Source organism: Paenibacillus sp. FSL R5-0470, assembly GCF_037975205.1.
GTDB lineage: Bacteria > Bacillota > Bacilli > Paenibacillales > Paenibacillaceae > Paenibacillus_AQ.
The window spans coordinates 5,535,894-5,766,579 of sequence record NZ_CP150238.1 but is presented as its reverse complement, the minus strand read 5'-3'; the positions used below and the strand labels follow the sequence as shown (position 1 = coordinate 5,766,579).

At 45.2% G+C, this 230,686-nt stretch carries 192 protein-coding genes, 1 tRNA gene, 1 pseudogene, 3 riboswitches and 1 other annotated feature (2 of these 198 only partly in view); of the genes and pseudogenes, 145 read left to right on the top strand and 49 right to left on the bottom strand.

Annotated features, from left to right (window positions below; translation table 11 throughout):
• The 4 genes from MKY99_RS25480 to MKY99_RS25465 form a co-directional block, all read left to right on the top strand.
• Positions 1 to 607, top strand: the 3' portion of a protein-coding gene (locus tag MKY99_RS25480; RefSeq protein WP_042191592.1) for a Cthe_2314 family HEPN domain-containing protein. The gene continues 128 nt to the left of window position 1, outside the view; the window shows 607 of its 735 coding nt (coding positions 129–735); its start codon lies off the left edge, out of view; it ends in the stop codon at positions 605 to 607.
• A gap of 100 nt (positions 608 to 707) precedes the next feature.
• Positions 708 to 847, top strand: a riboswitch (SAM riboswitch).
• A 100-nt stretch (positions 848 to 947) separates the two neighbouring features.
• Positions 948 to 1,964, top strand: a complete 1,017-nt coding sequence (locus MKY99_RS25475; protein ID WP_339267032.1) for a methionine ABC transporter ATP-binding protein — start codon at positions 948 to 950, stop codon at positions 1,962 to 1,964.
• Complete coding sequence (locus tag MKY99_RS25470) at positions 1,964 to 2,623, top strand: methionine ABC transporter permease (protein WP_042191587.1); 660 nt, start codon at positions 1,964 to 1,966, stop codon at positions 2,621 to 2,623. Before MKY99_RS25475 ends, MKY99_RS25470 begins: the two co-directional genes overlap by 1 nt.
• 58 nt (positions 2,624 to 2,681) lie before the next feature.
• Positions 2,682 to 3,539, top strand: a complete 858-nt coding sequence (locus tag MKY99_RS25465) for a MetQ/NlpA family ABC transporter substrate-binding protein (protein ID WP_042191585.1) — start codon at positions 2,682 to 2,684, stop codon at positions 3,537 to 3,539.
• Positions 3,540 to 3,694: 155 nt separating this feature from the next.
• Here MKY99_RS25465 and MKY99_RS25460 read toward each other — a convergent pair whose 3' ends face one another.
• A complete protein-coding gene (locus MKY99_RS25460) occupies positions 3,695 to 3,943 on the bottom strand; it encodes a NifU family protein (RefSeq protein WP_042130899.1) in 249 nt (82 codons plus the stop codon).
• Positions 3,944 to 4,024: 81 nt separating this feature from the next.
• Here MKY99_RS25460 and MKY99_RS25455 point away from each other — a divergent pair, with 81 nt between their 5' ends.
• The gene (locus MKY99_RS25455; protein WP_339267028.1) at positions 4,025 to 4,279 is read left to right on the top strand and encodes a YuzB family protein; all 255 of its coding nucleotides are present in this window, start codon (positions 4,025 to 4,027) and stop codon (positions 4,277 to 4,279) included.
• A gap of 68 nt (positions 4,280 to 4,347) precedes the next feature.
• Here MKY99_RS25455 and MKY99_RS25450 read toward each other — a convergent pair whose 3' ends face one another.
• Positions 4,348 to 5,409 carry an FAD-dependent oxidoreductase gene (locus tag MKY99_RS25450; protein WP_339267026.1) on the bottom strand — a complete coding sequence of 354 codons (1,062 nt, stop codon included), beginning with the start codon at positions 5,407 to 5,409 and terminating at the stop codon, positions 4,348 to 4,350.
• A 49-nt stretch (positions 5,410 to 5,458) separates the two neighbouring features.
• On the bottom strand, positions 5,459 to 6,565 hold the full coding sequence (gene mqnE, locus MKY99_RS25445) for an aminofutalosine synthase MqnE (RefSeq protein ID WP_076285245.1): 1,107 nt from the start codon (positions 6,563 to 6,565) through the stop codon (positions 5,459 to 5,461).
• A gap of 372 nt (positions 6,566 to 6,937) precedes the next feature.
• Between mqnE and MKY99_RS25440 the strand changes: the two genes are divergently transcribed.
• Both MKY99_RS25440 and MKY99_RS25435 read left to right on the top strand, forming a co-directional pair.
• The gene (locus tag MKY99_RS25440; protein ID WP_339267024.1) at positions 6,938 to 7,297 is read left to right on the top strand and encodes an iron-sulfur cluster assembly accessory protein; all 360 of its coding nucleotides are present in this window, start codon (positions 6,938 to 6,940) and stop codon (positions 7,295 to 7,297) included.
• Positions 7,298 to 7,398: 101 nt separating this feature from the next.
• Positions 7,399 to 7,851, top strand: coding sequence for a GNAT family N-acetyltransferase (locus tag MKY99_RS25435; protein WP_076285244.1), 453 nt, complete (start codon positions 7,399 to 7,401; stop codon positions 7,849 to 7,851).
• A gap of 66 nt (positions 7,852 to 7,917) precedes the next feature.
• Here MKY99_RS25435 and MKY99_RS25430 read toward each other — a convergent pair whose 3' ends face one another.
• Positions 7,918 to 8,127, bottom strand: coding sequence for a hypothetical protein (locus tag MKY99_RS25430; protein ID WP_042191571.1), 210 nt, complete (start codon positions 8,125 to 8,127; stop codon positions 7,918 to 7,920).
• A gap of 331 nt (positions 8,128 to 8,458) precedes the next feature.
• Here MKY99_RS25430 and MKY99_RS25425 point away from each other — a divergent pair, with 331 nt between their 5' ends.
• Both MKY99_RS25425 and sda read left to right on the top strand, forming a co-directional pair.
• On the top strand, positions 8,459 to 9,121 hold the full coding sequence (locus MKY99_RS25425) for a YheC/YheD family protein (RefSeq protein WP_042191569.1): 663 nt from the start codon (positions 8,459 to 8,461) through the stop codon (positions 9,119 to 9,121).
• A 314-nt stretch (positions 9,122 to 9,435) separates the two neighbouring features.
• A complete protein-coding gene (gene sda / locus MKY99_RS25420) occupies positions 9,436 to 9,579 on the top strand; it encodes a sporulation histidine kinase inhibitor Sda (RefSeq protein ID WP_036685584.1) in 144 nt (47 codons plus the stop codon).
• A 131-nt stretch (positions 9,580 to 9,710) separates the two neighbouring features.
• Here sda and MKY99_RS25415 read toward each other — a convergent pair whose 3' ends face one another.
• Positions 9,711 to 10,712, bottom strand: coding sequence for an NAD(P)/FAD-dependent oxidoreductase (locus MKY99_RS25415; RefSeq protein WP_042130891.1), 1,002 nt, complete (start codon positions 10,710 to 10,712; stop codon positions 9,711 to 9,713).
• Positions 10,713 to 11,016: 304 nt separating this feature from the next.
• Between MKY99_RS25415 and MKY99_RS25410 the strand changes: the two genes are divergently transcribed.
• Both MKY99_RS25410 and MKY99_RS25405 read left to right on the top strand, forming a co-directional pair.
• Positions 11,017 to 12,210 (top strand): NAD(P)/FAD-dependent oxidoreductase, encoded by a 1,194-nt coding sequence (locus MKY99_RS25410; protein WP_042130890.1) that lies wholly within the window; start codon positions 11,017 to 11,019, stop codon positions 12,208 to 12,210.
• A 1-nt stretch (position 12,211) separates the two neighbouring features.
• A complete protein-coding gene (locus tag MKY99_RS25405; RefSeq protein WP_339267022.1) occupies positions 12,212 to 12,490 on the top strand; it encodes a hypothetical protein in 279 nt (92 codons plus the stop codon).
• Positions 12,491 to 12,543: 53 nt separating this feature from the next.
• Here the strand turns inward: MKY99_RS25405 and hemQ are convergent, their stop codons facing one another.
• Positions 12,544 to 13,296, bottom strand: coding sequence for a hydrogen peroxide-dependent heme synthase (gene hemQ / locus MKY99_RS25400; RefSeq protein ID WP_042191564.1), 753 nt, complete (start codon positions 13,294 to 13,296; stop codon positions 12,544 to 12,546).
• A gap of 415 nt (positions 13,297 to 13,711) precedes the next feature.
• Here hemQ and MKY99_RS25395 point away from each other — a divergent pair, with 415 nt between their 5' ends.
• From MKY99_RS25395 to dnaI, 3 genes are all read left to right on the top strand, one after another.
• Positions 13,712 to 14,008, top strand: a complete 297-nt coding sequence (locus tag MKY99_RS25395; protein WP_042130887.1) for a YuiB family protein — start codon at positions 13,712 to 13,714, stop codon at positions 14,006 to 14,008.
• A 292-nt stretch (positions 14,009 to 14,300) separates the two neighbouring features.
• A complete protein-coding gene (locus MKY99_RS25390) occupies positions 14,301 to 15,839 on the top strand; it encodes a DnaD domain protein (RefSeq protein ID WP_042191562.1) in 1,539 nt (512 codons plus the stop codon).
• 18 nt (positions 15,840 to 15,857) lie between these two features.
• A complete protein-coding gene (dnaI, locus tag MKY99_RS25385; RefSeq protein WP_339267019.1) occupies positions 15,858 to 16,814 on the top strand; it encodes a primosomal protein DnaI in 957 nt (318 codons plus the stop codon).
• Between the two features lie 165 nt (positions 16,815 to 16,979).
• Here the strand turns inward: dnaI and MKY99_RS25380 are convergent, their stop codons facing one another.
• A complete protein-coding gene (locus MKY99_RS25380) occupies positions 16,980 to 17,135 on the bottom strand; it encodes a YqzM family protein (protein ID WP_143759540.1) in 156 nt (51 codons plus the stop codon).
• A 358-nt stretch (positions 17,136 to 17,493) separates the two neighbouring features.
• Here MKY99_RS25380 and trxA point away from each other — a divergent pair, with 358 nt between their 5' ends.
• A complete protein-coding gene (gene trxA, locus MKY99_RS25375; protein ID WP_042130884.1) occupies positions 17,494 to 17,811 on the top strand; it encodes a thioredoxin in 318 nt (105 codons plus the stop codon).
• 121 nt (positions 17,812 to 17,932) lie between these two features.
• Positions 17,933 to 19,885 (top strand): excinuclease ABC subunit UvrC, encoded by a 1,953-nt coding sequence (gene uvrC / locus MKY99_RS25370; protein ID WP_339267016.1) that lies wholly within the window; start codon positions 17,933 to 17,935, stop codon positions 19,883 to 19,885.
• Between the two features lie 106 nt (positions 19,886 to 19,991).
• Here the strand turns inward: uvrC and MKY99_RS25365 are convergent, their stop codons facing one another.
• A complete protein-coding gene (locus MKY99_RS25365; RefSeq protein ID WP_339267014.1) occupies positions 19,992 to 21,677 on the bottom strand; it encodes a CPBP family intramembrane glutamic endopeptidase in 1,686 nt (561 codons plus the stop codon).
• A 314-nt stretch (positions 21,678 to 21,991) separates the two neighbouring features.
• A riboswitch (cyclic di-AMP (ydaO/yuaA leader) is annotated at positions 21,992 to 22,171 on the top strand.
• Between the two features lie 136 nt (positions 22,172 to 22,307).
• Between MKY99_RS25365 and MKY99_RS25360 the strand changes: the two genes are divergently transcribed.
• Both MKY99_RS25360 and MKY99_RS25355 read left to right on the top strand, forming a co-directional pair.
• Positions 22,308 to 23,603 (top strand): TrkH family potassium uptake protein, encoded by a 1,296-nt coding sequence (locus tag MKY99_RS25360; protein ID WP_339271789.1) that lies wholly within the window; start codon positions 22,308 to 22,310, stop codon positions 23,601 to 23,603.
• A 13-nt stretch (positions 23,604 to 23,616) separates the two neighbouring features.
• Positions 23,617 to 24,285: a TrkA family potassium uptake protein gene (locus MKY99_RS25355; RefSeq protein WP_042191554.1), complete on the top strand. Its 669-nt coding sequence runs from the start codon at positions 23,617 to 23,619 to the stop codon at positions 24,283 to 24,285.
• A gap of 71 nt (positions 24,286 to 24,356) precedes the next feature.
• Here the strand turns inward: MKY99_RS25355 and MKY99_RS25350 are convergent, their stop codons facing one another.
• Positions 24,357 to 25,259, bottom strand: a complete 903-nt coding sequence (locus MKY99_RS25350; protein ID WP_042191552.1) for a LysR family transcriptional regulator — start codon at positions 25,257 to 25,259, stop codon at positions 24,357 to 24,359.
• 401 nt (positions 25,260 to 25,660) lie between these two features.
• Here MKY99_RS25350 and MKY99_RS25345 point away from each other — a divergent pair, with 401 nt between their 5' ends.
• The 7 genes from MKY99_RS25345 (at position 25,661) to MKY99_RS25315 (ending at position 32,406) form a co-directional block, all read left to right on the top strand.
• Complete coding sequence (locus MKY99_RS25345; protein WP_042130879.1) at positions 25,661 to 26,326, top strand: succinate dehydrogenase cytochrome b558 subunit; 666 nt, start codon at positions 25,661 to 25,663, stop codon at positions 26,324 to 26,326.
• A 68-nt stretch (positions 26,327 to 26,394) separates the two neighbouring features.
• Positions 26,395 to 28,137: a succinate dehydrogenase flavoprotein subunit gene (gene sdhA, locus MKY99_RS25340; protein ID WP_042191550.1), complete on the top strand. Its 1,743-nt coding sequence runs from the start codon at positions 26,395 to 26,397 to the stop codon at positions 28,135 to 28,137.
• Positions 28,138 to 28,211: 74 nt separating this feature from the next.
• Complete coding sequence (gene sdhB, locus MKY99_RS25335; protein ID WP_042130877.1) at positions 28,212 to 28,976, top strand: succinate dehydrogenase iron-sulfur subunit; 765 nt, start codon at positions 28,212 to 28,214, stop codon at positions 28,974 to 28,976.
• Positions 28,977 to 29,164: 188 nt separating this feature from the next.
• The gene (locus MKY99_RS25330) at positions 29,165 to 29,956 is read left to right on the top strand and encodes a DUF3891 family protein (RefSeq protein ID WP_339267012.1); all 792 of its coding nucleotides are present in this window, start codon (positions 29,165 to 29,167) and stop codon (positions 29,954 to 29,956) included.
• Between the two features lie 19 nt (positions 29,957 to 29,975).
• Positions 29,976 to 30,917 (top strand): metallophosphoesterase, encoded by a 942-nt coding sequence (locus MKY99_RS25325; RefSeq protein WP_339267010.1) that lies wholly within the window; start codon positions 29,976 to 29,978, stop codon positions 30,915 to 30,917.
• Between the two features lie 31 nt (positions 30,918 to 30,948).
• Positions 30,949 to 31,491, top strand: coding sequence for a GNAT family N-acetyltransferase (locus MKY99_RS25320; protein WP_339267008.1), 543 nt, complete (start codon positions 30,949 to 30,951; stop codon positions 31,489 to 31,491).
• 174 nt (positions 31,492 to 31,665) lie between these two features.
• Positions 31,666 to 32,406: an NADPH-dependent oxidoreductase gene (locus MKY99_RS25315; RefSeq protein WP_339267006.1), complete on the top strand. Its 741-nt coding sequence runs from the start codon at positions 31,666 to 31,668 to the stop codon at positions 32,404 to 32,406.
• A 99-nt stretch (positions 32,407 to 32,505) separates the two neighbouring features.
• On the opposite strand, the gene MKY99_RS25310 is transcribed toward MKY99_RS25315, so the two are convergent.
• The gene (locus MKY99_RS25310) at positions 32,506 to 33,315 is read right to left on the bottom strand and encodes a histidinol-phosphatase (RefSeq protein ID WP_339267005.1); all 810 of its coding nucleotides are present in this window, start codon (positions 33,313 to 33,315) and stop codon (positions 32,506 to 32,508) included.
• Between the two features lie 69 nt (positions 33,316 to 33,384).
• Positions 33,385 to 34,287: a LysR family transcriptional regulator gene (locus MKY99_RS25305; RefSeq protein ID WP_042191539.1), complete on the bottom strand. Its 903-nt coding sequence runs from the start codon at positions 34,285 to 34,287 to the stop codon at positions 33,385 to 33,387.
• Positions 34,288 to 34,540: 253 nt separating this feature from the next.
• On the opposite strand from MKY99_RS25305, the gene MKY99_RS25300 reads away from it, so the two are divergent.
• The 5 genes from MKY99_RS25300 (at position 34,541) to MKY99_RS25280 (ending at position 39,366) form a co-directional block, all read left to right on the top strand.
• A complete protein-coding gene (locus MKY99_RS25300; RefSeq protein ID WP_042130872.1) occupies positions 34,541 to 34,996 on the top strand; it encodes a chemotaxis protein CheX in 456 nt (151 codons plus the stop codon).
• A gap of 28 nt (positions 34,997 to 35,024) precedes the next feature.
• Positions 35,025 to 35,801, top strand: a complete 777-nt coding sequence (locus MKY99_RS25295; RefSeq protein ID WP_076300333.1) for an SDR family oxidoreductase — start codon at positions 35,025 to 35,027, stop codon at positions 35,799 to 35,801.
• A 97-nt stretch (positions 35,802 to 35,898) separates the two neighbouring features.
• Positions 35,899 to 37,401 (top strand): DEAD/DEAH box helicase, encoded by a 1,503-nt coding sequence (locus tag MKY99_RS25290; protein ID WP_339267003.1) that lies wholly within the window; start codon positions 35,899 to 35,901, stop codon positions 37,399 to 37,401.
• Positions 37,398 to 38,144 (top strand): ABC transporter ATP-binding protein, encoded by a 747-nt coding sequence (locus MKY99_RS25285; RefSeq protein ID WP_076285232.1) that lies wholly within the window; start codon positions 37,398 to 37,400, stop codon positions 38,142 to 38,144. The genes MKY99_RS25290 and MKY99_RS25285 overlap by 4 nt, the downstream gene beginning before the upstream one ends.
• A 1-nt stretch (position 38,145) precedes the next feature.
• Positions 38,146 to 39,366 (top strand): ABC transporter permease, encoded by a 1,221-nt coding sequence (locus MKY99_RS25280; protein WP_339267001.1) that lies wholly within the window; start codon positions 38,146 to 38,148, stop codon positions 39,364 to 39,366.
• Between the two features lie 142 nt (positions 39,367 to 39,508).
• Here MKY99_RS25280 and MKY99_RS25275 read toward each other — a convergent pair whose 3' ends face one another.
• The 3 genes from MKY99_RS25275 to MKY99_RS25265 all read right to left on the bottom strand — a co-directional run bounded on the left by MKY99_RS25275 (position 39,509) and on the right by MKY99_RS25265 (position 41,874).
• The gene (locus tag MKY99_RS25275; protein WP_212567871.1) at positions 39,509 to 39,628 is read right to left on the bottom strand and encodes a YjcZ family sporulation protein; all 120 of its coding nucleotides are present in this window, start codon (positions 39,626 to 39,628) and stop codon (positions 39,509 to 39,511) included.
• 148 nt (positions 39,629 to 39,776) lie between these two features.
• Complete coding sequence (locus MKY99_RS25270; RefSeq protein ID WP_339266999.1) at positions 39,777 to 41,078, bottom strand: aminotransferase class I/II-fold pyridoxal phosphate-dependent enzyme; 1,302 nt, start codon at positions 41,076 to 41,078, stop codon at positions 39,777 to 39,779.
• A gap of 178 nt (positions 41,079 to 41,256) precedes the next feature.
• Complete coding sequence (locus MKY99_RS25265; RefSeq protein ID WP_339271787.1) at positions 41,257 to 41,874, bottom strand: pyridoxamine 5'-phosphate oxidase family protein; 618 nt, start codon at positions 41,872 to 41,874, stop codon at positions 41,257 to 41,259.
• Positions 41,875 to 42,017: 143 nt separating this feature from the next.
• Between MKY99_RS25265 and MKY99_RS25260 the strand changes: the two genes are divergently transcribed.
• From MKY99_RS25260 to MKY99_RS25240, 5 genes are all read left to right on the top strand, one after another.
• Positions 42,018 to 43,523, top strand: coding sequence for a PLP-dependent aminotransferase family protein (locus tag MKY99_RS25260; RefSeq protein ID WP_339266997.1), 1,506 nt, complete (start codon positions 42,018 to 42,020; stop codon positions 43,521 to 43,523).
• A 232-nt stretch (positions 43,524 to 43,755) separates the two neighbouring features.
• Complete coding sequence (locus tag MKY99_RS25255; RefSeq protein ID WP_042191520.1) at positions 43,756 to 44,541, top strand: AraC family transcriptional regulator; 786 nt, start codon at positions 43,756 to 43,758, stop codon at positions 44,539 to 44,541.
• A gap of 471 nt (positions 44,542 to 45,012) precedes the next feature.
• Positions 45,013 to 45,756, top strand: a complete 744-nt coding sequence (gene gpmA, locus MKY99_RS25250) for a 2,3-diphosphoglycerate-dependent phosphoglycerate mutase (protein ID WP_042191518.1) — start codon at positions 45,013 to 45,015, stop codon at positions 45,754 to 45,756.
• A 218-nt stretch (positions 45,757 to 45,974) separates the two neighbouring features.
• Positions 45,975 to 46,970: an ABC transporter substrate-binding protein gene (locus MKY99_RS25245; protein ID WP_339266994.1), complete on the top strand. Its 996-nt coding sequence runs from the start codon at positions 45,975 to 45,977 to the stop codon at positions 46,968 to 46,970.
• Between the two features lie 654 nt (positions 46,971 to 47,624).
• Positions 47,625 to 54,491: a glycoside hydrolase family 3 N-terminal domain-containing protein gene (locus MKY99_RS25240; protein ID WP_339266992.1), complete on the top strand. Its 6,867-nt coding sequence runs from the start codon at positions 47,625 to 47,627 to the stop codon at positions 54,489 to 54,491.
• Positions 54,492 to 54,564: 73 nt separating this feature from the next.
• Here MKY99_RS25240 and asd read toward each other — a convergent pair whose 3' ends face one another.
• Complete coding sequence (gene asd / locus MKY99_RS25235) at positions 54,565 to 55,356, bottom strand: archaetidylserine decarboxylase (protein WP_042191516.1); 792 nt, start codon at positions 55,354 to 55,356, stop codon at positions 54,565 to 54,567.
• 86 nt (positions 55,357 to 55,442) lie between these two features.
• Positions 55,443 to 56,537 carry a YheC/YheD family protein gene (locus MKY99_RS25230; RefSeq protein ID WP_339266990.1) on the bottom strand — a complete coding sequence of 365 codons (1,095 nt, stop codon included), beginning with the start codon at positions 56,535 to 56,537 and terminating at the stop codon, positions 55,443 to 55,445.
• Between the two features lie 239 nt (positions 56,538 to 56,776).
• Here MKY99_RS25230 and MKY99_RS25225 point away from each other — a divergent pair, with 239 nt between their 5' ends.
• From MKY99_RS25225 to MKY99_RS25205, 5 genes are all read left to right on the top strand, one after another.
• Positions 56,777 to 62,188 carry a WIAG-tail domain gene (locus MKY99_RS25225; RefSeq protein ID WP_339266988.1) on the top strand — a complete coding sequence of 1,804 codons (5,412 nt, stop codon included), beginning with the start codon at positions 56,777 to 56,779 and terminating at the stop codon, positions 62,186 to 62,188.
• Between the two features lie 207 nt (positions 62,189 to 62,395).
• Positions 62,396 to 63,238 carry a glycosyltransferase gene (locus MKY99_RS25220; protein WP_339266986.1) on the top strand — a complete coding sequence of 281 codons (843 nt, stop codon included), beginning with the start codon at positions 62,396 to 62,398 and terminating at the stop codon, positions 63,236 to 63,238.
• Positions 63,235 to 64,218, top strand: a complete 984-nt coding sequence (locus tag MKY99_RS25215; protein ID WP_143764120.1) for a glycosyltransferase — start codon at positions 63,235 to 63,237, stop codon at positions 64,216 to 64,218. The genes MKY99_RS25220 and MKY99_RS25215 overlap by 4 nt, the downstream gene beginning before the upstream one ends.
• Positions 64,215 to 64,952: a glycosyltransferase family 2 protein gene (locus tag MKY99_RS25210; protein WP_339266983.1), complete on the top strand. Its 738-nt coding sequence runs from the start codon at positions 64,215 to 64,217 to the stop codon at positions 64,950 to 64,952. Before MKY99_RS25215 ends, MKY99_RS25210 begins: the two co-directional genes overlap by 4 nt.
• A 47-nt stretch (positions 64,953 to 64,999) precedes the next feature.
• Positions 65,000 to 65,731 (top strand): sugar phosphate nucleotidyltransferase, encoded by a 732-nt coding sequence (locus tag MKY99_RS25205; protein WP_042191506.1) that lies wholly within the window; start codon positions 65,000 to 65,002, stop codon positions 65,729 to 65,731.
• Between the two features lie 178 nt (positions 65,732 to 65,909).
• Here the strand turns inward: MKY99_RS25205 and MKY99_RS25200 are convergent, their stop codons facing one another.
• On the bottom strand, positions 65,910 to 66,788 hold the full coding sequence (locus MKY99_RS25200) for an AraC family transcriptional regulator (protein WP_042194468.1): 879 nt from the start codon (positions 66,786 to 66,788) through the stop codon (positions 65,910 to 65,912).
• 270 nt (positions 66,789 to 67,058) lie between these two features.
• Between MKY99_RS25200 and MKY99_RS25195 the strand changes: the two genes are divergently transcribed.
• The 6 genes from MKY99_RS25195 to MKY99_RS25170 all read left to right on the top strand — a co-directional run bounded on the left by MKY99_RS25195 (position 67,059) and on the right by MKY99_RS25170 (position 74,532).
• On the top strand, positions 67,059 to 72,218 hold the full coding sequence (locus MKY99_RS25195; RefSeq protein ID WP_339266981.1) for a glycosyl hydrolase family 8: 5,160 nt from the start codon (positions 67,059 to 67,061) through the stop codon (positions 72,216 to 72,218).
• Between the two features lie 203 nt (positions 72,219 to 72,421).
• Positions 72,422 to 72,709, top strand: coding sequence for a hypothetical protein (locus MKY99_RS25190; RefSeq protein WP_042191504.1), 288 nt, complete (start codon positions 72,422 to 72,424; stop codon positions 72,707 to 72,709).
• A gap of 21 nt (positions 72,710 to 72,730) precedes the next feature.
• Positions 72,731 to 73,078: a restriction endonuclease subunit S gene (locus MKY99_RS25185; RefSeq protein WP_305953492.1), complete on the top strand. Its 348-nt coding sequence runs from the start codon at positions 72,731 to 72,733 to the stop codon at positions 73,076 to 73,078.
• Positions 73,075 to 73,377: a hypothetical protein gene (locus tag MKY99_RS25180; RefSeq protein ID WP_042130853.1), complete on the top strand. Its 303-nt coding sequence runs from the start codon at positions 73,075 to 73,077 to the stop codon at positions 73,375 to 73,377. Before MKY99_RS25185 ends, MKY99_RS25180 begins: the two co-directional genes overlap by 4 nt.
• 4 nt (positions 73,378 to 73,381) lie before the next feature.
• The gene (locus MKY99_RS25175; protein ID WP_076285968.1) at positions 73,382 to 73,798 is read left to right on the top strand and encodes a hypothetical protein; all 417 of its coding nucleotides are present in this window, start codon (positions 73,382 to 73,384) and stop codon (positions 73,796 to 73,798) included.
• A 206-nt stretch (positions 73,799 to 74,004) separates the two neighbouring features.
• Complete coding sequence (locus tag MKY99_RS25170; RefSeq protein WP_339266977.1) at positions 74,005 to 74,532, top strand: GNAT family N-acetyltransferase; 528 nt, start codon at positions 74,005 to 74,007, stop codon at positions 74,530 to 74,532.
• Between the two features lie 61 nt (positions 74,533 to 74,593).
• Here the strand turns inward: MKY99_RS25170 and MKY99_RS25165 are convergent, their stop codons facing one another.
• A complete protein-coding gene (locus MKY99_RS25165; protein ID WP_339266975.1) occupies positions 74,594 to 75,073 on the bottom strand; it encodes a DL-endopeptidase inhibitor IseA family protein in 480 nt (159 codons plus the stop codon).
• Between the two features lie 259 nt (positions 75,074 to 75,332).
• Positions 75,333 to 75,431, top strand: a riboswitch (purine riboswitch).
• A gap of 67 nt (positions 75,432 to 75,498) precedes the next feature.
• Between MKY99_RS25165 and MKY99_RS25160 the strand changes: the two genes are divergently transcribed.
• The 3 genes from MKY99_RS25160 to MKY99_RS25150 all read left to right on the top strand — a co-directional run bounded on the left by MKY99_RS25160 (position 75,499) and on the right by MKY99_RS25150 (position 80,349).
• Positions 75,499 to 76,836, top strand: a complete 1,338-nt coding sequence (locus MKY99_RS25160) for a 5'-deoxyadenosine deaminase (RefSeq protein WP_339266973.1) — start codon at positions 75,499 to 75,501, stop codon at positions 76,834 to 76,836.
• A gap of 196 nt (positions 76,837 to 77,032) precedes the next feature.
• Complete coding sequence (locus MKY99_RS25155) at positions 77,033 to 78,925, top strand: LTA synthase family protein (RefSeq protein WP_339266971.1); 1,893 nt, start codon at positions 77,033 to 77,035, stop codon at positions 78,923 to 78,925.
• 8 nt (positions 78,926 to 78,933) lie between these two features.
• Positions 78,934 to 80,349, top strand: a complete 1,416-nt coding sequence (locus MKY99_RS25150; RefSeq protein WP_339266969.1) for a hypothetical protein — start codon at positions 78,934 to 78,936, stop codon at positions 80,347 to 80,349.
• A gap of 147 nt (positions 80,350 to 80,496) precedes the next feature.
• Here the strand turns inward: MKY99_RS25150 and MKY99_RS25145 are convergent, their stop codons facing one another.
• Positions 80,497 to 81,258, bottom strand: coding sequence for an AAA family ATPase (locus tag MKY99_RS25145; RefSeq protein ID WP_076285973.1), 762 nt, complete (start codon positions 81,256 to 81,258; stop codon positions 80,497 to 80,499).
• 436 nt (positions 81,259 to 81,694) lie between these two features.
• Between MKY99_RS25145 and MKY99_RS25140 the strand changes: the two genes are divergently transcribed.
• The 11 genes from MKY99_RS25140 (at position 81,695) to MKY99_RS25090 (ending at position 93,376) form a co-directional block, all read left to right on the top strand.
• Complete coding sequence (locus tag MKY99_RS25140) at positions 81,695 to 82,789, top strand: DUF3880 domain-containing protein (protein WP_339266967.1); 1,095 nt, start codon at positions 81,695 to 81,697, stop codon at positions 82,787 to 82,789.
• Positions 82,790 to 82,840: 51 nt separating this feature from the next.
• Positions 82,841 to 83,956: a glycosyltransferase gene (locus tag MKY99_RS25135; RefSeq protein WP_042194464.1), complete on the top strand. Its 1,116-nt coding sequence runs from the start codon at positions 82,841 to 82,843 to the stop codon at positions 83,954 to 83,956.
• A 446-nt stretch (positions 83,957 to 84,402) separates the two neighbouring features.
• Positions 84,403 to 85,866 carry a glycosyltransferase family 4 protein gene (locus tag MKY99_RS25130; RefSeq protein ID WP_339266965.1) on the top strand — a complete coding sequence of 488 codons (1,464 nt, stop codon included), beginning with the start codon at positions 84,403 to 84,405 and terminating at the stop codon, positions 85,864 to 85,866.
• Between the two features lie 536 nt (positions 85,867 to 86,402).
• Positions 86,403 to 87,497, top strand: coding sequence for a UDP-N-acetylglucosamine 2-epimerase (non-hydrolyzing) (gene wecB / locus MKY99_RS25125; protein ID WP_339266963.1), 1,095 nt, complete (start codon positions 86,403 to 86,405; stop codon positions 87,495 to 87,497).
• Entirely contained in the window at positions 87,487 to 88,473 is a 987-nt protein-coding gene (locus MKY99_RS25120) for a polysaccharide biosynthesis protein (protein WP_076285977.1), read from the top strand. The genes wecB and MKY99_RS25120 overlap by 11 nt, the downstream gene beginning before the upstream one ends.
• Positions 88,470 to 89,309 (top strand): SDR family oxidoreductase, encoded by an 840-nt coding sequence (locus MKY99_RS25115; protein ID WP_339266961.1) that lies wholly within the window; start codon positions 88,470 to 88,472, stop codon positions 89,307 to 89,309. The genes MKY99_RS25120 and MKY99_RS25115 overlap by 4 nt, the downstream gene beginning before the upstream one ends.
• The gene (locus MKY99_RS25110; protein WP_339266959.1) at positions 89,306 to 90,289 is read left to right on the top strand and encodes an NAD-dependent epimerase/dehydratase family protein; all 984 of its coding nucleotides are present in this window, start codon (positions 89,306 to 89,308) and stop codon (positions 90,287 to 90,289) included. Before MKY99_RS25115 ends, MKY99_RS25110 begins: the two co-directional genes overlap by 4 nt.
• Positions 90,286 to 91,002: a glycosyltransferase gene (locus MKY99_RS25105; protein WP_076285979.1), complete on the top strand. Its 717-nt coding sequence runs from the start codon at positions 90,286 to 90,288 to the stop codon at positions 91,000 to 91,002. Before MKY99_RS25110 ends, MKY99_RS25105 begins: the two co-directional genes overlap by 4 nt.
• Before the next feature lie 7 nt (positions 91,003 to 91,009).
• Positions 91,010 to 91,585 carry a class I SAM-dependent methyltransferase gene (locus tag MKY99_RS25100; protein ID WP_339266956.1) on the top strand — a complete coding sequence of 192 codons (576 nt, stop codon included), beginning with the start codon at positions 91,010 to 91,012 and terminating at the stop codon, positions 91,583 to 91,585.
• A 31-nt stretch (positions 91,586 to 91,616) separates the two neighbouring features.
• Entirely contained in the window at positions 91,617 to 92,339 is a 723-nt protein-coding gene (locus MKY99_RS25095; RefSeq protein WP_339266954.1) for a glycosyltransferase, read from the top strand.
• Positions 92,336 to 93,376: a glycosyltransferase family 4 protein gene (locus tag MKY99_RS25090; protein ID WP_339266952.1), complete on the top strand. Its 1,041-nt coding sequence runs from the start codon at positions 92,336 to 92,338 to the stop codon at positions 93,374 to 93,376. Before MKY99_RS25095 ends, MKY99_RS25090 begins: the two co-directional genes overlap by 4 nt.
• Positions 93,377 to 93,442: 66 nt before the next feature.
• Here MKY99_RS25090 and MKY99_RS25085 read toward each other — a convergent pair whose 3' ends face one another.
• Positions 93,443 to 94,513: a glycosyltransferase gene (locus MKY99_RS25085; protein WP_339266950.1), complete on the bottom strand. Its 1,071-nt coding sequence runs from the start codon at positions 94,511 to 94,513 to the stop codon at positions 93,443 to 93,445.
• Between the two features lie 201 nt (positions 94,514 to 94,714).
• Between MKY99_RS25085 and MKY99_RS25080 the strand changes: the two genes are divergently transcribed.
• Positions 94,715 to 95,818: a YhcN/YlaJ family sporulation lipoprotein gene (locus tag MKY99_RS25080; RefSeq protein ID WP_339266948.1), complete on the top strand. Its 1,104-nt coding sequence runs from the start codon at positions 94,715 to 94,717 to the stop codon at positions 95,816 to 95,818.
• A gap of 88 nt (positions 95,819 to 95,906) precedes the next feature.
• Here MKY99_RS25080 and nagA read toward each other — a convergent pair whose 3' ends face one another.
• From nagA to MKY99_RS25040, 8 genes are all read right to left on the bottom strand, one after another.
• A complete protein-coding gene (nagA, locus tag MKY99_RS25075) occupies positions 95,907 to 97,094 on the bottom strand; it encodes an N-acetylglucosamine-6-phosphate deacetylase (RefSeq protein WP_339266946.1) in 1,188 nt (395 codons plus the stop codon).
• Positions 97,082 to 97,810, bottom strand: coding sequence for a glucosamine-6-phosphate deaminase (nagB, locus tag MKY99_RS25070; protein ID WP_076119467.1), 729 nt, complete (start codon positions 97,808 to 97,810; stop codon positions 97,082 to 97,084). Before nagB ends, nagA begins: the two co-directional genes overlap by 13 nt.
• The gene (locus MKY99_RS25065) at positions 97,810 to 98,688 is read right to left on the bottom strand and encodes a MurR/RpiR family transcriptional regulator (RefSeq protein ID WP_042191459.1); all 879 of its coding nucleotides are present in this window, start codon (positions 98,686 to 98,688) and stop codon (positions 97,810 to 97,812) included. Before MKY99_RS25065 ends, nagB begins: the two co-directional genes overlap by 1 nt.
• A gap of 236 nt (positions 98,689 to 98,924) precedes the next feature.
• Positions 98,925 to 99,902 (bottom strand): LacI family DNA-binding transcriptional regulator, encoded by a 978-nt coding sequence (locus MKY99_RS25060; RefSeq protein ID WP_042191457.1) that lies wholly within the window; start codon positions 99,900 to 99,902, stop codon positions 98,925 to 98,927.
• 288 nt (positions 99,903 to 100,190) lie between these two features.
• Positions 100,191 to 101,990 (bottom strand): FTR1 family protein, encoded by a 1,800-nt coding sequence (locus MKY99_RS25055; RefSeq protein WP_339266943.1) that lies wholly within the window; start codon positions 101,988 to 101,990, stop codon positions 100,191 to 100,193.
• A gap of 58 nt (positions 101,991 to 102,048) precedes the next feature.
• The gene (efeB, locus tag MKY99_RS25050) at positions 102,049 to 103,380 is read right to left on the bottom strand and encodes an iron uptake transporter deferrochelatase/peroxidase subunit (RefSeq protein WP_339266941.1); all 1,332 of its coding nucleotides are present in this window, start codon (positions 103,378 to 103,380) and stop codon (positions 102,049 to 102,051) included.
• Positions 103,381 to 103,385: 5 nt separating this feature from the next.
• Positions 103,386 to 104,285: an iron uptake system protein EfeO gene (gene efeO, locus MKY99_RS25045; protein WP_339266939.1), complete on the bottom strand. Its 900-nt coding sequence runs from the start codon at positions 104,283 to 104,285 to the stop codon at positions 103,386 to 103,388.
• Between the two features lie 429 nt (positions 104,286 to 104,714).
• A complete protein-coding gene (locus tag MKY99_RS25040) occupies positions 104,715 to 104,882 on the bottom strand; it encodes a hypothetical protein (protein ID WP_179085837.1) in 168 nt (55 codons plus the stop codon).
• Positions 104,883 to 105,129: 247 nt separating this feature from the next.
• Between MKY99_RS25040 and MKY99_RS25035 the strand changes: the two genes are divergently transcribed.
• The 8 genes from MKY99_RS25035 (at position 105,130) to MKY99_RS25000 (ending at position 114,344) form a co-directional block, all read left to right on the top strand.
• Positions 105,130 to 105,354 carry a LuxR C-terminal-related transcriptional regulator gene (locus MKY99_RS25035; RefSeq protein ID WP_019908812.1) on the top strand — a complete coding sequence of 75 codons (225 nt, stop codon included), beginning with the start codon at positions 105,130 to 105,132 and terminating at the stop codon, positions 105,352 to 105,354.
• A gap of 317 nt (positions 105,355 to 105,671) precedes the next feature.
• Positions 105,672 to 106,661, top strand: a complete 990-nt coding sequence (locus MKY99_RS25030; RefSeq protein ID WP_149644961.1) for a LacI family DNA-binding transcriptional regulator — start codon at positions 105,672 to 105,674, stop codon at positions 106,659 to 106,661.
• A 21-nt stretch (positions 106,662 to 106,682) separates the two neighbouring features.
• Entirely contained in the window at positions 106,683 to 107,660 is a 978-nt protein-coding gene (locus tag MKY99_RS25025; RefSeq protein WP_339266936.1) for a BadF/BadG/BcrA/BcrD ATPase family protein, read from the top strand.
• Positions 107,657 to 108,955 (top strand): 6-phospho-beta-glucosidase, encoded by a 1,299-nt coding sequence (locus MKY99_RS25020; RefSeq protein WP_339266934.1) that lies wholly within the window; start codon positions 107,657 to 107,659, stop codon positions 108,953 to 108,955. The genes MKY99_RS25025 and MKY99_RS25020 overlap by 4 nt, the downstream gene beginning before the upstream one ends.
• A gap of 24 nt (positions 108,956 to 108,979) precedes the next feature.
• The gene (locus tag MKY99_RS25015) at positions 108,980 to 109,906 is read left to right on the top strand and encodes an ABC transporter permease subunit (RefSeq protein WP_042191444.1); all 927 of its coding nucleotides are present in this window, start codon (positions 108,980 to 108,982) and stop codon (positions 109,904 to 109,906) included.
• A gap of 95 nt (positions 109,907 to 110,001) precedes the next feature.
• Positions 110,002 to 110,892, top strand: a complete 891-nt coding sequence (locus MKY99_RS25010; protein ID WP_042191442.1) for a carbohydrate ABC transporter permease — start codon at positions 110,002 to 110,004, stop codon at positions 110,890 to 110,892.
• Between the two features lie 34 nt (positions 110,893 to 110,926).
• On the top strand, positions 110,927 to 112,573 hold the full coding sequence (locus tag MKY99_RS25005; protein ID WP_339266933.1) for an extracellular solute-binding protein: 1,647 nt from the start codon (positions 110,927 to 110,929) through the stop codon (positions 112,571 to 112,573).
• Positions 112,574 to 112,610: 37 nt separating this feature from the next.
• A complete protein-coding gene (locus tag MKY99_RS25000) occupies positions 112,611 to 114,344 on the top strand; it encodes a family 10 glycosylhydrolase (protein WP_339266930.1) in 1,734 nt (577 codons plus the stop codon).
• A 258-nt stretch (positions 114,345 to 114,602) separates the two neighbouring features.
• Here the strand turns inward: MKY99_RS25000 and MKY99_RS24995 are convergent, their stop codons facing one another.
• Positions 114,603 to 114,923 carry a hypothetical protein gene (locus MKY99_RS24995; protein ID WP_339266928.1) on the bottom strand — a complete coding sequence of 107 codons (321 nt, stop codon included), beginning with the start codon at positions 114,921 to 114,923 and terminating at the stop codon, positions 114,603 to 114,605.
• A 170-nt stretch (positions 114,924 to 115,093) separates the two neighbouring features.
• Between MKY99_RS24995 and MKY99_RS24990 the strand changes: the two genes are divergently transcribed.
• The 4 genes from MKY99_RS24990 to MKY99_RS24975 all read left to right on the top strand — a co-directional run bounded on the left by MKY99_RS24990 (position 115,094) and on the right by MKY99_RS24975 (position 120,383).
• Positions 115,094 to 115,408 (top strand): hypothetical protein, encoded by a 315-nt coding sequence (locus MKY99_RS24990; RefSeq protein WP_339266927.1) that lies wholly within the window; start codon positions 115,094 to 115,096, stop codon positions 115,406 to 115,408.
• A gap of 260 nt (positions 115,409 to 115,668) precedes the next feature.
• On the top strand, positions 115,669 to 116,694 hold the full coding sequence (locus tag MKY99_RS24985) for an AraC family transcriptional regulator (RefSeq protein WP_339266925.1): 1,026 nt from the start codon (positions 115,669 to 115,671) through the stop codon (positions 116,692 to 116,694).
• Between the two features lie 171 nt (positions 116,695 to 116,865).
• A complete protein-coding gene (locus MKY99_RS24980) occupies positions 116,866 to 118,647 on the top strand; it encodes an ABC transporter ATP-binding protein (protein WP_339271784.1) in 1,782 nt (593 codons plus the stop codon).
• Positions 118,644 to 120,383, top strand: coding sequence for an ABC transporter ATP-binding protein (locus MKY99_RS24975; RefSeq protein WP_339266923.1), 1,740 nt, complete (start codon positions 118,644 to 118,646; stop codon positions 120,381 to 120,383). Before MKY99_RS24980 ends, MKY99_RS24975 begins: the two co-directional genes overlap by 4 nt.
• A gap of 163 nt (positions 120,384 to 120,546) precedes the next feature.
• Here the strand turns inward: MKY99_RS24975 and MKY99_RS24970 are convergent, their stop codons facing one another.
• The 3 genes from MKY99_RS24970 to MKY99_RS24960 all read right to left on the bottom strand — a co-directional run bounded on the left by MKY99_RS24970 (position 120,547) and on the right by MKY99_RS24960 (position 123,562).
• Positions 120,547 to 121,716 carry a DUF4179 domain-containing protein gene (locus tag MKY99_RS24970; RefSeq protein WP_339266922.1) on the bottom strand — a complete coding sequence of 390 codons (1,170 nt, stop codon included), beginning with the start codon at positions 121,714 to 121,716 and terminating at the stop codon, positions 120,547 to 120,549.
• Positions 121,703 to 122,236 (bottom strand): sigma-70 family RNA polymerase sigma factor, encoded by a 534-nt coding sequence (locus MKY99_RS24965; protein ID WP_339266920.1) that lies wholly within the window; start codon positions 122,234 to 122,236, stop codon positions 121,703 to 121,705. Before MKY99_RS24965 ends, MKY99_RS24970 begins: the two co-directional genes overlap by 14 nt.
• 288 nt (positions 122,237 to 122,524) lie before the next feature.
• Positions 122,525 to 123,562, bottom strand: coding sequence for a helix-turn-helix domain-containing protein (locus MKY99_RS24960; protein WP_339266918.1), 1,038 nt, complete (start codon positions 123,560 to 123,562; stop codon positions 122,525 to 122,527).
• 310 nt (positions 123,563 to 123,872) lie between these two features.
• On the opposite strand from MKY99_RS24960, the gene MKY99_RS24955 reads away from it, so the two are divergent.
• The 6 genes from MKY99_RS24955 to MKY99_RS24930 all read left to right on the top strand — a co-directional run bounded on the left by MKY99_RS24955 (position 123,873) and on the right by MKY99_RS24930 (position 128,110).
• Entirely contained in the window at positions 123,873 to 124,217 is a 345-nt protein-coding gene (locus tag MKY99_RS24955) for a metalloregulator ArsR/SmtB family transcription factor (RefSeq protein WP_149644780.1), read from the top strand.
• Between the two features lie 16 nt (positions 124,218 to 124,233).
• Complete coding sequence (locus tag MKY99_RS24950) at positions 124,234 to 125,232, top strand: NADP-dependent oxidoreductase (RefSeq protein WP_339266916.1); 999 nt, start codon at positions 124,234 to 124,236, stop codon at positions 125,230 to 125,232.
• Between the two features lie 156 nt (positions 125,233 to 125,388).
• Positions 125,389 to 126,033, top strand: a complete 645-nt coding sequence (locus MKY99_RS24945; protein ID WP_339266914.1) for a hypothetical protein — start codon at positions 125,389 to 125,391, stop codon at positions 126,031 to 126,033.
• A gap of 148 nt (positions 126,034 to 126,181) precedes the next feature.
• The gene (locus MKY99_RS24940) at positions 126,182 to 126,739 is read left to right on the top strand and encodes a sigma-70 family RNA polymerase sigma factor (RefSeq protein WP_076300428.1); all 558 of its coding nucleotides are present in this window, start codon (positions 126,182 to 126,184) and stop codon (positions 126,737 to 126,739) included.
• Positions 126,736 to 127,683: a hypothetical protein gene (locus MKY99_RS24935; protein ID WP_339266913.1), complete on the top strand. Its 948-nt coding sequence runs from the start codon at positions 126,736 to 126,738 to the stop codon at positions 127,681 to 127,683. The genes MKY99_RS24940 and MKY99_RS24935 overlap by 4 nt, the downstream gene beginning before the upstream one ends.
• Positions 127,684 to 127,786: 103 nt before the next feature.
• A complete protein-coding gene (locus MKY99_RS24930; protein WP_076300430.1) occupies positions 127,787 to 128,110 on the top strand; it encodes a hypothetical protein in 324 nt (107 codons plus the stop codon).
• Between the two features lie 88 nt (positions 128,111 to 128,198).
• Here MKY99_RS24930 and MKY99_RS24925 read toward each other — a convergent pair whose 3' ends face one another.
• On the bottom strand, positions 128,199 to 128,921 hold the full coding sequence (locus MKY99_RS24925; RefSeq protein WP_339266911.1) for a YheC/YheD family protein: 723 nt from the start codon (positions 128,919 to 128,921) through the stop codon (positions 128,199 to 128,201).
• Positions 128,922 to 129,158: 237 nt separating this feature from the next.
• On the opposite strand from MKY99_RS24925, the gene MKY99_RS24920 reads away from it, so the two are divergent.
• A complete protein-coding gene (locus MKY99_RS24920; protein ID WP_339266909.1) occupies positions 129,159 to 129,542 on the top strand; it encodes a collagen-like protein in 384 nt (127 codons plus the stop codon).
• A gap of 50 nt (positions 129,543 to 129,592) precedes the next feature.
• Here the strand turns inward: MKY99_RS24920 and MKY99_RS24915 are convergent, their stop codons facing one another.
• Positions 129,593 to 130,285, bottom strand: a complete 693-nt coding sequence (locus MKY99_RS24915) for a DUF421 domain-containing protein (protein WP_339266907.1) — start codon at positions 130,283 to 130,285, stop codon at positions 129,593 to 129,595.
• A gap of 217 nt (positions 130,286 to 130,502) precedes the next feature.
• Between MKY99_RS24915 and MKY99_RS24910 the strand changes: the two genes are divergently transcribed.
• The 7 genes from MKY99_RS24910 (at position 130,503) to MKY99_RS24880 (ending at position 137,670) form a co-directional block, all read left to right on the top strand.
• Entirely contained in the window at positions 130,503 to 131,210 is a 708-nt protein-coding gene (locus MKY99_RS24910; protein WP_339266905.1) for an ABC transporter ATP-binding protein, read from the top strand.
• Positions 131,211 to 131,345: 135 nt separating this feature from the next.
• Positions 131,346 to 131,537: a hypothetical protein gene (locus MKY99_RS24905; RefSeq protein WP_339266903.1), complete on the top strand. Its 192-nt coding sequence runs from the start codon at positions 131,346 to 131,348 to the stop codon at positions 131,535 to 131,537.
• A 203-nt stretch (positions 131,538 to 131,740) separates the two neighbouring features.
• Positions 131,741 to 132,121: a FlxA-like family protein gene (locus MKY99_RS24900; protein ID WP_076286012.1), complete on the top strand. Its 381-nt coding sequence runs from the start codon at positions 131,741 to 131,743 to the stop codon at positions 132,119 to 132,121.
• A 188-nt stretch (positions 132,122 to 132,309) separates the two neighbouring features.
• A complete protein-coding gene (locus MKY99_RS24895) occupies positions 132,310 to 133,182 on the top strand; it encodes an AraC family transcriptional regulator (protein ID WP_339266901.1) in 873 nt (290 codons plus the stop codon).
• A gap of 156 nt (positions 133,183 to 133,338) precedes the next feature.
• Positions 133,339 to 134,733, top strand: coding sequence for a hypothetical protein (locus MKY99_RS24890; RefSeq protein WP_339266900.1), 1,395 nt, complete (start codon positions 133,339 to 133,341; stop codon positions 134,731 to 134,733).
• Between the two features lie 455 nt (positions 134,734 to 135,188).
• Positions 135,189 to 136,901 carry an Imm51 family immunity protein gene (locus MKY99_RS24885; RefSeq protein WP_339266898.1) on the top strand — a complete coding sequence of 571 codons (1,713 nt, stop codon included), beginning with the start codon at positions 135,189 to 135,191 and terminating at the stop codon, positions 136,899 to 136,901.
• A gap of 304 nt (positions 136,902 to 137,205) precedes the next feature.
• On the top strand, positions 137,206 to 137,670 hold the full coding sequence (locus MKY99_RS24880; RefSeq protein ID WP_339266897.1) for a phage tail protein: 465 nt from the start codon (positions 137,206 to 137,208) through the stop codon (positions 137,668 to 137,670).
• 188 nt (positions 137,671 to 137,858) lie between these two features.
• Here MKY99_RS24880 and MKY99_RS24875 read toward each other — a convergent pair whose 3' ends face one another.
• A complete protein-coding gene (locus MKY99_RS24875) occupies positions 137,859 to 139,289 on the bottom strand; it encodes a PLP-dependent aminotransferase family protein (RefSeq protein ID WP_339266895.1) in 1,431 nt (476 codons plus the stop codon).
• A gap of 172 nt (positions 139,290 to 139,461) precedes the next feature.
• Here MKY99_RS24875 and MKY99_RS24870 point away from each other — a divergent pair, with 172 nt between their 5' ends.
• The 8 genes from MKY99_RS24870 to MKY99_RS24835 all read left to right on the top strand — a co-directional run bounded on the left by MKY99_RS24870 (position 139,462) and on the right by MKY99_RS24835 (position 149,901).
• Positions 139,462 to 140,010, top strand: coding sequence for a pyridoxamine 5'-phosphate oxidase family protein (locus MKY99_RS24870; RefSeq protein WP_042191395.1), 549 nt, complete (start codon positions 139,462 to 139,464; stop codon positions 140,008 to 140,010).
• A 245-nt stretch (positions 140,011 to 140,255) separates the two neighbouring features.
• Entirely contained in the window at positions 140,256 to 141,185 is a 930-nt protein-coding gene (locus MKY99_RS24865; RefSeq protein WP_339271783.1) for a phosphotransferase, read from the top strand.
• A gap of 294 nt (positions 141,186 to 141,479) precedes the next feature.
• A complete protein-coding gene (locus tag MKY99_RS24860) occupies positions 141,480 to 143,144 on the top strand; it encodes an extracellular solute-binding protein (RefSeq protein WP_042191393.1) in 1,665 nt (554 codons plus the stop codon).
• An 89-nt stretch (positions 143,145 to 143,233) separates the two neighbouring features.
• Positions 143,234 to 144,139: an ABC transporter permease subunit gene (locus tag MKY99_RS24855; RefSeq protein WP_042191391.1), complete on the top strand. Its 906-nt coding sequence runs from the start codon at positions 143,234 to 143,236 to the stop codon at positions 144,137 to 144,139.
• A gap of 34 nt (positions 144,140 to 144,173) precedes the next feature.
• Positions 144,174 to 145,058, top strand: a complete 885-nt coding sequence (locus tag MKY99_RS24850) for a carbohydrate ABC transporter permease (RefSeq protein WP_042191389.1) — start codon at positions 144,174 to 144,176, stop codon at positions 145,056 to 145,058.
• A gap of 46 nt (positions 145,059 to 145,104) precedes the next feature.
• Positions 145,105 to 146,838, top strand: a complete 1,734-nt coding sequence (locus tag MKY99_RS24845; RefSeq protein ID WP_339266893.1) for a histidine kinase — start codon at positions 145,105 to 145,107, stop codon at positions 146,836 to 146,838.
• 13 nt (positions 146,839 to 146,851) lie between these two features.
• Positions 146,852 to 148,534: a response regulator gene (locus tag MKY99_RS24840; protein WP_339266891.1), complete on the top strand. Its 1,683-nt coding sequence runs from the start codon at positions 146,852 to 146,854 to the stop codon at positions 148,532 to 148,534.
• Positions 148,535 to 148,626: 92 nt separating this feature from the next.
• On the top strand, positions 148,627 to 149,901 hold the full coding sequence (locus MKY99_RS24835) for a Gfo/Idh/MocA family oxidoreductase (RefSeq protein ID WP_076286026.1): 1,275 nt from the start codon (positions 148,627 to 148,629) through the stop codon (positions 149,899 to 149,901).
• Between the two features lie 227 nt (positions 149,902 to 150,128).
• On the opposite strand, the gene MKY99_RS24830 is transcribed toward MKY99_RS24835, so the two are convergent.
• A complete protein-coding gene (locus tag MKY99_RS24830) occupies positions 150,129 to 150,314 on the bottom strand; it encodes a hypothetical protein (RefSeq protein ID WP_042130754.1) in 186 nt (61 codons plus the stop codon).
• Between the two features lie 523 nt (positions 150,315 to 150,837).
• Here MKY99_RS24830 and MKY99_RS24825 point away from each other — a divergent pair.
• The 16 genes and pseudogenes from MKY99_RS24825 to MKY99_RS24750 form a co-directional block, all read left to right on the top strand.
• Positions 150,838 to 151,749 (top strand): dihydrodipicolinate synthase family protein, encoded by a 912-nt coding sequence (locus tag MKY99_RS24825; protein ID WP_339266888.1) that lies wholly within the window; start codon positions 150,838 to 150,840, stop codon positions 151,747 to 151,749.
• A 4-nt stretch (positions 151,750 to 151,753) separates the two neighbouring features.
• Positions 151,754 to 152,395, top strand: a complete 642-nt coding sequence (locus tag MKY99_RS24820) for an SGNH/GDSL hydrolase family protein (protein ID WP_339266887.1) — start codon at positions 151,754 to 151,756, stop codon at positions 152,393 to 152,395.
• A 13-nt stretch (positions 152,396 to 152,408) separates the two neighbouring features.
• Positions 152,409 to 153,815 carry a sugar ABC transporter substrate-binding protein gene (locus MKY99_RS24815; protein WP_339266886.1) on the top strand — a complete coding sequence of 469 codons (1,407 nt, stop codon included), beginning with the start codon at positions 152,409 to 152,411 and terminating at the stop codon, positions 153,813 to 153,815.
• A gap of 85 nt (positions 153,816 to 153,900) precedes the next feature.
• Positions 153,901 to 154,776, top strand: a complete 876-nt coding sequence (locus tag MKY99_RS24810; RefSeq protein ID WP_042191374.1) for a sugar ABC transporter permease — start codon at positions 153,901 to 153,903, stop codon at positions 154,774 to 154,776.
• 13 nt (positions 154,777 to 154,789) lie between these two features.
• Positions 154,790 to 155,632 carry a carbohydrate ABC transporter permease gene (locus tag MKY99_RS24805; RefSeq protein ID WP_339266885.1) on the top strand — a complete coding sequence of 281 codons (843 nt, stop codon included), beginning with the start codon at positions 154,790 to 154,792 and terminating at the stop codon, positions 155,630 to 155,632.
• A gap of 24 nt (positions 155,633 to 155,656) precedes the next feature.
• Positions 155,657 to 156,346 (top strand): N-acetylmannosamine-6-phosphate 2-epimerase, encoded by a 690-nt coding sequence (locus tag MKY99_RS24800; RefSeq protein ID WP_042191372.1) that lies wholly within the window; start codon positions 155,657 to 155,659, stop codon positions 156,344 to 156,346.
• 23 nt (positions 156,347 to 156,369) lie between these two features.
• Positions 156,370 to 157,242, top strand: a complete 873-nt coding sequence (locus MKY99_RS24795) for an ROK family protein (protein ID WP_339266883.1) — start codon at positions 156,370 to 156,372, stop codon at positions 157,240 to 157,242.
• Positions 157,243 to 157,265: 23 nt separating this feature from the next.
• Positions 157,266 to 158,120 carry a MurR/RpiR family transcriptional regulator gene (locus MKY99_RS24790; protein ID WP_076300453.1) on the top strand — a complete coding sequence of 285 codons (855 nt, stop codon included), beginning with the start codon at positions 157,266 to 157,268 and terminating at the stop codon, positions 158,118 to 158,120.
• Between the two features lie 215 nt (positions 158,121 to 158,335).
• The gene (locus MKY99_RS24785; protein ID WP_339266880.1) at positions 158,336 to 158,809 is read left to right on the top strand and encodes a YhcH/YjgK/YiaL family protein; all 474 of its coding nucleotides are present in this window, start codon (positions 158,336 to 158,338) and stop codon (positions 158,807 to 158,809) included.
• 13 nt (positions 158,810 to 158,822) lie between these two features.
• The gene (locus tag MKY99_RS24780; protein WP_179086734.1) at positions 158,823 to 158,999 is read left to right on the top strand and encodes a hypothetical protein; all 177 of its coding nucleotides are present in this window, start codon (positions 158,823 to 158,825) and stop codon (positions 158,997 to 158,999) included.
• A gap of 347 nt (positions 159,000 to 159,346) precedes the next feature.
• Positions 159,347 to 160,459 carry an amidohydrolase/deacetylase family metallohydrolase gene (locus tag MKY99_RS24775; protein WP_339266878.1) on the top strand — a complete coding sequence of 371 codons (1,113 nt, stop codon included), beginning with the start codon at positions 159,347 to 159,349 and terminating at the stop codon, positions 160,457 to 160,459.
• Entirely contained in the window at positions 160,425 to 161,528 is a 1,104-nt protein-coding gene (locus tag MKY99_RS24770) for a DgaE family pyridoxal phosphate-dependent ammonia lyase (protein WP_339266876.1), read from the top strand. The genes MKY99_RS24775 and MKY99_RS24770 overlap by 35 nt, the downstream gene beginning before the upstream one ends.
• Position 161,529: 1 nt before the next feature.
• Positions 161,530 to 162,282 (top strand): KDGP aldolase family protein, encoded by a 753-nt coding sequence (locus tag MKY99_RS24765; RefSeq protein WP_339266874.1) that lies wholly within the window; start codon positions 161,530 to 161,532, stop codon positions 162,280 to 162,282.
• Positions 162,275 to 163,291, top strand: coding sequence for a sugar kinase (locus MKY99_RS24760; protein WP_339266872.1), 1,017 nt, complete (start codon positions 162,275 to 162,277; stop codon positions 163,289 to 163,291). The genes MKY99_RS24765 and MKY99_RS24760 overlap by 8 nt, the downstream gene beginning before the upstream one ends.
• Before the next feature lie 8 nt (positions 163,292 to 163,299).
• Entirely contained in the window at positions 163,300 to 164,013 is a 714-nt protein-coding gene (locus tag MKY99_RS24755) for a GntR family transcriptional regulator (protein WP_076286037.1), read from the top strand.
• A gap of 27 nt (positions 164,014 to 164,040) precedes the next feature.
• Positions 164,041 to 164,160: pseudogene (locus MKY99_RS24750) on the top strand (LuxR C-terminal-related transcriptional regulator); the annotation flags it as partial.
• A 240-nt stretch (positions 164,161 to 164,400) separates the two neighbouring features.
• Here MKY99_RS24750 and MKY99_RS24745 read toward each other — a convergent pair.
• On the bottom strand, positions 164,401 to 164,727 hold the full coding sequence (locus MKY99_RS24745) for a branched-chain amino acid transporter permease (protein ID WP_042191355.1): 327 nt from the start codon (positions 164,725 to 164,727) through the stop codon (positions 164,401 to 164,403).
• Entirely contained in the window at positions 164,724 to 165,434 is a 711-nt protein-coding gene (locus tag MKY99_RS24740; RefSeq protein WP_042191353.1) for an AzlC family ABC transporter permease, read from the bottom strand. The genes MKY99_RS24745 and MKY99_RS24740 overlap by 4 nt, the downstream gene beginning before the upstream one ends.
• 102 nt (positions 165,435 to 165,536) lie before the next feature.
• Here MKY99_RS24740 and MKY99_RS24735 point away from each other — a divergent pair, with 102 nt between their 5' ends.
• The 5 genes from MKY99_RS24735 (at position 165,537) to MKY99_RS24715 (ending at position 170,974) form a co-directional block, all read left to right on the top strand.
• Entirely contained in the window at positions 165,537 to 166,934 is a 1,398-nt protein-coding gene (locus MKY99_RS24735; RefSeq protein ID WP_339266870.1) for a PLP-dependent aminotransferase family protein, read from the top strand.
• A gap of 244 nt (positions 166,935 to 167,178) precedes the next feature.
• A complete protein-coding gene (locus MKY99_RS24730) occupies positions 167,179 to 168,168 on the top strand; it encodes an ABC transporter substrate-binding protein (protein ID WP_339266868.1) in 990 nt (329 codons plus the stop codon).
• Positions 168,149 to 168,925 carry an ABC transporter ATP-binding protein gene (locus tag MKY99_RS24725; protein WP_076300457.1) on the top strand — a complete coding sequence of 259 codons (777 nt, stop codon included), beginning with the start codon at positions 168,149 to 168,151 and terminating at the stop codon, positions 168,923 to 168,925. Before MKY99_RS24730 ends, MKY99_RS24725 begins: the two co-directional genes overlap by 20 nt.
• Positions 168,926 to 168,975: 50 nt before the next feature.
• Positions 168,976 to 169,671 carry an ABC transporter permease gene (locus MKY99_RS24720; protein WP_231573342.1) on the top strand — a complete coding sequence of 232 codons (696 nt, stop codon included), beginning with the start codon at positions 168,976 to 168,978 and terminating at the stop codon, positions 169,669 to 169,671.
• 172 nt (positions 169,672 to 169,843) lie between these two features.
• Positions 169,844 to 170,974 (top strand): low temperature requirement protein A, encoded by a 1,131-nt coding sequence (locus tag MKY99_RS24715; RefSeq protein WP_339266866.1) that lies wholly within the window; start codon positions 169,844 to 169,846, stop codon positions 170,972 to 170,974.
• 100 nt (positions 170,975 to 171,074) lie between these two features.
• Here the strand turns inward: MKY99_RS24715 and MKY99_RS24710 are convergent, their stop codons facing one another.
• A complete protein-coding gene (locus MKY99_RS24710; RefSeq protein WP_339271782.1) occupies positions 171,075 to 171,953 on the bottom strand; it encodes a serine hydrolase in 879 nt (292 codons plus the stop codon).
• A gap of 240 nt (positions 171,954 to 172,193) precedes the next feature.
• On the opposite strand from MKY99_RS24710, the gene MKY99_RS24705 reads away from it, so the two are divergent.
• Positions 172,194 to 174,563 (top strand): YcdB/YcdC domain-containing protein, encoded by a 2,370-nt coding sequence (locus MKY99_RS24705; protein WP_339266865.1) that lies wholly within the window; start codon positions 172,194 to 172,196, stop codon positions 174,561 to 174,563.
• A 160-nt stretch (positions 174,564 to 174,723) separates the two neighbouring features.
• On the opposite strand, the gene MKY99_RS24700 is transcribed toward MKY99_RS24705, so the two are convergent.
• The 4 genes from MKY99_RS24700 to MKY99_RS24685 form a co-directional block, all read right to left on the bottom strand.
• On the bottom strand, positions 174,724 to 175,545 hold the full coding sequence (locus tag MKY99_RS24700) for a TerC family protein (RefSeq protein ID WP_042191342.1): 822 nt from the start codon (positions 175,543 to 175,545) through the stop codon (positions 174,724 to 174,726).
• 351 nt (positions 175,546 to 175,896) lie between these two features.
• Positions 175,897 to 176,787 carry a carbohydrate ABC transporter permease gene (locus tag MKY99_RS24695; protein WP_081393202.1) on the bottom strand — a complete coding sequence of 297 codons (891 nt, stop codon included), beginning with the start codon at positions 176,785 to 176,787 and terminating at the stop codon, positions 175,897 to 175,899.
• 25 nt (positions 176,788 to 176,812) lie between these two features.
• Positions 176,813 to 177,697, bottom strand: coding sequence for a sugar ABC transporter permease (locus MKY99_RS24690; protein WP_042130723.1), 885 nt, complete (start codon positions 177,695 to 177,697; stop codon positions 176,813 to 176,815).
• A gap of 254 nt (positions 177,698 to 177,951) precedes the next feature.
• Positions 177,952 to 179,316, bottom strand: coding sequence for an extracellular solute-binding protein (locus tag MKY99_RS24685; protein WP_076286045.1), 1,365 nt, complete (start codon positions 179,314 to 179,316; stop codon positions 177,952 to 177,954).
• A 338-nt stretch (positions 179,317 to 179,654) separates the two neighbouring features.
• Between MKY99_RS24685 and MKY99_RS24680 the strand changes: the two genes are divergently transcribed.
• The 5 genes from MKY99_RS24680 (at position 179,655) to MKY99_RS24660 (ending at position 186,881) form a co-directional block, all read left to right on the top strand.
• Positions 179,655 to 181,469 carry a sensor histidine kinase gene (locus MKY99_RS24680; RefSeq protein ID WP_339266862.1) on the top strand — a complete coding sequence of 605 codons (1,815 nt, stop codon included), beginning with the start codon at positions 179,655 to 179,657 and terminating at the stop codon, positions 181,467 to 181,469.
• Positions 181,470 to 183,119, top strand: a complete 1,650-nt coding sequence (locus MKY99_RS24675; protein WP_339266860.1) for a response regulator — start codon at positions 181,470 to 181,472, stop codon at positions 183,117 to 183,119.
• 71 nt (positions 183,120 to 183,190) lie between these two features.
• Complete coding sequence (locus MKY99_RS24670) at positions 183,191 to 184,882, top strand: alpha-glucosidase (protein ID WP_339266859.1); 1,692 nt, start codon at positions 183,191 to 183,193, stop codon at positions 184,880 to 184,882.
• 154 nt (positions 184,883 to 185,036) lie between these two features.
• Positions 185,037 to 185,771 (top strand): class I SAM-dependent methyltransferase, encoded by a 735-nt coding sequence (locus MKY99_RS24665; protein WP_076286049.1) that lies wholly within the window; start codon positions 185,037 to 185,039, stop codon positions 185,769 to 185,771.
• A gap of 39 nt (positions 185,772 to 185,810) precedes the next feature.
• Complete coding sequence (locus tag MKY99_RS24660) at positions 185,811 to 186,881, top strand: MBL fold metallo-hydrolase (RefSeq protein ID WP_339266857.1); 1,071 nt, start codon at positions 185,811 to 185,813, stop codon at positions 186,879 to 186,881.
• A 646-nt stretch (positions 186,882 to 187,527) separates the two neighbouring features.
• Here MKY99_RS24660 and MKY99_RS24655 read toward each other — a convergent pair.
• The gene (locus MKY99_RS24655; protein ID WP_076286050.1) at positions 187,528 to 188,136 is read right to left on the bottom strand and encodes a phosphatidylglycerophosphatase A; all 609 of its coding nucleotides are present in this window, start codon (positions 188,134 to 188,136) and stop codon (positions 187,528 to 187,530) included.
• A gap of 272 nt (positions 188,137 to 188,408) precedes the next feature.
• On the opposite strand from MKY99_RS24655, the gene MKY99_RS24650 reads away from it, so the two are divergent.
• The 3 genes from MKY99_RS24650 to MKY99_RS24640 all read left to right on the top strand — a co-directional run bounded on the left by MKY99_RS24650 (position 188,409) and on the right by MKY99_RS24640 (position 191,099).
• Positions 188,409 to 189,533, top strand: a complete 1,125-nt coding sequence (locus MKY99_RS24650) for a GerMN domain-containing protein (protein ID WP_339248666.1) — start codon at positions 188,409 to 188,411, stop codon at positions 189,531 to 189,533.
• Between the two features lie 164 nt (positions 189,534 to 189,697).
• Positions 189,698 to 190,456, top strand: a complete 759-nt coding sequence (gene rph / locus MKY99_RS24645) for a ribonuclease PH (protein WP_076286052.1) — start codon at positions 189,698 to 189,700, stop codon at positions 190,454 to 190,456.
• Position 190,457: 1 nt separating this feature from the next.
• Positions 190,458 to 191,099: an XTP/dITP diphosphatase gene (locus tag MKY99_RS24640; protein ID WP_339243345.1), complete on the top strand. Its 642-nt coding sequence runs from the start codon at positions 190,458 to 190,460 to the stop codon at positions 191,097 to 191,099.
• Between the two features lie 119 nt (positions 191,100 to 191,218).
• On the opposite strand, the gene MKY99_RS24635 is transcribed toward MKY99_RS24640, so the two are convergent.
• On the bottom strand, positions 191,219 to 193,393 hold the full coding sequence (locus MKY99_RS24635) for a glycosyl hydrolase family 18 protein (protein ID WP_339266854.1): 2,175 nt from the start codon (positions 193,391 to 193,393) through the stop codon (positions 191,219 to 191,221).
• A 78-nt stretch (positions 193,394 to 193,471) separates the two neighbouring features.
• Positions 193,472 to 195,406, bottom strand: coding sequence for a glycosyl hydrolase family 18 protein (locus MKY99_RS24630; protein ID WP_339266852.1), 1,935 nt, complete (start codon positions 195,404 to 195,406; stop codon positions 193,472 to 193,474).
• A gap of 599 nt (positions 195,407 to 196,005) precedes the next feature.
• On the opposite strand from MKY99_RS24630, the gene MKY99_RS24625 reads away from it, so the two are divergent.
• From MKY99_RS24625 to MKY99_RS24570, 12 genes are all read left to right on the top strand, one after another.
• Positions 196,006 to 196,434 (top strand): NfeD family protein, encoded by a 429-nt coding sequence (locus MKY99_RS24625; RefSeq protein WP_076300470.1) that lies wholly within the window; start codon positions 196,006 to 196,008, stop codon positions 196,432 to 196,434.
• Entirely contained in the window at positions 196,434 to 197,369 is a 936-nt protein-coding gene (locus tag MKY99_RS24620) for an SPFH domain-containing protein (protein WP_060621782.1), read from the top strand. Before MKY99_RS24625 ends, MKY99_RS24620 begins: the two co-directional genes overlap by 1 nt.
• Before the next feature lie 102 nt (positions 197,370 to 197,471).
• Entirely contained in the window at positions 197,472 to 197,927 is a 456-nt protein-coding gene (locus MKY99_RS24615; protein WP_076286056.1) for a cupin domain-containing protein, read from the top strand.
• A gap of 233 nt (positions 197,928 to 198,160) precedes the next feature.
• A complete protein-coding gene (locus MKY99_RS24610) occupies positions 198,161 to 199,111 on the top strand; it encodes a sugar ABC transporter permease (RefSeq protein ID WP_052414714.1) in 951 nt (316 codons plus the stop codon).
• The gene (locus tag MKY99_RS24605) at positions 199,112 to 199,927 is read left to right on the top strand and encodes a carbohydrate ABC transporter permease (protein WP_339266848.1); all 816 of its coding nucleotides are present in this window, start codon (positions 199,112 to 199,114) and stop codon (positions 199,925 to 199,927) included.
• A 31-nt stretch (positions 199,928 to 199,958) separates the two neighbouring features.
• Entirely contained in the window at positions 199,959 to 202,310 is a 2,352-nt protein-coding gene (locus tag MKY99_RS24600) for a glycosyl hydrolase family 65 protein (protein ID WP_339266846.1), read from the top strand.
• A 1-nt stretch (position 202,311) separates the two neighbouring features.
• On the top strand, positions 202,312 to 202,995 hold the full coding sequence (pgmB, locus tag MKY99_RS24595) for a beta-phosphoglucomutase (protein ID WP_339266845.1): 684 nt from the start codon (positions 202,312 to 202,314) through the stop codon (positions 202,993 to 202,995).
• Positions 202,996 to 203,147: 152 nt separating this feature from the next.
• Entirely contained in the window at positions 203,148 to 204,944 is a 1,797-nt protein-coding gene (locus tag MKY99_RS24590) for a sensor histidine kinase (protein ID WP_339266843.1), read from the top strand.
• Positions 204,941 to 206,545: a response regulator gene (locus MKY99_RS24585; protein WP_339266841.1), complete on the top strand. Its 1,605-nt coding sequence runs from the start codon at positions 204,941 to 204,943 to the stop codon at positions 206,543 to 206,545. Before MKY99_RS24590 ends, MKY99_RS24585 begins: the two co-directional genes overlap by 4 nt.
• A gap of 111 nt (positions 206,546 to 206,656) precedes the next feature.
• Positions 206,657 to 207,931, top strand: coding sequence for an extracellular solute-binding protein (locus MKY99_RS24580; protein ID WP_339266839.1), 1,275 nt, complete (start codon positions 206,657 to 206,659; stop codon positions 207,929 to 207,931).
• 78 nt (positions 207,932 to 208,009) lie between these two features.
• Complete coding sequence (locus MKY99_RS24575) at positions 208,010 to 212,863, top strand: S-layer homology domain-containing protein (RefSeq protein WP_339266837.1); 4,854 nt, start codon at positions 208,010 to 208,012, stop codon at positions 212,861 to 212,863.
• Between the two features lie 207 nt (positions 212,864 to 213,070).
• The gene (locus MKY99_RS24570) at positions 213,071 to 213,907 is read left to right on the top strand and encodes an aldo/keto reductase (protein WP_339266836.1); all 837 of its coding nucleotides are present in this window, start codon (positions 213,071 to 213,073) and stop codon (positions 213,905 to 213,907) included.
• A gap of 63 nt (positions 213,908 to 213,970) precedes the next feature.
• Here MKY99_RS24570 and asnB read toward each other — a convergent pair whose 3' ends face one another.
• Entirely contained in the window at positions 213,971 to 215,815 is a 1,845-nt protein-coding gene (asnB, locus tag MKY99_RS24565; protein ID WP_339266835.1) for an asparagine synthase (glutamine-hydrolyzing), read from the bottom strand.
• Between the two features lie 145 nt (positions 215,816 to 215,960).
• Here asnB and MKY99_RS24560 point away from each other — a divergent pair, with 145 nt between their 5' ends.
• Both MKY99_RS24560 and MKY99_RS24555 read left to right on the top strand, forming a co-directional pair.
• Entirely contained in the window at positions 215,961 to 216,317 is a 357-nt protein-coding gene (locus MKY99_RS24560; protein WP_339266834.1) for a hypothetical protein, read from the top strand.
• Between the two features lie 171 nt (positions 216,318 to 216,488).
• A tRNA-Arg gene (locus MKY99_RS24555) sits at positions 216,489 to 216,562 on the top strand.
• 363 nt (positions 216,563 to 216,925) lie between these two features.
• Here MKY99_RS24555 and MKY99_RS24550 read toward each other — a convergent pair.
• Positions 216,926 to 217,834: a serine hydrolase gene (locus MKY99_RS24550; RefSeq protein WP_339266833.1), complete on the bottom strand. Its 909-nt coding sequence runs from the start codon at positions 217,832 to 217,834 to the stop codon at positions 216,926 to 216,928.
• A 403-nt stretch (positions 217,835 to 218,237) separates the two neighbouring features.
• Between MKY99_RS24550 and MKY99_RS24545 the strand changes: the two genes are divergently transcribed.
• The 4 genes from MKY99_RS24545 to MKY99_RS24530 are packed head-to-tail and all read left to right on the top strand — an operon-like array spanning position 218,238 to position 225,668.
• Entirely contained in the window at positions 218,238 to 219,257 is a 1,020-nt protein-coding gene (locus tag MKY99_RS24545) for a LacI family DNA-binding transcriptional regulator (RefSeq protein ID WP_042191311.1), read from the top strand.
• 56 nt (positions 219,258 to 219,313) lie between these two features.
• Positions 219,314 to 220,063, top strand: a complete 750-nt coding sequence (locus MKY99_RS24540) for an alpha/beta hydrolase family protein (protein ID WP_042191309.1) — start codon at positions 219,314 to 219,316, stop codon at positions 220,061 to 220,063.
• Positions 220,064 to 220,107: 44 nt separating this feature from the next.
• Positions 220,108 to 222,276, top strand: coding sequence for a beta-glucosidase BglX (bglX, locus tag MKY99_RS24535; protein ID WP_339266830.1), 2,169 nt, complete (start codon positions 220,108 to 220,110; stop codon positions 222,274 to 222,276).
• A 47-nt stretch (positions 222,277 to 222,323) separates the two neighbouring features.
• Positions 222,324 to 225,668 carry a cellobiose phosphorylase gene (locus MKY99_RS24530; protein WP_339266828.1) on the top strand — a complete coding sequence of 1,115 codons (3,345 nt, stop codon included), beginning with the start codon at positions 222,324 to 222,326 and terminating at the stop codon, positions 225,666 to 225,668.
• Between the two features lie 54 nt (positions 225,669 to 225,722).
• On the opposite strand, the gene argS is transcribed toward MKY99_RS24530, so the two are convergent.
• The gene (gene argS / locus MKY99_RS24525) at positions 225,723 to 227,588 is read right to left on the bottom strand and encodes an arginine--tRNA ligase (protein ID WP_339266827.1); all 1,866 of its coding nucleotides are present in this window, start codon (positions 227,586 to 227,588) and stop codon (positions 225,723 to 225,725) included.
• A gap of 40 nt (positions 227,589 to 227,628) precedes the next feature.
• Positions 227,629 to 227,845, bottom strand: a binding site (T-box leader).
• Between the two features lie 279 nt (positions 227,846 to 228,124).
• Here argS and MKY99_RS24520 point away from each other — a divergent pair.
• Together MKY99_RS24520 and MKY99_RS24515 are read left to right on the top strand one after the other, a co-directional pair.
• A complete protein-coding gene (locus tag MKY99_RS24520; RefSeq protein ID WP_339266825.1) occupies positions 228,125 to 228,484 on the top strand; it encodes a hypothetical protein in 360 nt (119 codons plus the stop codon).
• Positions 228,485 to 228,498: 14 nt separating this feature from the next.
• Positions 228,499 to 230,686, top strand: the 5' portion of a protein-coding gene (locus MKY99_RS24515) for a collagen-like protein (protein ID WP_339266823.1). It continues 143 nt past the right edge of the window; the window shows 2,188 of its 2,331 coding nt (coding positions 1–2,188); it begins with the start codon at positions 228,499 to 228,501; the stop codon falls past the right edge of the window.

Sequence of the window (230,686 nt, the reverse complement as noted above, 5' to 3'; positions counted from 1 at the left end):
TGAATACCGCAAGCTGGAGATTTGGACACGTGGACTGATCTCCTCATTGGATGAATTGGAGCAAAGCTGGTTCGCAGCTGCTTTTTACCGGAAATCGGTAATCGCTGGTTATATGGACGATATGTCACCAGTGGAACAAGGCGATTATGCGCGGTATGTTTATTTTTATAAAGATGGATTTATTCGTGTGTTCTCTCTTCTGGACAAGCTTGGAACGGTACTGAATCATTTTTATGACCTCAAAACCTCCAAATTAAAAACGCACTTTTCTTATTTTACAGTACTGCGTCAACTTCAGTTATTGAATGTGCATCCTGCGCTAGCAGATCAATTGGAACAGATCAAGAACTCTTATCGTGATCCACTGGAGAATCTACGCAAGCGCAGAAATGCTGAAATTCATTATATGAATTCCGAAATGCAGGATGATTTATGGCAGCGACATCAAGGCTTGCATGACAAAATTCAGCTTGAGGATTTAGATAGCCATCTTGAGGATTTAAAGCAGTCCCTTGAAATGAACTGTAAAACATTAATCGCGGCATTCAGCTACAGCAATGAACAGCTGCGTAAGGAAATCAGCAAGGCAAAGCGTGTACAATCCTAAGCGTTCAAGATATTTCCTTTTGACAAAAAACAAGAAACTTACTATACTTATGCTTGCATTAAAGTCTGTACGAATTCAAACATAAAATTTCATACTCTATATCTTATCGAGAGTGGCGGAGGGATAGGCCCGATGAAGCCCGGCAACCGATTTGTATACAGCGCGATTAGCGTTTTGTACAAATGTCATGGTGCTAATTCCTACAATGACGCAAGGTTTGTGGTCGTTGGCAGATGAGAAGGCATTGTCTAAATAAACACACAGAGCCTCTTGCGATCTGCATCGATCGTCGGAGGTTTTTTTGTATGGAATAAGTGAATTATAAAGGGGGCGACGAGCGTTGATTAATCTAAAAGGAATAACAAAGGTATATGGAAAAGGCAGCCATGCGGCTACAGCACTTTCCGGATTGAATTTGTCTATCGAAAAAGGTGAAATATTCGGAGTTATTGGCCATTCTGGAGCGGGGAAAAGTACATTGATCCGTTGCATTAATCTGTTGGAGCGTCCGACAGAAGGGGAAGTATGGGTAGATGGCATTGAACTAACCAAGCTTACTCAAGGTCAGCTGCAGGAACAGCGGCGCAAGATAGGAATGATTTTTCAACATTTCAATCTGCTATCTTCTGCGACTGTATATGATAATATTGCTTTTCCTCTACGACTCACAGGTACCTCGAGAGCAGATATTGATGCAAAAGTGAAAGAACTGCTTGCTCTAGTTGGGCTTGAAGAACACCAGGATAAGTATCCGTCTCAATTATCAGGAGGACAAAAGCAACGAGTCGGCATCGCTCGGGCACTTGCCAGCGACCCTGATGTGCTGCTGTGTGACGAGGCAACCTCTGCGCTTGATCCACAAACGACAGACTCTATTCTTAAGCTATTGCTCGATATTAATAAACGGTTCCATCTGACTATTGTGCTGATCACTCACGAAATGCACGTGATTCAGAGCATTTGCGACCGTGTTGCGGTCATTCATGGTGGTGGTATCGTTGAGCAAGGTAAAGTCACGGAGGTATTCCTGAAGCCGCAGCATGAGGTCACTCGCGATTTCATTCGCAGTGAATCACAGAATGAGGGACCCCTTCGTACGGCGCTTGACGCTGCTGCTGGGGACAACTCTCAGGCCGTCAAAATTACTTTTTTCGGAGAGAAGACCTACGGCTCTGCACTTTCCAATGTAGTACGTGAGACAGGTGTTAGCTTCGCCATTCTGCATGGTACCATCTCAACGATAAAAGACGTACCTTATGGACAAATGATTGTTCGGTTCGAAGGTCCAGCTGAAGCGATCGCTGTGACGATAGCCGAACTAACCGCTCAAGGCCTTGAAGTGGAGGTGATTTCGTAATGAATTTCGCAGACTTAAACTGGCAAGAAATGATGGATGCTACAGTTGCTACCTTGCAAATGTTAATATTCTCTGGATTGTTCACAATTATTCTTGGTTTACCACTCGGAATTCTATTGTATTTATGGGGAAGATCGAATAGTATAGTAATCAGAGTAATTTACTCGGTCTTATCATTCTTTGTAAACATCTTGCGTTCCGTACCGTTTATCATTTTGATGGTGGCTTTAATTCCTTTTAGCAAAACCATCGTTGGAACCTCCATTGGAGTACTTGGTACGATTCCACCGCTCGTGATTGGTGCAGCTCCATTCTTTGCTCGCTTGGTGGAAACGGCATTAAGAGAAGTGGATCGTGGAGTAATCGAAGCGGCGCAAGGGATGGGAGCATCCACGAATCAGATCGTTATGCGTGTTCTTTTGCCAGAGGCTCGTCCAGGTCTGCTCGCTGGGGTTACGATCACACTGGTTACACTGGTCTCCTATACGGCAATGTCCGGGATGGTAGGCGGCGGCGGGCTAGGGGATCTAGCGATTCGTTACGGATATTACCGATATGAGAAGGAAGTTATGATTATCTCTGTAGTCTTAATGGTCATACTGGTGCAACTGCTACAAATGGCCGGTGATCGACTAGTACGACATTTCACACGGAAATAAGGTACGTCCATATATAGCCTTATTCATACAAATACCAAGGATAAGAGGGGGATTTAAAATGAAAAAATTACTACTTACTTTTTTTAGTCTGACACTGGTTGTGGTGCTGGCTGCTTGCGGCAATAACAATAATGCTTCTAACTCGGCTGCTACTAATGCACCAAAAGATGGTGCTGCAACTGAGTCATCTGCAGAACCTGTAAAATTGGTGGTTGGTGCTTCACCTGTTCCACACGCTGAGATCCTAAAAGCTATTGCTCCATTGCTTGAAGCGCAAGGAATTAAATTAGAAATCAAAGAATTCACTGACTATGTTCAACCAAACGTTCAGCTTTCAGAGAAGAATCTGGATGCTAACTTCTTCCAACATCAACCTTACCTGGATGACCAGAATCAAAAGAACGGTTCGGATCTAGTTTCTGTTACAGCCGTTCACGTTGAACCTTTTGGTGCTTATTCCAAAAAAATCAAATCCATCGACGAGCTGGCTGATGGTGCGAAAGTTGCCATCCCGAATGATGCTACAAACGGTGGTCGTGCACTGATCCTGCTTGCCAAAAATGGACTGATTTCTTTGAAAGATGATACCAACATCACATCTACCCAAGCAGATATCACTGAAAATAAGAAAAACCTTAAAATCATCGAGCTAGATGCAGCAATGTTAGGTCGTCAATTGGATGAAGTAGATCTTGCCTTGATTAACACTAACTATGCTTTGGAAGCTAACCTAGTTCCTACTAAAGATGCTTTGTTCATTGAGGGTACGGATTCCCCTTACGCTAACATCCTGGTAGCTCGTCCTGACAATAAAGATTCTGATGCAATCAAAAAGCTTGCCGCTGCACTGAATTCTCCAGAAGCTAAAGCTTTTATTGAAGAGCAGTACAAAGGCTCGATCATTCCAGCATTTTAAGACAGAAAGCTAACTTAATCTCTAATACAGCATAAAACCCGCTGCCTAACGGCAAGCGGGTTTTATGCTGTATGTTGTAGGGGAAGTGTAAATCCTCTATAATAAGAAAATCCCGATCTCCTGAAGAGGAGGATCGGGAATGATATTGAATGGGATTAGAATACTTGCATAACTTCTTGTACGCCTTCTACTTCTTCAAGAAGGGCGCGTTCAATCCCGGCTTTCAAGGTGATCGTGGAGCTTGGGCAGCTGCCGCAGGCACCCATAAGTTTCAACTTAACGATGCCGTCTTCTACATCGACCAGTTCAACGTCGCCGCCATCGCGTTGCAGGAACGGACGAAGCTTATCCAGCACTTCCAATACTTCATCATACATTTCGGTGCTTTGTGCATTCTCACTCATTTCTCAATCACTCCTTTCATAAGTTCATTATAGTACAAAAAGTTAAAAAATAAAATGGTTAGGCGGAATAGGGAGATCATCATGAGACCAATTATTGAATTTTGTGCCAGTAACATGGGTCACGGAACAGACAAGCTAATGCATAAGCTGGAGGAAAATCCAGATTACGATGTGATCGAATACGGATGCCTGAACAATTGTGGGGAATGTTATTTAACTCCCTTTGCCATGGTTGAAGGTGACATCGTTGCTGCAGATACGGTTGTCGAGCTAGAAGAGAAAATTGATGCTAAAATCAAAGAGCTAGAGGCTTGGTTCAACATGGACCTTGACTAAATGCTTTTTGTGGAAAATAAAGGGCTGCTCTTTTCCGTTATAAATACGGAAAAGAGCAGCCCTTGGGTTTATCCTAAAGTGCGTTTTGACATCCAGAGCACCCCGCTCTTAAGGATACGGGGAACCCGTCCTTTGACGGAGCGTTGGCCCATCAGACCAAATCCAGCTTTCTTGCCTAGTGAGCCTAAGGTACCCTTTAGACGAATAGGATGAAGCTTAGGGGTCTCGCCGCGCCACATGGCTTGAATAACCTGAGCAACCTGCTCACCCTGCGCTCCTGCGGCTTGTGCGCTTGGAGCGAATGGCAGGCTGGCACAGTCGCCAATTACATACACTTCTGGATAATCAGGTACACGATAATATTCATCCAGAATGATTCGTCCTCCGCGATCCTTCGGGACTGTTAATTCCTGAACAACCTTCACCGGTTGGATCCCCGCGGTCCATACCGTAACATCTGAAAGAATTTCCTCTGTACCGTTAAAAAGCGCATCTTTCTCTACATGGGATACGGAGACACGTCCAAGTGTCTGGACTTGATGGTGGTGAAACCATTCCTCCACGTACTGTGACAGCTTCGCAGGGAAGGCAGATAAGACACGTTCACCGCGATCCAGAATAGCAATATTAAGATCTGGTCGGCTCTCCCGAAGCTCTGCCGCCAATTCCACTCCACTTAGTCCTCCGCCTACAATGTTTATAGTTCCATAAGGCTTCACATCGTTTAAACGTTGGTAAGTTTCGCGTGTCCCTGCAAAGGTCTGGATACTGCAAGTATATTGATCAGCTCCAGGGATGTTATGGTAATTGTCGGTACAACCTAGTGCAATGGCAAGTATGTCATAAGACACAGTCTCGTCAGGCTCCATTGTAACGATTCTACTCTCCAAATCAATGGAACTCACCTCACCGTAACGGATAGTGAGACGGGGATGAACCGGAAACTGGATCCGCAAGTGATAGTCAGTTACTGTACCTGCGGCAAGCGCATAATATTCCGTTTTGATTCCTTGATAAGGCATTCGGTCAATTAAGATAATTTCAATATCCTGTGGAAGGTGATTATTGAGCAATTCTTGAATTAGGGCCAAGCCGCCATAGCCGCCGCCCAGAACGAGTAGTTTTCTCATGCTGACCGAACTTCCTTTCCAATATAGGATAACGGATCTAGGTAGTCGTTTATTCGTATACCTTTATCGCATTGTAGAACGTGTCGCGTTCTACTGGAATTCGTCCAGCACCTTTTACTAACCAGATCAATTCATCGCGAGTGAGGCCTTCAGGTGTTAAGGCACCAGCCGCATGGCTAATGCGTTCTTTAAGAATAGTACCATGGACGTCAGAAGCACCGAAGTTCAGTGCAACTTGAGTAAGCTGAGGACCGATATTAATAAAGTACGCTTTGATGTGATCGAAATTATCCAGCATCAATCTGCTGATCGCAATCGTCTTCAGATCCTCATAAGCGGAGTTGCGGCGCATAATCCCTGCATTCTTGTTCTTAGGCTGCATAGATAATGGAATGAATACCATAAAGCCATTGGTTTCATCCTGTAGATCGCGGATCTGCATCATGTGCCGGATACGATCTTCATGAGATTCAATCGAACCGTAAAGCATAGTTGTATGTGTCTTCATGCCAAGCTGATGTGCTGTTCGGTGAACTTCCAGATATTCTTCCACATTAGCCTTATCTACACGCATTTTTTTACGGTATTGATCGGATAATATTTCTGCGCCGCCACCAGTAAGTGTCTTAAGTCCTGCAGCACGCAGCTGCTCGAGTACCTCACGAATACTCAATCCGCTAATTCGGGTGAAAAAATCGATTTCGGCTGCAGTGTATGCTTTTAAGGTTACCTCAGGGAAACGTTCATTCAAGGCTTTTAAAGAATCCACGTAATACTGGAAAGGAACCTTGTCATTATGACCGCCTACGATATGGAATTCGCGCACACCTGGATGAATATGCTGTTCGACATATTGCACCATTTCCTGACCGGAAAGGGTATAAGCACCCTCTTCTCCATCATCTTTGCGGAAATTGCAGAATGCACAGTGAGATTCGCAAACATTGGTGAAATATAGACTCATGTTTTCGATAAAATATACCCTGTTGTTGTTCTTTGCAAGATTGACTTCATTTGCTAATTGGCCAATCGTAAGTAGGTCGTTACTCTGATATAAATAAACGCCATCTTCTAAATTCAATCTTTCGCCGCCGCGAACTTTTTCAATAATGTTCATCATTCGGGCGTCTGTTTGGGGGGTGAAAAGAGTAGACATATTATGAATTCCTCCTGAAAGTTTTACGGGGTCCATTGCCCGCAGATAATTCCCAGACTTACCCAGATGGTAGCTGTTCATTCATGAAAATAAACCGGAGGTTTAGCCTCCGTGACAAATTTCCGAATTTTTACTTATGTTTGCCTTCCTTATTATAAACCTCTCTTATAAGGGGATCAACAGCTGGATATGGATGGTTTATTTTGGTGTGATAGGTCAAGCATAAGGCAGTTGTGACTTGAGGGTAATGGAATAGTGGGTTATACTGAATTTATTAAGTATATATTTTTAAAAAAGTAACTTTTGGCCGGAAGGTCTCTTAAACATAAGTTTTTCTTATGAAGTGAATCTAATTTATAGGAGGATATGATCATGATTAATATTAGCGAAAAGGCAGCAGAACAACTGAAGGCGATGCTTGCTGAACAAGAAGTGCCGAACATGTTCCTCCGTATTGGAGTAACGCCCGGCGGTTGCAGTGGATTCTCATACGCTATGGGCTTTGATGATAATGAAAGCGATGAGGATGTATATATGGACATCCAAGAAATGAAGGTTGTCGTGGAGAAAGAGAATCTTCGTTACCTTGATGGTCTCGAAATTGATTTTGAAGAATCCGGCATGACAGGTGGCTTCACCATTAATAACCCGAACGCTACTGCAACCTGTGGCTGTGGCTCAAGCTTCCGTACAGCTACGGATGCGGGAAAACCGAACGAAGAGCCTTGCTAATCGCGACGTTACGCCTTCAAGCCCCATGTTGAGTTCTACAACACGGGCTTGGAGGCTTTTTTTATTCTCAATGACAAAAGTCATCACAAGGAGCTCTAAGCATGCTAATTAGGAAATTAAACGCAGAAGAACAACCACCCTTACATTTGTTGTTATTAGCCGATCCTTCCCTAAGTCTTGTTGAAGCGTATTTAAAAAGAGGGCAATGTTTTGTAGCTGAAGTGGAGAATTGCATTATAGGTGTCTATGTTTTGCTACAAACGAGACCTGAGACAGTGGAGCTAGTAAATATAGCCGTTGATGAGAATCAGCAAAGTAAAGGGATAGGAAAGCAGTTGGTCTATCATGCGATTCAGAATGCGAGATTACTTGGTGCGAAGACGATTGAAGTGGGTACGGGGAATTCTAGTGTAGGACAACTGGCTCTTTATCAGAAATGTGGATTTAGAATTACCGGAATCGATAGAGATTTTTTTATCAGACATTATAGTGAAGAGATTGTTGAAAATGGGATCAAGGTAGTGGATATGATCCGTCTTACGCTAGATATATGAGTGACATACAAACAAAAGCCCTCCGATGGATTCCTCGAGAGGGCTTTTGTTTGTTCCTGCGTACAATTAGGCTGGAATAATAAACTTGTAATTAATCATAAACACGATGAGCCCTGCGGCTCCAAGGGAAAAGGCAATACAACCAGCACCCAGTGCTCTGCGTCTGTCTTTAATGAATTTAAAGCCAATAGCGCAGATCAGTATAGTCGTTCCAGCCAATACGATGGACATCCCAAGCATGGCCACCCAATATAATACCTCGAAAAACTGAGCCATTCCGAGCCCTCCCCGCGCTGTTTTTTAGCGAGCCTCTAGTTCATTATTTATATAGTAGGAATTGAAAATGTAACCGCTATTAATAATACAACGATTTTGAAGATTATTCTAGTTATAGTGAACTCATCCATTGCGATTTAGATGTCGAATGTTCAGAAATGAGGTTCTACAAAATCTGCAATCTAACCTGCGAGGTTGAGAATGTTGTCGATACAAGCTCTAAGCCCTTTTTGCTAAGAGCTTCCTCCTACACGGACAATCATACAAGAGGGTGGGGCCTTTTCTGAGTAATGTATAGGGTAGGCTGGAATGTGAAAGGAGGGAAAGGACGATGTCGGGAAGACAATTGGCTAGCAAATGGTTGAAGACAGAAGCATTGCTCAGTGACGCGAGGGTTTCTCATTATATACCAATGACGAGGGTGTATTCGGCTGACTCACTGTTAGCCATGCTCCGGAGATACGGAAATGTTGTTATTAAACCAATAGTTGGCGGTGGAGGCTACGGTGTAATTAAAGTGTTTCGGGATAGTCGAGGTTATGGATTTACTTATATGGACAGAACTCGAATTTACAAGGACTTTAGATCCATGAGACGAGCGCTTCATTTCGTCAAGGTTAGACGTAAATATTTGATTCAACAGGGGATTTCCCTCGCCAGAATTGGTGGGCGTCCTATTGATTATCGGGTCAAAGTAGTGAGAAATGGCGGTGTTTGGGAGTTTCGCTCTATGGTGGGAAGATTGGCCCGGCCTGGCCTGTTCGTAACTAATTTATGTAAAGGAGGCACGATGCTTTCTTGTCGAGAAGGACTTCGCAGATCCTTGCCTCGAATTAAAGCCTCAGCGAAGAAAGCAGAAATGCGCAGGCTAACGCTCGTATGTATCGAACTGATGGAGCGGCATTTCCCTGGAATAGGCGAACTGGGTTTTGATTACGCCGTGGATTATTCAGGCAAAATATGGATTCTGGAGGTTAATACAAGACCTCAGTAAATTAACAAAAATTTTAGAATTGACGATAATAGAGTAGTAAGATAAAATTGCGTTTAGTTGCGTTCTTTTGGGGTAAATTATATTGTAATTTATTTACAATAAAAATATATTTTTAGCTGTATACAAGTGGTTCAGTCCTGTGTATAACTATTATCCCCATATTCCACTGTGCAGTTATCACCTTTGTAACGCTTACGCACATATTATACACAGGATTTCCACATGTACTTGTGGATAACACGAACGCTTGTTCGAAAAATGATAGTTTGATATGATAGATTCAGATCCAAATACAGGAAAGGTAGATGAACGTTATGGTTGAATTGTCCGATGAGATGCTTCTAGACTCTTACCATAGAGCGATAGAACTGCAACTAGAGCATGATTTCATCGCTCTTCTACTCGTTGAGATTCGCAAACGAAACTTACACTCTCCAGTTCATGCGGTTCTTCATTAAAAGAGCGCAAAGTATACCTTTGTAGCTGGCTACATATAAATAAACCGCGAGTCACAAACATAAAAGGGTATCCTGATAGGCTAGTATTGATAGGCCTGTCAGAATACCCTTTTTTATTGTGGTAGATAGAATTAGAGTTTCATATTACTACTGTGTCCTGGTGAAAGCTTGGCTTCCGGATCGATGTAGACTTTTGCATTATTCACAGCCGTTGGGGCTTCGCCGAATCCTACAGCAATTAGCTTCAGCTTACCTGGATATGTGGTTATATCGCCGGCTGCAAAGATTCCCGGAATACTCGTTTCCATACGTGAGTCAACGACAATGGAGTTCCCTTCAATATCGATACCCCACTCTGCAATGGGTCCCAGAGAGGAAACAAATCCGAAATTGACGATTACACTGTCGACTTCGATTTCTTGTGTTTCCTTGGTCTTGATATGAGATAAGGTAACCTTAGTAATAAACTCGTCACCATGCAGTTCTGTAATTTCAGTAGGTGTAATTACGTTAACTTTGGAAGCCATCAGATTCTCTACGCTGTGCTCATGCGCACGGAATTTATCCCGGCGGTGAATCAGGGTTACTTGCTCCGCGATCGGTTCCAGCATTAGTGCCCAGTCTACTGCGGAATCTCCACCACCGCTAATCAGAACTTTTTTATCTTTAAAGGCATTTAAATCATTTACAAAATAATGAAGGTTGGCTTTTTCAAACCGTCCTGCGTCTGGCAGTTCTAAACGACGAGGTTCAAAAGCGCCTACGCCAGCTGTAATGATAATAGCTTTACTGTGATATTCTGCTACATCAGTTGTAACTACAAAATGGCGTTCGTCCCGTTTCTGAACAGAAATTACTTTCTCCTCCAGCCGGATATTCGATTGGAACATATCCATTTGCCGTGTCAGGTTGTCAACCAATTCTTGTGCAGTTACTTTTGGAAAACCTGCTACATCATAAATGTATTTTTCAGGATAAAGTGCAGCAAGTTGTCCTCCCAATTGGGGCATACTTTCAATAAGTGTTACGGATGCCTGACGCATCCCACCGTAAAATGCGGCAAACATGCCAGCTGGACCGCCACCTATGATTAAAAGGTCGCTCATAGGAACGCCGGATTGCTCTTGTGTCACGGGATATTACACCTCCGAGTTGATATATTCATTTTGCCATACTTGTATTCTTTCTTATTATAAACATTGTGACACATACCTGCAAAGAAAGACTTTAGAACACAATAAGAATGTGACGTTTTTTAGTATTTTAATGTTTGATTAATAGTACACTAAGGTTTACAATGGATATGGTCAATTTAGAAATCCTTTAAGTTTGATTGGAATTTCTTCTAAATATAAGTGTATAAATTCACAAAAAGGACCGTACATTGTTTCAATAAAAAATACAAAGACAGATTTACCTCTTGGAAGGAGCCGGAACATGAGTAGTATTCCCAAAATCGTAATCTTAGGCGCGGGCTATGGGGGTATTTTGACCGCACAGCGCTTACAGAAGGCTTTGAACTATAATGAAGCGGATGTCACGCTCGTAAACCGTCACGAGTACCACTATTTTACTACCCATCTACATATGCCTGCCGCGGGTACAGATAGTATTGAACACACTCGGGTGTCTATTTCTAAACTAATCGATGAATTTAAGATCGATCTCGTTAAGTCATCTGTTCAGGAAATTCGTACCCAGCAGAAAAAGATTATTTTGGAGGATGGTACTCTTTCGTATGACTATCTCGTCATTGCTTTGGGCGGAGAGCCTGAAACATTCGGTATTCCAGGACTTGATAAATACGCACTGACGATCCGGAGCATCAACTCCGTTCGTTTGATTCGTGAACATATTGAGTATCAATTTGCCAAATATAAGAACGAGAACAATGCTCAGGAGCATATTAATTTCGTAGTCGGTGGTGCCGGCTTTAGTGGAATTGAATTTGTGGCCGAATTAGCTGACCGCATCCCTGGGTTGTGCAAAGAATTTGACGTTGATCCAAGCATGGTAAATATATATAACATAGAAGCTGCTCCAACAGCTCTGCCTGGATTTGCTCCTGAACTTGTTGAGTATGCGATGAACTTGCTCACTAAGAAGGGTGTTACATTCAAGATGGGCGTTGCGATCAAGGAATGTCTACCAAACGGTGTAATTCTGGCATCAGGCGAAGAGATTAAGGCTTCTACAATTGTCTGGACAGGCGGAATTCGAGGAAACCGTCTGATTGAAGCTGCAGGATTTGAAGCTATGCGTGGACGTGTGAAAGTAGATGAATATTTACGTGCACCAGGCCAAGACAATATCTTCATTATTGGAGACGGCTCCTTGATGATTAACCCAGAAGGGCGTCCTTATCCGCCAACGGCACAAATTGCTATGCAACAGGGAGAGTGCTGTGCACATAATTTGGTGGCTGCGATCCGTAATCAACAACCCAAGAAATTCGCATTCAGCAATAAAGGAACAGTAGCTTCTCTAGGTAAGGGTCAAGGGATTGCTGTAGTTGGCAGCAAAACTTACAAGGGTTGGACTGCAGCTCAATTGAAAAAAGTTGTGGATATGCGCTATTTGTTCATTATCGGTGGGATTCCGCTGGTTCTGAAAAAAGGAAGATTCTTATAAGATGCGTCACTGCAGCGTGCAGGTGCGTGGATTGCTGACCCGAGAAGAATTGGACCGATATAACGGACTGATTGAGGTTGGATCTTATCTGGAGGATCAGAATCAGTACGATCTAGCGTATGTTGTTCAAAAGGAAATTGATCTGCTCATTCTCCCTGGCATTGAACGCTTAAAGGAAAAAGGGCGAGCACGTGACAGGGCTACGGCTGAATATTTGGAAAGTCTGCGTGATGATGAAGATGACAGCGAAGAGGATGAGGAAGTAGGAACTTCGTTATAGCATTTAAAAAGGGTGAGTCTCCATAAAGATCTGGAGACTCACCCTTTTTATTATTACAATTTAAGCATTTCTTCAAAAGAATCCTCAGTCAGCAGGTTGCCGACATAGAAAGGTCCGAATTCGCCGTAGCGAGCACTGACTTCGTCAAAGCGCATTTCGTAAACCAGCTTCTTGAATTGCAGCGGATCTTCAGCGAACAGGGTTACGCCCCATTCCCAATCATCAAAACCTACGGAGCCGGTGATAATTTGTTTCACCTTACCCGCATAACCACGTCCGATTAATCCGTGAGAAGCCATCAGCTCCCGACGTTTATCCATATCAAGCATATACCAGTTATCGGCGAGCTCGCGTTTCTTGTTCATTGGATAGAAGCAAATATGCTTCGCTTGCGGCAAAACAGGTTTTAGACGTGCGATAACATGCGGATTCTGCATAGGATCACTACCATCGCTGCCCCCCGCAAGGTAATTGCTTAATTCAACAATACTTACGTAGGAATAGGCTTTAGTTGTATATTGAGCGAAAGCGATTTTGTTAAAGGCCGTCTCAAGCTGGTTCAAATCTTCCAAGCTTTCGCGCAAGAACATCATTACGAAATCGGCCTTCTGGCCAACGATGGAATATACCGCGGAGCTGCCTTGTTTGGCTTCTTCGACAGGACTCCATTCTTGCATAAAAGCATGTAGTTCTTCCAGAGCAACGGCACGTTCTTCATCATCTGCTGCCGTCCATGCGGTCCAGTTCAGTGAGCGGAAGTCATGCAATGCATACCAGCCTTCCAGTGTCATAGCGGCTTCGTTCATGATCTCACTCCTTAAAAGTTTTACGAAGCATAGGCTCCGCTTGAATAACGTCGCGTAAAACTTGCATCGGAAGCATACGCTTTGTTTTACGAAGCATAGGCTCCGCTTGAAATAACATCGCGTAAAACTAACATCGGAAGCATACGCTTAGTTTTACGAAGCATAGGCTCCGCTTGAAATAACATCGCGTAAAACTAGCTACGAAGCTCCTGCATCATAGACTATGTATGATTTATTAATCTATATGCATTGTATCGCAATCAAGTTGCTTAGAGCAAATGATGACATTCCGTTGTAAGAGTATTAGACCTAATTTTGAATAAAGTTCATTGCTTCGTGACATTTTTTCTAGTAAACTTACTACTAGCTCGTATAAGATGTGCGCTTCTTTATAGAAAGGGGTAGTGACGGTAAGATGGGGTTTATTCCAGTGTTTATCCTAACCGTTTTATTCTTTGTGATGATGTTTGGTATTGGATTTATTCTTAACATGTTAATGAAGACAACCTGGTTTCCCGCTTATCTATTCGTACTTATTATTCTACCCGTCGTAGTCTATTCCATTTGGGATAGAAGCGCGATGTCGCTCTGGGAGCATCTCTCCAGTTTCCACTTTGTTGATTACTTAACTGGTGTCGCTGGTCTTGCAGGTGCTATATTGAGTGGATGGACCATTCAAAAACTGCGCTTTGGCGGTTACAAGATGTTTTAAAGATTTAATCGGAAGACCTGCGGCTCTGATGTGAGAGTCGTTTTTTTGAACATATAAGCTTTTAGTTCTACGCTAAGAATCAATTTTGAAATTCAGCGAGAAACGGAACCTTCCTCTTCCAGAGGACAGTGAAGCCGTTTCTTCTTGTTTAATAGAGGTAGATAATCGTATGAAAAAGCTGATTATATAGCGAAAAGAGTCGGAATTGGTAGTTTATTTACATTTCCGGCAACGTTTTTTATGATAGAATAGAATCCTGTATGAATTCGTGAAAACAAGGGGGTATCCGTAGATGCGCATGAGTAACTTACATCATTTCACCGAACATCATCGGTACTGCGTTTCCCGCGAATTTGGTCTTAGTGTTATAGATGGACGTATGCTTAGCTCTGTGTATCAGCCTATGGTAGGAGCTTTTGCAATCAGTTTCTATCGCTTGCTGGTTGAACATGTACCAGCAGATAGCATTGGCTATTCTGGAGTGGAGCAACAGCGCAGATTATTTATGACGCTAGGCGTTGAACCAAATGAGAAAGGCCGCAAATATTTAATAGATCAGGCTTCCCGTTTAGAAGCGGTAGGTCTGCTACAGACCTGTCGAATCTATGTGCCGGAAACCGATGATTACTTATATGAATATGAGCTTATGCCGCCGCTATCGCCAGCTGACTTTTTTGCCACTCAGCATTTGACGTTGCTGTTACGCGATAAAATCGGCAAATTTGCTGTGCTGTCCTTACGGGAACAATTCTGGAATCGAGAGCCAGAAGAATGGAGTCGCAGATCCATAGGCAAAGAGAATATCTCCGTGCCTTTTTATGATATTTTTCAACTTAATACACATGTCATTGATTATGAGCTGGAGCAGGCACTTGCAGAAGTAGCCACTGTGCGTCAGCCTGGTATGCGTGAATCTGGAGAACAAGCGATTGGATATAGTGATATTATTTTGCGTTTTCCAAGGGAATCCGTGAACCGGGCTCATGTAGAAAAACTGCGTTTTGACCATACTCAAATGGGTGTTATTAACTATGTAGCTCATAAGTACGAACTCAGTCCGCAGGATTTATGTCGTCTGCTGGATGAAGATGGCGTGTTCTCACCGGATGGCGAGGTTATTCTGGATGCACTGCAATATAAAGCGAGCCAGCATTTCAGGCAGGATATGAAACGACAAGAAAAGCGTGAAGTTGCTGCTGCTAAGGTTGTTTCCATCCGTTCCAGTGCCTCTGAAGAGAATGATGATTCTATAGCACCACCGGAGCAATCTGTAGAGATGGAGTATTATGTAGAAGTACCACCACAATTTTTGTCCAAATGTGACATCCACCAATATAATATGATGCTGCGGAACGAACCTTATACGCGGCTGCTTCAAACTTTTTTCCCAGGTGCAGTACCCAGTCATTTGATGGATATGTTCGAGAAAATAGATTTGAACTATAAGCTAAGCGGTGAAGTAATCAATGTACTTATTCATTATTTAATGACTATGGTAGCCTCAGGTGGAGAACAGCGAATGAACCGCAATTTTGTGGAGGCTATCGCTTCCAATATGCTGGTTAAACAGGTGAACACCTACGAAAAGGCTGTAAAATATATCAGGGATCAGTCCAAAGTGAAAGGCAAGGGAGCTACAACTAACACGGCGGCAGGATCTCGATCACGTTCATATGCTAAAAATACAGGTCGATCCGCTAAACCGGAAATTCCGATTGTGCTGGACGATGGAAGTGCCGGAACGGTATCGGAAGAGGAATTCGCGGCGATGATGAAGAAAGCTGCAGAAATTAAAGCCAACAAGAAAAAAGGCGTTTCCCAAGCGCCGTAATGAAAGAGAGGTGGAACTATGGAGTCTATGGGCGATGTGCTTCGTTCGATTAACAATCCAACTCTACGGCAGCGTCAACGCGATCTTGAACAGGAGTTATTCAATCATCCGCTTGTGAAGGCATTACAGTCTGAACATCCTGAGTTAGATGATTCGCGACTGCGGCTTCATATGAGCCGCCTGTATCAATATCTAGAGGAAAGCCGCCACTGTGCGAACTGTCCGGGTCTAGAGAAATGTCCGAATGATTTCCCTGGTCACTTTAGCAAACTTACGGTCGAGAGCGTGAATGGTTCGGCGGACTTATATGAGCGCAAGACGGCATGCCGGCTTAAAGTGGCACAGGATAATCAGGATAGCATCCGCAAACGTATCCGTAGCTTTTATGTGGACGAGCGTGTGCTCAATGGCGGTTATGATGAAATAGATATTATGGGCAAGGATCCACGCCGGGTCTCTGCTGTTAATAAAATATTTGATTATATCACGAGCGTTAAAGAAGAGAGTCTGACCTCGCGCGGAATTTATCTACATGGGACTTTCGGAACAGGCAAAACATTTCTGATGTGTTACTTGCTTCATGAGCTTGCTGTTGCCGGCTATACTGGAGTTATCGTATATATGCCAGATTTTATCGAGGATTTGAAGTCGATCATGATGGACGGCCAGAAGATGAAGGAAACCGTAGATACGTTGAAAAACTGCGATTTACTTATTTTTGATGATATTGGTGCGGAGAACTTGAATCCATGGGCGCGTGATCATGTGCTTGGTGCGATTCTGAATTATCGGATGAACCGTAAGCCAACCTTCTATACCTCAAATTATCCGCTCGATGGTTTGGAGAAACATCTTAGCTTTACGAGCAAGGATGGCGAGGAGATTTATAAAGGTCAACGTTTGATGGATCGTATTGCTCCTTTTGTGGATGTTATTCCACTGCATGGGGAGAATCAACGGGGGACGATTAGATAAACTCGAAATATTCATAACCGTAACATTCAAAAGAGCAGCGATTCTCCTTTTATTAGAGGATCGTTGCTCTCTGTTTTTTCTTATTTACTCTCAAAAAAAGAAGCCGCCCCCTAAGTAGCATTCACTACTTTTGAGACGGCCTCTGTTTATATTGCGATGATTCCCTTACTCCGAAATGAACTTAATGATAACCATGCCGAAAAAGACAACGGTCATAAATGCAGTCATTCCGAAAAATCCATTCATTAAATCGCCTAGATCATTGCGGGGTTCTTCGTTGATATGTTCTCGTGGGTCCCGTGCTTGCGCGTTGACATCCATAGCTTCTGCCTCCTTACAGGGACAATGCCTGTATTGTTAAGATGCAAATTGAGTTGACCATTATGAAATAAGTCATTGACATTTAATGCGCTTTCTTAGAGTATACCGAAAGGCTGGGGAGATTGTAAAGAAAAGAGTAACATAAATAAAATTAGTTTGAGAGCAATATAATTGTATGTGATATATAACATATCCCTTAAAGATATGTTATACTGGAATTGTGTCGGTAAGTGGTAATTTGGTTATCATATTACATGAAACAATTTATTAACTTATATTTTCGGAGCAGCTTCCATAAACTAAGCTTTGGTTTAGAGTGGAGTAATGTTTCGTAAAACTTTAGAGGAGGAACAATATCATGGCTATCGTGAACGTGTCTGACCAAACCTTCAGTAACGAAGTGGAAGGTCAAGGTACTGTAGTAGTAGACTTCTGGGCTCCTTGGTGTGGTCCTTGTAAGATGATTGCTCCAATCTTGGACGAATTGTCCGCAGAACTGGGAGACAGCGTGAAGATTGCAAAATTGAATGTGGATGAGAATCCGGAAACGGCTTCCCGTTTTGGCGTGATGAGTATCCCAACCCTGATCTTCTTCAAAGACGGTCAACCGGTAGATAAAGTTGTGGGATTGAACTCCAAAGAATCCCTGAAAAATATCGTAGCTAAACATCAATAATTGTTAAATGCTACTGTTCGGGCCTCGGCCCTGCCGCTCAGCGCCTTCGGTTCATTCCGGAGGCGTTTTGTGTGCTGAATGCCAATTAATTATGGGTCCAATTTAGCTGGAGGGGATCATTTTGGACAATATCCGCAACAAACTGGCTCTATTACCCGACCTGCCTGGGTGCTATCTGATGAAGAATGAAGAAGGCACCATTATTTATGTGGGTAAGGCGAAGGTGCTTAAGAACCGGGTTCGCTCTTATTTTACAGGCAGTCATAATGGTAAAACTCAGCGTCTTGTCGCTAATATTGCAGATTTCGAATATATTGTTACGTCCAGTAACATGGAAGCGCTCATTCTCGAGTGCAATCTGATTAAGAAGCATATGCCGCGTTATAACGTACTTCTGAAGGACGATAAGACATTTCCTTATATCAAAATAACGAATGAAACTCACCCTCGGCTTGAAGTCACACGCCGGGTGATTAAAGATAAAGCAAAATATTTCGGCCCTTATCCTAATGGTTATGCTGCACAGCAAACGAAAAAGCTCCTCGATCGTATGTATCCGCTCCGTAAATGTGGCGTAATGCCAAAGGAAGTCTGTCTTTACTATCACATGGGCCAATGCTTGGCACCGTGTGAGAAGGAAGTGCAGAAGTCCGAGTATGAGCAGATTACGCAAGATATCGCTGCTTTTCTGAGCGGAGGTCATGATGCGGTTAAGAAGGATCTACAGCAGAAGATGCAGGAAGCTGCTGAGGAATTATATTTTGAACGGGCGAAGGAACTGCGGGATCAGATTATCCATATTGATGCATTGATGGAGAAACAAAAGATTAACACCACAGATACTAAGGATCGTGATGTATTTGGTTATGCGGTAGACAAGGGATGGATGTGTGTACAGATTCTGTACATGAGACAAGGGAAGATGATTCAGCGCCACTCCTCTGTCTTTCCGTTCTATGGGGAAGCCTACAGTGACTTTATGTCTTATGTGACGCAGTATTACAGTGATAATCCTGCTCTGCCGCAGGAGATTCTTCTGCCGGATGTGCTTGACGAGGAAGCAGTGGTTGATAAAGAAGCTAAACCGGCGATTGTCATTGCTGCTCCAGCCGAAGAAGATCTACAAAAGGGGGAAGATACCCCCGAATCGCCTGAAGAAGTTGAGGCCCGTGAAATGGCCGCTGCGGAAGCATCAGCAGCAGGTGTCGTTGATGCTGCAGGTGGCGCCTCTATTCTACAGGAGTGGCTCGGCACCAAAGTGCTAGTGCCACAGCGTGGCCTCAAGAAGCAGATGGTCGGTATGGCCTGCCAAAATGCTACAGTCGCAATCGACGAGAAGTTCCGGCTTATTGAACGAGATGAAGTACGTACCTCTGGTGCTGCAATGAGCTTAGGCGAGAGCTTGGGGCTCGAACGCTTAAGCCGGATCGAGGCGTTCGATAACTCGAATATTCAAGGGACTAATCCGGTTTCTGCAATGGTTGTCTTCATTGATGGCAAGCCCGCACGAAAAGAGTATCGTAAATATAAGGTTCGTACGGTGGTGGGTGCGGATGATTATGGAACGATGCGCGAGGTCATCCGGCGACGGTATGAACGGGTGCTGAAAGAGAACCTGCCGATACCAGATCTTATCGTAGTCGATGGTGGTAAAGGGCAGATATCCTCAGCTATTGATATTCTGGAGAACGAGCTGGGGTTATTCATTCCGGTCTGTGGTCTCGTCAAGGATGATAAGCATAAGACGGCTCAGCTTTTGGTTGGAGATCCGCCAGAACCTGTCGCTTTGGCTCGGGATAGTCAGGAATTTTATCTGTTGCAACGGATTCAGGATGAGGTGCATAGATTCGCCATCACCTTCCACCGTGAACAACGTGGGAAGTCCATGGTTACTTCTAAACTGGACTCCATACCAGGTATAGGCGAGAAGCGGCGCAAGGCGCTGCTTAAGCATTTCGGATCACTAAAGAAAATTAAAGAAGCCTCCATAGAGGATTTTAAATCACTTTCTATTGGCGAAAAGCTGGCTAGTCAAATTCTTGAGGCGCTCAAGGATGAAGAGCCAGCGACATAGGCATTCGAAATACTGGAATGCTGTATACGTTAATATAAAAAAGGTGTCACAGCAGTTTTCTGCTGTGACACCTTTTTTTATTATAGGTTATCCACCCGTTACTTCTTTAAATTACAGATGTAGGTTCAACCGGCTTAGGTTCTGATTTCTGCGGTGGATTAAACCGATAGACGATGTAAGCGACTATGGACGGCATTATAATCGCGAAGATACCAGCCCCTACATTCACGCTTTCCTTCATAAAGATCAGCGTAGCGCCCATCAGAATGCTGTCAAACACGACGTGACTGAACATGACGGCAATAAATCCGTAACGAAGGAAAATATAGCTAAAGAGCAAACCAATCACGGTCAGCTCAATAGGACGGGAACTGATGGGGTAGATCGGATACAGCGTATGGCCAAACGCCCAAACCAGCGTGGTGATCAGGCAAGCAATGAACGTGCTTCGGAATACTTTTTTCAACATAGGAATTCCGAAAAAACGATAAATGGCTTCCTCGGATAAACCAGCGAGCCATGCAACGATGGGCAGCAGCCAAGCATATCTCATGTTGTAAGGAGATTGAGTAGCGTCAGTAGTGGACCAGTTCTGCAAGGTAAGTGATAATACGATGAACATAAGGGTCTGCACCCCTAGCAGCACGAATGCCCAGACGTATCCAGCCCGGATACTATCCAGAACATATTTTCCATAGCCAGGCTCTTTAGCACGAGGCCATGGGTTCATCCCCTCTTCTTTTTTCCATAGGCCGTCCCCTCCAACTAAAGAAAAATAGAGCAGGGAGGACATTAGGAGGCTATATAAGGCATAAATGATGAACATTATGACGGAAGTTATCTGAGCCTCGAGTCCTTCGCCTGAGGATTCAGGGAGCATATTATAGGTGCTGATCATCATGATTACAAAATAAGCTGAGCTTAGGAATATTCCACGCTTAAAGGAGGTATGTTCTCTTCTAAGTATGCTGTAGATGAGTGCCAGAATTCCTAAAGCTAAAGTAGGCAAACCGTAGCCGAATAAAGTAAACTTTTCCGCGAGAGAGGTCTGGTCCTTTACATAGGAGGTATGCCAGGCTGGAGCGGTGAATCCTGCTTTAAAGCTGGATACCTGTTCGCCAGTGAAATCGAAATAATAGTGTAGTAAGGATTCGCCGATCTGAACGGAACGATCTGTATACACGAGCCCGTAGTTTCCCGTATTCGATTCAATTTGCAGCTTGGCGGGATTTACATCCCATTCCTGAAGCCAGGGACGGGCAAGATTTTCTTTTTGTGTAAGTGATAAGGTAGTACCCTTGTCCTCTTCTTTTGCACTGGTGGATACATTGTTTGGTAATCCGGTACCTGATCCTTCTGCACCTTGTGTGAAAGCGACAACTCCACCAGTATACATATTGAGGTCAACAGAGATCAGTGGCTCTTGTTCCGCTGAAGGACTAAGTGTTACACGAAAGATGTCAAAAGGATATCGTTGATCCAATTTCTTTTTTGTATAGTCCTCCAAAAGCTTCTCGCGGGACATATAACCATAAAAGGAAGAGTCCGTATCGTACAGTACATTCCACTGATCGTTTGGTGCTTTGGTGTAGTTCAGCTTTTGTTCTGCGAATGATATGGCTTTGTCGCGGGCTTCCGCCTTACTGATGACAGTAGTATCTTCCCCGGCAGGGCTATTTAGCACCGAGGGAGCAATTTGAAACATAATAAATAGAATAAGACCGATAATGCCCGAGATGATGAGCCTCTTGGAGAGGGCACGTTGCTGTAAGGGCTGGCCAACGGGATTCATGTAACGCCTCCTTGTAAACTGACAATGTTATGTTCCATTATAGTATTAGTGCCATGATAGTTACAAAAATCATCGTATATTCTTTTTATGGGTAATAGAGATATTATAGAATAGGTAACTGAATATATACCATGAATTTAAGGTGATTCTTTCTTCATTTTTCATGAAAATCGATGCAATTGCAGGGAAAACACGGAAAAGTGATGAGAAAAGGCACTCTTAGTGGTACATCCTCTCCAAACCGCATTTTTCATATGAATCACCATTAATAGTGTCTTTGTGATTTATCGAAATAACATATATAATTTGTATGCAATTGTATATAGCCGAATTTCAGGTGAAAACGGGGGAACCATAAGAAGTAATGAAAAGATGAGTATACGCCATAGGCGTTGTCTTTATTCATCAGGGGTGAATTTCGTTCTAGGAACGAATAGGGCAGCCTGCACAGTCCGAATCCGTCAGCTAACCTCGTAGGCTAATTTACTGCAGGAACCAAGGGTAGCATTGGTTTTCCAGTGCTTTTTTTGTTGGAATTCTTTAAATTTTGATAAGAGGGTGAGCGTAGTGGCTTCACAGTTTCGCAGGGTTTCTGAATCAAAGTTCCTGAAGCTCTCTCCGCCTCAGATTATGGTGCTTGGTTTTGCATCGATCATTCTGATTGGAGCCTTGCTGCTAATGCTTCCCATTTCGAGTACCAGCGGGAATGCTGTTAGTTTTATTGATGCGTTGTTTACTGCAACATCGGCCACCTGTGTGACAGGACTTGTGGTGCTGGACACCGGGACGACATTCACCATTTTTGGGAAAACCGTAATTATGGTGCTTATCCAGGTGGGCGGCTTAGGGTTTATGACAATGGCGACCTTATTTGCCATGATGATGAAACGCAAAATTTCCTTGCGGGACAGACTGATCCTTCAGGAAGCAATGAACCAAGGCTCTATGGAGGGGATTGTTCGACTGATCCGGAGAGTACTTATTTATTCCTTGGTCATCGAAGGCTGTGCAGCGGTGCTTCTGTCCTTACGCTGGGCGTTTGATATGCCACTGGGAAAGGCCATTTATTTTGGAATATTTCATGCGGTGTCTATGTTTAATAATGCTGGATTTGATATTTTCGGGGATTTCCGGAGTTTAACCGATTATGTATATGACCCGCTAGTGAACATCGTGGTGATGTTTCTGATTGTCTCTGGCGGTATTGGTTTTATTGTCATGTCGGATCTGGTGGAGTTTCGTGTCAAACGTAAATTATCTTTGCATAGCAAAGTTGTACTCTCCACCACTGCAGGGCTTATTCTTATCGGCGCTTTGGTTATTTTTATATTTGAATTTACGAATCAGCGCACACTGGGGAATTTAAATTTCGGCGGCAAAATATTATCGGCATTCTTTCAGTCGGTATCGCCCCGAACCGCTGGCGCCAATACGGTGGATATTGCCGGACTACGGCAAGCCTCACAGTTCTTTATGGTTATTCTTATGTTTATTGGTGCATCTCCAGGATCAACAGGTGGCGGGGTCAAGACTACAACCTTTACGATTATGATTGGTGCAGTAATCGCGATGCTGCGCGGACGTGAAGATGTTGTACTGTTCCGTTACCGATTGGCGCAAGAGCGTATCTATAAAGCGTTGACGTTAACATTACTCGCTTTGCTATTGGTCCTCACGGTGTCGATGTTACTGTCCACAACAGAGGATAGTAATTTCTTAGCGATATTATTTGAGACGACCTCAGCTTTTGCCACGGTGGGACTAACCATGGGGCTGACACCTGAACTGTCTATCTTCGGCAAGATTCTGATCTGTCTGACCATGTTTGCAGGTCGGCTAGGTCCATTAACATTAGTGTATGCGCTTGGACCTAAACAGGGTAAACCATTGTATAAGCACCCAGAAGGTAAAATAATTATTGGATAGGAGTTAATCCGAAATGAAAGCACAGCAATTTGTAGTAATCGGTTTAGGCCGCTTTGGCTCAAGCCTTGCACTTGAGCTGATGGAAATGGGCTACGAGGTGCTCGGCATTGATCACCATGAGGAGCGTGTGGAGGAAATGAGCGATCACCTGACGCATGCGGTAGTGGCTGATGCTACAGATGAAGGAATTATGCGCTCGCTCGGCGTACGGAACTTTGACTGTGGGATTGTTGCGATTGGCGACAATATGGAACGAAGTATTCTGGCGGCGATTTTGTTAAAAGAGATTGGAGTCAAGCAAGTAGTAGCCAAGGCGATCTCGATCCTTCATGGTCGTGCGTTGTCCAGGCTGGGCGTGGACCGGGTTATTTTTCCGGAGCGGGATATGGGCATTCGTGTGGCACATCAGCTCGTGACACCCAATTTGCTGGATTATATTGAACTGTCCAAGGATTATAAAATCGTCGAGCTAACCGTTCCGTCTTGCATGAACGGGAAAAGCTTGTCAGATTTAAATACAAGAGCGAAATATGGCTGCAGTATTGTTGCCCTGAACCGGGAAAGTGGAATTATAGTGGCTCCAACGGCACATGATCATTTGAGTGAGGGCGACGTTATGGTACTCATTGGTTCTAATGAAAGTATTGATCGATTTGAGGATGAAGTTGTAAACCAAGATTAAATAGATAAGCCCTCCGTCCTTTACATGGGACGGAGGGCTTTTTTAATTAAGGCTGCACGCAGAGGTATGTACTATTTCTCTCGTTCCGTTAGAAACATCTCTTCTGTGACCTGCACGAGGCTGCGGGCCGCTGTGCTCAGGCTCCCATCGTCACGGTAAATCAGGCAGGTAGTTCGCTGAGTCTGCTCCAGCTCCTTAATATGCAGAGAGACCAGCCCACCGCCGTTTAACAGCTGCGGACGCAGATAAGACTTGGGCAGTAACGCTGCCACATTGACTGTCGGCAGCAGCCGCACGATGGCTTCGAATGAGTCAATCTCCATCCGAACGTCTGGATCAATTCCACAGCGCTGGAACAGATCGTCTGTTAGACGTCGGTACCAGGTGCCTTTGGAGAACAGGATCATAGGCAGTCGGGACAGATCATCCATGGTTAGCTTGGTAGATTGATTCAGAGGATGATGCTCAGAAACAACCAGTCGAAGTTGATCCTCAAACAGAGAAATGCAGCGCAGTCCAGGTTCTTGAATAGAGGAAGCGATCAGACCTATATCTGACTTTCCTTCACTGACAGAGGAGACAATTTCATGTGTTCGGCCTGTGATTAGCTTCAGCTCCGCAGTTGGGTATTTCTCCATATATGCGTTAACTAGTGGAGGCAGAGTGGTCTGCAGTGAGGTAAGTGACGCCCCTAAGGTGACGAGCTTAGGCTCGCCTTCTTTGTATTTAGACAAAGCCTCCAGAAATTTAGAGCGCTGCTGCCGTTGTTCAAGTGCGTAGGAATAAGTAAGACGCCCAACCTCGGTTAACTCCAGTCGCTTGCCATAACGATTAAATAGCGCGACACCCAGTCGTTCTTCCAGCTTGGAGATTTTACGAGATAGGGCAGGTTGGGACAGATTGAGCTGGCGGGAGGCCCGATTCAAGCTGGAGTGCTCCACAACCGCTGCAAAAACATCTAAATCGTCAAACATATTTATGTTCCTCTCGTAGTGCAATCTATAAACAGTAGTGACGAAATTCATAGCCATGAAGACAATACTTCTTGCTCCATAAGGAAATAAAAGATTTGTCGGAAAATGTTGTTTCTCTAAATGAGAATTATTATCATATAAAATCTATTCTTATGCGTTTATTGTATAACGTTTAATAATTAGATTGCAATTCCCTTATAAGGGAAAAAGGAGTAACATGAAAAGTGACACAAGATATTCACATTTTGTGAAAAAGAAAACAAAGTCCGGGAAACCAAGGATAGCGGTAAATATAGACGTTTTGTCATGACATAGTCTACGTTATCCTGTGTCAAATGTAGTTCCGGCGGTGAATACACAATAATGAAAACGCTGTTTTAATCGGAAAGGGGTTACTTTGTATGAAAGGATTTTATTCCAGAAAGATTCATTCCTTGCTAGGCGTTATCCCGCTTGGAGCTTTCTTCATTGAGCACATGATGACGAATTTTGCGGCTGTAGAGGGTGGCGCTTCCGGTTTCACTGACAGCGTGATATGGCTGAACAGCCTGCCGCTTGTCTTCTTCCTGGAATTGTTCGGTATATGGCTACCTCTGCTGTACCATGGCGTATATGGACTGTATATTGCCTATCAATCCAAGCCGAACTTGAACCGTTTCAACATTGAAAGAAACTGGCGTTATACGCTGCAACGTATTACAGGAATTATTACCTTTATCTTTATAGTCTGGCATTTGTTCCAAACCCGGGTTCAGGTGGCAGTTGGTAGTGTAGAGCATGAAGAGCTGGGCGGTCTGATGCATGATATCGTGACTCAACCACTGATGTTGACACTGTACATTATCGGTATCGTTGCAGCATGCTTTCACTTCTCAAACGGCCTATGGTCTTTCTTGATCAGCTGGGGAATCACGGTAGGACCTCGTTCACAGCGGGTATCCTCTTACCTTTGTCTCGGTATATTTGTTCTTGTAACGTTTATGTTCCTCATTTCACTAGTCACTTTCCGTGATGCTGAATTTCAAACCGCAGCTTCTATAGCTCAGTCCATAAAGACTTTCATCTAAGTAATTATCCTCTCAGGACTAGATTCCAGAATCCTTTCTGATATTTTCAATAAAGGGAGTGAACTATCATGGCAACAGCAAATATCATTATCGTGGGTGGCGGTCTGGCCGGCCTGATGGCTACCATCAAGGCAGCGGAGTCCGGTGCGCATGTTCAATTATTCTCATTAGTGCCGGTAAAAAGATCACACTCCGTTTGTGCGCAAGGCGGCATCAACGGCGCGGTAAATACGAAAGGGGAGGGCGACTCTCCTTGGGAGCACTTCGACGATACCGTTTACGGCGGTGACTTCCTGGCGAATCAGCCACCGGTCAAGGCGATGTGTGAAGCAGCACCGGGTATCATCCACCTTATGGACCGGATGGGCGTAATGTTCAACCGCACACCTGAGGGATTACTCGACTTCCGTCGTTTCGGCGGAACGAAGCGTCACCGCACTGCATTTGCTGGCGCAACGACAGGCCAACAGCTTTTGTATGCGCTGGATGAGCAAGTGCGCCGCTGGGAGTCCGAAGGTCTTGTAACGAAACGTGAGAACTGGGAGTTCCTCTCGGCCATCGTTGACGACGAAGGTGTATGCCGCGGCATAAGTGCCCAGAATCTCAAGACGATGGAGATTGAGACTTTTCCTGCAGACGCTGTTATTTTGGCTAGCGGCGGGCCTGGTATTATTTTTGGTAAAACAACGAACTCCGTAATTAATACGGGCACAGCAGCAAGTGCGGTGTACCAACAGGGCGTACATTATGCCAACGGAGAATTTATACAGATTCACCCAACGGCTATTCCAGGAGATGACAAGCTCCGCTTAATGTCGGAATCAGCACGTGGTGAAGGCGGCCGCATCTGGACTTATAAAGATGGAAAGCCGTGGTATTTCCTTGAAGAGAAATATCCAGCCTATGGTAACTTGGTGCCGCGCGATATTGCTACACGTGAGATTTTTAATGTGTGTGTGGATCAAGGGCTGGGCATTAACGGTGAGAACATGGTGTATTTGGATCTCTCTCACAAGGACCCGAAAGAGCTGGACGTGAAGCTTGGCGGGATTATTGAAATTTACGAAAAATTCATGGGGGATGACCCTCGTAAAATACCGATGAAAATCTTCCCGGCTGTGCACTATTCCATGGGCGGTATGTGGGTTGATTACAACCAAATGACAAACATTCCTGGTCTGTTTGCGGCAGGCGAATGTGAATATCAATATCATGGAGCGAATCGTCTAGGCGCTAACTCTCTGGTATCTGCCATTTACGGTGGTATGGTTGCTGGACCAAAGGCTGTTGAATACATTAAAGGTCTGAAGAAATCGTCACAAGATATCTCTTCTTCTGTCTATGATAGCTTCCACAAAAAGCAGACGGACAAATATGAGTCTCTGCTAGCGATGTCAGGTACAGAGAATGCTTATGTGATTCACAAGGAACTGGGTGAATGGATGACCGCCAATATGACGGTTGTACGGCACAATCCGAAGCTGGAAGCGACCATTGGCAAAATCAAAGAGCTTAAAGAACGCTATCGCAATATCAATATGAACGATACGTCACGCTGGAATAACCAAGGTGTAGCTTTCACCCGTCAGCTATGGAACATGCTGGAGCTGTCCGAAGCGATGACACTGGGAGCGCTTATGCGCAATGAGAGCCGCGGCGCTCATTACAAGCCGGAATTCCCGGATCGTAATGATGAGGAATTCTTGAAGACCACGAAAGCAGCCTGGACTGCAGACGGTCCGCAAATCTCTTACGACGAAGTCGATGTCTCACTGATCCCTCCACGGGTCCGTGATTATTCGAAGGATTAATCTTTCCAGCAGTGAAACAGCTTGCGAGGCAAGCTTAATGAAATAAAATTAGGCAATTTGAGGAGGGAACCATTATGGCGGAAACTGCTACAGCTCCCAAAAACGTAAAGTTTATCATCACCCGCCAGGACGATCCACAAAGCTCATCTTATGTTGAGGAATTTGAGCTCCCTTATCGTCCGGGTATGAATGTAATCAGTGCTTTGATGGAAATTCAGCGTAACCCTGTGAATGCCAAAGGTGACAGCACCGTTCCGGTATGCTGGGATTCCAACTGTCTAGAAGAAGTATGCGGAGCTTGCTCGATGGTGATCAACGGCAAACCTCGCCAAGCCTGCGCAGCGCTTATAGACAATCTGGAACAACCTGTACGCATTGAGCCAATGAAGACATTTCCGGTGGTGCGTGACTTAGTGATTGACCGTACCCGGATGTTCAACGCACTGAAACGAGTAAAGGCCTGGATTCCAATCGATGGTACGTATGACCTTGGGCCGGGACCACGTATGCCGGAGAAGAAACGGCAGTGGGCTTATGAATTATCTAAGTGTATGACTTGCGGCGTATGCTTGGAAGCTTGTCCGAATGTCAACGAGAAGACGGATTTCATCGGACCCGCAGCCATCTCTCAAGTACGCCTGTTCAATGCTCATCCTACGGGTGAAATGAATGCGGATGAAAGATTGGACGCATTGATGGAAGATGGCGGTATTGACGGTTGTGGTAACTCACAGAACTGTGTGCGCGCTTGTCCAAAAGGTATTCCTCTTACCACCTCCATTGCAGAAATTAATAAGCAGACGACAAAACATATGTTCAAACGCTGGTTAGGTGTGTAATAAGTAGTACCGCCGAATCTTTAATATTGAGCTATCCTCAATGGTGGATTTATATTCGCTGAGGATAGCTTTTTTGTTTATAATTGGTAGAGATTAGGGAATTAGTCTAGCTCAGAAGAATGAATAGCATATGCTATAATATCCATTGTTAACGTACGTTAGGTGTGGAACAACAGGGAGGAATAATCGTGATTTGTCGGGAGCATGATGGAGCAATTGTAATGGTTAAACAGCATGATCACGGGAAGTTAGCTGGAGAGCTTGCCATTTGGTTTAAGGAAGAGCATGTGCCAGAAAAAGGACGCCGGGATGAGGTGCTTTGGGCGGTAGCTGAACATGACCGGGGCTGGATTGATCTGGATGAGACGCCCTTTTGGAACGATGCGGAACACGCGCCTTACAGCTTTATTGATTTTCCTGTAGTGCCGAAGCTGACCTTTTATAAGCGAGGACTTGATGAGATCGAGGCGCGGACACCTTACGGAGCGCTTTTGTGCAGCTTGCATTTTGAACGACTCATTAAGATTTCGGGACTGGATTATCCAGAACTGACTTTATATCAAGAGCATGAAGAGGAACGTAGATCCCGTATTCACCGAGAACTGGAAGTATCTAAACCGATTGGTGAGGATGAGCTGTATTATGATGCCCGTCTTTTGGAGTTCTGCGATGACTTATCTCTATATTTGGCTTTAAATGAACCAGGTAGCCCGAAATCTGAGGAGCATCCATGGTGGCGTGAAGGATTCTCTGGCAGTGAAGATTTCAGTTTTACGTCAGGTCGTACGATAACCGTGGAGTGGAAAGATAAGTCAACGTTAGTGCTGGATCCTTTTCCCTTTAAGAAGACGGTGGAAGTAGCCTTTATGCTGAAACGAGTCCAACGATCAGAAATTGCTAATAGAGGCATCGCACCCGCATACCGTGATACGCCAGAGGAAGAATGTAGAATTGTACTGACGGCTCTAAACGAAAGCTGAAGGGAAGGAGAAACTCCGTATGAAGATACAATCGTCTGGGGCTTCTCCCAATAAGAAAAATAATTCAGGTAAAGACACCCACTCTAGCGCCTCTGGACGTCGATCTAAGGGCAAGACAACAATGACCCGCCGGCAATTCCTGGTTCGAGGTGCGGCTACTGTAATCGGCGCAGGCTTGCTCACAAGTGGTTACGCTTGGCAAGGGGAGCCCAACTGGATTCAGGTTACTAAGCTGAAGTTGTCCTTCAAAGATATTCCCTCTGCTTTTTCAGGCATGAAGGTTGTCCATTTCAGTGATACTCACCTTGGGTTTAATAAGGATGCCCGTGATCTGGCTCGACTTGCAGAGCGTATCGCTAAGGAGGAACCGGATCTTATATGCTTTACAGGCGACATCGTGGACAGCAACCCTGAGGATCTTGTAGATGCCATACCTGTATTGGCAGAGCTGAATGCTCCACTAGGAAAATATGCGGTGCTAGGCAACCATGATTTCAAGAATACGAAGCGGATTATCGAGTTGTTTACATCTGCTGGGTTCCGGGTGCTAAGGAATGAATCTTATCTTCTAAAAAGAGGCGGGACAGTTATGGCTGTGTCCGGACTGGATGATCTGCTGCATGGCGAGCCTGACCCTGTGAAGGCACTCAAGGGTGTGCCTGCAGGAACCTTTACCGTTCTGATGATGCATGAACCGGATTATGCTGATATAGCAGAGGCTCATTCATTTCACCTACAGCTATCCGGGCACAGCCATGGTGGACAGATTCGCCTGCCGTTTGTAGGTGCGCCATTCACCCCTTATGGGTCTCAAAAGTACATAAATGGATTGTATTATACAGATACCAAGCGCATGCCAGTGTATGTGAATAGAGGTTTTGGCGAAACAGTCATGCCTTTTCGTTTTCTATGTAGGCCTGAATTAACGGTGCTGACATTGCACCATTCATCGGATGAATAGGCTGATATTTTAGCTGCATGGAGGAGAGAGTATGAGCACTTATGAGGCAGTATCGTTCCAGACGCAACAAGGTATGGCGGTTGACCTTAGGATGATTCCGCCCGAGGATGCTTGTCATTTGCAGCAACTGCTCTCCCACCCAGAAGTGCAGGCTCATATTCAAATACGCACCGGAGCTGGATCAGACCTTGCTCAGGCGGAGAAGCTGGTGAACCGGATGTTATTCGCATTCGATCCTTGCGCGTTACATGCGGGTATCTATTTGAAGGAGCAGCAGAAGTTGATCGGTATTGTTGCTTTACAGCATTGGAACCGCCGTGAGGGCAAGGCCACTTTAGGATATATGCTAGACCCGGTGTACTGGGGAGGCGGATTGGCGACAGAGGCGGTTGGCTTATTTTTAAATTACAGTGTTCATACGCTTGGAATCACGCGGATCGAAGGGCGCTGCCGAGGAGATAATATTAGATCCGAACGTGTGATGCTTAAGAACGGCATGATGCTGGAGCGAGTGATGCCCAGAGTAGGCTCCTTGGACGATGTAATGAAAGTATTCACATTGTTACACAAATGAAATAATGCCGTTATGAAACTCTAACAGTGTCCGGTTAAACTAAGTACATGACCCCCTTTTAAAAATATACTGCTTTGGGACCCGATGATTCGGGTCCATTTTTTTTGTCAGGACCTAATCCGATCGTTTATGATTAACAAACAGTCGAATGAATTGAGAAGGAGGCGTAATATTTTGAATGATGTAATACAGACGTTAATGAATCACCGTTCTTTCCGGCAGTATTCTGATCTACAAGTGGAGCCGGATAAGCTAAAGATAATGATCGAATCGGCCCAAGCAGCGCCCTCATGGGTTCATGGACAGCAGGTCTCCATTATAGCTATCAAGGATCCTGCACGTAAGCAGCAGCTTTCGGTCTTGTGCGGCAATCAGAAGCATGTAGCAGCAGCCCCCATCTTTCTGGTGTTCTGCATGGACTTCTATAGAGCGAAATTAGCAAGTAAAATGGAAGGCAAGTCTTTTGAAGCGGTAAAAGATGTAGATGCTCTGCTCGTTGGAGCTACAGATGTTGGTATCTCAGTGGCTAACGCGATTGCAGCGGCAGAATCCATGGGACTTGGGATCATCCCTATTGGGGGTGTCCGGCGCAATACAGCACGCGTTATTGATCTGTTGAAGCTGCCGGAGTACGTATTTCCTATCGTCGGGCTCTGTGTTGGATATCCAGCCGAAGAGACCGCACAGAAGCCGCGGCTGCCGCTGGAAGCGGTGTTTCATGAGGAACAATACAATCCGGATGTGGAAGGCCTCCTGGAGGCGTATAATCAAACCCACCGTGAATATATGCAGCAGCAGGGATTAACGGAGAGAGATTGGACGAGCACGATTGCTCATTTTTACGATATCAACCCGGAATATGGGGATGCGAAGCGCACACTGAAGCAGCAAGGGTTTACCTGCGACAACCTATAAATAAACGACAATGCACCAAGCGGAGATTGGTTTAACGGAGGGTAACCCCACCCCTAAACCAATAACGCTTGGTGCATTTGTTCGAAATATAAGAAATCTTTACAGTGAAACTTTAATTTTCTCGCGCTGCTTGTAATAAACCCAATGTGTAAAACCTATCGCTTTTAGCTGTGCAGCTACCGCATCTAGGTCTTCTGCGACTCGGGACGGCTTATGCGCATCCGAACCGAAAGTAACCTCAACGCCAAAATGATGTGCACGCTCCAGTATATCTTCTGAGGGATACCAACCGCCAACCAGCTTGGTTCCGCCTGAGGTATTAATTTCGATCGCCACGCCGCATTCACTAATTACTTGCAGACAGTCATCAATTGGCTTTGGAGCAGGGATTTCTGAAAAAGCAGGATAATTTCCCTTCATCGCATCAATGTGTCCGAGAATTTGAAACATGCCACTGCGGGCGGAATCAGCAATCAATCGATAATAATCAGACTTCACACCAATCTGTTCATTTTTGCTAAGCCCTTTCCAGCGACCCTTGTTAAAGATACTGACGCCACCAACACTATGCACCGATCCAATCACATAATCAAAAGGGTAGGCGGATAATGTTTTGCGGTAAAGCTCGGCATGCTCAGGGAAGTAGTCTGATTCAATACCTAGCAGAACGTCGATTACACCTTCGTATTCTTTTTTGAGGGAGAGGACTTCCTCAACATAGTTTGAGAATTCGGACTTACCCATAGCAATTAGAGGAAAAGCTTGCTCGGAAGGGCTTCCGAAATATGGGGTGTGATCAGAAATGCCTATTACCCCTAAACCTGCTGAAATTCCGGCTTCGATATAATCTCTAATCGTTCCATTAGCATGGCCACAGCGAAAATGATGTGTATGCAGGTCAAATTTCATCAAGATCAACTCCTTTAAACAAGGTTATGCAATTAGCTCAGAAGTATCGATTCCACTATTGGGTGTTTTTTATTCAGACCCAATAAATTGTGTCTCCGGCATACCTTTGAGATCACTGAGAAACTGTCTCATGGCTGAGTTCACGTATTTTCCAGACTTCGTTATGACGCCAACAGGATGTGTGACTTCCAATTCAATAATAGGCACAATTTTGAGGGAACCGGCTCGCACCTCAGCGGTCACTGACTGCTTGGAAATAATGGCTGCACCTAAATCGAGTTCTACCATCCGTTTCACTTCCTCGCTGCTGGTCAGTTCCATAATTACCTGTGGCTCTATGCCATGCTTGGAGAATACCTCGTCGGCAAATTTACGGCCCACTGTATCCGGTGAGAGCAGAATTAGCGGGGTTTTGTTTAGGGCTTCTATACCTGCAGTCTTAACTTGAGCCAGGGGGTGTCTAGGTGAGACCACCAACTCGAATGTATCATAATAAAGAATGGAAGTAGTCATACTCGGACTACGTCCGATCAAATAGCCAATGCCGACATCGACAATGCCATTCTCGACATGTTGATAAATTTGAGACGAGGACATAGAGGAAATAGATGTTTTGATATGAGGGAACTGGTCTTTAAAATAGGACAAAATACGCGGTAAAATTTGAATGGCGATAGAGGTAGTAGTGCCGAGAATAATATGTCCTTGGGGATTATCTTCAAGGTCCGCAAGTCTCTGTTTAAGCTCCTCGACAATCGTCACAATTTGTTCCGCATGCTCCAGAAATACAGTTCCTCGATCGGTTAACGTAACAGGCTGGTTCCGGTCAACCAGCTGTGTTTTGAACTCTTCTTCAAGGCTCTTGATTTGTGCTGAAACCGCTGGTTGGGTCAAGTTAAGCAGTTCTCCGGCCTTGCGAAAGCTCATCGTTTTGGAGATCGTTATTAGTGTCTCCAGCTGGCTGATGTTCATGGAATACCTCCTTTGGACAAGCAAATATGAAAGTGATGGGGTGAAATATTACGTTCCATGTTGGCATTTGATTTAAATTATAGGAGATAATACCCGACAGAGCAATGTTGCAACATAAACAAACTTGGGTTCGAATTCGACATGTACATTAATTTTTGCTGAATTGTGCCGATATATAAAGTATAATAAATCCATATTACTTGGGACTTTTGGTATATGACTAAAGCACGATAAAGGGGGAGACAGGACTTTCATGAAAGCAGAAGTAATTAATCCGTTTTTAGAATCTGCACGGACAGTTATAGAACAAGTGATTCAGGTCTCGCCTTCCACTGGGAATTTAGGCATCAAAGAAATTGAACTGATCGATAATCATATATGGATTCAAGTGGGAATGACAGGCCAGCTGAGCGGAAATATTATATTTGGTATCGCAGAGCAGGTAGCCTTGCGAATGGTATCGATTATGATGGGCGGCTATGTGATTACGGAGATGGATGAGATGGGTCAGAGTGCAATTTCAGAGCTGGGCAATATGATCAGTGGAAATGCTAGTACGATTCTATATAATCAGGGGGTTTCAGTGGATATAAGCCCTCCCCAAATTATGAAGCTTGAGAGCATGTCCTTTTTGCCTCGCAGAGCACTTAGTATTCCATTGTTGATGGATGGGGTTGGAGAGATGGATATTCAGGTGATGATCTCTTAGGCAAGAGTTAGGAGCTGAAATACTTTTTATGGTACTTAAAGATAAGGTTGTTGTGATTACAGGAGCATCCAGCGGTATTGGTGCATTAACCGCACAAATGCTTAGTAAGCAAGGTGCGATTCCGATCCTTTTGGCACGTTCCGAAGCGAAGTTGAAAGAAACGGCGGCCGGTATTCCGGGCGTTTTTGGACTGTATACATGTGATGTAACAGATGCCGACGGTGTACAAGAGACCTTTGCTCAAATTTTGGCGACTTACGGCAGAATTGATATTTTGCTAAATAATGCTGGGTACGGTAAATTCGCCGCTTTTACAGAGATGGAGCCTCATGAGTTTGATGATATGATGGATGTTAACTATATGGGGATTGTTCGCTGTACGAAGGCTGTTGTTCCACATATGCTAGAGCGGGGAAGTGGCCAGATCGTAAATGTGGCTTCTATGGCAGGGAAGATCGGTACAGCTAAATCGGTAGCCTATACAGCCACCAAACATGCTGTTCTCGGATTCACGAATGCACTTCGTCAGGAGCTGCGGAAGAGCGGAATCATCGTCTCGGCTGTGAACCCTGGTCCCATTGCCACTGATTTTTTCAAAACGGCTGACCCTTCCGGCAATTATGAAAAGAGCGTAGCTCGGATGATGATGACACCGGAACATGTCTCTTCCAAGATCGTAAAGGTCATGGAAACTGGCAAAGAAGAGATTGATCTTCCGGGTCTGGCAGGGTTTGGTATTCGGCTTTATGGTCTGTTTCCTCGCCTGGCGGACAAGCTTACTTATAATGCGATGAACAGAAAATAGAGCCTGCTGTCAGCAATATTGGCCTTCCATTTGGTGGAGAGGCCTTTTTGGCATATAATGAAGATATTATCTCAAGCGAAAAGGATGAATTACACTTATGAATAAAGCTTCTTTTGCGGCTATCGGCATTCAGGAAGACCTAGTTGCCCGATTGTCGGAATTCGGTATTAACGCTCCATCCCCTGTACAAGAGCAGACGATTCCACTTCTGCTGGAGGGAAGAGATGTTATTGCTGCTTCCCAGACTGGAACGGGTAAGACCTTGGCCTATCTGTTGCCTCTGCTTCAAACGATCAACCCGGAGCAGAAGGTGGTCCAAAAGCTGGTGCTCGCCCCTACACAGGAGCTGGCGATGCAAATCTTACGTGAGGCGGAACGTTATGGCGAACACCGTGGGATTCGAGTTATGGGTCTTATTGGCGGGGCAGCCATCAAACGCCAGATTGATAAACTGCGTGAGCATCCACAGCTTGTTGTGGGAACCCCTGGCCGGATTCGCGAATTGATTGGTCTTCGCAAGTTAAAGATGCATGAAGTCAGCACGATTGTTCTAGATGAAGCGGACCAAATGTTTCAGCTAAGCGGGGCCGGAGAGGTAACGAAAATTGTTAGCAGCGCACTGCGTTCACGCCAGCTCGTTATGCTGTCTGCAACCATTGGTCCGGAGACGAAAGCCTTGGCAAATCGTGAAATGAAGAACCCGGCAGAGGTTGGAATTGCTCCTGGTGTCATGACAGCAGAGAGTCTAGAGCATCATTACGTTGTAACGGAAGAACGCAACAAAATAGACATGCTGCGTCGGGTCATCCGTCATTACAATCCAGAAAAGGCGATTGTGTTCGTGAATGCGACTGATGATATTGCAGAGGTAGAGGCTAAGCTAAACCATCTTGGACTGACCGCAGCCGCACTTTACGGTGATGCTGATAAAGTAACGCGCAGTAATGTACTGTCACGTTTCCGCGAAGGGAAATTCCGTGTGCTTGTTGCCAGTGATGTAGCTGCCAGAGGACTGGATATTGAGAATTTGTCACTGGTAGTAAGCTTCGATCCTGCCTTTGATTCCGAGCATTATGTACATCGTGCGGGTCGTACGGGTCGGATGGGAAAACGCGGATTATCCGTAACGATTGTGACAGAGCAGCAGACCTTTATTATGCGTAAATTTGCGCGTGAACTGGATATTGCCCTTGAAGAGCGGGAAATGGTCGGTGGCAAGGTGCTAGCAGCAGATGAAGCGCGCAACGCTTTGAATAGTGGACGGGGACGAAATGAGAGCAGCGGACAACGCCGCGATACTTCTTCTCCGCGCAGCAGTAAGCCACAGGCGCGAACATCTGGGAATGCAGGAACTCAGCCATCTACAACCAGCACAGAGCAGCAACCTGTTAAAAGACTGGCTACGATCCAGACAAGTGAGGCAAGCGTAGAACCACAGCGCGATTCTCAGCGCAGTGTGAACCCTTCTGCAGGCGCGCGTGGAGGTGCTACTCCTGCACGAAGCAAACGCAGCAGCAATGCGGAACGTGAGAAGAACCGTAAGAATAAAGGAGCACCAAAGTGGTTGAAAGACAAAACTCCGAGAGGTGACGGTCAATGAATAATTCTCCCGTATTGCAAATTACGGGCCTCAGTGGTGGATACAGCCTGAATAAGCCGGTGCTGCATGATATTGCACTTCAGGTGCAGCCTGGCGAGATGGTTGGTTTAATTGGTTTAAATGGAGCAGGAAAAAGTACGACCATGAAGCATATTCTAGGATTGATGTCGCCCCATAAGGGCGATATCACAGTAAAGGGTAAGACTCGTGCTGAAGATCCCATCGGATATCACAATGCTTTGAGTTTTGTACCTGAATCGCCTCTTCTGTATGATGAAATGACAGTACGTGAGCATGTTGAATTTACAGCAAGAGCGTATGGGGTAGAACAAAGTGACTACGAAACTCGCACCTTACATCTAGCCAAGCTGTTCCATATGGAAGATAAGATGGACACGTTGTCGACTCATCTATCCAAAGGGATGAAGCAGAAGGTCATGATCATGTGCGCTTTCGTGGCACGCCCTGCGTTATATGTGATCGATGAGCCCTTTTTAGGACTGGATCCGCTCGGGATTCGCTCTCTGCTTGATTTCATGATGGATCTGAAAAAATCAGGCTCCTCTATTCTGCTTAGCTCTCATATTCTTTCTACCATTGAGAATTATTGCGACCGCTTTATTGTGCTGCATAGAGGTAAGGTGATTGCTCAGGGAACGCTGGCAGAAATTGCGGCAACCACTGGACTACAGGGGCTGACTTTGGAGCAGCTGTTCTACGAGCTGGTTCAGGGAGGGAAATAATATGGATTTGAAAGAGCTGCGGCGCACGCGGCGAGGTCGATTCATGGGAAGTATGCTTCCTTATGTGGGATATATCATTCAAAGCGGCGTAGCTATGGTCTTCCTCTTTGTATTGATTGTCTTCTCTGCTTGGTATACATCGTTGTTACAGAATGTGCCTGAAGGCATTCCCATCCGCTGGATTATGCTTGCAATACTGCTGCCTGCAGCAGTAAATAGCAGCTTCCGCACCTATTTGCAGACTCCGGATACGATCTTTCTATTGCCTCAAGGACATCGAATGAAGGAATATTTCGCACCTTCGTGGGTGAGTGGGAACGTATGGAAGATTGTTCGATTGTTATTTGTACTCATTACCCTTTGGCCGTTGTACATACGTACAGATGACTCGCCTAAGCGGCTGTTATTTACAATATTGATTCTGATTGCTGTGAAGCTAATCGCGAGTTACGGTTTATGGAAAGAGATAGCTATGCTGTCGCGTCCGATGGCAGGTATATTCACTTTCTTACGCTGGGCAGTAGGAGGATTAATTATTGCCGCTTGGTTGTGGCAGCCTGCCGGTAGAAGCCTGATATTTATGGCGCTATTAGCAGCAGCCTATCTTGTTGCACTATCCGTACCTGGACGCCACGCCGTACCTTGGGAAAGACTAATCGCCATGGAAAAAAATCAAGGTGGACGCGCCCTGATGGTTCTGGGTTGGTTCGTGGATGTACCGGGCCGTGAGCAACGGGTATATCCTCGTCGTTATCTTTCCAAATGGGGGGCTCGGCTGCCTTGGCGTAAGGATACGGCTTACCGCTATCTGCTGACCAAAAGCTTCGCCCGAGGAGATATCTTCGGAATCATTATGCGGATTTCGGTACTGGCTTTGCTGCTGAATTGGTTGAACCATGACAGTTACTTCGGTACAGCCATCTATTTGTTCTTCCTGTTCATTATTGGTGTACAATTGTCGGCACTCCGCAAATTGCATAGTGAGTCTTTTTGGTTGACAGTGTATCCCTTTCCTGAAGGCAGTAAGGCGGATAACACAACGCAATTCGTATTCCGCGCGCATCTGCTAGTGGCACTGATTCTTGGTTTACCTTTCTTAGCCTCTATAGGCGACCGCCTACTACCAGTGATTGGTACCTTTGCAGCAGGGATTCTGGTATCCTTTCTGTTTAAGGGATACTTGTCCCGCAAAGCAGCACGGATGGTTGACGAGGATTTGTAAGAGATTATTTCAAAATAAAAAAGGCTTTCTCAAAAGTAGAGGATTCTACGGATGAGGGAGCCTTTTTTTTGTGTGGGGAATGAGGTGTACCACTGGAAAAGGGAAAGAGCTCAAGGCTCTCTCCCGAGACTGTCATCTCTAGTTAGACAAAGAGTGAACGGCTGATGATTACCAGCAGGATAAAGAGAACCAGAATGGCGCCAGTGCTTGTGAATCCACCGCCACAACAACCGTTAAATCCGCCTCTTACTTCTTCGCTCATGTTCATTCCCCTTTCGGTGTGTGTTGTATTTGAGTACATCGTATTGTATGTGCGGAGAGAGAAGCATGTATAGGCCAATGCCGGAGGAGTCCAGAAAAAAATCAGCCCCGTAGAAACGGAGCTGATTGTAAGGAATATGAAAGATTTGTTAAGCTTTTTCCAGATCACGAACGCCTGCGTATACAAGATCAAACAGATCTTCGAGCTGTTCTTCTTCGATACAAGAGAAAGCAATCCGCAGATCTGTTTCACCCAGAGCGATAGTGCCCAGTCCGTAATTATGAATCAGGTGAAGCCGAAGAGCTTCAGCCGAAACAGTATGCAGCTTCAGACACATGAAATAGCCGGAGTTAAAAGGATAATACGTCCATACATCCTCGCCGTATTTGCCGCTATCGAGCAGCGCTTTTACTTTATTCGCACGGCCCTTCATGATTTGGAACTTCTCTTCCTTCTGCTCTTCGAATTGTGGAGATTTCAATGCATCCAATACGAAGGTCTGTGATGGGTGTGCACCGCTGGAAATAGTGGCGCGAATGATGCCTAATGTTTTTTGCTCCAATGCAGCCAGCAAATCCTTGTCTTCCGAGGCATAAGTGATGAAGCCAACACGGAAGCCCCAGACGAATTCTTCTTTAGTTGCACCGTCAATTTTGATTGGAAGCACACGTGGGTGCAGATGAGCAAGCTTACCGAATAATGATTCCTTTAGTGAGTCTTCAAAGAACAGTCCGAAGTAGGCATCATCACTTACGACAACCACGTTAATGCCTTCCTCAGCCGCACGAAGGATAGCTGCGACGATTTCATCGCCTTCCTTAATCCCTGGAGTATATCCTGTAGGATTGTTAGGGAAGTTCAGCAGAACGATCGCTTTTCCGCGTTCTTTTTGAGCCAGTAGCGCTTCTTCAAGACCCGTACTGTTAAAGGTCATTTCTTCTGTAAAAAGCGGATAGTTAACGGTCTCCCCATGGCGGCGAATTCCGAAGGTTAGTTCATAGTTTTCCCAATTCTTATCTGGGTAGATGATAGCGTCACCTGGCTCAGCGAAGAGGTCAGCGACAATGCTAAGCCCATGAGTCAGGGCGTTGGTTACAACAGGATTGCTGATGGTTTTACCTTCTAGCGATGGATTTTCGCGCAGCATCTTTTCACGCCATACAGTACGCAGCTCTGGTTTACCTGCTGGAGGAGCGTAACTATACAGATCCTTAGGGCTGTAAGCGGAAAGCTTATCCTGAATGACACCGAGGTGCATAGGTACACCGCCTTCGGTAGCAATACCGATGGTTGCGTTGTATTTCTTGGCGTGAGCTCCTGCTTCAGCAGATTGACTCAGGATACCCTCCTTAGGGAAGTAAATTTCTTTGCCAAGCGTAGAGAGCATATCATATACATGTTCATTTCCTGCTTTGATACTTTCGTTTAATTGTCCAGCTAGTGGATTCATCAGTTTCATCCTTCCAGGGTTCTTTGGGGATACATACTGTTAACATTGCCTAACATTATATCACCGCCACTTGCAACCGTCACTTGGAAAGATACGTTTTTTTAAAATTTAAGGAAGTTTAAGTTTTACACTATACGTAGCGCTTATTTTGAACGAGAAACTGGTTTATCCGTATCTATTATTCGGAGTGATAGGGGCAGTATTTTTTCATCATTTCAATGGTTTCTTCATCACGTGGATGATTTCTTTCAGATAGGCCGGAAATGACCCCAGAACGTCCTTCTTCTTTTAGATTTTGCCCAAACTTAAACTTCGCCGTGATCTCATCTGGGGTAATGCGCACTACCGCGACGCCCTTTAGACGGGGACGGTATTTAGGGTCCTCTGCATCTATCTGATTATAGCCGCCCTCGGGCTGGAGTTTTTTCATAAATAAGGAGAGTACGATGGCTTTTTCGCTAATGTCTTCGACGGGCTCGGCTATGCCGTAGGCGGTAACACTTTTAAAATATGCGGTTGCTGGGCAGGCCATCTCTGGATCGCTAAAATAAGACGGAATCAGTGCATACTCATCCGCTACGGTAAAGCAGACCTTCTGCTGATTGCGGATCGCCTTCATTTTGCCGCCAGCATGACTACCGTGGAAATAGAAACAACCATCTGTATATACAAAATTCAGCGGTGTCACCCGCGGTAGCGCCTGTTCATCGCTTGTACCGAGAAAACCGAAGCTCATTCCGTCTAGAAAAGAGATCAATTCTTCCTCCTGATCTACTTGAAATTCTTTTCTGCGCATAGGGTTCACGTCCTTATTCTTAATAGTGTAGAGCATTTGCTCCGATGTAGATGTTCTTTCAAGAATAGTAGAGTAGTTGACAATTAAAAAGGACCAATTAAGATAGTTTTTAATGGACCACTTGCTGGCCAAGGAGGGAAACAATGAATATTACGCTGGCATTCGATCAATATCTGGCGATACACCGCTACAAATATTTAGCGTTATATCATGCACTTCGCGCTGGAATATTGGAGGGAATTCTCCCGGGTGGCACTCAGCTGCCGTCTACACGAAGTCTGGCTATGCACTATGACTTGTCGCGCGGATCGGTCTCGCAGGTGTATGAAATGTTGCTCGCTGATGGTTATGTAAGGACGGTGACTGGACGGGGGACATTCGTATCAAAAGATAGCTTTGTTTCAGCTTCTGGAGATAATAAGCGTGAAAATGTGACTTTGGGTGAGGTGGCAGATGCTGCTGGGGGAGGCTCTGCATCTGAGAGAACGATCCCACTTTCGGCATGGGGAGAACGACTGCTCACGCGCCCGACACCCTTGTATGAGCAGCGTAGCAAGAATGTTGTAAGCTTCCTTAGCGGCGGTATGCGGATGGAGCACTTTCCTTACGCCGAATGGCGCAGTGCGCTAACGTATGCTGGAGGGAAAGAAGGCGGTATGCTGCAAAGAACTTGTCCTCCCGAAGGAGATGAAGGGCTTCGCAAAGCTATCGCTGCGCATCTGCGGATTACCCGCGGGATTCGTGCGGATGTAGAGCATATCGTATTGTTTAGCGGTTCGATGCAAGGCATCGTTATTTTGACCCAGCTGCTGCTGGATGCAGGGGGCGAAGCGGTTGTCGAGGATCCGGGTTTCCATGGGATTCGCCGAGCGGTAGAGATCAATGGGGGACGATTGCTGGTAGGAAAGCTGGATGATAGCGGTCTAATTCCGGAGGATTGGGATGCGCGTCTGTTGTTTGTTACACCAAGTCGCCAATTTCCTACAGGTGTGGTGCTCCCTTTGGAACGGAGGCGTATCTTGCTGGAATGGGCGCAGCGACATGAAGCGGTAATCATTGAAGATGATTATGACAGTGAGTTTCGGTGGTCAGGACGTCCAATCGAGCCATTAAAAGCGCTAGATCGCGGAGAACGGGTCGTGTATATTGGCTCCTTCTCAAACACGATGTTCTCTGGCCTTCGGCTTGGCTTTGCAGTGCTTCCACCCTCTCTGGTAAAACCGACGATCGCCGCCAAGGCGCTATATGAGCCTTTACCAGTCGGACTGCTGGAACAGCGGGCATTGGCACGGTTTATGAATACCGGCGGCTATGGCCGTCATCTGCGTCGGATGACCCGCATTTATGGTGAACGCGGTCGCATCCTTAGGACGATGCTGTCGGAACAGCTTAATGTGCTGTTTGAGCTGCTGCCTGGCGATGCGGGGCTGCAAGTATATGCGCGGTGGCTACGCAGTAGAGAAGAGTTCGTGGCATTCCGGGCGGCAGCGCACAGGCGCGGCACGGATTTCAGAGATGTGGCGTTATATCAAGTCTCGCCGGGGGAGCCAGCCGCATGTTTTGCTTTTGCTCATCTGAATGCTGTGGAGCTGGAGGAAGGAATAAAGCGCCTGCTTTTGGCGTGGGAAGATGTACAAACTGCAACATGACAAGGTATGATGGTGGGGATGGGAAGCAAAACGAAGTGAATGCTAACGATGCAAGTTTTGCGGAGTAACTCAAGTAGATTATGCTAACAAAACAAGGTGAATGCTTACGAAGTGAGTTTTGCGGAGTAACTCAAGCAGATTATGCTAACAAAACAATGTGAAAGCTTACGAAGCGAGTTTTGCGGAGTAACTCAAGTAGATTATGCTAACAAAACTTTTAGGAGGGAACGTTATGCTGCACGCATCGCCATCCTCTTTTGTTATATTACCTGCCTTGGCGAAGATTGTGTGCGAACCAAGCTGGAAATGGCAAAAAAGAGAGAAGTCGCTGCAAAATTATGATTTATTCTATGTATGGAGCGGGGAAGGGACGGTTATACGTAACGGGGAACCCTTCCAAGTGGGCAAGGGGAGCTGCTTCTTGTTCCGTCCGGGTGACCATACAAGCGCTACTCATAATCCGCAAAGACCACTTGTCCTTACATATATTCATTTTGATGTCACCGGAGAGGTGACGGATGTTCCGCTGCCCTATCGGGTACTTGCAGAAACCGTTGAATTTGAGCATCTGCTTGCTCGTTACGTCCGGCTGTTCCTAGTGGATACGTACGCGGCTGAGGAAGAAGGGCAGCTTGTTCTAAAGCAACTAATGATTCATCTGCTTAGGGAGGACCGAGTGAAGCCTGTAGAACGTTATGCTAGCAACCATTTAACAGAGATTATTCACGAAATAGCGAATTATGTGAGCCAACATCCCGGGATTTCGCATCGCGTAGAGGATCTTGCTGCACGTGCAGGGCTGTCGCCTCGGTATTTCTCAATTAAGTTTAAGGAGCTTACTGGCTCTTCCGTTCAATCTTATGTCATTCGAGCTCGGATTGAGCGTGCTCAGCATTTGCTGCTCTACGCTGGGATGAATGTTACTGAGGTAGCGGATGCACTTGGATACCGTGACATTTTCTTTTTCAGCCGTCAGTTCAAGCAGTATACCGGAAAAAGTCCATCTGAGATCCGCTGATTTGCATTCGTTGTTTCAGTTATTTCATCCAAGGGTAAATACTTTGCAGTTTAGTTTACAGAGAATTTACATAACTTCTTGGAAGGGGAGACGCATGGGATGATGATCAGACGCCGAATCTGCAACACCGATTGTAAAAGTGGAGGCGCAGGGCTTTTTAGAAACCGTTTGAGAAGATTAAAACAATCGAGTGCTTTTGCCATAGATAGCTGGTTCTAAACTGAGCAGGTATACAATCGCTGGATATGACCAAAGACTTTAAATAACCGGGGCCAACAGGCTTCCGGTTTTTTTGAAATATAAGAATGTGTATTTGATACAATAGAATAAATCTCCTGTGAGGGTAATTTTGCATTCTGTTGCATATCTTACATTCAATTGCCCAAAAAACGCCCATACTAGAGATTATCACGGTGATCTATTGCATGATGGAACAGAGTTCGAGAGCATATAGGTGGGAGGAGAGATAAAATGTACGAAATCGTACTGATACGTCATGGTGAAAGCCAGTACAATGTGCAGAATTTGTTTACGGGTTGGAGTGATCCGGATTTAACCGAAAAGGGTATTCAAGAGGCTAAGGCTGCTGGCAAGCTTTTGAAGGATGAAGGGTATACATTTGATCTAGCTTTTGCATCGGTACTCAAACGATCGATCAAAACACTCAACTATGTTCTCGATGAAATGGATCTGCTGTGGATTCCTGTGCAAAAGTCCTGGAAGCTGAATGAACGGCATTATGGTGCACTTCAGGGACTTAGTAAAAGTGAAACGGCGATAAAATACGGTGAAGAACAATTGCATCTCTGGCGACGGAGTTTATCGGTTCGGCCTCCACTGCTTGAGCTTAATGATCCTCGGTATGCCAGAAATGATATTCGTTATAGCAGTATTCGTCCGGAGGATATTCCGCGAGGCGAGAGTCTGGAAGATACTGTTCATCGTGTAGGTGATTTCTGGAGAAACCGCATCGTTCCCCTTGTACGTAAAAAGGAACGGGTGCTCATTTCAGCCCATGGCAATACACTGCGAGCGTTGATCAAATTTATGGAGGATATTGATGAGGCAGCACTGCTGGAGCTCAATATTCCTACAGGAGTACCACTCGTGTACAAACTGGATGAGGACATTAATCCAATCAGCCGCTTTTATTTAGGAGATCCGGAACAGGTTGCGGCCAAGGCGCGTGATGTTGCTAAGCAAGGACATGTGTAATAGGCGTAACAGATATAAAGAGCATATAATGACTTGAAAAGATTAAGGGACAGCCATGGGGCTGTCCTTTTATTTCTAGTGTGTAGTAGGTGTCCAAAAGGTACATGCAGTAGATGTTAACGCATTCTCCATTGCCAAGATTAGAATAATATTATATAGTTGCATTGATAATGATTATCAATATCATTATATATTATGTCGATTGGAGTGAATTTATTTTGTTTAAATCTCCAAAAACTTATCTATTGCTTGTGTTTACTTTGGTTATAACGTTACTGCTAACAGCTTGCGGACAAGCCCTTGAGCATAACACCTCCTCAGTAGATGGGACAGAGAGTGCTGTATCTTCATCAAACAGCAATGACTCATCCAGCGAAGTGGACATGGTTACATATCAAGCAAGTAACGGAGATATTCAAGTACCCAGACATCCGAAACGGATTATCGATTTAACCTCCTTCGACACTGGATACTTCTTGGCGTTAGGAATCAAACCGGTTGGTGTTATGAATGGTGTCTTAAACAGTCCCTACTTTGAAGGAATGCTGGAAGGCGTTCAAGGCCTTGGAGATGAACCATCTCTTGAACACATTTTAGAGCTGAACCCTGATCTTATTGTTGTATTCTCCGGAATGGAAGGACTCGACAAGCTGGCCGAAATAGCGCCAGTAGTAGCCATTCAATACGGTGCAAAAACTATCAGAGATCAAATGCTTGATTTCGGTACATTAACGGGGAAAGAAGCCGAAGCTAAAGCTTGGGTGGAACAATGGAACAAAAAAATCAAAGAATTGAAGCCTCAGGTGTTAGCAGCTGTAGGTGACAAAACAGTTTCGATCCTAAATCCGTTTTCCGGTGGTCTATTCGTATTCGGTCACAGCTACGGGCGTGGTGGAGAAATTATTTATAATGAATTTGGTCTGAAAGCACCTCCTGAAGCGCAGAAAGAAGCTATAGACAGTGGCACTGGTTGGGCAACAATCTCCCTTGAGAAGCTGCCTCAATTTGCTGGAGATATTGTATTCACATGCCCATGGGCTGGCGATACGAGTGATCCGAAAATCGTCTATGACAACCCCTTATGGAAGCATCTTCCTGCCGTAAAAACAGGCAACGTATTCCAACTGGACCCAACCGCTGATACATATAGTGATCCCGTTACGCTTGAAGCGCAGTTAAATTACATTACTGAGAGTCTTTTATCTGCAAAATAATTCTACTTCAACGAAAGTCCACGAACTTGCATTTGGTTTTTATAGCAGGGAGAATCGGCATTGAGCGATGCTGATTCTCCCTGCTATTTTTAATGTAGCTGTTTTATAATGGGCCCATCTTAACTTCGGTTTATAAGTTTAGCTATCGGCCGAGTGAGTCTTTTTAGTTATTTTGAAAAACTTGAATTCTGTGATACATGAGTATATTCAATAAATCTATGAGGATTTTCTATGTTAGGATGATATTTCTGATGATAGTATTCAATGTAAGTTTAAAAAGTAAAGGAGGAATTAATGAACATTTTCGCACGTTTTAATTTGTAAGTATGAGTTAGGAGAATTATGCGAAAAATCTAAACCGGTTTAGATTTAATCAGTAACACACTTGATGCTTACTCCACAGCGGCTAGCGCTCTTAGAGAATAACTCCTTCCTGAAAGTAAAATCATCCTATCGGTTTATGAATCGAACGTTTATGCATTAGAAATTTTTAATTGAAAACTCGCTCTTTACGATGACCCATTATCCTAAGCTGTACCTTAATCGAAAGGAATGGTGATAAGTATGAGGAAAAATTGTAATCGCTTACTTAAAATATTATTCTGCTGCATTCTGATAACCTCAATCATAACGCCTAGTACCAGTTCTCCCGTTTTGGCTAAGGTTCTCCCGGGATTAGCGGATGTGTCCAGAGAAGTGGCCGCTGAAGGTATTGTGTTGCTGCAAAATCCGGAGTATAAACCAGCAGGATCACAAGTAAATGAGAATGAACAAGTGCTCCCTATCAAGATGAGTGAAAATGTATCGGTATTTGGCCGCATACAAGCGCATTATTACAAGTCAGGCACAGGATCTGGCGGTGCGGTAAGAGTAGATTATGTGAATGGGATTCTGGAAGGTCTTCGGAACAATCCCAGTCTCAAGTTAAATGAAGATCTGGCGAAGGTTTATGCCGAATGGATCAAAAAGAATCCTTTCAACAATGGCGGTGGTGGCTGGGCAGCAGAGCCATGGTCACAGGCAGAAATGCCTTTAACCGATGAAATTGTGGATGCAGCAAAAGCAAAAACGGATACAGCTGTGGTCATCATCGGCAGAACAGCCGGTGAAGATAAGGATAATACGGACGTCAAGGGTGCCTATAAGCTGACAGATCTTGAAGTTGATATGCTTAACCGGGTCTATGCCAAATTCGACCGAGTGGCCATCGTATTGAACGTAGCCAACGTTATCGATATGTCATGGGCTAAAAACTATCCCAAAGCTGCTATTTTGTATACATGGCAAGGGGGGATGGAAGGGGGAAGTGCAGTAGCCGATGTGCTGACCGGAGACGTTACGCCAAGCGGTAAATTGAGCGATACGATTGCAGCTACACTTGCTGACTATCCTTCTACTGCACATTTTGGCAGCAAAACTGAGAATTCTTATAGTGAGGATATTTATGTGGGTTATCGGTATTTTGAGACCTTTGCTCCAGATAAGGTGCTCTATCCATTTGGTTACGGGCTGTCCTATACCAATTTCAAGATCACTACTGACAATGTCACTGCTGGTGAGAATGAGGTTGCGGTGACTGTAACTGTTCAGAATACAGGTAAGGTGGAAGGCAAAGAAGTTGTACAGATTTATTACGGTGCACCACAAGGTAAACTTGGTAAACCGGTCAAGGAGCTTGCTGCTTTTGCTAAGACCCGGCTGCTACAGCCTGGGGAAGCACAGTCAATCACCATCACATATGACACCAAAGATATGGCTTCATATGATGACAGCGGGATTACAGGTCATGATTCATCTTATGTCCTAGAAGCTGGTGACTATAATATTTATGTAGGCAACAGTGTAAGTGACAGCGTAAAGCAAGGAGTATACAGTCTTAATGCTTTGAAGGTTGTAGAAACCTTGCAGGAAGCGCTCGCGCCTACTAAGGAATTTGATCGGATTAAACCAGGTCAGCCGAATGGAAATGGTACTTTTACCACTGTTACTGAAAAGGTACCGATAAGAACTACCAACTTGGATGAGAGAATCAAGCAGAATCTCCCTGCGTCCATTCCACAAACTGGGGACAAGGGTTATACCCTATTGGATGTATACAATCAAAAAGTGACTATGGACCAGTTCATCGCACAATTGTCTAACAACGATCTAGGGGCCATTATTTTAGGGGAAGGGATGTCCAGCCCTAAAGTTACTGCTGGTACCGCTGCCGCCTTTGGTGGTGTCACTAAAAATCTACTGAAATTCGGACTCCCTATCGACAGTGCGGCGGACGGCCCTTCAGGCATCCGGATGGAGACCAATGCAGAGAAGGCTACTAGTATCCCGAACGGGACGATGCTTGCTTGTACGTGGAACACGGAGCTCAATGAAAGATTATTCGATCTTCTCGGCAAAGAAATGTTGATTAACAATATTGATACGCTGCTAGGACCGGGAATCAATATCCACAGAAGTCCCCTGAACGGGAGAAACTTCGAGTATTTTTCGGAGGATCCGTTACTGACAGGCATCATGGCTGCTGCACAGACAAGGGGGCTTCAGAAGAACGGTACGGCACCAACGATTAAGCATTTCGCTGCGAACAATCAGGAAACGGATAGACATCTTGTGAATGCACTTGTCTCTGAAAGAGCGCTGCGCGAGATTTATTTGAAAGGTTATGAAATGGCTGTGAAGAGTGGAAAGGCGCGTTCAGTGATGACGTCCTATGGACCGGTAAACGGTACTTGGGCTTCCAGTAACTATGATCTGAATACCACCATCCTTCGCGGAGAATGGGGCTTTGACGGGATTGTCATGACAGACTGGTGGGCGAAGATGAGTGAGGACCAGGGCTTCTATGCCACTACCAATCGTTATGATGAAACCAACGGCAAAGCCATGGTCCGTGCCCAAAATGACCTTTACATGGTAATTCCGAACGATTATGCAGAAACGCATAAGAATCGGAATAACAGTACCTTTAATACGATGACATCGCTTGCTAACGGCAGTCTGACCTTAGGAGAATTGCAGCGTTCTGCTAAAAATATCACGAGCTTCTTGATGCAATCTCCAGCCTTTGCAAGAACGGCAAAGATTGACTACGTAGTCAATTACACGCCGGGAAAAGATTGGTTCCGGGTGAATACGGACAAATCGGGTGATCCGCAGCTCTCCGAGATTACGGTAGGCGGCAAAAAGATCAAAATATTTAATCCATTGAAACTCGACTATAAGGCCTTTGGGGAAACGACTGAAAAAAGCAGTTACCCTGAAGTCAGAGCTACGGCGACAGCCGGTGTAGAGGTAAGTGTACGACAAGCCGATAAAGATAGACCGGCTGCTGTAATTACTGCTTCGGCCGGAGGAGAGAAACGGATCTACAAGGTTATCTTCACTTCGGAGGAAGGCTTGGAACCGATTTTTGAGAATCCGACCTATGCTTATTTAAAGAACATCTCGATTGATGGTAAGCCGCTTGAGGGCTTTGCGCAGACCAGGTTCAGTTATGATGTAGGTCTCGGTAACGGGGCTGCTTTACCTAAAGTTACGTTTGAATCGAATGATGGTGTAAAAGCGACAGCCAACGTAGATCTCATCAATAAAAGAGTGACGATCAAATGTATCAGCTCCGATCAGGCGAATTCCTATGTGATACAGTTTGGTACGACACCACAGAGCGATGAGTTCGACACTACGAGTCTAAGCAACTTCTGGACGATTAATAAAGAGACTGCTACCAATACAGAAAACAACAAAAATTGGTCTTTGAGCACTGCTCCCGGCAATTTGAGAATCATCGCTGAAAGAGGGGACTTCTGGAGTGATCATGCAGATTTGAAGAACTATTTCCAGCAGGAAGCCTTCGGCAACTGGGAAGCAACCGTAAAAATTAATATGAGCAAAGCGCCAAATCAAAATTATAACGGCGTCGGCATCACGGCTTCACAGGATAACAATAACTATATCTGGGTGAAGTATGAATACAGTAGCGGCAAGATCATTGGCATGACTAAAGAAACCGGAGGCACGGAGCCTGTTACCATCGGACAACTGTCTGCCAGTCAGCTCACCAGTATTTTTGGAGAAAAGAAAGAGCTGTATTTACGGCTGAAAAAAATAGGTAACAGCTATTCCGGTTATGTCAGCGCTGACGGCAAGGAATATATTTCACTAGGCAGTACAACTGCGAATTATGCCAATCCGAAGTTTGGGTTACTTGCATCCAACGGAAGTCAGACTCTTACAGATCCATTTATTGTTGATTTTGATTATGTCAGAATCAATAGTGATGTAGCTTTGGCAGTAAAGAAGATAGGGAAAAATACTAAATTGAAGGTAGCTGAAACGGAATTTGCCTCCATTACTCCAATAATCACGCCGGTAAGCAGTAATGATGTAGACGGCGGATTATGCTACACCAACACAAGCAAAGGTGAAGCCATTTCCTATAAGGTAAATGTGGAGAAAGAAGGCATGTACAAAGTCACATCACGAATTCGTTCCAGTCAATCGGATGTCGCCCAAATGTCCTTTGGCGTCTATGATGGCGATAAGCTAATGGGAACCTTTGACCTCACCACGACTAAAGGGGTATGGAAAACCTTCAGAATCCCTGATATTCAGCTGTCGGCGGGTGAGCATACCCTTAGAATTGTATTTGAGAGTGCTGGTATTGACCTGAACTGGTTAACCTTCCAGCTGAAGCAGGACAATGTAGACACATCGGCGTTAGAAGCGGATATCAAGGCTGCTCAAAATATCGATATGAATGCATACACAGCTTACAAAAAGCTCAAATTCAACGCTGTGCTGGATGAGGTTAAGGCTGTTCTTGCTGAGCCGATTAACGATGAGGTTGTTGCAGAAGCCATAGCTTCCTTGAAAGCGGCTATAACAGATTTGAGCATATCGTCTATGCCAATCAATATTGCTCCGAGAGAAACACTGAAAGTAGAGAGCGGTATTAGAATCTATCCTTATAATGCACCATGGATTTATGCAACGAATACCCAGTTCAGATTCGAAAGTGGTACGGACGCCATGAGTTATGTCAATTCTAATGACCTTGTTTATTTCGGTCAGGTTGACTTGACTAATCTTGTGGAAGTAAGAGTGCAGTATGCCCGTGAAGGCGGATCGTCTCCATCTTTTAAATTCTATACAGAGGCTGACAATACGGGTAAACCAGTTAAAAGAGCTATTACACAAGGAAGAGCATACGCTGATGCTTACAGCGGCGGAGGTTCTTTTGAACTTGGTAATGAATTTGCAAGTATTAGTTTTGCACAGAAAGCAGGCGCTGCTTGGGGGAATTATGGCATGGCAAGCACCAAACAAACGCCTGGAAATTCTTACATTGATCATTATTTGACAGCGGAAACCTTCCTAGACAGAACCAAAGTGACTGGAAAACAAAATGTGTATATGATTTTTAACGGATTAAATGCAAATTTACAATATGTTGAACTCATTTATGCTGATCCGATTGAAGTCACCTTCGATCAGAATTATCTGGACTCACCGGCTCCTACCAAAGTAACCGCATTTAAAGGTGAAGCAATAAGCACCTTACCTCGGGTACCGGAACGTGAAGGCTACATTTTTGCTGGCTGGTTTGATAATAAAGAAGGGACCGGTAATGCATTAACCGTAGACACGGTAATGAACATAAGCACGGTGTATTATGCCAAATGGACAGAAGATACCCATGCTAAAGAAATTATATCGATTGTTCAGCCGCAACTGCTGAGTGTGCCGTTCGGAACTGCTGCAGGAGAATTGAATTTACCAGCTACAGTGGAAGCTACATTGGGCAACAAAAGGGTAATTCACTTGCCTGTACAATGGGATAGTAAAGATTTCAACGGTGGAAAAGCGGGGAGTTATACGCTGGCAGGTAGCTTTGAGCTTCCTGAGGGGGTATTGAATAGTACCCATCAAACTGTTTCTATTACAGTGGTTGTACTGCCAGAAGGCACTAAACCTATCCAGATTACTAAAGTTGAGAAGCTGGAGGGCAAAAATGTTGAATTTGGCACCGCTTTTGATAAGTTGGAATTGCCGTCTTCAGCTACAGTAACGCTTGATACGTATGAGCAGAAGGAACTTGTTGTTAAATGGAGCCCTGCTGGTTATAAAGGCAATGTGGAAGGATCATACGTGCTGATCGGTACTATGGTATTAGAAGAAGGAATGATCAACCCTAATGATCTGAAAGCTTCCATCACCATTCAGGTAATGCCCGAAGTGATTCGTGTCGCTGAGATTGTCACAGTGCAGGATTTGGAAAGTAAGAGCGTTCCATTCGGCACTCCATTTAATGGATTGAAGCTACCATCATCGGTCATAGCTACTTTGAACAACGGTGAGATAAAGGCGATATCCATCGATTGGAATAGTGAAGGCTACAATAGCGATAAGCAAGGAGCTTATACCCTGAAAGGAGCGCTAGTACCTCTGGAAGGTGTCAGCAATCCCAAAGACCTGAAGGCATCCATTACGATCGAAGTACTACCGGAGGTCATTACGATACCAGAAATCACGGCAGTGCAAGCACTAGCAAGTAAAAGCGTTGCTTATGGTACCAGTTTTGACGCACTGGAGCTACCAGCTTCAGTATCAGTAACCCTGAATACCGGGATGAATAAGGTCGTTTCTGTTCAGTGGAACAAGGAAGGCTATAAGGGTAATACGGAAGGAACGTACACCATCAAGGGGGATCTTGTCTTCCCTGAGGGTATAGCTAATCCACTTGGCCTGAAGGTACAGATCTCTGTGATCGTTAAACCTTACAGCGGTGGAGCTGGTGGTCAACCAAGTACACCAACACCGACTACCCCAGCGGTACCTTCAGTACCATCGATTCCTGGAGAAGTCGTAAAACCTGGAGAACAGCAGCCTCAGTCTCCGATAACAGATGGAAAAACGAAGACACCGGAGCTAATCAGACAAGAGCTTAAGAATAAGTTTAAAGATGCTACTCTAATTCCTAGCTGGGCAGAATCTGCGATTGCAGCGCTGGTGGAGAGAAATATTATCGGCGGACGCACAGACGGAAGCTTTGATCCAAGTGGGAAGGTAAACCGTGCCGAGTTTGTTGCCATGGTAGTAAAAAGCTTCAACTTCAGCATGGGCGAGAATCAAAAGCAGTTTACTGACGTTCTGAAAGATGCTTGGTATCAAAACTATGTTGAGATTGGGACTTCTAATCAACTGATCAATGGTATCGGTAATGGTATGTTTGCTCCTAATAGCAGCATTAGCCGTCAGGACCTGTGTGTAATTCTATTTAATGCATTGAAGAAACTGAATGTTGAATTGCCGCAAGCGACTAACCATGACTTCCCAGATGATGCTTCTATTGCGGGTTATGCTAAAGAAGCGGTCTATGCCTTCAAAGATCTTGGTATAGTAAATGGAGGCAGCGGTGGAAAAATGGATCCGACAGCTTCGGCCTCAAGAGCTGAAGCAGCTGTGATCATCAACAATGTACTGGATTACTATGCTAGCGTAACAAGCTCTAAAGTGAAATAAACAAAACAAGGGTATCCCGGCGCCGATTTTCAATCGGTTAAGGATACCCTTATTTTGTTATATCGTAGCTTTACTAAAGCGGCCGATGTAGCGTCCCCAGCAATTCCCCCATCTTTACCTTCGTGTTGACCTCAAGCTTGGGTCTCGGGGTAAAAGTACCGCTCTCCATAAGCAGTACTACAGTGGAGCCGAACTCGAAATAGGCTAGATCATCGCCGATTTGCCACTCGGTAGCGTTAGCATCCGTATACCCGATGCTGCTGACGTTCATCGCGCCTACCTTTACTACTGCGGTTTCTCCGTAGTCTCCGGCGATATACGTGATAAGACGTTCATTGCGATTCAGTACGCCCTTCATATGCCGCATGCCGAAATCGTTGACAGGATAGGCTCGTCCACGAATATGATCACTCTCAACCTTATGTCCAGTAAGGGGAGAGTGAATCCGGTGATAATCCGTAGGACTTAGATAAAGGACGAAGAAAAAACCTCTCTTGTATAGCTCCAGATGCGGAGAATGATTTAGTAGATCCTCGATCTTATAATCCTGCCCTTTTACATTCATAATCGTACCAGAGGAAATGTCACCCATAGCAGTAATCATTGCATCTACGGGACTAACTAAAGCGTCAGCATCGGTTGCAATAGGCCGCATGCCAGGCTTCAGCCGGCGGCTGAAAAACTCATTAAGAGTGAGATATTCTCCAGGATTCTTCTCCGCTTGGGCGGAGGGGATTTGATAAGTCTTAATAAATACCGGGATTAGAAAACGGCTGAGTCTACTATGAGAAAAAGACCCCATTAACCGTGAAAGCCATCGGTGCGAGGATAGCTCGGTCATTAGCCGCAGCAATTGTTTTACCATGCCCATCTCCCTTCCATAATACAGCAGTACGGTCGTATGTGGCCGCCTTCTGCTCTGCATTATATTGACATAGAATAGGAGACAAATCAATAACTGTTATATATGAGGCTGTTCTTTTCTAGTAAAAAACGTGCGTATCCCATAGGTCTTCGGTAACTCTCCTTCCAAATCTCCGTAAGGCCGGCTTTGTGAAATCCATAGCGTTGGTCGCGGCCATTGCATTCTATGAAGAAGATGCGACCATCCTTTGTAATGCCTATATCCAGTCCGATATCGGCCAGCCCTGGAAGGTCTTGTTCGAGACAACGAGCTATAACAAGGCTAAGTGTTTCGACAGCCATACGGATATGGGCCGCTATTCCTCTAGAGAAGGCTTTTTCCAGCGCAAAGGAAGAGCTTAACGCTTCTCCTCCACGGGCTATATTAGAGACAAACCCCCCAGGGGGTGCTAGTTTAGCAAAGAGACCGGTAACCTGCCAATCGCCTCCCCAGCCGCGTTGAACGGTGACGCGTAAATCAAAGGGACGTCCTCCAATCTCAGCAAGGGGAATACGCTCCTGCACGAGATAAGGGACAGAGGCAAGGCGTGCCCGGAGCATTTTTGGCAGCGCCCCCTGATATACGGGAGTGCTTATCCAGCGCCGCATGGAGGGGGAGAGATAATTTAAGCTCCAGCGCTGAGGCCCTTTACGAACCAGTCGCATGACCCCATTCCCAATGCTTCCACGGCAAGGTTTAAGAATAAGATCGGGGTAACGATTCATCATTTGTTTGAGTCCAGATACGCCAGTTGTTGCTGGCAAAACCTCACGCAGCTCTTCATGCTGCTCAAGCAGTTCATGGATATCATCCTTGCCGTATCGATTGCAAGTATTGTACACCAAAGGATGGTTCCGCAGCAGACGTTGCATTCCTGGGCTATTCTGGCTGTATATGGCTCGGTTATGGATGACAGTTGGCGTAGGAACTACTACGCTTTTATATCCATGAGATCCCTTTATATAGGCGGCGCTGAAGCCTGAGTCTGTATCGATGTCCGCGAGCTTCAGAAAGCAGGGAACTAGGCCGTATGCAGCGGCCGCCTCTTCATAGTTGGATAGAGACTCCTGTCCTGTTTTTAGCCGGGGAACGCCCCGGTGCATATCGGCATTTAGTAGTATTCCAACGAGCTTATGCCCCATGTTTGTTCCTCCTGTTTCTTCGGTCACGTGATTCCCGCTTTTACTACTCTTGTCATTGTATGTTTGTACCCGCATGTCAGGGTGGACGAATGCGCGGCGGCAGAAGCCTTTTTTTAAATATAAGAAAGTATAAATTTCATCAGAATCTTATTAAGGGCTTATCGCAAAAGGGTGTCATCAGCCCATACCGCTGCATATGATGCCTAGGAGAAACAATAGATGGAAGGAGGAGACTGCTTGTGAGGGGTTCCAAAAAAAAGCAGCCGCGCAGTCCACAAAAACGACTCTACTATGTAGATAATCCCAATATAAAGGAACTGAGCATGCTGGAAAGCAAAGGCAGTTCTAAGGATTCGGGGAGCAGCAATGACGGAGTCAGTAAAGCAGAGCTCGCTGATGTTCAGGTAAGTGGAGGAGCAATCGCTGAAGTCGTTCAAGAGGAATCAATTTTCGTACCAGTTCTGCAACCAGAGCCAGAGCCAGAGCCTATAGTGGAAGAGCAGCTTCAGAAACAGGCAGATAATCTTCCTGAGACGATTTGGTTCGCTCCTGAAAAAGAGCGGTTCCAGCCCGTTTATACAGATGATCTATCGGATGCAGCAGTTACAGGAGCTAAAATCGCTCCACGTACCATTGACGGTTCTAAGCTGAAGTTCGGCATTATTGGTACACCATGGTTGCAAGATTACGCTGTACAGAGCATCAATATCGCGGACAAGGCAGTTACTTCTTCGAAAATCGCGCCTGAATCCATTGTGGGTGAACATTTAGCTGAAGGAAGCGTAAGTGGCGGTAAACTGCTGGATCATTCCATCAGTGGAGAGAAGCTGAAGAACGGTAGTATTAGTCCAGAGAAGCTGGCTGATCGGATTATCGGCGGCGGTCAAATTGCGGATAAATCAATTGAGAGCCGTCATTTGAGCGATCTGATTATTACGGCTGATCTACTGGAAGATGGAGCGGTTACTGGTGAGAAAATAGGAAGCAGCAGCATCACAGGCCGCCACATCGCAAACGGGAGTATAGACCGTTCCAAGCTAGCTGATGCAGCGGTATCTGGCGATATAATAGCCGATGGTGAAATCAGCAGCTCCAAACTGGCTGATGCTGTGATTGAGGGTCGCCATCTTAGCGATGCTTTGATAACCGCTAGACATTTGGCTCCGGGAGCGATTGGACCAGGGCAGCTTGCCAGCAAGCTGATCGGCAAGGAGCAGCTCCAGTCGGGTGTAATCGAAGGCACACATGTAGCGGATGGTGCTATTGGTTCCAAGCAGCTAGGTGCAGAAGTAGTGAGAAGCATCCATTTAAGTGCAGAAAGCGTACACGGTTCCCATATCAGCGACGGGGAAATAACGAGTCGCCATCTAGCTGACCGAAGTATCTCCTTTTTAAAGCTAACAGAGGGTGCGGTAGGTACTGCACAGCTGGTTGAGCAAGCGGTCACCTCATCGAAAATCGCTGATCAAAGCATACTCGCACATAAGCTAGCAGATGAAGCTGTAACCACCAGACATATTGCCAAATCCGCCATACGCGGACCGCAAATTGCTATGCAAGCTGTTTCCTCTAATCATCTGGAACGTGAGGCTGTGAACCACTCCCATTTAGCTTCGGAAGCGGTAGGCTCGGAGCAGCTTATGGATGAAGCTGTTCATACGGAACATCTATCCTCTGGTGCTGTTACTGGAGAAAAGCTGGCCTCAGAGTCTGTGGGTGCGGAGCACCTGCGTCCACAGAGCGTTACTTCCGCCAAGTTAGCGGACGGAGTGGTGAGCTCGGCTAAACTAGCAGCAGGATCGGTCATTGGAAGTACGATTGCTCGTGAAGTGGTAAGTGGTGAGCATATCGCTTTTTGTGCAGTGGAGGAGAAACATCTAGCAGATGCCAGCGTGAGCGGTCGTGCCTTGCAGGATGCTGTAGTGGATAAAGATCATCTTGCCACTGGAGCTGTGGAACGGAGACATCTCGGAGAAAATAGTGTGACTACTGCTGCGATTCAGTCCGGCTCGGTTTCGGGAGATAAGCTGGCTTCTGCTGCGGTGAGAGAGATTCATTTGGCCGCTGGGGCAGTGCAGCCACATCATCTGGCAGATCATGTGGTGACATCGTTAAAGCTGTCCCCGGAAAGTGTATCGACGGATAAGATTAGTGATTTATCGGTCACATCGGCTAAGCTTGCTGATGGAAGTGTGGATTCCAGTAAATTAGCAGTGTCGGCAGTTCAGGCAGAGCATTTATCTGTGAATGCAGTTCATTCAAAATCCATTAGCGATAGTGCGGTTCAGAGCAGACATATGAATCCGGGAAGTATCGGCGGGGCGCATATCCGGCCGTTGTCCATCGGAAATGGTCATATCATTCCTAATTCCATCTCTTCGATTCAAATACAGGAGGGCAGTATTAGCGGGTCTAAGCTGGCCAAAGGGGCTGTGGATTCCCAGCATCTTTCACCGGGCAGTGTAGACGGAAGCCATCTATGCATGGATACGATTGAAGGACGTCATATCGGGCATGGTGAGATCAAGCTGGCTCATCTAGCTGAAGATGCACGTAGCTCCGACTTGCTGCCAGAGGGCAGTATTACCGGGGAGAAGCTGGCGGAAGAATCCGTAGATTCTATTCATCTTGTACCTGCAAGTGTAGACGGAACTCATCTGAGACTGGGTGCAGTAGAAGGTCGTCACATTCAGCATGGTGAGATCACACTAGCTCATTTGGCAGAAGAAACGTTTAGCTCTGAGCTATTGCCTGACGGTAGTATTACCGGCAAGAAGCTCGCTGAGGAATCCGTAGGTTCTATTCATCTCGTGGCTGGAAGTGTAGAGGGCAGTCATCTGAGAGCGGATATAGTGAAGGGACGTCATATTGGGCACGGTGAAATCACCTTAGCTCATCTAGCCAAAGATGCACGTAGTGCAGACTTACTCCCAGATGCCAGTATTACTAGAGAAAAGCTAGCGGACGAATCTGTGAATTCAAGTCATCTAATACCTGGAAGTGTGAATGGCAGTCATCTGGGTCCAGATACAATAGAAGGACGTCATATCGGGTACGGTGAAATCACCTTAGCACATCTAGCCAAAGATGCACGTAGCGCAGACTTGCTTCCAGATGGCAGTATTACCAGAGAAAAGCTGGCGAGAGAATCTGTAAATTCAAATCATTTAATACCTGGAAGTGTGGATGGCAGTCATCTGAGTCCGGATGTAGTGGAAGGCCGTCATATCCGAAATGGTGAGATTACGTTAGATCATTTGGCAAAAGAAACGCGCAGCTCTGAATTGTTACCCGACGGTAGTATCACCAGTGAGAAGCTGGCAGTAGAATCCGTAGATTCAAATCATCTAATACCAGGAAGTGTAGATGGCAGTCATTTGAGTCCGGACGCAGTGGAAGGCCGTCATATCCGAAATGGTGAGATTACGTTAGCTCATTTGGCAAAAGAAACACGTAGCTCTGAATTGCTGCCGGACGGTAGCATTACCGGTGAGAAGCTGGCAGAAGAATCCGTAGATTCAAATCATCTAGTACCAGGAAGTGTAGATGGCAGTCATTTGAGTCCAGACGCAGTGGAAGGCCGTCATATCCGAAATGGTGAGATTACGTTAGCTCATTTGGCAAAAGACACACGTAGCTCTGAATTGCTGCCGGACGGTAGCATTACCGGTGAGAAGCTGGCAGAAGAATCCGTAGATTCAAACCATCTGGCACCAGGAAGTGTAGGGAGTAGTCATCTGAGTTCGGGTTCAGTAGAAGGCCATCATATCGGGTATGGTGAAATTACAATGGCTCATCTAGCACCAGAGACACGCAGCTCAGAATTACTGCCGGACGGCAGCATTACTGGTGAGAAGCTGGCAGAAGAATCCGTAGATTCAAACCATCTGGCACCAGGAAGTGTAGATGGCAGTCATTTGAGCTCAGGTGCAGTAGAACGACGTCATATCGGGTACGGTGAGATTACCCTGGCTCATCTAGCACCAGAAACACGCAGCTCCGATTTCCTGCCGGATGGTAGCATTACCGGTGAGAAGCTAGCAGAAGAATCCGTAGATTCAAACCATCTGGCACCAGGAAGTGTAGAGGGCAGTCATTTGAGCTCAGGTGCAGTAGAACGACGTCATATCGGGTACGGTGAGATTACCCTGGCTCATCTAGCACCAGAAACACGCAGCTCCGATTTCCTGCCAGATGGTAGCATTACGGGTGAGAAGCTGGCAGAAGAATCCGTAGATTCTGTTCATCTTGTACCAGAAAGTGTGGATGGTAGTCATCTGAGCCCGGGTACAGTAGAAGGACGTCATATCGCATACGGTGAAATTAAGCTAGCTCATCTGTCAGAAGAGGTTCGTAGTTCTGATCTGCTGCCGGACGGTAGCCTTACCGGAGAGAAGTTGGCAAAAGCATCCGTAGATTCAAATCATCTTGTGCCTGGAAGTGTAAATGGAAGTCATCTGAGTCCAAGTACAGTAAAAGGCCGTCATATCCGGCACGGAGAGATTACTCTGGCTCATCTGTCAGAAGAGGTTCGTAGTTCTGATCTGCTGCCAGATGGTAGCATTCCTGGTAAGAAGCTGGAGGGTGGATCCATTCATGCTTTCCATCTGGCCCCAGGCAGCGTGTATGGGGGGCATTTAGCGGGGGATACGATAGATAGCCGTCATCTGCGATCTGGGTGTATCACCTTGAAGCATCTGTCAGAAGAGGTGCACAGCTCCGATCTGTTGCCGGATGGCAGCATAACAGGTGGAAAGATTGAAGGCGGAACTATCCAATCATTCCATTTGGCCCCAGGTAGCGTCTTTGGTGGGCATTTGGTAGAGGAAGCGGTGGATGGTCACCACATTCGATCAGACAGCATCACCTTGAGGCATTTGTCAGAAGAGGTCCGCAGTTCCGATCTATTGCCGCAAGGCAGTATTACTGAAGAAAAGTTAGCCGAAGGCTCAGTGAATGCTTTACATTTGCAGTCGTGGAGTGTGTACGGAGAGCATCTGGCTGACAAAATCGTAGAGGATCGGCACTTGCAGCCTGGTATCATCAAATTGGAGCATCTCGCAGATGAAACTCGCACCTCAGCGCTGCTTCCGGATGCAAGCATCGATGGAGCCAAGCTGAAGGCAGACAGTATTGATTCCGTTCATCTGATTGAGGGTAGTGTAGGCACGAAAGAGCTGCAGGACGAAGCGGTGGTTGCTTCGAAGATCTCTTCATTTTCTATTCAAGCGCGTCATCTAGAGGAAGAGAGCGTTCAAGATTATCATATTGCCCCCGGCGCAGTAAATGGGTTCCATTTGGCACCGAGTTCTGTGAATGCTGAGCATCTATCCTTCAGTCCGATTCAGACTGCAGGTAAGCGAGAAGCGCTTCAGCAGTTTGGAATGACAGCATTCATGTTCAATGGGGATGCTGAGAGTGTGGAAGTGACCGTATCGTTCGATGAGAACTTTGGTCATACCGGTTATGTGCTCGTCGCCATGACGAATCAACCTTACTTCTATGCTTCCTTAAAGAGCAGAGCCAATGGAGATGCAGTGATACAAGTGGTGCGCTTGCGCGAAACTCCGCATTTCTATGGGGTCATCTCTTGGATTGCTATCGGCGCTCCATTAGCCAGACCGGCAGTGGATGATCGTGTGTTTGATTAATTCGCAATGATGATGTACAAAATGCTAAGCGCAGCCGATGGCTGCGCTTTTTGTTGTGTTGTCCTCCTAGCAATTAAGAGGGTGAGTACATTTGTCCTGTTTTCCACATGACAGGAGACAAAGGCCGTTACCCTGTTCGGCGTAGTACATAAACTGTGATGTAACCCTCAGCCTGACGAATAGGCTCTGTAAGGAAGGTGGATGAGCATGAAGCCCAAACGTACTTCTGCCCGCCGCAAGGGACGGCGGGTCTCTCGGATCAAGCGGCGGACTTCGCGTCCGGTGCGGCAAGTCGCTGCAGTCCCTACTGTTAACCATCCAAATCCCTATGTTTCGGTTATTATTCCGGCCATGAATGAAGCGAAGACCATTGCGGGAGTGATAGCCGGAGCTAGAGGGGTCCATCCGCGCTGCGAGGTTATTGTAGTCGTCAACGGATCAGCCGATCAAACGGCAGAAATTGCCCTTTCGCTTGGTGCGCATGTTATTTCCTATGAGTTACCGCTTGGACACGACGCTGGCCGTAGTGTCGGAGCAGAGGCAGCTAAGGGAGAGGTTCTCTTGTTTACAGATGGGGATTTAGTGATTCCTGCCTCGGGGCTACGTCCTTTCGTCACCGCTGTTAGCGGTGGCGCAGACATAGCGCTTAATGATTATTCCGGACCAGTACGGAGACTTTCGCCCCATCCGGTGGTGCTGTCCAAACATGCACTTAATATTTTGCTTGGCCGTCCGGATCTAAAAGGATGTTCGATGACGGCCGTTCCGCACGCAATCAGCCGAAGAGCACTTGAAATCTTAGGGAGTCAATCATTATCTCGTCCCCCTCTGGCACATGCTCAGGCAGTTCTGAATGGTTTACGTGTGGTAGCTGCTCACAAAGTACATGTAGGGAAACTGAATGCGGTCAGACGTAAAGAAGATGGCACAGATCCTTTGCAGCAGTTGATTACAGCAGATCATATGGAGGCTGTATCCCTCTTGCTTGAACACCGGGGAAACAGGGCGGGGTTCACCGACGGAGCCCGGCGCAGAGAGATGGTGAGATGATGGTTGCTCTGTTACAAGTGTCTGGTAGCTCTGCCGTTCGACGAGGAACAGCAACTCGTACGGTAAAGAAACGTTCAGCATCTAGTCAGGCCAAAACAACACTGGCACCCCGCCAAAGGGTAGCGAATCGTTCGGTAAAAAGAGGCATCCCTACCGCTCGGCCACCGATTCTGTCTCGGCAATCCAAGGTAGGTCGCGAGGTGCTGAATTTACCGAGCTTACGTGGGACCTTGTCAGTTATTATCTCCGCGCGTAACGAGGAGCAGACCTTGGGACGTCTGCTGCAACAGGTATCGCGGCTGGGACCTACTGAAATTATCGTCGTGCTTAACGGTTGCAGCGATAGCAGCTTTCCCATTTCCAGACAACATCGTCAAGCAATAGTTGTGCATTGTCCGGAGTCAGTTGGACATGATGTAGGGCGGGCTATTGGTGCGAAGTTGAGTCGAGGAGATATTCTGCTCTTCCTGGACGGAGATATGGTTATCCCTGCATCTCAGCTCGGATTATTCACAGCTGCTGTAGATGGTGGAATTGACGTGGCTCTTAATGACTTGGATCCACTGATGCCTTCTTTTGGATTATGCGATGATGTTACTCGCAGCAAGCTGTTTCTGAATTATGCTCTTGGACGGTACGATCTCGGAGTTAGCTCTATGACGGCTGTCCCTCACGCGCTGTCCCGGAGAGCACTTGAGACTATAGGCTACCGTGAATTAATAGTTCCTCCTAAAGCCCAAGCTCGTTCTGTATTAGAGAAGCTAAGGGTGGAGAAAGTTGGAACGGTGAATGTGATTAAGCATAATCGGCTGCGCCAAGCGAACATAGGCGCTGGAAATGCTGTGGAGAAACTGATCATAGGGGATCACGCAGAGGCTCTCCTTGAGGTGCTTTCCCGTCGAGATGATGGGGGCCTACTTAATAGCGAAACGCAGCGTGAATACCGCAGACAAGTAGCCGCTTGGAGGAACCGGATATGACGATGACTAGTATTATTATTCCGACCTACAACGCGTTGCCACTGCTGCGGTCCTGTGTGGAATCGATACGTGCTTATACTCCACTGCCTTACGAGATCATCGTTGTAGATAATGCTTCATCAGATGGAACGGATGCCTATTGCCGCGCGAATCGTATAACGTTTATTTCGTTGCCTGAGAATCGAGGCTTTCCATCCGCCTGCAATTTGGGTCTACTGCTAGCATCAGGGGATGAATTGTTACTGCTGAATAATGATGTGGTGGTTTCCCATAGATGGTTAACTAATCTGAAGAGATCGCTATATAGTGCTCCTGAAGTTGGTATTGTTGGGCCAGTGACAAACTATGCGAGTGGACGTCAACAGGTGAAGACTGATTATGAAAGTCTGTTAGATTTTCATAAGGCTGCAGAGATAACTAACCGTTCCAATCCTCAAAAATGGTTGGAGACTAACCGTTTGGTAGGATTATGTTTTTTATTCAAAAGAGAGCTACTTACTTCCGTAGGTCTGTTGGATGAGAGGTACTCACCTGGACATTACGAGGATGATGACTATTGTTATCGCGCCAGGCTAAAGGGATACCGATTGCTCATCGCAGGGGATTGCCTTGTACACCATGAAGGAAGTGCGAGCTTCAAGCAGGTATACCACACCGGGCTACAGGAGCTGGTGGAACGAAATCGTAAGCTCTTTATGAACAAATGGAATGTGGATCCAACGAGTTTCATATAAAGTGCAGATCCGAAGGCAAAGGACTTAGATAAAGAGGAGGAAAGTAAGTGAAAGGAGTCATACTGGCGGGCGGAACTGGATCCAGACTTCAACCGCTGACCCGGCTTATGAACAAACATTTGCTTCCGGTCGGCAAATATCCTATGGTCTGTTACGGCATAGATCGGCTTCGCCGGGGAGGGATTACCGACATTCTTCTGGTCATCAGCAAGCAATCTGCTGGTCTGTATACGGATTTTTTAGGCAGCGGTGCAGCATTTGGTGTATCTCTGACTTATAAGATTCAGGAAGCTGCTGGAGGCATTGCAGAGGCTCTCGATTTAGCAGAAGGATTCATTTTCCCTGGGGAACGGTTTGTCGTATTGCTTGGTGATAATCTGTTTATGGATGATCTGACGCCTTACGTGGAGAGCTATCTCCGGCAGCCTGAAGGTACAGCGAAGGTATTGCTGAAGCCGGTGGACGACGCACGTAGATACGGTGTTCCCGTGTTCGATAGTCAAGATTCCGCATGGATTGCTTATATCGAAGAGAAACCTGAGCATCCCAAGACCAAATTTTGCGTAACAGGTATTTATATGTACGATGAAGCTGTGTTTGACATCATCCGCCAAGTATCCCCTTCCAAGAGGGGGGAACTGGAGATTACCGATGTAAATAATATATATGCTGCTAACCGCAGGCTCAGCTATGATGTTCTCAAGGATTGGTGGAGCGATGCGGGGACGTTCCAGTCTCTGCGGGAGGCGGGAGAGAAGCTGAAGGATGCACTGCCATAAGTGGCAGCGGTAACGTGGAGTGTCCGGCCTTGGGTCGGGCACTCCTTCTTTATAAACTATAAGAAAGTATATCTTTCACCATACTTTGCTTATATTTCTACGAGAAACGGGGGTCGTCCTTATGGACGGCTCCCGTTTTTTCTTGATTGGCGCAGCAGTCCGGACGAAGGACCTGATCTCAAGCTTGCGTAGAGATATTATCTTCATCAACCCGGTTCTGTTTGCGGTATTTGAGCGGTGAGGTTCCGGTCATGGTTTTAAATACTCTTCCAAAATGGGTCAGGTTACCAAATCCTGCACGCTCAGCGATTTCCGAAACGGTTAATTTGGAGTCCTGCAGCAGAGAGCGGGCTTCTTTCAGGCGGGTGTTATTTACATATTCGCTGAAAGTAAAACCGGTTGTGTCCTTGAACGTTCGGCTTAAATGGGAGGTGCTTATGGAGAACCTGTCCGATATGTATTCCAGAGACAGAGGCTCAGCGAAGTTACCGTTGATGAAATGGATGATTTGGGAAATTTTCTTATGGGTCCGGTTCGTTTCTACAAAATGCTCGTTTTGATCCGGAAGCTTTTTTCGTTGGATGAAGATCAGCAGCTCCATCAACAGGATTTTCCGATAGTAGTCGAAATTTGGAGGTCTCTTGGTGTCTTCATGAATCAATTTGCTAAAAAGATTCTCGACAAAGATCTGGTCGTTGCCGCTTAACTTGATCGCATTTGATCTGGAGTGAAAGCAGGAGAAGAGGTCGCATGGAAGAGGGCTGTCCGCAAAAAAGTCGCGAAGGAACTCCCTTTTAAACAATAAAGTAACTCTTTCGTACATCGTACCATTTACATTAATCAGTCTGTGCAGGTCATTAGCGTTAATGAACAATAAAACCCCGCTGACGATTTGAAAGGTTCGGTCTTCTATAAAATAGTACAGCTCTCCAGACACTAAGTAGAGAATTTCATAAGCATCGTGATAATGATTTGAAGGCATACTTGAGACATTTTTTTTCTCTCGGCTAATGTGAAAGGGATCAGACTTATAGAAGTTGATTTCCAGGGGTGTCATCTCCAATCCGGCGGGAATGATCCTCGCAGAAACATGATCCATACCTGAATCAATCGTATCACGTTCATTGACCTGTTGAACAGGATAGAAATTAAATAGCGGTAAAAGTAGAAAATCATTAACAATAACAAAATATGCAGAGATTGAATAGAAATGAATGCGCTATATTTACATATAAATCGTATTTAAGGAGGGGAAAAGAAAATCAGGGTCCGCTGCAAGTGAAAGTTAAAGCGCTTAAACTATTATCTGCGAAAAGAGGGAACGAGAGTGCAAAAGAAGGGTCATTTGAAAAGAAGGCTGCACCAATCCATTTCTTTGTTGCTCGTGCTTATACTGCTGCCATTCCAGATTGCAAATGCTGCACCAGCACCAGATGCTGTCGGTTCAGATTCAATAACCGGTGTAAAGACGATTGCCGAATGGGTGTTTGATGAGGCCGCTGAAAATGTGGGGGTAATCTCGGCTACATACGGCATCTATGAGACAGCTTCTACTTTTCGCAATGTAGGCGGTGTGTTCGAGGATGTGGATGTAAGCAAGAAAGCGATCAGCTATCAGGGCTGGGACGATGGAAACGGGAAAAAGTATTGGCTTGCTACCGTGTCTACAACCGGGTTTGAGAAGATCACCTTATCCTCTGAGCAAAATTCATCCGGGTCAGGTCCGCGTGATTTTAAAGTGCAGACGAGTGTAGACCGACAAACGTGGGAGAATGTGCCAAATACGAATCTTAAAATGGCCGTCTCCAGTTTTGATTGCCCGGGAGATACCTGCAGATTGGTGAATACTCCCCTTCCGAACAGCAATGATCGGGAAATATTATATATTCGCTGGATCGTCAGCTCCGATACCAACACCAGGGGGAATGATGAGGGCATAGGGGGTTCAGGTTCCAGTAGAATCCGAAATATCAAGGTGTCCGGCGAGCCGATCCCGGGGAAAGAACCTGTCATTCCTACCGTAGATCTTGTCCAGCAGCCTTCAGACGGTTCTGGAAATGTGTCTCCCGAAGCTCCCGTTGAAATCAAATTCAACAAGGCCATTGCTCTTGATCCGGGTTATGCTGTCCGATTTGCCGATGAGAACGATCAACCGGTTGATCGGGTTACACTTGAAGTCTTAAACAGAGATACTTTGCGGATAAACCATCCTCCGTTGACTTATGGGAAGTCTTACACAGTAACTATACCCAAGGAGCTTATCAAGGGGGCAGATCTTGTGCCGCTAGTTCGGGAAGTTTCCTGGAGTTTTGGTGTTCAGGATTCACCTCTTGCTCCAAAATCCATCAATATGACATTTAACGGAGATCCAAAGACGAGCATTGCTTTGGCCTGGTACACGGATGCAATGACGGATACCGTGGTACAGGTTATAGAAGCCTCAAAGGTTATGGGGAACATTTTCCCGGAGAACGGGGCTTTGACTTATCAGGGAGAGGCCGAAGAAATTGAGACCTTTATGAATAAAAGCGACAGAAGTACGAACCATAAAACGAAATTTATTAGTCATAAAGTCATTGCAGACCAGCTTCAACCGGGAACAGCTTACAAATTTCGGGCAGGTAACGGCAAATCAGGTGATTGGAGCTCTATTGGCTCGTTCACTACCGATGCTGCCAGCCACCAGCCTTTCCGTTTTATCGCCGGTTCCGATTCACAGGCTTCCAGCAAGTCTGACTTTGAGCCTTGGGGTGATACCTTCCGGAAAGCAGTTGATTATATAGGCGACCCTAAATTCCTGATCAGCGCCGGAGATCTGGTGGATAACGGTGATTTGGAGGAGCAGTGGCAATGGATGCTCGAAGCAGCCCAGAATCAATTGCTGCAAGTGCCATATGTGCCTGTACTTGGCGGTCATGAGGTCATGGATTATGACGGAGACGAGACGACGCCGAATAACAACTTCTACAACCATTTCAACTTGCCGAAACAGGTTGTTGCGGATACTCATGAAGGCTCTGTGTATTCTTTTGAATACGGTGATGCACTCTATCTTGTCTTCAATTCGCAGTATTCGGGGGCACTTGCAGAGAATGGGAAAGAAGTGGAATGGGCAGATGACCAATTCTGGGACCAGGTGGACTGGATGAAGAGTACGGTCGCCCGCAGCGACAAGAAGTGGAAGTTTGTTACTTTTCACAAAAGCCCCTATGCAGCAGGCGACAACTCTGCACAATGGGAAGACGATCGCGTCCAGTTTTACAAGAAATACCTGATTCCTGCCTTTGACGAGATGGGCATCGATATGGTGTTCGAGGCCCATGATCATATGTATATGAGATCCTTCCAAATGTACAATGATGAAGTTATTCCCAAGGAAAAACTGACATTTGATGGAGAGGGCAATGCACTCAATCCCAAAGGCACGGTCTATCTCATGTCCAATGCATTCGGAAATAAATTCTATTATAAGAACAATCAATATGAACTGGATGAGAATGGAGAACCCCGCGAGATTCAGGACGAAAACGGGAATTCGGTTCCTTATGATGATTACTTTGCAGCCGTCGACGAACAGCCGGAGAAGAAGATGTTTACGGATGTTTCCATCACAGACCGGGTGCTTTCCTTTACAGCATATACCGCAGCCGTAGCGGATGAGAATCAGCCGGACACCGTTGGCGACGGCCTAAAAGCATATGACAAGTATGGGATCAAGCGAACGGACACCAAGCCGGACCCGGCTGAAGCGGTGAAGGTGAAATTGAACGGCAGCAAGGCGGTTCTGACCTGGAGTGCACCTTCCGCAAGTACAGAACCTGTAAGAGGATTCCGGATTTATGAGAAGAATGACAAGGTGAAGACACACTGGAGTATATATGTGCCAGCAGCGGAAGGTCAAACGGAATACACCTACACGGTAGATGATATCAATCCTGCGAAAAAATATGAATTTATTGTCAAAGCGGTCGGCATAAGAATCAATTCAGATCCGGTCGAAGTCAGTACAATCGAAGGTCCAAGCGAGTCGGAGCCGCCTTCAGCACCTTCAGATTTAAAAGGAACTGCGGTTTCTCCTTACCAAATCAACTTGAAATGGACGGCATCGGCCGGCAATATTCAGGCAGCGGGCTATAACGTATACCGCAACGGCAGCAAGGTCGGCACGACGAAGGAAATATCCTACGGCGATACCGGGTTAACTCCGGATACGGCCTATAGTTATACTGTGAAGGCCTATAATGCAGAAGAGAAGGAATCGCTGGCGAGCAATACCGTTCAAGTAAAGACCAAACCTTCATCCACTGGAGAGGGTGTCCATAAGGCATTTCCGCAGCATACGTCTTATGTGGCCGGCTCCATTAAGCCGAATCACTTGACTCAGGCCCAACTGGACGCTACGGTGGGCAGATTATATAACGAGTGGAAAACAAAATATCTGAAACAAAATCCATATCAGTCAGACCAGTATTACGTATGGTATAGCGACGGAGATTGGTTTGAGAATAACGAGATTACAGTTTCAGAAGCGCATGGCTACGGAATGCTGATTACCGCTTTGCTCGCGGGTCATGATCCGGAGGCTAAGAAGTATTTTGACGGGATGTATCGTTATTTCAGAGCACATCCAAGTGAAATCAATCCCGATTTAATGGCATGGCAGCAAGCGGATACCGGCACCGAAATTATTGATATCAATGGTGTGGATTCGGCAACCGACGGCGATATGGATATTGCTTACGCTCTTCTGCTTGCCGACAGCCAATGGGGCAGCAGCGGGGAAATTAACTACTTGTCCCAGGCCAAAAAGGTAATCAACGCTATTATGAAAAGCGATGTCAACCATTCCGAGTGGACATTGAAATTGGCGGATTGGGTCAGCGACAATGATTCCATGTTCGGCAATGCTACACGTCCTTCCGATTTTATGCTGCAGCATCTGAAAGATTTTAAAAATGTATCCGGAGACCTCAATTGGGATCGTGTTACCGATAAGACTTACAACATCATTAATAGTTTGTATGAAAATTACAGTCCCAAAGCCGGTTTGTTGCCGGATTTTGTATTCAAGGATGATACGGATGGGCAATACAAACCAGTAAGCCAGAAGATATGGGATACCCCGGATGGATACTTCCTGGAATCGGAAAATGACGGGGATTACAACTACAACTCTTCCCGTATTCCCTGGCGGATCAGTACGGATTATCTCCTGACAGGTGATAACCGGGCTAAAGAGCAGCTCAGCACGCTGAACCGCTGGATTCGGGCCAAGGCGGATAATGATCCGGCCAAGATCCTTGCGGGATATAAGCTGGACGGCACGGAAGCAATCAATGATTATGCAGACACATCCTTCTCCGCACCGATGATGGTCAGCGCCATGATCGATTCATCCAATCAGGAGTGGCTGAATAAATTATGGGATTATAATGCGGCTGTTTCCACCGAAGACGATTTATATTTTGGCAATAATCTGCGTCTGCTCAGCATGATTGTGGCATCCGGCAACTGGTGGACACCAACCATCGTTGATACTGAGGCTCCCATGGAACCAACAATAGAGAGAGCGGAAGCGGTATCCAGCTCTGTCATTGATCTAAAATGGACACCTTCCACGGATAATTTGGGAGTAACGGGATACAGGATTTACCGCAATGACGTTGAAATCAAGACCCTGGAAACAACAGAATACAGAGATAGCGGTTTATCTGCGGATACCCAGTACAAATACTATATTATAGCTGTTGATGCAGCAGGAAATACGTCCAAGATAAGCAATGTGAGAATCGTATCTACATTAAAGGCCAGCGGGGACGGTAGCTCGGGCAACGGCGGAGGTGGTAACCCGACTCCAACGCCAACGCCGGCAGCTCCGAAGCCAAGTGAAGGTCCGTCGAAAACACCGGCACCAACACCGGAACTGCAGCCCAAGAAACCTGTTTTCAGTGATATCGGCAGTTATTTGTGGGCCAAAGAGGCTATTGAAGCACTGGCGGCTAAAGGTATCGTTCAGGGAACGTCGAGTACTTTCTTTGAACCGGGCGCCAAGATGAAAAGAGCGGACTTTATATTGCTTCTGGTCAGAGCGTTTAATTTAAAGGCTGGTTTTGAAGTGAGCTTTGCGGATGCCGATCAGGACGCATACTATTATGAAGCGCTGGGAATCGCCAAACAATTGGGCATTGCCAGCGGAGTCGGCGGCAACAGGTTCAATCCGGGAGCAGAGATTTCCCGGCAGGATATGATGGTATTCATCGTAAGAGCATTGCAGAAGTCAGGAAAATTAGCAGAGGCCGGTTCCATCTCCGACCTTGGCAAATTTGCGGATGCTTCCAAAGTGGATAATTATGCCGTGAAGGCAGCAGCCGTACTAGTCAGGGAGGGCATTGTCCTTGGTGACGGGAAATTGCTCCATCCAACGGGAGCTGCAACCCGCGCCGAAACGGCGGTTCTCTTTTACAAAATCATCAATAAATATTATTAATCCAAAAGGCCAACAGCTCATTCCAATGGACCGGGCTGTTGGCCTTTTATTTTCCATTTACACGGCCTGTTGCAATTTTCTAAAGTATCCTGAGTCCGCCAATCCGCTTGTTTAGAGACGTAACTTGCCTTTATATCCTCGGCACCGTCCCGGCTTCTGCCGCATATGCTGTAGCAGGGCGTTTGAGCAAAGGAGACATGAAGGTGCAGAATAAAATAACAAAAGTCCTGCAGCACATGGCCCATACGCACGAACAGATGGCGCGGATACTAGATGCCGAGCGCCACGTGGCTGTCCGTATGTCGCAAATTGTCCACGATCTGCCAGATGCAGATCCCGGTTTTGACGGTATCAGCGGGATGATCGAAAGCTCAACTCAAGTAAACAAGAATATTATTGCTTACTTGAATGCACTTGCAGATCTGGAAGAAGCGATGGCTGAAGGGGTAGGCAGAGTAATTAAGGAATTGAACGGCCAAGAAGAAGAGTAACGCTATAGGAGCAGGAGGCGGATGATGAGCAGAGAAAAGGCTTATCTGCAAATGCTGGAGTCGACCGCCACTATCCAGTGGAACATTGCAATGATTCTGGAAGCTAAGGCGGTTGAAGCTGAAAAGGTAAAACAGTGGGCACAACATCATATCCACGCTAGAGCTTTCGAATCTCATGAAGAGCAGCTGAAGGAATCCCTCTCCATTCACGAAGTTATCGTGGAAATGGTCGAAGGGCTGACTAAACTGGAGAATGGACTCTACAGCAATTTAAAAGCAGTGCTGGGCAGTGGTGAAGATGATGGTGGCGGGGAAGGTTTTGGAGACATGTCAGGTGATGGATTCAGTTTTGGAGAAGACAGCAAATGAGCGGGGACCGTCTCTCTGAACATGCCGTCAAGCTGGAGATGATCCGCTCCATTTCGCGCAGTCAGGCTGCTTTGGCGGCCATCTTGGAGAGCATCGCCGAATTGACGGGGCAATCTGAGCTGACGGCCCGCAAATTGAGCGACAATATCAGAATCTTAAGTGGGTATCAGAGCGCGATGTGCCGGATGATGTCCGGGATTTCACTACATCAACCGAAACGGGGAATTCCTGCTGCGCCATGGCTGAGCAAGGCATACGCCGTAGGAACCTCCAGAGATCATGGAGCACAGGAGGAATAGAAGCATGAAGAAAAAGAGCCTTAGAACATTACGTTCAGGCAGAACCCGCAGACGCACACTACTGCTCTCGCGGAAAACGAAAGTGCGTAGAGGTCTAGCCCGCAAACCCCGCAGAGGACTTTCTCGGAAAGTCGTTCGTTATGGAAAGACGAAGAAGGGGCTTTTGGTACGAAAGAAAAGAAGACTCCGCCGCAAGCTTGTTCGAAAGGTGAGGGTTATACAAGCACCAGTTCATGTAGTGCCGGTTATCGAGGCTCCACCTGCCCCGCAGGTCATTCCGCTCCCCCCGGACCTTGGCGTTTCGCCGGAAACGCCACCGGCAGACGCCTTTCAGCAGGGCTACACCGAAGCATACAACGTGGGGTTCGACGCCGGTTTCGCCAAGGGTTTCGAGGACGGTCATAAGCTGGAGTTTAATTGAGCAGCGGCAGGTAAGTTAAGAGGAAGGGACCCGGAGATCTAATCTGTGACGCGTTATTCTGATCTTTCGTGTCCCTCAGCTTAGAGGGACTGCATCCTCTCTGGAATCATCCTACTATCGGAATTTGTCTCCGAATATGATAGACTTCTAAAACGAGAATCTATTCAGAGGTTTTCAGATGTCGATAAGAAAGAGGGGATAGCAGGATGCAAGTAGGAAATGGGATCAGAAAAGCTAGACAGAATGAGATCGAAGAGATCATGGAATTGATCTCAAAATGTGTACAAGTTATGCAGGCCGCTGGAAGCGACCAGTGGGATGAGAGCTATCCGAATAAAGAGATTATCGAACTGGATATCGCACAGGGTACCTTATATGTATGTGAAGAAGATAAAGCTATCGCGGGTATTCTTGTACTGGATGAGAATGCTTCTGAGGAATATAAGAAGATCGAGTGGAAGCAAAATCAAGGGCCACATCTGATTATGCATCGTTTAGCAGTTCATCCACATATTCAGGGAAAAGGGATTGCGACTAGGCTAATTGCTTTCGCGGAGGATTACGCAGCGCGTAATGGTTACACAAGTATTCGGCTGGATACTTATGCGAAGAATACTAGAGCATTGGAAATCTATCCTCGCCTTGGTTATGACCATAGAGGTGAAGTGGGTTTTCCGAACCGCACGGCGAACTTTCCAGTATTCGAGAAGGTGTTGAAACCGGAACGTAGTTAGGAATCTTCAACATAAAAAAAGGTTCAGAGGGTTAACCTCTGGACCTTTTTTCTTTATTCCCTTAACGGCATGTCTGGTATCGAGTATCGGTATTTTTTTGATCCCGGTTAAGGATAAGAAGCCTTCTACCGGATACACCGATCAGGTAACGAACGTTAACGATATCTTCATCGCTCATATCATCAATGGACAGAACTGCTGTAAGGCGTATTCTTGTTGATGTGCGACCCGTAACGGTGAGTCTTCTTGGGATAAAAGCAATGGTTCCTGTATCTCCCGATATTACATAAAGCCTGTTGTTTCTAGAAACGGTTTTTAAATTACAGAACATGGTGTTGCTCATTGTAATGCCCCAATACTTTCTAAAATACGAAATGACCTTAGCTCTGGTACTGAATCTAACCGGCAGACGATAATAATCGGCGCCATCAACGTGGATCACTCTGCGAGAATCGGCAGAATCGTAAACCTCGAACCATACTTTTTCAGCAGCGGCGATGAATGCTTGCAACTCATTTGGGGTTTGAGAAATTGTTGGCATTTGATCTCCTCCTCGCTATTACTTTATTAAAAGCGAAGCTATCGGTTCGGGTGATAGGACGAGTATAAAAAGCGGAACTTAAGAAACATTGATAAGAAGTGTGGAAAATTATAATTAAAGTTAAGTTTTATTACATGTTTGTATAGATAATCATTATTTTTAATTGTGGACAGATCTAATTAAGAAATATGTGTTAGTTTAAATAACTTTTGTTGACATTAAACCTGTCTTTGTCTTATGATTGATTTATTCAAATTTGGAATAGAATAGCTTCTCTTTTCGTATATCCTTAATAATTGGTTTAAGGGTCTCTACCGGAAACCGTAAATTTCTGGCTACGAAAATATGCTACGGCATATTTTTGTGGTCTTTTTGTGTTACACCGTGAAACGGCAAACGAATGAACAATGAGGGGGATAAGGACAATGGGGAACATTCTGATCAAAAGTGCTGAGATCATTACAATGAACAAACAGGAGGAAATTATCGTCGGGGATGTTCGAATTAATGACGATCTCATTGTAGAAATAGGCACTGGTCTGATCCCGCAGGGAGACGAAAAGGTCATCGATGCCACGAACCGTACGTTAATTCCCGGTTTTGTTCAGACGCATATTCATTTATGCCAGACGTTATTCCGTGGGAAGGGAGATGATCTGGAGCTTATGGACTGGCTGCGTAAACGGATTTGGCCGTTAGAGGCAGCGCATGATGAGGAATCCCTTTATTATTCGGCGATGCTCGGTATTGGAGAACTGATTTCCAGCGGAACCACTACGATTGTTGATATGGAGACTGTTCACCATACGGACTATGCTTTTCAGGCCATTGCTAAAAGTGGAATACGTGCTTTGTCCGGTAAGGTGATGATGGATCAAAAAGGAGGAGATGTGCCTGAAGCACTGCAGGAGGATACCGCTTCTTCTTTACAGGAAAGTGTGGATTTGCTTGAAAAATGGAATGGCTATGGCAATGGACGGATTCAATATGCGTTCTCTCCGCGTTTTGTAATATCCTGCACCGAACCCTTGTTAACCGAGGTACGAGATCTCTCCGCAAGGTATGATGTGAAGGTGCACACCCATGCTTCTGAGAATTTAGGGGAGATTGAGATTGTACAGGCGATGACCGGGATGCGTAACATCGTCTACTTGGACCATCTAGGATTAGCTAATGAGCGCTTAATACTGGCGCATTGTGTATGGCTGGATGTTGAGGAGCGGCGCATATTGCGGGATCGTGGAGTTCATGTAAGTCATTGCCCTGGCTCAAATCTGAAACTAGCCTCCGGAATTGCTGATACACCGGGGATGCTCCATGATCATGTGTCACTAAGTCTGGGTGCTGACGGTGCACCGTGCAATAACAATCTGGATATGTTTAATGAAGTGCGGCTCGCAGCAATTATTCAGAAGCCTCAACATGGACCTACGACGATGGATGCCCGCAGTGTATTTCGTATGGCAACTATAGGTGGGGCAAAAGCGGTAGGGATGGAAGATAAGATCGGTAGTATCGAGGTGGGTAAAAAAGCAGACCTAGTGCTCCTGAATCTCTTCAATTTCCATACCTTCCCCTCCTATGACGTAGATCCCATCTCTAGAATTGTATATTCAGCTACCCGGGCGGATGTGGAAACCACGATTATCGACGGAGAGATCGTGATGGAAAGGGGTCTGCTGAAGACTGTAGATAAAGAGATTGTTCTGAATGAAGCTAACCGTTCTATTAAAAGATTGCTTAAGCATACTTCGATCATCTGAAGAATGACCAATCTATAGTTAACAGGGATGTTCCAAAGCCGGAAGGGCAGCGGGGCATCTCTTTTTTGATGGAAGATAATTCTACCATTTTGATAAAAAAAGTAAGTATTGTTATACTAGAACAACCTGATATTTTACAAATTACTAGAATAGATTTGATATTTCGAACAAATGAACATGTAAGAGGGGATTAAAAGTGAAAAAGCAAGGGCCGGATCGCGCCCATTTTTTTATCGTTGTTATATTGTTATGGTTAAAGCTGTTGTTTCTGAGAGTGTTGTTCTTTGATAGAATTGCTTGGGAATGGATTGCAGCGGATGTAGCGCCAGTCCTTTTTATTATGGGGATTTTAACGGTGATTACGCCATCTAGGGTGAGAACAACCGTCTATTGGATATTTAACGGCTTTTTATCGCTGTTTCTGTTCGCAGCCGCTGTATATTTTAATCACTTTGGTTCTGTTCCAACCTACCTGGCCTTATCTGAAATCAATCAGGTATTTCAAGTGAAGGCAAGCGTAGAATCTACCATAAAGAGTATTGATTACTTATTCTTCGTGGATTTTGTCATCTTCGCTATCTATGGTTTGATTCGCAGATGGAAACAAGGAAAGACCTACCCGCGTGAACGCTTTAGTTCCCGGAAGACAGGATTCGTGCATGTGGTGGTGATTCTGGTATCCATTATTGGAGGCTTTTCTTTATCGGCATATTCTGTCCACTCTGCACGTGGGATTACAAATGAGCTTGTACAGGCGGAAACAGCCGGATTTCTAAATTATGAAGTCGTTGCTGCGATTAAGATTAATGAAGATAACAATCTCATTGGAACGGGTGATATTAAGGATACGATTGCGAAGGTTGACGCCCTGCAATCTTCCTATCCTTATAGTGACAAGCCGGCGGGTACGACTCCTGATTATTTTGGCTCACAAAAGGGTAAAAATGTAATTGTGCTACAATTAGAAGCTTTTCAGAATTTCCCACTACATCAATCCCTGGATGGTCAAGAATTGACGCCAGTCATGAATAAGTTAGCGGATGAGGGCTTTTATTTTCCTCATGTTTACCAGCAGATTGGTCCAGGGAATACATCTGACGCTGAATTCATGAGCAATACGTCTATTTATCCGATTGGTACTTTGGCCATGTCTACCGGATTCGGGGACAGAGAATTGCCAAGCTTACCACGACTGCTAAGAGATAAAGGGTATGAGGCATACACCTTCCATGTGAATAAAGTAGGGTTTTGGAATCGGAATGAGCTATATCCGGCGCTTGGGTTTAATGGTTATTATGACAAAGATTATTTTACGAATGATCATTTTAATGCGTTTGGTGCTTCCGATGAACAACTGTATATTACGGGTGTCGAGAAATTGACAGAGCTGAAGAAGAAGGGAACTCCCTTCTACGCACAGATGGTGACAGCATCCAGTCATCATCCTTTCAAAATCCCAGATTCCTTTAAGAAAATCACTGTGCCTGATAATTTGAAGGATACGATGCTTGGTGATTATTTAACTGCTATAAACTATACTGATTATGCCATAGGTACTTTAATAGAAGGTTTGAAAGAAAATGGATTGTGGGATAACACTGTTCTGGTCATGTATGGCGACCACTTTGGTCTGCAGCCTCAGGACGTTCCGCCAGAGCAAGTGGAAAGTGCACTTGGTGTTCCATATGATTCCCGGATCAGTCGCTTTAATATTCCACTCATTGTGCGTGTGCCGGGAATGGAGCAAGGGAAGGTAGTAGAGCGTACGGGAGGACAACTAGATATCCTTCCTACGATAGCTAATTTAATGGGTGTTTCACTACAACAAGAAGGTTATACAGCCTTTGGTCATGACCTGCTCAACATTGATCGTAATGTGTTAGGGATGAGGTATTATTTGCCTTCCGGCTCCTTCTTTAATGATGACATTCTCTATGTCCCTGGAAAAGGATTTGTAGATGGTGAAGCTGTGTCGCTGGATACGCTCAAGCCGGTAACGGACTTCTCGAAATATCAGAGCGATTATGAGTATGTATTGAAGCTAATGAATTTGTCCGACGAATATGTGAAGCTGTTACCACAGAGATAGGGGGAATCATGAAAAAGTTCTGGAAACCGGAGTATCTCGTAAGCCTTGCCGGCTGCGGTCTCATTATTTATCTGCTATTCGTAGGACCTTTTATTGGGGTTGCTGATAATGGAGATTTCCTGCGTATGATGAATACCATCGGTCTGAACTACTATGATACTGCAGCATCGTATACCGACCAGTTTTTTAATTTTAGCCATTCTCGTTTTGCGTATGAGAATTTGTTTAGGGGCTTCTATCCTTCTTCACAGATTTTGATTGTGCTTGTACCGAGGTTGATCGGCGGGCTCATCCATGGCAGCTTTTTTGATGTTAGATTGCTCGGTGCAGTTTACGGTCTTCTTTTACTGGTGGCGACCTGGCTGCTGGTGAAGTACAATGCTCGCGGCTCTTATGTTACGGGGCTGCTGCTAGGTGCAGCTATTTTGTTTGTATTCTATGATATTGGGTATTTGGCATACTTTAACTCCTTGTTTGGAGAACCGGTATCGATGGTGTTTATGCTGTTGACCTTTGCACTGGGGTTAAGACTCACTAGCCAAGAAAAGCCTACGACTAAGGGGTTAACCTTATTTTTTATTGCGATACTGTTTCTGGTCACCTCCAAAATTCAGAATGCGCCGATTGGGATTGCCTTTGCATTGATCTTCCTGCGGTTTATGACGCTTGATGGTGAGCGAAAATGGAGAAAGCTGGCCTTGCGCTTTTCGATTGCGATATTTCTGGTATCCATCGTTATGTACGTGACGGCGCCAAAAGAGCTGAAGCATATTAACCTGTATCAGACTGTGTTTTTTGGGATATTAAACGAATCACCAGATGTGAAGGGAGATTTGCAGGATCTCGGATTGCCGGAGCGGTTGGAGGTACTTGCGGGCACGAATTATTTTCAGACCGATACAGTGATCAAACAGGATGATCCTTCGCTGGTACCGGATTTCTACGACCGGGTATCCCATAAGGATGTATTGTTCTTCTACTTAAAACATCCAGGACGGTTAATAGATAATATGGAATATGCTGCTAGTAACAGTATGGCGATTCGTCCTTATTATCTAGGGAACTATGAGAAGAGTGAAAATAAGCCAGCAGGTGCATTATCGTACACTTACAGCGGATGGAGCGAATTCAAGAACAAGCATATTCCGCATACGCTCGGATTTCTCACTATATTCTATCTGGTGTATTTTTCCGGGGCGGTGTTCCAATATTTCCGTAGTCGGGATGTTCGGGGAAGAGTTGCTGGTGAACTGCTGATGTTATTGGGACTGATAGGGATTTTCTCCTTCCTGGTTCCGATTCTTGGGGACGGAAGGGCTGACATTGGTAAGCATTTATTCTTGTTTAATGTGTGCTTCGATATGATGGTTGTAGTCATGTTCGGATGGGTTGTACACAAGGTAGTGGGAATTGTAAGACGTTAATTTATGGAACAAATCAAACAGCAAGTTTCCGATTATGGAGACTTGCTGTTTTTATTAAAATATAAGAATTTATATGTTCTATGTTGTAAATTATCCTTATACTTCTCGCTTAAATGCTTACCGTCCTTATAGGGACGTCGAAGGTGTTTATGCTTGTTCATCCTCTAATAGCTCACGCAGCATACCCTGGCGGTCATTCATAAATGCTTTGGTCACGGTGTAGTGCTCTGTTTCCTCCAAGGCGACAGACCTTATGCCCTCACCTTCTAGAAGAAAAATCTCAGCTCCCGGATAGGACATTAGAATGGGAGAATGGGTCGCGATAATAAACTGTGAATCCTGTTGCACTAGCTCATGCATACGCACCAGCAGAGACATTTGCCGTAGAGGAGATAGAGCGGCTTCAGGTTCATCGAGAATATAAAGACCACGTCCTCCGAAACGATGAACGAACGCTGCGAAAAAAGACTCTCCGTGAGACTGCTCGTGCAGAGACTTGCCTCCATAGGAGTTCTTGATTGGTGGACCAAAACTAGGCTGTTCATCTAATTCATCAATGTAGGAAGCCACATTATAATAGCTCTCCGCGCGTAGAAAAAAGCCGTCCTTCGGACGTCTAACCCCTCTAGCAATTCTAAAATACTCATAGAGACTCGAATGTGAGGAACGAGTGTTAAAAGAGAAGTTAAGTGTTCCACCTTCAGGGTTAAAGCCCCACGCAGCAGCAATTCCCTCTAGCAATGTAGATTTCCCTGTGCCATTCTCCCCGACAAGAAAGGTTACTGGCTTTTGAAAAATAAGCCGATCCAGTGTTCTTACGGCTGGCAGATGAAATGGATAGGCTTGGAATGATGGAACCTGATCACGAAGCAGTTCTGCATGGCGCAAGTACAACGTGGTGTTATTCATAGTGTCCCCCTTGTGAATGCCATAAATAATCATTTCCGCTCAGATATGACGAGATGTAAGTCTCAAGCTAGACCTTTATAGTGTGTGTTCTAAAAGTACGGTTTTCAGCACCGAGAAGATTGAAAGAAGGTAGAAACTGAGGAGCGGAGCGTAGTGGAAGCTACGTGAGCACCGGAAGTTTCGCCTGAATTCAATACTCGATGTCGAGTAAGCTTCTTGGGCTACTTCGTGATCAAAAGCGGACTTTTTGAACAACCTCTTATAGTATACCAGCATCCTGTAAGTGGATGAAATCTTCTAAGGTTCGGGCAAGCCGGGCAAAAGACAGGGGACATCTGCCAATTTAGTTCTAGTAAAGACAGATGTCCATGAGGCGAGTGCTGACTCCGCATATAGTTATACTGTCTTGAGAATACGACGGGGCAGGGTGAAGGCCGTGAAAGCGAGAAAGAGAAAAAAACACAAGCATCCGCGAGAATATCGCGACGGTTATCACGAAGGATATCGTCTTGGCATGTGTGAGGCTGTGCAGCGTCTGAATACTCCAGGGGTCGAAGCTTGCCGACCATTTAAGTTAATGTATGTTCCTCAAGGATTTCAGGCGATCGACACTGGCGTAACGGAGGCGCTGCAGCAGCTTGTAAGTGAGCTTGTAATAAGTACTCCTGAAACGATGCTGGAAACCGCGGCACGGGAAATGCCTGGGGCAGTGCTAGTGATGAATGGGCTTCATGTATTCCCGGAAAATCATTTAGAACAGATTTCGGAGATAAGAAAGCTAGGCATCCCAACCGCCATTTGGTTTGTGGATGATCCTTATTTTACAGAGGACACTTCAGTCATTTGCAAGCATTATGATCACGTATTTACACATGAGCTGGGTTGCGTAGAGTTTTATCAATCCCTTGGGGTGTCATCGGTTCATTATTTGCCACTGTGTGTCAATCCAAAGATGTTCTACCCACGGCGTACCGGCCCGCAATATCAGTATGACATTGTATTTATTGGTAATGCATTTCGTAATCGGACAGAGCTGTTCGACCAACTGGCACCTTATCTTAAGGGGAAAAAAGTGCTTATCGCTGGGGGGTTCTGGGAACGCCTCGCAACCTATGATCAACTTACACCTTTTATCAGCAATGGCTTTATCCCGCCTGAGGAGACAGCCAACTACTACAGTGGCGCAAAAATAGTCATTAATATTCACCGCCCGTGGGAAGAGGGTCAGGATAACCGGAATAGCTACCGCCTTCCTTCACGCTCCATTAATCCGCGCACCTATGAGATCAGCGCCTGCGGTACTATGCAGCTTACGGATGTTCGTGAGGATTTGGGAAATTATTATCGGCCTGGTTATGATCTGGATACTTTTGGCTCGGCTAAGGAACTGCAGCAGAAGATTGAGTACTATTTGAAGCATGAAAAAGAGCGGCGAATCTATGCTTTACGGGGATTACGGACTACCATGCGAAACCATACATTCACTGCGCGTTTGCCTCATTTGCTGAATGTAATTGCTTCACGTGTATGAAATCTATAACGGGATAAAGGAGCGAGGATTATGAACAATAATGAATTTATTATGCCTACCCCCCCATTACCTCTTACACCTCCGGAGGAAGAAAAGCTGCGTGGTCGTCTGAGTGGTTTTAAGGGGGGGTATGATGAGGGCTATTTACGGGGGCGCCTTGCGATCCTGAATGGTCGATCTGAAGAAGTATTTCCTGTGCGGAATATTCATGTCATGTATGTCGCTTCTGGCAAAGGCTACCCTTACTCTCCTTTAGATGATGCGGTTCTTTGCGCGCTACAAAAATTAACAGCTCAAGTCACAATTACGGATGTGCGTCAAAATCTAGTAGAGCTGGCTGCAGCGCAAAGACCGGATCTGGTATTGGTGCTAGACGGTATGGATTTACCTCTTGAGCAGATCGATGCTCTACGCACTAGTGGCATTCGGACAGCTATTTGGCTTACTGATGATCCTTATTACACTGACTTTACGGTCAAGATTGTGGCTCACTACGATTTTGTATTCACACTTGAACGTAATTGTATTGATTTCTATCGGGGACTTGGTTGCCCTGAGGTCCATTATCTTCCTTTTGCTGCTCACCTGGAGCATTACCGTCCTACTACAACACGTTCGTCAGTGAATCGGGAAGTTAGCTTTATTGGCTCCGCCTATTGGAACCGGGTGAACTTCTTCCGTGAGATTCTTCCTGATTTAATGAACTATAACACAGTGATTAACGGAATCTGGTGGGATCGTCTGCCTGAGGCTCCGCTCTACGGTGACCGTATTGAAATTGGCAAATGGATGTCCCCACAAGAGACGTCAGTAGCTTACAGCGGCTCCAAAATCGTCATTAACCTCCACCGCTCGCACATTGATGAAGTGGTTAATAACAATACGCTTTCGATTCCTGCCGTTTCTCCTAATCCACGTACCTTTGAAATTGCAGCAACGGGCACGTTGCAATTAGTAGATGCTAGAGATGATATGGGATCTTTCTACAAACCGGATGAAGAAATTGTGACCTTTGCGAGTCCTCAGGAAATGATGGATAAGATCCGTTATTACTTAACCCATGAGGAGGAACGCCGGGCAATCGCGCTGCGTGCTTTTGAACGGACGCTCAAGGATCACACTTACGCAAAACGTATTCACCAGATGCTAACAGTAATCTACGGCTAGACTTTGGCCCAAACTGGATATGGAAATGTGCGCTTAGCAGGGGACAGGTGTCGTGCCGGCATCTGTTTTTCCTCGATATACTGTAGAACCGGACCTCAGCGTATGCCTGTAACCTGATGAAAAGAAGCTGATGGAGCGGCTTGTATAGCTGAACGGAGGCAAAGGTGGGTTATGGGCTGAGAGGGCGAGGCTCGGGCTAAGCGAATGCTTCCGAAGCGAGTTTTATTGCGAAGTAAGAAACTTGAGCAACGCTTCGTAAAACTAAGCGGATGCTTCCGAAGCGAGTTTTACTACGGAGTAAGAAACTTGAGCAACGCTTCGTAAAACAAAGCGGATGCTTTCGAAGCGAGTTTTACTGCGAAGTAAGAAACTTGAGCAACGCTTCGTAAAACTTTAAGGGAGGTGAATGGCTGCTCCAGGCCCTCGTTAGGGAGCGCCGAAACGCCATGGCTGATAAAGCTACAATCGTCCTCTTTTCACATGTATCTAATACACGCAGTATTACCGGAGCGGAGAAGCTGTTGTTGTTTTTCGCTCAGGAGCTTTCTCCGTACTTTAATTGTATTCTCGTTGCACCACAGGACGGCAAGCTGACTGCTCAGGCTCGAAGCTTCGGAATAAGTGTACAGTTGCTCTCGATTCCTCTTTTATATGGAATGTACACTCCTTATGCAGGGCTCGAGGCAGATGCTCGTAAATTCCAGGAAAGCAGGGAGTACCACGAGTTAACAGACTGGCTGACCTCTCTGCGCCCGGCGTTTATTATTACAAGTACCTGTGTCCATGCTTTGCCAGCAATGGCTGCCAAGTCACTGGGCATTCCGGTGGTATGGAAAATATCAGAGACGATAACAGACAATGAATATACACCCATTAGTGTAGGGCTGATTCATCGGAATAGTGATGAGATTCTGGCTATTTCACAAACGGCAGCAGCTTGCTTTCCAGAGGAAGTAAGAGCGGAGAAAGTGATTCAGCTTCCCCCTTCTTGGAATGACAAAGAGATGATGATTGAGGCTTGGAGCAAGCTTCGGGGCGAACGACGGCGAGAGCTAAAGATTAAACCGCAGGAACAGCTGGTCGGTTATATTTCTTCCTTTATTAATAAGGAAAAAGGATTGGAACATTTTGTGAAAATGGCTGTGCTTGTGTACGCGGTCCATCCTAGTGCGAAATTTGTTGTCATAGGTTCAGCTGGTGACAAAAGCTACTATGATCGCTGTGTCCGCAAGGTAAAGCTCGAGGGTCTGTTTACCCGATTTAAATTTGTTGGTTATGCTGAATGCCTTCCATCTGCTTATTGCGCTATGGATGTGCTGGTTGTTCCCAGCCTGATCCGCGAAGGCTTCGGAATGACCGCTTTGGAAGGAATGGCTTTTGGAAAGCCCGTGGTCGCTTACGACTCCGGGGGCTTGCGGGAAATCCTGCACTCAGCAGGCTGCGGCGATAATCTCGTGCCCGCGTCGGACATTTCCGCGCTGGCCGAAAGAGTCAACGTTATGCTGGCGCAGCCGGGACTGGCGATAACCATAGGCGCCCAAGCGCGGGAGCGAGTCGACGCCGTTTATGGTCCGGCGGCTTATCGGAGCCGCCTACAGGGTCTTGCGGAGATGTGGAGCCTCCGCTATTGCAGCGCACCGCCGGTGCGCGAGGCTGACAGCGTGGTGGAACCACCCGCTGTCCTGCCTGAATTGCCCGCTGCGTCGCCGGCTTTGCCGCGAAGCAAGGGCCTGCCGAGCCGCGTCGCCCGCAAGCGACGCGGCAAAGCCCGGGCGCGCCGGCGAAGCGGGCGCCCGTTGGTTTTACGCCGCGCTGCTCGCAAGCGGCGTAAGGGTTCTGCCCGGCGGCGAAGCACCGCCGGGGGCAAGCGCCGCCGGGCCCGCCGGGGTGGGCGGCGGCGCGCTGCGTAAGTGCCTCGCTTGCCGCGAAGGTGGCAAGCTGAGCGAATGGCGAGGCATTTTACGCTCTAGATTGCCTCCAATTTGGCCAACTGAGCAAAAAGAGGGGTATAAATGCCCCAGATTGCCGCGAATTCGGCTAAACGTGCAAAAAGAGGGGTATAAATCCCCCAGATTGCCGCGAATTCGGCTAAAAGAGCGAAAAGAAGGGTATAAATCCCCCAGATTGCCGCGAATTCGGCTAAAAGAGCGAAAAGAAGGGTATAAATGCCCCAAATTGTCGCGAATTCGGCTAAACGTGCAAAAAGAGGGGTATAAATGCCCCAGATTGTCGCGAATCCGGCTAAAAGAGCGAAAAGAGGGGTATAAATGCCCCAGATTGTCGCGAATTCGGCTAAACGAGCAAAAAGAAGGGTATAAATCCCCCAGATTGTCTCAATCTGCTATTCTACCAATCCTGCTAAAAGCCCAACCCGCGCTTCTAGCAGTCTCAGTCCACCCGACTGAGCCAAGTCAGACCATCATCAAACAGGCAGGGGAGTGAACTCATGAAGATCATGACGATTTTAGGCACGAGGCCTGAAATCATCCGCCTCAGTGTTATCATTCCGCTTCTCGACGAACATGCTGAGCGGCACATCCTGGTGCATACCGGCCAGAACTTCACCGCCAGTCTCAGCGGCATTTTCTTTGCAGAGCTGGGACTGCGGGCGCCGGATTATGTGCTGCAGGATAAGCAAGCAGGACTCGGCGGCCAGCTTGCCGCCATGTTCGGAGGGCTAGAGAGCATTTTACAGAAAGAACAGCCAGACCGTGTCTTGCTTCTGGGGGATACGAATAGCGCGTTATGCGCGATTTTGGCCGAACGGATGGGTATTCCGGTGGTGCATATGGAGGCAGGCAACCGTTGCTATGACCTAAAAGTGCCCGAAGAGAAAAACCGCCGTGTCATAGATGCCGTTTCGACCATTAATATGCCATATACACAACAGAGCAAAAGACACCTAATCAGCGAAGGCTTCCCAAGCAGACGTATTGTGTTAACAGGAAATCCGATTCATGAGGTCATGACTCATTTTGAATCGAAAATCCAGGCTAGCAGCATTCTGGAGCAGCTGAATCTTACCTCAGGGCAGTATTTCCTTGTAACAGCACATCGTGCAGAGAATGTAGATGATTCAGAGTCCCTTGTACAAATAATGTCAGGTCTTAACGCAGTGGCTGAGCATTTTGGAATTCGTTTAATATGCAGCATTCATCCTCGCACTCGCTCCAAACTAACTGAGCAATTTTCTCTTCCAATGAACCCTCTCGTTGAATTTCATGAGCCCTTCGGATTTTTTGATTTTGTTTATTTGGAACAGCACGCCTTGTGTGCCATCACCGACAGTGGGACCGTACAGGAGGAATGCTGCTTGATGAAAGTACCAACCGTTACGATTCGCAGAACAACAGAGCGTCCCGAAACGGTAGATTGCGGAAGTAACGTGGTGTCAGGTGTTGACCAGAAAAGTATTCTACGTAGCGTCAAGCTGATGGCGGCGCTCCGCCCCGATTGGGAGGCTCCGGAAGGTTACTTGACTCCGGATGTTTCGGTAAAGGTAGTTAAATTTTTGCTTGGAGGGAACCTGCATGTTCAATAATAAACGGATTGTGGTCACAGGCGGCACCGGTTCCTGGGGGCATGAGCTGATTAGGCAACTTCTGCCGCAAAATCCTAAGGAAATCATCGTATTCTCCCGCAGTGAGTCCGCTCAGGTGGCGATGAGCCGGGAGTTCGAGGATCAACGACTCAGCTTTATCATTGGCGATATCCGTGACAAGGATGCGCTGGTCGCCGCGTGCCGTGGCGTTGATTATATCTTCCATTTGGCGGCGCTCAAACATGTTCCGGTCTGTGAGGATCAGCCGTATGAAGCGCTCAAAACCAATGTTGTTGGCACTCAGAATGTAATCGAAGCAGCCATTGTGAATGGCGTCGAGAAGGCCATTTACATCTCAACGGATAAGGCTGCAAACCCGTCGAACTTCTATGGAATGACCAAAGCGATTGGGGAAAAATTGTTCGTCTATGCCAATCTAATTGGCTCAAACACCCGTTTTGTAACCGTACGTGGAGGTAATGTGCTCGGAACGAACGGCAGCGTCGTACATTTGTTCATGAAGCAGATCAAGGACAAGGGACAGGTACGTATTACCGATATGAAAATGACCCGCTTCTTTTTCACACTACGCGATGCGATTACGTTGTTATTTAAAGCTTCTGAGGTTAGCTTAGGTGGAGAAATCTTTGTCATGACGATGCCTACTTGCCGGATTATCGACCTGGCTGAGGTGTTAATCGAGGCCTCTGGAGAGCCGAATGTAAGTATTATCGAGACCGGAATTCGTCCGGGGGAGAAAATACACGAGATTCTAATGAGCGATTTCGAAAGCTTAACAACCGTTGTCTACGATGAACAGTATCTAGTGATTCTCCCTACGCTGAACATGCCAGAGTTAAAGGCACATTATAGCGCTTATCCTCATGTCTCTTTTAATAGTTTCAGCTCCGAGACGAATCTAATGGATCAGGAAGAGATCAAAAGCATCTTGATTCGAGGAGGTTTCCTGCAATGAAGCTGCTTATCCTTGGTGGAAACGGTATGGCGGGGCATATGCTGGCGGATTATTTCCGCCGCCAGGGCAAGCATCACGTCTTCCATACAACCCGGGATAAGAGCGATCTTGGCGGGCTGTATGTAGATGCGAACGATATAGCCGGAGTAGAGAAGCTGGTCGATATCGTCTCCCCTCATTGCATCATTAACGCGATGGGGGTACTCAATCAATTCGCAGAACGTGACAAAATAGGGGCTTACCACGTGAATGGCTTTCTTCCTCACCACTTGTGGCGGATGGCGGAAGCTGTTCATGCAAGACTTATTCATATCAGTACCGACTGCGTGTTTGAAGGAACACGCGGGGGGTACACAGAAGAGGATGTTCCTGATGGAACCTCTGCCTATGCGATTTCGAAAAGTCTTGGCGAGGTGCGGCAACCTGGGCATCTTACGATCCGGACTTCGATTATTGGTCCGGAAATCCGCCCAGACGGCATTGGTTTGATGGATTGGTTTCTGGCACAGCGTGGTCAAGTGTCAGGATACCGCCGGGTGATGTGGAACGGAGTCACTACACTCCAATTAGCTAAGGCAATGGATACGCTGCTGGATTCCACGGTATCGGGGCTGATCCATTTAGCACATCCGAAGCCGGTAAGTAAGTATGAGCTGCTTCAGCATATTCAGGCTGCTTTTCATAAAGAGGATGTGGAAATCATCCCTGAGGATGAACATGTTCAAGATCGAACATTAGTGAATACAAGAACGGATGTTGATTTGCCGTTGCCTTCGTACCCATTGATGCTGCAAGAACTGGCTGACTGGATGAAACAGTCAGAGATGTCCCCATGAAAGGTCAAAAACTACTGATTACCGGGGCTGCCGGATTCACCGGTCGACATGCTGTTCATTTGTTCTTGGCAGGAGGCGCTGAGGTTACCGCTGTGGTGCGTCCGCCATCCACAGCGGGTGCCCTTCCTTCCGCTTTGTTTCCAGAAGGAGTGAAGGTTTATTACTGTGATTTAAGCAATCGGAAGGCTGTAGCTGAGATGATCAAGGAAACTGCACCGGAGGCTGTCCTTCATTTGGCAGGAAACAACTCGGTGCCCGAGTCTTGGCGTAACCCTTTGCTCTTTATGGAGACGAATGTGATGGCAACGTTATATTTGCTAGAAGCCATGCGAAGTCTACCTACCAGTCGAATTCTTGTAGTAGGCTCGCGACTTAAATTCAAACCGGGTGTGGTGGCAGGACCCCCACACCCATATAGCCTAAGCAAAACAATAGAAGAACTGGTGTCTCTGGCTTGGGGGACGCTGTTTAAACAGCCCGTTCTGCTGGCTGAGCCCTGCAACCTAATCGGTCCCGGTCCTTCTACTGGTTTCTGCTCTTTATTGGCACAGCATATTGTTCGTAGTGAAGTACATGTAGGCGAAGAAATCCCTCCCTTTAAACTATCATCTCGCTATGCATTACGTGATTTTTTGGATGTACGCGATGCTGTAAGAGCTTATGACTTTATATTGCGTGAAGGTACTAATGGAACCATTTATCAAATCGACTCAGGGACACAACGGCAACTTGGGGATATTGCGGAGCAACTGATAAGCCGCTCCAGTGCTTCAATTTCGATGGACTGGGGACCAGCACAAGCTGCTCTCTCTATTCCGGTTAACGGAGTGGCGGGGGATAAACTAATAACTTCAGATGCCTTTGCAACACCTGAAGACAATGTATCTTCACTGGGCTGGAAGCCGGGAATTGAGTTTGGTCAGTCCTTAACAGATATTTTGGACTATTGCCGCGTGAACTGGGAAGGACGGATGTTATGAGACCGAAAGTATCGGTAGTGATTCCTTTTTATAACTGCCCTTATATAGAGCATGCTTTGCAAAGTGTGCTTTCACAGTCTTGGGAGCCATACGAGATCATCGTCGTCGATGATGGCTCGACTGTTCATACAGATTTGATCAGACCGTATTTTCCACGAATTCATTATTTGGGAAAAAGTAACGGAGGGACTGCCTCCGCACTGAATCACGGCATTTTGCATGCAAGCGGAGACTATGTGGCTTGGCTCAGCTCAGATGACTTATTCTACCGAGACAAAATCAATAATCAGGTGCTGTTCATGGAGCAGAACAACCTGTTCATCTCTTATACCAACTTCAATTTTATTAACGGTCAATCTCAACTAGTTCAGATGAACGCATCGTTATTGTTTCCTAGTCACCTCGATTATTTACGTTGTTTTTTACAGGGGAACCCTATTAATGGCTGCACGGTGATGTTCAAACGAGAGGTATTTGGAGCGATTGGGCTTTTTGATGAATCACTTCCCTATACACATGACTATGATTTATGGTACCGCGCGATTCTGAACGGGTATGCACCTGTGATGCTGAATCAGTCACTCACCGCTTACCGTAATCATGAAGGGATGGGGACGCTTAAGTATTACGATGTCATTATGGCAGAGGCAGCTGCAACCAACGCTCGCTACAAGGGTCCGCTCCAACACTTGATCTCTTCGATGGGGGGGTAAGAAGGTTATGTGCCGGGAAATTGAAGTGAATGACTTTCTACCAATCTTATTGGAGCAGTTGAAATTCTGTGAAAGTATACTGGATATCGGCAGTGGCACCGGTACCCTGCTTGAACAGTATGAAGCCGCAGTTGTCCTAGGACTAGAAATTCACAGACCTTACCTACTGCATCGTGAATATAAATCACCTCACATTATTCCAGTGCATGGTGATGCTAGTCATATGGATAAATTATTTCTTCCTAAGACGTTCTCGGCAGTCACTTTTATCGATTCCATAGAACACTTTGAAAGGAAGGAAGGACAGAGATTACTCGGGATGGCCGAGAGAATCGCCTATAATCGTGTAGTCGTGTTTACACCTCGGGGTTTTTTTCCGCAGGAGGGAACGGACCATTATCACTTGCAAGGAGAACATTATCAAAAGCATCGGAGCGGATGGGAGCCGGAGGACTTTATGGAGCTGGGATATGCTGTAACTGTACTTAAAGGCTTTCATCATGCTCAAAATCCATCGTTTCGTGAGGCGTATGGTGAAGGCCATGCTCCGGTAGATGCCTTATTGGCTTGCAAAACAGTATAAAGAGCGAGCTTCAGGTGAAGGAGGTGAGCGCATGAGTGAAGAACCTAAAGTGTCGGTGATCATTCCTTTTTATAACTGTCCATATGTGGATCTCGCCATCCAAAGCGTCTTGGAACAAAGTTATTCGAACATAGAGATCATTGTAATCGATGATGGATCTACTCTTTGGATGGAGAAGCTTGAGCCCTTCAAGGATAAGATTATTTATATACGAAAAAGCAATGGAGGAACCGCCTCCGCACTAAACAGAGGGATAGGAGTTGCTACCGGAACTTATTTTTCCTGGCTAAGTGCTGACGATTTATTTCATCCAAATAAAATCAATCACCAGATGCAAATGCTCAAGAGCACAGATACTTTGTTTAATTATACAGCCTATTATTATGTAAACGAGCAGGGTGGGCGGATTTCAGAGACGATAAGTATGATTTTTGACAGCAGGGCACAGTTTATTGAGACCATGATGTTAGGCTGTCCGGTGAATGGAAGTACGGTTCTTCTCCATATGGATATCTTCCGCACAGTAGGGAAATTTAATGAGAAATTGTTGTATACACAAGATTATGATCTATGGCTGCGTATTTTGCCGTATTATACATGGTCTTATATAGAGGAACCGCTGCTTGATTACCGAGTTCATAACGAAATGGGCTCAGTGATTCACAAAGAGGAGCAGAAAAAGGAGATTGAGCAGGTACAAGCAAGACATCGCCGGGTTCTATCACGGTTGTTGCAAAAGGAGAGAGGGAAATGAAATTAATATTTCCTGTTCTAACTCTAACTAGGGGCGGGGCGCAGCGTATGCTCACGGAGCTGGCTAATCGTCTGACAGAAATGGGTCATGAAGTGACGATCCTCTTACCCAGTGATGGTGTCGTAGAATACGAGATGAAATGTAAACTGATCTATGCAAAAGAAGGAGAACTGGCAGCAAGCGATTTTCCTGCAGGAGATGTGATTATCTCCAACTTCTATACCACAGTCGAGGTCTCACAGCGGGCAAGTGAAGAGGGGAAAGGCATTCATGTTCGATTGGCGCTTTGTTATGAGCCTACCTTTTTACCTGACAATAGCCGTTCTTTTTCATCGTATAATATTGCATCCAACCTACTGGTTCTATCACACTGGCAACAGGGAATTGTCCAGATGAACCATGGGATTAAAGGGAGAATCGTACCGATCGGGGTAGGTCCTGTTTTTAAAAATACGAAAATCCGTGATCGTAATAAAAGGCTGGTAATTTCCGCGATTATGCGCAAACCAGAGGGCGGATTCTCAGCTCACCGTGAGCAGGATTATTTACTTCAGCAATTAAACAAGGTTAAAGCCCACCATCCAGAGGTTGAAATATATTTAATTTCTCCTCCCGGAGAACAAGCGGAATCTGCAACGCTACAAGCCCTAGTGAACGACGAACGTTACCAAATAAGAACTCCAGCGAATGATACAGAACTTTGTTTCCACTATAGTGAGAGCGACATTTTTGTAAGTTCGAGTACGTATGATACGGGTTCGTTACCAGGGATCGAGGCTATGCGTTGTGGTGCAGCGCTGGTTACGGTTTACGCCGGTGGGAATAAGGAATATTGTACACATGGTCATAACTGTTTAATGTCCTACCGATTTCAGAATCGGCTTGCAGATGACATTATAACCTTAATCAGAGACCCGTCTTTACGCCAACGATTGGCTCGTAAGGGGGAAGAGGCTTCACAGGATTTCACTTGGGAAAAAAGCACAAGAATATTTCAAAATATGTTATTTGAGATTGTATCAAGAGATCCATCTTAGTATGTCCCAAAATTATTAAAGAACCTTCAAATCCACAAAAAAAGTGGTTTGAAGGTTCTTTTGCAGTTAGAAGATGGCAAAGGAGTTCATCATCTCACGAAAAGACTGCGCATATTTTTCCGTACCGTAACGTGAAACCATATAATTTCTTCCTTGCTGGCGGAGTGCATTTCGCATTGGCATATTGTTCATTAGCTCTAGTCCTTCATTGACGGCCGTTTGTATGTTGCCAAGAGGATAAAATTTACCGGAAATATTATGCACAATAAAAGATCTAACGCCGTCGGAATCCGTGCTAAGCACGGGACAAGTGCAGCAAATGGCTTCGGCAACAGCATATCCAAATCCCTCTGTAACCGAGGTGGATAACAGAAACCCTCCAGAATTGGCTATGGAGGAATAATAAATCGGCATCACATGATTTGGAATATTGGTAAAGGTGCTCAGACGGTCGTTCAGACCTAAGGTCTGCAATTCTTCTAGGAAGAGCTGCTTTTGATCCTCTGTGGCTAATTCAGGATCATGAAACATCCATAAATGAAGGTTTGGTTTGTGAAGGCGAATTTGATGGGCGATTCTCAAATATTCCCGCCAATTTTTGTTGCTTTCCAGACGTCCGACCCAAGCAATGACCGGATTAGCCGGAGGCTCAGCAGGGATGTGCTGAAAGGACTGAACATCAACAATATTGGAAATGACATACCGATGCAGCCATGGACAGATTTCAATAAACAGCTCCAGTAAATGATCCGTTGGTGGGATTAGGACCGCGTTACAGTAGGAGCGGAAATAAGGAATAGCGTCTTTGATTAGATCTTCCGCATGACTCCGTTTTCCAAGACCTTGAGATTCGTATATCAAAATACCGCCATAACCGAGCTCACGCAGACGCTTAAGCAATAAATAATCGGATGTAACAATAATGGCATCATAGTTATGCGTCTCAAGTACTTCTTTGATCTCCTCATCTATAGAGGAAATGAAGACCGGAAAGTTAGCCTTATTCTGGCTTCCTGAACCAGGCATTAGATATAAAACATGACATTCGATCCCATTACGCTGGAGACTCTCGCACCGCAGTTTATTTAAAGTCTCCACCCCGCCACTCGGTATATAAAACGTGAATAAAACTTTCATGCACGTGCCTCCTGACTTTTGCGGAGCAATACCGACTAGTTGAAATACGGCTTACTGTTTATAAGATACGCCGATGTGCATTCGCAGGTGACGGTAAACAGACATAGTTCCAAATCCTTTCAGGATAGCTTGTTCTTCGGAAGGTCATGCTAACGACTGTTACGCTGCACACATACAACAATAGAGATGGAGGATGAATTCATGATGCGATCCAAGATCAGCATGTCAGTCTCAGCCGCATTACTTCTAGGCTTGGTGAGTATTACAGGGTGTGGGACGAACACGGCAGAAAAGACTAATGTGCAAACTAATAGTGTCCGGGGGGTAAATGACGGACGTATCGGTGTAAACTCCGTGCGCGGAGGAACAATGGGTACGCATAATATTACAAAAATGGAGGTTAGTCAGGAGCTTGCTGATCGTATTGCTGCTATGCCTGAAGTTCGCACTGCGAACGTAATGCTTGCAGGTAAAAATGCGTATGTCGCCGTAACGTTACATGATACAACTACTGGTCTTCGGGCCAAAGGTACTACATCTTATCGAGCCAAATCGTCTACAGTTCCTCACAATTATGGACCGACTGGAGTAATGTCGGGTACAGGAAGAGTGAAAATAGGACGCGATGGAATGAATGATACAGGGGCCGTAACGAATGGAACGAACGGAGCTCTGAGAGGCACTGTGAATACAGTCCCTGGTACAACAAGCACTGGACCTGCAACACTTGGCATGGGTACTCACAGAAATGGAACAACCGGAATGGGAAGTCTGGGAACAGGTACAGGAACGACTGGGACAAGAACCCATACTTATAATAATGGACCTCTGCTGAATAGCAACGGTTCGAAACATGATGTCAATATGGGAATGGGTATTGGTAACGGAATGGGCATGGGAACCAGAAATACAACCGGAACCGGGACAGGAATGACAGATGGTTTGGGGACTGGAATGGGCATTCGCAGTACCACTCCAAACTACACCAATAGTACGCATGGAACGAATTACAGAAGTAATTCGACACACATGAACAGTACTCATTCGACTCACATGAACAATACAAATAACACTATGAATATGAAAGAAACAGATACAGTAACTAAAGAAATTAAAGCGAAAATCGCTGCTGAAGTTAAAAAACATGATGCAACAATTAAGGATGTATATGTATCAGCAAACCCAGACTTTGTAGAGCGTGTTAACGTTTATGCAGAAGAGGCCCGTGCGGGTCATCCGATCAAGGGTTTTGTGGATGAATTCCGAACGATGGTTGAACGAATTTTCCCGACGCGTAATTATTAATCAATAGTTCGATTTTATAAACCAAAAAAAGCAACAGTCCTCACCTTTGTGGCGAGAATTGTTGCTTTTTTATTATATTACCACCTTATTAAATGGTAATTTGGCGGCCGCCAATCCATACGCCTCGCAAATTCAATTCAGCGTCAAGACGCAGGATATCACCACGTTTTCCGGCTTCCAAGGTACCGATGGAACGCTCCATTCCAATGGATATCGCCGGAGTAAGGCTTGCAGCACGGGAGGCTTCTTCTAAGCTGAGCCCTACTTCTTGTATGAGATAACGGAAGCCACGAATCATTGTAAGTGTACTACCCGCCAATGCGGCAGGATTATCTTTAAGTGTGGCGATGCCATCTTGAACCAGCACAGGTAAATCACCGATTGTATATTCACCATCACTAAGACCAGTAGCAGACATGGCATCTGTAATTAATAACAAATTGTTATCTTTTTTTAGATTAGCCACTAGAGAAATCGCTGCAGGATGAACATGTATGCCATCGGCGATGATCTCCGCACGTATGCGTTTATCGAATAGTACAGCACCAGCAGTTCCAGGCTTGCGGTGATGTAGCGGTGTCATTGCATTAAACATATGCACGGCTTGATTTAACCCGGCATCTGCCGCGGCAATAACCTCTTCAAAGGAAGCATCGGTGTGACCGAGAGCAGCGGTAATACCATGCTTACGGAGCCAGAGGATAGCTTCTAGTGCACCTTCGCGTTCCGGAGCCAAGGTGACTTGCCGGATCATGCCCGGATAATCATTCTCCCATTGTTCCAGCCACTCAATATTGGCAAGAACAATATGCTCAGGGTTTTGTGCACCGGACCATTTTGGGCTGATGAACGGTCCTTCCAAATGCATGCCCGCGATTTGTGTGTATGGCATCTCAGTGGCGCGATATGCGTTTATTTCGGCAAATACTTGGTCAATGGCTGGCTTAGAGGCAGTCATAGTCGTAGCCAGCATGGTAGTTGTGCCTTGGGAGCTGTGAAATTTAGTGATGGTATTTAAAGATTCAGCATCACTATACATAAAGTCGTGGCCAGCTCCACCATGTACATGCACATCTACAAATCCAGGGATGAGCAGGTCTTCCGCAGCTTGACCATCAGCTGGCCAGTGCGCGTAAGCCTCTGGAAGCCATGCGGCCTCGCCGGCATAATGAATTTGCTCACCCGATAAGGCAATCACGCCATGCTCAATTAATCCTTGGGGAGTCAGCACTTTACCAAACAGTAATTTTCCTGGTTCTTTATTTATTTCAGCCATTTTCCTGCTCCTTCATCTACAAGGACGATTACATTCGGATGGCTCTGCAGTAAAGATGCAGGGCACTGGGTAGTAATCGGACCTTCAACGGCATTCCGGATGGCTTCAGCTTTGCCGGCACCGCGTACTAACAATAGAATCTGGCGAGCTTTCAGAATGCCGCCGATGCCCATGGTTATTGCTTGCCGCGGTACATCGTCCAAAGAGTCGAAGAATCTGGCATTTGCTTCCCGTGTGTCTTCAAGCAAATCAACGACATGGGTTTTGCTGCTCAGATTGGCATCTGGTTCATTGAACCCGATATGGCCGTTGCTTCCAATCCCGAGGATCTGCAAGTCAACCGGTCCGTTCTCTTCCAGCATTTTGTCGTATGCGAGGCACTCCGCTTCCATATCTGCTGCATTGCCGTTAGGGATATGTGTCTGTCCTGGATCAATATCAATATGATTGAATAATTGCTCGTTCATGAAACTGCGATAGCTCTGCGGGTGATCAACAGGCAATCCGATATACTCATCCAAATTGAAGGAAGTGGCTTTCGAGAAGCTTACAAGTCCTTTTTGGTGCATTTCAACCAATTTGGCATAAACACCAACTGGGGAACTTCCGGTCGCTAGACCGAGCACCGCTTTTGGATTGCTTTGAAGCAGGCTGGCGATAAGATTCGCACCCGTTTGTACAAAATCTTCATCACTATTGAACTTAAGAATATTCATTAAGATTGACCTCCTCGTTTGTTTCGGTAATGTTGGACATTCAAATAAGATTGCTCCAGTCTAGGAATAAAATCCCCAAAACGGGTGCTGACCATTCCAGTAAACAAAATATCAATGATGTGTAGCTGGGCAATACGTGAAGCCATATCTCCTCGGCGCATTCCTTTTTCCAGAGAAGAGGAGAAGAGAGGAATATCAGCCAGAGTTGCCAAGGTGCTGCTACCGTAAGAGGTTAGAGCGATTGTGCTTGCTCCGCTGGCTTTGGCACAAGTTAAAGCATCAATGGTCTCTGGGGTTTCTCCGGAATACGATACTGCGAATACGACATCGCCTTCAGATAGCGAAGAAGCAGATGTAATCTGCATATGGGAATCAGCGAAAGCGGTGCAATTCACGCCAATGCGGATCAGCTTCTGATAGAAATCTTGTGCGACAATGGAGGAAGTCGCCATCCCGTAAAGATCCACTCGCCGTGCTTGGCACAATAAATTAACGGCTGCTTGTAATCGTTCCAGATCTAGGAGTGAAGTAGTATCCCGAATGGATGTCAGATGGTTCGTTTGCATCGCTTCCACAATTACGGAAAGCGGGTTACCTGCAACGATATCCTGATAAGAAGAACCGCCATCTTGAGGCGCTGCATCGCTATGAGCAATTTCAGCCGCCAGCTTTACTTTGAAATCTGGGAAGCCTTTAAAATGTAGAACCTTACAAAAACGTGTGATAGTAGCAGGACTAATACCGCATTGCTCCGCGAGTTCTGTGATGCCCATATGAACGATTTCACCTGGTGATGACAGGATCCGTTCCGCCAGCTTGCGCTCCATTTGAGACAGCTTGGACTTTTCATGCTCAAGTGCATATAAAATTGGGGACATCAATCCACCTCGACTTCTAATGTAGCTTTTTAAAATTATTTTTAAAATTACTTCTTGAAATAAGAAAATTATTTTCATACTCAGAATAAAACAAAATCTATCCGGATGCAAGGGGTAAAAATGAATACAATAAGGATAATATGCGAGAATTATTAGTCTCTCTTCTATTTAAATAAAAACGGCCCACTCACAGAAGACAGCGAGGTGGACCGTTTTTGAACAATACCTTAAACGTGCTATACCGTAGAACGTTCAATAATGCGATACTCAAGCTTACGGTGTACAGGATGACTATCATTATTTTGGATCTGATCATAGATGATCCGAAAAGCTGTAACGCCCATTTCGGGTAACTGATTATCTATAGTGGTTAGACCTAAAAGTCGTCCGATCGGCTGGTCGTCAAATCCGATGACGGCCAGATCCTCAGGAATACGGATACCGTTCTTCCACGCTTCGATGATTAGACCGGCTGCCACATGATCGCCTGAAATAATTAGGGCATTAGGCCGGTTCTTCATTTTCAGCAGTTGGTGCAGTACACGTCCACCGTCCTCTTCATTCATACAGTTATACATCATCCATTCTTCCTGAAAAGGCTGGCCTGTAGCGGCTAGAAAGTCACTAAAGGCAATTTGCCGGATAGAACTACTGCTGCCATGTTGTCTGCCTTCACAGTAACCTATCTGTTCATACCCCTTATCATGCAAGTACTGCAGGCCGGAGCGAAAAGCGGAATAATGTTCGATATACACAGAAGAGAAGCGGCGTTCACCTCTATCTTGGCAGATGACTATCGGGCCATATGCTGTATATTCATCAATGACTTCTGAGCTCATTCTCGTAGATACAATTACCACGCCATCAATTTCTTTGTTGCGCAGCATCTCCAGTACCTTGAGTTCTTCTTCATGGCGGTAATCGGTCTGGCACAGAATCAAGCGGTATTGCGCTAGCAACGCTTCTTGGGCTAAGCCTTCAATAATTACAGAAAAATAAAAAATGTTGATATTAGGGATAATAACGGCAATGGCGTGGGTACGGCCGGTAATTAGATGCACGGCATTCATATTACGCGTGTAGTTTAACTTTTCAATCGTATTTAAAACAGCGGTTCGTTTGGTTTCACTTACATAAGGATGATTATTGAGTACTCGCGAGACCGTTGTCACGGAAACACCAGCCATACGGGCGATTTCTTTTATATTAGCCATTCGAGAACAACAGCCTCCCTTTGGTGCTTGTGTAGTGTCTAGTCTTTTTATTCTATCATATCGTCCTTAAATTACTTTGCAAATAAAAAGCTTGCTATGGAATCCATTTCATAAATTAGACTGTAGTTGCAAGGGATTACCGGACTAAACCGGCGTAACCTAACGGGCGTGACGGACCGGTACATCTAGTTTCATTTCTAATGTAAAGGTCCGAGGATCGGCTTCATTTAAAATCTACAAAAAACGGTTGTCATCGTTAAAAGATGACAACCGTTTTTTTCTTTGTAGCTATACAGTTTGTGACGCTTTTGGTGCTCTATTGCGCAGCATCTCCCACACAATGAACGCAAGGACAAGCAGCTGAGGCACTAAAGTTTCCCAAGTTGGATACATCCCGAGCCAGCTAATAGAAGGTAATCCATCCTGTACATGTGCGGGTAGTTTCCCTGCGACTTGAAGGGAGTGAATGCTCTCTCCAAGAAAGCGGAATACTAAATAGTAAATAAGAAGTGTAGCTGTACGGAAGAAGGCAGCAATCGGCAATTTCGCACTTAAGGCAATAATTGCGTAACCTACAATTGCTAGAATGACTAGAGCACTACCGATCCCTAGCAGCAATTGAGACACTTTAATGGAAGGGGCCATCCCTACATAAAAAATGGTGGTTTCTGCTCCTTCACGTAAAATCGCAAGCGCTGCTACGGAGGACAAAGACCAGAGATTGCCCTTGGCTAATGCTCCATCCACTTGCCGTCCAACATAGTTGTTCCAATTTGCGGTATTTGATTTACTATGCAGCCAGCGTCCAATGGTAAGCATCATAATGACGGCTACAAGACCTGTGATGCCTTCAATCATCTCGCGTGCTCCACCAGATGCGGCGCGGGAAATGGTATAGGTGAGTAGAACGGCTAATGCGATACTCGCTACAAGTCCTACAGCTGCGCCAGACCAAATCCACTTCTGTGCTTTTGTGTTGCCATCACGTTTCAGGTAGGCCAGAAGGGCAGACAATACGAGGATCGCCTCCAGTCCTTCACGCAGAAGAATTAGCGCAGCATCCCAAGCATTATAGGTTGTCTCACCAGCCAAAGGAGTCAGCTCAGTGACCATATTATCCATGATCTTTAAGGCTTGATCTAGCTTAGGTGGATTAGAGAGCAGATAGCCAGTGACTGCTGCACTTTCGTTCTCAATATTGGTATAGACCGCTGGAGATGCGATCTGTACTTGTCCTTCAGCAGAGGGCCAATCTACGATGAATTGCTCCATGATATTAGCTGCTTCTGCGCTGTTGCCTGCTTTGGCAGTGGAAGAAGCTTTGTTGAGATGGCTGATCAGTCCTTCAATAGATGCTGGTTTACCAGAAGTATCCCCAGCATCTATTGCTTTGCCTTCACTGTAATCAGCAAGCAGCTGATATAAGGCTTCTGCTTCTGATTTCGCCGACTCCTCGCGGAGCGGTTCTGCCTGCAGCGCAATGCGCAGCAGGCTGATCTTCGTCTCCAGCAAGCTGTAGACGGCGGAATTGTCGGCCCGGATGTTGCGCTCTGCCGGCTTCCATCCGCTGACGATGTCGCGGTACGCTGCCGCTGCCGCGCTCCAGTCGGCGCTGCGCACCGCATCCCGCGTGCGCTCCGCCGCGGGCAACAGCTTCGCCGCCGTCTCCTGGCCGGCGGCTCCAGTGTCACCGCCGTCCGTGCCGGAGGCGGCGGTGACATACGCGTCCACGCTTCTTGCGAGCGTGGACAGTGCAGCTTTGGCGGGCGCACCATCGCCCGCCGCAAGGGCCGCCGCCGCGTCTGCAAGCGCGGCGTCAACGGCGGCAGCTGGACCGGCAAGTTCCGGGTCCGGCGTGTTCTCGTTCGCGGTGCGCCACAGCGCAGCGAACGCTTCTACATCGGCGGCGGCCGCGTCCCAGCGGCTCTGGCCGGCTTCGACGAGCGCGCTGCCGACTGGCGGCAGCAACTCGTCGACCGAGCCATCACCCTCCGCCCCCGCCGGGTTAGATAGCATCAGTATACATATGATGCTAAACAGAATCATTACGGCTGCCTTCGATAGCAGCCGTTTATTAAGAGAGTACATCGGGATAATCCCCTTTCAATAATGGACAGGAACATTCGATTGGAAAATTAGGCCTGGCTTAGCCTAAAAGTGCTTCCCCGATGTAGCCGCCTTGGCGAATACCTGGGAAGCAGGCAAATACCGCACTGCCTGTATGCGTCATATATTCGTTTAGCCGATCACTTTTCGAGAGGCGCTGCTGGATCGCAACAAATTGCTTCATTAAATCCCGTTGAAAGCTGATGAATAATAATCCTGCATCAAGTTGACCTGTTGCGATATCTAATCCGCTGGAAATGGAGTAGGAGCGGCGCAGCATTTTGACGGTGCCGTCACCATGCGCTAAGGCTGAATGTGAATCCGGCGGAATGACGGGCTTCCCGGAAGCATCAGCCGCTTTAAGATTCAGATCATCGAATTCATCCTTTGCACCGATAGGTGCTCCGCTATGACGATAACGGCCGAAGGTGGCTTCTTGATCGCTCAGAGAGGAACGGTCCCAGACCTCAATTCGGAAACGTACACGGCGAACTGCCATATAAGTGCCGCCGCTCATCCATGAAGGACCGTCACTGCTGCTGTTCCAGACCACTTCGTTCATTTCTGCTTCGTTCGTAGTATCTGGATTTCCTGTGCCGTCTTTAAAACCTAGAAGATTACGTGGCGTCGCTCCCTTAGGATCTGCTGTTCCTGTGCGCTGGAAGCCTTCCTGTGTCCAGCGGAGTACGGCTGTGCCACGGGCGATACGTGCCAGATTTCGGATGGCATGGAAGGCCACCTGCAGATCATCAGCACATGCTTGGACACAAATATCTCCACCACACCACTTAGGATCCAGGTTGTCTCCCGTAAATGCTGGAAGGTCGGCTAATAGGGTTGGACGCTTGGAAGATAAACCGAATCTGTTGTCAAAAAAAGAAGGACCGACACCAAAGGTAAGCGTACAGCGTGAAGGGTTTAAACCATCCACTTCACCTGTATCGGAGGGTGGGAGATTAGGGTTGTCATTGACGTCGCCAATGAGGCTGCCAGTAGTAAGAGAAGCTGCGGCAGTTGTCCATGCTTGCATTAGCTTTTTTACATCGGATAGCTTCGTTGTGGTCAGATCAAAGGCTGCGAAGTAAATAAAATTTTGCGCAGGGGTTAGAATGCCGGCCTGATGACTCCCGTAAAAAGGAATGGAATCAGCATCGGAGGCTACTTTTGGCTCAGCTACGGCATTGCGCGCAGCCATAATTCCACCAACACCTCCACCACCTAATAATAGACCAAGGCTAGTGGCGCCAGTAAGCCGCAGCATATCGCGGCGGCTTAGTTTTTTATCTAATATAAGATTGCTCTTGGTTTCTTCATTGATAGGGGCACCTTCTGCATTTGCTGGTAAACCGGTAGATCTATTTTGCTTATTCATGATGATCACACTCCTAGAATAGTTCCCATGTTGGACAATGGCTCAGCCAAGGCATCCAAATTCTGACTCAACTTACGAACATCTTCTTCCTTCAGCTCTTCATAGGAAACATATCCATCTCCAGTTTTGAAAGGAGCAAGCTCAGCTTGCAAGGCTGCAAACCGTTCACCAATCGTTTTTTCCAGCTCAGCATCTTTTTTCGCCAGTTCTGGCTTTAACAGCTCGTATATCTTTTGGGCACCTTCAACATTAGCGACGAAATCGTACAGATCTGTGTGGGAGTAACGTTCTTCCTCACCTGTTACTTTAGATGAAGAAACCTCATTAAGCAGTTCTACAGCACCAGTAACGAGCAGATTGGCATCGATCTCTACGGTCTCTACTTTTGCACGTAGAAGCTGGGCATCTTTCAATAATTGGTCAGCAACTTCGGTCATATCTTTGGTTGTGTTATCCTGCCATAGTGCCTTTTCAAGCTTATGGAAGCCGCGCCATTCAGCTGCATCTACGTCATTCTCGCGGGCATCAATATTCGGATCCAAATCACCAAGTGCTTCTGCAATCGGCTCAATTCGCTCGTAATACATGCGGGCTGGCGCATAAAGTGCCTTTGCATCCTCAATCTTTGCTTCTTTAACTGCGTTCGTAAAATTTTCTGTTTGCTTTACAAATTCATCACATTGCTCGATGACATATGTACGATATTGTTCAACCGCTGATGTAAAGTCGGCAGTAGTTGCTGTAGTAGTATCAGATGTATTTGTTGCCTTGGTACTGTTAGCAGCAGCATTTGCAGAGTTATTATTGCTAGTGTTGCTATTACTGTTATTTTTGTTACTGGCACACCCGGTAAATAGTATGGAGGCTGCAAGTAGACCTGCAGGCACGGCATATGTGAATTTCATTGAATGAAGCACCCCTTTTTTTATATGTGAATGATAATCGTTATCATTTATGCTGGACTTATCATAAGTCCGTATACATTTACTGTCAATATAAAATTGTGATGTATTTCATAGTTATATTTTGCAAGATAAAAAAACTCCCTGGACTGGGAGTTGAGTTTGTAGAAATATATCTAATTTTTGGGTCCGAAACTCTGCTTAAAATGCGAAAAATTTACTGAGAACGTCATCTGGGACCGTAACCCTCTTAAGGAGATGATGAATACACTGTTGAAGCGGGCAGTCAACGACCAACAACACAAAACAGCGATTCTCCAATAATGGATGAATCGCTGCTATGTGTTGCTTACAATTTTTATAATTAACCGGGCCGTCTCATTTATAGGAAAAACTACTTATTCGACAGCCCCATTCTGTGTCGTTTTTAGTTTATTGTTCATTATGGGATTCATGTTCCGTAGTGGGATGATTTTTGAATACTTCTGCGGCTTCTTCAGCAGAAAATTCTGGTTCGAATTTACCGACTAGTGGCAATTTGTTTAATTTCGTAGTTTGTACCTCTGCCTTAGTAGGTTGATTATTCTTCGAGTTGCTCATACTTACACCTCCTTTTAATAAGAAACAACAAGTTGTAGTTTGCCCTGTAAGGAGATGATTCTATCCAAGAGGATTTCAAGTTTTGCGGGTGAATGTCCTCACTAAAGCGGTGTAATAAGCTTCGGATGGTTAAGCCCATTTTGTAGTTATGACAGCACCATTAACTTCATCAATACATAATATGTTTTGACTGTATCCCTTTACCTTGTTATACCAAACAAACCCAGGGCAAGGAGGGGTGACACCATTGAAGGGGAACGAACACCACAGCAAATTTCTGTTGACTCATCGTGAGCGCGAAGTTTTCGAGCTTCTCGTGCAGGACAAAACGACTCGTGATATCGCTGGTTTATTATTTATCAGCGAAAAAACAGTTCGGAACCACATCTCCAATGTAATGCAAAAACTAAACGTTAAAGGCCGTTCACAAGCGGTTGTCGAGCTGATCAAGCTTGGGGAGCTGAAAATATAGCTGGCCATGTCTTCGGAAGTGACGCGTTTAAGCCTTCTCCACCTCTAGGGGTGAGGGAAGGTTTTTTGTAGTGTCCGGAATATTAGATTTGACTACATTTTATGGATTGACGGATATTGGGAATGGTTGTAAAATCATCTTAAAGTTAAAACCTTTAAACTTTTGAAATCATTTTGATACTTTCGATAAAGATGAAACTGACATTCAATGTTCGATTCTCAGTCAGGACGTAGTTGTGGCGAGAAGAGTTAGTCCTTTTTTATTCCCCTGAAAGTTATAACGTTTAAACTATTGAATTTGGAGGCATAGAAGCTTAGATGAACATTCATGATGTAGCCAAAAGGTCGGGGCTCTCTGTAGTGACCGTATCCAGAGTTCTTAATAATTCACCTTCTGTACGTGAAGGTAATAGGCGGAAAGTGCTGAGTGCTATGGAGGAATTAAATTATCAGCCCAATTCAGCGGCGCGGAGTCTCGTGCGTGGCAAGACGGGAGTCATCGGTATGTCGATTACCAACTTTAACGACTCCTTCTATGACCGCGTGATTCGCGTGGTGAACCGGAAGCTGGCAGAACAAGGCTACTTCTTGGCCCTGTCGATAGCCGAGAATGAGGACGAAGGCGTTAACTTCCTGTTTCAGAAGGACCGCGTTGACGGGATTATCCTGTTATCTCCGCTTGAGGAAAAAGAATATGTGGAGGAGCTGAAAAGAAAAAATATTCCGTTTGTCTTGCTGGATAACCAGCTCCAGCATGAGGATGTTCCCAGTGTCGTCGTCGATAACTATCAAGGGGGGTATGAAGCTACCAAGCACTTGATAGGTCTTGGACACACCCAGATCGCCTATATCGGTGGCCCTTCGGTGTTCCTGAGTGTAGCAGAGCGCAAGCGGGGTTATGTACAGGCGCTGGATGAAGCGGGACTAACGCCTTTCGGCACGGAATATTGCGGATTTACGGTAAGTAGCGGTTATGAGGTGGCCAAGAGATGGATCCGTGAAGATAAGCTGCCGACAGCCATTTTTTCAGGAGACGATTTTATTGCTTTAGGTGTTGTTCAAGCCCTGCGTGAGGAGGGGATTCTGGTACCTCAGGATATCTCAGTGGTTGGCTTTGATGATCAGCAGTTCGTAGGTGAATTTTATCCCCGATTGACGACAGTCAGACAGCCTGAGGCGCAAATGGGCAGCATTGGTGTTGATTTGCTGATGAAATTAATCAATGGGGAGGTGATGCCAGCTGTTGTAACGAAGCTCGCTCCTCAGCTTCTCGTGCGTGAATCCACCGCATCTGTAAGGTTAACCTAAATATTAGGAGTGAAACGAACTGTGAAGTACTTTTTGGGAGTCGATGCAGGGGGCAGTAAAACTTATGCAATGATTGCAAATGAACAGGGAACGGTCATTGGTGTAGGCAAGGGAGGGAACGGGAATCATCAAAACAATCGTGAGCAGGCGGAGAACAGTTTGCAACAGGCTGTATCGGGAGCGATTATAGCGTCGGGGCTGACAAAGGATCAGATGGAGTATTCCTGGTTCGGTCTGGCTGGAGCGGACAGAGAATCCGATTTTCGAATTTTACGACCAATCATCAGCAGACTTGGCCTTCCACGAACTGAGATTTCCTGCGATACATGGATTGCCTTGCGATCAGGTACAGAGAGTAATTATGGGATCGTGCTGATCTGCGGCTCGGGAGTGAACTGCGCCGGTAAAAATCCGCGAGGCGTTACATACCAATGTGGTGGATTTGGCTATCGGTTCGGTGATTTCGGCGGCGGCTATGATCTAAGTATTGAGGTATTCCGTAGCGTTCTTCGGGCGGATGATGGAAGAGAGAAAGAGACTGTCTTAAGCGAACGCTTAATTCATTTGCTGGGCTATTCCAGTGTTTCGGAGTTAAGGGAGGATTACCTGGATCATTCCAGAGACTTGCCTCCCCAGATTGCTGAGCTGCTGTTTCAAGCGGCAGATGAAGGAGACCAGGTTGCCACCCTACTGCTAACCAAGCAAGGGGATGAGCTCGGTTTGGCAGCGGTATCGACAATCCGCCATTTGGCTATGGTGGAGGATTCCTTTGACATCGTACTTGCAGGCAGCCTATTGACCAAGGGGGATCGCTCAGGCATCATCCGGCGGGCCATTGAACAGAGAGTGAAGCATTCGGCTCCAAATGGCACTTTAAGGACTCTAACCCGGGAACCGGTTGTAGGCGCGGTCGTTTTGGCAATGGAAAGCAGCGGTGTGCGTGTGAATCAGGAGATTCTTGATCGTCTATCACTGGGTAAGGAGGGGCTATTATTATGAAGGAGACTTTGAAGCTCGTTGTCATCGGAGCGGGTTCATCGTATACGCCTGAGCTTATTGAAGGCATCATCATGCATCATAAAGAGCTTCCCGTCCGCGAAGTATGGCTGGTGGATATTGAGGTGGGAAGGGAGAAGCTGCATACGATTGCGGAATTAAGCAAGCGTATGATTGCTGAGTCCGGACTACCGATTACCGTGACCCAGACGCTTGAGCGCAGGGAGGCCATCGCCGGAGCAGACTTTATCTGCACTCAAATCCGGGTAGGTATGCTGGAAGCGCGAAAATGGGACGAATTAATTCCGCTTCAATACGATGTCATCGGTCAGGAGACAACGGGTCCCGGAGGGATGATGAAAGGCTTGCGGACCATTCCGGTTATTCTGGATATTTGCAAGGACATCGAGGAGTTAGCTCCGGATGCCTGGTTGCTGAATTTTACGAATCCGGCCGGTATGGTAACTGAAGCTGTTCACAAATATTCATCGGTAAAAAACGTGGGCCTATGCAACTCGCCGATCGGTTTTCAAAAGTGGCTCTCTGAGTTCTTCGGACTTCCTATGGAGAAGATCTATGCGGAGTTTGTCGGCATCAACCATCTGCACTGGGTATCCGATATCGTAATTGACGGTAAAAGCAACCTACAGGAGCTCATTGATTACCCCCAGAACTACAAGGCGAGTAATGTACCGTTTGATTCCTGGGACCACCGGTTTCTGAATGCTTTGAAAGCCATCCCTTCTTATTACCTGAGCTATTACTACATGACGGACGCGATGCTTGCGGAACAGAAGGAAGCAGCAGCAACGATCGGATCGCGCGCTGAGGTAGTGAAGAAGGTGGAGGAAGAGCTGTTTGAGCTGTACCGGAACGTAGAGCTAAAGGAGAAGCCAAAGCAGCTGGAGCAGCGTGGTGGAGCCTATTACTCGGAGGCGGCAGTGCTGCTGATGCGCTCCATTTATAATGATTCCCGTGATATCCAGACGTTGAATGTAAGGAATAACGGAATGATTGACTTCTTGCCGGACGATGCCTCCATTGAGGTGAACTGTTTGGTAACTAAACAAGGTCCGCTGCCGATTCCGCTGCGCAAAATTCCGCAGTCCGTCAAAGGCCTGCTGGCTGCGGTCAAGCAATACGAGAGCCTCACCATCGAGGCGGCTGTACATGGAGACCGGGATATAGCCCTGCAGGCTATGGTTCATCATCCGCTCGTGCCTTCGGTCACCGTAGCTGAACAGCTGCTGGATGAAATGCTGGAGAAGAACAAAGCGTTTTTGCCGTTGTTTCACTAGAATCGTCCAGAGGAGGAAAAACGGATGAACACGGCCGAGAAACCAAGTAGATGGAAGAAATTCACCAGTCAATTGGATTTGCAGTCCATGGTTTGGCCGGGAATTATCTTTGTATTCATTTTTAGCTACATTCCGATGTATGGCGTGGTTATGGCGTTCCAGCAATACGATATTTTTGGCGGCATTATGAAGAGCCCCTGGGTTGGATTTATGCATTTCAGAATGTTCTTCGAGGCGCCGGAGTTCTGGAATGTGATGCGAAATACCATTGTGATTAGTTTGCTTAAATTGATTATCTCTTTTCCAGCACCGATTCTTCTTGCACTAATGCTGAATGAGATCGGTAATATGGGCTTTAAACGCGTCATCCAGACCGTCAGCTATTTACCGTATTTCCTGTCCTGGGTTATTGTATCCGGTTTTGTATTTTCGCTGTTATCTGTTGACAACGGAACGGTAAACTATGTGCTGGAGCGATTCAATCTGGTAGGGGAGCCAGTTAACTTCCTGGCATTACCCAAATACTTCTGGTCTATTCTAGTAAGTGTAAATGTGTGGAAGGAGGTCGGATTTGGGAGTATTGTCTATCTGGCCGCGATTGCAGGCATTGATCCGACTTTATATGAAGCCGCTTCCATAGACGGAGCAAGCCGATTTAAGCAAATTCACTTGATTACACTCCCCAGCATTACCCCCATTATCATCATCTTTATGATTCTTGCCATCGGCAGTCTGCTTAGTGCGGGCTTCGAGGACATTTTGCTGCTGGCAACCAATCCAATCCTGCGACCCTACTCCGATGTTATCGACACCTATGTGTACCGTGTGGGGATATTAAATGCCAGATTCTCTTATGCGACAGCGGTAGGGCTTTTCAAAGCGGTGATCAGTGTCATTCTGCTGGTGATGGCCAACAAAATCGCGCGCCGGGCAGATGTTAGTCTCTGGTAGGTACTACTACTCATAGCGAATGCTTCCGATGCAAGTTTTATTGGGATGTATCGACTGTAAGTAATGCTCCATAAACCTTTTAGGAGAGGTGAACAATGAGACTAAGCCTGGGCGACAAAATCATGCAGCGGACTATTTATATCCTTTTGACACTGCTGGCGCTACTTATGCTGTACCCATTTTGGAACGCGCTGGTCATTTCCTTTAATCTAGGGAGCGATACGGCGCTCGGCGGTGTAACCTTGTTGCCGAGAGCATTTACCCTGGAAAATTATTATATTGTGTTTCAGGATCATCGCCTGCTGAATTCTTTTCTGATCACCATTCTTAGAACGCTCGGCGGCACGGCATTGTCCGTCTTCTTCACGGCCCTGTTAGCTTACGGAATGTCCAAGAAAACATTGCTTTTTCGAAAACAATATATGGTGTTCTTCATGATTACGATGTTCTTCAGTGGAGGGCTCATCCCTAGTTATTTACTAGTTCGCTCTTTGGGTATGCTGGACACCTTTTGGGTTCTGATTATCCCCGGCATCATCAGCGTCTGGAATATGATTGTCATCCGCACCTTCTTCAACGCTTTGCCGGAGGGGTTGGAGGAATCGGCCAAAATCGACGGTTGCAGTAACTACGGCATTTTCTTCCGAATCGTTATTCCCGTCTCCGGCCCGGTGCTGGCCACGATTGCTTTATTTACTGCGGTCGGTTACTGGAACGACTGGTTTACGGGAGCGATCTATATTACGAAAGACGAACTGCTTCCTATACAGACCCTGCTGCGGCAGGTTATGAACTCCAACATTATGACCCAAATTGGTTCATCGAATGCCATCGCGCTGGATCATATGAACCGAAATCGGACGATTACTACGAAGTCACTGACCATGGCTACGATGATGATCGCTACTATTCCGATTATCCTGACGTACCCTTTTCTCCAAAAGTACTTTGTTAAGGGCGTAATGATCGGTTCATTGAAAGAATAGCAGTCTCCATATTATGTAGAAAGAAGGGAAAAGAATGGGCAATCGTATGAAATGGGTATCGCTTCTGCTGACTTCGCTGGTGCTTCTTCTCGCTGCCTGTAGCGGAGGGGGGAATTCTAACACTTCACCAAACACAAGCGAGAAAAATCTGAATACCGAGGTCGCCACTGATGACGGCAGCGGGATTAAGCCCGTCACCTTCAGCTTCTATGGAAATTACGACTGGCTTACGACATCACCATGGGGGGATAATGAGGCGACAAAATGGATTCAGGAGAACCGTAAGGTTAATGTTGAACCGATTCAATCGGGAGGTGCGGCCGGAGAAAAACTCAACACGATGATCGTCGGTGGTGATTTACCGGATGTCATTTTTACTGACCGGGGATCCTCAGTGGAACGGCTGGTGCAGGCAGGGCAACTTGTTGCGCTGGATGATTACTATGACAAGTATCCGAACTTCAAGAAATATGTGAAGGAATCCACCCTGAATTTGCTCCGTTCAGATGACGGGAAAATCTATCAAATCCCCAACTGGTATACATCCGGGCAATTCGGCAACGGCGGATGGATGGTGAATAAAGATATTTATAATGAGCTCGGCAGACCGGCGCTGGAGACCTTTGATGATTTGTATCAATATTTACGCTTGGTGCAAGAAAAGTATCCGGATGTTGTACCTCTGGAGGTTGGCGAGAAGGGGGCAGGTCTGGAAATTATGTATGGCGGTTTTAAGGAGAACTCCACCAGTAAGTTCATTTCACTCATGGGATATCCGGAAGGCGACAAGCTGTCATCTATCTTGGACGATCCCGCTTACGAGGAGATGGTGCTGTATATCAATAAGCTGTATCGTGAACGGCTGATTACGCAGGATGCACTGCAGCAAACCCAGGATGCGGTCAAAGAAAAGGTCAATACCAGCCGGGTAGCGGTCATGGTCGAATCCAATATCACTACGTATGGAGCCGAGGGACACCGTGCACTGACTGCGAACAATCCGGACAGCGGTTATGAAATTATTTGGCCGATTCATAAAGCCGGACTAGACAAAACACAAGTGTTTGTAAGCGGTTTCGAGACGCTGGGTTGGAACGTCAGTGTCATTACGAAAAAGGCCAAGGATCCGGAGGCCATCTTCGCTTACTTTGACTGGATTACGGGTCCGGAGGGACAGAAGGTGCTTTTCTTCGGTCCTAAAGGCTTGTACTGGGATGAGGAGGACGCAGACGGAGCACCAATTCCGAACGAGAAATACAAGACGACTCCTGCTAACGAGCGTACCGAAACGATGAGAAAATTCGAGGACTTTAACTGGGCGGGAAATACGACCTTTATTGATACGGCGAAAATGAGCTTAGAGGCGCTGCTTTCCGCGAACCAGAAATCATGGGAGACAGTGGCGCAGTCCACGGTGACCTGGAAAACCGCGCTGGACATTACGGAATTTGTGAATACCGATCCGCTACCGGATACGGAGATTGGCATCATCGCACAGAATGTAGGGGATATTTATACCCTTGCTTACGCACAAATGGTTCAGGCGAAGTCGGATGAAGAGGTATTGTCGGCACTGGAGACAGCCAAAAAGAACACCCAAAAAGCGGGGCTGGATAAGCTGCTTGAGTTCAGAACCGAAAAATGGCAGGAGAATGTCAAGAAAATCAACGCGACGAAATAAGACTTTTATAAAATCTTATACTTGTGGAGGCGATATTATGGCATTTGCGCTGAGATCGAGATGCATAGCAATGTTAAGCTTCGTATTGGTTTCTTCGATAGTAGGTGGTTCCGTGCCGGCTAAGGCCGATGAGGAGAGTAATCCCCCTTTTGAGACGGAAGTTATTGTACGGACCGTAAACCAGTTTAAAAACACGGCGGATGTCCATAATTTCATTCAGCTGTCCACAAGCTACGGTGTCGATGTCATCAGCATGAACGTGAAGCAGGATGAAGATGATGAGGTTCCGTCTGGAAGTGTATTTTATCAGAGTGATATCGCTCCGATCGCGCAAGGCTACGAGAATTTCGATGCCCTGCAGGCTGTCATTACAGCAGCCCATGCTGCAGGAATTAAGGTTCATGCCTGGATTCCCCAGTTCCATGATCAGCAAGCCTTCCTTGCTCACGATGAATGGCAGATGCAAGCGCTGGTTAACGGGGTTCAGACTCCGTTCACAGGTTCTAACGGCAACGAATACTTCGTCAATCCGATTCACCATGAAGTGCAGCAGTATGAGCGTTCCATCATTCAGGAAGTGATCGAGAATTATGCTGTTGACGGTGTTGTGCTAGACTGGATCCGCTTCGACAATTACAACATGGACGTCAGTGATTACACGGTTGCGAAGTATCAGGCGCAGTTCGGATATTCCCCGCTCAGCATTGACTTCGATACGGATTCGCCTCAGCGTGAGCAGTGGAATGAATGGAGAACTGAACAAATTGGACAGTATGTGGGCGATATCCGTGAGGATATTTCCGAATCCTCAAATCCGGATGTGCAGCTAGGTGTGTATATTTTGCCGCCGGAATTTACAGAGGTTGGACAGAATCTAGCCAAATTCAAAGATGATATCGACTTTGTCGCACCGATGGCGTACTTTGATGACTGGGAGTTCAATAGTGATTGGGTATACAGCACTTCCTACGGCATCCTGAAGGATACGAGCGACCGGATCAGTGGCGGTGACGTGAAGATTGTAGCCACACTGGATAATGACTGGACTGATGATCAATATCAGGAGATTTACAAGGGAATCCGCGAGAATTATCCGGACGTGAAGCGCCTGTCGTTCTTTGCCTACGGGGCCTGGCCAGAAGATGAACTGGCCAATATCAAGGAACGTGAAACCTGGCCGACGCCAGGCTGGACGCCTCCGGTAGAACAAGACTATCCGGCTCAATTACCAGCAGGGTGGAAGGCTCGAAATATCGGTTCCATGCCGGGAAACGTTACCTACAATTCATCCAATAAGCAATATACACTCAGCAGCAGCTCTACGGATATTTGGGGAAATGGAGATCAACTGAATTATATATATCAATCCGTGAGCGGCAATGCGGAGATTATTGTTAAAGTGCAGTCCACTAGCCGATTGGACGGCTGGGCCAAGGCCGGCATTATGATTCGGGAGTCGCTGGGTCATAATTCGAAGCACGCAGATATGATGCTTACCCCCGAGAATGGGGCAACCTTCCAGTATCGTGCAGAGACCGCGGGCAATATGGTCGACCATACTGCGGCTGCCTCGGCTCCAAGATGGCTAAAGCTGACCAGAAGCGGAAATACCTTCAAAGGGGCTATTTCGACGAACGGGAATAACTGGCAGACGGTTGGAACTGTTCAGATCCCGATGAATCGCAAGGTGTATATTGGCATAGCGCTCAGCAATCCGGGGGATGATTCGAGGAATAAGGCCGTGTTTGGAAATGTGAAGGTTACGGATTAAGCCTAATACAATTACAACTATACATCATCATTCGCTTTATTTTTTATGGGCAAAGCAAAGATATCAGAGGCTTGATTTGTATTTAGACCTCCTGGAAAGCACCCGAAGCCTGGGGATTTGCTGTCAGGGAGAGAAAGAACGGATACCGGCTGACTTTGGAATCTGATGATGTAATATAATCGGCAGAACACAGTGCAAAGCAGATTGGGTTAGAAGACATTCATCTCCGAAATACGGGTGAATGTCTTCTTTCTTTGCTCATAGTGTTCTGAAAATGTCATTTATCGTGTAATACAAAGCATTAAGTTCTTCCATATAAACTGTTTTTATTTTGGTTTTATCAGGATTGTCACTTATCATTTCCATAAAGACATCAGGATCATTAATGATACCATTAAGACTTGCGCGCTTTAACAATTCTGCATCGGAAATATCATCCTTAAACGACAGTCTTAAGATTTCCATAGTGTCGTTTACAATATCCTTGAAATTTTCTTCTTCCCCATAGAAAGTTGCAATCTTTTTTAAAAAGTCTGCATATTTATCTGGTATTTTTGAATTTTCTGAAAAAATAATCATATATATCTTCTCCCTATATTCATTGAATTTTTAAACAGTTTAAGTCTTGGCCAGCTGTGAAATCACCTAATTGTAGTCAGGGATATTATACTTAGATTTGGAACAATTGGCGGTTAAAAATGATACAGTAGTTAAGTTATAGTTGACCACTTCGAAAGCGGGTGCTGGTAATGCTAAAGACAGTATCAGTTATTTTTAATGAGCGGCCAAAAAGTTGGGGATTAAGAGGGGATCCATATCTTTGGGATGAGCTAGAGAATTACTTTCAAGAAGTGACTTATCCATGTACAGGTGAGGCGTTTGCACAGAGATTCAAATACGCATTTGAGGAATTAACAGGAAGTAGCTTAGGTGATTTAGATAAACAAATCTATTGTGAGAAATACAGTCATGGTGGTATGTCCAGTGGGCATGTTTGTCTGGAGTTTTGGATTGAAGTAGCGATTCCATTGCTAATTGAACGATTGGAGGGATTAGCAATTTAAATTGGTGAACAATCGGATGCATCTCACCTTCCCCCCACCACCAATGTAATGTAAAAACTAAACGTTAAAGGCCGTTCACAGGTGGTTATGGAGCTGAAAATATAGCTGGCCATGTCTTCGAAAGTGATGCATATAAGCCTTCTTCACCCTTAGGGGTGTGGGAAGGTTTTTTGTTGTTTATGCATATTTGCTAAAAGAACATTCAATTGATAATCATTCTCAATACATATATAATGAATCCAAAGTAAGGGGAAGTAGGGATGAGCATGAAGCGTAGCGATGGTCTGAATGAAGCGGAAACGATTGATGCCCATAAGACGCTTAGATGCGAAGGGTTTAATATTACTTACCAGTTGGACGGAAGCCACTTTGAGATAAAACCACCGGTCGAGCTAGGGAAGGGTAGCTGCCGGAGCCTGCTTACTCAGCGTTATCTTCAAATGACGGATTTTGATCTCCAATTTAATCGGGATATTGAAGCGAAGGGCGAGTTTAGAACACCTCGTACGGAGCTGATATTCTGCATGGGACATGGAATTGAATGGGGGACCTCGCTGAAGCAGGACTATTTTGCCATAGATACAGGAGAAAGTGTGCTGCTTCACGGCGGAGTAAGAAGTGAAAATTGTATATACCTTAGCGGAGCGGGCTACAGATTCCTCAGCATAGATATGAGTCCGGCACAATTTGAGCGGATGACCAGCGGACTGACCGAGGATACACGGCTCCAAGCCGGAGGAGGAGCTGGGTTATTTTTTGGCAAAAACGCTATCACACCATCTATCCGACTCATTCTGTCTCAAATTGCGGATTGTTCCTATAGTCAGGGTATGCGGGAACTCTATCTGGAGGGGAAAATGCTGGAGCTAATGGCTGTCTATCTCAATGAATCTTTATTTGAAGCTGATCGGATTTCCCACACAGTCAAGCTATCTAGAGATGATATGAAGAGCCTGCGACTAGCCAAGGAAATTCTGCAACGTGATTATTTACATCCACCGACGCTAGCAGGGCTCTCTCGCATTATTTGCCTTAATGAGTTCAAATTGAAGAAGGGCTTTAAGGAAATGTTCGGTTATACTGTCCATGCCTATGTGATCGAACAACGGATGCAAAGGGCACAGCAGCTGCTAGAACATGGAAATATGACGGTAAGTGAAGCAGCATCCAGAGTCGGATACGTGAATGTCAGCCATTTCTCAGCAGCCTTTCGTAAAAAATTCGGTGTGCGTCCTGGAGAGTATCTGATCAGTGGTAGACAGCGTTCTTTAGGAACAAGGATGTAAGCTCGCATCGAAAACAGATGCTCCTGATTTGGTTGATTATAATCCCGGAAATGGTAGCAACTATGAAGAGCGTTCCTATACACTAGTGCACAGAGAATCATTCTCAGTGCACTTTTTTTGTGCGTAATTATAAAGAGTGGGGGAACAGCTGTGAGTAAAACCAAAACTGGCATGTCGAGACTGCTGGAGATTGCCGGAGAGAAGCGGGGCCTGCTGATCCTGTCTGGTGTATTGTCATCTGTCAGCGCCGTGCTAATGCTGGTACCATTTTTGTCTGTTTATTTCATATTGGCCGAGCTACTGCGGCATGCAGCATCTCCTGGACAGGTTGACGGTGATGCAATGATCCGCTGGGGATGGATTGCACTCGGCGGCTTGGTTGGAGGGTTGGTGACCTCATATTGCGGTATTATGTGTTCGCATATTGCGGCTTTTCGTATTCAGTATAATCTGCGTGTGCGAATGACCGAACATCTAGGCAGATTGCCGCTCGGCTTCCTGAATGGAACTTCGACCGGCGCAGTGAAGAAGACGCTGGAACAGAATGTTGACAAGGTGGAAAATTTCGTAGCGCATCAGCTCCCTGATCTGGTCAGCGCGCTGGCGTCTACGGTGCTGATGATTGTGGCGATGTTCTGGCTGAGTCCGCCGTTAGCTGTTGCCTGTCTTCTACCGATCCTCATAGGAATGGTTGTGCAGTCAGCACTTATGATGAGCGGTAAGGGAAAAACCAGTGTGAAGCAGTATCATGATTCTTTGGAGCAGATCAATGCTTCGGCGGTGCAGTATGTGCGGGGGATGCCAGCGGTGAAGGTGTTCGGGCAGACGGTGCATTCCTTCCGAAAGTTCTACAGTGATATGACCAGATACCGTGATTATTGTCTGGAGTTTACGGACCGTTATCAGTCAGGTTATGTTCTGTTCAAAACATTGCTGGCCTCCTCGTTTACCTTTATTTTACCGGTGGGTGTTTTTATGCTAAGCGGCCAGCCGGACTCCATGTCCTTTGCGCTTGTGCTGCTGTTCTTTCTAATTATGGCGCCAGGCGTATCATCTCCGCTTTATAAACTGCTTATGCTGGCTTCGAGCACTCGGGATATCGGCGAAGGCGTAGAGCGGATGGATCGTCTTTTGGCACAGCAGCCTGTACCAGAAATAGCAAAGCCGCTATCACCGCAAGCTTTCGACGTTGAATTTATGGACGTAACCTTCTCCTACAATGAAGAAGAGGGGGCTGCGGCTGCGCTTAGCGAGGTCTCTTTCCGGGCAGTACAAGGGAAGGTTACAGCGCTGGTTGGACCGTCAGGATCAGGTAAATCGACGGTGGCCAGCTTGGTGCCGCGGTTCTGGGACCCGCAAGAGGGTGCGATCCGTATCGGTGGAGTGGATATCCGTCATATGGCGATTCATGAACTGATGAATACAGTTGCCTTTGTATTTCAGGAGACCTTCCTGTTCTATGACACTTTGTATGAGAATATTGCCGTCGGCAAACCGGGAGCCACGCTGGATGAAGTCCAGGCTGCAGCAAGAGCTGCGCAATGCGACGAGTTCATCTCTCGGCTTCCGCAGGGATACGATACGTTAATCGGTGAAGGTGGCGTCTATCTCTCCGGTGGTGAAGAGCAGCGTATTGCGGTAGCCCGGGCTATCCTCAAAAATGCACCGGTACTTGTACTCGACGAAGCGACTGCTTTTGCCGACCCGGAAAATGAGCATCACATGCAGCTGGCACTAACGGAGCTTATGCGCGGGAAGACGGTTATTGTTATTGCTCACAGACTCTCCTCTATTCGTGAAGCCGCACAAATTCTGGTACTGCGAGATGGGCAAATCGTGGAGCGCGGAGATCACGAAAGTTTGATTGATCTCGATGGACTTTACACTCAAATGTGGCATGCCTACAGTGACGCTGGAGATTGGCATTTGGAAAAAGGAGGGGAACAGCTATGAAGGTATTGCACAATATTACTGCTGGCAAACCGCAGCAGCTGCTGAAGCCTGTACTTTTTTCCTTACTGGCTAACATAGTTAGTGTGCTTCCGTTTGCGCTTGTAATTGAGGCGGTGCGGTTGATTTTTGCTCCTTATATTACGGTGGGTGCAGAGCTTCAGATAGAACGGCTTTGGTGGATTTGCGCGGGACTAGCCGCTGTTATGGTGCTGATGTTCCTGAGCGAGATCCCCGCATACCGCACTGCATACCGCGGGGCTTACAATGTTGCGGCACAGGGACGGGCGGAATTAGCAGAACATCTGCGTAAGCTTCCGCTAGGCTACCTGACGCGCCGGGATCCTGGTGATTTGGCCAATATGATGATGGGCGATTTCACGCTGGTTGAGACAGGAATTTCACATCTGCTGCCACAGCTTGCAGGGGCTTTTGTACTGCCGATATTCGCACTTGCGGGTTTACTATTCCTCGACTGGCGGATGGCGCTTTCCATGTTCGTGGCACTGCCGGTTACCCTCCTAATTATGTACCTGTCAGGCAGACTACGGCGCAGATTAGGGACGAATCATATGAAAGCGAAACTGAACGCCGCGAATCGGCTACAGGAGTATTTGAATGGTATTCGGGTGATGAAAGCCTACAACCTGACGGGAGAACGCTTTGTCCGTCTGGATAGCTCTTTTCGAACTTTGATGAAGGAAAGTGTGAAGCTTGAAGGGATATTCGGACCGGTCATTCTAACGGCTATGGCTCTTCTTCGTGCGGGTCTGACCTTAATGGTATACGTAGGTGTGCATCTATTGTTAGGCGGGGAGCTCGGTATTTTGCAGCTGGCGGTATTCCTTATTGTCGGCACACGCATCTATGATCCACTGACGACGGCGCTCGCCAACTATGCTGAATTCCGGTACAACGAACAAGCGGGTGAACGCATCGTAGACCTGCTTCGCCAGCCGGTAATGACAGGGACTACAGCTCCACTTCCCGATAGCAGTACCATTCGCTTTGACAATGTTACCTTCAGCTATGGAGGTGAGCCTGTTCTCAAACAATTAAGCATAGAAATGCCGCAAGGTTCATTGACTGCAATCGTGGGTCCCTCCGGCAGCGGAAAGAGTACAGTGCTGCGTTTGATCTCGCGTTTCTATGATCCTGACGAGGGAAGTGTTCTGCTAGGCGGACGCAATATTAAAGATATTGATCCAGAACATTTGCTAGGTTCTGTGTCGGTTGTGTTTCAGGATGTGTACCTGTTCCAAGATACCATTGGAAACAACATTGCCTTTGGGCGGCCGGGCGCGTCGCAGCAGGATATTCAACAAGCAGCAGAAATGGCCCGTTGCCATGATTTCATTATGAAATTACCGCTAGGTTATGACACGCCGGTAGGCGAGGGTGGCAGTACGCTTTCCGGAGGGGAGAAGCAGCGGATCTCCATTGCTCGTGCGATTCTTAAGAACGCTCCTATTGTATTGCTGGATGAGGCTACTGCATCGCTTGACCCGCAGAATGAAGCCGAAATCCAGAAGGGAATTGATGCGCTGATTACGGGCAGAACCGTTATTGTTATCGCGCATCGGCTCAAAACCATACGAGGTGCAGACAACATTATTGTGCTGGAAGATGGCCGACTGGTGGAACAGGGACGACATGAAGCTTTACTACTACGAGGCGGATTGTACGACCGTCTCTGGAAGCTGCAGCAGCAATCCGTCGGATTCCGCATCACGTCATAGGGAACGTCATTCACGCTTTAAGGAGGGCAAACGTATGGCTATCACAATGGATGAATCTAACTGAAGTCATTTAAATAAAAAGACGAAGCCATTTATGGCTTCGTCTTTTGTAGGTTTGCATACCCTTTTAATCCAAGAGAATAATGTCCTTTTTACAAATGAACTATTGCACCGAAAGTACAGTCTCCAGCTCAGGGATATATTCCTTGACCATATTGTTGTCTTCCCACCGTCCTTTAGTCCCAGCTGGGGCTTGACCTTCGGAAACGACTAAGTACGGTTTGATGGTTACGGTACTCGGTAAAGTCTTGAAGGGTTCAAAACGAACATTATAAGATTCGCTTAAGGGGTGAGCACCGATGGGCTTCAGTTGAACGCCACGTTCATCCACAATGTCAAATTGAAGAGCGATGACGCCTCCGTTAGCACCCTTATATTTCGAAGGGATAGAAGCGAGCATTTCTTCTACGCTCTGGCCCGGTTTGGTTTTGTACTCAATGGATAACTGCGTTGTGATTGGGGTGATTTCCACCTTACTGATCTGCAAGTTAATGTTATCGTGATGCTTGGTCTCCTCTGAAGTTAGTGCAGTTACGGGTGTTGATTTTGTAACAGGCAGAACGAATTCGAACGGGGCATCGTAGCCCTTTAACGTTACATTTACAGTCAAGTCAAACTGATCAGGGAACTGGACATTCTGTGTTGTTGTGTTCGGCTCATAATAAGTGTTCAAAACCTGAACCATTATGCTGGAAGCAGTCTCACCATCCATTTGTTCGTAACTCCAGAGCAGAGGTTGGCCTTTATAGAGAACCTCAAACTTATCCACTGCCCCTTTATTGGCATCTGAAGGCGGCGAATTGGGCTCCGAAGCCAGACGGTTTCCAGGAGTGGTTATGTTCATAAGAATTCGGGTTCCGTCAAATAACAATGTTGGAATATTCATGGTCACATCGCCATGCGTCACGCTTTGGTTTATGTTTGTGATGAAATCCTCGGCTTGTTGAACACCGGGATCTCCGTTGTTTTCGCCCCATAATGAATAGATTTGTCCCAAAACCGGAATTTGCTTGAGTGCATCAGCCATTGCGGGCGATACAAAGCCGGAAGCAAGGACTGTAACTCCAAGAATTGCAGCGGCTGCAGTGGAAATCAACCATTTATTAAAAGTTTTAGATACATTTTTCTTTTTCTGAACGGGGGAAATGGAATTATCGGTTTCCCTGATGATTTGGTAAGTCTCATTCAGCTTGGAGCGGGCAATATCGGATAACTGATCAGGAAGTAGGCTTTGGCAGTTTTTTAATTGTTCTTCTAACTTAGTGTTTACCATGTGGCAACTCCATTTCTTGATTGAATTGAGATGAATGCTTTAGCTTTTTGCGGGCGCGATGCAGCCGGGTCTTCACGGCTACCGTAGAAATTTCGAGAATGTCGGAAATTTGACTGATCGGCATGTCCTGTAGGTAATGAAGGTGAATGACAATCCGTAGATTCTCCTCAAGATGTTGAACGGCATCCCATATTTCGATTTTCTCATAATCCTTGGAAATGGAAGGGACTTCGGGAAGCTCTCCATAAGGGAGGGCTCTTGCGTTGTTTTTGATCATTTTGTTGCATTCATTAATCAGAATCCGGAAGATCCACGTTTTGAAAAAAGCGGGCTCTTTAAGTGTATGGATGGATCTAAAGGCTTTAAGCATCGTCTCTTGCAGGGCATCTGCACAATCCTCGTCTTTGTTGACGATGGACCTTGCAGTTCTATACAGAGGTAACTCTATCTCTTGCATCAGCTGCACGAATGCTTCAGAGTCCCCAGCTTTGGCTTTGACGACAATAGGATTAATATGCAAAGATTTACCTGCTTTCTTGACTAAAAGTCTTAGGATGTTCGTAACGTTACTTAAATATTAGATCGGGTAGGCAGCTAGAAGGTTACAACGAAAGTAAACCTAAGATATCCAGGGACTGAACCGCTTGGGCAAATCAGCACACACGGGATTCTCCAAGCATTCTGGGTTCACAAAATAATGTAGTATCTGGTGGGGCAGTGTTGCTTACTGAAAGAAAAAGCCCCCTCCGCCGTTTTGGCGGAAAGGGCCAGTCGTCCATGTTATTTGGTATTTTTATAAATGTTAGGTTTAGTTATTCAACATTATCTTTAAATTTTCTATTTCTCTCTTATAAAAATCAACGGTCTTACCCTCTGTGACTCTCCAGTCCCTTTCTAGCAGCTCAATTATTTCGTGATGCTTTTCAATAGACTTATCATATTCCCCTTTTATTTTATATATATGAGAAATGGCTTCAAATGCATCTGTATACTTTGGACTTGGCTGTAGTTCGTAACCTTTGGAATAGTATTCTATGGCTTCGTCGTACCTGCAAAGTTTAGCCATACAGTCTCCTCTGGAGGACCATGCAAGCCAATCCTCAGGATACAAATCAGTCATTTGCTCCCAGAGAGCCAGCGCCTGAGAAAGGTCGCCCTCTTCCTTGCATATCAGCCCTCCATATTTTTGATATAAATGACCAGGATGGATTTGGTTCAATTGTTCCAGAATTTCTTTTGCTTCAATACATCTGCCGTCTGCGATTAAGTAGTTCATAAGCCAAACATAAGCCTGCCAGTAATTCGGGTGATTCGGCACGAAATTCTTATAATACGTAATGAGTTTGTGGTGATTTGAAAAGTTCCAATCAAAAATGATTCCATTCTCCGCATCTCGCAAGGCATTATGATTACTTTTGCTGTCCGGAGCTAATTGCAGCGCATCCTTGGCATAATGGGAAGCCATTTCACGGTGCTCATCTGAACGATGAATGTGTAACTGAGCTAGCAGGGTGAGGGATGGGGATTTTTTTTGCGCATCATTTATTTTTCCTTTTAAAAATTGTTCAGCATAGTTAAAATCGTCTTCGGATATAAAATGTTCAGTACTAATCATATTTCCAATTCGTTCTAAATGGGTATCATCGGTTAATGCAAATAATTCATCAATTGTAACACCAAAAATCACGGATAAATCAGGAAGAATTTGAATATCAGGCATGGTTACATTATTTTCCCACTTAGATACTGCTTGGGATGACAGATTCAGTTTTGCTGCTAGTTCTTCCTGAGTCATTTCTTTTTGTAAACGAAGAGTCTTTATTTTTTTTCCTATCTCAACATTCATTTGGATAACCTCCAATTCGTATCATTTCGACTAGTCAATTGAATTATAACTTTTAGTATAAAATATCCTCAATGACCGCTTGGTTAAGCGAATTAACCCATCAGGTTACCTTGTAGGACATTGGTTCAATTTATAAGAAGGGCGATTTGAGATTTATCGACAATTCTCCTCTGAGGGTTGGAGGCGAGGGAATGTAAAAATTTTACTTGTGATCTCGATTTTCTTTCTCAAGGTTGCGGAGCATATCTTGTTATGACATACTCGTCAGCAAATGGTTCACTAAGTTAAACGATTGAACGAAACGAAAGCGGTGAGAATCATTAATAAACAGCAACAAGTCGAAGTCATCAAAGACGATTTCAAGATGTGTCAGAAGGTCTTTTTAGCTATTGGTAATGAGACAAGACAATCTATTATTACTGTACTTATGGAGACTACCTGTACGAACGGGTTACGCGTAGGTGAGATTACTGAAAAAACGCATCTATCACGACCTGCTGTTTCCCATCATCTAAGAATCTTAAGAGAAGCCGGAATTATAATGGTGAGGAAAGAAGGCTCTAAAAATTATTATTTTATGGATGTTAGAACAAAATTAGGAGTGTTAAAAAATCTTATAAACCATCTCGATGAATTTATGGAACAATATTATTAGAATTGGAGGTTTCTTAATGAAAGCGATGATCATTGAAAAATACGGGAAAAGTCCTCTTCTAATGGCAGACATTCCAACACCTTCAGTAGGTGATTATGATGTGTTGGCAGAAATCCATGCAGCGAGTATTAATCCTATCGATTTCAAGGTGCGGGATGGCAAAACTCGTATGTTGTTGAAATACGATATGCCGCTTGTGTTAGGAAATGATTTTTCAGGTATAGTCACCAAAGTAGGAAACAAAGTAACTAAATTCAAAATAGGCGATGCAATATACGGACGGCCAAGAAAAAATAGAATTGGAACCTTCGCAGAATATATATCCATACATGAGGACGATATAGCCTTAAAGCCACAAAATCTTTCTTTTGAGGAAGCGGCGTCAATCCCATTAGTCGGGCTTACATCCTATCAAGCATTACATGATATGTTACAGCTATCGGCAGGGCAAAAGGTATTGATTCAAGCTGGTTCGGGCGGCGTTGGGACCTTTGCTATCCAGCTTGCTAAAGCGATGGGAGTTTATGTAGCTACAACTACTAGCGATGCTGGAGCTAATCTGGTCAAATCTCTTGGGGCCGATCAAATAATCAATTATAAAACAGAACAATTTGATAAGGTCTTACAAAATTATGATGGAGTATTTGATACGATTGGCGGAGAGACATTAGAAAAGGCTTTTAAAATAGTCAAACCAGGCGGACAAATTGTATCAGTTTCTGGGCTGCCCAATGCACGCTTCGGAGTTGAATATGGGTCTGGTTTTATAAAAACGAGTCTTTTTCGATTGGTTACCCGTAAGCTAACAAAATTAGAAAAGCAATATAATGCCAAATACAGCTTCTTGTTCATGAAACCAAGCGGGAGACAATTGGAGATCATTTCGGAGCTTATAGAAGCAGGGAAAATAAAGCCTGTAATTGATCAAATATTCTCTTTCGAAGAAGCTCAGAAGGCGATGGAGTATTCTGAATTGGGCAGGGCAAAAGGAAAGATCGTATTAAAGATAAAGTGACAGGGAATTTAACCCCACTCATAGAATATAACTACTTGTGCCAAGAAAGGAGAATTTCTATGTGTTTTCACTGTTATAGGAAGATAAGAATCCGCCACCTCTCCGAAACCAACGTGTTAAAGTAAGATACTACACAAATCATATGGGGTGTACCGGATGAAGATAAATAATAATTATTTGAAGGAACAATTAAAACATGTTTACTGGCTTAATGGGGGGCCTTGTGCTGGGAAGACTACCATGACCAAGAAATTTGTAGAGGAGCTAGGCTTTCAAACATTGGGGGATGATGTCTTAAAATACAGACCATTCACTAGTCCTGTTGAATACCCTGCCCTTCAATTTCCTAATCCTGATTTGGATTGGAATAAGTGGTTCAATAAACCTGTAAATGAGCACTGCCAATGGCTATTTCAAATCGTCGAAGAGATGATGGACTTCTTTATCATTGATTTGTTAACAATGCCTAATGATAAACCAATTATAATAGATTTAGGAATAATGCCTGAACGTATACTACCGTTTATCCCAGAAGAGAGAATGGTTTGTTTTTATACGTCCGACGAAGAGATAGAGAGATTATATTACTTTAGAGAAGATCATAAGATGATTTTAGATTGTATTAACGCCTACACGATAAATCCAGAAGAAACGATTAAACACGGTAACAAATCTATGGTTAAGTTCTCCAATGAGATTAAGACTGCTTGTAATAAAATGGGGATCAAAACCGTTGAAAGAATACCAAGTATGAGCGTGGAAGAACAATTTAGGTTAGTTAGAGAACATTTTGGATTATAGAGATGACCAAAAGGCATCTATTACAAAGACCCCTTCCTTGTTTAGGAGGGGGTTGTCTTTATATATGGGTGTAAATTTTAATATAAGTGCAACCCATCCTAAGAATTCTCTACTATATAGATAAGAGTGTTTAAAAGGAGAAAAACGAATGGAAGACCAAGGAATAATCCACCTATACTTACAGCGTTCACAGCAAGCCATTTTAGAGACTAAAAATAAATACGGGGCTTACTGCAGAGTCATTGCAAGAAACATTATTTCAAATTTCTCGGATGTTGAAGAGTGTGAGAACGATACATACTTAGCGGCATGGAATGCGATACCGCCTAATCTGCCTAGGAATTTTTCGGTATTTTTAGGGAGGATCACCCGTAATATTGCGCTTGATAAGTATGGTTATAATACAGCGAAAAAGCGTAATCGTGAGTTTGAAGTCATTCTAACGGAACTAGAAGAATGTCTAGCTTCGCCTGATACTGTAGAAACAGAGTATGAAGAAGGTGAGATCGCAAACTTAATAAATCAATTTTTATATGGCATAGATGAGCAAGCGAGAAACATATTTATTGGAAGGTACTGGTATTCCTATTCAATAGATGAGCTTTCTATGAGATTTAATATGAGTAGTAGTAAAGTGAAATCCATATTATTTAGGACAAGAAATAAACTTCGAGTTCATCTAGACAAAGAGGGGGTTAACCTATGAAAAAAGAAGATTTATTTAAGGAGATCGGACTCATTGATGAAAACTTAATTGAAGCGGCTGGGCACAATGGAATAGAGAAAAGGAAAAAAGGAATTTCTAAAAAGTGGGTTATTTTGGTTGCCTGTCTTGTCCTATATAGTTCAACTGCTTCAGCTTTATTAGCAACAGAATATTATAAAAATCAAAATTCAGAGCCTTACATACGTTATTTAAATGCTGAAGACATGGAGTTAGAGCCTGCTACTCAATATGATGCGGAAAAATTTCTACATGCTTTAAAAAGTGATAATAATGAATATGTATATATTGCTATTAATAGGCTGGTAGAAAGCTTTAATGATCCCACGTTGAGAGTAAAAGCGTTAAAAGAACTTCAGCCATTTATAAAAAATGAGAATCAAAAAATCGCTGATGCGGCTGCTTTTGCCGTAGATATTTTGTCGAAAAGTTATCGGAGCCCTTATATTGTTAAGCTAGCAGATGGAAGTATGATATTTACGTTGTTTAATAATTATTCGGATTATGGAAGTCAAAATGTCATTTGGAGAATAAAAGACAATGTGCTTAAAGAATATTTAAGTTTTTCTGCACCATCTATGTATATTACAAAAATGATCCCTTCTCCAAATCATAAGTTAATTGCGATCGTAACATGCTCTAATAAAAGTAATTTCGTTCAAATTAGCAATATTGAAGAGGGAATGACAAGTCCAGAGTTAATAGAATCTGCAAGAGTCAAATATGGTGCACAAAAAGAATTAGATACATGGATTCGCACCGATCATGAGAATTATAGCTATGCTGATAACCTGGTGTGGAAAGACAATGATACATTAGTATTTGAAGGTTCTCTTGCCTACCAGAATACTGAGATTATTGAGAATGTTACAGTGAAATATCAGTTTAGTAAAAAGATAATAGAAGTAAAAGAGAAGGGGTTGTGACCATCGGATAAACGTACTTTTATTTCTTGTCCACATTTATACCTTACCAAAACGATGGAATTGCATTTAATGAATAATATCGATAATAAGGGAGGTTTTGAGGATGGGAAATAGAAAAGCTGGCGGTTATGACCCCGTACAGATCTTTAACTCCACATCGTTTAATGCATTTGGAAAAGTTGAATATGCATCCATCTTATGTAGTGATGACAATTATAATGTTCAGCGTGATGAGACTTGGAAAGCTTCTAGCCGTGGAGTCTGTTTGGTGACTAGAATCACTGCAACGGTTAGAACGCCGAGTGGAAATATTCAAGCGGAACCTTATACGTCTTCCGGCACTTCTTACAGCCAGTTTGCCATTATACAGGTAGGGGTAAATAAGTTCCAAGTGACGCGTGTTGTAAGTAACAAAAGACGTAAGTAAAATTGCAAGCGGGGTATTATCAAGGATAGGCACCAAACATGAAAAGACGACAAGCCAAAGATAAGAGGCTGGTCGTCTTTTTTTCGTTCTAATGTTTCTTATACCATAATATTCTGCGATGCATTGAGGAATCTTTCAAGAGTCGGAATGGGCGTAAGTCCGGTTGATAATTGCCTTCAATGATCCAAATCCGGCAGTTCCTGTCGATGCCTATATCGAACCCGACTTGTCTAAGCTTGGGGTAACGCTCTCCCAGTCGTGTGGCTGCCAATAATGCGATCTGTTCCGCTTTGATAAGCAAGCTCCGATCTCCGATTCGGGCTAATTTGAGTGCCTCAAGGACTGGAATGGTGCGGCTAGCCACATTCGTGACTAGATATCCTTGCACCGCAACTTTCGCGTATGAGCCTGTCACGTTCCAAGTGGATGAAGAGCTCTTTTGTCGTTGAACCATTATCCGAATGTCGAATGGCTTGTGTTGAATTTGGGCAAGCTGTAGACGCCTTTGGATAATATATCCACGACCTCTGTTTTTTTTACGGAACAATTTAAGTAACTTATCGCTGTCTGTCATGGTGAAGGCTTTCTTTTCGTTATGAATACGATAGGCGTTTGCACCGTTTCGTTTAATGAACAGGATATCCCTTCCGTAACTCCCGTTGCGAGGTTTCAATACGACGCTTTGATAGTGAAGCAGCATATTCGTTAATGCGTTCTTCTTAAGCAACTGTGTCTCTGGAAGCCGTCCGGCGAGAAAGGAGCCTTTGCGAAGGATGCGATATTGCAACCATTTGTCTCTTTTGATTAACATTAGAATCACAGCCTTTTTCAATCTTCTACGGTAATTCTAAGTCAAATTAGGAATCAGCATAAGTGGATATTCGTCCATATTTATGAGCCGAAGCAGGCGAAAAAGGCTTTTAGGCGGCTTAATTTCATTACTGTTCAGCTTCGGCTGGGCGCGGATTATTTATTGGCATTCGCCCAAACACTCTTTCCGCGAATGCATATGATGATTGTGCCTACTCATTGAAAGGAGTGATCACATATGGGATTTTTTCCAACGCCGGGAAGCGGCCAATTCCCAGGGTTTCCGGGTGGACCAGGAGGACCGGGTGGACCGGGTGGACCAGGTGGATTTCCTGGGACTCCGGGACCTCCAGGAGCTGCACCGGGAGGCGTTCAAGCGCCGACGGCACCTCCACCGCAATTCGTACCGCAAATGTCGGCCACCGCATTTGCCATCGACCCCGGTGCGATCAGAGGCTGTTTGTTCCGCAACACATACATTTGGCTGAACAACGGCGAGCAATTCTGGTTCTTCCCGGTATTCGTCGGGCGTAATTCTGTTGCAGGGTTCAGATGGTTCGGTCTCTTCTGGGGGTACTTCGGTATTGATTTGAATCGGATTCGCTCGTTCACCTGCTTCTAAGGCAGACAGCGAAAGAGAACAGTCTGGGGGCTGTTCTCTTTGGGGGTCTTTTATGGATTCATATCCTGGTATTTGTCGATATACAGACTCCCGTCCAATTGGAGCTCTGCGTAAAATACTTGATCTAAAGAATGAATGTTGGCTTTCTTTAATTGTTGGTTGAGCCAGACAATAGAGACATCTATTTTATTAAGATTCTTTTCTACGATTTTACCATCAACGATAAGCTCAGTTGGGATATTGAGAACAGGTGCAACATTTACTTTTATATCTTTTTTTGTTGCTGGCAGCAGTTCTTCTTTTTTCAACACGCTAAGTTTACCGTCAGGTTCCAGAATTGCAAATTCGACGTCTTCGGGTGAGAAGACGTCTTTATTCCGAAGCAACATGCTTAAATCGTCGATGTTGAGGTGCTGCTTAGCTAATGCCTCTTCCAGAATCTTGCCTTGTTTGACGAGAATCGTAGGTTGGCCGTCGAGAATCTCACGTGCTTTGACAGAGCGCAGTCCGATCAATGCAACGCTGAACGCCAAGAGTGACCATAAGACCAAGCTAGATATTCCTTGCAGCAGCGTGATTTGTCTGTTGACGATAATTTCCGCAGTGGTGGAGCCGAAGGTGATCCCTGTTACATAATTGAAAAACGTTAGATGTCCGACTTGTTTTTTACCGAGAAGACGCGTCAAAACGAGTAGAGCAACGAAAGACGTTGCCGTACGAAATAGAATTTCTCCATATGTCATATGCTGAGCCCCTTCTTGCATAACAGATAGTCTTAAAGTGACCCCCATTTTCCTCGCTTATACTTGTTAAGTGAAAGGAATCGAATGAACATGAACGGCTGGACGAACGTTTAGATAGGACATGCCGTTATGTTTTTAGTTAGAAACTGACAAAAAAGTATCCTGACTTTATAATTGTTTTATATATCCAAGTTGTGTCGCTGATCAGGAGGACGGAATGCAATTTCAACCAATGTATTATGACGGGGAATTATTACTACCGATGATTGAATTAAATATGACATTGAACCAATCGGTTGCCATTATAACGGACTTGAAGCGAAAGCAGCTTTTAATGAATCAATTAGTGGACCATTCTCAATATTATATATTTCGGGCTGGGCAAAGCGAGTATATGCGTTTAACGGTGGAAGAGCTAATTACTTTTCTTATCCAAGTAACGGAGAGGAATGAGCGTGCCGAGTTGTTAATGGATTATTTTGTTCTAAAAGAAGAACGGAAGGTGAGGATCAAGGATCTAAGCTCATCGAAAAGGATGTATGTGACCTTGCTACGTGTTTTTTTTGCGCATCAGCCTACACTTGTACTGGAGGAACCTTATTTTTACTTGGAAGAGCAGGATCGTCGTCAATTCAAACGGATTCTGGATGATCTTTCGCAAGAAAAGCAGATATTGATTTTAACTTCGAATTTAGAGGATGCCCTTATTTCCTGTGATACCATTTATCGGTTGAACGAGTCCGGATTTCATCCATTGGATATTCGGGACATCGAAGAGGATAAGCAGGAATTACGGAAACAAGACGAGACCAATATAACCTTTCAGAAGATCTCAACCAAAAGAAATGACAAAGTGATTTTATTTAATCCGCCTGAAATCGATTTTAGCCCCCATAAATATGAACGCCACAGGGAGTATAGATAATGAGGCTTCAAGCAGCGTCTTGGAGAATAAACCGCAAATCGTCCCGGCTGCAGTGTACAGAATAATCGAAAGAATGATTACTGCCACAAACGCCCATATATTAGCTGGCTCATAGCACCATGGGGAACGTTACTAGTGGATGATTTTCCTATCTTCAAAGTGCTGGAGTACGTACCAAGCACTCAACTTGTGTATTTCTTAGAAATAAGCAATATAAGCTTTACGACGGGCGATGTATTGAAACCTCTCCTCATTAATTTGGCATGGACGGTTGTGCTAACAGTAGTGTCTGTCATTTTGTATCAGCGGCGGTTGAAGGACGAGTAAGGGAGCTCTGAAGGGACTTTAGCCAGCCTTCGATGGGTCTTTGGTAGGGTCGAAACAAGCGGCCGACTGAGACTATATGACGATTATTCTCTAATTGAGGCTGTGATGTTGTCATGACGGGGCCTGCTGGGTAATAAAGATGATTAGAACTTTCAAATTTGGCTGAATTTGGATTGGTAGCCATGGAAACGGAGGGAAAGATCATGGCGGCACAGACAGTATCAGGCATCAGCTCCGTACAGACCATTGCGGCCTACGGCGGTACACAGAGTGATGTCAGTTCCCTGGAGAAACAGCGGAACCGGCTGATGATGGAACTGGATAAAGTGAATGCGGCACAAGGAAGTGAGATGCAGACTCCTTATCGCCGGGAGCAGCTGCAGCGGCAAATCCGGCTGCTGGAGTCCCAACTCGTACAGAAAAGCGGGAGTAGCGCCCCCGTAAATTTTGTACCGGCTTCTCCGCTTCAAGATCACCTCCCCCTCTCGCGGATTGAGTGGAAGGGAGGCCTCAAGGGCATCGGTCTGACCGATCCCCGGACGGCGACGGTGAACTCGGAGGGCCATTTCGACGCGTTAATTTAGGCAAGAGAGAGAAGGTGCGAAAAGCGTCCGGTGATGAACCGGCTTTTCGCACCTCTTTTTTGAATGCGCGGTGAACCGTATCTTAAGTAGCGGCAAGTTTCTCCTAGGTACCCAGCAAAACTGTGCATGAGATGTCGGATGGATGCCGACGACACTTGCTATATTGTTAGTGAAGGGAGGTCATTCGAATGGACTTGCTTGCAAATCTGAACGGGGCTCTACAATACATTGAAGAGAATCTTGCTGATGATATAGACCTGAAGGAAGCGGCGAGGTTGGCTTGTTGTTCCGAATATCATTTTTCTAGAATGTTCTCATTTCTTGCAGGCATCACGCTATCAGAATACATCCGTCGGAGACGCCTGACATCTGCGGCATTTGAGCTTCAAGCTGGAGAATTAAGAGTTATGGATGTGGCGGTGAAATATGGATATAGCTCAGCAGACGCATTTTCTAGAGCTTTCCAAGGCTTGCACGGTATTCCGCCCTCTTCGGTAAAGTTGCATGGCCCTTCATTAAAAGCCTATCCGCGCTTGACCTTTCAATTAACGATTCAAGGGGGAAGTGCAATGAACTATCGTATCATTGAAAAAGAGTCATTCTGTGTCGTAGGCATTACGAGAAGGGTACCTATCCAATTTAATGGCGTAAATCCGGAAATCGCATCTATGTGGAAAAGCTTAACTAGCGATGACATCGACCAGCTCAAAAAGCTCTCGAATGTCGAACCTCAGGGACTGATTCAAGCATCGATGAATTTTTCTGAGGGGAGAATGGAAGAAAAGGGGGAACTTGACCATTATGTTGGCGTTGCTACAACCAAGGAATGCCCCGAAAATTTAACGAAACTAGATGTTCCTGCAGCAACATGGGCTGTATTCGAAGCCGTTGGACCATTTCCCGATACATTGCAAAATGTCTGGGGACGCATCTATTCTGAATGGTTCCCTACCGCTAATTATGAGTTGGCAAGAGGCCCGGAGATTTTATGGAATGAGAGTAAGGATTTATCTTCACCCACCTTCAGAAGTGAGATTTGGATACCGGTTTTGAAAAAATAATAAACGGTGATTACTATTGTACTTCTGATTTGTCAGGCCATCCCATAGAAGGATGGCCTTTTTTTGTTGTGGGGGATGGTTTGTAAAGTTGAGATTGACCCTTATTTTTACATATGAGAGAATAATGGAAATTTAAAAATGAAAGGAAAATAATGTATGAGCAATCTTTTCCGATTCATTCCTATTAGTCAACTAGCAGATAAATTTCCGGAAGGATCTTGGTGGGCGAAGTTTTACCAGGATTTCAGTGACGAGCAGCTAGCCGCTTATTATGAAGGGGATTTGACGCTGCCTTCTCTTAATCTGGATTGGGAGCAGGCTTTCCCGCAACAAAAAGAGGTAATCATCATTTTTATCGATGGGAATTTTACTGTAGAGAATCTCTATAATAAAGAAACAGATGGTGCCATAGGGCTTATGGTAACCGGTAATTTGAATGCGAAAAATATAGCTGTAGGCGGTCAGGAAATCTATGTTTCGGGCAATCTGATGGTTGAGGAAATATTGTGCGGCACCTACAATCATGGGGAAACAATTGTTATAGGTGATCTTAGCGCTGCGGTTTTAGTTCAGGATGACGAGTACAGCATCAAAGTAGACGGGCAGAAATCTATTGCATGCTTAGTAAATGTATGGGAGGGAGACGGCGTATTTCAGGAGCTTCCGGTGGACATTCATGAGGTGTTGATTGATGAAGTTTTTCTGGATATGGATGAGGAGGACATGGAATTTTCCTTTTGCACGCTGGTGAATGTTATTGTAGAAGGGCGTTCCGCATTGAAAAAAGTAAATGAACCCCTCAAGAGAAAGAAACCTGTTCATTTATATTTTACCCATAACACGATCAATGAGGAAAATATATTGAAATTGACTCAGTGTATTCTAATGACGGATGACAAACCATCTTTTGATTTTCAGGAGCAAGGCGTATTTTTCAAAGTTCAACTGGAGCATATTGATGCAGACGGGGATGAGCGGGATCTCAGCGTTTATATGAATGATAACCGGCATCACTATTATATTTGGCTGGAGCAAGATCATTCCATCGGTTTGTTGAGGAGAACCATAGATGAAGGGTCTGAGTGGGAGCACATTACAGAAGAGTCTCAGGAACAGCTAGCGGAGATTAGCGATTGCTGGACTATGCTGCTGACCTGTATTAATATGGCTGAGCTTTATTTACGAAACATTGAGGTCCAATATGTGCAAGACATTTTGCAACACGCTGTAATTCAGGAATTATATTCGGAAGAAGAGGAGGATGACGGGTTCTGGGACGGCTCAAAATATTACAGCTTCCGTAAAGCGCATACGGACGAGGACGGAGACTACCTGCATGCCCGGATTGAAATCAAGACTCCTGATGAAGCGTATTATTTTTATACAGTGGATCATGGAACTTATGTCTCTCGGCATTATCAGCCGCCCAATCAATATGGCAAACAGGACATGTCTTTTTTGGACCTTAGGCGCTGGGAGGCATCAGAGCAGTATTTTACAAGATTCAAGCAATTTATTGATCAGAAGATAGAGTTTGGTGTAAATAGTTAAGCTTGATGACGTTCTAAGAGGTGAATTTTGTCGTCAAGGAGGTCACGCATCACGCATGGCAACAAATCTTCCACCTTGGAGACCAGCATGGCTGAAACAACAAAACAGGCGAGAAGGAAGCACCAGCACTTCCTCCTCGCCTGTTTGTGTTCATGTATTTTGCCTAGGGTTTATCCATTTTACTCCGGTGTTCCTTGGGTTACCCCATGGATATACGTTAAGGTCGGGGAATCGACGGCCCCTAGCCCCGGATTATAGGTAAAGGAGTACTCGATGGTATCCCCGTGTTGCAGGTTATTTACAGGGTAGGTATAGTTACCATTCCCTGCCGGGGTCATGGCTACGTTTAGCTGACCTATTTCGATTTTTAATATCTACATCCCATCTGGTAGAATAGGGAAAACCATATTTCTCTATATTCTAGTAACTTGATTATAAGCTTGGGGAGGTAGACCATGGACAAAGAACTAATCGCACAGCTGACACAGTGGCATGAAGATGATGAACACCAGAAGATTGTAGACACTCTGATGGAGATTCCTCCAGCGGACAGAGATTACGAGATGGTCAGCAGTCTGGCAAGAGCGTATAACAATTTGGAACGTTATGAAGAAGCCCTTGAACACTTCGCGAAGATTGCGGAACAAGGGCAGAATGATTATCTGTGGCATTTTCGTGTGGGATATTCCTACTATTATTTGAATCGATATGAGGAAGCGGTGAGAGTGCTGGGTATTGCCCATGACCTCGATCCGGATGATGAGAATACGGCCATGTTTCTGAAATTCAGCCAGCGCAAGCTACGCAAAGAACAACACGCCGCAGCCAGACAGGCAATCAGAGAGCAACATAATGATTCAGGGACGACTGCAACTCCTTTTGAAGGGATGGACCTCTCCGAATTTTGGAAAGATAGCGATTATGCGCTAAAAGAATATGTTTCGGCCCCGCCTACGGATGAGCTGATTGCTTCTGTAGAAGAAGAACTAGGTTACAAGCTTCCTGCCTCTTATATCAGTCTGATGAAGCAGCACAATGGGGGAGTGCCTTATAATACCTGTTTTCCTACGGAGGATGCGACCTCATGGGCTGAGGATCATATTGCGATTACGGGCATTATGGGCATCGGACGTGAGGAAAGCTATTCACTCTGCGGCGATCTCGGCAGCCCGTTCATGATTGAGGAGTGGGGGTATCCTGACATCGGCGTAGTAATTTGTGACTGCCCTTCGGCAGGCCATGATGTCGTGATGCTGGATTACCGGAACTGTGGGAGGGACGGCGAACCTGAGGTAATTCATGTGGATCAGGAAGATAATTATGAGATTACGTTCCTGGCCCAAGACTTCGAGACGTTTATACGCGGTCTGGTGAGTGATGAGGACTACGACACCTCTGAAGAAGATAAAGAGGAGGATTTGCGCAAAGTGGCCGTAGGCCAATTCTCGCCTTTGCTTGCGAAGCTGTGCAGCCATGTGTCTGAGGTAGATCAGCTTGAGCAGAAGATCCGTAGAGTCTGTACCCGAATCGTAGAAGAGAAGGGACACTTTTCCTTTCATGCGGATGAGCTTTCTACTCTGATGTACGATGTGCAGTTCTGGCTGTACACAAGCTCTTATCCAAATACGAGCCGTCAACAATATCTGGATGTATATGAGGAAATGATCGCTTTTGGCGGCGAGTTCGGTCAAGGCGGGTATGCTCCGGGCTGGATCAGCGACTGGCTGGATGGGCGAATACGGGAAGGGCTGATTGTTCAGAAAAACGGGGTGCTTTGCTTCACGGATCAAGCCCGCTCTGAGGTCATTGCACGGCTGGAAGCAGAATCCGCAGAAGAGGACGTTGCCCCTTTTATACTCGTGGATCAGCAAGGTGGAGGCATGTCTGTCATTCTAAATGTGGGTAGCTACCGATCGGAAGTGTTCGAGGCCCGGGCAGACGAAGGATTTGAAGGAAACGGGTACGATTGGGCTTCTTTGGCGGCTGTGTTTGTGAACGAATATATGCCTGAATGGGTAGATACGATTCATTTTGACCCGGAAGCGGATATGTTCTGTGCTTATTCGGAGAATAGCGAAGCTATTAAGCAGTTCGCGGTGCGGTTGAAGCAGGCCTGTGAAAATGAGACGTTGATCCGGGATCTATTCTCCCGCGCGGAGCTCGATTGATCACAACAGTATTCAGGGGCTCGTCACACAGAAGGTTGAGAGAAAGCGTCAGGTAGGAATCCGTTTCAAGATTTGTTTTCGATGGCACCAATATATGGATGATACGGTTTTTAGCTGACCGTCAGCATCTGCTGCAAGGATGAAGGCTATAAGTCTTGGCCGATTTGCAGCAGATGCTCTTTTTTAGAAAGTTACGGGCATAGATTTGAACATGTGAAGTGGATTATTTTTGATATAATATAGTTAAAATTTTAGTTATTGTATTCTATTGATAGGGAATAATGAGAGAAAAGGAGAGATGGAAATGACGTATATCGTTGATTTTAAAAATGTGTCTACGGTCGGAGTAGAGTCTTCACCTGTAGCAGAAGCGCTTGCTGGTTTACGTGCGAATGAAGCTCGTTATTTTATGAACAAGTACAAGCATGAATTTACAGTTGTCCCAGCTAGCGAAAGCCAGGAAAACCTTGATTATGTGAGCCGAATTTTAAAAGAAGAACGTAATATTGAGTTTGCGGCAAAACCTTTAGAAACATCGTGTTTTCAAGTGGAAAATATTAAATTCACTTATGTCTTTTATGAAGATGGACTTGAGGTTAATGTCATGTATACGGTTGATGATCCTAAGAAGCGAGCCGTTGGTTTTAAGCTTTCTGAGGGGATGGAGATACCAAAGGAGTTAGAAGAGAAGTTTAAATTTGCTAGGCAAAAGTCTAAACTAGCCGGTACAATCCGTGGCTCGTATTTTGTAATCAAAGGAGAGTACTAAAGGAGTAAGAATAATACAAGCCTCTATTCCGAGTGGCGGGATAGAGGCTTTATTTATTTGCTATCTGTATAAGCCAAGTATCTTAAAATTAGGGCGTAATCAAGGGATTCACGGTAACTGTAACCATCGGACCAAGTAATTTAAAGTCCATACTTTCTTTTAATTTATCTAATCCTGCGGAAATGATTTTACAGAATTATCTCCGCAAGGCGATGTATCCCCTGCTCAATTGATGCTTCATCTACTTTTGCAAACCCCAATACCCATCCCTTTCTTTTGCTATCCAGACAATAGGGTCCAAGAGGGTAAACACGTATTCCATGTTGTAGGGCTAAATTTGTCACCGTTTCTTCGTCGTATGATTCCTCAGCCTCAAGTAACATATGCAATCCTGTTTCTACTCCACTGAGTGTAAAACGCTCCCCTAAACCACTAGCCATAATAGCTTTTGTCATGACTTCGTGTCTTCTTCGATATACATTTCTGACTCTTCTCATATGCCGCATAAAATGACCATTTTTAATGAAATGGGTTAGGGTTAGCTGATCCATAATCGGAAGATGACGGTAAGTCAGTTCCTGTACCTTCGCTAGTTGAGCAATTGCCTCGACTGAACCTATAATAGCCGAAATACGAATGCCAGGAGCAATCATTTTAGAGAAACTCATGAGATACAAAGTATTATTGGATGCCTGACTAAACAACGTTGGCAGTGGCTCCCCACGATACCGGAATTCACTATCATAATCGTCTTCAATGATCCAAAACCGTTCTTGAATCGCTTTATGTAGCAATTGTTGCCGACGGGGCTCCGACATAACGACCCCTACTGCGCACTGGTGAGAAGGGGTGGCAAAGATCAGTTTGGATTGAGGGTGAATATGCTCCACCACTAGACCATACTCATCAACGGGAATAGGTACCACATTCATTCGTCGATATTTCATCGCCATCCAAGCAGCTGGGAAACCTGGATCTTCTACTGAAACTGTGTCCCCATCAGCTAAAAGCGACTGTGCGATTAAATCGATACTATGCTGAGCTCCTGAGGTCAACAGAATCTGATTAGTTTGGATATGTATGCCCCGTTCAAGGGATAAATAACGCTGTATTTGCTCACGTAATGGTGTGTAACCGTAGCAATTACCGTAAGCCCAGCTTGATAAATCCATTTCAGCAGATGCGTGGAGCAGCGATTGCCGCCAGCTTTTTTGAAATTGTTCATCCAAATAGGGTTCATGAGGACTGAAATCAATATCCACTTCTAGCTGTTCTTTACCTCTGAACCAGTCATGTAAATGATCAACAGCTGAGTCTAACAAGGAGAGTGAAGGAGGTGTGGGACCCTCTGTTTCTATTTCCTTCGTTGACACATTGAATTGCTTCCATCTACTAACTCGCGTTCCTCCTCGGCGAGAGGTAACTGTATAACCTCGACTTAACAATTCCTCATAGACGATTTGTATAGTTGAGCGTGAGACACCTACGATGTGAGCAAGTTCGCGGGTAGGGATTAGTAATTCTCCTGGCGCCCAGACTCCGCTAGTAATATTATGAATTGCTTGATCAAGCAATTGCTGCCAGATCGGTCTCTTATCATTACGAATTACTTTCATCATCGTACACACCTCCAAATAGAAGCCCAATCATAATAATATTAATTATGGATTGCATTAAACGGTCATTTTTGGATATTTTAATGCAATCCATACATTGATATACTACCGTAACAACGCTGGTATTCGCAATTTGGTCGTTGCCGCACGCTAGAGTTAAAGGAGAGATATCGATATGAATTCGGTTCGTTACAAGAGCAGGGAATGCCTGGATCAAGAGAAGATTGAAAGGTTCCTTCAGCAAGCGAGATTGGGTTATCTTGGGTTGGCTGATGGCAATCTCCCCTATGTTGTGCCACTTAATTATGTATGGACAGAAGGGAAACTCTATTTTCACGGGGCTGGAGACGGAAGGCGTAATCAGGTGATGAGTGATAATTCAGAGGTGTGTTTTACGGTATGTGAGGAATACGGAACCATTACGGATCCGGTACCTGCGAAAACGGATACAGCTTATATGAGCGTAATGATATTCGGACAAGCAGAACCGATCACGGATTTGGATGAAGCCACTCATGTACTTCAGGAAATGATGAATAAGTATGTACCAGGTTACTATAATCGCCCCCTGTCCAAGCAGCATGTGGAGAAGTATAGATCAGCTGTATTCGGCGGTCCGGTTCAAGTTTATCGGGTAATTCCAAGCCATATGACGGCAAAAGAGAGTCCTATTGAAGCGGAAAAAATGTATAAAAAGGACATGGATACTGAGCGTCAAGTTTAACCACAAGATATGCCGGTTTCGCTAGAAATTTCATCAAAAAAAAAGCCTTTTGGAATAAAATCCAAAGGCTTTTTGTATGCTTATTTTTTTCAAGACCTTATTCAACATCATAATTGATCAGAAAGAAAAAGTCTATACTTTGGGCTGGATTTTATTTACTATTGTGAAGCCGGCAAAACTTAATCAATGGAGTGTTGTTAATGGACGTTACCTATCATCTCGATCAGGCCGACTTACAGGATTATATTGGACGAATTTTTGGCACCAGTTATTTAGTTACTCGTGTTTCACGAATGCATGGTGGCGCACAAAAGGTGGTCTACAAGATTGAGTGCAGTAATGGATTTTCCTGCGTTTTGTATGTGTGGGATCTTTCCATGAATTATTTTGAAGAAGAAAAAGCGAATGAAGATATAAATGAACAGTCCTATGGAAGTGATTTGTTTGAATTAAACAATAAGTATTTAACACAACGTGGAATTCAGACCCCAGCACTTTATGATCTGAATAAGGAAAGAGACCGTTACCCATTTGATTATGCGCTTGTTGAGTATATAGATGGACGTAAGGCGGAAACCTTTTTCCAACATTCCGAATTGGCTGTTCAAGATAAAGTGTTTCAGCAGTTGGGGAATATGCTTACTACTATGCATACCACCGAAAGGCAGATTTTTGGGAAAGCCAATGCTAACGAGATCAGTACAGAACAATGTCATTCATTACAAATGAAAAATGCGAAAGTACAGCTAGCTTACGCCTCTCAGCATATGGAGAAGATCAGGTCTAATCAAAGTAAATTGCTCGATAAGTTGTATGAGCTTGAATCAAGAATTAAGCCTAGAAAGCAGTATGGATTTATTCATGGGGAACTGGGTCCTGACCATGTATTGGTTAATGATAAGCTGGAGCCCTTTCTGATCGATATCGAAGGAGCAGCGTTCTTTGATATTGAGCATGAGCATAGTTTTTTGGAGATGCGATTTGGAGATTTCTATCGGTATCTTAAGAACGATAAGCTTGATCCGGATAGGCTGTTATTTTATCAATTGCATCACCATATATCATTAACTTCAGCGGGTTTAAAGCTACAGCATAGAGGATTTCCCGATCAACAATTCGCAAAAGGTCTAGCTGAATATCAATCAGAACGTGCGCTTAGGTTTATCGAAAAATGAAGAAATCGAAATGAAGCAAGAAGCGGCGCGTCATCTCTTGTCAAATATCGTGGGGAGCAGAATATTCGAGTTAATACACGGTAACGTTTCAACGAAGGGGGAGTCAACCTAACCTAGGGAGACTCCCTCTCTCTTGTGCGTTCTAGGGACAAGCCTGACGGTAGTCAAGAGGTGTATACGAAAGTAAAGACTAGTATATAGATGGGGGTCCTTTCCTTTCCTATACTAGAACTAGGAAGAGAAGCAGCATGAAGTAGATGCACGACCTATTTTGAGACAATGTGGAGGGGTAATATGAAGAAAAAAAGTAGAATACTTCTGATCGTCGCATTGATCCTAAGTTTAACTATCACGGCATGCGGCAAAACCACAAATGAAGGGGAGAAGCAGCCTGAGAAGCAGCCTGAGACACCTGTGGAACAAAAAAATGAAGTGATTGAAGTTTCAACAGTTTCGGCAAGCGATCAGTATCTCAAATTCGATGAGGGCGAAAGCTTTGAGAAAAACTCGGTCTATGATGCGTATGAGAAAGATATCGGTGTGAAGCTCACGAATAAATGGGTGTCCGCCGATGACGTTCAATTCAAGGAAAAAGTGAAGATGTCCATCGCCTCCAATGATCTTCCGGACTTCATGAAGGTTAATGCTACACAGCTGAAAGAGCTGACCGAAGCGGATATGATTATGGATATCACGGACGTATATGACAAGAATGCGACGGATGAGACGAAGAAATTCTTGTCGATGGATGGCGGAATGCAACTGAAGACCGCCACTTTCGACGGTAAACTCATGGGGATTCCAAGTTCTTATAATCCGTACCAGTATCAGTTCCTCTATGTACGTACGGACTGGCTGAAGAAATTGAACCTGCCGGAACCGAAGACGATGGCGGATCTCTTGACGATCGCAGAAGCGTTCAAAACAAAAGATCCAGGCGGCACTGGGAAACCGTATGGAATTGTAATTAGCAAAGATCCATTTAACAACCAGTCCACAGCTGTAACAGGACTAATAGCATTCTTGAATAGTTACCATGCTTATGAAAATCTTTGGATGGAAGACGGAAATGGCAATTTGGTCAACAGTGACATTCAGCCTCAAGTGAAAGACGCACTTAAGGCGCTGCAGGAAATGTTCAAGAAAGGATTAATTGATCCTGAGTTCGTCGTTAAAGATGTGGAGAAAGCAGCAGAGCTCCTCTATAACAACAACGCAGGTATCGTATACGGCCAGTCTTGGGTACCGGCTCAGCTCGCTAAAGGCGCAGTAAAGGATGGTAAAGTCGTACAAGAGTGGGGCGTATTCCCGATTCCATCGGTGGATAGCGAACCTGCACTATCGCAGATAGGTTTGGGTGTTGACGAATATTATGTTATCTCCAAGCAAGCGAAGCATCCGGAAGGTGTTATTAAATTGCTGAACCATTGGATTGTCGTGGATAATCATCCGACGCCAGAACAGAAAGTGTATGAGTATGGTAAAGACCTGAAGGAGAAAGGCAACAACTACTGGCTTCTAAGCCCGCTTCGTGTTGGTAAACAAAAGGATAATAACGGTGAAATATTGCCAAAAGCGATCGAGAACAAAGACGAGAGCATTTTGGAGACGAAAGATCAAAAAACTCGTTACGAGCGTGCCATGAAGTATGTTGACGGTACCGATATCAACATGTGGTGGGAATATCTGATCTCAGGTCCAAAAGGTGCATATTCACTTGTTCCTGAAATTCAGAACAATAAACAGTACCTACAAAACAAATTCTACGGCGCACCGACTCCAACCATGGCAGATCGACAAGAAATCCTGAAGAAGAAGCGGGATGAAGTATACTTCAAGATTATGATGAATCAAGTATCCGTGGATGAATTCGATAAATTCGTAGAAGAGTGGAAAAAGCTTGGCGGCGACGAAATGACCAAAGAAGTCAATGAATGGTACGCGACTCACAAACAATGATAGCAGGAGAATCGAGGGGTTGAACACAAACGACCTCTCTTTTCTTTAACCTAGTTCTTCATTTTTAGTCCTATAGCGAGGTGGATGGCATGAATGTATTAACGCGTATGTGGAAGAGGGAGTGGCCGCTTCACTTGATGTTGGTTCCTGGGATCGTATTGGTCCTCATCTTCAGTTATATCCCGATGGCCGGCATTATGATGGCCTTTCAGAAATACGTACCGAATAAAGGGTTGTTCGGCTCACCATTTATTGGTCTTAAAAACCTTCAATTACTGATGGATTACCCCGATATCGGCCGGATATTCTTCAATACAGTATACATTGCGGTGATGAAAATTGTAGCAGGTATGATCGTTCCGGTCACCATAGCGATACTTCTGAATGAGCTGCGGAAAGAATGGGTCAAACGGACCTTCCAGACGCTCGTGTACTTGCCGCATTTTCTATCATGGGTCTTGTTAAGCGGTATTCTAATCGATGTATTGTCTCCATCTTCCGGTATTCTCAATCAAGTGCTTGGCTTGTTTGGTATAGACCCTGTTTTTTTCCTGGGAGACAACAAATGGTTCCCTTATGTCATGGTCATATCGGATGTATGGAAAGAGTTCGGATTTGGTACGATTGTCTATCTGGCTGCGCTTACCAGTATTAATCCGTCACTGTACGAGGCAGCGGAGATCGACGGCGCAGGACGCTTTAAGCAGACGTTACATGTGACGCTGCCGGGGATGCTTCCTATTATCGTTCTCATGTTTACGCTTAGTATCGGGAATGTACTGAATGCCGGATTTGATCAAATCTTCAACCTATACAGTCCTCCGGTCTATGAAAGCGCAGATATTATCGATACCTTCGTATATCGTATGGGGATTGAGCAAGCACAGTTCGGTTTCGCTACGGCCGTAGGACTGCTGAAATCCGTCATCTCTTTCATATTCGTATCTATGTCCTATATCTTAGCCTATCGTGTAGCGAATTACCGCATTTTCTAATGCTATTGGCGGTAATTCAGAAGGGAGACACATCGTGCGTACTAACAGATCATTCGGAAGAAAATTGTTTTTGATATGTAATTTTATTTTTCTGGCATCCGTATCTTTGTTATGCCTCATGCCTATTATTCATATTTTGGCGCTCTCGTTCAGCTCCGGGCAGGCAGCATCCGCCGGAAAAGTCATCCTGTGGCCTGTTGAATTCACAACGGCTGCTTATGCTAACGTATTTGGAAAACCTGAATATTTACGCGCATTCTGGGTATCGATTCAGCGGGTCCTTATGGGAACGACAATCAGCATGTTCCTGACGATTATCACGGCCTATCCATTATCCAAAGATTCTCGCCAATTTCGGCTGCGGACCTTCTATTCATGGTTTTTCGTATTCACGATTTTATTCAGTGGCGGGCTTATTCCAAACTATTTAACCGTGAAGAACCTTGGGATGCTCGATACAATCTGGGCTTTGGTGCTGCCGGGAGCGGTCACGGTGTTCAACGTTATTCTGCTGCTGAATTTCTACCGCAGTCTGCCCAAAGAACTTGAGGAATCTTCGCTGCTCGATGGGGCGGGTCAATTTACTACCTTATGGAAAATATATGTGCCGCTATCGTTGCCGGCATTGGCAACGACAGGTCTTTTCACTATGGTGGGGCATTGGAATAGCTGGTTTGATGGTATGATTTACATGAATCATCCCGAGAATTATCCGCTGCAGACCTTCCTGCAGACGATCATTATCAAAATGGATTTCCGCTTTATTAAACCTGAGAGGGCAGAATTAATGATCAAATTGTCCGATCGTACGAGCAGGGCAGCTCAAATATTCGTAGCAGCATTTCCGATTCTTATCGTGTATCCGTTCTTGCAGCGGTTCTTCATTAAAGGAATTGTGATGGGGAGTGTCAAAGAATAAAATAGGGCACTCAAAACTATGACATTGCATTGCAGGAGAACAAACGATGAAAATCCGATTCTTGATTAAAGATTCCTCTATATTCCAGAAAATAATGGCTGCCTTTCTGGCAGCCTTGTTTCCGCTCATGGCGATTACCTGGTTGATTAATGAGAAGGGTTCGGACAATATTCGGAGTGAAATTTCCGAGTCTATTCTAAATACGACTCGCTTCTATCTGGATTCACTCGACAAGGAAGCAGACCGGATCAGCCGTTATTTGCCGAACTATGTGATGGACAAAGACTTGATGGAAATTGCAACTACAGGCAATTACATGAGTTATTACGATCGTGCGCAAAAAATATTAGATATCCAAAGACGGCTTGAATTGATGAAGAACTCAAGTCCATTTATTCAAGAAGCAAGGGCGTATATCCCTCTTATCGACCGAACGATTCTTAGCAATAAATTTGAAACTTCGATGAATAAGCAGGAATATGCTTCTATGCAGCAAAACAAGAGATTATACGAAGAACCTTTCATTTACTGGAACGATCGATTATTTATTTCCATGCAATACCCCATTAATACCGTTAAAAATCCGATTTATATCGTAGCGGTTGAATTATCGACTATCAAAATCAGAGAAACGTTATCTCAAATCGGCAGCTCGCGTGGTGGACAGAGCGTATTGCTTAATCTGGAACGTGGTTGGGAGATCGAGAGTAACATGGATCCGGAACTGCTGGAACAAATGAAATCCTTCGCTGCGGATAAGCGGGAATTGCAAAAAGACGAAGGATACGAAACGATTATGTATAATGGTAAGCGGTTTCTTACGGTATATAAATACTCCAGTCTCTGGAATTCCTATTCGATTATGTGCATTCCCGAAGAGACGATTTTGGGTTCTCTTGAGATCTATCGAACATTGTTCTGGTGGGCTTGCGCGCTAGCTGTGGGTATTGTCGTTTTCTTCTCCTACTTTCTATTACGATTTATCTATCGGCCATTAATGAAACTTGTGCATTCCTTTCGGCGCGTTCAGCAGAATAGGCTGGAACCGATCGTGATCGATCGTGGAGCCGATGAGTTCGGGTATTTGTACCAAGCTTTTAATAATACGATCCGATCCTTGAAAACACTAATCGAGGAAAATTACGAGCAGCAAATCAGGAACCAGCGTTCCGAACTGAAACGATTGCAATCGCAAATTAATCCTCATTTTTTATATAATTGTTTTTTTGTATTGTGCCGGTTAATTAAATCCGAGAATCAGAAGGAAAAGGCTTATCAATTCTGCCTGTACATCGGACAATATTTTCAGTTCATTACTCGCGATGACGAGGATGATATTCCGCTGGGGCTGGAGGTCAATCATTCTCGCACGTATGTAGACATGCAAACCATATGTTACGGAGACCGTATACAAGTCAAGTTCGAAGGTGATGTTCCCGATCTCTTCGTGCCGAGGCTGATTCTGCAGCCGATCATCGAAAATGCTTATAAGCATGCCTTGGGCAATATGATTCAGCAGGGTGAGCTATGGGTTCATTGTGAGCGGGTGGGCGATGTATTCTCCATCTATGTCGAAGATAATGGCCGAAGCATCTCCGATGCGGAGATCGAACAGCTTCAGAAGCGACTGCGTCAATCCACCACTAGGATGGAGGAAACAACCGGAATCATAAATGTACATCGCAGAATACAGCTGCGGTACGGTGAGGAATATGGCATTACAGTGTCACGTTCTGCTCTTGGTGGACTTCAAGTAAGAATCAATCTGAGCGCGAACTAGAGGAGGAATCAGCATGTACCGACTGCTAATCGTCGATGACCTTCCCATTATTGTCGATGGTCTTCTGGAGCTATTCAATGAGACCGATCATTTACAACTCGAGGTTATGAAGGCATATTCAGGTGAAGAAGCACTGGAGGTACTGTCTCATCATCGTATTGATATCGTGATTTCCGACATTAAGATGCCTGGACTGGAAGGGATTGAGCTGCTTCGGGAAATCAAATCCCAGTGGCCGGCCTGCAAAGTTATTTTCTTAACAGGATACAATGATTTTCATTATGCTAAGAGCGCAATTACGTACGGTGGGTTCGATTATATTCTGAAGGTCGAAAGTGATGAGAAAATTATTCAGTCCGTAGAACGGGCGATTGAGAAAATTGAAGAAGAAAATAACCAAGAACAGATGATCGCTAGAGCACAATCCAAAATGAGACTGGCATTGCCCTCCCTGCAAAAAGAGTATGTGTGGGAGCTCTTTCAAGGCAAGCATGTATCGGATAGCCAATTAAAGCAGGCGTTCAAAGAAATCGATATCCGGCTTGATGCGACATTGCCGGTTTACTTGCTCATAGGCAGGGTAGACGCATGGAAAGAAATGTTCACGACACCGGATAAAGCGTTATTGACTTACGCCGTACAGAACATTTGCGATGAGTATTTGTCCACGCAGGTCAGATGCTATTCCGTTGTATTCGAGTTATCCAAAATCGTCTGGATGATTCAACCGAAAATCCCGGATGGATCGTCTATCGAATATGGGGATCAGGATTGGATCAGAGCTCATCGGTATACGAGCGGAATTCTGGAGACTGTGCAGGGAAATTGCAAGAGATTGCTGAGTTTATCGGTTTCTTTCCTTCTTGGAAGTGAAGCAACGACATGGGATAACATATCTGATCGGTTTCACTCGATCAAATACGGCCTGGTACAAGGACATGGATTATTTAATGAGGTCATATTGACCGATAAAGACATTCAAAGAGAAGTGAACGGTGATCTGAGTGGGAACTACCACGATGCCTTCTATCACGCCCGTGTTCAATTGCTGATGTCTTGTCTCGAGAATAATCATCGGGAGCAATTCAACAAGCTGTATGCCGAACTAACGTCCATTTGGAATGATGAGGAGTCGCCGAATGAGCGGAAGATCGAACTGTATCATTCGCTTTCAGCTATTTTTCTGTTCTATATCCATAAGAATCGGGAAATTCGGGATTACATCAATACGCTGATGGATCTGGATAAGTTATATCGCTATGGAGATTCCGCATCATGGTCGGAGCTGATTCAATACTTCTCGCAAATGGCGGATTGCTTCTTCGAATGGAATGCGCTGCGGGGTACGCAATTGCCGACAGAGGTCGTGAATAAGGTGCATCGATATATTGAAGAACATATTTCCACTGATATTTCCTTAAATGCGCTGGCCGATTACGTGAGCTTGAATCCATCGTATTTATCCCGACTTTATAAGCAAATCACTGGAATGGGGTTATCTAAATATGTGAACGACTATCGTAACCTGATTGCCAAGGATATGCTGCTCAACACATCGATGAAAGTGAATGAAATTGCTGCTGCCCTGGGGTATAACTCAGCACTTGCGTTTATTCGCTTCTTCAAGAAGCAGAACGAAACGACGCCGCAAGATTTCCGTATGGCAAGGATCCATATACAGAATCAAGGTCAATAAATGTATATGAAATGTCAGTAACGATCTCTTTTGCCTCCGTTCCTACCGCCTTACAATGGAAGTACACTAGGTGCGCAAGAGGAGGAGTAGTCTTGAGAACATTAACAGCTGTATTACTTGGCGCTGGCAGTCGAGGAAGATATATTTATGGGCCCTACGCGGAGAAGTTCCCGAATGAATTAAAGATTGTTGCCGTAGCTGAGCCGGATGATGAACGTAGAAATCGATTTGCAGAGATTCATAGAATTGCCCCAGAACATGTCTACGATTCTTGGGAGAAAGTATTCGATCAGGGTCAAATTGCGGACGTGATGATAATTGCTACGCTCGATCGGATGCATTATATACCAGCGATGAAAGCGATGGAGCTAGGCTATCATGTCATGCTAGAGAAGCCGATGTCTCCTTCCATGGAAGAATGCATCGAATTGGAGCAAGCTTCGCTTCGGTATAAGCGATTGCTCGTCGTAACTCATGTCCTGCGATATTCCCCGTTCTGGTCTGGGATCAAAAAATGCATCGAAGACGGTGAACTCGGAACGATAGGTACGATTCAATTAACCGAAAATGTGGGCTACATGCATATGACACACAGTTATGTCCGCGGGAATTGGCGCAATTCGGAGGAGACGAGTCCCATGATACTGGCCAAATCATGCCATGATCTGGATCTCATCTCATGGCTTATGAATCAACCGTGTACAAGCGTGAGCTCGTACGGATCATTACTGCATTTCAGGGCGGAGAACGCTCCGGAAGGCTCCGCGGATCGCTGTATCAACGGCTGTGAGGTTGAGAAGGAATGCGCCTTCTCGGCGATGAAAATATATATTCAGCCCCCGGAACACCCTTGGGCACGCTATATGACGAATGATTTGTCGCAAGAGGGGATCTTGAAGGCGCTGAAGGAAGGACCGTGGGGTCGCTGCGTGTATCGCTGTGATAATAATGTCGTGGATCACCAGGTAGTCAACATGGAGTTCGAGAACGGAGCGAATGCATCGTTCATCATGTCAGGGCTGACACAGAGCGGCACGCGCCGGGTTCAAATTATGGGAACACAAGGCGAGATCATCGGGGATATGGACAAAGGATCTTTCACGCTGTACCGCTATGTATCGGGCGAGAAGGTTGAGATTGGCTGCAATGTGGAAGGCGATGGCCATGGAGGCGGCGATGACCGTATGGTAAGCTCATTCCTGCGGAATGTGCGTCAATTCGACAGCAATCCATCGCAAGGTTTGACCTCGGCGACGGCATCCCTGCAGAGTCATTTGATCGCATTCGCGTCGGAACATTCGAGATTGAACGCAGGTCAGGCGGTAAAGCTTTCGGACTTGCAGAAGAAAGGACAAATGTCTGTATAAGATCAAATGATACTAGGAAGCCTCTTTCGAAGTGATGGGATGCCGTCATGGAGAGGGAGGTTTTTTAGTATGTATTTGATTCAAGAAATCGAGTCAATATGGAAAAGGTTTTTCGTTACATAATCTCAAGGCATAATAAAAGACCGCTCTACTGGAATGATTTCCGGATCTGCGGCCTTAGGACAAGATTCTATTATAGGGTAAATCTGTATCTAAAGGTGGTGAGATTAATGGAATTTAACAGTCTTGATACGAGCTTCTTCTTCATAGGTGAGTGGTTTTGGGGATCTTGGAGTGTGCAAGTGGCGTTGCACAGAATATTCCATTTTTTGATAATCCTCATTACCTGAATTCATCGTTGGATTCCAATTTTCCGTTACCCAATTTTTAAGTTCTTTAAGACCTGCTAGCATTTCCTCCAGCCTCCTTTGGCGAAGAAACAATATATTTTGTATTGTTCTGGTTACGCTTTCATTATATCATAGAAATTAGTTTTTTAAAGCTGTGTCCACGTGAAAAACACAGTTTTTAAGTGAGCATTGTGTGTTAATTAGGGTTTGTGCTTCCTATGGAGAAAAGTGTCTCCTTGTAGGAGACACTTTTCTTAGATTTAAAAGGATAATCTATTGCCCTTGCGAAACGCAAAAGATTTCTAATAATTACCAATTCGGCAGATGACTTTAAGGTCGTAGATAGTGTTACTCTGATAATAACTAGAGCTGCATATATCGTTCGATATTCTATTTTTAATTGGGAAATAAGGTCTTATTTTATGGGCGTTCACTTAAATGAAACTATTTTTCTAGTATGATTGTTATTCTGGTGGAAATAAATTTTATTTTTAAAAAAATAGAGAAAATAATTTACAGAATTAAATTTAAGTGATATCTTGAATATGTAGAAAAGAAACCGTTCACATCTTAAGGGGGATTATCAATGACACTCAACAAGTTCCACGGAATTATACCTGCCTTCTATGCTTGCTATGACGATCAAGGAAATATTTCCGAATCCCGGACACATGCCTTATGTGATTACTTATTTGAAAAAGGAGTTCAAGGTGTTTATGTGGGAGGTAGTTCTGGAGAATGTATCTACCAGAGTCTGGACGAACGCAAAGCGGTACTTAGCTATGTAGCTAGTAACCTGAAAGGTAAAATGACACTGATTGCTCATGTAGGAGCCCCTTCTACTAGAGATAGTATCGAATTAGCAAAACATGCGGCGAGCTTAGGATATGATGCACTATCCGCAATCCCACCTATATATTTCAAATTACCTGATAGTGCAGTAACTAAATACTGGAGCGATATTATGGAGGCAACTCCTCTACCATTCATTATCTACAACATTCCTCAGACTACGGGATATACACTAACTCCAGCTTTATTCGAGAAACTGCTTACTAATAAAAAAGTTATCGGCGTTAAGAATTCTTCTATGCCACCTATGGATATTGAACGCTTCAAAAGAGTGGGTGGAAAAGATGTAGTGGTCTTTAATGGACCGGATGAACAGTATGTTGCGGGAAGAATCATGGGAGCCGATGCTGGCATTGGTGGTACTTATGCAGTTATGCCGGAGCTGTTCTTGCAAGCTAATACATTTGTACTTGCCGGCAAGTTTGAGGAAGCAGGACAACTTCAAAGTGAGATCAACGATATCATCATCGCGCTTTGTTCCCTCAAGGGTTCTATGTATGCGGAAATTAAAGAGATTCTGAGATTAAGAGGCGTAAACATTGGTAGTGTAAGAGCACCGCTTGAAGGGGTAGCCGCTGAAGATGCTGGTCCAATTGCAGATATTATGAAATTGATTGATCAAGCGATCGAAAAATATTGTGGTTAATGCAATGAAGAGAACCATCGTATGCTTTGGTGATTCCAATACTTGGGGCTACGACGCAAAGACGGACCAAAGGTTTAATGATGAAATACGTTGGACCGGACTTCTACAATCAGAACTGTACAACACTTACCGGGTCATAGAGGAAGGGCTTCCTGGTAGAACCAGTGTTAGTGACGATCCGCTATTTGAAGGGTTAGCCGGAATAGCTTATCTCTATCCATGCCTCATGTCACATGCACCACTTGATTTGGTAGTGATCATGCTTGGGACGAATGATACGAAAGAAAGATTTGCACTAACTTCTTATAACATCGCACAAGGTATTGTTAGACTCGCTCATAAAGCTAGAGGGAGCGGGGCAGGTCCAGCCGGAAAAGCTCCAGAAGTGCTTGTGATCGCTCCTCCTCCCATTGGGGCAGAGTATTTGAATACTCCTATTGGTAAGCCAATGGGAAGTAATTGTAGCGAGAAATCTATGGAGCTCTCTCAGCATCTTGCAGCTTTGCTTTCGGGGACAGATATCCACTTTATTGATTCCAGAGAATATGTATCGATGAATGAAATTGATTACATGCATCTTGATATACAAGGACATCGGAACATGGCTGATTTAGTGAAATATCATGTCAAACGGATACTAGAATAGGGGAGGATTTAAAATGAAGAAGAAACGTTTACTCTCGACAATGGTTGTATTAATGGTAATTATTTCACTGATTTCAGGATGCTCTGGTAACAACGCAGCAAGCTCTAATACATCCGATAATACTGCTAAATCTGGCAAGGAAAAAGTGGCGATTAAAGTATGGCTGACCCCTCAGTGGAAGGGTGTTGTGGATGCAACGGAACAAGGAGCTGACTATGATAGCTTCCTTAAGGCTGCAGCTGAAAAATTCAAGGCACAATATGATAAATATGATGCTGACATTCAGGTCGAAGTCATTGCCGGAGATCAGCGAGACCAACTCCTCAATGTTAACTTGAGCGGAGGAACGCCACCAAATGTCTTCTTTGAAAGCGTATTCCCGATGGGCGATTATGTTCACCGTGGAGCTTTGGAGCCTTTGACTGACATCATCGATGAGGACGCAAAAAGTGATATCGCACAAAATTACTGGGATGCAGTAACGTTCGGAAAAGATGTGTACTTCTACCCATTCCAACACAATCCAGGCACTTTGGTCTACAACGCAGACATGTTTAAAGCGGCTGGTTTAGAAAAGTTCGTTGGTGGAGAGTCCGAAATTAAGACTTGGAACTTGGATGAATATCAACAAATCTTGGATGGTCTGAAAAATAATCTTCCGAAGGACAAATATTCTAATGCCTATCCAATGGCACTGTACGCTGTAAATAACCAAGGAGATACGTGGAACCTTGCATACTTAAGAATGTTCGGCAACAAGTTCTTCGATGACCAAGGGAATATTGTTCTGAATGATGCGAATGGAGTTAAAGCTGCTACATGGTTGAAAAAATTATATGACGGTGGATATACAAATCCAGGTGCTGAATCTGTATCCTCCAATGATGCCAATGCCATGTTCCAGAATCAACAGCTAGCGATCAGTTTCACTAATCCAATCTTGTTCAATGGAACAAAAGCAAATATGGAATCCGGCACGTCTCCAAAGTTTGATATGCGTCTTGCTAATATTCCGTCCGAAAGCGGAGATCCTCTATCCTTTACTTATGTAGTGGGTGCTAGTGTATTCAAGTCTAAAGATGCGAAGAAGACTGAAGTAGCTAAAGATTTCGTGAAGTTCTTTTCAAGTGATCCTGAACTAGTTAAATCCTCTAAGAATGGTATTCCTGTGAGAAGCTCTGTGGCAGAAGAACTTAAGTCGGAGAATCCTCTCTTTGCTGCTTATGATGCCAACTCAAAATATTTGTTTAACTTCACGGGCAACGTTCCAGGATATAGCCAATTAAGAGAAGTTTTGTACCCTGATCTACAGGCGCTTTACATGGGAGCAAAGACACCAGAACAGTTTGTACAAGATTATCAGACCAATGGTAATAAAGTGATTGATACGAATAAAGCTAGCTCTGTTATTTTCCAATAATCTAAGAACAGGTAAACAATAAACGATTAACAGCCTTTAGAGTCTGAAGAGGCTCCAAGGGCTGTTAATTAGAAAGGTAAACGATATGAAACTACGTAGTAATTACCTAAAAGAGAATATTACAGGTTATCTGTTTATTTTACCTCAGATGATAGTATTCTTAGCCTTTCTTGTCTATCCGATCTTAGAAGGGATGCGCCTGAGTTTATACCAAATTAATTATGATAGTGAGAAGTTTGTGGGTCTGGCTAATTACACCACATTGTTTAATGATCCGGTATTCTTCAAGGCGATCTTCAATACGATTATATTCGTAGTCTTTATCGTCCTACTTACAGTGGGCTTTGCATTATTTGTAGCCTCGGCTGTATTTGATAAGAACGCTAAGTACGTTTCCTTTATAAGAGGGAGCTATTATATCCCGGTCATGGTATCCATGGTTGTAATGAGTATGGTGTGGAGTTTCCTGCTGAATCCTGCTAATGGACTTATTTCTTTTATATATAAAGATATGGGTCTTGGGACGATCAATCTTCTAGGAAATCCAAAGACAGTTTTGCCAGTGGTGATTTTTGTGACCTTCGCGACTAACGTGGGCCAAGCCATTATTCTGTATATTGCTTCGATGATTGGTGTATCTAAAGAGCTTTTTGAAGCAGCAGAAATCGACGGTGCAAGCAGATGGCAAGTAATTTCGAAGATCCTCATTCCTTCTGTAGGACCAACAACGACCTATATTACGATTATCAATATTATTGCTGTTCTAAAAATATTTGTAGTCATCCAGTTATTAACCGGCGGCGGACCGAACAACTCATCGGTAACCTTGATGTACTACCTCTATAATAATGCCTTTAAGTACAACCAACTCGGCGTAGCTTCTGCGGTAGGCGTTATCATGTTCGTGATTACATTGTTATTATCTGTGCCTCAGCTACGAAGCATGATTAAGGTGAAGTGAGGGGGAATACAACATGTCGAAAATAAGAAATAAGAAGAAGAGAGAGAAGTTTGATGTGATATCGAATGTGATCATTGTCCTCTTCGCGCTCCTTAATCTTTTTCCATTGTATTGGTTATTCACTAGTTCGCTTAAGAACAGTTCAGATGTTGTGAAGATGCCTCCAGACTGGTGGCCTAAATCGATCACATTCTCCAACTATGTGGATGTGTTTCAGAACCAACCGGCTTTAAGATGGACGTTTAATAGTATTTATGTCTCAGGCGTATCTACGATTATCGTTATTATTGTAGGCGCTATGGCTGCCTATGCATTCTCAAAGATCAATTTTAAGGGTAAAGATATCATCTTCATTATTTTCATATCGAGCTTGATGATTCCTAAGGAAATTATGATCGTGCCTTTATTCCGGATTACACAGCAATTTGGAATGGTGAATTCGTATAACGGTATGATTTGGCCGAACGTCGCGGCTGCATTTGGAGTCTTCCTATTAAAAGGATTCTTCGATTTAACCCCTAACGCTTTAAGAGAAGCCGGAAGAATAGATGGTGCAAATGAATGGAGAATCTTTACTCGCATCATGGTGCCTATTATTAAACCTGGTATTGGAGCCTTATTTATTCTGAATTTCGTGCAAGTCTGGAATGATTATTTGTGGCAGCTGGTTATAGGCCAAGAGAACAAAATGAAAACATTAATGGTTGGTACTGCAACCTTAATGCAGGATCTGAATCCTAATTTCGCATATAAAATGGCCGGAGCCACCATTGCTGCAATTCCGATGTTGCTAGTGTTCATGTTATTCCAACGTTTCTTCACCAATGGAATTACAGCAGGAGCAGTCAAAGAATAAATAAAAATGTGGAGTGGGTTACTGATGAATACTGAAAATAATGTACTTAAAAAGATAAAACATAAACTAGTCGTCTCCAGTCAAGCCTTACCCGAAGAACCGCTGCATAGTCCGTTTATAATGGGAAGAATGGCTTATGCAGCATACTTGGGCGGTGCTTCAGGTATTCGGGCAAATAGCGTAGCGGATATTCAAGAAATTAAGAAAACAGTGGATCTACCTATCATTGGGATCATCAAAAGGGTATACGAAGGTTCTGAAGTGTTTATTACACCAACCCTGAAGGAAGTAGATGAGCTTTACCGCGAAGGGGTAGATATCATTGCTATGGATGCGACAGACCGGACTCGTCCGGATGGATCAACCATCTCAGAACTATTTCCTCACATAAGAGAGACCTATAAAGATCAACTGTTTATGGCAGATTGCTCTACATTTGAAGAAGCTGCTAAAGCCGTTGAGCTGGGGTTTGATCTTGTGGGAACCACCTTAAGCGGATATACAGAATACACCAAAGAGCGGTCACTTCCAGATTTCGAGCTAGTTAAACAAATCGTAAGCAACTTCTCTGTGCCTGTGATAGCTGAAGGCGGTGTTTCCACTCCTGAAGAACTGAAGAAAATGTTTGATCTAGGTGTTTTTTCAGCAGTAGTCGGCTCAGCGATTACAAGACCAATGGAGATTACCAAAAGGTTTGTAGACGCTATTCAGTAGATTGCCGGAGAGGGTAGATAAGGATGAGAATTCTCGCTGTAGATATTGGCGGTACCAATACCAAGATGTGTATATGCGATAAACTTGGGAATGTTCATAACTTTAAGGAGTATGCAACTGAGAGCCACTTGGGAGGGTCGCATGTAATCTCAAGATTGCTTGATAAAATTGCAGAAAATGATGATTTTGATGCCATTGCTATAAGTACGGCCGGTCAAGTCAATGCTGAAGAAGGAATTATAGTCTATGCTAACGAAAATATACCTAGATATACAGGGATGAAGATTAAGGAAATTGTAACTAATCATTTTCATAAACCTGTTATGGTAGAGAACGATGTGAATTCAGCAGCATTAGGCGAGGCTCATTATGGTGCTGCCCAGAACTTTAACAATTTCTTATGCTTGACGTTTGGTACGGGCATTGGTGGTGCCATTGTATTGAACCGCCAAATCTATAAAGGAGCAGATGGGGTGGCGGCCGAATTTGGTCATATCCTGACACATCCATTGTCAGATGCGGTGGAGGGACTGCCTTTTTATGAGAAGTATGCTTCAACTACTGCTTTAGTCAAGATGGCTCAGCAAGCAGATCCCGAATGTACAGACGGAAAAGTCCTTTTTGATAAAATTCACAAAGGGGACGAAGCTCTGAAACAGATCTTGGATTCATGGGTAACTGAGGTGTCCGCGGGTTTAGCCTCAATTATTCATATTTTCAATCCATCCGCTATAATTATTGGGGGCGGTGTTATGGAACAAGAAGATTTAGTTCAAAGGGTAGAGGAACGGACGAAGTCTTTAATTATGGAGAGTTTTGCGGGTGTAAGAATTGTTAAGGCCTCACTTGGGAATAAGGCAGGCTTGCTTGGCGCTTCCTCTTTATTCGCACATTAAATCATTGTAAAGGAGGGGCTTATTTGCGAACAATCAGTATTTTTTCTTCTATTCATTCCAAGTACAATAATTTGACGAATACGGAGAAGAAGGTAGCGGACTACGTCCTGGAGAACACGAGAAGTGTTGTCTATATGTCGATTACTGATCTTGCAGATGCGTGCGATGTAGGTGAATCAAGTATTTTTCGATTTTGCAAATCTTTAAGTTATAAAGGGTATCAAGAGTTCAAGATTGCACTCGCTCATAGTATCACTGTGGAGAATGAGATCCCGCAGCTTACGGATCAAATTCTAATGGACGACACTACTGAAGCTGTGGCTTCCAAAGTGCTGACCACAAATGTAAGTGCACTGAACGAGACCTATAATTTAATTGATATACAGAAGATCAATGAAGCTATTGATTATATGATAAACGCGGAACGAGTATCATTTTTCGGCGTAGGCTCTTCATTAATCACGGCGATGGAAGCCAAAATTAAATTTATGCGCATTACAAACAAAACGGAGTGTTTGATGGATTCACATCTTCAGATGATGTCTGCGGCGCTAATGTCTAACCGAGATGTAGCTGTAATCATTTCTTACTCCGGTTCAACGAAAGATAGTATCGAGGTTGCAAGAAAGGCGAAGGAACGAGGCGCTAAGGTGGTGTCCATTACGAGATTTGAAAAGTCACCTTTAACGTCGTATTCGGATCTTACCTTACTTTGTGGTGCTAATGAGGGTCCTCTGCAGGGCGGTTCATTATCTGCTAAGATCTCACAGCTCTATCTGCTGGATATTTTATATGTGGAATATTTCAAAAAGACTAGTGAGCAGTCCATTATCAATAAAGAAACAACAGCTGCAGCAGTTAGTGAGAAGCTCCTATAAGTGCGAGTTCAAAAAGTATGGTTTTCAGCACCGAGAAGATTGGATGAAGGTAGAAACTGAGGAGCGTAGCGTAGTGGAAGCTACGTGAGCACCGGAAGTTTCGCCTGAATTCAATATTCGATGTCGAGTAAGCTTCTTGGGCTACTTCGTGATCAAAAGCGGACTTTTTGAACAACCTCTGTAAGATAATTGAGATGTGGGGAGAATGAGACATTATGATCTTAGGTTCATTGTCATCTTGGGAAGAGCATAGCAGATACGAGAATTCAGTCATTGTAGAGACTATTGAGGAATTGAAAGTCATCTTACAACACGAACCTGATCTCGGGCGAGTCGAGATTCGCGGTAACGAGATATACGTTTCGATTATGGCTCTTGAGGCGAAGTCGCTAGAGGAACAGGTTGCTGAAAAGCATGAGGCTTATATTGATGTGCATTATCTGATCGAAGGTGAAGAAACGATTGGGTGGTCGCCCTTGCAAGAAGGAATCGAGGCTACTAAGCCTTACGATGCCGAAGCAGATTATGCGCTTTATCCTCCGTCATCCGATGAAATTTTGTTAACTTTGAAGCCGGGGATGTTCGCAGTCTTTTTCCCGCATGATGTACATAGACCTGGTATGGGTCAACCGGGCATGAAGATTAAGAAGGCTGTTATTAAGATACATGTAGGGTTATTAAGTTCATAGATTTTGTACAAGAGTGACAGACACATTCGATATTCTGAACGGTAAAAGTCAAGAAAGCAGCGATTCTCCTTTTTATTGGAGGATCGCTGCTTTGCGTTTCGGTCATTTGCAGCTTGCTTCTGTAGATTATGGGCAGGTAAAAGCCAAATCAACTTCTAGCACTACTGAAGAAGTGAAACGGAAGCTCTGATAGATAATTAGGGAAAATCTCCGTAAAATTCTGCGATTTTTGCTTATTTGACTAATAATTAGGGAAAATCTCCCTCTAATTCAACTGATTCGTTGGTGAATATAGATATTACCACGATTTTTAGGGAGGAATTCCCTAATTCTATTCATTAAAAGCAATTATCGGCTATAATCAGGGAGATTTCCCCTAATTACTCTCTACAAAGAATCCGTCCGATAATCAGGTTTCTCTAATTTTGTGACAACCACGTCTAATTTTACATATAAACATTATAACGTTATATTTACTTAAATCGCTATTCGTGTTATTTTAAACATTATAATGTTATATGGAAAAAGGTGAGAACAATGGATGAAAGATACGTGCTCCGTCAGGTGAAACGAGTAAGCGGAGAAGAGATCGACATTGTAATCGAAAATGGCAAGATCGCTGAGATCACCCCGGCAGGTGAGGCGCATGGGGGGCAGGAGTGGGAAGGTTCAGGCGCGTACGTATCCAGTGGCTGGATCGATATGCATGTGCATGCCTTTCGCCAATTTGATCCGTATGGTGACGAGATCGATGAGATCGGTGTCCGGCAAGGGGTGACCACTCTAGTCGATGCTGGTAGCTGCGGGGCGGATCGGATAGGTGATCTGGCTTTGGACGCGTCTCAGGCTAAGACGAATGTGCTGGCTTTCTTAAATATCTCGCGGATCGGACTGCTAAGAATTGATGAATTGTCCAACTTGGAATGGATTGATAAGGAGAAGATCCTGCAATCCGTCCGAACCTACGGGGAGATAATCGTGGGATTAAAGGCTAGGATCAGCAAGAGCGTTGTCGGCGCAAGCGGGATTGAGCCGCTGCATATTGCACGAAGCCTTTCAATGGAGACGGGCCTGCCGTTAATGGTACATATCGGTTCAGCACCGCCAGATATCAGAGAGGTTATGCCCCTTTTGGAGCGTAAGGATATCGTGACCCATTATCTCAACGGAAAAGAGAATAATTTGTTTGCTGCGGATGGTCAGCCTCTTCAGGTATTGACTGAAGCCATTGAACGGGGAGTTCATCTCGATGTGGGGCATGGAACAGCAAGCTTCTCTTTTAAGGTAGCTGAGGCTGCTAAACGTAATGGGATTGGATTGAATACGATTAGCACGGATATCTATCGAGTGAACCGATTGAAGGGACCTGTCTTTGGCATGTCTAATGTACTTTCCAAGTTTCTATGTTTGGGCTATGCTCTGGATGAGATTGTGGCAGCGGTTACTTCCAATGCGGCGGAATGGCTGGGCAGGCCGGAGCTGGGCCGAATTCAGGTGGGAGATCCTGCAAACTTGACTCTCTTCACCCTGCAGCATAAGTCTGCAGTGCTTATTGATTCTGAAGGAGAAGAAAGAATGACGGATAAAGTAATCCATGCAAAAGGAGTGGTTATAGGTGGGGAATTCATTAAATGCGAAATACGGGCTTAAACGCGTAATCAATGCAAGCGGCAGAATGAGTATCCTGGGGGTGTCGGCTCCGTCTGACACAGTGATGGAGGCGATGAAGCAAGGCGGACAGAGTTATGTGGAAATAGCGGATCTGGTGGATAAAGCCGGAGACTACACGGCACGAATTCTCGGCGCTGAAGCAGCGCTTATCGTTAACTCAGCCTCCAGCGGTATTGCATTGTCCGTTGCGGCGCTAGTGACCCAAGGCAATCGGCGCCGCAGTGAACGTTTGCACCAAGAAGCCATTCCACGCAATGAAATCATCATTCTGAAGGGGCATAATGTACAGTACGGAGCTCCTGTGGAAACGATGGTCTATCTAGGTGGTGGGAAACTAATTGAGGTCGGTTATGCGAATGAAGGCCGTGCCGAGCATATAGAGGATGCCATTTGTGAGCAGACGGCTGCCATTCTGTACGTAAAGTCCCACCATGCGGTGCAGAAGAATATGTTATCCGTCGAAGAAGTATGGGAGATCGCAAACCGTAGGGGCATTCCACTAATCGTAGATGCCGCAGCGGAAGAAGACCTCTGTAAATATGTGAAATACTCTGACCTGGCAATTTATAGTGGTTCTAAAGCTATTGAAGGGCCTACATCCGGTATTATCGCCGGCAAACGTAATTATGTGGAATGGGTTAAGGTCCAATTGTATGGAATAGGACGCAGTATGAAGGTTGGTAAAGAAACTTCCTTTGGTCTGCTGCAAGCACTAGAGGAATACATGGTCAAGGAAGACAAGAGTGACACCGAGAAAGCGTCTTTGCAGGGATTGATGGTGTTGAATGAACTTCCGGGAATTCGTGTAACCATTGTGCAGGACGAGGCGGGCCGTGCCATCTATCGCGGCCGGGTTCAGGTTGATCCACAGCAGGCCGGAATTACGGCGAAAGAATTGGTGGAGGGGTTGCAGAAGGGAGAGATTGCGATCTACACCCGCGATTATGGAGTGAAGCAGGGATATTTCGATATTGATCCACGGCCGCTTCTGGGGGATGATCTGCACGTGATTGTAGACAGCATTCATAAATTAATAGGGGGACAATAAGATGACGATTTCACAACGTTTTTATAAGGGCCGCACCGCATTAAATGTACTCGCTAAAGATATCGCTAATGCTAAAGAGATTTATGAAGCGGCGGAAGGATATGTGCTGGTCGGTGTGCTCTCTAAGGATTATAAGTCGGTAGAAGAAGCCGTAACAGCCATGAAGCAATATGGTCAAGAGATTGAAGATGCGGTATCCATTGGCCTAGGTGCAGGAGATAATCGCCAAGCGGCAATTGTGGCCGAGATTGCTAAGCATTATCCGGGTAGTCATATTAACCAGGCATTCCCGGTGGTTGGAGCTACACGCGCTAATCTTGGTGGGAAAGACAGTTGGATCAACAGCATGATCGCCCCTTCTGGTCACGCTGGTTATGTGAATATTTCTACAGGAGTCTTCAGCGCTGCGCAGAGTGAAGCGGCGATTGTACCTATAGCATCGGCAATTGCGCTTGTTCGGGATATGGGTGGTAATGCACTGAAGTATTTCCCGATGGAGGGATTAAGCCGTGAAGAGGAATACCGCTCTGTCGCTAAGGCCTGTGCTGAGGCAGAGTTCGCACTCGAACCAACCGGTGGAATTGATATGGACAATTTCGAGGCTATTCTGGAGATTGCGCTTGAAGCAGGGGTGCCACAAGTGATTCCGCATGTCTACTCATCCATTATCGATAAAGAATCGGGCCAGACCCGGACCCAGGATGTGCGTGATTTGCTTGGAATTATGAAGAGGCTGACAGATAAATATGCCTAAACGAATCGGGGCATTCGGAGAAGTGATGATGCGTCTGCAGGTGCCGGGAGTTCAGCTGCTATCCCAGGGAAACAGCTTAAACTATTCATTCTCTGGTACCGGGGTTAATGTCAGCGCTGCACTGGCACGCTTCGGGCATGAAGGTTATTTGATTTCCCGTTTGCCGACTACTTCCTTGGGAGAGGCCGCCGCCGCGTATTTGCGGAAGCTGGGCATCTCTTCTAGCCTCGTTATACGAGGAGGAGAATATCTGGGCTTGTATTTCTTGGAGAACGGATTTGGTGCACGTCCAAGCAAGGTAACTTACAGCAATCGTCTGGAGAGTAGCTTCAATACGGCTCCTGAGGAAACTTATAATTATGAAGAGATTGCGCGAAGTCTGGATGTGATCCATTTCTGCGGCATTACGCTGGCTATGAACGATAGTGTACGTCATCATATGAAATCCTTGGCTAGAGCTGTCAAGCAGCAGGGTGGGACTGTGATCTTTGATTGCAACTATCGTCCGTCCTTGTGGGGACCGGAAGGCTATTCACAAGCGAAGCCGCATTACGAGGAGATGCTGCAGCTGGCCGATATCGTAATGATGAATGAGAAGGACGCAATCTTTATCTTGGGGATCAGCACTGAACAAGCTGAACGTGAAGAGCAACTGATCGAACTGATTCCAGCAGTTGCGAAGCATTACGATATCTCGGTGATCGCAGGCACCCATCGCAGTATTCATGGCGACAACTCACATTCACTGCGTGGGTTTCTTTATAAGAATCAGAGCTTCTTCTTTTCGGATACGCTGAGATTTCTCGTCTATGATAGAATAGGGGCTGGAGATGCCTATACGAGCGGAATTGTGCATGGCGAGCTAACAGGATTTACACCTGAGCAGACAGTACGGTTTGCCGCTGCCGCTAGTATGTTAGCCCATACTATCGAGGGCGACACTCCCATGGCTTCAGAAGCGGATATACTTCGAGCTATGACTCTATCCGTAGGCGATGTAGAAAGGTAGTGAACCTCTTGAGTTTGTCCCGAAAAGATAAGCCCTTATATATGCAAATTGCAAATATTATAAAGGATCGGATTCTACACGGAGTCTATCCTATTGGATTGAATATTCCTTCCGAGCCTCAGCTAGAGCAGGAATTCAATGTCAGCAAGATCACTGTACGCGGTGCCATTCAGGAGCTCGTCCAAGAAGGATTTCTGGAAAAGGGGAGCGGCAAGGGGACGAAGGTGATCCGTAATACCTCATCATCCAAGCTGTCCAAGTGGAAAAAATTCACGGAAATTCTAGTGGATGAAGGGCACCAAATTCGGAAGCAATGGCTTAAGGCGGAGCGAGTATATAATGAAGTCGAAAGCGAAGCCTTTCGTTTATTCGGCGAACGTTGTATACGCTTGGAACGCATATATAGTCTCAATGATATTCCATACGTTCATTACACGCATTATTTAGTAAATGGTATGGATGATTTGGATCTACTGGACTTAAATGCCCAGTCCTTGTATGAACTGCTTGAAGAGCGGAGCGTTTCCTTAGAGAAACTGCGTGATGAATTTTCCGTTGCCGTTCCTCCGCCTGATGTAGAGGAGATATTGCTCCTTGATAAGAAGTGTCCCTTGCTGAAGCGAACTCGTTATTCTTATGATGAGCTGGGCAAGGTAACTGAGTATAGTGTAGGCTTTTACAATACAGAGCTGCAGAATTATGTAGTGAACTATGAGGTGTAGTTAAAACGACTCGTGATATCGCTTGGTCAATGATTCATTAGCAAGAAAACCATACGCAATCACATCTCCAACATAATGCAGAAATTGAAAGTTAAAGGCCGTTCACAAGCGGTTGTCGAGCTGATTAGGCTTGGGGAGCTAAAAGTGACGCATTTATACCTTCTCCACCTTTACGGGTGTGGGGAGGTTTTTTGTTGTATAGGAAAACTAAAACCAAGCGATTGCTGTCCACTGATGGATGTCATCGCTTGGTTTAGTGTTTAAGATCGATATTCATGGTGTCAAAATCAACCTTGCATTTAGCTCTTATCATAAAATCAATATATAATGGAAGTGAATGTTATAATTGTAGTTATATGTGCGGTTGATAAGACCTACATAAATTTCTTATATCTGAATCAATACCATATAAGCGATTGTACCGAATGCTATGGATAATAGCATATTTCTTCGCCAGAGATGAAGCAACGCGACGATTGCGACGGATATTAGCTCCGGTAATCCGTGATTACCGGACAATACGTTAGTGTTCTTTAGGCTATAAATAACAAGGAGTCCAATCGTTGCTGATGGAAGAACTCTACCTAGGTATTGAATGTACTTTGGGGTTGGACGTCCCGGTGGGAAAATAATGAACGGAATAAAACGTGTCATCATCGTGCCTAGCACAACCATGGCAATTGTAATGATCTGCTGAAAAGTAGACATCGTCATGCGGTTTCACCTACCGGTTCCTGTTGTTTACGAGTGATCGTAAGTGCTGCAATAATCAGGATCATTGCGGGGATCATGAAGCTGTCACGTCCAAATATGATAAGGCACAGTATGGAGATAACAACGCCTACTAGAGCACTTCTATGGGTCGATCCACTCTTCCATTGCTCAATAAAGATAACAACGAATAGTGCTGTCATCACAAATTCGAGACCTTCCATATTCATGTGAAAAATCGATCCGAATACTCCCCCGATACAAGCGCCTACGACCCAATAGCAATGATTTAGCAGCGTGACGAAGAACATATACCAACCGCGATCCACTCCTTCAGGGATCTTCGCGGAATAATTGATGGTGAATGATTCATCACAGAGACCAAAAATCAAATAAAGCTTCTTCAGCCCCGTACCTTTAAACTTCTCCAGCATAGATATGCCATAAAATAGATGTCGTGCATTAACCATTAAAGCAAACAATAATGCACTTAATGGATGATAAGCACCTAATAACAAGTGAACCGTTAGAAATTCCATCGATCCAGCATAAATAAGAGAGCTCATTAGAAAGGTATAGATCACATGAAACCCTGATACATTCATGTAAATTCCGTAGGCGATCCCCAAGAATAAAAAAGCGGCAAGAATGGGAAAGGTAGCGGGAGCCGCGGTGCGGAATGCTACATAAAGTTTGTTATTGTTACGCATGTTACTTACAACCCCTTAGCTTATGTCCATGTCATTGTAGCAGTGCGAATCCATACAATCAACGGTATAATTGTATGGATTACAATTTTGTGGGAGGACAATATGCCGATCAATTCTTTTGTTAATTACCCGATGTCGTGGCGACCTGACAGACATACTCTGAAGCGTCCGATCTATCATTCCATAGCCTCATTGCTTGAACAAGATATAGCTAGCGGTCTTTTGGTACCCGGAACGAAGCTTCCCCCTCAACGTGAGCTAGCGGATTTTTTAGATGTTAATTTCACAACAATTACACGCGCTTATAAGCTATGCGAAGCTAAAGGACTCATCTATGCTATTACAGGAAGTGGTACCTTTGTGGCAACGAATGCAACGCGCTCGATAGCAATATCGAAGGACAAAATTTCTCATGACTGTATTGATCTGGGGCTAGTTGCTTCGTTTGAGCAGAGTAACTCGATCGTAGCTCAGGTCGCAAGAAGGGTTATGCATAGAGGCAATATAGAGGAACTATTAAATTACAATGATCCTACAGGAATGCCACATCATAAACTGGCAGGCCTATCATGGATGCAAGCATTTGGGATACAGGCAAATATCAATAACATCGCAATTGCATCCGGTGGCCTGAATGCGTTGGTCATTACGTTATTTGCTCTCTTCGAACCTGGACAACGGATTGCCGTTGATGTATTCACCTATTCTAATTTTATTGAGCTTGCCCGAATGTATCGTATTCAGCTTGTTCCAATTCCAGGCGATGCCTCTGGAATGCTACCGCAAGTGCTGGATAACCAGTGCCAGCTGCTGGATATACGTGGTATATTCCTGATGCCTTCTTGTACGAATCCTACAACCGTTATGATGACTGATGGGCGGAAGCGTGATATTGCTAACGTTATCCAGAAACATAACTTGCTGCTCATAGAAGATGATATTCATGCGTTCTTAACGGCAGGTCATTTAGAAGAATACAAACAACCGATGTACTCATTGCTTCCTGATCAGACCATCTATATTAGCAGTACGACAAAATCTATTTGCTCTGGACTTAGGATCGCTTATATCGTATTTGGAGAGAAATTCAAAGAGAGAATTGAGCGGGCTATTTTCAATATTAATGTGAAGACATCCTCCCTAGATGCCGAGATTATTTCTGAGCTTATTGTATCGGGTAGTGCTGCTGAGATTGTCGCATATAAAAAAGAACTGGTCCAAGCTGCGAACAAGCTATTTTCGACATATTTTCCACAAACAGCAGCCGAAGGGCACCCCTTAAGTTTTTTTAAATGGATTCCCTTATCAGGATACCGTACAGCCGCTGAACTGGAGTCAGAACTGTTACAACAAGGCGTTCGAATATTCCATTCCGATTGGTTTCTTAGTGGTGCCAGCACACCGGACAAGTATGTACGTGTAGCCTTATCGTCGTCATCCTCATTGGATGAGCTGGACACTGGACTGAAGATTCTGAAGCAACATATGTCCTTAGACTAGGATGTGTCTGAAAGCTCAGCTTACAGAGAGATTCTCTGTGGGCTGATTCGGATTTTTTGCATCTTAGTATGTGATAAATATAACTATTTAAATTTATGAATATACAAGCTGTGATGACTGATGTAAAATTACACTACCTGAAACGTTCTGGAACAGCTTAAGGGCTTTTTGCATGCTCTTTTGCAGATTGCAAAGAATAGGGGCATGTCTACTATAGAAAGATTAATGGAGGTAGGAGAGTTTTATGAAGAAAAAAGCATTAAAAAGAATGTTGATGTTGTCGATGATGGTCGTTGTCGTCGCTGTACTTGCAGTAGGTTGTGGTTCAAAGAATAACACGAATGCATCGACAGAGGGTAACGCAGCAGAGGACTCAAAAGAAGCTGTTACTTTGTCGCTTGGCTTACTGCCTTCGATTGATGCGATTCCTTTTGTAATTGCTCATGAGCAAGGTTTTGATAAGAAGCATGGAGTGAACCTAGATATCCAAACGTTCAAGAGTGCAAAAGACCGTGATGTAGCCTTTCAAGCAGGCAAGTTAGAGGGGATCAGTGCTGATTTGGTTGCAATTTCTATCTACAATGAAGCCGGGCTGGATGTGAAGATCACTAGCACAACTTTTGGTGAATTCGACTTATTGACTGGGAATGACGCCATCCAAGATGTGAAGGATCTGAAAGGAAAAACCGTGATTTTGTCCAAAAATACCTCCACACAATATACTGTGGCGATGATGCTGAAACAAGCGGGTTTAACGGAAGATGATATTACGGTAACTGAGGTTCCACAAATCCCTACCCGTTTAGAATTGCTTAAGAATAATAAGGCAGATGCAGCTATTTTGCCTGAACCATTTGTAACTATGGGTAAAGCTTCAGGCTTGCGCGTGCTTAGCTCCACGCATACAGCGGGAGTGAATCCATTTGTATTGGCTTTCCCACAAACCGCTATTGATGCTAAGGCAGATGCGATTCGCAATATGTATGCTGCTTATGACGAGGCGGTAGCGTATATGAAATCTCATGATCAATCTGAATATATCGATCTTGTGATCAAAGAAGTTGGTTATCCAGAAACGTTGAAAGATGAGATCAAGGTACCTGATTATGTCCCTGCCAATCAAGTGGATGTGAAAGAAGTAGAAGCCGCATTTGCATGGGCACGGGAAAAAGGTTTGCTTAGCAAAAATATCTCGGCTGAAGATGTGATTTCTGATGTCCAATTCAAAAAATAAGGGACTCGTCATTAAGGGTCTTAAAGTAGAGTACAAGACAGGTCAACTGGCCTTAGGAAAGATGGATCTATCTTTACCGGAGCATGGGATTTACACGATCATCGGACCCTCTGGCAGCGGAAAATCAACTTTATTACGGGCGATTGCGGGCTTGCTGCCAAGCTATATGGGGCAAATTCTTTTTAATGAAAAATCCGTGCATGATAAAGAAACTCTGATCGGCCTGGTACCGCAAAACTACGGGCTTCTTCCATGGAAGACTGTACATGATAATATTCAAATCGCAATGAAAATCTCGCATACTGCGAGTACATCCAAGCAAGAACGGGAGAATCAGATTAATCAGTGGCTGTCATCGATGGGAATCTCTGATTTAGCTGATCGTTATCCTCTTTCTCTTAGTGGAGGACAGCAGCAAAGAGTGGCAATCGCCAGAGCGTTCGCCATTTTGCCCACTATTTTACTCCTGGACGAGCCTTTCTCCGCACTGGATGCGATTACGCGGGAAACACTACAGATTCTGTTTTTGGATAACTGGTTAGCGCATCCGGCGACTACCTTATTTGTTACCCATGATGTGGAAGAAGCTATTCTGCTGGGGCAGAAAATTATTGTTATGCCATCTAATAAAGAAGAAGCTCCGGAAATGATCGACAATCAATTGGTATTTCAGATGAAACATGAAGATAAGCGGGACAGTGTAGATTTCTTTGAGCAGACTAAGCGAATCAGAAAGGTAATGCAGGAGATATGGTGAGAAAAAATCGGATTCATCACATAATAAGACTGTTGTTTGTGTTCTTTTGTATGAATGTGGTTTGGTATATTGCCTATTTGCTTATGAATCATTCGATTTTGCCGAGTCCATTCGCGGTATATAACGCTATGTTTCACTTAGGTGGTCAGGAGATTGCTTTAAATGTAGGGTATAGCTTGTTCAGAATTTTTGCAGGTGTAGTGCTGGCATTAATCATTGGACTGCTCATTGGTCTTCTGATGGGACGTTCGCTGACTTGGAATAAGCTGCTGGACCCTGTGGTCTACTTGACCTATCCTGTTCCCAAAATTGCCCTGCTTCCCGTTGTGATGCTGTTCTTCGGGCTTGGTGAAACGTCTAAAATCTTAATGATCATGCTGATTCTCTTGTTCCAGATTATTATCTCCGTTAGGGATGGTGTGAAGGCTATTCCTGAGAATACCTATGATGTCTTAACGAGTATAGGGGCAAGTACAGTGCAGAAATTCTGGCATGTGACACTGCCAGGTGCACTGTCGGTCATTCTGAGTACGATTCGTATTTCACTGGGAACAGCGATATCTGTACTCTTTTTCACGGAGATTTATGGAACTGAGCATGGCATGGGCTTCTTCATTATGGATGCTTGGTTAAGACTGGATTATCCGGAGATGTATGCGGGAATTATGCTGTTCAGCTTGGTGGGATTTGTCCTCTTCTTACTTGTTGATTATCTTGATTACAAGTTTATGAAGTGGCGGAATTAGTTGGAGATATAACTATAGCTTTCCTTTGTCGATTTTAGGCAAGGGGGAGCTTTTTTTGTGTGATTTTAGAGTGGCAACAAAGGGGCTTCAAATTAGTATATCAATTCGGTTAAGATGGATAAGTATTCGATAAACTGTATTGGATACACATCCAAACTAAGGGAGTAAAACGATGAATAAGCGCACATCGGGATTTGAGCACGGCACAGCATCCTTTGCTGAGAAGAAAGTTACCTGGCTGGAACTATTTTATGATCTGCTTTTTGTAGCTGCAGTTTCAAAAGCGAGTCATGTCTTGTTGCATGTAGAGGCGGGTACAATTCCACTTGAATATTTATCTAAATTTATCTTAATATTCATTCCGATCTGGTGGGCCTGGGTGGGACAATCGCTTTTTGTAAATCGGTTTGGACAGGACATCTTTTCACACCGAATATTTCTGATTCTACAATTATTTTTTGTATTAATCATGACAGCCAGCTTATCGGTTAACTTTGATCAATACTATATGCCATTTCTAATCGGTTATGTTGGCTTAAGAGCTATGACTGCCATTCAATATCTTACGGTAAATAAGAATGAAGCAGCTGATAGAAAGGACACTGCCCGTTATCTGGGAAGTCGTTTTTGGATTGGATTAGTGATCTCTGCTTTATCACTTTTCTTTGACTCTTGGATACGTTATGTAGTTTTGTATGCGGGAATTACAGTAGACATATTGCTTCCATTAATCGGTCGGAAATACTTGGTGAAAAGCCCGATAAATACTCATCATTTATTAGAACGTTTCTCGTTGTTTACCCTCATTCTACTTGGTGAATCAGTGGTCAGTATACTTGCAGTCCTACAGTCTAGCCACTGGACGTGGCAATCTATTTTATTTGCATTATTAACTTTTTTATTAATTATAGCTATGTGGTGGCAATACTTTGATAATGTTGAAAAGAAAGTGGACAAAACCATAGAGACTGCCGGGCAAACCATAATTTATGGGCATTTATTTATTTATGTATCCTTAAGCATGATTGCAGCTTCAATCCAATTGCTATTTTTAGAACAATTAAATTATACATTTATGGTATGTTTTATTTTTGGATCGGTCCTGCTCTACTTCTTCTCTACCTCGTTGGTCTTCCATAAATACAGACGTTTACAGCAAAGATTAGGGATGTTTCATTTAGCGTTATTATTAGGTCTACTTGGCGTTTTTTTCGCAGTAGATTTGTTGTTCCTTATACCCAATTACCTGATTATTGGAGAAATGGTGTTATTTTTTGCTGTGTATGCAAAATTAACGACTTGAGCTTCGTTGTATCGAAGCTGAATAAATTGAAGAAGGAAGCCGGGTCATTGCAACCCGGCTTCCTTCTTTCATAATGGGAGTGTGCGGTATCCCCCTGTCGTTATTGCCCAAGAAGCGCTGGCACGATAAATCGGCCGAACACATTAGCTGGTGAGCCTTTCTTGTATTTATCCGCAGTAATGACTGCAACCAGCTCATAGGATGGAACCACAATAATATGCTGGCCCATGAAGCCAAGCGCAAAATAATAAGGGATCTCCTTTGGCTGCTGCTCCGTACCTGCATTGAATGATGATACCCACCAGTGCCATCCGTAGAAGCCCTTCTGTGGTAGCGTGGCTGCGACATAGGGGCGAGTGGACTTCTGAACAGTACCCGAATGAATGAGCTGTTGATCCTTCCAGCGCCCTTCTTGCAAATAAAGGAGACCAAATTTAAGCATATCCTCAGGCATCATATAAAGGCCAAACCCACCAGTATGTATGCCTTGTGGATCACTGTCCCAGCGATAGCTTTCGATGCCAAGCGGCTGAAATAGCTGATCTTCAGCAAATGCTGCAACGTCTTGTCCAGAACATTCACGCAGGATAGCGGATAAAATCTGGGAGCAGCCGGAGTTATAGTTCATCTCAGTGCCTGGCGTATGAGATAGCGGCTGGGCGAGCACAAACTTTATCCAGTCTGCGGTTCTAGTCATGGTCGGAAAGGAATTTTGCCCCCCAAATTCTGTCCAGTTAAAGCCTGCTGTCATTGTTAATAAGTGACCGATCGTGATCTCTCTTTTTCTTGGGTCCTGATCCTCTTTTAATAAAGGGAAAAATAGAGAAATAGGGGTATCCGGTGGTGGAACGATTTGTTTATCTATGGCTATGCTGACTAAGGCGGCGAGCACGCTTTTGGTGCATGAGTTAATTTTACCTAGCTCTTTAGCGATTTCAGGCTCACGATAATGCTCCAGTATAGGTTTTCCATGTTGAATGATTAGACAACTGCGAATTTCTAGGCCAGTAATACCGTCTATAAGCGGCTGAAGGTTCCAGGCAGTGATGTGGATGGCCCCCTTTCATAGATGATTTGAAGCTGTAGCTGCCTACCATTATAGCTTATAGAGCACACATTACATAAACATTGTAATTTCCTGTCGTTAATTAAATATGGAAAATATAAGTAATTATCTGTATAATATTATGAATCACGTGTTAGAGGAGGATGAATTCTTTTGAAAAGCAATAATACTCACTTTGTTCATCAGACAGCTAAAACGGTATTGATTACTTCAGTGGCGCTCGCGTTATTATTACCCCCTGGCTTGGCCGCGGCCGATTCTACATCTGTTAGTAGCAACACTACGGTAACACAGGTTAGCTCACAAGCGCCGGTGACTACAACGAACTCTGAGGCAGATCTTACAAAAGTGAAATTCACGCAGGAGCAAGCGATTGCGAAGCTAAAAGAATTATTCCCATCCCTAAAAGATGCAACGGTAAACAATGTACAACTGGGATCTAATCAAAGCTACCCCCCTCCAGCAAATCAAATGATCTGGAATATTCAGTGGCAGATTCAAGAGGGGAATTCGGGATTTGGCTTTAGCAGTGAGGTAGATGCCATTAATGGAGATATCATCAGTACGTATATTTCATACCCTCGTGAGAATAACGAATCCTATTATCCACCGAAAGTATCGCAGACTCAGGCACTGGAGATCGCCAAGGCTTTTGTGACTAAGGCAGCCTCATCGGTTAAGAGCAGTGATCTCCAATTAAATGAGAATGCTGGTTATAATTATTTTTCGAACTCTTTATTCGGTCCTGTTCAATACAGCTATTACTTCAGTGTCATGAAGAATGGTCTTCCTTCTGGATCGGATAACATTAATATAGCCGTGGATGGCAACGGTAATGTAATTCAATTCTCTAAGTTTTCTCAAGGGCTTGAGTATCCGTCTGCACAGCCGAAGATTACCTTGGAGCAAGCACAGAAGCAATTTGCGGAACAGTTTGATGTAGGCCTTTTTTTCACTCCTATTTATAAGAACGGAAAACCTAACAACTGGATCCTAGGCTGGCGTCCAGTGGATCAGTCTCTATATCCTATCGATGCATTGACGGGCAAGAGAATAGATTATGAAGGAAAAGAATACGCATCTACCCCAGTCGTGTATTCAGATGTAGCAAAGGGTAAGGATGTCTTTCAAGCAAGAACTTCAACTACAGAGCTTACTGCAAAAGAAGCGGAACAGCTTGTAAAGAAGGTTGCATATATTCCAGCAGATCGTAAATTGATCTCCCAAAGCTTGAGAAATGACTATCAGGATACGAATCGGAAGATCTGGCAGTTATACTGGGGTAGTGCTAGTGGAAATGAACGTTACATTGGTGCTGGCTTTCCAGAACAATCCTCTGCTGAGATCGATGCAAAGACCGGTGAAATATTACAGTACCAGATTCAAACATATGGTGCTACTCAGGATAATAAGAAGGAAGAACCGGCTCCTGCTGGAGGGAAGAAGCTTAGTGAGGCTGAAGCTAAGACTAAAGTACTTAGTATAATTAATAGCCTGTATCCTCAGGCGAGCCAGAAGCTAAAACTTTTAGAATATGGAGATAACTCAAGCGTGACTTCAGACGGAACAGGATTTAGATATCAGTTTATTAGATATCATCAAGGGATTCCTGTGAGTGACAGTAACCTTACGGTAAGCTTGGATCTTTACGGCAGACTGATTTCTTACATGGGGAATCGGATAGACGGTATCGATGAAATTACACTATCGCCGAAGGCTACAATTTCCAAGAAGGAAGCGCTCGAAAGTTATAAACCTAAATATCAGACTAAGCTGAAGTATACTCAGGTTGGTGGATACTATAGTTATAATAGCTATGCCGCGCCAAAGGTGAAGCTGGTATATGATACAACTTTTGATGAATCTAATGGATTATATCAGGTTTTAGATGCAGCCACTGGAAAATGGGTAGCGGTCTATGATTACCTCGGTCAGCAAGATGCTCAAATATCTGCAACGGATATCAAAGGTCATGCAGCAGAACAACCCTTATCAGAATTAGTAAAATATCATGTGATTACTCCGGATGCCGATGGTAAAGTAAACCCAGATCAAGAAATAACAGTTGGCGATTGGTTAACCTATCTTGCCAAGGCTTCTAATCCGAATTTCAGCAGTTATATTGCTAATAATGAACGGAAAACTGTGGCAGGTGTGAAGCCTGAGAATTCATATTATGATGTTGTTACTTATGCAGCAGATCGTAAGTGGATCAACAAGGATCAAAGCCTGCAAATTGATAGTAAGTTAACCCGGGAACAGCTTGCTGTTCAGCTGGCTAATTTTTTGAAATACAACAAACTCACAGCCTATCTTGATAAAGATGTAACGGTAAGTCAGTTCAGTGATAGTGCATCTATAAACAATAAGGGTGCAGTGGCTCTTGTAGTGAAATTGGGAATCCTAAAGGATGACAACGGCAAGTTTAATCCGCAGCAGACGGTAACGAAAGCGCTGGCGGCTACGGTGATTATGAAGCTAGTGGAACTGCAAGGTAAGACTGATCAGATTATAGGTCAATAAAAATATATAATGCAGAGCCTGCTTCCTATTTGATGGTGGAAGCAGGCTTTTCTGTATGAGGAGCAAAATAGGGAATAAAAGAAAACAACCCGAAAGACAAACACCTTTACAGAAGGGGTGTGTCTTTCGGGTGATATTTGTTTTTGCTATTCAAATACAATTAATGGAGCTGTTTATCTACTTCTTTAACTGGATTCTCGTTAGCGTTCTCTTCTACCTTGCTGCTCATAAACCAACCGATTGCAGCGATGAGCACGAGTACAACATAGAAGGTAACCTTCCAAATGGTACTGTGCGCGAAATCCTCGGAAAGAACACCAAGTGAAGGGTGTGCCAAGGTAATGACTGCGAGCTTAACGCCGACCCAGCCTACGATGAAGAAGGCTGCAATTTCAAGACCTGGACGGGTGTGAAGCAGCTTAACGAAGAAGGAAGCTGCAAAACGCATAATGACCAATCCGATAAATCCGCCGGCAAAGATGACGAGGAATTGTCCACCGTCAAGGCCTCCGATTTTTGGAAGACCACTTGCAGGTAGTGCAACCGCAAGTGCAACTGCGGCTAGGATGGAATCGACCGCGAAGGCGATGTCAGCAACTTCTACTTTAAAGACAGTAAACCAAAAGCTGGATTTCTTTTTGTTGACTGCGCCGTCCGTACCGCTTTCAGCTGCTTCATCCGTAACGGGCTTCTTGATTAATAGTTTTCGGAAGATATGGTTCCCCGCGATAAACAGTAAATAAAGTGCGCCGATGGCTTGTACTTGCCAAATATCAACCAGGTAAGAGATGACAAATAGTGAACCGAAGCGGAACACGAAGGCTCCGGCTAATCCGTAGAATAGTGCTTTTTTTCTTTCCTCATCAGGAAGGTGTTTAACCATAATTGCCAATACCAGTGCGTTATCTGCGGCTAGTAGTCCTTCAAGTGCTACAAGAACTAGTAATACCCAGCCGTACTCTAATAATAATCCCCAATCCATTACTGTTGTCCTCCCTTTTCTTATGCAAATATCTACTAAAAGATACTCACCTTACCATTTTAACCAATTTTATATAAAAAAGACCTTTACCAAACAGATTAGCCTTTGGAATAAAGGTCTAACCTGATTGGTAAAGGTCTCGCTAACAATGTTAAATTGCCAATAAAGCCGGAGAATATCCTCATATTCTCGTATTGACGACTTTATTTAACAGCTACTCCCCTTTACGGGATATATTAAATTTTTGATTTAATTCGTTGTGATTTTGCCTAAGGAGATCATATACGAGTTGAAAGTTAATGTCAATAAAATGTTGGAGGAATAAAGCTAGAGTTCTCCACGCTTTTTGTGTTAGCCCTTAACCGCCCCGGCGGTAATTCCCTTAGTCATCTGTTCTGTGAAGAGCAGATAGATCAGGATGGTTGGAATCGCAATGATCGTCATAACAGCGAACTGAGCACCGTAGTTGGACGAGTATTCTCCGGCGAATTTCATAATGGAGAACGGAATGGTTTTGAGATCCTCCGAGGTGAGGAAGGTGTTCGCCATAATAAATTCATTCCATGTGCTGATGAAATTGAGTACACAGATGGTAGCTAATGCGGGTTTCGTAATAGGGAAGATGATGCGGAAGATCACACCGTAAATGCCGCAGCCATCGATAACCGCCGACTCTTCAATCGCACGAGGGATGGTCTCTAGAAAACCAGTCATGATGAGCACACTCATTGGGATGACAATAGCCGAATAAGGCAGAATCAGTGTGTACATATTGTTCAGCATTCCGAGCTTGTTAAACAGAATAAAGTTCGGCAGCAGTGTCGCGTGAATGGGAATGATCATGCCCATCATGATAAGTGACAACACGATACCACTTAGCTTCCATTTCATACGGGTGAACGCATACCCCATCATCAGTGACACTAGTGCGGACAGCGCAACGGTAATTACTGTAATGATAAGACTGTTGGCAAAATAGCGTGGTACACGCCCATAGGTAAAAGCGTTTCTATAATTCTCCCATTGCGGAGGGGATGGCCATTTCAGAAAAGAGCTTCCGAAAAAATCACCACTCTTTAGCAGGGAGTAATCGATCAGCCAGATGAGCGGAAATAACTGAATCAAAGCAATGAGACAAAGAAACACCATCATTAGGATTTTGCCAGTTGTAGGTTTACTGCGCTTCTGTTTATGAAGCTTCAGATTGAGGGGCGAAGCGGCAGGTGCTAATGAATTATTCATATGATTTCCTCCGGTTACAGGGATTCTAAAACTCTCCGATATCTTTCTTCAGAACCTTGTTGAGTATTACGGTCAGTACAAGGCAGAACACAATGAATAGGATGGATATGGCATTACCGTAGCCGTATAGCGACGATGAGAAGGCGGTTTTGTAAAGGTAGTTTCCTAAGAATTGCGTGCTATTAGCCGGGCCACCGTTGGTCATTAAGAACACGGTTTCCATTTGCTTAAGACAGGTTGTAACCGCGATGATAATGGCAACTCGCATCATAGGCGAAAGCAACGGGATGATGATGCGTGTGTAGAGGGTATAGTTGTTTGCGCCATCGATCTTTGCGGCTTCGCTTAGATCACTTGGAATGCCTTGCAGACCTGAATAATACAGCAGCAGTGCGTATCCAAAGCCTTGCCACATTACAACGATGATGATGCACCAGATCGCTGTCTTCGGATCTCCAAGCCAATCATGTGTGAGTGAATCCAGCCCCACGCCACTTAGCAACTTGTTGAGCAATCCGTAATTGGGATGGAAAATCCCGCTCCACAGCTTGGCTGTAACTACAACAGAAATTACCGCGGGGATGAAAAAGATCGTCCGGAATATTTTTTCGTATTTACCGGAATTGGTCAGGAATATCCCTATGAGAATAGCAAAGGGATGCTGTAAGAATACAGTGGCAGCGGTCAGTAACAGGGCATTGCCCAGCGAAGTCCAGAATACTTTGTCATGAAATAGGATTTCGCGATAGTTATCAAAGCCGATAAAATTGTACTTGCCGATCCCGCCCCAGTCCGTAGAGCCGTAATAAGCGCTCATGAAGATAGGGATGCAAATCATAAAAGCAAACAGGAATAGCCCGGGTGCGATGAGTAGGAATATCGCTTTTTTGTCGCTTAACACTCTGTGCATGGAAATCTCCGTCCTTTGAAAGAGTAATCTATCTACTACCATCGTAACGGGAAGCCAGACCCTGGAACATGCCGTATATTTCAGATGATTGTACACATTTTTTAAATTATGGAATGATAATTTTCTCTAATGTCGAAGGTGCTTATGCTCAAACAACAAACCCCCGACCTCTGGGGGAAGTCGGGGGTTGTACGCCACTATTTATGATGTTAAATCAGAAGCGCCGTCATTCATGTACTTAGTAGTATTAGAGTTTATTTACCAGCCAATTTATCAGATGCAGCGTCAAGCGCTTTGGCGAATTCCGTTGTATTCATAGCACCGGAGAGTAAACTTTGGTGAGCTTCCATTACCTTTTGCTTGAACTCGTCGTTACCAATATCCTGTAGCGGAGTTCCGCTAGAAGAGGTCATCGAGCTGAAGACATCGACTAGTTCTTTTTGGAGTTGAGTTTCATTACCAGTCAAGAATTCATCGAATTTTTGCGCAGGTGTACCCGCGCCAGCTTGCCATAACATCTTGGACCAGTTCTCAGGAGCGAAGAAATATTTCAAGAAATCAACAGCAGCTTCAGGATGCTTGGAGTTTTTACTTACTGCATATCCACCACCGTACCAAGCAGCATCATCCGTTGATTTACCTTTATCTGAACCAGGGAAGGCGAATGCGCCTACATTATTGCGGAATTCTTCAGAGAAGTTCACATCTGTAGCTAGGCCAGACTCCCAAGCGCCCATAAAGAACATAGCGGCTTGTCCTTGTCCGAACAAGTTACGCGCTGCACCGTAATCGGCGGTCAGCCAGCCGTCGGCAAAACCTTTAGCATTTGCGAAATCTTGCATTTCAGTTGCAGCTGCAACAAGACTAGGATCATTAAAGGATATTTTACGAGCAACAGCTTCATCCATCTTATTAAAATCACCATTTTGACGTTGAGCAACAAACTCATACCAGATTGGCAGTGTCCATGCATCCATACCGTTCATAGCGATAGGGTTAATCTTGTTTGCACGTAATGTTTTGACAGCTGCGAGCAGGTCAGCGGTAGTCTTTGGAACCTCGATGCCGTTGTCAGCAAAGATTTTTTTGTTATAAAACATAACCATATAGTCGGCACTACGTGGCAATCCATACAGTTTGCCATCTTTGCTGAAGCCGTCCATGGAACCAGAAACAAACTGATCACCTTCGAAGTCAGCGCTGTTCAGTTCAAGCAGTAAGTCATTATCGAGCAGAGGACTCAGGAAAGAAGGCTGACCCCAAGCTTGAATGATATCAGGCATCTGATTGCTGGAAGCATATACTTTGATTTTTGATTTATAAGGTTCATCTTGAAGCGCTTCCACTTCTATCTTGACGTTAGGGTGCTCTTTCATATAAGCGTCGATAATGTCTTGCTCCACCTTGCCTGAACCGTTTGCCCGATCCGCAAGTGCGGTGAAGAACTTCAGTGTAATTTTTTCGGCTGGTGCGTTCGCTGTGGCCTCGGCAGTAGCTTCGGCTTTGTCATTTGCAGGAGCGTTTGTAGCTTTCGCATTGTTATTTCCGCCACCACAGCCTGCAAGCAGAGCTGGAAGCATTAGACTCATAAGCATTAGCTTGATTCCTTTACTTTTCATCAAAAACCCACCTTTTTAGAATGATGTATTTTGAAGAAACGATTGTTATCCATCAAGGAAGACGACAACCTCGTTTCTTCTTGAAATATAAGAATGTATAAGTTTCACGCTATACATTATCCTTATATTTCTCGCATAAACGCTGACCGTCTATAAGAGACGTCCAAGGCGTTTTTGCTTGCATCCTCATCTTAAGAGTTTCTGGCTAATAGAAACATGGTTCATATTTAAGAATGATGTAGGCATTTTTTAGCGAATGTAAAAAGCCGGTTCAGGGTGTAATGATTTCAGTTATACTTGCTTTACACATCTTTCTATTATATAAGAAGGTGGTTCTCATGAATCGAAACTTTCGCTTAGTCAGCCGTTATCGCCATCTTCCGCTCCAATTTAAGCTGTTGTTATGGTTCGTCCCCCTGCTTCTGGTGACCATATTCGCAATGGGCTGGAACTCGTATCAGATCTCTTCACAGCAGGTGGTGGAGAAAATGAAACAGTCGCAGGATCATCTTACCAAAAAAACAGCAGAGCAGATCGATGAGATGGTGCGAGGCATGATATCTTTTTCGAATACACTCTTTCTGGATGAAAGTGTGCAGCGGCTCTTAGCATCGTCTGAAGCACAAAAGGAACGTAATTCTGTATTTAAGACCGTTACCAATCTTATGGTTGCAGGCAATTCTATTCAATCTCTGATTCTGTATTCTTTAGACGATAACAATGGAGCAGAACCTTTTGCTGCGAATCAGGCAGGATTGACGACAGGTATGAAGTACTCAGATTTTATCAAAACCTCGTATTATAAAGAAGCTATTAAAGCAGCAGGTAGCCCAACCTTTGGACTCTCCAGGCCGACTGACGGCATTTTTGTAGGCGATCATTATCATAAGATTGTGCTTTCCAGAATCATCATGAATATTTACACCTTAAAGCCGGCAGGACTCGCTGTGATCGGTGTGGATGCAGGGAAGATTGGGAGCCAATATCTCGACAATGCTGAAGATGATGTAGATATGTTCGTGATTGATCGGGATGGGTTGATTATTACGGCTTCGAATCCGAGCTGGATTGGCAAAAGAGATCTGGAACTTCCGTATTTTGCGGACAGCGACCCTAAGCTGACTGTGAAAAAAAGGCTGGAATCTACAGCGGATCATAAACAGTGGATTGTGTCGCATCTGCAGTCGGAGACGACAGGCTGGTATGTGGTGGTGGCTCATTCCAAGCGGCAGCTTGTTAAAGAGCTCGGTCAGATTTTACAGGTCACGATGACGATTGCTATTCTGTGTTTAGTAGTTAGCCTAATGGTTACCTGGCTGGCAGCTGCCGCTATCACGAAACCACTGAAGAAGCTTTCCCGTTCGATGCGTAGACTACAAACAGGTGATTTCACGCAGCGGGTATTTTTTGAAGGAAATGACGAGATCGGCTTACTCGGGCATGGTTATAATCTAATGGTGCAGCGGATTAAATCGCTCATCAATGATGTATACGCCTCAAGAATGAAGCAACAGGAGGCAGAATTGAAAACGCTTCAAGCCCAAATCAGGCCTCACTTTTTATATAACACGTTAAATACAATCTGTTGGGAAGCTGAGAAGAAGGGAGATAAAGAAATTGCCGATATGGTGTATTCTCTCTCTCAAGTGTTCCGACTGAGCTTAAATGATGGACGGGATACGTTTACTTTGGAGCAGGAAGTAGAGCTGGTGACCAATTACTTGTTCCTGCAGAAAAATCGCTTTAAGGAGCGTTTTGAATTCGAAATTTCTCTGGATGAGAGTATCAAGGATTTCACAGTACCAAAGCTGCTGTTGCAGCCACTAGCCGAGAACGCAGTGATTCACGGGATTGAGCCGCTGTCTGGAAGCGGGCTGATATCCGTTCGAGCTTACCGTATAGAGAAGACTATTGTGCTTGAGGTACAGGATAATGGTGCAGGGATCACGGCAGATAGACTTCTAGAGCTTCATCAACGTTTAGCAAGGGGAAATTCTTTACCTGAGGAAGACAATGTTGGACGCACAGGATTTGCGCTCATGAATGTGCAGGAACGACTGGCCTTATTTTTTGCAGGAGCCTCTTTACAACTAGAGAGTGTGGAAGGGGCAGGCACACGTATTATTATTCATATCACTGTGGAGGGGCCATAAATGATGAAGCTGCTGATTGCTGAAGACGAAGATACGATCCGTGAGGGCATTGTGAATATGATTGATTGGAAGTCACATCAGATTGAGGTCATGGGTGAGGCGGGGAACGGAAGTGAAGCGCTGGCTTTGATGGAGAATGAACAGCCCGATCTTTTGTTAACGGATATTCGTATGCCACAAATGGGTGGTCTCGAGCTGATTGAAGTCGCACGGCGTAGAGGTTACGGCTTTCGGTCGATTATTTTATCCGGGTATAACGAGTTCTCTTATGCGAAGCAAGCGATTTCCCTCGGTGTTGTTGATTATGTGCTGAAGCCATGCCGACCTGAGGAAATTCTGAAGACGGTACTGAAGGCCAAGGAACTCATTGAAAGACAACGATATCAGGAGGATGAACAGCTTAAAAGAGATCGTTCTTGGCATAAAAATGCACCGCTTGTCAAAAGCCAGGTTCTGTCTCAATGGATTTATCATCCCCCGGTTCCGCTAGAACGGCGACAGGAGCTGATCGGAGAGTTATCTATGGCGATTGGCTTTGAAGGACCACAAATTGGTCTGGTCAGCTTTGATTTTGATCCACCCTCCGCTACAGGAACAGGACAGGATTTTGTACTTCTACGTTACGCAGCGTTAAATATTATCAGTGAGACCTTGTCGCCTATCTATAGAGGAAAAATAGAGACTTTTCATGATGGAAATAACTTGCTATGGATTGGCAGCGGATTAGCCGGAACCGATTCTCGCAAGCCTTACCGAGCACCCCTCCAATTGGAAGAGCAGATTGAGAAGCTGCAGAGTAATTTGGAGAAATATCTCAAACTGTCAATCAGTATTGCCGTTGGCTCCTGTCGTTCGGATATTTCTGAAGCGCATCTGTCGTATAAAGAAGCCCTTCAGGCGATGGAATCGCGATTTTTGAACGGAAAAGGTGGTGTCTATTACTATACAGAAGGAACGGGAGTAATAGGTGGCGCTCCACAGGAAATCGGGATTTTAGATGATTCTGAATTAAATGTGCTGGAGGATGAAATGCTTGTGGCGGTGGGGGCTGGGAGCAATGAGCTCGCACTCGATCTGCTGGAGAAATGGCTGGATCGTTTTCGTAGCAATCCGGGATGTCTTAAGCAAGAAGTGAATATTCGGGCAACTGCTTTTGTAGTTCGATTAAAGAGACTCGCGCAGGAAAAACAAGTCGCTGGCTTCGAATGGAAGCAGCATTTGGTCAATTGGATGGAGCAGGCTCCACAGATAGAGACGTTGGAAGAATTGTCTACGATTTTGAATAAGGTCATGCAGAATGTGGTGGAGGCTTTTTCTAAACATCGTCCACTACATCGCACAGTAGTCACTGCTATGGAGATCATCCGCAATAAATACAATACCAATCTGACACTAGAGTATGTCGCGAAAGAAGCCTATGTTTCTAATACTTATTTAAGCTCACTTTTCCGTCAGGAGCTTGGTGTGAATTTTCTCGATTACTTGCACCAATACCGGGTAGAAGAAGCGAAAAAGCTGCTCCGCCAAAATCTAAAGATGTACGCCGTTGCAAAATTGGTAGGGTACGGTGAAGAGCGTCACTTCAGTGCTACTTTTAAAAAATGGACTGGACTTACACCTTCACAATATCAAAAGGGATTAGGGAAGTAGGGGGGATTTGTTATCTACTAGGCTCTGTGTGGTTAAACTCTACATATAGCTAAATAGGAGGTAACCGAGTTATGAACCCCAAATGGTGGAAAGAAAGCGTCGTGTATCAGATTTATCCGATCAGCTTCATGGACAGTAACGGAGATGGAATCGGAGACTTGCAAGGTATTATATCCAGACTGGATTATCTACAGGGCCTAGGTGTAGATGTGATCTGGGTCTGTCCTATTTATAAATCACCTAACCATGATAACGGGTATGATATCAGTGATTACTGTGACATTATGAAGGAATTCGGTACGATGGATGATTTTGACCAGTTGCTCAGGGAGTTGCACGCACGTGGAATGAAGCTGATGATGGATTTGGTTCTGAACCACACGTCACATGAGCATCCTTGGTTTGTAGAATCCAGGTCGTCGAAGGACAATCCTAAACGGGACTATTATATTTGGCGAAAAGGTAAAAATGGCGGCCCCCCGAACAACTGGGAGTCTTATTTCAGTGGCTCGGTATGGGAGCTTGATCCGCGGACGGATGAATATTATCTACATCTCTACTCCAAATACCAGCCCGATCTGAACTGGGAGAATCCTGTGGTCATTGATAAGCTGCATGAAATGGTGGAGTGGTGGCTGAAGAAGGGTGTGGATGGATTTCGTTTTGATGCGATTGCACATATCGTGAAGACGAAAGGGTATCCAGATGCAGACAACCCGAACGGAACACCTACGGTAAGGGCCTACGGTATGTTCTCCAATCTGGAGGATGTGCATACCTTGCTACAGAATCTATACGATAAGGTGTTATATTTCTACGATATTATGACGGTAGGAGAGACTTCGGGACTCGGACCAGAGCAGGCGCTGGATTATGTAGGTGACGGACGCCGGGAGCTGAATATGACTTTTCAGTTTGAACATATGTTTCTGGATGCCGCTTCGCCGGGTAGTGGGAAATGGGATGTGGTTCCCTGGAGTCTACTTGAACTGAAAAAGATCATGAGTAGCTGGCAGACAGTTTTACATGAGAGAGGCTGGAATGCGAACTATTTATGTAACCATGATCAGCCGCGTTCGGTGTCTCGGTTCGGGAACGATCTCTTTTACCGGATTCCTTCTGCAAAAATGCTTGCGACCTTTATTCATATGTTGGAAGGGACACCTTACATTTATCAAGGAGAAGAAATCGGCATGACGAATGTCTGTTTCGATTCCATTGATGAATACCGGGATGTGGAGACACTTAATTATTATGAAGAAAAGCGAAAAAACGGTGTTCCAGAAGAGCAGATTATGTCTGCGATTCATCATAAAAGCCGGGACAATGCCCGTACCCCCATGCAATGGGACGATGGACATGCAGGTGGCTTTACAACAGGGACACCCTGGATTGAAGTGAATTCCAACCATATGGAGATTAACGCTGGCAATGCGGTTAAAGATCCGGATTCTATCTACAACTACTATAAACAGCTGATAGCGTTAAGAAAAAAATACAAGGTGATCGTGTACGGATCATATGAGCTACTGCTTGCAGAGCATACTGAGATTTATGTGTATACCAGAACTTTAGAGGAACAGCGATTGTTGGTTATTTTGAATTTTTTTGATAGAGAGCCTGAATTCGAATGGCCAGCGGGGTTCGATCCCGATCAGCTGGAGTTATTAATCAGTAATTACACGGAGTCAAAAGATCAGGATATTCGTTCTTTCAAGCTTCGTCCTTATGAAGCAAGGGTATATTTGCAGCAGCGTGTGTAAACGAAGTTTCAATAAGAGTTGTCATTAAAGCCCAAGAGGTCAAGATGATGACTCTTCTTTGAGTTTGTCAGCAAAAGACTGTACAATGGCGATACATTAGCATACATGAAGTGGAGTTGCGGGATGACGCCTGTAGGAGGAGAGGAGAGACAACATGACTGAATGGTATGAAAAGAGCTTCGGAGAGGATTACCTGATCGTGTATAAGCACCGGGATTTCGGTGGAGCACGTAAAGAAGTAGATCAGATGATCGCCTGGCTGAGACTGCCCCCAGGTTCGAAAGTGCTGGATTTATGTTGTGGGATGGGACGTCATTCTCTGGCACTTGCGAAGGAAGGATACGAGGTTACCGGAGTGGATTTGTCGGAGGTCTTGCTGCGTGAAGCTCGATCTCAAGTCGGGGCGGAGAAGGTAACCTGGATCCGTTCCGACATGCGTGATTTACCACTAGATGGAGGATTCGATGCCGTAGTTAATCTGTTCACTTCTTTTGGTTATTTTGAAAAAGATGAGGAGCAAGTAAAGGTTCTGCGTGAAATCTATCGTCTGCTGAAGCCAGGTGGCAAGTTTGTTATTGATTTTTTGAATCCTGCGCATGTGATTCGTCATCTGGTGCCGCATTCTACGCGTGAGGACGGAGAGAATTTGATAGATGAGTCACGCCGGATTGAGGATGGTTATGTGAAGAAGGACATCATTCTAACCACTAAGAATGACCCTACGCCTCGTCAATATCATGAGCGTGTGAAGCTTTATTCACTGGAGGAGTTCAAGGAAATGATTGAGAAAGCGGGCTTGCAGCTCGAAGCTGTACATGGCAGCTATGAAGATGAGGTTTATGATGCAGAAAGGTCCACGCGGATGATCTTTGGTGGAACACGTCCCTAAATGGTTTCCGGAAAAAGATTTAAAGGTGGTGAACGCTCCATGTCTAAGGCAGAGCTTACTTCATGGGACAAGAACATTCTCCAAGTCTCGGTACCCATGGACTCGCCTCTTCGTCAAGTGAACAGCTATATTCTTTCGGACGAAGATGGCAGAGTCACTATTATCGATCCGGGTCCGCGCAGCCCGGATACAGAGAATTGCTGGCTCGGCATTCTGCAGGAGCTGGACTTGTCGTGGATGGATATTCGGGATATCGTCGTCACGCATCATCATCCCGATCATTATGGATTAACCGGGTGGCTGCAGTCACAGAGTGGCTGTAAAGTGTGGATGACGGAGCGCGCCCATGCGGAGGCTAGGTTGATGTGGGGCTTGGGCACTGGTGAAGATCAGGGGAATGACATGGATGAAGATACGGGAAATGGCGTAGACAATGATGTAGGCATAAATGAGATCTTACCGGATTATTTCATCCGGCATGGGATGACGGAACAGTGGTCGAACGGGATTAAAGCCCACTTGGAAAGCTTTAATTCCCAAGTGGAGCCGCAGCCTGCCGTTTCTTATTTCAATGTGGCGGAGCCCTTCAAGATGGGCGACCGTGAATGGCAGCTCATTATTACCGGCGGACATGCACCGGGGCATGTGAGCCTGTATCATGCTGACAGCGGGCTTATGATCTGTGGGGACGCTGTGCTCCCGCAGATCTCGCCCAATGTCAGCCTGCTGCCAGGTAGCGATCCACAGCCGCTGCAGACGTTCATTCAGGGGCTGCGGGAACTGGGCAGCTACCCGGTTAGCATGGCGTTCCCGGGTCATCGCGAGCCCTTCGCTGGCTTCGCGCACCGGGTAAGCAGCCTGCTCGCTCATCATGAGGAGCGGCTGGATACAGCGGCGGCGCTGCTCACCAGCGGTCCGCTCAGCGGATTCGCGGTGTGCGAATTCCTGTTTCGCAGCCGAGTAACGACTGTTCATCAGATGCGCTTTGCGATGAGTGAGACCCTGGCGCATTTGGCGGAATTAGTGCGCCGGGGACGGGCAGTCATGCTGGAGGCAGACGGCGGTTTCTTGTTCGACGCAGCTGAAAGTGTTGGAGAACATATTAGCTAGAGAGTATCTTGCAAGATCGAAGTGAAGTAGATGAGTATAAAGTTTAAGAGCAGTCCTGATTGTGGGGACTGCTCTTTTTGTATTTAAGTAACCTTGTCCCTCCGTCCCTCTATTCATCCTTCGATCGCTTCCATATTCATGCGTTAGCGTATGTATTCGGAATCAAGTGACGCTATTCGTGGATTTTGGGGCTTTTGAGGTTAGTATCGGACCGGAAAGGCGTTATTACTAGTGCAGAGTAGTGGTTTTGGTCATTTTTGAGCGAATAGCGTCTCTGGAGTCCGAAAGTGTTCAAATTAAGGGTGATTAGTGAGTATAGCGTCTGCTGAGTCCGACAACGTGTGCGAAACGCTTCTTATGTAGAGTAACTAACTGTTGGTAGCTATTAAAGGGAATTTTACCCTATAATTTTGGATTTGAGCCAAAGTCGTTATTTTATAGGGAGGATTTCCCTATAGGCAACGAGCTCCTTTAGAATCCCCACCGTAGAACCCCCATAGTAGAAGCACCATCGTAGAACTCCTCGTCCGCTACCCACAAAAAAGCGATTGTCTCAACAGCACGCAGGGCTGTGAAACAATCGCTTTTTCCTCAGAGTTTCATATAGTCGATCTGAAACTCATCATTCAGGTGTACCTAAAACTCCTCACTCCGGAGTTTCATCATATTCCGCAAGTTTCCTAGCGGCCTCTTCGCGATCCTCTGGTGTGTGAGGCAGATCCAGCTCAATTTCGCGCTCCGCTTGCTTGCGGTGTGCGATTCGGCTACTGGCTGCCGCCGCCACGGCTCCAACGATGTCGTCGAGATAGGTGTGGATTTGTCCGGTACTTTTGTCATTTAGCCTTTGAAGAACGCCTGGCTTCAGCTTGTCCACATAGCCATAGTTGGTAAATCCGATACTGCCGTATACGTTCACGATAGAGAAGGCAAGAATCTCATCTACGCCGTACAATCCCTCATCATTTTCGATCATATCTTGAAGTGGGGAGAACAGCTTGCCCTCTTCTGCCATTACATCTAATTGAATGCCTGTTAGTACTGCATTTTGTACTTCTCGCTTGCTAAGCACCATCTCTACATTATGGATACATTCATCCATCGTTAAATTCGGATAGTATTTCTGTTGCAGGAACATAACGAGTTCCGCGATTTCTTCCAGGGTTACTCCACGCTTGTTCAGCCAGAATTTGGTCGCATCTGCGACGGCCTTGCTGTTCAGACTGTACGGAATTTTTTCGATTTTGTCATCAGCCATGTTCAGTCACCTCGTTGTTTAGTAAGTCATTTCATTACAGCAAACGTTAGTATGATGTTAAGGACTGTTGTTACCTCAGATTGTACGTTTACTGGAAGTATTTGTCCAGCGAGGGAAGTTTCAGCGAACTGAAATCCAGGCCCTACTTGAGATGAAGAAGTAGTTCACAGGCTTTTCCAACAATTTAGGATAAGCTGTTGTTATTTTTTGGACAAAGGTCTCGTATACATAGCAGTACAAATGATATCTAACCTTGAAAGGGGTAATAAATGATGAAACCTATGCAACAAATCCGCGGAATCTCCGCAGTATGCTTACTCGCAGTTCCACTGGCACTGTCCGGCTGTGGGCTGTTTGGTTCAGAATCGGCATCGATTGATGCTCCGCCACCAGAGGTTGAAGCACAAATGTTACAGACTAGTGGAAATACTACGTTGGATTCAGGTGTGTTCGGTCCTGTGACACAGGATGATACACAGACAGCGGTTAAAGGCAGCACCAAAACTTCACAGGGCAATGCTTCCGGAGATCGGACAACTGTATTTTTGGAAGATGGTAATGGATTACTCGCTCCTGTATCCCTAAGCTTGCCAAAGAGCAAAGATTCCAGCGCACTCAAAAACTCGTTAATGGCATTAGTGAGCAAGGGAGAATATGCTTCATCAGTGCCTGAAGGCTTCCTAGGCGTTCTTCCAGCTGGAACGGAAGTTCAAAATATTACGGTAGATAAGAAGTCGAATTTAGCTGTCGTGGAATTTAATAAAGAATTCAATAACTATGATCCTTTAGAGGAACGTAAAATCCTCGAAGCTATCACTTGGACGCTGACCGGTCAAGATGACATTAAAAGTGTACAGCTCTGGGTAGATGGTAAAAAGCTCACAGAGATGCCGCTTCAAGGAACTCCGCTGGATCGTCCATTAACCCGCACAATGGGCATAAACTTGCCGAAGCAAGGTCCACTTCTGATGAACTCCAGTGCGGTTACTGTTTATTTTTCCACAACATCTCCTGACGGTATCCAATATTATGTACCTGTAACCCGATTTGTACCCGCCGGACAAGAACAGCTGACTGCTGCTTTGAACGAATTGATTGCAGGTCCTGAATCCGGAAATGGGCTGGAAATGGTCATGACACAGGGGACGATACTTGATTCCGTTGATGCTGGGCAGAACGGTGTAGTTACCGTGTCCTTGACGGATGATATGTTCACAGATGGTAAAGGTGTACCCGCTGAAATGCTGGAATCGGTCGTACTGACGGTTGCGCAAAATTCGGATGATTCTCTGGTACAAATTCGCTTGAACGGCAAGGAATCGATTACGGATACAGATAATGTGGACTACAGCAAACCTGTTTCCGCACCTGAATATTTGAATGAGATCCCGTTATAGAATGACCCTGTAAGGTTTAAAAGATGCTTTTGTGCCTCCTCTTTGGTAGAATAAAAGTTGCTCAAAAAGACGTTACGTCCCAAGCATTGTGCTACTCGGTATTTATGACGGGGCAATGGGACTCACGCTAAACTTTTAGCTATACGATGTAGGAGGCAGAAAAGATGAGATCAAACGGGCGAAACGACGACCAATTACGGCCGCTGACAATAACAACCCAAACGAATAAATATGCTGAGGGCTCCGTGATCATTGAAATGGGAGATACCAAAGTCATTTGTACGGCTACTGTGGAGGAAAAAGTGCCTCCATTTCTTAAAGGGCAAGGAAAAGGCTGGGTAACCGCTGAATATTCGATGCTTCCTCGGGCAACTCAATCCCGTAATCAGCGTGAAGCTGCACGTGGTAAGCTTACCGGACGGACTATGGAGATCCAACGGCTGATCGGACGAGCGCTTCGTTCCGTAGTGAATTTACATGCGTTAGGCGAGCGTAGTATTACGCTGGACTGTGATGTGATTCAGGCGGATGGTGGTACGCGGACCGCTTCGATTACAGGTGCTTTTGTTGCTATGGCATTTGCTATTAACAAAATTGCACTTCAGCACAAGTTGCCTGTGTTTCCTATAACAGATTTCTTGGGGGCAATCAGTGTCGGTGTTGTAGGGGATAAAACGCTGCTCGATTTGAATTATGAAGAAGATTCCAAAGCAAAAGTAGATATGAATGTAGTTATGACTGGCGGCGGTGCCTTTGTTGAACTTCAAGGGACTGGCGAAGAAAGACCGTTCACTCGTCAAGAGCTGGATCTTTTGCTGGGTCTAGGTGAGAAGGGAATCTATGAACTGATTGCTGCGCAGAAAGAAGCGCTTGGAGCGATTGCTCTCAAAATCCCTTCCGGCCAGCCGGGCCAAGAGGTGTAGCATGAAGTCTGACGGCGGTATTCTTATTGTTGCGACGAAGAATAAGGGGAAAGTACGCGAATTCGAGCATGCTTTTGCCCCGTTAGGGCTGACAGTGAAAAGTATGTACGACTATCCGGATCTGCCCGATGTGGTGGAAGACGGAGCCACTTTTGCCGAGAACGCCTTTAAAAAATCCAAAGCCGTAGGTGACGCCCTTGGAATCCCGGTACTCGCTGATGATTCGGGTCTTTGCGTAGACGCTTTGGATGGCCAACCGGGTGTGTACTCTGCACGTTACGCAGGGGAAAATGCAGGAGATGAAGAGAACAATCTGAAGCTGCTTAGCGAACTTGAGAAGCTAAAACAGGGCGAGGATACCGGACAGCCTTTGCTAAGTACAGCTCGGTTTGTCTGTACATTGTCCTTATACGATCCAAGCTCAGGACGGGAGTTAACCGCTGAAGGTGCAGTGGAGGGATGGATCACATCCGAACCTGCTGGTGGTGGAGGCTTCGGCTACGATCCGTTGTTTTACTTGGCGGAATATGAAAAGACAATGGCCGAGCTAACGCTCGAAGAGAAGCAGCGGATTAGCCACCGAGGAACTGCGCTAAGGTCGCTGACTGAGAAGCTAGCTGCTGCTAACGACTTGAATTCCTAATCCTACATCTCTATGCGGTCGCATATGAGATGAAATAAAGAAGCTTGCAAATCCAAGGGGTGTACCTTGATTTGCAAGCTTCTTTTGATTTGTAAGGCTAGGCTTATAATTTTATTGAATTAGTTCAGCTTCCAGAGTGCGGGTGTAGCGGTCGGTTCCCAGCCCAGCAGTGAAGTGTGGGGCTGTAAACATGTATACGTTAACCCGTTGTAGCTAACCTTATCACCCGCTTTGTATGCGACTCCCGCTGCCCAGGCAGATACTCCTGGATTTGGCGTTGGCGTAGGTGCTATGGTTGCAGTCGGTGTTGGTGCAACGGTCGGCGTTGGAGTAGGTGTTGCGGTTGCAGTCGGCGTTGGTGTTACAGTCGGTGTCGGCGTTGCGGTTGGTGTTGGTGTTACGGTAGGCACAGGTGTTGGTGTCGCAGTTGGTGTCGGTGTCGCTGTTGGAGTAGGCGTTGGTGTTGTCGTAGGTGTAGGCGTTGGAGTGATGCCTCCATACAGTTTGTCGTATTCCTGCTGGGACGAGCTTCCGTTCAGTGTAATTCGCTGAGGACCACCCGAGAAATTCAGCTTCATCATGCCTGGAACTTCCAGTGTGGCTCCGTTTGCAATCGTTTGAGATGCAGTCCCGGTAATACGATAGCGATTAAAGTCCCAATCCGTAGAGATTTGCTCTACAGTACCGGCTCCCCATGCAGAGGTCAAGGTTGTTGTTGTCGGTAGATCGAATTCCAGCTTCCAGCCACCGGAGATATCCGCGCCTGTGTTATTCGTTATTTTCAGGGAGTAAGTGTAATTTGGATGATCGTAAGCGCCACTGAAGCTAAGACTGAAGTTCGTAGGTGCAGGTAGTTGTGGCTTCGGAGTTCCACCTGGCAGAGAGGCTGTCTTAAGCTGGTCATAGGCAAAATCGGTCAACGAGTTGCCGTACGTATAGGTGCCATCACTCTTTTCAGAGTAGTCGCCGGTCAGTTCCCAGAACATCATTCCTCCCAAGCCTTTTTGCTTGATATAATCCAGTTTGTAGCCGAGTGACTCCTTATCTTCATACGTAAGAAAAACCTTCTTGTCTGCGTTAAACAAGTATGGAGTTTTGGTAACGGGATCGAAATAACGTTTGTTCGCTGGATCTTTGAGCAGATTCAGCACATGCCAGATTGGATTTGCGCCAGCCGGCTGCTCTGGTGCAGGATCATTCCAGATTCCGTAAACGCCGTCGGCTCCACCTCCGGTTGTAGGAGCTGTACCATAAAGACCGGTGTTGTTGATGCCTCCATTTACATTCTTCCAGCCACGTGAGTAATAAGGAACTCCGATGACGATTTTTTCCGGAGGAAGCGTACCCAAATAGTATCGAACGGCCCAGTCGGTATTCAGAACCGGAGTGCCCAGCGCAGCTGTTTCAGTATCACGAGAATCCGGGTACAGGGCGGAATGCGGCCCAACATATCCATTCCAAGCGCCGTGGAAATCATAGGTCATAAGGTTCGCCCAGTCCAAATACTGGTTAGCTTCCCCTAGCTTCATTCCGCCCAGAATCCAAGAGGAGGCGGTTGCGGCGATGGTTAGGTCATATTTCTGATTGTCTTGTGCGCCTGCCTGATCCAGCTTTTCACGAAGCTTTTTCATGAGGAGAACATAGTTGTTGTAATTCACTGTGCGCAGCGGCTCAGCCACACTGAAGTCATTCGGGTTACCTGATTGACCAGTACCAGATGGGTACTCCCAATCAATGTCCACACCGTTGAATTGGTAGGTACGTAGAAAATCCACAACACTGTTGGCAAAGGTCTCGCGGCCAGCTTCCGAATTGGCCATGTTATAAAAACCACCAGAACCCGACCAACCACCAACCGAAATCAGGGTGCGGACATCGGGGTATAACTGCTTATACTTTACGAGTTGATTAAAATGTCCTTTATACGGCAAATTAGTTAATTGGTCAGGGTAGTCTTTTTCGATAGCTGCTGTACGGTCCATCAGATCAATCTTGTTCGTTTGAGAGTTTACCTTGGCGAACGCATAGTTAATGTGAGTGATTTTGCCCCACGGTATTTTATCGACAGTATAAAATCCTTTGTTCTCCTGATCTCCCCACTCCGGGAAGTAAGCTACAATTTTACGCGGATGATCTGCAGCCGGAGCTGGAGCAGTAGGCGTCGTCCCTGCTGCTAAGACTACTTGCGACGATCCACCTGCACTTGTATATAGCGGAAGCAGAATGATGGCGCTCATTAAGGCCGCAATGTAGCGTGCGGATTTACTTCGCCTATTACGTGTACTTATGTTCATTTAACATTCCTCCAAAAGGGATAATATAACTGCGGGAGTAGATTAGGAACGGTGATCCTTTCGCGTTAATAATGAGTCTTAATTCAGCTTCCAAAGTGCGGGTGTGGTCGCTGGTTCCCAGCCTTGAAGTGAAGTATGGGGCTGGAGGCAAGTATACGTTTTGGCGTTGTAGCTAACGATGTCACCCGTTTTGTAAGCGATTCCTACAATCCAGCTAGAACTCCCAGGGGTCGGTGCTACAGTTGCGGTTGGAGCCGGAGTTGCTGTCGGTGCTACTGTTGCGGTTGGTGCTACTGTTGCTGTCGGTGTTACAGTGGCCGTTGGTGTGGGAGTTGCGGTTGGTGCCACTGTTGCCGTCGGAGTCGGAGTTGCTGTCCCGCATACGTTGATGAATTTCCAGACTCCAGCAGCACCGCTAAGGTCGGGACGATCGCCTTGAGTCCACCACTTAGCTTCATAGACTGAACCGTTGTAAGAAACTTGCTGGCCGCCAGTATATACGGCAGTCTGGTTCCACGCCGCTGCGCATTGTCCTGGAGTAGCTGTCGGCGTTGGAGTTACCGTAGGAGTCGGAGTTGCGGTTGGAGTTGCTGTTGCCGTAGGCGATGGTGTGGGAGTTGTTGTTGCGGTTGGTGTCGGTGTCGGTGTCGGCTGTACCACTCCTCCGCCAAGGTCGGCGTTCAGCTTGTTGGTCAGTGTTTTGTTCCGGTCACCACTTGTCTCCCAGAACATGGCACCCGCTAGGCCTTTTGATTTGAGATAACTGATCTTATGGCCAAAAGATTCTACGTCGTCATAGCTGATATAAGTTTGGTTTGTTGGATTATAGAGATAAGGCACTTTAGAAATGTCATTCCAATAACGGGTATAGCCGTTTTTGTTAATGTAATTAGCTTCGAGGTCATAGAAGTCATAACTGCCCTTTTCCCATGTACCCGTGGACGAAATACCAGCGGACAATTGATATTGGCCATTTCCTGCGGCAGGAGCACCTCCCCAACCACGGCCATAGAATCCCATACCAAGCACTAACTTGTTCGCGGGTACGCCATTTGCTAAATAGCTGGATACTGCGTTATCGACGTTGAAATTTTGCGGTTCGGTCAGGCCTGATGCAGAAGCGGCTGGATCATAGTACAAAGGAGCATTGTGACCGGTGGTCTTATTCCAGCTCCCGTTGAAGTCATAGGTCATAATATTAATCCAGTCAACAATGGAAGCAATACCTGCAAGATTATTGTTATTGACGTACGTCGGTCCTGCACCGGAAGCAATGGTCAGCAGATAGGTTTTTCCGTCGGTCTGACCGGCAGCATTTAGCTTCTCACGGATTTTTTGCAGAAGAAGGACATAGTTCTCCTTGTCTTCGGGACGGTAGCTGTTGCCTGCAAGCCCACCGCTGACTGGGTACTCCCAGTCGAGATCGACTCCGTCCATTTTATATTTACGAATAAAGTCTACCGCAGAGTTGGCAAAAACCTCACGGGTTACGGCCGTAGCCGCCACATCCGAGAAGCGGTTCGACCAGGTCCAGCCTCCAACGGAGATCAACGTTTTCAGGTTCGGGTTCTTTTCTTTCAGCTTCCACAGCTGCTTCAGGTTACCTTTGATGGGATCATCCCATTTGTCATCCCCAAAGCTCTTTCCGGTGTCAATCCACGGGTCACCCAGTACAATCGTGCCGTTCGGAACGTTAATGGTCTGTGCTTGCTCATTTTGACAGCTCCAAGTTACCGGATTAGGGCCAGTAGGGTCAGGGTTGCCGTGAATACCATTCCAACAAATATCTGCAAAGGCGTAGTTAATGACATTCATTTTGGTGGGATCGATATCTGATACATTGTAAGCCCGCCCGTAAGCGGCCCAAGAAGCGTAATAACCAACCAGTTTATAATCCTGTGCGGCGTTGGCCGTTTTGGCACTACTACCCAGGGCTGAAAAAAGTGTAAGAACAAGCGCGGCGATCATCGCGATCGCAAAGGTCTTACGTGAACTTTTTTTCGTGAATATCATTGATTTTATACCTCCAAGGTTCAATGTGTAGTTCGAAATTCTTTTCGGCAAGAAATCCCAACCTTCACCTCCCATAGTTTGAAATTCACTGTACCTTCACCCTTGCAAATCTCTCATTCTACTGACACCCATTTCATAGATTTAGCAGCAAAAAAAGCGGTCCACATAAAGCTTACACAACAAGTAAGCGCTTTCTAAACTGCTGTTTTAAGGATTCCTTTTTGATAAACTTGTAAATGTAACATTGTTGAAGGGGTGTAGGGTGAGTAGAAGAGTGGGTTTGAAGTTCAATAATTAGGATTAATTTCTTATTTATGGGTGAAGGCATTTCTTATTTTCAAGCATAGAGAGCGATTATGCTAGGGATAAAATTCAGTAATATAGGGGGATATTTTTCTAATTCATGGATACTTGTTTATTGGGAACTTTGATAGAAAAGGTGTATGTCCTCTTTTTAAGGAAACTCATGCAGAACACATAACCTCCGATGTTATGAATATAAATTATATACATGCCTGCAATAATTTTACGGAACTATGCAACGCATCGCTGTTTCTTTTCGTTATAGTAGTATCATAAGGAAGGTGGTGGGTTCACCGATGGTTGTGTTTTGGTTGATCGCAGCCGGTGTCCTGTTTGTTGTAGAGATGATGACGCTTACTTTTTATTTGCTATGGCTTAGTATTGGTGCGTTGGCCGCAGGTTTGGTGTCGTTGATTGTTCCTGAAGCCATTTTGTTTCAGGTGATCCTCGGATCACTGGTCGCACTTGGTCTGACTATATTCTCGAAACCACTGGTTTCTAAATTTCGCAGTTCACGTGGGTTCAAGGATACAGGCACAGAAATCGTAGGCAGGCAAGGAGTCGTCATTGAGCCGATTGAGCAAGGGCGCTATGGGCAAGTGAAGGTAGGCGGAGATACGTGGAGCGCGAGCTCTGACCAGTCTTTGGGCAAGGACGAAGTAGTCAGAGTAGTGAAGAGAGGCACAACCATTATCGAAGTAGAACGATGGGGGGACATGAACTAATGGAATGGGCAATTATTTCAATTATTCTAGTGGTAGTCGTAGTATTTGTAGCATTAACGATCAAAATCGTACCGCAACAACGGGTAGGTGTAGTGGAACGTCTGGGTAAATTCAATCGTCTACTGACGCCGGGTCTGAACATTCTGATACCTGTGATTGATCAGGTGCGTACTTACCATGATCTAAGGATTCAACAAGCGAATGTGCCTCCGCAAACGGTGATCACGAAGGATAACGTGCAGGTGCAGATCGACACGATTATTTTCTATCAGGTAGTGGGACCAGAGGAAGCTACGTATGGCATTTCCGATTATGTATATGGGGTAAGAAACATTTCAACGGCAACAATGCGGCAAATTATTGGTAAGCTGGAATTGGACGAAACGCTGTCTGGGCGTGAAAAAATCTCAACTGATATTCGTCTGGCGCTTGATGAAGCTACAGAGAAGTGGGGCGTAAGAATCGAGCGTGTGGAAGTCATCGATATCAAGCCGCCGCTCGATATTCAAGAAGCAATGGATAAGCAGATGAAAGCGGAGCGGAGCAAACGGGCGATTGTTTTGGAAGCGGAAGCTGCCAAGCAAGATATGATCCTGCGTGCTGAAGGGGATAAGCAGAGCAAGATTCTGAAGGCAGAAGGCGACAAGGAAGCACGTATCCGCCAAGCAGAGGGTTCAAGACAAGCACAGGAGCTGGAAGCTCATGGTGAGGCGAAAGCAATTCAAGCAGTGGCTGAAGCAGAAAAATCACGCATTGAGCTGATTCGCTCAGCAGGTCTGGATGAGCAGGTGCTCGCATATCGCTCCTTCGAGGCTCTGGCTGAAATCGCCAAAGGTCCTGCAAATAAAGTGTTCTTGCCGACAAGCGCTGTTGAAACGCTGGGAAGTCTTGGGGCGATCGCTGAGGTATTCAAAGCGAGCAAGGATAGTAAATAGATTTTACAATTCGTGCTTCTTCCGTTAAAGTAAAAAGCAAAAACAACCTTATGCATACGAAGCTATTGTTGCTCATGCAAACTTTGAAGGAGAGAAGCTACCGTGACACAAAAAGAAATCTCACCGTTAGTTGAACTGCTCGGATTACAGCCCCATGTTGAGGGCGGTTGGTACAAAAGACTTTGGAACTCCGAATTTGAAATTCCGCAGGAAGTGCTTGGGGATAGCTATTCCGGATCGCGCCATTCGGCATCTTCAATTTATTTTCTACTTCACGAGGGGGAACAATCTGATTGGCATACTGTTTTGTCCGATGAAGTTTGGTTCTGGCATTCCGGTAGTCCAATAGTTCTTAGTCTCGGAGGTAATGGAGATAAGCCTGAGAATGTGCAGGAAGTTATTCTGGGTCTCGATATTGCTGCAGGTCAACAGCCGCAGGTAGTAGTTCCAGCAGGCGTATGGCAGGCGGCTCGCCCGTTAGGATCAGAACCAGTACTGGTATCCTGTATCGTTTCTCCTGAATTCCATTTTGATGATTTCAAACTGATTGAGAAATAAACCCCTTTATCCTTTCAAAACGGTAAAACAAAAAGTAGCGAGTCTCCTATCTTGGGAGGCTCGCTACTTTTTGTTTTACCCCAAATATTAAGTCCTCCTCTACCATAAATGCACAATGTAAAAATCCTCGGAGTCTTGTAAATATCCTCTATTCCAGTAGAACCGGGCAATTCATATGATGGAGTTACTAAAAACATACGAACAAGGGGTTCGTAAGTGGAAGGAGTAACACCATGAAGCCAAATTTAGAAACTAATCTCTCTCTACACAAGTCAAAACGCGGATTCGGGTCAAGATTGTCCGAATTGGGAAGTTCATCAAATTTCGTAGGCTACTTGTTTGTCGCCCCCATCCTGATCTTGATGGGAATCTGGTTTTATTACCCGCTGGTTCAATCATTAATTTACAGCTTCCAGGACATTAGCTTCCTAAATCCGGATGCGGCAAAATTTATTGGATTCGGAAACTATGCGGAGATTGTCCAGGATAAGGACTTCTGGACGGCCTTGAGCCATTCTTTATTGTTGACAGTAGTAGCGGTACCACTGCAAGCAATCATCGCCTTGGTGATTGCAGTAAACCTGAACAAGGTGATGCGCTTTAAAGGTGTGTTCCGCACGCTGTATTACATGCCTTATATTACCTCAACCATTGCAGTGACGACCGTATTTATGTATCTGTTCATGCAGAATGAAGGGATTGCAACACAATTGCTGACTTGGTTTGGTTTCCCCGACGTTTCTTGGTATGCCAACGTTAAGTATGCACTTCCATTTTTGATGATTCTGACGATTTGGACTTATGTGGGATTCTACATGGTCGTGTACTTGGGGGGATTGCAAACCATTCCAAACGATATTTATGAAGCAGGACGTGTGGACGGAGCGAACGGATGGCAGCAGTTCTGGAAGCTTACGGTACCTATGTTGAAACCAGTGACCTTCCTTGTCATCATGTCCGGGATTATTAACGTCATGCAACTTTTTGACCAGCCTTATGCCTTGGCGAGAAACGGCTCGCTCGGAAGTCCGGCCGGCGCAACGAGCACGATAGTAACCTATTTCTATAGTCAGGCATTCAGTTTCAATCGTTCCGGTTACGGTAGTGCGGCTGCATTTATTATTTTCGCCCTTATTATTGCGCTATCCATGCTTCAAAAACGCTTTCTTAAGGAGGAGATTTAGATGATGCATAGCCGGAAAACTCAAATTTTACGATATGTACTACTGTTCGCATTCTCCATATTTTTCGTCGTACCGTTTGGTTATGCCATCTATACTTCACTTTTGTCCAAAGCAGACATCGGGCATCTTGTGCTTCCAAGCCAGTGGACATTTGAGAACTACAGGGACATCTTCGAAACTTCCGATATATTGATTTGGTATAAAAACTCGATCATCGTAACGTTCGGTATTTTGATTGGTAACTTGTTTGTTAATACGACGGCTGCCTACTCCTTGGCTCGTATTAATTTTCGGGGCAGAGGTGTAGTGTTTTTCCTAGTGATCGGGATGATGATGGTGCCTTACCAAGTGATGATTATTCCGATTTTCTCCATGATCGTTGATATGAAATGGCTTAACAGCTACCAAGGTCTCATTATTCCATTTCTGTTCCAGGGCTTCCTTGTCTTTCTGATGCGTCAATTCTTCTTGACCGTGCCGAAGGAACTTGAAGAGGCAGCGGAGGTTGACGGATTAAGCAAGATCGGTATTTTCTACCGGATTATGCTTCCGTTATCCAAAGGTGCAATCGGGACACAGATTATATTCAGTTTTACCGGTACATGGAACTCTTTCGTTTGGCCGGTGACCTTGGTGAATGACAGTCGTTGGTATGTAATGACTGTTGGTCTGAACACACTTAAGAATCGTTATTTTGAATGGCCAAACCTCACGATGACTGGTGTTGTACTCTTGACCCTGCCAATCATTATCGTCTTTTTGATGTTCCAGCGCCATATGGTGCAAGGCATTGCGACTACAGGATTGAAAGGTTAATACAGAATACGTTCAGACAGGAGGATGTAAAGTGATTGAATATACAGGATTGAATGCGCTCGATGACGGATGGGTGATTGCGGAAACAGAGTTTGACGCTAGATTTTTAGGGAAGTTTGAAACAATTTTTTGTCAGGGTAACGGATATCTTGGGCTAAGAGCTGCTACAGAGGAGTCCTATCCGGGTGAACGCCGCAACTTGTTTGTTGCAGGAGCGTTTAACCGCTTTGCCAATCAGGAGGTTACTGAGCTTCCGAATGGCGCAGATATGGTGCAGCTCGATATCCGTCTGAATGGTAAACCATTTCATTTAGAAAAAGGGAAAATTCACAGCTACCGTCGGGAGCTGGATTTACGGCAAGGAGAGCTCCGGCGTGACATCCTCTGGGAGGACGAGAACGGCGATCAGTTTAAGATGACTTTCTTGCGGTTCGTATCGCTACAGGACCGGCATCTAATGGGTATGCGGGTGGAAATCACCCCGCTGACGAAATCCGCGGAAATTACAATTCGTTCCGGTATCAACGGGCAGATGACAAATTCGGGCGCACAGCATTTTATAGAAGGTGAGCGGAGGGTGTTTGATAAAGAGCTGCTCCAGCTTACCGCAACGACATCGGAGTCGAATATTGAATTTGTACATACGTGTGTCCATCAGATGTATGAGGGGGGGGGACGTCTTACAACTGCGCCAGCTCCGAGCATGGATCGCAGAAGAGTTTCACTGACTTACAAGCTTAAAGCGGAAGTAGGCAAGTGCATTACGCTGGATAAAGTGGCTTCGGTGCATACGAGTTATGATAAGGAGTGGAGAGATCGGGGGGCCGCGCATCAAGCTTTGCAGGATACCGCCCGGGAATATCTCAGCAAGAAGGCAGAAAAAGGCTTTGATGTACTATTCAATGAAAACGAGCAGGCTTGGAAAAGTGTATGGGCTAAAACGAACATTGAGATCAAGAGCAGCGACTCCTTTGATCAGTTGGCCATCCGGTTTGCACAGTATCATTTGCTTCTGATGACACCTGCCCATGACAGTCGTTTCTCTGTAGGTGCCAAAGGACTTACAGGAGAGGGATACAAGGGACATGTATTCTGGGACACAGAAATTTTTATTCTGCCATACTTTTTGTATATGGACCCGCAAACAGCCCGTAAGCTGGTGGAATATCGCTATCACACCTTGAACGGTGCGAGAACAAAAGCGCGTGACAATGGTTATCGCGGCGCGATGTACCCTTGGGAATCCGCAGCAACCGGCGAGGAAGAGACGCCAGAGTGGGGCCCTGTAGATATCGTTACCGGAAAGCCAACCTTTATTTGGACAGGCAAAATCGAACAGCATATTACAGCGGACGTGGCATATGGCGTGTGGCATTATTATCAGGCTACCGGTGATCAGGAATATATGGATCGGTACGGATATGAGATTATATTCGAAACAGCGACCTTCTGGGCAAGCCGGCTGGAGTGGAGCGATAAGGAACAGAAGTATCATATCTGTGATGTGATTGGTCCGGACGAATATAAGGAACATGTCTCTAACAATGCATTCACCAACTATATGGCCTACTGGAATATGACAAAAGCAATCGAATGCTCCCGCAAGCTTATGCAAGCGCAAAGCGATGTTTATTTGACTTTGGAAAGTAAGTTGGCTCTAACCGAGCGATTGAAGGAATGGGAGGATAAATCCAAGCAGATCTATCTGCCGCAGCCGGATATGCATTCGTTCATCATTCCGCAGGACGATACTTATTTGAACAAGCAAATTATTGATCTGGAGAAGTACCGTAATCAGGAGCAAGTGGCTTCCATTCTTGCCGACTACAGCATGCCCCAGCTCAGTGAAATACAGGTTTCGAAGCAGGCGGACATTCTCGTTTTGTTTTACTTACTGGAAGACTGGTTCTCTAAAGAGACTAAAGCGGCGAATTGGCATTATTATGAGCCGAAAACGTTGCATGACTCTTCGCTCAGCTTATCCACGCACAGTATGCTGGCTAGCGATGTCAATGAACTGGAATTGGCTTACGATATGTTTGCCAAGGCAGCCCGCATTGATTTAGGTACGAACATGCATAGCTGCGATGAAGGTATTCATTCTGCTTCGATTGGCGGCATTTGGAAGGCAGCGATCATGGGTTTTGGCGGGGTTCGTTCCTGGGAGGGCTCTCTTCGCCTGAACCCGAAACTTCCACAGGCCTGGGAGCGCTTGTCTTTCCCGCTTGCCTGGCAGGGTGAGCGTCTGCAGGTGACGGTTACCCGTGACAAGCTGGAGGTGGAGCGCCTAACTTCAGGATTGGGTGAGCTTACCTTGCTCATTCATGGCTGGGAATACGTGTTGAAGGATCGTATCGTTACAGACTTGAAGGAGGCTAAGTGAAGTGAATAAAGAACATCAGGAGATTCAAGCCTTTATTTTTGATCTGGACGGAGTGATAACCGATACGGCGAAATATCATTATGAAGCGTGGAAACAGCTGGCAGATGAGCTGGGTATTCCCTTTGACCTGGAATTTAATGAGCAGCTCAAGGGGATCGACCGCATGGCTTCCTTGGAAAAAATACTGAGTCAACTACCGGACGGCGGTGCAGCCTTCACTTTGGAACAAAAAAAGGAATGGGCTGATCGGAAGAACAACAATTATAAGCGATTGATTCAGACTGTGGATAAATCTGAAATATTGCCAGGCATCCTGGATTTGTTCCATGATCTCGAGTATGCCGGAATACCGATCGGGTTAGCTTCGGCCAGCCGTAATGCCGGGACACTGCTACGGCAGTTGAAGGTAGATTCATATTTTCATGTGATTGCCGATCCGGAAAATGTAGCCCATGGGAAACCGGCTCCGGATATTTTTTTGAAGGCAGCGGAGGAGCTGGGGGTTGATCCCCATTATTGTGTTGGAGTAGAGGATGCAGAGGCTGGAGTTCAGGCGATAAAAAGTGCGGGGATGTTTGCCGTAGGGGTTGGTGATGCTGAGATTCTGTCGAAAGCGGACTATATTATCTCGGAAACATCGAAGCTATCTTTGTCCGAGATTCAGCAGCATATGGCCGGACGCTAACTTAAAAGTTAAATCTCAAAATACTATGTAAGTTGAACGAATTCGTATGAATAGTTCAGCTTACATAGTTTGCTATTGAAGCAAACCAGGATATGACATAAGATTGATTCGTCATAATACAACAATTTTCTACAGGAGGAAGGAATCTCTTCATGCGGAAATGGAGTCGGTTTCGGGATCGCAATATACGGCAAAAGCTGTTTTTGACCTACACGCTGTTGATGATTGTTCCTCTCGTGGTCATTAGTATTTACTTTTACATATACGCTATGTCTGTTTTTGAATCCCGCATTGTGAAATCGTTTCAGGAGACCAATCAGCAGATGGTATCCACTGCGGACTCGTTTGTTAGCAGCATGTTCAAATCCTCGGAGCAGCCTTTTTATGATGAAAGGCTGATGCAAATTTTGTCGAAAGATTATTCTACTGTAACCTATGAGACTTTTGAAAAAAGTATGGATTACCGCTACATAAGTGACAACGTTTTTAAAGAGTTGATGACATTTAATCCAGATATCGATTCTATTCTGATCTACCCTGTGAATAGTTCATTAATCTACCGCAGGGGTTATGATACGACATTCAATTATAGATATAGTCCGGTGTATGAATCATGGTACCGAACTATTGTGGATAATGCGGAGAGACCCATTCTGGTCGGCATGCACGAGGAGAAACAAATGTATGCCAAGCCTCGTCCTGTACTATCTGTAGGCCGTGTACTAGTGGATGTGGGCACCTATCAGAAGCTTGGTGTGCTGCTCGTTAATTTCCGGATGGATAAGCTTGAGAAGCTATTCAGCGGACTGGATGACAAACAGGATGTAAACCAGTTCATCGTGGATGATGAAGGGATGGTAGTGTTCAGCTCAGATCCGGCCATGATTGGGATGGAATATAGTCAGGTCATGGCAAAAATGAAGCCGGACAATGAGAACTACTATGTTGTTCACGATGAATCCAATATGTCTGGATGGCAATTCTACAGCATCGTTCTTCGTGACAAGCTGCTCGCCGAAAGTAACCAGATACGCAATTTTTCTACACTCTTGCTTCTTTTGTTGATTGTGCTGGGATTCGTAACTGCTTATCTAGTATCCGGCAGTATCTCCAATCCGATTCGAAGACTCAATCGACTGATGCGAAAGGTAGAGAAGGGGGATTTTGATGTTACCGCTCAGCAGGATAGTCTGGATGAAGTAGGGCATCTGTCGCGTACCTTTAACCGAATGACTGTCGAAATCAAAGATTTGATTGAGCAAACCAAGATTGAAGAGAAGAAGAAGCGGAGTGCAGAACTTAATGCGCTGCAAAATCAAATTAATCCGCATTTCATTTATAATACGCTCTCCGTGATTAAATGGATGGCGCAGGCTCAAATGGCGAACAACATTACGGAAACAGTAGATGACATGATCAAAGTTCTGTCCTTTTCCACACGTAATACTCAGGAGTTTGTTTCTATTGAGGAAGAAGCGTCCTTTATACACAGCTACCTGGAACTGCTGCAGCTCAGGTATTTCAATGTGTTTGATTTTGAAATCGATGTTGCACCGGATGTTCTGGAATGCAGAACGTTAAAATTTATGGTGCAGCCTTTTGTAGAGAATGCGGTGTTTCACGGCTTTGCAGAAGATTCCCGTCAATATAACTTGAGTATACGCGTGCAGAGAAAAGGCAGCGATATTCAGTTTACGATCTCGGACAACGGGATGGGAATCTCGGAGGAACAGCTAAGTAGGCTCTTGCAACAGGAAATGTCAGACGGTCAAACGATGAATTCCATTGGTGTGGGCAATGTCTCCAGAAGATTGAAGCTTCATTTTGGAGAAAAGTACGGGGTGACTATAAATAGCGTAAAAGGGGAAGGAACCACCGTTCTTATCCTGATTCCTACCATGGAGCATCCTCAGAACTACGCTGGAACAAGGAAAGAGGGATACGCATGAAAATCATGATTGTGGACGACGAGTCCTTTATTCGAATGAATTTTAAGACATTTGTGGACTGGAAGCATCATGGCTATTACCTAGTAGGCGAAGCTGCAAACGGTAAAGAGGCTTTGGAGAAAATGGATGAGCTTCATCCGGATGTGGTCTTTTTGGATATCCGAATGCCACTGATGGATGGGCTTGAGGTTCTAAGGCAGCTCCGGCATGCCAAACATTCCTGCAAAGTTATTATTCTCAGCAGCCATAATGAGTTTGAGTATGCCCAAGAGGCGCTTAGGCTAGGTGCATGCGATTATATTCATAAACCGAATCTAACCCAGTCCGCTGTATTTGAAGCGTTGGAGCGTGTCCGGGCACAGGTGAATCATCAGCCTGTGGGAGATCATCTTGTTTCTTTACAGCAAAATATGGAGAAGAACCGAAATGAGTTGAAAACGCTTTTTTTACGGGATTTAGCGATCGGTGTTGTTCGTCATGAGTGGGAAATTGAGCAAAAGACAAAGCTGTACGATTTGAATCTGAAACAGCCTAATGTGCTTTGCATCGTCATGTTGATTGATCAGTATGACAAGGTGAAGGAACGTTACAATAAGGGAATGGAGCATTTACTCGGCTTTTCGATCCTCAACATTTTGCAAGAGGTGCTGCATCGGTACAGCGAGCTAGAGCTGTTTCTGATGAGTCCGAACGAGCTGGTTATTATAAAAACGTATTCCGGCATCAGAAGTATGAATGAGATTCTTGAAGAACGCTGGGGACTTATCCGTAAAATTGAAAAGACATTGAAACAGTTTTTGAACATACAAGTTAGTTTTCTTATCAGCGGGCTGCATGCCCGTCTGCTTGATATTCCCAAAGCCTATCATGAAGCTCAGGAATCTGCTGAAATGCTATTTTATGAGGATTGCAGCAACGTTGTTGTCTACGAACCAGGCAGCATCAAGGAAATGAATGATAAGGCACTGTTTACCCTGTTTGAACAGCGTATCCGCAAGGAAATGGATGAAAAGCACGTATCTTCTGCTATCGCCATAGTTCATGAGATGTTTGCTACGATCAAGGATAAGAGATCTTTAGGTCGGCATGCCACCTTGGAAATGTGCGTGAATCTCCACTGCCAGATTCAGTCCCATATGAAGGAGGACAGTGGGGAGGAAGACTATACCGGGATGCAGGAAATTATGTCAGCCGAGCGTTTGGAGCATCTTCATCTGCTGCTGATCCAGGAGTTGGAGAGTCTACAGGAGAGTTATACGGATGCGGCGACATCTACGAACTACAAGATTAAAAGGGTCATTGATTATATTCACCAGAATTACAATCAAGATTTGACACTGAATGAGCTAGCAGGTTATGTCGGTCTGAACAACAGCTATCTGAGTCGTATTTTTAAGGAGCAAACGGGTTCCATGCTGATTCCATATATCAACGGCTATCGTGTGAAAAAGTCTCTAGAGCTACTTAAAGAAGGAAAGCTGAAAACGTATGAGATTGCGGAGAGGGTAGGGTTTAACAGTATTGACAACTACTATATCAGCTTTAAGAAGATTTATGGGCTCCCTCCGAACGAATACCGTAAGACTAGTATGGGAAAGTAAAAAATCACAAAGATATGTAAAGATCCTCTGTTTGCTCTCGATTGCTGTGTAGCTAAGATGAAGATAACACCACTTACGGTGAATCTTCTTAAATAAAAGGGGTAGTGACAAATGAGAAAGAAGTCAGTCCTGTTATTGTGCTCGCTGATGTTGATGCTGTCTACGGCAGCGTGTGGAACCAAATCTAATACCGGTAACTCTGGCAACGGAGCTTCAGACAACGCCGGAGCGGCAAAGCCGGAGAAGCAAGAAACCGTCGAAGTCACGATGGCATACTGGGCTAATGCGTCCGAGCAAAAGAACTTCGAATTTATGGTGGATGGCATTGATAAAGAATATCCGAACATTAAAGTTAAGATGCAAATGTACCCAACCAGTGATGAATTTTGGAAAGCGGTTCCAACGGCGATTGCTGCCGGGGTAGGGCCTGATATCATTGCTATGTCGGATGAAGGAAACTATGAGTATATCAAGAAAGGCGTACTCGCTCCACTCGATGAGATGATCGACAAAGTGGGGTTTGATAAAGAACGTATTACTGGATCGCTGTACAAAGGCTGGACAGATGATAATAAACTTTACGGAATTCCTTATGATTCTTCTACTTCTATGCTGGCGATCAACAAAGAGATGTTTGAAAAGTCCGGAATCACTAAATATCCAGAAACAATGGATGAGGTTGTTGAGTTGGCAAAAGCCATGACTAAAGATGGTGTGAAAGGTATTATCGGCAGTATCGATCCATTCCACATCACTCAATATGTTCACGCTTTCGGCGGAGACTGGGGCTTCGGAAAAACGATCAATTCCAAAGAAAACGTAGCTGGTGTGCAGTTCTTCGTGGACCTTTTCCTCAAAAATAAGGTTGCTATTGCTCCAATCGAAGTAGGGGCTCCATGGGACGGCGAAGTATTCAGTCAAGAAAAAGGGGCTATGTCCACGGCTGGTCCATGGTATGTAGGTCATTTGAAAGAAGCTAACCCTGATATGGGATTGATTGCTCTGCCGATGCCTAAAGGTACGGTAGAAGCACAAAGCGCTTACTCTCACGGCTTGTCGATACTGGACGGCAGCAAGCATAAGGAAGAAGCTATGCAAGTGATCAAGTATGCGCTGCGTGATGAAGCACAATTGAATGCAATTGAGGCAGTTGGATATTCACCGGCAGTATCTTCCCTGCTTCCTAAATATTTGGAGAAGAATCCTGAATTGAAAGCGGTATTCGACAATATGGAAAAAGTCGGTATGCCCTTTGCTTACCCTGAACAAACCAAAGCGTTTCATGCCGATCTGCTTAAAGGCGTAGAGGAAATCATCTTTAAGCAAGACGGCTTGACGGTTGAAAAGCTGCTGAATGATCTTCAAAGTAAATACGGTGAAAACTAGTTATCAAACGGTTGGACTTTGCCATAACCAAAGTCCAACCATTTTTTTCACAATCATTTAAGGAGGTCTAAGGGGAAAATGAAAAAGTCGTTTAACAGTGTCATTTCAAAGATTGTACTCATGTGCTTGTTCATCACATCCATCGGTCCTGTGTACTCTATGCAGGCAGCACCCGCAGCACCTGCTCCTAAGATTAATGAAGGCGTGGTCAATGGCGAGTTTCCACTGAATTTAACACAAACGGGAGATATCGACTGGCTACATTTTAAAGCGGATAATTTGAATCAGCTTCAACGAATTCATAAGGCAGGCCCTAATTCAGTTACCTTCAGTGTATATGGAGATACAGCAACTGAGGGCAAGTTGAACAGAGGCACCGATGCCGATTACATGTCCTATACCTGGAGTAATGGTATGCCAGGATTTGAATATGGATTAAATGACACTGGGACGGGTTTATTTTATCCAAAATCCAGTCGAGACAAAGGAAGCTATAACAATGTTGGCTGGGACATTGAAGTAGCAGCGCAGCCACAGGATTCCACCCTAGTATTTGGTCTTGGGTTATGGCAAGCGGATGTAGATCTCAATATCTATACTGACGAAGTACTTTCGGTAACCCGAAGCGTATACGGCGATTCTGTTTCCAAGAACTATAAATATCAAGTTAACGTGCCTGCGAATGTGAAGCTGAAAATTGAAGGGCGTTTGACAAAGGTTGTCGCGAAGAACGGAAATATATCATTCTCTGGACTCGCTTTAAGCAGTATGGCACTTGCGGATAAATTGGCGCTGCAAAATGAATACAACCGAGTTAGCAATATGACACAAGGTCTTTATACAAATGAGACGTGGCAAGTTCTGGTGAATACGCTGGCAGCTGCCAAGCTTATGCTTGATCGAACAGAGGCAACGCAGACGGAAGTTGACAGCGCTATCAATGCTTTGGTAGCAGCGCAGCTTGGTCTGGTGAAGAGAGAATCGAACATTGTAATCGATTTTACGGATAAAGCGTTCAAGGAGTATACTTTCGGTGCAAAAACCGATCAACAGGACAGATATCAAACCTTCACAGTGAAGGAAGCTGTTGATATGAAGTATGTTCAGGTCAATGTCAAAAGATATAAAGAGCCTGTGAGCGACTTGATTATCAAGTTGCATGCAGTAAACAGTGAAGGGCTGCCGACTGGAGATCCGCTAGTCCAAACGACAGTGGACAAAAACCGGATTGTGGACGGAGGACTCACTACTGCGGAGCTTAGCTACAGTCTCCTTCAGGATACGCGATATGCGCTCGTTCTCACTCAACAAGAGCGGGGCTCCGGGGAATACCGCTGGGTCATTATGTCCAAAAACTTTGAATCTCAAAAGGAGTTCTTTGGTAAATCGGCATCAGGTGTCTTTAAATCTGAAGCAGGTCTGGGCACGGGCATCATGAGAATTGTCAAAGAGGGTAACGTGGATCGGGCCCCGCTGCAGGGCTTGATTGAAGAGCTTAAGCAATATAACAGACAACTTTACACGCTCCAGAGCTGGTCTTCCTTGGAGATAGCATTGAGCAGCGCTCATGAGCGCTTGAACGATGTGGATGTTAAACAGGCAGAGCTTGATACGGTATTAAATCAGGTGCAAACAGCCTTTAATAACCTAGTGCTAAGTACGAACCTGGATGTAATGGCTAAACAGATGAAGACAATCAGCCAAGCGGCCCTGATTGGCTACACCAGCCAGTCGGCAGATGCTTTGCATCAAGCGATCCAGGAAGCACAAGCTTTGAATATCGGTGCATCCGAGCAAGAACGGATCAAGGTGTATTCAAAAGTACTGAATGCAATGGATGGATTGCAACTGGAAATGAAATATCAGTACGAATTGAACCCTAAAATGACGGCTGGTTTTGGTTTTGAGGGTGACAAGAACGCCACGCTGGCTTTCCTTGACGGATCCTATCAGATCGGCGGAACCCGCCCTATGCAGAATGGGTTTGTGGCAACGAAACAAATCGTTACGTTCGGTGCCACAAATACGTCAGGCATCAAATGGTATAATGCCGAAGGCTATCTGCCAGTCTTTATAAATGAGTTTACCAAAGATAATATGGACTATAGAATTGAATCGTTTGGCAACAAGCAGACGGTAGAAAGCAAGGACTACGTGATTAATTATTCCAGAATGACGGTTACCAATCATTCGGATGAGACGCGCCTGCTGCCGGTTGTATCTGCCAATCTGGTTCCGATGAATCAGGCTGCAAACGAAGTTTATACGATCAAACCTGGTGAGACTGTTGTCAGAGAGTTTGCTATTGAAGGGGATAAGTATGAATATTTCGATGCGGGAAAAACGAGCTTTACATCCTTAACGAGAGAGCAAGTGTCGAAACTAGGTACGTTTGATAGCAACTACAGTGAGATGAAATCCTACTGGAATAACAGACTGTCCACAATAGTTGATATCGATCTGCCGAATAAAGAGCTGGTCAATGCTTTTAAAGCAGGCTACATTTACAATATGATTATTAAAGACGGCAATTACCTGCATGTGGGTGAGAATGGTTATGCCAGACTTTACTCTCACGATACCATCGGGATTGTTGTTCAATTGATTCAGAGCGGTGACTTTGCACACGCAAGAGAGTATCTGGAAAGCATACCTCTTACCGGTGGAATTAACATCGAGACCGGTCAAGTGGATCCGAACCTGTTCTGGGATGCCAACTGGAAGCTTCCGTGGACGTATGCTGTATATTTGAGCAAAACCGGCGATACATCCTTATTTGATGAAAAGATGAAAGCGGATGACGGATCAGAGGGTACCGTTTTCGATAAGCGGGTAAAATTCGGAGCAAGAAGCATTGAAAGCGACCGTGCTGGAGATGGCCGAATTATGAAAGAAACGAAAGCCATAGATTCATTGGGCTATTGGACGATTGACAATTACTCCGCTCTGACAGGATTGGCATCTTATGAATATATTGCGCGTGAGCTGTATAAGGTGAAAGGAGAGGCAAGTTATCTGGCAGAGGCGGAGTGGGCTAACGCTCAATACGAGGATCTGCTCGCTGCTTTTACGGATAAATTGCAAAAAACAATTACCGACAAAGCACTAAACTATATTCCTGCATCTGTTGTGCAAAGTAATGACGAGAACCGGATGAAGGACTCCCGTGATGCCAACTGGGCTTCCATGTTCCTCTTCGGAAGATGGCTGTGGGATGGATATTTGTATGGTGCGAACCAGCCAGAGGACAATATCAACCTGACGATGCTAGATGATACTTATACCTATGGTATGGATCGACGCGTCAAGGAAGGGACAACCGATTCTATTTATAACTTTGGCGGTTATCCGCATGGCTTTTACTCCAGTGCGTATAACGCCGGTTACGGTAGCGCCGCGCTTCGCGGTGAGAAATACAGAGACATGGGGATTAAAGCTTACGAGTTTATGATTGAAAACTCCATGAGTGGACCGTTTAGTTGGTGGGAAGGCGTAGCTTACCCTACCGCAGAATCTAGCCCTTGGACGGCAACCAATGATGAACTTGGTGTGCGTAGTACGCCTGGCGGTGGCGGATCGGCCCAGCATATGTGGGGGCAGGCCGTCAATTCAAAGGTATTGGTGGACTCGCTGATCACTGAGCGTATCTACGATCAGAACACAAAATACGAAATTATTGTGGGACGTGGTATTCCTAAAGAGTGGGTTACGGATGCCGATAAGAACAACAATGTGGTAGTGGATGTTCAGAACTATCCTGCATTCCAAGGTGGAAGAGTAGGATACAATGTGGTTAGAAAAGCAAACCAGCTTGTGGTTACATTTACGACCAGTCTGGAGCAAGCCAAGGCTGATACGAGCAATGCACAAATCAGCATTCAATTGCCTAGTATGGTTAACAACATTCTGGAGTCTTCTGAGGGTGTTGTTGATAACGCCAAAGGTATCGTTACCGTTCCGCTCAGTACAAAAACATTAGCAATCACTTTGAGTGATCTACCTAAGCCTACCGATGTAGAGCTTGATAGAGAGGAGCTTACCATTGGATTTGCTACCGGCGACTCCAGTGACTCGGTAACCCAAAACGTGGTGTTGAGAGCGGAAGGAAAGCGCGGTAGCTCAATCACTTGGTCTTCAAGCGAACCGAATATAATTTCTAATACGGGTAAGGTGAAGCGCCCGACTGTTTCTACTCCAGTGACGTTGAAAGCAATTTTGGAAAAAGACGGCGTTCAGGTTGAGAAGACGTTTGTTTTAACGGTTATCAAGGCAAATGAAGATTCGGGCAATAACGGAAACAATAGCAACAACGGTAACAATAGTAATAATAGCAACAGCGGAAACACCAGCGATAATGGTAATAACGGGAACACCGGAAACAACGGAGGTTCGGTTCATCTACCGAAATTTCCGGACATTTCGAATCACTGGGCATTCGATTCTATTGTTACCGCAATAGAACGTGGAATTATCAAGGGTTATGAAGACGGAACATTCCGTCCGAATGCTGTGGTGAAACGCAGTGAGCTGATGGTTATGCTTGGCCGTGCGTTGAAACTCTCGGATACGGATACTACAACTCTTCCGTTTGAAGATGCAACTAGCATTCCGTCATGGGCGAAAACTTACATCTCCAGTGCAGTCAAATCTGGACTTATTAAGGGATACGAGGATAATTCTTTCCGTCCTGATGGTAAGGTGACCCGGATCGAATTTGTAGCGATGGTTGCACGTGCACTCGATTTGAAGAGCGGTACGAAGACAAGCTTGCCTTTTGCTGATGCTGATCAAATTCCTGCCTGGGGAAAAGATTATGCAGCAGCGGCATATGAGGCAGGTCTGATCCAAGGTAAAGGAAATGACCGATTTGCTCCAAATGATCCGGTGACGAGAGCGGAAGCGGTGACCCTGCTTTTGAGAATGTCTAAATAAGATTAGAATAATTTAGTTGGATAAACAAGTTAGAGGCTTGCGGGTAAGATGCAAGCCTCTTTTGATTTTACAAAGCACCTGTTTTTTATGAGGATTTTGGGAATGATGAAGCAGTCTGCTATACTTTTGTGGTAGCGCTTGCTTCTGAAGCGTGAATTTAGGTTAAGTAAGATTAATGAAATAACAATAAGCTTGGAGGGTTAAGAGATGAGTGAATTGAATGCACCGTTCTCGGGAGGTCCGACTTTAAATGATGGAGTGACCATGCCGTGGCTAGGCCTTGGCGTGTATCAGACTAAAGATGGGGAAGAGGTTATTCACGCGGTCAAGACCGCAGTGGAGCTTGGATATCGCAGTATTGATACGGCTGCAGGTTACAATAACGAAGAAGGTGTAGGTCAGGCTATTCGTGAATGTGGAGTGGCCCGTGATGAACTGTTTATTACGACGAAAGTGCGCAACCCTGATCAAGGCTATGAATCAACGCTGAAAGCGTTCGAAGTTAGCCGGCGCAAGCTGGGACTGGACTATATAGATTTGTATCTCATACATTGGCCGGTGGCAGGAAAGTATCGGGAGACTTGGAAGGCTCTGATTCATCTGCAAAAAGAGGGTCTCATCAAATCTATCGGTGTGAGCAATTTTCAGATTCATCATCTGAAGGATATCATCGAGGACACTAGCGTAGTTCCAGTGGTAAACCAGGTGGAATTCCATCCGCTATTGACTCAGCGCGAGTTGCTGAAGTATGCCAATGAGCAAGGGATCCAGCTTGAAGCGTGGAGTCCGCTTATGCAAGGAAACCTAGATCTCCCCCTTCTTAAAGAGCTGGCTGGAAAGTATGATAAGACCCCTGCTCAAATTGTACTTCGTTGGGATTTGCAGCAAGGCGTAATTACGATTCCAAAATCGGTACATGCGGATCGAATTAAGGAGAATGCGGGATTCTTTGACTTCACGCTTAGTGATGAGGATGTTAAAGCCATCGAAAATTTGAACAGAGACCATCGTTTCGGTCCGGATCCGGACAATTTTAATTTCTAAAAATTACGAATACAAGCCAAACAGCAAGCCACCGATACGGGGACTTGCTGTTTGGCTTGTCGCTTATTGGATGGAGACGTTATATTTACGCAGCCAGAGATCTACTTGAGCTAGGTAAGCAAACAGCTGAGGACCGGACATGAGCTGACCGAACCAAGGCAGATTGGTAGAGGATTCTGGGGAAGCGGCGATCTCACGGATTTTGGCAGCATCGATTAAAGGAAGTATAGGCGAAGTTGAGTCATCTAGAATGTTCAATACTTGTGTTCGTACTGCGTTTAAATAGGCTGGATTGTGGGTTTTCGGGTAAGGACTTTTTTTGCGATATAGCACATCATCTGGAAGAATTCCCTCAAGCGATTTGCGCAAAATCCCTTTTTCACGACCGTTCAGGTTCTTGATTTCCCAAGGAATATTAAAGACATATTGAACGAGGCGATGATCACAATAAGGAACACGTACCTCTAGTCCGGCGCCCATACTCATTCGGTCCTTACGGTCGAGCAAAGTAGGCATGAAGCGGGTGATGTTTAAATAGGACATTACGCGCATTTGTGCTTGTTTACCTGTCTCCCCATCTAATGTTGGGACTTCGGCTACTGCATCACTGTATCTGTCACCCAAATATTCCAGCGGCCGAATCCATTCATTAACTTCAGGGGATAATAGACTTGCACGCATTTTAGGAGCAACTGACCAAGGAAAAGTGCCCGAGGAGAGCATCTCCTCCCGGTGGAACCAAGGATATCCGCCAAAAATCTCATCGGCAGCTTCGCCGGAGATGGCTACAGTAGCATTCTTTTTAATCTCACGGCAAAATAAATACAAAGAAGAGTCCACATCGGTCATCCCAGGTAAATCGCGTGTGTACAGCGCATTATCAAGTGCTTCTACAAGCTCTGGCGTATCAAATGAGATATAGTGATGGTTCGTATTTAATTCATCGACCATTCGCTTAATCCATGGACCATCTGCTCCGGGCTGAAAAGTATGGCTCTTGAAGTGCTTGTCGTTGTCGACATAATCGACGGAATACGTATCCACTCGTCCCTGACCATTTCGGTTGTAGTAATCGACTGCAAGTGCTGTTAGCGCACTGGAGTCCAGCCCTCCTGACAAGAGCGAGCAGACTGGAACATCTGAAACCAGTTGGCGTTCGAGCGTATCCTGCAGCAGTTCACGTACTTTAGCGGCTGTCTCTGCTTCATTGTCAGTATGTTTTGCGCTTTCCAGCTTCCAATAAGCGTAACTACGCAGACCTTCACGACTATAGATCATGGCATGCCCCGGACGAAGCTCCTGCATATCCTTATAAACACCGTGTCCTGGCGTACGGGCTGGACCGATAATAAAAATTTCCGCTAACCCTTCGGGCCCGACTATTGGCTGTACCTTGGGGTGCTGCAGCAGCGCCTTAGGCTCTGATCCGAAAACTAAGACGTCATCCACTTTACTATAGAACAGAGGCTTCACACCTAAGCGGTCACGTGCAAAAAAGACCTGATCCCGAAGTCCGTCCCACACTGCAAAGGCAAAGATCCCATTGAGCTTTTCTGCACAATCCGGTCCCCATTCGATATAGGCATGCAGCAGAACCTCGGTGTCACATTGGGTACGGAATTGATGACCCCGCTGCTTAAGTTCTTGTTTGAGCTCGGGTGCGTTATATAATTCGCCATTGTACACAATCGCGTATACCTGTTCGTCATGGCGGGTGATCATAGGCTGCGCGCCGTTCTCTGGATCGATAACGCTAAGTCTGCGGTGACCGAATGCGCAAGGACCTGAAATCCAAGTTCCAGCTGCATCGGGTCCGCGGTTTGCTAAAGTTTCAGTCATTTTGACCAGCAACTGCGAGTGCTGCGTGAGATCTCCGCGCCACTGGATAAATCCGGTTATTCCGCACATGATGGTTCATCCTCTCTTTTTGTGCGATTGTTGTCCTTACTTTTTTGCCAAGTAATACAGATATATGCCGAAGGAAGGCATAAAATGTATGTCCTTATCCGAACACTAGGGGAGAGAGGAATTTGCCAGGAGGGAAGGATGACAGGTGTATTATATTAAAGATGCCAAAATTCGCAGAATGATGGAGTATGACGGTGCGCCTTGTGCAGAAGTAGGTGTATTGCCAGGTGCTGTTAGTGATCCTGCGCTTTTGGTGTATATCGTGGAAGATCAGCGCGAGGAAGGATACGAGATTGTCCGTATCCTCACTAACGACGCGGATACTTCTACCGATTGGTTTGATAACAATATGCATGACGCTTTTAAAGATGTTACTTCGAGCGCGTTTACAGGCAGTACGATTATGTCGCCAGAAGATGAACGTTCTAAATTTCAGAGAGAATTAATGACATACGGAGATTTAAAAAAGCAGCTGGAGCAGCATTTTCGGAATTTGGAGTAATATGGAGTAGATACGAGGGTATCCGTAAGCTATGAAAATAGCTAGGATACCCTTGTTATTATTAAAATAGGATTAAGATTACTTATTTTCCAAAATGTTTGATCTTGAAAATTCTGCTGAATAAGGTATAATAAATATCGTTGCGTCAATACATATCATTAATTCTTATATGTCCCGGTAGCTCAGCTGGATAGAGCATGCGCCTTCTAAGCGCACGGTCAGGGGTTCGAATCCCTTCCGGGACGTCAAGTAACAGCCTTCCTTCGGGAAGGCTGTTTTTGCGTGCAGAGCATCCTCGCCAAAGTAAGTAAACTGAAGCTCTGATAGATAATTAGGGAAAATCTCCCTATAATTCAGAGCTTTCTGCTCAATAGACTAATAATTAGGGAAATCCTCCCTGTAATTTAACTAATTCGTTGGCGAATATAGATATTCCCCCGATTTTTAGGGAGGATTTCCCTCTTTTCATTCATTTCAAGCAATTATCGGCTAAATACAGGGAGCTTTTCCCTAATTATACGAAAAGAAGGTGCCGAGAAAGTAGCTTTCACTACTTTCTCGGCACCTTGAGCCTTCACGTGAGAAGGTTGTCTTGCATATGCCCACCGCTAAAGAAGCGGCCAGATCTCCTCCCAGACAGTGTCTAGAATAGCCTGCATATTATCTTCCATACTGTTAATAGCGATTACCACTTGTGCATCCGGTACAACAATGCAGAATTGACCATGAGCGCCATCGGCACGATAAGCATCGTGCGTACACAACCAGAATTGACAGCCGTACCCTTGGCCCCAATCACCAGCTCCGTTATTTTCGATCTGCTTTTGTGTAACAAAATCAACCCAAGCTGCGGGAATAAGCTGCTGTCCCTTCCACATTCCTTTTTGCAAAAGAAGCTGTCCAAATCGGCTTAGTTCTTCCGTATTGATCTGAAGTCCGGCACAACCGAGGGTGATCCCTTGAGGGGCCGTTTCCCAATCGACGTTTTCTATGCCTAGTGGGGTAAAGAGACGGGGAACGAGGTAATCTTTTACGGTTTGTCCGACACGGGCCTGAACCATTGCAGAGATCATAATGGTATCCCCGCTGCTGTAGGTAAACTGTTCCCCAGGAGGTCTGTCTAAAGGTAGCGATAGATAATGTTGTATCCAATTTACATCCTTCAAGGCCATTCTTTCTTCAACCCAAAACGGTGGGGAATCATGCCCTGTACTCATACGTAGTAAATCGAACAAGGTCAACTCCCCAGGTTGCATGGAAGGAAGGACTTCTTTATGAGTGAATGCATATTCTGGAAACACATCCTTAAGTGTTGTATTTAGTGATAGTTTTCCTTCTTCGATGGCTAGACCCACCGCCATGCATGTAAAAGATTTGCTGACCGAATGCTGCAAGCGCCGAATATCCTCTGCGAGATCCACTTTCCCCACTAACGTTCCATTTTTAAGCACAAGAACATTGAACACATTCAATCCACGTTCGCGGATCTGGGCTTCGAAGCGAGTCATGTTTAACATAAAATGTAGCCCTCTCTTTCTTAGATTCCAAGCTGGGATTAGGAAGTTTGGTAGTCGAAATCATTGAAAATGATGTGGAAACGTTTCCTCTGACTAGATATTAAATAGCTAAATCGATGCTATTCTATTCTTATTTTAAAGTCAATGCAAGCAGAAAGACTACTATTTAACATCGAAACAATTAAAATTTAAAACGAATTTGAGATGCAAATCATTTTTAGTCATAAATCATAGGTTGACTTCTAAAAAATATCTGTCCATAATGAACGTATTAAGCGATTTAGATCCGAAAACAGTCAAAATGATGTCATGGGAAACGTTTCCCATCATTTTATGCGTTTCCACTAAGCTGATTATATCAGGTGCAGGGGGAGCTCATTATAGGGGTGAAACAGGGGGAATTATGAATATCAAGGATATTGCAAGGCTATCAGGCGTTGGTATCGCCACGGTCTCCAGGGTAATTAATAACTCCGGTGTCGTAAGTGATGCAACCAGAGCTAAAGTAATGGCTGTTGTAAGAGAACATAATTACATTCCAAATGGAAATGCAAGCAATCTGAAAAAAACGCGTTCTAATACGATAGCGCTTATGGTTAAGGGGATTGCAAATCCGTTTTTTGCAGACATGATCAAAGAAGTAGAGCGTCAAGTGAATCTGCGCGGCTGCCCGCTTCTGATCCAGCATGTTGAAGATGGAGTGGATGAGATCAATGCTGCTCTTCAGCTTGTGAAGGAAAAGAATTTATACGGGGTAATCTTTATGGGTGGTACATATGACCATTCTGAAGAAAAATTCAAACAATTGCCGATCCCATTCGTTTTGACTACCATCACGACTACGAAGGATGTTGATCCTGCTGTATTCTCCAGTGTGATCATTGATGATATGCAAGAGTCTTATAAAGCTGTGAGCTATCTAATTTCACTCGGACACCGGAACATTTGCTTTTTGGCCAGATTTCCTTTGGTTCAGCATACTACCGGAAACCGTCGTCTTATGGGTTATATTAAGGCGCTTGAGGATCATGGGATTGAGTATGATGCTTCCTTGGTAGAGGATTGTGAATACAGTCCAAGTTCTGGTTTCACGGCTACGAAAAGACTGCTTAATAAGAAAAAAGATATCACCGCTGTATTTGCCGCATCAGATACCATCGCTATCGGAGCTGCCAAGGCTTTATTGTCTTTGGGTCTATCGATTCCAAATGATATTTCGATCATCGGATTTGACGGTATAGAGATGGCAGAATACTATCACCCATCGCTGGATACGATTAGCCAACCTGGGGTGGATATGGCGAAAGCCAGTGTTGAAATTCTGTTTGACCTGATTTCGGGACAATCGGAGAACAAACATGTGGTATTCGAGTCTGTTTTGGTAAAGCGGGGATCTTGCAAGAAGATTAATAAACAAGCATAAACGCCTTCGGCATAATTTCTTATATTTTAAAAAAAGGTTCCGTAAGGAGATGACATATGGCACTTCTAACCGTTGAGACTGGTTCTCCTACCTTAAGAATGACAACGTCCATCAGTATCATCTCCCCCGTTGATTCGGGCAATACCACCGGAGGAACGCTCTATCTGTTACATGGTGCTGGCGACAATGCTAGCACATGGTACAGGCTGACTACCATTGAGCAGTATGCTAACAAGTATGGCTGTACAGTCATAATGCCTCAGGTAGGAAGAAGCTATTATACAGATATGGAGTACGGCCTGGATTACTTCCACTATGTTACGCAAGAGCTTCCTGAGCTTTGTGGCCGAATGATGAGGCTGGATGATGATCCGCAAAAGACGTATGTTGCCGGACTATCGATGGGCGGATATGGGGCACTAAAATGTGCACTTACCTATCCTGAGCGTTACAGCAAAGTAGTTTCCTTATCAGGCGTTACAGATATTCAGAAAAGATTGAAAGACCCGCAAATGTCTTCGGATATGGCGAGGGAGATGGCAGGCACTTTCGGAAAACGCTTACAAGTTAAGCCGGATCAAGATCTGTATGCTTTAGCGGCTAAATTGGTCGACGATAAACGTAAGCTGCCTTCAATTTTGACCTGCTGTGGCTCGGAAGATCCATTTGTGGAGATGAACCGGGAATTTGCTTCTCATATGCAAGCGAGTCCCTATACATTTCAATATGTTGAGACTCCGGGAACACATGAATGGAGATTCTGGGAGGAACATCTGAAGACAACTTTTGATTTTTTGTACAACTAAGAGCAATGAGCAATTGCAGAAAGAGATATTATGGAGGATTTGAGATGAAAGACCAGCAACTGACGTCCCTGTTGAACCAGATGACGCTTGAAGAGAAAATAGCACAATTGCAGCAGCTAGCTGCTAATTTCTATGAAGGAGCGGAAGAAGGAGGGCAAATCACTGGCCCTATGGCATCCATGGGGATTACGGATCACATGATTGAGAACAGTGGTTCAGTACTTGGACTATCGGGCGCAGAGCAAGTCATTGCCGTCCAAGAAGCTCATTTACGTAAAAATAGATTGGGTATTCCATTGTTGATGATGGCGGATATCGTGCACGGCTTTAAGACGATTTTTCCGGTGCCATTGGCGATTGGCTGCTCTTGGGATATGGAGCGAGCAGAGCTAAGCGCCGAGATTGCGGCTAAAGAAGCGGCAGTCTCCGGTGTACACGTCACTTTTGCACCTATGGCGGACCTTGTTCGAGACCCGCGCTGGGGACGAGTGATGGAGTCTACTGGTGAAGATCCTTATTTGAATGGTAGGTTTGCCCGTGCATTTGTACGCGGATTTCAGGGGAATGACTTGACGGATGATGTAAATCGTCTGGCGGCTTGCGTTAAGCACTTTGCAGCCTATGGTCTATCCGAAGGCGGACGGGATTATAATACGGTCGATTTATCAGAACGTCAGCTACGAGAATATTATCTGCCAGCCTATCGTGCAGCACTGGATGAGGGTGCAGAAATGGTTATGACTTCGTTCAACACGATTGATGGGATTCCAATAAGCGGAAACGTTAAGCTGCTTCGTCAGCTGCTGCGTGAGGAATGGGGCTTTGACGGCGTGTTGATCTCCGATTGGGGCGCGGTGAAGGAACTGATCCCGCATGGTGTCGCCGAGGATGAGGCTGAAGCAGCACTTAAAGCTATCAAAGCTAGCGTGGATATTGAGATGATGACAGAGTGTTATGTGCACCAATTGCCAGCTCTTGTAGCTGACGGGCAAGTGGATGAAAGTATCATTGATGAAGCCGTACTTCGTATTTTGAAATTGAAGCAAAGACTGGGCTTGTTTGAGAATCCGTTACGTGGGGCAGATATAGAGAAAGAGCGCGAGGTAATTTTCTGTGATGCTCACCGGACAGCAGCGAGAGAATTAGCGGTTAAATCCTGCGTTCTACTGAAGAATGATCAGGTTCTGCCGCTTGCGACAGAGCAGCGGATTGCGCTAATCGGACCGTTTGCTAATAACGGAGATATTCTTGGACCATGGTCCTGGTTGGGTTCAACAGAAGAAGCTAGCCGTCTTGCTCCAGCTTTTGAAGTTCGTGCAGCTGCAGGTAAGGTTACCGTTGCAGAAGGCTCCGGGATTGAGAGCTTTACAGAAGAGCAATGGCTGGAGGCGAAAGCGGCAGCGCTGGAAGCCGATGTGATTGTGCTGGCGCTTGGAGAACATTCGGATATGAGCGGAGAAGCTGGAAGTCGTTCAGATATCCGATTGCCGGAAGCGCAGCGTGAGCTTTTGCAACGTATGAAGACGTTGGGTAAGCCTGTTGTTGTGGTGTTGTTTAACGGACGCCCACTGGATCTTAGTGGTGTGATCGAGAATGCGGATGCTATTCTGGAAGCCTGGTTCCCAGGAAGCGAGGGCGGTGCGGCGATTACCAGTCTACTGTATGGTGACGAGAATCCGTCAGGAAGATTAACGATGTCTTTCCCTGTATCTGTTGGGCAAATTCCGGTCTATTACAATCATTTCAACACTGGACGTCCTCTACATGCACCGGGTGCGGACAAGCGTTATGTCTCACAATATTTGGACATTCCTAATGAGCCGTTCCTGCCATTTGGCTTTGGTCTTAGTTATACGACATTTAGCTACAGTGAACCGATCCTTTCCGGTGAAATAATGACGAAGGATCAGCCTATTAAAGTAACTGTTACGGTGACTAATACAGGCAATGTACAAGGTGAAGAGGTAGTGCAGCTCTATATCCGAGACATTTCAGGAGAAGTTGTTAGACCAATGAAGGAACTGAAAGATTTTGCTAAGATCAGCCTCTCCCCGGGAGAAAGCCAGGAAGTGAGCTTTACGCTTACAGAAGAACAGCTTCGTTACTATCATAGCGACTTAAGCTTTAGCAGTGATCCGGGACAATTCAAATTGTTTGTGGGTCCAAATAGCCAAGAGGTTAAAGAACGCGATTTTCGCTTAACATTAGCTTAAGTAGAATATATACGACACAGGCTGTCGTAATAGAGGAGTGCAAGAATATGACTACTAATATGAATTCTAACATCCATTTAAACGCTGGAGACTTATCATTCACTTTTACAAACAGCGGGGACTTGTTCCAAGTTCTCCATGAACGGACAATGATCAATCAATTGCTGCCTAATATTGTGGATGGCTCCTTATCCAATCTATATTTACGTATTCATAGTAATGGAAGCATTCAAGCTGTTCCTTTGCTGGGCATTCATTCTTCAAGCACTGTACGTAAGGCTGGGAACCGCTTGGTTTGGGAAGGTACTGCGGAAAATATCGAGTATCAGGTTATTTTTACTCCGACGGCTCAAGGCGCTTGGTTCTGGGACGTGAAGCTTAAAGGGCAAGATGCAGATGTGGATCTCGTGTACGGACAAGATGTGGGTATTGCCGATATCGGTGCTGTTCGCAGTAATGAAGCCTATCTGTCACAGTATATTGACCACGCCGTATTCGAGGATCAGTCAAAGGGATATGTAGTATGTTCCAGACAGAATCAACCGCAAGGTGGCAAATTTCCATATCTACAACAGGGTGCAATCACTAAGGCAGCAAGCTTCTCAACAGATGGTTTCCAATTCTTTGGATTGTCTTATAAAGAGACCAATCAACCAGAAAGCCTGAGCCGTGAGCAATTAAGTAATGAAATCTATCAATATGAATTCGCTTATACTGCGCTGCAATCGGAGCGGGTGAAGCTGAGTGGGGAAGCCCGGTTTGTATTTTATGGATTGTTCAAGCAAGATCATCCAGAAGCGATTACCTCGTTAGAATTCACGAAGGATGTTGCTGCGGCTTGGGAAACGGTAAAAGAGTTGCCTTTAGAAGCTGAAGCACCGCTCGAGCGTTCTTTCTTGACAAAAGAGCTGGGAGCACCACTAGCTGCAAATTCTCTGACGAGCGAAGAGATCGAAGCCTTGTTCCCGGTTCGCTATCAAGAGGAAAAAGAGGGAGACCAGCTTCTGTCTTTCTTCACGGAAAATTATGAGCATGTTGTATTAAAAGAGAAGGAACTTAAGGTAGAGCGTCCTCATGGTCATATTCTAATGAGTGGGGATAATGCCCGACTTAACGATAAGGTAATCACTACGACTTCCTATATGTACGGAATATTTAACTCTCAAATCGTTATTGGCAATACCAATTTCAACAAGCTCATGACCAATGCCAGAAATGCACTTAACATTCCAAAGGCTTCAGGACAAAGAATCTATGTACAGTGGAATGGCGAATATCGCCTCTTGACCATGCCTTCATTGTTCGAGGTTGGTTTCAACTATGCCCGTTGGTATTACAGAACAGATGGCGAATGCTTTATTATTACGAACTACACTACTGCAGATTCTCCGGAGATATTCCTGAATGTGCGTACGGAAAGTGGAAAAGCTTATCGCTATCTAGTCACTAATCAAATCACTATGAACGTTAACGAATACGAGCTTCCATATCAATTCAAACAAGAAGAGGGAACCGTAACCTTCTCGGCTGATAGAAGTGCACTAAGTGCAGGAGAATATCCTGATCTGCAATATAAATTCCAGGTACAGGGAGCGGATTTCACTCTTCAAAATGAAGGTAGACTTGTCTCTCATGCTGACCAGTCAGATGCGCCGCTAGCTATTCTGGAACTGTCGGAGAGCATTGAATGGACATTGAACATTCAAGGTCTTCTGGATGGTAAGGAGATTCAATCGAGCAGCCGTACAGCCGAAGAGGAGATTTCCGCATACCGCGAGTTCTACAGCGGGGTTATGAATGGCTTCCGCTTGACGTTAGGTGATGGGTCCGAAGGTGAGTTGTTTAAGGTAAATGCTCTAGCTTGGTGGTATACACATAATATGCTCGTCCATTATTCAGTCCCTCACGGATTGGAACAATACGGCGGCGCTGCTTGGGGAACCCGTGACGTGTGTCAGGGACCAGTGGAATACTTCATGGCTACGCAAAAATACGATCAGGTTCGCGAAATATTGCTGACCCTGTATGCTCATCAATATGAAGATGATGGTAACTGGCCACAGTGGTTCATGTTTGATAAATATACGAAGATTCAGCAAGAGGAGAGCCACGGAGATATTATTGTATGGCCACTCAAAGTGCTTGGAGACTATTTGGCGGTAACGCAAGACTACAGTATTTTGCAAGCGACTGTGCCTTATACTCGTAAGCATAGCTTTGATTTTACAGAGGAAAAAGCGACGCTGCTGGATCATGCACGGAAGGAAGTTGCTTATATTAAGAATCACTTCCTGCATGACACGCATTTGTCTTCTTACGGTGATGGTGACTGGGATGATACACTCCAACCGGCTAATCCACAGCTGAAGCAGTACATGGTTAGCAGCTGGACAGTGGCGCTTACCTATCAGACATTGAATCAGTTCTCAGAAGTGCTTCATAAAGTTGATCCAGCAGGTTCGGAAGAGCTGAAAGCGATGGTGGAGGGAATCCGTGAGGATTTCAACACACATATGCTTCAATCTGAGGTAATTCCAGGCTTCTTGTATATGGAGGACCCAGAGCAAGTGAAGCTTATGGTACATCCAAGTGATACGGAAACAGGGATCCAATACCGTCTGCTGCCAATGACGCGCAGTATGATCAGTGAGCTGCTTACACCAGAACAAGCCGAAGCCCACTATGAAGTAATCCAGGATAAACTGTTCTGTCCAGATGGCGTTCGTCTGATGAACCGTCCAGCTCAATATGTTGGCGGCGTAAGCACCCATTTCAAACGTGCGGAGCAAGCTTCTAACTTTGGTCGGGAAATTGGACTTCAATATGTACATGCACACATCCGTTATGTAGAAGCTATGGCTAAGCTAGGGAAAACCGATCAGGTCTGGAATGGCCTAGCGGCGATCAATCCGATCGGAATCCGCGACGTGGTGCCAAACGCTGAACTACGTCAGGCTAACTCTTATTTCAGTAGCTCGGATGGTAAATTTAACACCCGTTACGAGGCGCAGGAGAATTTCGATAAACTGCGTAATGGTGACGTAGCGGTTAAAGGTGGCTGGAGAATCTATTCAAGCGGTCCTGGGATCTACATGAACCAGTTGATCTCGAATGCACTGGGGATCCGTACGGAAGGCGGAGATTTAATCGTCGATCCAATTCTGCCGGAGTCGCTGGACGGAATGCGCTTTAGCTTTGAATATGCAGGCACTAAGGTAGACTTTATTTATCACCTTACGGGCTCTGATAACAGTCGGATTACTGTTAACGGTACAGAATTGCAAGCCGAAGGTACGCTTAATCGCTACCGTAGTGGTGGTATCCGTATCAAACGTGAGGACTTTGATCGTCTCTGCGTAGAAGCTGGAAATGTGATAGACATTTATAAGTAAGATAATAAAAGAAGGGCAATCTCCGCGATAAGCATGGAGATTGCCCTTTTTGTACTACATACGGCTCGGTGTCGGTAACCCAAGAACCTCTAGCACATCACCTAAAGTGTCCTTAAATCTCGAAGTGAGCCAGAGGCGGAACGCGATGGTAGCCTCCGCACCTTTTAAAATCGGACATATAGAATAAAAGTTATTGAAAAGTGTGGCTAAGGTATGCGCATACGTGCAGAGTATATTCGGCGTTAATTCTATGCTGGCAGAATACAATGTCTCTTGCCAGACGCCAAGCTGTCTCAGCAAAGCGAGCTCTGCTTTTTCCATTTCGAGTGGAAATTGAAGCTTTGAGGCATCTGTAATTAATGGGGTTGTTGATTTGCCCAAAACACTGCTTGCACGCGCATAGGTGTACATCAGATAAACCCCGGTATTACCGGATATTTCGGTAGCCTGTTTGAAATCAAACACGATTTCCGTTCCCAGGTTAAACCGCAGCAGATAATAACGAATAGCAGCAGCTGCAATGATGTGGCTGGTAAGACCCTCTTTATCAGAGCGCGAATGTTCTATGTTCTGTTCCATAAGCTTTACTAAATCGCTCACCTTAACACCGATTCCTTGGCGCCCGGACATGGCATAAGAAGATTTCCCTTCTGAAATATCTATCCCCAGCTCAGCAGCAGAGGCCGGACTAAGAGAAACAACGCCATAACTTACATGATGGAGCTTCTCAGCCTGCTCGTTATATCCTAGTGCTCCTAAAGCCTGCTTAACCATTTGTTGCGGATATTCCTGTCTATAATCGATCACGTTAATAACACGGTCGGCATGTCCATAAGGCTCAGGGGTTCCAGTTAATCCTGTGGTCCATAAACCAGACGAGAATTCACTGTAGGTGAAATCTTTGGATAGTAGACCGAATTTCCAGAGATGATAAGCAATGTCTTTGGCTGTGTACGTCAAAATCCCATTCGAACGCACAAGCACCTTATCCATCTGATGATCCTCTGAATCCGCTCCACTGCTAACCTCTGTCCCTTGTTTTAGCACCCAGCAGCCCGCAAGCTTGCCTTCAGTCTCCTGTACAAAAACTGCCGTTTGCTTCAATAGCTCAGATGCGGCTGTCCAGAAGCCCTCTTTTAAAATATTGCTCTCCCACACCAGCAGGTCATAGTGAATACCAAAACGCTTCATTTCCGATACATGTTCTCTCACAATACGTTCAGCGACTAGGTTGCCCAGCCACGCCTCATTACCATCACCCTGTTCAAGGGCATGCAGCATATCTGTGCGCTTGTGAGTGATCTCTGGATTCCGTGCATATTCTTTGTTCACTTTGGCATATAGATCCCAGCAATAATCACCGAAACGTTGATGTTCCCCTTCTAAAGGTACATTTAATAAACCAACGACTGTATCTGCCAGCTGGTTGCCCAGATCATCCACGTAGTTATGGACCTCTACGTTATGTCCGGTTCTTTTCATTATTCTGACCAGCGCATCGCCGATGCAAGCATTTCTCAGATGACCTACATGAGCAGCTTTATTTGGATTGATTGAAGTATGCTCTATGATGACCTTTTCCCTTGTGCTGTCAGGCAGATTAAAGGAATGTTTAGCCCACACCTGCCAATTCATATACAAATTAATAAATCCAGGAGCAGCTACTTCGACTTTTTGTAAAAGACCCGTGTATCTCTCTTGTAATTTAATTTCTGCTTTTACTAACTCTGCTATGACGAGAGGGGATTTACGCAGGAGTTTGGCTAGCTGCATAGCAATATTGCAGGAATAATCACCATGCTCTAGATTAGCTGGCTGTTCGATCAGAATTGCAACATCTTTTGGGTAGGCAACTTCTAAGGTGTGGAATACTTTTTTTACACTTTGTTCAATGCTGTGTTTGATGATTTGACTTAACATTTTATACCCTCCTTTAAAAATACAAAAAAGCCCTCGTCTCAAAAGAGACGAGGGCTTTAGCGCTCGCGGTACCACTCTCGTTGCTAAACAGATGTTTAGCCACCTTACAGGATAACGGTCTTTAGCCGGGACTTCCTACTTAGGTTCAGAAGTCCATCTCATGGGTGCGCTTCATTAGGTGATCTGTACCGGCTTGCACTTACCCGGCTCGCTGAGGACTAGAACACGTTAACTACTCTCCCGCTCATCGATGCTTGAATAATTTTTATCAGTATAACGAATATTTCGAAAAAAGCAATAGGGTGTTAGTTAGAAAACGTAGAAAATGCTTGAGTTTAAGATTGTCCGATTAGTAGATTACAAATTCAAAGAATAGAAGGTTGTCTTTTTTTGAGTGGCAATTCCTTTGCATAAATGTCCACACATTAACTTTGAATACAGAATATTACTATATAGAGCTATTAATTATGAACCATGTTACTAGTTTTATAGTTTTTTTATTTTTCAAACTGCAGCAGAAGAGAGGAGTGAAAAAGATGGCTTTATTCTCAACCGGACCTATAGATAATAGTCCAATTCTAGGGGTCAGACAGACACAAATCGTAACAGTAAAAGTAGTTAATCGTGATTCTCTTAATCCATATAATCTTGTTATTCAGGGATTTTTGCTAAATGGGTCAAGATCGATGTATGTGAATGAAATGATTAATCTCGCACCTAACCAAGTTCTAACTAGGAACTATTTTGCAGATTTAGATGCATTTGAATTTGAGTTTACGACATTAGAAGTTGTTGAAGCAGAGGTAGGGATCTCGGTCTGGGGAAAACAGGCTTCAGGGGAATTAGTAGAACCTCATCGTATAGTAGCGTGGGAAAAACATGTAGGAATAATCTAAAGGAGTGTTGAGAATTGAGCTATTTATCTACTGGGCCGATAGATAATACCATGGTGGGAGGTATACGACCTACTCAACATGTTACGATCAAAATCGATAACCGAAGTGACGTTGTTTCTTCTACGGTTCTCGTTCAAGGATATTATATGAATGGGACAAGAACCATGTATGTTAGTCAGCTTGTTAATGTTATGCCTGATCAAGTTGTAACAACAGATTATTATGCGGATTTTGATGCATTTGAATTTATTTTTACGACTTTAAGCCTAGTAGATGATCCAATTCAAATTTCAGTCTGGGGAAAAAATAGTGTGGGTCAAATTGTGAGTGCTCACCGACTAGTCCATTCTGAATTACTCGGAGCAACGGTAGGGGTAACTGGGGCAACAGGAGCAGATGGAGCGACTGGAGCAACAGGAGCAGACGGAGCAACTGGAGCAACGGGAGCAGATGGAGCGACTGGAGCAACAGGAGCAGACGGAGCAACAGGAGCAACGGGAGCAGACGGAGCAACAGGAGCAACGGGAGCAGACGGAGCAGACGGAGCGACAGGAGCAACGGGAGCAACAGGAGCCGATGGAGTGACTGGGGCAACAGGAGCAACGGGAGCAGATGGAGCGACCGGAGCTACAGGAGCGCCCGGAGGAGCGACCGGGGCAACAGGAGCAGATGGAGCAACAGGAACAACAGGAGCAACGGGAGCGACTGGTGCAACAGGAGCCGATGGAGTGACTGGAGCAACAGGAGCAACAGGAGCAACAGGAGCAGATGGAGTGACTGGGGCAACAGGAGCAGCTGGAGTGACTGGGGCAACAGGAGCAGCTGGAGTGACTGGAGCAACTGGAGCAACTGGAGCAGCTGGAGCGACTGGTGCAACAGGAGCCGATGGAGTGACTGGGGCAACTGGAGCAGCTGGAGCAACAGGAACAACAGGAGCAACAGGAGCAACGGGAGCGACTGGTGCAACAGGAGCCGATGGAGTGACTGGGGCAACGGGAGCAGTTGGAGCGACTGGAGCAACAGGGGCAGACGGAGTGACTGGAGCAACGGGAGCGGACGGAGTGACTGGAGCAACGGGAGCGGATGGAGTGACCGGAGCAACGGGAGCAGTTGGAGCGACTGGAGCAACTGGAGCAGCTGGAGCGACTGGAGCAACAGGGGCAGCTGGAGTGACCGGAGCAACGGGAGCAGTTGGAGCGACTGGTGCAACAGGAGCGGCAGGTGTAACTGGAGCAACGGGAGCCGACGGAGTGACTGGAGCAACAGGGGCAGCTGGAGTGACTGGGGCAACCGGAGCAGTTGGAGCGACTGGAGCAACAGGAGCCGACGGGGTGACTGGAGCGACGGGAGCGGCAGGTGTAACTGGAGCAACAGGAGCGGCAGGTGTAACTGGAGCAACCGGAGCGGCAGGTGTGACTGGAGCAACGGGAGCGGCTGGAGTGACCGGAGCAACAGGAGCCGATGGAGTGACCGGAGCAACGGGAGCAGTTGGAGCGACTGGAGCAACAGGAGCAGCTGGAGCGACTGGAGCAACAGGGGCAGCTGGAGTGACCGGAGCAACCGGAGCAGTTGGAGCGACTGGTGCAACAGGAGCCGACGGGGTGACTGGAGCGACTGGAGCGGCAGGTGTAACAGGAGCAACGGGAGCGGCAGGTGTAACAGGAGCAACAGGAGCGGCAGGTGTGACTGGAGCAACGGGAGCGGACGGAGTGACCGGAGCAACAGGAGCGGCAGGTGTGACTGGAGCAACAGGAGCAGCTGGAGCGACTGGAGCAACGGGGGCAACTGGAGTAGCTGGAGCGACTGGTGTAACGGGAGTAACAGGAATAACTGGTGTGACTGGAGCAACAGGGCCGAATATTCAAGCTGAGGGATTCTCAGCGTTCCTATCAGCTTTGTCAGTTTCTACTTCTTCCCAACTGACTGGATGGTCTGTGGCTTCTCCTTTCTATTCTGATCCTTCCTTTAACCCAGTTACGGGAAATTACACAGTTCCGACAACGGGTAGATATTCTATTGAAGCGACCATTAACTATTCCACAACTGCCTCAATCTCAATTAGTCTTGGCAGTGGTATCAATCCAGCTTTCGTAGTTCAGAGAACTTCTCCTACTTCAACAAATCTGGTAAGTGGATTATTCCCTGTGTTGGATGTGAATGTTGCGCTTATTCTAGATTTGAGAGCTATTTTGGGAAGTGGGA

What these genes read in the sequence shown, in the direction of transcription:
- MKY99_RS25145 (WP_076285973.1), bottom strand. Translation starts at nt 81,258, where the DNA reads ATGAATAACACCACGTTGTACTTGCGCCATGCAGAACTGCTTCGTGAT.
- mqnE (WP_076285245.1), bottom strand. Translation starts at nt 6,565, where the DNA reads ATGTCTACTCTTTTCACCCCCCAAACAGACGCCCGAATGATGAACATT.
- MKY99_RS25470 (WP_042191587.1), top strand. Translation starts at nt 1,964, where the DNA reads ATGAATTTCGCAGACTTAAACTGGCAAGAAATGATGGATGCTACAGTT.
- MKY99_RS25325 (WP_339267010.1), top strand. Translation starts at nt 29,976, where the DNA reads ATGAAGATACAATCGTCTGGGGCTTCTCCCAATAAGAAAAATAATTCA.
- asnB (WP_339266835.1), bottom strand. Translation starts at nt 215,815, where the DNA reads ATGTGCGGAATAACCGGATTTATCCAGTGGCGCGGAGATCTCACGCAG.
- MKY99_RS25215 (WP_143764120.1), top strand. Translation starts at nt 63,235, where the DNA reads ATGATGGTTGCTCTGTTACAAGTGTCTGGTAGCTCTGCCGTTCGACGA.
- MKY99_RS24605 (WP_339266848.1), top strand. Translation starts at nt 199,112, where the DNA reads ATGATGCATAGCCGGAAAACTCAAATTTTACGATATGTACTACTGTTC.
- MKY99_RS24895 (WP_339266901.1), top strand. Translation starts at nt 132,310, where the DNA reads ATGGACTTGCTTGCAAATCTGAACGGGGCTCTACAATACATTGAAGAG.
- MKY99_RS25160 (WP_339266973.1), top strand. Translation starts at nt 75,499, where the DNA reads ATGGGGAACATTCTGATCAAAAGTGCTGAGATCATTACAATGAACAAA.
- MKY99_RS25255 (WP_042191520.1), top strand. Translation starts at nt 43,756, where the DNA reads ATGCTGCACGCATCGCCATCCTCTTTTGTTATATTACCTGCCTTGGCG.
- MKY99_RS25280 (WP_339267001.1), top strand. Translation starts at nt 38,146, where the DNA reads ATGGATTTGAAAGAGCTGCGGCGCACGCGGCGAGGTCGATTCATGGGA.
- MKY99_RS24675 (WP_339266860.1), top strand. Translation starts at nt 181,470, where the DNA reads ATGATGAAGCTGCTGATTGCTGAAGACGAAGATACGATCCGTGAGGGC.
- MKY99_RS25015 (WP_042191444.1), top strand. Translation starts at nt 108,980, where the DNA reads ATGAACACGGCCGAGAAACCAAGTAGATGGAAGAAATTCACCAGTCAA.
- MKY99_RS24985 (WP_339266925.1), top strand. Translation starts at nt 115,669, where the DNA reads ATGAGCATGAAGCGTAGCGATGGTCTGAATGAAGCGGAAACGATTGAT.
- MKY99_RS25295 (WP_076300333.1), top strand. Translation starts at nt 35,025, where the DNA reads ATGGTACTTAAAGATAAGGTTGTTGTGATTACAGGAGCATCCAGCGGT.
- MKY99_RS24610 (WP_052414714.1), top strand. Translation starts at nt 198,161, where the DNA reads ATGAAGCCAAATTTAGAAACTAATCTCTCTCTACACAAGTCAAAACGC.
- MKY99_RS24960 (WP_339266918.1), bottom strand. Translation starts at nt 123,562, where the DNA reads ATGAATGTTGAGATAGGAAAAAAAATAAAGACTCTTCGTTTACAAAAA.
- MKY99_RS24830 (WP_042130754.1), bottom strand. Translation starts at nt 150,314, where the DNA reads ATGCTAGCAGGTCTTAAAGAACTTAAAAATTGGGTAACGGAAAATTGG.
- MKY99_RS25165 (WP_339266975.1), bottom strand. Translation starts at nt 75,073, where the DNA reads ATGCCAACAATTTCTCAAACCCCAAATGAGTTGCAAGCATTCATCGCC.
- MKY99_RS24745 (WP_042191355.1), bottom strand. Translation starts at nt 164,727, where the DNA reads ATGACGATGTCTACTTTTCAGCAGATCATTACAATTGCCATGGTTGTG.
- MKY99_RS25120 (WP_076285977.1), top strand. Translation starts at nt 87,487, where the DNA reads ATGTTCAATAATAAACGGATTGTGGTCACAGGCGGCACCGGTTCCTGG.
- MKY99_RS24890 (WP_339266900.1), top strand. Translation starts at nt 133,339, where the DNA reads ATGAGCAATCTTTTCCGATTCATTCCTATTAGTCAACTAGCAGATAAA.
- MKY99_RS25005 (WP_339266933.1), top strand. Translation starts at nt 110,927, where the DNA reads ATGGGCAATCGTATGAAATGGGTATCGCTTCTGCTGACTTCGCTGGTG.
- MKY99_RS24580 (WP_339266839.1), top strand. Translation starts at nt 206,657, where the DNA reads ATGAGAAAGAAGTCAGTCCTGTTATTGTGCTCGCTGATGTTGATGCTG.
- MKY99_RS25170 (WP_339266977.1), top strand. Translation starts at nt 74,005, where the DNA reads ATGCAAGTAGGAAATGGGATCAGAAAAGCTAGACAGAATGAGATCGAA.
- MKY99_RS24935 (WP_339266913.1), top strand. Translation starts at nt 126,736, where the DNA reads ATGAAAAAAGAAGATTTATTTAAGGAGATCGGACTCATTGATGAAAAC.
- MKY99_RS24640 (WP_339243345.1), top strand. Translation starts at nt 190,458, where the DNA reads ATGAAGTCTGACGGCGGTATTCTTATTGTTGCGACGAAGAATAAGGGG.
- MKY99_RS25380 (WP_143759540.1), bottom strand. Translation starts at nt 17,135, where the DNA reads ATGGATGTCAACGCGCAAGCACGGGACCCACGAGAACATATCAACGAA.
- MKY99_RS25355 (WP_042191554.1), top strand. Translation starts at nt 23,617, where the DNA reads ATGAAAGCACAGCAATTTGTAGTAATCGGTTTAGGCCGCTTTGGCTCA.
- MKY99_RS24740 (WP_042191353.1), bottom strand. Translation starts at nt 165,434, where the DNA reads ATGCGTAACAATAACAAACTTTATGTAGCATTCCGCACCGCGGCTCCC.
- argS (WP_339266827.1), bottom strand. Translation starts at nt 227,588, where the DNA reads ATGTTAAGTCAAATCATCAAACACAGCATTGAACAAAGTGTAAAAAAA.
- MKY99_RS25425 (WP_042191569.1), top strand. Translation starts at nt 8,459, where the DNA reads ATGTCGGGAAGACAATTGGCTAGCAAATGGTTGAAGACAGAAGCATTG.
- MKY99_RS24885 (WP_339266898.1), top strand. Translation starts at nt 135,189, where the DNA reads ATGGACAAAGAACTAATCGCACAGCTGACACAGTGGCATGAAGATGAT.
- MKY99_RS25460 (WP_042130899.1), bottom strand. Translation starts at nt 3,943, where the DNA reads ATGAGTGAGAATGCACAAAGCACCGAAATGTATGATGAAGTATTGGAA.
- MKY99_RS25115 (WP_339266961.1), top strand. Translation starts at nt 88,470, where the DNA reads ATGAAGCTGCTTATCCTTGGTGGAAACGGTATGGCGGGGCATATGCTG.
- MKY99_RS25150 (WP_339266969.1), top strand. Translation starts at nt 78,934, where the DNA reads ATGAAAAAGTTCTGGAAACCGGAGTATCTCGTAAGCCTTGCCGGCTGC.
- nagA (WP_339266946.1), bottom strand. Translation starts at nt 97,094, where the DNA reads ATGGCTGAAATAAATAAAGAACCAGGAAAATTACTGTTTGGTAAAGTG.
- MKY99_RS25455 (WP_339267028.1), top strand. Translation starts at nt 4,025, where the DNA reads ATGAGACCAATTATTGAATTTTGTGCCAGTAACATGGGTCACGGAACA.
- MKY99_RS24655 (WP_076286050.1), bottom strand. Translation starts at nt 188,136, where the DNA reads ATGGCTGATGACAAAATCGAAAAAATTCCGTACAGTCTGAACAGCAAG.
- MKY99_RS25275 (WP_212567871.1), bottom strand. Translation starts at nt 39,628, where the DNA reads ATGAGCGAAGAAGTAAGAGGCGGATTTAACGGTTGTTGTGGCGGTGGA.
- MKY99_RS25200 (WP_042194468.1), bottom strand. Translation starts at nt 66,788, where the DNA reads ATGACACCCCTGGAAATCAACTTCTATAAGTCTGATCCCTTTCACATT.
- MKY99_RS24900 (WP_076286012.1), top strand. Translation starts at nt 131,741, where the DNA reads ATGGCGGCACAGACAGTATCAGGCATCAGCTCCGTACAGACCATTGCG.
- efeB (WP_339266941.1), bottom strand. Translation starts at nt 103,380, where the DNA reads ATGAATAAGCAAAATAGATCTACCGGTTTACCAGCAAATGCAGAAGGT.
- MKY99_RS24625 (WP_076300470.1), top strand. Translation starts at nt 196,006, where the DNA reads ATGGTTGTGTTTTGGTTGATCGCAGCCGGTGTCCTGTTTGTTGTAGAG.
- MKY99_RS24680 (WP_339266862.1), top strand. Translation starts at nt 179,655, where the DNA reads ATGAATCGAAACTTTCGCTTAGTCAGCCGTTATCGCCATCTTCCGCTC.
- MKY99_RS25440 (WP_339267024.1), top strand. Translation starts at nt 6,938, where the DNA reads ATGATTAATATTAGCGAAAAGGCAGCAGAACAACTGAAGGCGATGCTT.
- MKY99_RS24660 (WP_339266857.1), top strand. Translation starts at nt 185,811, where the DNA reads ATGTCTAAGGCAGAGCTTACTTCATGGGACAAGAACATTCTCCAAGTC.
- MKY99_RS25065 (WP_042191459.1), bottom strand. Translation starts at nt 98,688, where the DNA reads ATGTCCCCAATTTTATATGCACTTGAGCATGAAAAGTCCAAGCTGTCT.
- MKY99_RS25085 (WP_339266950.1), bottom strand. Translation starts at nt 94,513, where the DNA reads ATGAAAGTTTTATTCACGTTTTATATACCGAGTGGCGGGGTGGAGACT.
- rph (WP_076286052.1), top strand. Translation starts at nt 189,698, where the DNA reads ATGAGATCAAACGGGCGAAACGACGACCAATTACGGCCGCTGACAATA.
- MKY99_RS25000 (WP_339266930.1), top strand. Translation starts at nt 112,611, where the DNA reads ATGGCATTTGCGCTGAGATCGAGATGCATAGCAATGTTAAGCTTCGTA.
- MKY99_RS24855 (WP_042191391.1), top strand. Translation starts at nt 143,234, where the DNA reads ATGAATGTATTAACGCGTATGTGGAAGAGGGAGTGGCCGCTTCACTTG.
- MKY99_RS25080 (WP_339266948.1), top strand. Translation starts at nt 94,715, where the DNA reads ATGATGCGATCCAAGATCAGCATGTCAGTCTCAGCCGCATTACTTCTA.
- MKY99_RS25020 (WP_339266934.1), top strand. Translation starts at nt 107,657, where the DNA reads ATGAAGGAGACTTTGAAGCTCGTTGTCATCGGAGCGGGTTCATCGTAT.
- MKY99_RS24635 (WP_339266854.1), bottom strand. Translation starts at nt 193,393, where the DNA reads ATGAACATAAGTACACGTAATAGGCGAAGTAAATCCGCACGCTACATT.
- MKY99_RS25345 (WP_042130879.1), top strand. Translation starts at nt 25,661, where the DNA reads ATGAAAGGATTTTATTCCAGAAAGATTCATTCCTTGCTAGGCGTTATC.
- MKY99_RS24570 (WP_339266836.1), top strand. Translation starts at nt 213,071, where the DNA reads ATGAGTGAATTGAATGCACCGTTCTCGGGAGGTCCGACTTTAAATGAT.
- MKY99_RS25435 (WP_076285244.1), top strand. Translation starts at nt 7,399, where the DNA reads ATGCTAATTAGGAAATTAAACGCAGAAGAACAACCACCCTTACATTTG.
- MKY99_RS24980 (WP_339271784.1), top strand. Translation starts at nt 116,866, where the DNA reads ATGTCGAGACTGCTGGAGATTGCCGGAGAGAAGCGGGGCCTGCTGATC.
- MKY99_RS24700 (WP_042191342.1), bottom strand. Translation starts at nt 175,545, where the DNA reads ATGGATTGGGGATTATTATTAGAGTACGGCTGGGTATTACTAGTTCTT.
- MKY99_RS25230 (WP_339266990.1), bottom strand. Translation starts at nt 56,537, where the DNA reads ATGGGGCATAAGCTCGTTGGAATACTACTAAATGCCGATATGCACCGG.
- MKY99_RS24695 (WP_081393202.1), bottom strand. Translation starts at nt 176,787, where the DNA reads ATGAATAATTCATTAGCACCTGCCGCTTCGCCCCTCAATCTGAAGCTT.
- MKY99_RS24735 (WP_339266870.1), top strand. Translation starts at nt 165,537, where the DNA reads ATGCCGATCAATTCTTTTGTTAATTACCCGATGTCGTGGCGACCTGAC.
- efeO (WP_339266939.1), bottom strand. Translation starts at nt 104,285, where the DNA reads ATGAAATTCACATATGCCGTGCCTGCAGGTCTACTTGCAGCCTCCATA.
- MKY99_RS25180 (WP_042130853.1), top strand. Translation starts at nt 73,075, where the DNA reads ATGAGCGGGGACCGTCTCTCTGAACATGCCGTCAAGCTGGAGATGATC.
- MKY99_RS25405 (WP_339267022.1), top strand. Translation starts at nt 12,212, where the DNA reads ATGCGTCACTGCAGCGTGCAGGTGCGTGGATTGCTGACCCGAGAAGAA.
- MKY99_RS24860 (WP_042191393.1), top strand. Translation starts at nt 141,480, where the DNA reads ATGAAGAAAAAAAGTAGAATACTTCTGATCGTCGCATTGATCCTAAGT.
- MKY99_RS24550 (WP_339266833.1), bottom strand. Translation starts at nt 217,834, where the DNA reads ATGTTAAACATGACTCGCTTCGAAGCCCAGATCCGCGAACGTGGATTG.
- MKY99_RS25290 (WP_339267003.1), top strand. Translation starts at nt 35,899, where the DNA reads ATGAATAAAGCTTCTTTTGCGGCTATCGGCATTCAGGAAGACCTAGTT.
- MKY99_RS25270 (WP_339266999.1), bottom strand. Translation starts at nt 41,078, where the DNA reads ATGAATCCACTAGCTGGACAATTAAACGAAAGTATCAAAGCAGGAAAT.
- MKY99_RS25360 (WP_339271789.1), top strand. Translation starts at nt 22,308, where the DNA reads ATGGTGCTTGGTTTTGCATCGATCATTCTGATTGGAGCCTTGCTGCTA.
- MKY99_RS24840 (WP_339266891.1), top strand. Translation starts at nt 146,852, where the DNA reads ATGTACCGACTGCTAATCGTCGATGACCTTCCCATTATTGTCGATGGT.
- MKY99_RS25365 (WP_339267014.1), bottom strand. Translation starts at nt 21,677, where the DNA reads ATGAATCCCGTTGGCCAGCCCTTACAGCAACGTGCCCTCTCCAAGAGG.
- asd (WP_042191516.1), bottom strand. Translation starts at nt 55,356, where the DNA reads ATGGTAAAACAATTGCTGCGGCTAATGACCGAGCTATCCTCGCACCGA.
- MKY99_RS25265 (WP_339271787.1), bottom strand. Translation starts at nt 41,874, where the DNA reads ATGCGCAGAAAAGAATTTCAAGTAGATCAGGAGGAAGAATTGATCTCT.
- bglX (WP_339266830.1), top strand. Translation starts at nt 220,108, where the DNA reads ATGAAAGACCAGCAACTGACGTCCCTGTTGAACCAGATGACGCTTGAA.
- trxA (WP_042130884.1), top strand. Translation starts at nt 17,494, where the DNA reads ATGGCTATCGTGAACGTGTCTGACCAAACCTTCAGTAACGAAGTGGAA.
- MKY99_RS24800 (WP_042191372.1), top strand. Translation starts at nt 155,657, where the DNA reads ATGAATACTGAAAATAATGTACTTAAAAAGATAAAACATAAACTAGTC.
- wecB (WP_339266963.1), top strand. Translation starts at nt 86,403, where the DNA reads ATGAAGATCATGACGATTTTAGGCACGAGGCCTGAAATCATCCGCCTC.
- MKY99_RS24730 (WP_339266868.1), top strand. Translation starts at nt 167,179, where the DNA reads ATGAAGAAAAAAGCATTAAAAAGAATGTTGATGTTGTCGATGATGGTC.
- MKY99_RS24795 (WP_339266883.1), top strand. Translation starts at nt 156,370, where the DNA reads ATGAGAATTCTCGCTGTAGATATTGGCGGTACCAATACCAAGATGTGT.
- MKY99_RS25100 (WP_339266956.1), top strand. Translation starts at nt 91,010, where the DNA reads ATGTGCCGGGAAATTGAAGTGAATGACTTTCTACCAATCTTATTGGAG.
- MKY99_RS24990 (WP_339266927.1), top strand. Translation starts at nt 115,094, where the DNA reads ATGCTAAAGACAGTATCAGTTATTTTTAATGAGCGGCCAAAAAGTTGG.
- MKY99_RS24785 (WP_339266880.1), top strand. Translation starts at nt 158,336, where the DNA reads ATGATCTTAGGTTCATTGTCATCTTGGGAAGAGCATAGCAGATACGAG.
- MKY99_RS24870 (WP_042191395.1), top strand. Translation starts at nt 139,462, where the DNA reads ATGAATTCGGTTCGTTACAAGAGCAGGGAATGCCTGGATCAAGAGAAG.
- MKY99_RS24620 (WP_060621782.1), top strand. Translation starts at nt 196,434, where the DNA reads ATGGAATGGGCAATTATTTCAATTATTCTAGTGGTAGTCGTAGTATTT.
- MKY99_RS24820 (WP_339266887.1), top strand. Translation starts at nt 151,754, where the DNA reads ATGAAGAGAACCATCGTATGCTTTGGTGATTCCAATACTTGGGGCTAC.
- MKY99_RS24760 (WP_339266872.1), top strand. Translation starts at nt 162,275, where the DNA reads ATGCCTAAACGAATCGGGGCATTCGGAGAAGTGATGATGCGTCTGCAG.
- MKY99_RS25030 (WP_149644961.1), top strand. Translation starts at nt 105,672, where the DNA reads ATGAACATTCATGATGTAGCCAAAAGGTCGGGGCTCTCTGTAGTGACC.
- MKY99_RS24575 (WP_339266837.1), top strand. Translation starts at nt 208,010, where the DNA reads ATGAAAAAGTCGTTTAACAGTGTCATTTCAAAGATTGTACTCATGTGC.
- MKY99_RS25260 (WP_339266997.1), top strand. Translation starts at nt 42,018, where the DNA reads ATGAATATTACGCTGGCATTCGATCAATATCTGGCGATACACCGCTAC.
- MKY99_RS25310 (WP_339267005.1), bottom strand. Translation starts at nt 33,315, where the DNA reads ATGAAATTTGACCTGCATACACATCATTTTCGCTGTGGCCATGCTAAT.
- MKY99_RS24775 (WP_339266878.1), top strand. Translation starts at nt 159,347, where the DNA reads ATGGATGAAAGATACGTGCTCCGTCAGGTGAAACGAGTAAGCGGAGAA.
- MKY99_RS25090 (WP_339266952.1), top strand. Translation starts at nt 92,336, where the DNA reads ATGAAATTAATATTTCCTGTTCTAACTCTAACTAGGGGCGGGGCGCAG.
- MKY99_RS25130 (WP_339266965.1), top strand. Translation starts at nt 84,403, where the DNA reads ATGGCTGATAAAGCTACAATCGTCCTCTTTTCACATGTATCTAATACA.
- MKY99_RS24810 (WP_042191374.1), top strand. Translation starts at nt 153,901, where the DNA reads ATGAAACTACGTAGTAATTACCTAAAAGAGAATATTACAGGTTATCTG.
- MKY99_RS25210 (WP_339266983.1), top strand. Translation starts at nt 64,215, where the DNA reads ATGACGATGACTAGTATTATTATTCCGACCTACAACGCGTTGCCACTG.
- MKY99_RS25185 (WP_305953492.1), top strand. Translation starts at nt 72,731, where the DNA reads ATGATGAGCAGAGAAAAGGCTTATCTGCAAATGCTGGAGTCGACCGCC.
- MKY99_RS24875 (WP_339266895.1), bottom strand. Translation starts at nt 139,289, where the DNA reads ATGATGAAAGTAATTCGTAATGATAAGAGACCGATCTGGCAGCAATTG.
- dnaI (WP_339267019.1), top strand. Translation starts at nt 15,858, where the DNA reads ATGGAGTCTATGGGCGATGTGCTTCGTTCGATTAACAATCCAACTCTA.
- MKY99_RS24520 (WP_339266825.1), top strand. Translation starts at nt 228,125, where the DNA reads ATGGCTTTATTCTCAACCGGACCTATAGATAATAGTCCAATTCTAGGG.
- MKY99_RS24880 (WP_339266897.1), top strand. Translation starts at nt 137,206, where the DNA reads ATGACGTATATCGTTGATTTTAAAAATGTGTCTACGGTCGGAGTAGAG.
- MKY99_RS24690 (WP_042130723.1), bottom strand. Translation starts at nt 177,697, where the DNA reads ATGCACAGAGTGTTAAGCGACAAAAAAGCGATATTCCTACTCATCGCA.
- MKY99_RS24995 (WP_339266928.1), bottom strand. Translation starts at nt 114,923, where the DNA reads ATGATTATTTTTTCAGAAAATTCAAAAATACCAGATAAATATGCAGAC.
- MKY99_RS25350 (WP_042191552.1), bottom strand. Translation starts at nt 25,259, where the DNA reads ATGTTTGACGATTTAGATGTTTTTGCAGCGGTTGTGGAGCACTCCAGC.
- MKY99_RS24845 (WP_339266893.1), top strand. Translation starts at nt 145,105, where the DNA reads ATGAAAATCCGATTCTTGATTAAAGATTCCTCTATATTCCAGAAAATA.
- MKY99_RS25135 (WP_042194464.1), top strand. Translation starts at nt 82,841, where the DNA reads ATGCCTACCCCCCCATTACCTCTTACACCTCCGGAGGAAGAAAAGCTG.
- MKY99_RS24940 (WP_076300428.1), top strand. Translation starts at nt 126,182, where the DNA reads ATGGAAGACCAAGGAATAATCCACCTATACTTACAGCGTTCACAGCAA.
- MKY99_RS24685 (WP_076286045.1), bottom strand. Translation starts at nt 179,316, where the DNA reads ATGAAAAGTAAAGGAATCAAGCTAATGCTTATGAGTCTAATGCTTCCA.
- MKY99_RS24930 (WP_076300430.1), top strand. Translation starts at nt 127,787, where the DNA reads ATGGGAAATAGAAAAGCTGGCGGTTATGACCCCGTACAGATCTTTAAC.
- sda (WP_036685584.1), top strand. Translation starts at nt 9,436, where the DNA reads ATGGTTGAATTGTCCGATGAGATGCTTCTAGACTCTTACCATAGAGCG.
- MKY99_RS25320 (WP_339267008.1), top strand. Translation starts at nt 30,949, where the DNA reads ATGAGCACTTATGAGGCAGTATCGTTCCAGACGCAACAAGGTATGGCG.
- MKY99_RS25465 (WP_042191585.1), top strand. Translation starts at nt 2,682, where the DNA reads ATGAAAAAATTACTACTTACTTTTTTTAGTCTGACACTGGTTGTGGTG.
- MKY99_RS25105 (WP_076285979.1), top strand. Translation starts at nt 90,286, where the DNA reads ATGAGACCGAAAGTATCGGTAGTGATTCCTTTTTATAACTGCCCTTAT.
- MKY99_RS25300 (WP_042130872.1), top strand. Translation starts at nt 34,541, where the DNA reads ATGAAAGCAGAAGTAATTAATCCGTTTTTAGAATCTGCACGGACAGTT.
- hemQ (WP_042191564.1), bottom strand. Translation starts at nt 13,296, where the DNA reads ATGAACGAAGCCGCTATGACACTGGAAGGCTGGTATGCATTGCATGAC.
- MKY99_RS25410 (WP_042130890.1), top strand. Translation starts at nt 11,017, where the DNA reads ATGAGTAGTATTCCCAAAATCGTAATCTTAGGCGCGGGCTATGGGGGT.
- MKY99_RS24545 (WP_042191311.1), top strand. Translation starts at nt 218,238, where the DNA reads ATGAATATCAAGGATATTGCAAGGCTATCAGGCGTTGGTATCGCCACG.
- MKY99_RS24540 (WP_042191309.1), top strand. Translation starts at nt 219,314, where the DNA reads ATGGCACTTCTAACCGTTGAGACTGGTTCTCCTACCTTAAGAATGACA.
- MKY99_RS24725 (WP_076300457.1), top strand. Translation starts at nt 168,149, where the DNA reads ATGTCCAATTCAAAAAATAAGGGACTCGTCATTAAGGGTCTTAAAGTA.
- MKY99_RS25060 (WP_042191457.1), bottom strand. Translation starts at nt 99,902, where the DNA reads ATGGCTAATATAAAAGAAATCGCCCGTATGGCTGGTGTTTCCGTGACA.
- nagB (WP_076119467.1), bottom strand. Translation starts at nt 97,810, where the DNA reads ATGAATATTCTTAAGTTCAATAGTGATGAAGATTTTGTACAAACGGGT.
- MKY99_RS24915 (WP_339266907.1), bottom strand. Translation starts at nt 130,285, where the DNA reads ATGACATATGGAGAAATTCTATTTCGTACGGCAACGTCTTTCGTTGCT.
- MKY99_RS24945 (WP_339266914.1), top strand. Translation starts at nt 125,389, where the DNA reads ATGAAGATAAATAATAATTATTTGAAGGAACAATTAAAACATGTTTAC.
- MKY99_RS25175 (WP_076285968.1), top strand. Translation starts at nt 73,382, where the DNA reads ATGAAGAAAAAGAGCCTTAGAACATTACGTTCAGGCAGAACCCGCAGA.
- MKY99_RS24590 (WP_339266843.1), top strand. Translation starts at nt 203,148, where the DNA reads ATGCGGAAATGGAGTCGGTTTCGGGATCGCAATATACGGCAAAAGCTG.
- MKY99_RS24720 (WP_231573342.1), top strand. Translation starts at nt 168,976, where the DNA reads ATGAATGTGGTTTGGTATATTGCCTATTTGCTTATGAATCATTCGATT.
- MKY99_RS24665 (WP_076286049.1), top strand. Translation starts at nt 185,037, where the DNA reads ATGACTGAATGGTATGAAAAGAGCTTCGGAGAGGATTACCTGATCGTG.
- MKY99_RS24920 (WP_339266909.1), top strand. Translation starts at nt 129,159, where the DNA reads ATGGGATTTTTTCCAACGCCGGGAAGCGGCCAATTCCCAGGGTTTCCG.
- MKY99_RS24715 (WP_339266866.1), top strand. Translation starts at nt 169,844, where the DNA reads ATGAATAAGCGCACATCGGGATTTGAGCACGGCACAGCATCCTTTGCT.
- MKY99_RS24910 (WP_339266905.1), top strand. Translation starts at nt 130,503, where the DNA reads ATGCAATTTCAACCAATGTATTATGACGGGGAATTATTACTACCGATG.
- MKY99_RS24765 (WP_339266874.1), top strand. Translation starts at nt 161,530, where the DNA reads ATGACGATTTCACAACGTTTTTATAAGGGCCGCACCGCATTAAATGTA.
- MKY99_RS24670 (WP_339266859.1), top strand. Translation starts at nt 183,191, where the DNA reads ATGAACCCCAAATGGTGGAAAGAAAGCGTCGTGTATCAGATTTATCCG.
- MKY99_RS25040 (WP_179085837.1), bottom strand. Translation starts at nt 104,882, where the DNA reads ATGAGCAACTCGAAGAATAATCAACCTACTAAGGCAGAGGTACAAACT.
- MKY99_RS24950 (WP_339266916.1), top strand. Translation starts at nt 124,234, where the DNA reads ATGAAAGCGATGATCATTGAAAAATACGGGAAAAGTCCTCTTCTAATG.
- MKY99_RS25430 (WP_042191571.1), bottom strand. Translation starts at nt 8,127, where the DNA reads ATGGCTCAGTTTTTCGAGGTATTATATTGGGTGGCCATGCTTGGGATG.
- MKY99_RS24805 (WP_339266885.1), top strand. Translation starts at nt 154,790, where the DNA reads ATGTCGAAAATAAGAAATAAGAAGAAGAGAGAGAAGTTTGATGTGATA.
- MKY99_RS25010 (WP_042191442.1), top strand. Translation starts at nt 110,002, where the DNA reads ATGAGACTAAGCCTGGGCGACAAAATCATGCAGCGGACTATTTATATC.
- MKY99_RS24970 (WP_339266922.1), bottom strand. Translation starts at nt 121,716, where the DNA reads ATGGTAAACACTAAGTTAGAAGAACAATTAAAAAACTGCCAAAGCCTA.
- MKY99_RS25395 (WP_042130887.1), top strand. Translation starts at nt 13,712, where the DNA reads ATGGGGTTTATTCCAGTGTTTATCCTAACCGTTTTATTCTTTGTGATG.
- MKY99_RS24630 (WP_339266852.1), bottom strand. Translation starts at nt 195,406, where the DNA reads ATGATATTCACGAAAAAAAGTTCACGTAAGACCTTTGCGATCGCGATG.
- MKY99_RS25305 (WP_042191539.1), bottom strand. Translation starts at nt 34,287, where the DNA reads ATGAACATCAGCCAGCTGGAGACACTAATAACGATCTCCAAAACGATG.
- sdhA (WP_042191550.1), top strand. Translation starts at nt 26,395, where the DNA reads ATGGCAACAGCAAATATCATTATCGTGGGTGGCGGTCTGGCCGGCCTG.
- MKY99_RS25390 (WP_042191562.1), top strand. Translation starts at nt 14,301, where the DNA reads ATGCGCATGAGTAACTTACATCATTTCACCGAACATCATCGGTACTGC.
- MKY99_RS25220 (WP_339266986.1), top strand. Translation starts at nt 62,396, where the DNA reads ATGAAGCCCAAACGTACTTCTGCCCGCCGCAAGGGACGGCGGGTCTCT.
- MKY99_RS25285 (WP_076285232.1), top strand. Translation starts at nt 37,398, where the DNA reads ATGAATAATTCTCCCGTATTGCAAATTACGGGCCTCAGTGGTGGATAC.
- MKY99_RS25450 (WP_339267026.1), bottom strand. Translation starts at nt 5,409, where the DNA reads ATGAGAAAACTACTCGTTCTGGGCGGCGGCTATGGCGGCTTGGCCCTA.
- MKY99_RS24585 (WP_339266841.1), top strand. Translation starts at nt 204,941, where the DNA reads ATGAAAATCATGATTGTGGACGACGAGTCCTTTATTCGAATGAATTTT.
- gpmA (WP_042191518.1), top strand. Translation starts at nt 45,013, where the DNA reads ATGTACGAAATCGTACTGATACGTCATGGTGAAAGCCAGTACAATGTG.
- MKY99_RS24530 (WP_339266828.1), top strand. Translation starts at nt 222,324, where the DNA reads ATGACTACTAATATGAATTCTAACATCCATTTAAACGCTGGAGACTTA.
- MKY99_RS25055 (WP_339266943.1), bottom strand. Translation starts at nt 101,990, where the DNA reads ATGTACTCTCTTAATAAACGGCTGCTATCGAAGGCAGCCGTAATGATT.
- MKY99_RS24925 (WP_339266911.1), bottom strand. Translation starts at nt 128,921, where the DNA reads ATGTTAATCAAAAGAGACAAATGGTTGCAATATCGCATCCTTCGCAAA.
- MKY99_RS24815 (WP_339266886.1), top strand. Translation starts at nt 152,409, where the DNA reads ATGAAGAAGAAACGTTTACTCTCGACAATGGTTGTATTAATGGTAATT.
- MKY99_RS24650 (WP_339248666.1), top strand. Translation starts at nt 188,409, where the DNA reads ATGAAACCTATGCAACAAATCCGCGGAATCTCCGCAGTATGCTTACTC.
- MKY99_RS24825 (WP_339266888.1), top strand. Translation starts at nt 150,838, where the DNA reads ATGACACTCAACAAGTTCCACGGAATTATACCTGCCTTCTATGCTTGC.
- MKY99_RS25110 (WP_339266959.1), top strand. Translation starts at nt 89,306, where the DNA reads ATGAAAGGTCAAAAACTACTGATTACCGGGGCTGCCGGATTCACCGGT.
- MKY99_RS25095 (WP_339266954.1), top strand. Translation starts at nt 91,617, where the DNA reads ATGAGTGAAGAACCTAAAGTGTCGGTGATCATTCCTTTTTATAACTGT.
- MKY99_RS24975 (WP_339266923.1), top strand. Translation starts at nt 118,644, where the DNA reads ATGAAGGTATTGCACAATATTACTGCTGGCAAACCGCAGCAGCTGCTG.
- sdhB (WP_042130877.1), top strand. Translation starts at nt 28,212, where the DNA reads ATGGCGGAAACTGCTACAGCTCCCAAAAACGTAAAGTTTATCATCACC.